Raw genomic sequence first — 230,686 nt, 5'->3', positions numbered from 1 at the left:
TTCAATGCGTTAGGTAATGGCAGTTATTCTGGCCCTGATGGCAAATTCAATGGCCCTCAATGTGAAGGTAATTTGTGCGGTGAAGACCAAGCAAATAAAACCTATATAAGAGCTGCAACGGTACTGACCCTTTCTGGTTCAGCAGCAACAATAATCACCACCGATACTGACCGCACAGCTTTCACTGAACTAACAGTATCGCCAGAAAGCATGATTCAAGTTTTAGTGGAGCTTTATGACAGTGCAAGGCAAGTGATGCCAAATGGTTCGACATTAACGGTTACCGCAATAAATGGTGATATCGCTTTCAATGGCTATACTGTCCCGAACTCAACTTGTTATAGCTTCTCAGCGTCTGATCCAACACATTCATGTGACCAAGTCGCGACTCAGTTTAGCTATACAGCGCCAGATGCCACTGGAACTGACCTAATAACTTTAACTGTAACAACACCTCGAGGGCTTAAAACAGAGCACTCAGTTGGGGTTACGATTCAATAGCATAAAATAATCTCCAATAAAAAGGCCTGCTATTGCAGGCCTTTTTCACTTTTGATATTTCGACCTACTCAGGTATACTCGCATGCGAAGAAGACAGGGTTCGTTTTCTATAACGGTTTAAGTATCTAACTTAAATCAATAAATCGCGTAAAAGGATATTTAAATGCGTACTACCTCTATTTTCGCTACAATTGCTGGCTCAATTTTATTAACAGCTTGCGCTGCAAAACCCCCTATTGTTGCACAAGAAAAAACTGTCGAATTTGACGGTCAAACTCTTATTTTCGCTGGTACTTTCGATACAGAAAAAAATAAACTTCAGCTTTCAGTTAATGGTGATCCATTAATGAAAGGAAGCTTCCCTCCATATACGCCAACTCAAAACTTAAAAAGTAAGTACCGCGACTTAAAAATTGAAGGGAAGTGTTACTTTGGTTCAGTACTTGGAGATCAAGGCGGAGCATTTGGTGCTATTGCAGGGATTATTCAATCAACTAAATCGAGTACAGGCGATAAGTGCGAAATGTTCGTCAATAATCAACCGATGGAAAACCTATACTTTTAGATCGTCCAACTCAACTCTTCTAATATGATGCTAATAATAAAATTATTTATATAAGAAAAGTTATTTAAGCTAAAACCGTTATAACGAACCCTGACACTTTTAGTTTATAAAATAGTTCTTTCCGCACTAATTTGGTGCAAAAAAGACTTTTATGAGAGACATTCTGTCACATAAATAGAGATTATCCAGCAACCACCTCAGCTACCACAGGTAATTATCAGTTGGCCTAACCTTTGCTAATCTAGTATTTACTTTCAAATATAGGATCAGTAATGCTCCCTCTACATACCTCGTTACGAGGTTTGCGTTGTTTTTGTGTTGCAGCCGAATGCCTAAGCTTTAAAGAAACTGCACAAAGATTATTTCTCACTCCTTCAGCAGTAAGCCATCAAATTAAACAGCTAGAAGAGAACCTTCAACAGCAGCTATTTATTCGTCAAACTCGCTCAATAGCTTTGACAGAAACGGGGATGCGCTTTTATCAACAAGTGACCCCTTTGATGCTGCAATTAACTGAAACAGTGAATAATTTCAATACAGCTCATACAATGCATGAAGTCAGTATTTCAATGCCTGAATTTTTTGCTAGTGAACTCTTTGTTCCGCAGCTAGTAGGTTGGTCTACCCAATACCCCAATATAAACCTAAAATTAGAAACGGTTAAAACCCGCAGTAAGCAAACTGCAAACACTGATTTATCAATCATTCTCTCTGGAAGTCGTCAAAACCCTCAACAGGCTAACGATTTATTTCCGCTCAATTATATCCCTGCTTGCAGTCAACAATTACACCAACACTTAAAACCAAAAGGTTTTCATGCCTTGCTTGAAACTCCACTTATTATCCATCAAGCAAGACCTTACGCTTGGCACCAATGGGCAGATAGTGTGGGAATTGATGAATTCAAACCAAAACAAATCATCCAACTTGATAGTATGTTCAGCGTTGCAAGAGCAGCGGAGCAAGGCTTGGGCATCGCCTTAATCCCCCTTCCTATCAGTCAATCATGGTTTGATAAACATCAATTATTCCCATTATTTGAGCAGACATTAAATAGTCATGACCGCTATTTCCTCATTAATAATAGCGACACAGTCAAACCGGAGGTGCAATTATTGATTGATTGGGTTGTGGCGAAGTTTAAGCTTACAGCAGCAAGCTTTAGCCCCCAGACTTTGTAAATAGGTACTCAAATTATCGATAGGTGAATAATTCTCACTTATCGATATGATTTTTCTCGTTTGTCAGCATTAACTGTTTTTCCTAAATTAGCACTGTAGCAACGAGCTACTACCTATAAAGGAATATAAAATGAAAAAATTAACACTCTCTACTATCGCAACAGCGGGTCTACTATTAGCAAGCTCATCAGTGATGGTGATGGCGAATGCAATTGAAACAAGCTCATATAAAATGGTACTGATTGAAGACACACCAGGCGTCGACGCTATTCAATCGGGTGATATAGATGAAGGCATTGCATTAACAAAAGCAGCGGCAACATCAGTGATTGATCAATATACTCGCAACCTTAACCTTTGCGTTGGTTATACAAAACTATCAAAGTTTGATATTGCTGAGGAGGCTTGCACTGAAGCGGTAGAAATGGCTGATAGAGCTGATAAGTTACCTTCTATGCAAATGCGTGCTTATGCATACAATAACCGTGGTGTGATGAAGCTACTTGCAAAAGATAATGTTGGCGCATTAGCTGACTTTAAAAAAGCAGCAAAGGCCACTCATGAGCCTATTTATAAACATAACCTCTCCCGTTTAGTCGCTGAATTAAATAACACAGAAACAGGAACCTTATAATTTGGAGGATCCCCAACAGCGACAGCAAAGCTTACTAATTAAGCCATTCTATAGACACAAAAATAGGTATATATCACTAGAAATATACCTATTTTTATTTAACAATTACGATATAGACTTAAATGCAATCAATACATTGTTATGTATCACTAAACAGCCTGCGTTTTACCCCAATATAAGCCAACAAACTAAACAGTAAAAAGAGTCCCCACATCTGCAGCCATAATGGCAGAACAGCTTCCCAGGATGCGCCCATTTGATTTAACTGCAACATACCCATAATGGCAGGTACTGCAGGAATAACTTGCGCTGCTTGCACTAAGGGCTCAGGTATTAACGCGACTGGCCACACAAAACCTGAAACAAATAAAATTGGCATCGAAACTAATAATAATACCTGAGTGGGTAAATCTCGTCTGACAAATAAACAGCTTAATGCTACCCCGCAAGCCGCGGTAGATAATATAAATGGCACCATAAACAGTAATACTTGGCCTAAGGTTGCTTGCACACTAACGTTATAGAAGTAGTAGCAGTAGCCCAAATAAAAACATGAAAAAAAGCTATAAATTAAACTGAAAACGGCTATTCGTGCGGTGATCAACGCCAGTGGCGATACCTGCTGCCAATAGCCCTGTTTACGCCATTGGCCTGCCCCTAAAATACTGGCACCGATCAATAGGGTTTGATGCAAGATGAGTAAAAATAATCCCGGTACGACATAAGGGGTGTAACCTAAACTGGGATTAAATGCCGGTACACTATTCAAATTGACTGAATTAAGATCTTTTTGTATTTGCTGTGGGTTTTCACCCCGCGCCAGTAAACCTATCATTTGCACTTGTTTACTGGCATCCATACCTGCTGCCACTAACCCTTCTGCCACAGCAGAATAAATTAAGAAGTAACTGGCATCGCCTCCGTAACTTAAGGTAGCCCCTTTACCCAGCAGTAGGTTACGCCTAAAGCCTTCTGGAATAACCAATAAACCAAAGGCATCTCCGTTAGAAATCCACTGCTGTGCTTCATTAATGCTGGCCACTTGGCTAACGATTTTTATTTTTGAGCTAGCATCGGCATGACGCACTAACTGTCTGCTCAATGAAGAGTTATCATGATCTACCACGACAATTTTTTGCTCGGTAGGGACTTGATGCAAATAAGGCAGAGGGTATAACACCGAATAAAATAACAAACCGCCAAACACCGTCAGTACAATATCTTTATCACTTAACAGCGCTTTAAAGTCAGCGACAAAAAGTTGCAACCAATTCATCGAGCCTCCTGCTGTTGACTTGCTACAGTTAACGGTTTTGAAGACTTAACAGACGCTTGTTTTTGAAGAATAATTTTTACCAATAGCCAGGAAATAGGCAGTAGCACTAAAAAATATAAAAAAGAGCTAGATTGCAGTAATACCTGCCCTGCCTCTGCGCCATAGCTGACCACAATCACATGGGTATCCATATAATGGCTTGAAGGCATCAACAATCGCCACCACTGCGCCAGTTGCGGCATATCATTAACCGGAAATGTAATCCCCATAAAGGCAAATGCTGGCGCAAACATCGCTGACCCCATACTGACACTGCCAGCAGGCTCTCGCATAATCACCACCACTAATATGACTAATAACCACAAGGCTGCTAGCATCATAACCTGAGTCAGCACCAACAAACCTAAGCTGCCAGCAATGGGTAATCCTAAATAGCCATATAACCAAGCTAAAATAAAACCGCCATGGAGCAACATGATTGGCGTATAGAGCATGACTTTAGTGGCCACTAATTGCCAAAAATTATCAGGCAATAAACATTTTACTTCACCTTTGAGCAAACTGGCATTTAAAGCGTTAACGAACACCATCATCGATAATAACTGCAGCAATGCAATTAATACTGGCGGCACTAAAAAACCGACGTAGTTATTATTTCGATTAAATAAGGCCGTTGTTTGACTGGTCACAGGGGATAAATTTACTGCGACAGATGCTTTATTGGCACCGCCTAAAAGTTGTTTTAACCCCGCTACTTCCATTAACCCAGAGCCAAGACTTAATTGTAATTGACTCGATAACAACTTACCGACTAATAAGAACTGGCTGTTATAACGAATATCAATGGTAGGACTACTACCGGTTAATAAGCCATGCTTAAACTGATGGGGGTACACAACCAGCGCATAGACCTCTGCAGTGCTCATGGCTTCTTGAGCCAGTGCCAGATTAGGATAAGTTTTGGGGCTGATAACGGAGTTAGCACTGAGGTTGCGAGTCAATGTTCGTGTCAGTTGACTGTTATCTAAATCAACCACTGCTACGGGTAATTGTCGTGGTAAACCTGCACTAAATAACCACCATAAACACAACATGCTGATGATGGGAATGTAAGTCACCAAGGCTAATTGCCAAGGTGAGTTCCATAGTGTCTTGAATTCTTTCTGTAATAGAGCTCCCATGAGCGCCTCTAGCCTCTACAGGCTTGTAAATGCTGAGATTAATCTAATGTCAGTAAGACTGACATTCCCACTCTAAGATCATCAATGTCTTCATTAGGGCGCAGCTCGACTTGAAAAGTACGCATATCAAAATCATGGCCACTTTCGGTCGATCTCCAGGTAGCAAAACTGCCCATCACACTGATGTGCGCCACAGTAAAATCAGTCGTCAGTTTCAGTGCAGGAATAGTCAGTGAAACCACATCGTTCACTTTAAAATCAGCCAATTGGTCTTCACGTAATTGCAATACTGCCCAAGCATCAGACATATCAATTAAACTGACCACAGGAAAGCCACTTGGGGCTAACTCGCCAGCTTGCAGTAACACTTCACTGACTTCGGCCACTTTAGGTGAACGCATTTGGCTATCCGCTAAAATGGCGCTCACTTCATTAACCGCTCCTTCAGCCATACGAGCATTACCCGCTGCTGCCGCTTTGGTTTCAGTGCGTGCACCTTCTGCAGCCATTTCATACATGGCTAACGCTGCTTGTTGAGTGTACTTAGCAGCTTGCCATTGAGTAAAAGCTTCATCACGTTTTTGTCTGGCGACCACTCCTTCTTCAAATAGATTCTCGACCCGTTGATAAGTGGTCTCCATTAAATCTGTTGCAGCTTTAGCTTTTAACCATTGCTCTTTAGAGGCGGTAATTTGTTGCTGCCTTGCACCATTGTCAGCTTCTAACTGCATAGCTTGGGCGGCATCTCTGCCACCTTCCGCTTGCATTAATTTGGCCGCTAGCTCTGGACTGTTAATGGCAAATAATAAGTCGCCAACAGCCACTTGATCGCCCCGACGAACCATAACTTGTTCAACTCTGCCAGGCACTTTAGATGAGATGTTATATTCTCTCGCTTCTATTTGCCCCTGCAACACACTTGGCTTAGGCTCAAATGCGAGCATCAAACCATTAGCTAATATTCCAACCAGAAAAATAATAGCGATAATTGCAATTATCTTATTAGCCCGCATGTTGATTCTCCTGTATTTGAGTTCGACCGATAAATTCTTCTAACTGGCCACTTATAGCCATTAATCGCGCATAAGCTTGTACATAACGATACTGAGCCCCGAGCTGCTTTGTTTTAACAGCACTGAGTTTAAGTTCAGCATCCACACGATCAATTGATGTTGATAAACCTTGATTAAAGGCAAGCTCACGTAATCTGAGGTTCTCGGTCGCTAAAGCGAGCGAGGTGTTTAAAGCGCGTACTTCTTCATCTGCTTGCTGTAATTGACGGAAGCTTTGATCCACCAGCAAACTCAAATCTTGTTGGGTTTGCGCTTTAGTATATTTAGCTTGTAGTAAGGCACTTTGCGCCGCTTCTACTTTGCCACTGCGACCATCACGACTAAACAGTGGCACATTAACGCCCACGCCAACCATCCAGTCTGGTTCAATCTGCGAAAACAAGCTGTCATCTTCATAGAGGGTGTAATTACCATATAAAAACACAGTCGGATGATACTTACCTTTTTCAAGCTGAATTAGCCCATTAGCTTGCGCCTCTTTGGCTTCAAGCAATTTAAGTGCAGGATGTTGAGTCATGGTTAATTGACTCAAACGAGGTAATGATGGCTCATAAGCTAAAGAAAATAATCCCGACGTAGGATTTACGTCAGTTAGCTGCAACATTCTAGACAAAGCAATTTTTGCCATTTCATGTTGGCGCTTAGAACTACCTAAATCGACCTTGGCATTTTCTAATGCCACTTGCGCATTTAAGCGTTCGACCTTAGCTATTTGTCCTTGTTTTTCGAGTTTTTCTGCATGAGATGCATGTTCAAATAATGAATTTACTAACTGTTGATTGGTTTGAACTAAAGTATTAGTCACCGCTACCGCAAAGTAGCGATCAACTAATTGAGTAAATAACTCACGAGTAACTAAAGAATATTGATGCTTTTTCTCTTCCACATGAGCAGCATGAATTCCCTGCGCTGCAGTAATTTGACCACCAGTATAAATAGGCCACATTGCTTGCAAGCTGGCACGAAAAATATCTTGTTCTGTAAACGGGGTGACAAACATTGAGCCTGGAATAGCAGCAAGCGCTTCACCTAAAGCTGGCGGTAATGCACCAGGGCTTATTGATGCTAACGGGTTAAGGTCTCGTAAATCAAGCTCAATGGGCTTTTCGAGACGGGTATAGCTACCTGCAAGGTTAAGTGATGGCAAGCTTAAATCCTCACCTGCACGATGTTCCGCTTCAGCGCGATTTAGCTCTTGAGACTGAGCCTTTAACTTGTCGCTGACAGTTAATAACTGTTGCCATGCTTGATTAAAGGGAATGGGCTCAGCTTGCACTGGCAAGATGAGTATTGACCCCACGCCCATCGATAACGTCATCAAAGAACATTGAATCTTACGCCTAACAACTGCCAAATAATGCATCACACCACCCTTTATAGAGTTTTTACTCTAGACCAATCGCGGATTATAACCATTTTTACTTTTTACATCTACAACAGCGAGTTAAGCTATCTTTATTCGAGCCATTTTTAGTTTGGATCGGGATATGGCTCTCAAAAAAGGTACTATAACAGCACCTTTAATTTCTCTTAACTTTTTACCACTGCTCTTGCGCTGTATCGCCAACGGTTAAGCTGTGCCACCAACGGTTAAACTGTCTAGCTTCAGAGTCGGTTGTCCAACGCCTACAGGAACACTTTGACCGTCTTTACCACACACACCAACACCTTTATCTAAAGCAAGATCATTACCGACCATAGAGATTTGGTTCATGGCTTCAGGGCCATTACCAATAAGCGTAGCCCCTTTAATAGCTTCGGTCACTTCACCATTCTCAATTAAATAGGCTTCTGAAGCGGAGAAGACGAATTTACCTGATGTGATATCAACTTGACCGCCACCAAAGTTAGGCGCATAGATACCTTTTTTGACCGACTTAATCATTTCTTCAGGGGTCGAATTACCAGCTTCCATATAGGTATTTGTCATACGTGGCATTGGCAGGTGAGCATAAGACTCACGACGTCCGTTACCGGTTGTCGGTTCACCCATCAATCGAGCATTCAGCTTATCCTGCATGTAGCCTTTTAATATGCCGTTTTCGATAAGAGTTGTCTTTTGAGTCGGCACACCTTCATCATCAATACTTAATGAACCACGACGATTCAACATGGTGCCATCATCTACAACGGTAACTAATTCAGACGCCACTTGCTGACCGACTTTACCACTAAATGCACTGCTGCCTTTACGGTTAAAGTCACCTTCTAAACCATGACCTACTGCTTCATGCAGTAATACGCCAGGCCAGCCATTACCTAACACTACAGGCATTTCACCAGCTGGGGCATCAATGGCATTCACGTTAACTTGCGCTTGGCGCACTGCTTCACGGGCAAAATCAAAACAAACAGGTAAACCAGCATCATCTGTTTCCATAAATACACTGTAATCGTGACGTCCACCGCCACCTGCGCTACCGCGTTCACGTTTACCCTGGTCTTCTAAAATAACACTACAATTAAAACGCACTAACGGTCTAATATCAGCAGCTAAAGTACCATCGCTGGCTGCGACTATTATTTCTTCATGTACACCAGATAAGCTGACTACCACTTGGATAATACGTCTATCTAAACTGCGAATATAAGCATCAGTTTGCTTGAGTAAATTAATTTTAGGGGCTTCTTCCATTGAAGCAATTGGATCGTCACTGCTATAAAGGCTATGGGTATTATGACGCTTAAAAGCATGCACTTTATGCTCTTGACCTGCCAATGCAATACCACGCGCTGCTTCCGCTGCTGAACGTAAAGCCGCTGGCGTTATTTCATCTGCGTAAGCAAAACCTGTTTTCTCACCCGTAATGGCTCGTACGCCAACACCGCGCTCAATATGAAAGCTACCTTCTTTGATAATGCCATCTTCAAGCGCCCAAGTTTCATGGCGACTACCTTGAAAATATAAGTCTGAAAAATCGATATTATGCTGGTGAATAATCTTCAGATAATCTTGAAGTCCATCCAGGGTTAGCGCACCTTGTAATAAACTTTTTTCTACTTGAGCTAAAAATGGCATTAATTCTCTCTTTAAGCCTCTTGGCTTGTATTTGGATTCTTGTCTTTCACCACAAACGAATTTGCAGCGTGTTTAGCTAGTCTTTAATATAGCAGTGAGCCACAAGCAATGAGCAAAGACCCTCAACTCTAACTACCGCTGTTTAAACTAGGGGTAATAAAGCGATTATGCTTTACCACTGGAATTTGTTGTCTAATTTTTGCTAATTCACCTAAATCGATACGGCTTTGTACCCAGCCTAGGCCAGATTTTTTCTCTGCGATTATGCGGCCCCATGGGTCAACAATCATACTTTGCCCCCAGGTTTCGCGGCCACCGTGGTTGTGTTGTCCCCATTGATCTGCCGCTAAAAGATAACACTGAGTTTCAATTGCTCTTGCTTGAATCAACGTCTGCCAATGTGCCTCACCTGTGACCTTGGTAAAAGCGGATGGCAATGCGATTAACTCAGCCCCTGCGAGCCTTAATGCCCTAAATAAATCAGCAAAACGAATATCATAGCAAATGGCCAATCCTATCTTGCCAAATGGCGTATCGATGACAGTAATACGGTCTCCAGGACAGAATGTATCACTTTCTCGATAGGATTTAGTATCGTCGGCCACTTCCACATCAAATAAGTGTAACTTATCATAACTGCCTAAGGTATTGCCTTGGTCATCGAATAAGTAACTGCGGCTATATACTCTGCCTGCATCAGCAGAGATAGGGATAGTCCCTGCAACCATATAAACTTGGTAGCGTTTTGCTAGTGCAGCTAATTGCTGTTTTAATTCACTCTCTTCATCTGAACTAGCCACAGCAAGTTGTTGATCTTCATGACCACCAAATAACAGGCTGCACTCAGGTAGCACCACGAGTTGTGGTTCATTGATTTTTCTAGGTAACTGGCTAAGCTGCGAGTCGATAAATGCAAGATTGGCTTCGACTTCTCTGCTGCTTTGACATTGCAATAAGCTGATTTGCATCTGCGCCTCCTTGGCTGACTCTTTGACGGTGCTTTATGAAAGATAGCGTATTTGGTAAAGCTTCACTTATTGGCTCTGCCACAGCCTTAGATTCTGACTCAGATTCTAACTCTGTAGGTGTGCTATGAAGTGGCTCATTAGCGGCCTTATTGTTATCATCCACTGCGGCTGCAACTTCGACATTGTTACTTTGACCATCACTGACGACTTGCTCTGTTTTTATTTGAGTTTTTGCTAGAGCTTCTGATTGAGTCTCTGTTTCAACACCAGGTTGTGTCGTATTTTGAGTCAATGGCAAACCCACAGGTATGGCATTAGGATCCGCGGCAGGCTTTCTAGGCAAGATTGATTCTGGGATTTCAATTTCTTTACTTTTTCGCTCAAGCTCTTCTAGCTGTGGATCGTTCATGGTGCCACCTAAACGAAAACGAATTTCTGAAATAATCTCAATCACAGGCTCTAGTACTTTGGTAAGTGCAAATGCACCTAAACCTAATGTCCATGCGCTGGTACTGAGTAGTACCACAGTAGGAACACTCGATGCCAGTTGCGGTATAAAGCGAATATCATAATTTAAACTTTGGGTGGTTAAGTCGGTATAACCACGTACTTTCATATTACCGGCAATAGCATCCATTTCAGTATCTGTTGTTTTTACCACGCCATTATCAATATCTAGCGAGCCATTAAATGAATCAAAATGTAAGCCCTTACCAAACACATCAGAGAAATCTAAAGATAACTTCCGCACAATAGAATCTAAACTGAATAGCGAGAATATACGCGCTCCTTTATCGCTAATTTCTGATAAATACCCTTTACCTAAATCAAAACGTAATTTGCCATTTAAGGTTTCCAGTGAAAAACCATAAGGTGTACCTTCCCATGAGAACTCACCTACCATATCCAGTGGCGCATCTTTTAATCCAGGGTTAATACCTAAGGTTTCAGATAATGCATCAAATTTACTGGCCTTTAACTTAACATCAAATTTAGTCAGGTTTTTGCCGTCGGTATAGGTCCAGTCACCAGTAGCCTGCAAACTAACAACTGGCCGTGTTAATGTCAGCGTTTGGAAACGATAACCACCATCATATGGAATACCTTGTAACACTAGATGGCCAAAATCTTTCTCATACATCCTAAAGTCATCTACATCGATGGCGAGCGGCGGTAAATTATCCAGCATATTATCCGGAGTAAATTCGGCATCTTCAGGGGCTTTAACCTCTGGTGATAAGTGCAGTTTACTCGCTACAATCTTTAACCCTTGTTCACGCCAACTAGGGTAAAAATCAATATTGCCATCAAACTGCTCTGAGGTAACATCAAAGCGCCATACATGCTCTAGTGGTTTGGCTGAGAATGCTAACTGATTAAACTTTTGCGCTAAAATATCTAACTGTCCAATTTTGGCATCGATTAACGATAACGGAGGAAAAAAGTTCACCGTTTGAGGTGGTGCTAGATTTTCAATCGTGCTGGGTACAATTGGACTAGTATCATTTTCCATTTGTTCAGGAATGGCAGCGGTATTTACCACCTCTGAAATTGTGGAGCTTTGTGTAGCAAAAATGCCAGCCATTTCCTGTTCCGTTTTTGCCAGCTCTGTGACTGCTCCGGTAGACGGAGCAATACTTGAAGTAGCTGTATCAGTAAAATGACTAATGATTGGTAACCATTGAGTTAACTCCGCATGGGGTAAGTCAATCGTAATATGCCCTTGATTTTTAGCCAATGTATCGCCGAGTTTAAAATGGCGACCTAAAAGCAGATCATAGTGGGCTAAATTACTGCCGCCCTCTTCAGTAAAGCCGCCCCAAAACTCAGCATCTTTACCCAGTTTAAGTCCTAGTGATGATTGTTTATTATCACCAATAAGTTCAGCACTTAATCGAGTTGATTTACTCGCCACTTTTGTAAAAGGAGCAGGTAAGGATAGTTCTGTACCAATGAGATCTGAATTGAGTTGTACTTGAAGACGATAACCAATAGGGTCAAAAATCATGGTAACTGCGCCGTCCCAATCCATTTGACCTGAGTAATAGTCAGATAAAGGGTTATCGATGGTTTCGGGAAGATTGTCTAAGTTCCACAATCCTTTTAGACCCACGCTTAATGCTAAGTCACCGGTATTGGTTTGATCGGTACCAAAGTTAAATGTTAGCGGTTGTTCAAACAATTTGGCGTTGATTTTTTGCCCGTTGACTTGAGCATTGGTAAATTTCACAGTGCCATTAACGTCCGTTAAATCTAACCCTGGTGAGGTGATATAAACCTGGTTATTACTGAAGTGGATGAGGCCTTTATTATCCGCTTTACCATCATCATATAAAGGAATCGTTAAATCTAAATCACTGACGATATCACCAGATATTTGCACTACATCTAGGGTTGTTCCTACGGACTCTTGTAACGGAGAATTGTCGATGACTGCTTTAGCTGCAACTGCATCAGCTGCAACTTTCGCTTCGATGCGTAAGGTGGTTTTATCGCCCATATAGGGAATATACACATGGGCACCCGCGGCATCGACATCAAGTAACTTACCTTGATTGACAATGATATCCATTGCTGCATTTTCAAATAGCGCATATAAGCTTAGATCATCTACTGTCGGCCAATCCGGCTGAAATTCAAATGCTCCATTGTTAAGATTAAATCCGGCTTGAAAAATACCTGAACTGTCTTGATATGGGAATTTGGCAAGTTCACCATGCCATACAATTTGAGCATCTGGAATATTGCCTTTCAATATGGATTGGTTGAGGTATGTGACCAAGCTATCGCTCATGGTATCGAGTGGAAAATAGCGGCCAGCATCAGCGGCATTGGTTATCGCCACATTGGCGTTTAGCGCAAGGTGAGCGTTAGAAAGCATATCCAGCTTCATTGAAGCTTCTAGACTGATATCGTCATTGTGGAAGTGAACTTTAGGCAAGATCAATAGGGATTTATTGAGGTTATACTGCAATTGAAAAGCATCACCGGTTAATTTTAGTGGCGCTTCAAAACTGTCTTGAAAATCTAAATCGTAGGCTTGAGTAGGCAACTCTGCATTAAGTATCCCATTGGCCCAAGATACCTTTGCATCAATAGCTTTACTGCCAGGTATATTATCTACTGCTTGCCACTGTAATTGCTTAACGTCAGTTTTAAGTAATAGCGGTTTACCTGCTTCTTTCAACAATTGTAAAGGACCTATAATCCCTTGTGGATTAAGCTTACGCCATTGATCAATTCCTTTGACACCGACGCTAGGAATGAGCGGTAATAATGGGGTCATCATTTCCGGTGCGATTTGATTCATGCTGACAGATAAATCGCTGTAGTTTGTTTTTAAAGAGAAGTTAAGCTCAGGCCAAGGGCTGCCATTAGTCGAAAAGTCCAACTGATGACTATTTATTATCCAACCATTCTCACTGGGTTCCCACGTGAGTGCGCCCCCCTCAATAGCAAATCGCTGTGCCTTATTCGAACTATCCCATTGCAGCCAGCTAGGTTCAAACATCATCAAGCCAGTATTAATGGTACGGTGCTCAAGCCCTAGCCAAGCTTTTAAATTTACCACACCTTCAAATTCAATATTATCAAGTTTGAATTCTTCAGCATGCTGCCTTGAAGCCCACTCTCCAAGATCTAACGATTCTGCGGATAAATAGATTTGTCCGACGAGATCATCAGGCTGGTAGCCATCGCCTTCTAAATCAATTCTTAAGGCTAATAACTCTTGCGCTGAAGCGGCTTCATCTAAATGAATGAAGCCTTTAGCACGATGCATCTCGTCCATATTATGCCAAGCTAAATTGCTAACATAAATAGGCCTATAATCATGATGTTGGCTCAAAAGTTGAAGCGTTGCATCGCTAATTGAAAACGTTTCCAGTTGCTCTAAAAGCAACACATATAACCAATCCATGTCTGCATTGGTCTTGGTTGAGGGACTAGTAGATGACAGTTCGTCCATGTTGAGTGCTACATGTAATCCATCAAATTTCACCGTTTCAATCTGCGGTGTAAAACTTAATAATGTCTGCCAGAAATCTAACTTTAAATGAACTTTATTAGCAATAATTGTGACGGGTAAATTTTGCTGTGGAGGCACAACAATATTACTGACCGTGAGTGCAGGGCCAAACGCTTGCCACTCGGCAGAGAGTTTGCCCACTTGCACTTCTATTTGATATTGGTCACGCAGGTAATCGACAACTTCGTTACGAACTTCAGGTAAGTGCGGGAGTAAACCACGGATAAGGCTAACCGCTAGCGCAAATAGTACTAAGACTATGGCTACTGATTGAAAGCATATTCGGAAAGCCGTTAATGTTTTACTCTTGGGCACTACACCATCACCACGTCATATTTGTTTTGGGTATATAAAGTCTCATTTTGCAGTCGTACACGTTTACCAATATAGACCTCTAACTCAGCAAGTAAGTGGCCTTCTTCGTTACTTAAACTCTTATAAACCGCAGGCGAGCAATATAATAAAAACTCATCGGCTTCATAAGCACGATTCAATCTAATAATTTCTCTAAATACTTCATATGAAACCGTTTCAACGGTTTTCATTGAACCCGTGCCTTGGCAAGCTGGACATTCACCACACACTACGTGCTCAAGACTTTCTCGCGTCCGTTTACGGGTCATTTCCACTAGGCCTAAACCCGAAAATCCACTCACGCTGGTTTTAACTCTATCGTTTGCTAATGCATTGTTGAGACTGTCTAACACACGCTTCTTATGTTCTTCATTCATCATGTCGATAAAATCAATAATGATAATGCCGCCAAGATTACGTAAACGTAGTTGCCTCGCAATAGCTTGAGTCGCTTCAAGGTTAGTATTAAAGATGGTTTCGGCTAAATTACGATGCCCAACAAATGCGCCGGTATTGATATCGACAGTGGTCATTGCTTCAGTTTGATCAATAATTAAATAACCACCTGACTTCAACTCGACCTTTCTGCCTAATGCACGCTGAATTTCGTTCTCAACATCATAGAGTTCAAAAATCGGCGCGGGACCTGAGTAATGTGCAAGTTTCTCTGCGATTTCAGGCATAAACTCTTGTGCAAAACCTTGTAGTTCAGCAAACGTACGGCGGGAATCCACTTGAATATGATCAAGCTCAGTACCCACAAAGTCACGAATAATCCGCACTTGTAAAGCAAGGTCTTGGTAAAGCAAGGTGGTGCCTTTACGTTTACGACGTTCACTGACCTTTTTCCAAACTCGACGTAAAAATGCTGCATCTTGGGCTAATTCATCACCACCTACACCCTCTGCTGCGGTGCGAATAATGAAGCCACCATCTTCATCTACATAAGGTTCTGTAATCGATTTTAGGCGAGAACGTTCAGTTTCTTCTTCGATACGTTGCGATACGCCCACATGACTCGAGCCAGGCATAAACACTAAATAACGAGATGGGAGGGTGATATCGGTGGTTAAACGTGCGCCTTTGGTTCCAAGAGGGTCTTTAACCACTTGCACCATAATGTCCTGACCTTGTCTAACAAGTTCAGCAATATCACGAACAACGAAGTTGCCTTTTTCAACATCGGCAACACATTCAGTATGGGGAACAATGTCTGAAGCATGCAAAAAAGCCGCTTTATCAAGGCCGATATCAACAAAGGCAGCCTGCATTCCTGGCAGAACTCGGCTAATTTTACCTTTGTAAATATTACCCACTAAACCACGTTTCATGCGTCGTTCAATGTGAACTTCTTGCAATACGCCATGCTCAACAAGCGCAACTCTCGCTTCAGTTGGGGTGACATTAATCAGTAATTCTGAGCCTTTTTTACGCTGAGATTTTGTTTGCATAAGCCACCTGTTTAACGTCTTAATGTAACGATAATGATTGTCGAGTCATCTTACTTATGACCGTGTCCGTTACATGTAACGCAGAAATTTTTTAACGCTATTCGATAAGATTCATTTCATTGATTAATTCACGGGTCTCAACTAGCGGCAACCCGACTACAGCAGAATAACTGCCTTTAATTGATGCAACAAAACAGCCACCTAATCCCTGAATACCATAAGCTCCAGCTTTATCCATAGGTTCTTGTGTGTCGATATATGCTTGTATTGTTTGAGTGTTCAACGAACAAAACGTCACCGCAGTAATACATAATCTAGTTAACGTGGTTTTGCCATTAGTGACTGCTACAGCCGTCATGACGTTATGAGTGTGACCTGATAGCGCTGTTAACATCGTTAGCGCATCTTGCTTGTCAGTCGGTTTCCCTAATATCTGATCACCTAAGACGACAATGGTATCTGAGCCCAATACTTTAGCATTTGGAATATCACTACATAGTCCAAAGCCAGTCGCCGCTTTTTCCTTTGCTAGTCGAACAACAAAGTCAGCTGCGCTTTCACCGGTGATATGTGACTCATCAATATCCGGTGATACCTGTTCAAAAGAAAAATTTGCATCAGAAAAGCCAGCTTGCGCCAGTAACTCTTTACGACGTGGTGAAGTTGAAGCGAGAACCCAACTCATAATTAGCGAACCTTATAACGTCTACGGATATTTCTAAGCACCCAGAAAAACCACCACCACATAAAAATACTGGATATTGCGGGCAAAAACATCGACCAGTTGAATTGAACACCATTAATGACAAACTCAACCCAATAAATAATAAAATGATACAAACACACAAACAGCGCCACTAATATAGACTGCTGCCAGCGCGTAAAGTTGCGTAACCGCTGCGATTGAATCACGATAAGATAAATAACAATAGAAAATGCTAACGACCGCACACCCAAAGTGGCGCCAAGTAACACATCAAGTAACACACCAATAACCCAGGCCGTTAATACGCTATAACGGTGCGGCAATGCCATTGCCCAGTAAATCATTACCATTAATAACCAATCAGGACGCCAAGCTTCAACAATTGCTGGTAGCGGCATGATTTGAAACATCATCCCAATAAATATCGTAATCAAAACCACAATGCGGCCATTGGCGATATGCGCACTCATTGGCTTACCTCAGCATCAATTTCGGTATCTATTTCGGTATCTGAGTCAGCCGAATCGGCTTCATTAAGGTTTTCAATGTCAGTTGGAATAACAGCTTTAATCAGCGAATCTAGCTCTGATTCAGACTCTTCATCTGGCCAGATAAGTAGCACGTAACGAATACGGTCTAATGCCGCTAAAGGTTGCGCTGAAATAACAGAATAGCTTTGACCTGCATCGCGTGAGATCTGCATAACCCGAGCTACGGGATAACCTTCAGGAAAGCGATTACCTAAGCCTGATGTCACCAATAAGTCACCCACATTCACATCGGTACTTTTGGCAACATGGCGTAGTTCAATTTCATCAATATCGCCGGTACCTTGTGCCATAGCTCGAACATCATTTCGAGTGATACGTACAGGAATACCATGAGTTGGGTCAGTCACTAATAACACACGACTAGTCAATTCACTGACCTCAACGACTTGACCGACAACGCCTTTAGCATCGACCACTGATTGGCCGACAAAAACACCGGTTCTCGCACCATGGTTCAAAACCACATAATGTCTGAAAGGATCACTGGCGACTTCCATCACTTCAGCAACCACTTTTCGCGAGTCCATATGCACTGGTGAGCCTAACAATGCTCTGAGACGTTCATTCTCTTGGCGTAAATGTTCAAAACGCTGCAAACGCTCAGACATCAGCAATTGCTGTCTCATTAATTCTTTATTTTGCAATGCCAACATATTACGCGTCGAAATTGAATCCGCTGACCAGTCGAGTAACACTCCTGGTACATTGGCTAAATATTGTAATGGGCTTAAAACAGAAGAAATGGACTGTCGAATAGGATCAAGGCGATCATTAGAGATAAGTAAGACCACCGACAAAAAAATTGCCAGTGTTAGTCTAAATTGTTGCGATATACCACGAACAAAAATTGGTTTCATAATTAGTAGGCGGTAATAATCTGCACATCAATGTCAGAATATATACCGCCATAGGTTCGCTCTTTAGTTCTCTTCAGAGAATAAGTCGCCACCGTGCATGTCGATCATTTCAAGCGCTTTACCGCCGCCACGAGCAACACAGGTTAACGGATCATCAGCAACCATCACTGGGATACCCGTTTCTTGCATTAATAAGCGATCAAGATCCCGCAGTAATGCACCACCACCAGTTAATACCATGCCACGCTCTGAAATATCAGAAGCTAGCTCTGGTGGAGATTGCTCAAGGGCAACCATTACCGCACTCACAATACCTGATAAAGGCTCTTGCAGTGCTTCTAAAATTTCGTTGCTATTAAGTGTAAAGCTTCTTGGTACACCTTCAGCAAGGTTACGACCACGGACTTCAATCTCAAGGACTTCATCACCAGGGTAAGCAGTACCAATAGTGTGCTTAATACGCTCTGCGGTTGCTTCACCAATTAAGCTGCCGTAGTTGCGGCGAACATAGTTAATGATTGCATCATCAAATTTATCACCACCAATACGAACCGATGAAGAATAAACCACACCGTTGAGTGAGATAATCGCAACTTCAGTAGTACCACCACCGATATCAACAACCATTGAACCGGTTGCTTCAGATACGGGTAAACCAGCACCAATTGCAGCAGCCATTGGCTCTTCAATTAAATAAACTTCGCGAGCACCAGCACCCATGGCTGATTCACGAATAGCACGACGTTCAACTTGTGTTGCGCCAACTGGCACACAAACAAGAACACGTGGGCTTGGACGGAAAAAGCTATTGTTATGCACTTGCTTAATGAAGTGCTGTAGCATTTTTTCAGTCACGTAGAAATCTGCAATCACACCATCTTTCATTGGGCGAATCGCTTGAATATTACCAGGAGTACGACCTAGCATTTGCTTAGCATCTGTACCTACAGCAGCCACTGATTTTTGTCCGCTACTGCCACGCTCGCCACGAATAGCCACAACTGATGGTTCGTTTAACACGATACCTTCGTCACGAACGTAAATTAATGTATTTGCCGTACCTAAATCGATCGATAGGTCGTTTGAAAAAACGCCACGCAGCTTCTTGAACATGTACCTAGCCTGTATTCTGTAAAGTCAGAAGAAAGAAAAATCAGGTAACTTTATCAATGCCACTGATATTGCACAAGACCGAACAGGTTAACAATCGCTAATCTAGGGCTTTTTTTTCTATATTAGGCAATTTAATTCACTATTCGCTAAAAACTACTCAACTATGGTTAAAATTCCATCAGAGTAATACCAAAGTTAATAACGATTAACTTTGGCTCGGCACAGCAAAGTAACAAAACATTGCCGATCTCATGAAGTAAAAAATGAATGCTCAATATTCGTAGAAAATAGTGATTACCAAATGATGCTAATTAAATGACGACTCTTAAACGACGCTAATTAAATGAATAAGACACTCGTTCAATAATTAACGTACTTCTCGCCAATAAATTATTCTGTCATGACCACGATAACGACCGAAAAAAGCACTCGCTCTAGGATCATAAAGCGTGGTTGAAGACGTAGCATCCCAATCCCAATACCATTGCAACCAAGTAGGAACAGATAATGGTGCAGTCACTTGACCTCGGTAGTCTGTCGAGCCAGTAATAACTGCATTCCATAATAAGGTAAATTCACCGTTAGCAAAGCTAGTGGATTGGCCTGCTCTTGTAATCGCTTGCCCTGCAACCAATGCAGGCTCATATTTATAACCTAAAGTGGCATCATCAATCTGAGTCGCTAATGCAGGGGTTACCACACTGCAACTATCTTCAATATTTAGCATCCAATTGGTGCCATCCCAATACTCTGCACGAGTTGCCATTTGAAGCGTATCTTTTTCAGCACCATAAGTGTTGTCCATCACCACGCGACCATGACGAAAACGCTGAGTTGAAAGTTGCTTGGCATCACAAAAACTGCCACAACTACCTGATGTTGCCGCATTCATATCAGGATTGGCAACAAAAGCGTTATTGTCGGCGTTGCTACCTGAATGATTATTGTCGTTATCTTCAACAATAACTCCGATATCAAAACTATCAAACGGACCATCTTTTCCTGGGGCAGCAAGCCTGCTCAATGTCGCCATATAACTACTATCGACTGTTGCAATCCCTTCAATCCAAGAACTCGCCGTGACAGGCAATGAACTCAAGCGATTGCGTTTATCATCACCATCTAGGCTGTCAGCCCCCACCAATAGCGCAGTGGCCTTGGCGAAACTGTCTTTATAATTTTTAGTCACTTCGCTGCCAGTATTAAAGGCACTAATATTCATCGCCATTTGAAATGGCTGATCCATGTAGTTGAAGTTTGTACAAGCCGCAATAACACTGACACCGCTAATGGCAAATCTATCAGGTACAAAGCGGCCTATATTGCCCGAGCTAGCTAATGGAATATCGTAAAATGAGGAACCTTCATAACTTGAAGGCGGTTTTACTTTAAACTCAAACACACCAACTTCACTTATAGATTGCGTAATCGTATTAGTATTATTAGTTGCCGCATTATGGTCGTAGTTGCCAAGACTAAGGCTGCCTTCTTCACCAGGTTTAGGGGCTATTAACTCACTGGTTAAAGTCATCCCTGGGTGAATATAGTTAGGGGTAGATAAATTATCGCAAAAATCGACATCACCATCAGATTCCCACGCCATGCCTTGAATGGATAAATCAAACCCATCGCCCGCTTTTTTATACACATTGCAACTGCTATTTCCTGCTGCACAACTGGCATTAGTGTCAACGGGGTTAACACATAATCCGACAGGAAAGCTGACAAATAGGTCACTTCCAAGCATGATTAAGCCAACTTCGTCACCACTACCATCATATCGGGCATTTAATTGCATCTGACCAGCATCAGGGTAATTAACATCAATCTCGGCAATACCATTATTGTCAAAGTCCAAATTAATCGGTGTTCGGGTGCCGACACTTGTACCAATATTAGTTGCAGCACCAGAACCTGTCACCGACACATTTTGACCAGAGATAACGGTACTAGGCTCAACATAATCACTCCAAAATCCCACACTCTTGGTGACATCAGCAAATTGAGGAATACATTCCAGAGTTTCGCTATCTTTCTCTACTGCAGAGATATTAATGACCCCAGTGGGTTTATTCGCTAATTTATCTGGCACCTCAAAAATAAAGCCACTATCTGCAAAATTAAACGTACATTGCGCCGCTGTTGGGGGACTTCCTGCAACGCTACATAAGGTGGTGCTAAAAGGCTTAGCTCCTGGTGTTGAACCTGTGACATCCACAGTAACAGACCCTGCAGTATTGTTTCTTAGTTCTAGATTAGTGCTTCCACCACTAAAGCCAACCACATTACCTCCAATCCAACCGCCACCAGCAGTTATTGTTGCAGGGCTTAAGGTTGCGGTGACAAAATCCGGTACTGTTTGAGTACAGTCTGCATTAGCACAAGCTTTTAACGTCATCGGCTCAGCATTACAGGTTAACGCCGCACCAGTATGAGTGAATTCAAAATGGTCAATCACCACCCCTATCGGGTTGGAATCAAGCGCACAAATTTCAACATTATCAATTTCATGATTATTAGTTGCCCCACCTGTCGAGCCTGTTAATGATAGTAAAAAATCAGTAGGGACTTCCGACTGGTTAGGTTCTGATGCGGCATCAAAAGGGGAAATGAGCATTACGTAACCGTTGCCATCACCAGTGTCTCGCTCAACACTAACCATTGATTGTCCAGCCACTTGGGAGTCAACAGTTATACGATAGCGATGGTTTGAATTTTCATTATTATCGACGGTTGGCGATAAACAATTACCACTAGGATTCGTTGTACCATTGTCGCAAGTGCCACGTAAATAAGGGTACCCCGAAGTTCCTGCACCAGAACCGCGAATGGCAACCGATTGACGACGCCTGCCAGGTCCATCGGGTCCCCCCTCAATAGAGAAGTTACCATATTCATCAATACCGAAACCTAACCACCCACCAGCAAAACCATCTACATTCGAACGAGCACCGTAGCCTAATGGGCCACCATATGAACCTGGTTGAGGAGTAATTGAAGCATCGGATAGCACAAAAGCGATACCATCAGCACCGCTACCACCATAGGCATAATGATCAAATTCAATAGTCACTAAGTTATCAGCTGCGGGGAAAAGTCGCTGATATGTCGATGACGTTGCCTGATTACCAGCAGCTTCGGTTATCCGAAGTCGACTATTCACAATAGCAGGAATAAACCCACCACGACTTTCAGAGACCACCCAATCATCACCCACATCACTGCGATTAAAGTCATCAGTAAAACATTGCGTAAGCGGTACGGATTTCTCTAATGCAATAAAACTATAATTTTCCCAGATATGGCTACGATCAGTGTCGCGATAAGTATCTTCATCAATGCCCATACTCACAATAGAATTAGTGAGTTGGCATCGCCTTAGCCAACCTCCATCACCACCACGGCGACTATTTTTACCGGCCACAAAAATCGGCGGATTAGTAAACCCTTCAAGGTCAGAAGTATAAGCACATTGATAAGCCAGATTTTGAATACTGCCTGAAGTAAATGTCTGTGCTTGACCAAAATGATAATTGAGGTTTTCACTGTTTAATACAATAGAACCACTACCAGACGGTAAGCTCAAATAAGCAACGGTTTCAGAGTCTATTTGATTATTATCTAAATCACCTGGCTGACATTTACTGTTATTACTCCTCACTTCAGAGGTGTCCATCGCCAGTTGAATCCCCGTATTAGTGAATTGCGAAAGACTGGTCAGCCAGCAGTTATTAACTTGGGTTTGTATTTGATTTAGCAATACATTTTGTGACGAAGGTAAGTCCACATCGACATAGCGATCACTCGAATTGTTAGAGCCGATGTGCGCACTGTCGACCTCTACCGTCCCTGCAATAAGTTGCATACCATTGGGTAAATCATGGGTCCCCGCATTCACAGCTACCCAATGCACTTCGGTCATGGGTTCTGATTCTACATAACGATTACTGGGTGACTCAGGTTCTTTCTGCACCCAACTAAATCCAGTTGTTGTAGGCGTACCGTTTAAAAATACAGATGCCGGTCCATCATTACTGATATTGCCTTGCTCGATAGTTGGCATTAAAAATACAAGTGGGGTTACACTGTCAGGAAAAGCCGTATCAAAAGTCACACTTCCAGAAGTGGATTTACCGTATTGAATATGAAACGCTTCTGGTTGCGTTGTATCGCAGTTTGGAGTAACTGAAATTTCACCTTGGGTATCAGAAAACGTGACCGAAGCACTACCACCCATACTAATATTTTGAGCCGTCAGGCCACCATTAAGGTTAGCTGACCCACTTATCGTTGCTGCATTTTCGGATACAACATAAGCATTTAATGTCGCACCTCCGTTTAAAGTAAAATTGCCATAGCTATAAATTAAAAAGCGTTTGGGATCATCAATTAAATTTAGGTTGAAATGAGTATAATCACTTTGAATAAAAAAAGTGACAGAGCCATCATCAGGAAAGACTAAATTTACACCGCTGGTAATTGATAAGGTATCAATCCAATATTGACCTGGTGCTAGAATAATATTCCCTGAGCTACCACTTAAGCTGTTAATCCTATAAATACCTTCTGAATTTGAAGTGGTAAATTCAATTGTTCTATCACCGCCTCCGCCGATGGTAATACTCCCATATTCACCTTCAGAGATTTCGATAGTTTTTTCTTCCCACGACGGCGGGCCAATTACATCAGTACTTTCAGATTCACATTGAGAAAAATCTAGCCTATCAACTGGCAGTGAAGCAACGAAGTTACCTTCTTTACAATCTTTAGGGTTATTATTTGAAGGCACACATAGTTTTGCCGCAGCATCACCACCTTGCACATAATTATAAGTAGGTAGTTGTCCGTTAGTTGGTGCATTATAAATAAATGAACTATTTAAGTTGATACTACCTTGAGCATCTATGTTGTTTACTCCCTCAATGAAGGTATTACTCCAATCTGCTTTCACATGAGTAATAGGAGCAATTAATAACAATCCTAACGCTATTAGCTTGATAGTTAGGTGTACTGATTTAATTCCCACGGGCTTCTACCTCTACTTGTCGATTAACCCGCAAACAATCGGTAATTGCTGCATTACCAGTACAATTGCCTGTCTCACACACTGCATTACTGACAATTTTATATTGCGTCGTAACCCCTGCCGTTATCGGCGTACAAGTGACCGAAACACTACAGCCATGAAAACCAATCGTAGTTGGCGGTGTCCAAGCGTGAGTCGTTGAATTACATACCCCAATACCACCCGCAACAGGAAACAACACCGCTAGCTCAGCATCAGCGCCGCTATTAGCACTAAATAATGCTCTGGCACCCCATACTTCGACATTCACTGCTTCATCCCCATCTTCGAGCATACGAATTAAACTGCCTGCTAATAAAAACATCACCAGCAATACAAATACAGCAATCACTAACGCACTTCCCTGTTGGCTACGCAAAGGAAAAGAAGTATTAAATCTAGGCTTAGTCGATTGAGGATTATGGGACATTCGTCACCTGTACTTGATGCTGATATTTAAACGTCTCGCCATTGACACTAAAACGAGGCTCTAGATGCACAATAGAGTTGGTCATTAAATTTTGTTCGGTAACCTTGATTGCAGGCTCAAGCAAAAGACTATTACTGATGTTTTCAGCCATTAACACGCCAGTTCCCATACCTGAAGGCGCTGGCTGATCGGGAATATAGCCATAGTCAGAGTATCGATATAACTTAACGTCAGGAACTCCAGCAAGGCTTTCGAAGCAATAGCTAATAGGTTGGTTTGCAAAATATATTCTTTTAATTGTTGATTGTTCTGTAAACTGCACAGCACCAGTAAAGGTTAAGGTCATTTCATTGGCTGTGGTACTGGTAGATTGCACTTCAAAACGCTTATTTCTGCTCGCTTGATATATATCATTGACCCCACCAATGCTTGCATTAGCTAAAGGGTAAACGATAGCAAATTGACCACTATTAACACTCAAACCATTATCAATGATAGTACCGGTTGATGCTGCTGCATCAGGGTAAATAGGTAGATTAAGATAACTACTGCTAGATTCTATGGGTAATAGTTCAATACATTGAAAAGCACCTGAATTAGCCTCATTTAAACGCACACTGTTGGGCACAGCGTTACGAATATCACGAGTCATGCGCTCGACAGCAAAACGGCTTTGGCTAAGCACCTGATCGATCGAGCTGGATTCAACAAATATACGAGTGCCAAAAATCACAAAGCTGCTGACCCCAACAATCAAAATGCCCAATATTAAAATGACGGTAACCATTTCAACTAAAGTGAAACCGCCTTGCTTAGCCATTTTTTTAGTGCTTTGAAGCAACGCCATTAATAGTTACTCCTTACCGCTTGGTAACTAATAACTTCACCATTTGGCGTAGTCACTTCTACTGTAATCAATTTAGCAGCCTGCCCATTTAAATACTCCACATCAACTTCTAAACCGTAACCTAAATACACCTCAGCATAGGTTTGTGTTGAGTCGAGTATATTGCTGTTTATATTTAAGCCAATATAATCATCAACATCGTTATAGTCATTACGGCTTTCACCGTTTGGCCCTAAATTTGTTGAGCAAGCGACCCCTAATGGCGCATTACAGGCGGGAATACCGCCATTAGAATTAGTGTTTTCATCAAAGCGTTTAGCCCATATTTCATTCATCACCGAATGAGCAAGCTCAGCAGAGCGAACCCTTGATAATGTCTCAACGGCGCGATCGCCCTGTGGCAGTAACATTGAGGTCAGTAGTACGATAGCGATACTTAATACCAGCATACCCACCACAAGTTCAATTAAGGTAAAGCCCTTTGCTTTTGCCGTCTGATAAAGAGGAAATATTGAGCTTTTATAAGCCATGAATATAACCCTCTGCTTCCATCGCGATTTGCAAGGTTTCATCTGCAACCGCATTAAAACACACACCAGCACAGGTTAACGTCGAACGGCCATAATTATCAAAATCTAAAAAGAATGTGGATGAACTTGAGCTTATGAGTTCGATATAGGCGCCACCTTGAAAAGATTGCTCTATTTCAGTTCGAATGAGATTAGCTGTATTGCAGCCTGTTGAAGAGGGATTAATATTTTGGGAATAATGACTCTGTTGATAGCCCGTTGCAGTAACATTAATACGATAGCAGCGATCGCTGTTATTCATCGACTTTAACTGAACTTGTCTCAGTTCACTGATAAATTCATTACGTAAAGTATAAGCGCTGTAACTTGACTGGGGGATAAGTTTTGGGATCACGAATACCGCAATAATCCCAACAATCAGGATCGTCGTCACCAGCTCAACTAAGCTGAAACCAGTATTCAAGCGTTTATGCATAAACCGATGGATTAAGATCATTACTACCTATCAAAAACATACCTTTTGTTAGTATGGCAAAATATACCATAAACGTCTTGATATCCTTTATTAAAATATCTAATTAGCTGACTTGTTTAACATCATCGAATTAGGTTGTCTCTTTATCTGCAGGCAATAAAAAAGCCTGCGTAAGCAGGCTTTATTTTTTATAAATATTTTTATATTAGCAAGCAGAAGCTAAAGGAGTATCAGAAAACGTTGGAAGACTGCCGCTGACTGTTGACTCTTTATATTCGATAAAACAGGAATCTGGTGATCCGACTTGCTGAATTTTCACGTCACCGCTAGTACTATTACTGACTGTAACATCCCATTCTGAAGCATCAAATGATGCAGCATGTTCAATTGCAGCAGGAGTACCTGCAAGATAACCGTATACGGTCGCAACTAAATTACTTGGAGTAACAGCACCATCACTAATGCCAATATCAACTGAACCCAATAGCTTTTTCTCTTCACCAGCTAAAGCTGCTTTTGAATAAACTAAGCTGTTGGCACTTTGAATTGCCGCTTTAGCACCTTGCAAAGTTGATACACGAGCATCACCTTGAAGATTGATAAATTTAGGTGCTGCGACTACAGCAAGAATACCTAAGATGATAATGACTACCACTAATTCGATTAATGTAAAACCTTGTTGCTTTTGCATATATAAAAAACCTTAAAAATAGAACAACTTCAGCCCATCAATAACGAGCTTATTCAATTACAGCAACAATTTTACCACTTCAAACGTGACAGCAGTGTTATCCAGATTACAAAGTAAAAAATAATTTGGGCTTCAGAAACTAAAAGCCTGCATAAGCAGGCTTTTAACAATATAACTAGGTTAATTAGCAAAGAGAGGGGTCTGCAATTGCGACGTAAATTGGGAGCGTTGAAGAGGTTGCTTCGGTATAAGTCAATGTGCAAGTATCAGGCGCCCCACGTTGGTAAATTACAACATTAGTTGCTGCAGTAGAAGAAGCCTCATTGCGCTCAATAATCCAATCATTAGTACCTGTATCGACGTTTACAATATCGTCAAAGGAAACATCTAAGGCCTTTTCTAATTCCTCTTGTTTCGCTTGTAGGTAACCATATTGAGTAACCGCGATTGCACTACCTAAATCGACAGCGGGAGGCATCGTGTCATCAAAAGCTTTTTTCTCTTCTCCTGCCAAAGCCGCTTTTGAAAATACTAAAGAGTTACCACTTTGAATTGCTGCTTTCATTCCTGCCAATGCTGAAACTCTTGCATCACCTTGCAAGTTAATAAACTTCGGCGCTGCAACTACTGCAAGAATACCTAAAATGATAATGACGACCACTAACTCAATTAATGTAAAACCATTTTGCTTTTGCATATAAAAACCTTCTAAAAATTGAATCGATTCTGTTTATTAATAATGAGTATATTTAATTATCGCAGCCATTGTGTCATTTTAAAAATTATAACTTTTCCATCAGAAGTATACATTTATAATAATGTTGTATTAAGCATAAAAAAGCCTGCATAAGCAGGCTTTTTTATAATGTTAACAATTATTAGCAATCGTCAGATTTTACCGTGTAAGTAGGTAAATCACCTTCTAGCAAAGCTGGTATATATTCCAAATGACAATCTTTAGCATCATTCGATGTACCATCATCATAAGGTGAACTAGTCTGGTATAAAATAGCTGCATCAGCCTGAGGGTCAGCCCCTTCAACAACTGTCCAATCATTAGCTGTATCAATTTCAAGCGCATCTACCAATGAGTCTTCATCACTTTGTAAATAACCAAATTGAGTATTAACTGTATCTGATACAGCCGAACCTATTTGAATAGTCGCGTCATCATTCTTCTCTTCGCCTGCAATAGCAGCTTTTGAGTAAACTAAAGTGTTGGCACCTTGTAATGATGCTTTTAAACCATCTAAAGTTGACTTGTATGCATCACCTTGAAGGTTAATAAACTTAGGCGCTGCTGTTACCGCTAAAATACCTAAAATGATAATAACGACAACTAACTCAATTAACGTAAAACCTTGTTGTTTCTGCATAATGTATGCCCCTACTTAAAATAATAAAGTGAAATTTTAATTTATATCCCACTTAACAATCCATATCTTGTGGTTTGATATTTTGTTTTAGATTATCACGATGTAAATTCGTATTAATCTGATTACAGCTTTCTAAACGTTAGTACTAAGATTAATCGTTGCTAAAGCTTAATACTTGGCCGGTACCAGGGTTATAAACAACCCCTTTAGCGCCTACGGTATCTAAGTCTGGAGTCGGGGTTGGTACACCTGAATTCTGGTTTAGTACCAGTGATGCAACTTGGTGGTAAACACACAAGTCGATATTTGTCACTGTTGAGCCATCAATACCAATAGCATCACCACCTGCGCCACCTTGAACTCTTACGGTATAACGTTCATCGCGTGCATCTTGGTTAAACAGCACATTTCGCGGAGCACTTTGTAGTACATTATCAAACACTTCTTGGCATGATGCATTGCTCATTGCTGTTACACTGGTATTGGTAACACCCGTTGGAAAACCAAAGCGAGTATCCAGTGACACGCTAGTGCCATCAAGAATAACAGAGGTATTACGACGTCCGTCAACTTCCCACTGTGCGCGAACAAAGCCAACTGCGGTCGCTAAACCACCCGCAACACCTTCAACACTGGCATTTTGTGCATCTTCAGTCACATTTAAAAAACGAGGGATAGCTGTAGCAGCTAATAACCCTAAAATGACGATTACGATAACCAATTCGATTAACGAGAAACCTTGCTGTTTTAACTTCATATTAAATTACCTTTGTTGCGACTGACATACGTATCATAAAATTGTAGTCTCAGTGACCATTGTTGCTCAGCTAAAGCTTACATGTAAATAAATTCTAGCATTAAACTTATATTTAAGCATTTGTATTACTTATTTTTAATCAGAACCTCCGACAAATATCACACGCCCCGAAGAAACTTGATAGCTTATGCTGCCACTTTGCGGTGTTGCAAAATGGCAAATTTCTGACTCTGGTTGATAATTTACCACTACTTTTAAATTAAGCAATTTACTTGCCATAAGTTTCCCCCACCAATCACTGCATCCTTGTGATGATAAACTGCTAAGTATCGGCCATCCATTAGAAGACATATTAATCACGTTATCTCTAGGCTGCTCATCCACTGTAAGCGAACTGATTTTTTCCCACCTCAGCTTCAAAGTCTTAGGTTTGCCTTGACTGAGCCACTGACTTTTAACCATCGCTAGTACATATAACATCCGACTATGCTCTAGCTCTAAGCTTTTTACACCGACATTATCAACACTTGAAAAGTGCTTGGTACCAATCACACCAATAACCACTAACACTAACGTCAAAGTGATTAAACGTGTGTAGGTTTTAAGTAGATCGCTTTCTGATTGCTGCTGTTTTTGCATTATGCAAATGACTCACTGTTGTTATCGATTTGCATGATTATCCTTTAACAACATTAAGCATATCCCACATAGGAAGGTAAATACCCAAGGCTAATATCAATACAATACCGGCCACAAAGCCGATCAAAATAGGTTCTAATTTGGCAGTGAGATTTTTTAAATCGTAATCGACCTCACCTTCATAAAAGTCGGCGGCATCATTAAGTAAACTGTCTATCTGACCCGTTTCTTCACCAACAGCAACCATTTGCAATACCAAAGGCGTGAATAAACCACTTTGATTAGAGACCCTAAGCATAGATTCGCCAGATTCAATGCCTCGGCGCATGGCCACTATACGATCGTGCATATAGCTATTATCTACTGCATCCGCAACCAAACTTAATGCCTGAGTCATGGGGACACCTGCACTTAGCATCATCGAAAAACTTCGGCAATATCGAGATAAGGTAGACCTTTCAATAATTGATCCTACAGCAGGAATATGTAGCTTCCATTTATCCCATTGCCGCTCACCTTTTGCGGTGTGATGCCAATACCGAATGCCAATTATCGTCGCCACCAAAGCAACAATCATAATATGCCAATAGTTTACGAATAAACTTGAGGTGGTCATTAGGACTCTTGTTGCCCAGGGCAACTCAGCACCAAAGCGTGAAAACATATCGGCGAATTTAGGGATAACCATAATGTTCAATATCACCATCGCAATCGAAATCGCAATCAACACGAAAATGGGATATCGCATGGCTGATTTTATTCGACGACGAGTTTCTTGTTCGCGCTCGATATAACTTGATAACTGTGTAAATGCGTCTTCTAATCTACCGGTATTTTCGCCCACATGAACCATTGAGATAAACAATGAATCGAATATGTCTTGGTGTTGATTCATCGCAGCTGACAAGGGTCTACCCGAAGTTAATTGCTGCGAAATATCATTTAGTGCATCTTTCATTCTTTGGGAATGAGTGGTTTCAGCAAGTCCGGCAATTGCACGTAAAATCGGAATGCCCGATCGGGTCAGCGAATACATTTGTCGGGTAAAAATCTGTAACTCTTCTAATGACACTTTTTGAACAAAAATACTGCCAATACTAAATGATTGTGTTTGCTTAACTTCACGCAGTTCGAGCGGAATGATCCCACGAGACATGAGCGCATCAGCTGCGCTGCTCTCGTTTGCTGACTCAATGTGTGCGTTTACTGCTGCACCTTGAGAATTCCGGCCTCGATACTGGTAAGTAGGCATAATTAACTCCCTACCCCAGTGTTAGTTGGTGTCGAATCTGGCATTAAAATTTCATTCACGTCTTCTACTAATTTTGCTACTTCTTCAATGGTCGTCATGCCATTAAATAAATACTCAAAAGCAGAATCAGCTAAGGGGATAAAACTTGGGCTTAGTTTTGCTGCACGGGCAAAATCTTGCGGATTACCAGTTCGCATCGCATCGACCATGGCTTCATCAAGTTCTAGTAATTCAAAAATACCAATACGACCACGATAACCAGAGCCATTACAACTTTGACAGCCGACACCCACTTTAAATGTTGCTTGGCTAAAATCGACCTTGGATGAAGCTTTCATCCAGGCAAGTTCGCCGACTGTTGGTTGGTAATGAGTGACACAATTCGAACAAACACGTCTTACTAGACGCTGCGCAATAATGACTCGTAATGCACTGGCCACAAGATAACTCGCTGCGCCCATATCTAACAGTCGTAAGGCACTCGTAATCGCATCATTGGTATGCAAGGTAGATAATACAAAGTGACCCGTTAATGCGCCTCGTAAACCAATTTCGACGGTTTCTTGGTCACGCATCTCACCAACCATAATAATATCGGGATCTTGACGAAGTGTGGTTCTTAACACGTTAGAAAAGTCTAAGCCAATTTTATGGTTAACTTGTACTTGGTTAATCCGCGGCAATTGGTATTCCACCGGATCTTCTACGGTAATAATTTTTGTATCCGCTTTGTTTAACTCACTTAAAATACCGTACAAGGTGGTTGTTTTACCGCTACCTGTTGGCCCTGTCACCAATAACATCCCGTGTGGACGCTTAATTTGTTTACGTATGCGCTCCAAGATATGGTTTGGCATGCCGGTTTCGTTAAGCGTTAGCAAACCTGCAGATTGGTCAAGCAGACGCATAACCACTGATTCGCCATGGTAAATTGGCATCGTCGACATACGAATATCAATTTTATGGCCTTTGACTTCGATATGAAAACGGCCATCTTGCGGCATACGCTTTTCTGAAATATCTAGGCCAGCCATCAGTTTCAAACGCAGTACTAGCGCTGAGGCAATATTGACTTCATCTAGGGTATTTTCATGTAACTGCCCATCGATACGTTGACGAATACGTAGCACTTTTTCGCCTGGTTCGATATGAATATCTGATGCACGCATTTGTACCGCATCTTCAAAAATTGATTGTAGAAGCTTAACAACGGTTGTTTCATTGTCGCTATCGCCATCAGTGATGCTCGCCAAATCGAACATATCATCTGCAGCGTATTCTTCTTCTAACTCTCCGGCAATTTTAGCGATTTCATCAGTGCGTCGATAAAGGTTATCGAAGGCATCCAGTAACTGTTGCTCTGGCGTTACTGCAATAGTGATTCTTTTCGGTGCAATGAACACTTCTAAATTATCAATGGCTTGTAAGTCAGCAGGATCACTCATTGCTAACGTTACGGTATCCGAAGTCGCCTCAACGACTAACGCGCGATAACGCCTTGCTTGCACTTCAGGGATCAGATTAACGACCTCTGGAGGTATCGATAATCTACTGATATCTAGATAAGGTAAATTGAGCTGCTGCGACAAGAACTGCAACAATTGATCTTCAGTAATACTATTGAGATCAATAAGCGTACGACCCAATTTTTTACCTGAATTACGTTGCTCTGCTAACGCCTGCATTAGCTGGTCATTAGAGATAATATGCTCTTGAACTAAAAGATCGCCCAAACGCATTTTTAATTTAGGTTTCATTGGCTACCTCCTAGTTGTATTAATCGTTGTTCTATATATGTCATAGCGCCCGTTGATAAACCTCTATAAGACATTGCTTTTCGGTAGGCATCTGCCGCTTGCGAATATTGTTGCTGTGAATCTAATGCATAAGCTAATCCCATCCACCAGCGAGCTTGCGAAGGTTCAAGGGTTAACAATGACCGATAGGCTGATTCAGCTATCTCAAATTGGCCATTCTTCTGAGCAATATCGCTTTGCAATATCCACTTATCTCTAGCCCATTCACTATTATCATCAATGGCATTAAGCGTATTAAGTGCTTTGTCAGCATTAAAGGCCGCGTTTTCTACCTTTGCTTTTAAAACCACAAGTTCAACTTCTTCAGGGAAAAGATTCACCCCTTGCGCTAAAATTTGCTGTGCTCTACCCAGGTTATTAACTGAGTAATACAATGCCGCTAATTGCTTACGCGCCTGATGCATTGAAGGCTGTAATACCAGTGCTTCATAATAATTTTTGATAGCTTGATCTATTTTTTGCTTTTGTTCTGCCGTTTCTGCTGCATTAAATTTCTTTTGTGCTAATTGCTCATTGGTTAACATAACTTCTTTCACAGCCATATGACCTTTTTCATTGGCATTAGTCACTGTTGCAGGCTGTTTGTTTGACACTTTCACATCAGTATATTTTTTAGCTGATGTTGTTTTTACGTCTGTATCAAAGCTTGATGAACGTGTTGTTTGCTCATAGCGAACTTGCACTGAAGACTCTTTATCTGACTTTTTATCTCTATTTACTTCAACATCTTCACCGGTTACGGCAACTATTTTTGTTTCTGGTTCGGACAAAACTGAATTGTCAGGTTTGGTGCTTTTAGCAACGACAACTTCACTCTGCACATCTGTTCCATCAAAATTATCTATTTGTTTTTCGTTTGCAGCTTTATCAAAAGCTGCCACTAGATCGGCATTATCAACAGTTTCAATTGAAGCCTCTGCGCTTGCAGCATTATTAACTTCAATGCTCTCAGTAGTTACGCCTTCTGTTATTCTTCCTAGCTCAACATTTTCTCTAGCTGGTATATCTGCATCAATCTGATTTTCAGCTAGCGGCTGCATGTCATGTAATTGCTGAGCCTGTCGATAAAGCATGTAACCCAATATCGACATTGCCAACAACATGACAATGGCAACAATCACACCTTTATTAGACGATTGACTCGTTGAACTCGGCTGCACAGCACTCTGAAACTGGACTTCTGGGCTGATAAACCCCTGTCGTTGTGTTTCTACGTTGCCAACTGACTGCTGTCGTTTATCTAAATCTTTCAATACTTTATTAATGACGCTCATATTGACTCTCTTAAAATAGATAACCAGTCAACATCGGCAATCAATAGCATCACCAGTGAAGCGCTTATAATTAAAATTCCAAACACCCAAGCATTCATGCGGTTACTGGGTAACACTACATCCGCGTCTTCAGTATCAATAATTGCTGCTTTGCAATGCTTGCTTAACACTTGTTGCTTACCTTCAGCAAAACACAGCAATAGCGCTTTATTGGCAATAATATTTACTAATCTCGGTATGCCTCGAGCCGCTTGTGCTATTAGCTTAATATCTTTATCGCTGAATAACTGGTTGCCTTGATAGCCTGCAACACCCAAGCGATATTCAATATAGGCTTTTATCTCGTCCCAAATCAGCGGTCTAAGGTTATAGCTAAAAGTAATACGCTGCTTCAACTGCCTTAATGATGGTGCTTGTAAACGGTTATCAAGTTCTGGCTGACCAAATAACACCACCTGTATTAACTTCGCGCTTTCAGTTTCTAAATTGGTGAATAACCTTAGTGTTTCCAAACTTTGATTAGGCAAGGCTTGCGCTTCATCTAATACTAAAATCACTTTAAAACCTTGGCCATTAAGCTCGAGTAAGCGAGTTTGGATAAGCCCTGTTAACTGTTGTTGGTTCAAGTCATTTTGTATTTCTAAACCAAGCTCTGCAGCTAATGCCCATCGAAGTTCATCGGGGCTTAAATAGGGGTTTGGTACATAAGCACAATGGTAATCACTGGGTAAATCATTCATCAATTTACGACAAATCAATGTTTTCCCTGTACCAACCTCACCTGTAACCTTAATGAAACCTTCACCATTGGCGATGGCAATTTGCAGCACTTGCAGCGCTTCCACATGAGGCGTTAAGCCAAAGAAAAACTGAGTATTTGGCGTCAATGTAAATGGTAATTGACCCAGGCCAAAGTGCTGCTGATACATAGTGTTAGCCCGTAATTAACCCGTTACTCTTCCTCTGGATACCAACGGTCTAATAGATCTTTTGAACGTTTTAGCTCATTCGTCCAAGTATCTGCCCCCACCACTGTAGGTTTAAGCATGATAATGAGCTCAGTTTTCTTGGTTGATCTACTGCGATTGGTAAATGCTTCACCAAGGAATGGAATATCACCGAGTAGCGGTACTTTTGACACGACTTCAATATTCTCACTCTTCATCAGTCCGCCGATCACGACTACATCACCTGAAGCCGCTTTAATCACGGTGTCTGACTCACGAATTTCACTTTGGGCTAATGGTAGCTCTAGTGACGATCCACTTACCTTAATTTCTTTAATTTGCTCAGAGACTTCAATAACTGAAGGATGAACATGTAAAAGGACATTACCTTCACCATCAATTTGAGGCGTAACATCTAATGCGATACCAGAGAAGAAAGGCGTTAACTCAACTTGAGGGGTGGTTACAGGGGTTGTTCCTGCGACAGTAGTAGAAGATACATCAGTAACGAAGTATTCATCATTACCCACTTTAATTACTGCTTTTTGGTTATTCGATGCTGTGACTCTTGGGCTTGAAAGTACATCAACATCCCCTTGCGTATCCAATAGGCTGATCATGGTACTGAAATCCGTACCCGTTAAACTAATTGAGGTCACGCCACCAATAACATTAGTTATTTGATCACTTAAGCCACTACCAGGAGAAGTACCAAAGCCAATATCCGTACTACCAGCATGACCAAGGACATTGTCCCATTGAATCCCTTGTTGATAACCATCCGACAAGGTGACTTCTAAAATTTTGGCTTCTAGTATTACCTGGCGTTGTAGATGGGTTTCGGCAATATCTAAGAATTTACTCACTTGACGAAGTTCATTTGGATAAGCTCTTACTGTCACTAAGCCAGCTTGTGGAGTAATAACAACTTGTCGGCCACCGCCAGTATCGCCAATTATCGACTCTAAGGTTTTTTCTAATTCACCCCAAAAATTTGTTTTGGTGGTTGAGCGAATAAAGGTGCCATTAGTATTGTCACTACTATCACTGTTACTACTATTGCCGCTATTGCTGTTGTTTGAATTACTGTTGCTACTATTGGAATTACTATTGCTAGACCCTGAACTTGAATTGTCATTACCATCAGAAATTCTGCCGGAACTAACAGACGTTAATGACAAACCTTCACGTTCCATATAAATATAATTTAGCGGATAGGTTTCAGTTCGCATACCTGCAGGGAAAATACGTAAAATACGCCCTTCTTGGCTAACTTCATAGCCGTAAATGTCTTCAATTACCTTGATAACTTCAGATAATGTCACCCCATTTAACGAGACTGAAATACTACCCGTCACATCTGGGTGAACAGCCACACTTAACGGCGTACCTTGAACAAGACTAGGGAAAAATACTTTCGCATCGACATCGTTTGCTGATACATCGAAACGTCGCTCTTTTGGCAAGCTAGCAGCAGAGCCGCCTAACAAACTTGAACCGTTTAATTCACGCTGTACGTCTTCTGGCATCAACGCTGGCGGCGGTACAATATTTTCGGCCATTTCAGCTTGTTCAAGCGACTGAGCCAGTTCACTTTTAGCAGTGCCAGGATCGGGTCTGTCGGTGGTTTGGCAACCAAGCAAACACAAAGATAGCAGAGGGGTTACATATTTAATCACATTCATTGTTATTGTTTTCCTATCGCTCTGTTATCGATTGAAATAGCTTTAGTTTTCTGCCATCTGACAAGTTGACATAATGCTTTCCAATATATTCAATTCGTACCCCTTCAATGCTGTCGCCAACAAATACTATCTTGTTGTTAATAACCGCATGGGGTTTATTACTGTTCACGATACTATTGAGCACCAAAGATTCAGGCTGATTCACACTCGTTGAGCTGACAACAAAACCTTGACCTGGTAACGTTGGATCTCGCAGTGATTTAGCCATTATCGATGTGCTTAAAAATATAAAGCTTAAAGCGATAATTTGGGTGAGTATGAGTATGTGCTTATTGTGCAACACTAATAAACTCCTTATTAATACTTAAGGTATAAAGCTCAATTTCAACCGTTGCATTGGGATGTTGATCAACATGGTAATTCAGTCTTTTCCAATATAACTTATCTGGCATCGCTTCAATTGATTCAATAAATTTCAAGATAGAGAAGTAGCGACCTTCTAAAGTCAGTCTAATGCCATGGCTATAGAGGTTCATTTTGTCCTCTTCACCCACCTGCAATAGTGCTTTAGGCGCTATAGAACCAAACGAAAGTAACTTCACATCGTTAATATTACCCAACAGATTTGTGAGTACGGTAGGCATATAATTAGCGGGTACCATGGAGATCATCTGTTCATCCAAATTGGCATCCATCTGCTCTGATTCCGTTTCAATCAGCGCTAACCGATTACGATAATCGGTATTCGGATCCATTGATAATCTTTGTTCATACAAGTCAATTTGCTGTACTGAGACATTATTTTCATTCTCAATTTGAATGACTTGTTTTGATAATTTTTGCTGCTGAAGCCAAATACTTTCAACCGGTAAATATACAATCATCGCCATCACCACCAGAGTAGCGACGGTAATTAACACCCGCTCTCTTTGGCTTAGCACATTAAACTGTGACTCCAGTTTATTCCACGTTTGCTTCATTATTTAGCCCCCTGTTCTGGCGTGCTAGATAATTTAAATGCCAAGGGTTGGTCATCTCCTCGATCCATTGTCATGGTCGCAAAGGCATATCCTTTAAGGGTTTCAGTATTCTTTAAACGCTCAACCCATAATGGAATACTTTGAGGGTGAGCACCAAAGCCTTCAAACTCAAACTGCTGCTCGTTGATTACAATACGCTTTAACCACACAGAACTATCAGATACGGATGCAAGGTCGGTTAATAATCCCGAATAACCACGACTGATCATATTATCTCGTTGCTTTATTTCCGCAGATAATAATCTTTTAAGTTCTAATCGTTGTTGACCCAGTTCTACTCTGGAAACCAAACCTGCGTCAGGCTTTCGATTTGAAATTTGTAATTCTAAATCACTTTTTTGTTCATTAAACCGCTGCTGCTCTTTCGATATTTGTGCATGTGTTTTTTCTAAGCCTGAAACAGACCAAAAACCAATAGACCAAATAATAGTAGTGATAACAACCAAAGCAGCTACCGCCATCATCATTCTTTCAAATGACAATCTAAGCTTTGCCGGTAATAAATCGGCACTGAATAAATTAACTGTGGTTTTAATCATGCTTTGCCTCCAGTTAATAATGAACCAGCCAATAGCGAGTAAGACATCATTGAGAAATGACTACTGACAGAGTCATGCTGAATAGCATTCACATTTTGATTAAAATTTTGTGAGACTAAAGGCACCAGGGCTTGATATTCACCACCAATGAGTAAATCAATCGAGCCAACAGGTGCTTGACGTAGCTGACTTTCGAAATAGTCCATCGAGCGCTGAATTTCTAAACTTAAGTTATCTGCTAATCCAAATTCTAAATCTTGGGCACTGGCTTTATCTATTTGAGTAAACCCTCTTACTCGGCGCTGCATTAACAGCTCACCTTGTTTCACTACGGTCAGTAGCAACTCCTGACCGGAAACATGGCTGACAATCATGTGAGAAAGATCATCTTGGAATATTGTTGTCATTGCCAGCTCTTCAATACTGATGCCTGCGATAACAAAGCCCTTTTCTTCACTCACCTGAGCCAAGTTTGATAACTGTTGTTTATTTGCCACAACAACATTTATTTTCCCGCTAGCGGTGAGTGATGACTCAAAATAATCTAATTGGATATTGGACACGGGTTCTGACACTAAATCTTTAACTGACCAAAGCAGTGCCTGTTTTAATTCTTCTGCGGGAACATTGGGTTTATCTGCAGCTATTAACTGATAGAAGCTTTCCCCAAGTACAATCTGTAGCTTTGCTGCACCGTGACCGTCAAAAATGGCAGTGAAAGCTTCGGTCCAATTATCGCCATCAAAGGCAATTTTGTAACTAACACCTTCAATTGGAAATTTTGATTGAGGTTCTGTTGCTAAATCAGCTCGTTGCTCCGCGGTGCCACCCACATTACTTTTAAACACATAAATGGAGTCCGCAGCTACATACAGTCCAAGCTCACCCACTGGAATGTTTTGGCGCCAAAAAGTTAATTTATTTAAAAAACCATTTTTCATTCAGAAACCTGTGCGTAGATGACTATCAAATGTAATTATGTAGATACACATTAAGTGCTAAACCCACAAAACAAACCCGCAACAACAGCAGGCAACTAGCAAACATTCAACAGTAAAAATAACGTTTAAAGGATAAAAATACGTCAAAAATATATCTTGTGACATTTTACTCTCTAATCATCTAATTTTATAGAAAAAATAATCAGATAATTATCGTGTATATCAAAGATAGAATGTTATTTATTGATACACAAGTTTCACATCCTATCGTTCCAGGTACCTTAACGTGCTTTTGAAAAAACATTAACGATAAAATGCAAAATGAGATTTTTTTGACAACATAGAATATCTATTACAATTACCGTACCAAGGTGACAGCGCTAACCTATTCGCTACTGATTAAAAAAATCCCCCTGAGCGGCACTAACACCGAGGATTTTCAAAGTTTGCCACTCTTCAAAGCTAGTCACTCCTTCAGCGAAAACCTGCACCTCAGCACGATATAGACCACCAATTAAGCTTCTAATGAACAGCTGATTTTCAGACTTTAAATGGATTTGCTGAATGATAGAGCGATGCAGTTTTACTAAATCAAAATGACACTCTTGGATGTAATGTGTCCCTACAACTTGTAAACCAACATGATCAACGCATAACCGCGATCCCATTTTGCGAAGCATATCGAGGTTTTCGGCCAAATCCTGTTGATGTTTAACAACAATATCTTCGGTCACTTCAAAAATCAGTCTTGATGCTAAAGGTCGGTGTTCCAATAACGTACTTTTTAGCCAACGAATAAAGGCTCGACTGGTTAATGAATCCAAACTCAGATTCACGCTAAATACGTCTTGATTGTTAGCCATCAATTCGAATAGGACTGTTTCGAGTAACTGACGCTCAACTTGTGGCATCAAACCACACTTATTTGCCATTGGGATAAATAGCGTGGCTCTTATTTCATTACCTTGATTATCAATCGCACGGCTGAAGACTTCCTGATGACAAGCAATATCGTCACTGTCCATTACCTTTTCTGTAATCGCGACAAAACGGCGATTAACTAACGTGTTTTCTAAAAAGCTGCGCCAACGAACTGAACCCTTGGCAATTTCTTTATCCACCGCGCCTTTGTCATACATAAACCAATTATTACTGCGTTGTAATTGCGCCGCTTTTAAAGCCATTTCCACTTCTTCTAAAATCTGCTCTTGCGTATCGCCTGCTTTATAAAAGGCGGCACCTAAATGTACATAGTTATCTTGCGAGTCAGATTGATTCTGTAATTGACTAATGCCGATTTTCAATAACTTATTGGCTAACGAGTCAGCCTCAGTAAGTGAGAATTGTGGTGCTACGACAATAAACTGATTAAAGGCATAGCGAGCAAATATCGTATCCTCAACATCACTTAAGAGTTTTTGTATTGCTTGCACTAGATCATTTAATTGCTCATTGACTGCCTCGTCGCCATGCTGCTGTTGCAGCAAATCTAAATCATCAAAGTTCATCAATAGCACCGCACCATGGGCTATCATGCTATGTTGATGGGTTAAAGCTTCTAATCTATTTTCAAAAAAGATACGGTTACCAATACGGGTGCTGGGATCCAAAAAAGTTTTCGAGCGAATAAATTGATCAAAACGCCCACGTTCTTTTTGCGCATCTTGGAGTTGCTCAAGCAATTTGGTCATGGCACGATTAATTAAACGAGGGCGGGCTTTACCGGTAAATTCGAGTGCTTGTTGATGTTTCCCATCCATAATTAAATGACTTCGCTGAGCAATTTGCTCTATGCCATCTAACTCTTCAGTAAACCATCGCAGGCCATAGCGAACAAACAAGCCAATGGCGACTAGTGCGATCAGTAAGCTTAAATATTCATACCAGCCTAGTTGATTTAATAGCGAGGGCTGAGGTAATGTCAGCTCCATAATCAAGTCAGATTTTTCGCCTAGCGAATGCTTAAAAAGAGTGGGATTACCCTGGGGATTAGGAGAGTGGTACTCAAACAGCAGCTGATTTTCACGGGTTAATTTAAACGAATTAGCATTGTAGGCAATTAACATCGGCGGAAGCCACGCATGTAAATCCCATAAGCTGTCAGATTGATAATGCTCTACGAGCATCGATTCTAACTGGGTGACTTTTTGTTGCTGAAACTTAAATGTCAGTTGGGTAAAACTGACTAACGATCCCAAAAGAAAGATAAAGCCAACAGCCGTAAGTGATAACAACCAAAAGCTGACAAGTTTGTTGGTTAATATTTTAGTTAATTTCATTTATCAGCATCCTGCTAAACACAGCGATCAAAAGTCATTATTATTGGTACTTGGCAAGTTATTATTATTCAAATATTGCCAATGTATTTTGATTATTCAGCAGCCTCAAACAAAAGGCAACTTAATCCTGTAAATGAACAGAACACAGTTAACATATGCTCCAGATAAATAATGATATTTATACGTTTTAAGTCGGTGACTTCACATATTAACACCACTGAAATTTAGACAGAAAAAAAGAGGGCATAAAAGCCCTCTTTCAATATTAATCTTTAATAGCAAGAATACTCTTTATTAAAAAGAATAATCTGTTGGTACTTTATTCAGTACCGCCACACCAGAATCAATTGCAGCTTGTGAAACGGCGCTAGCAATATTTTTCAATAAACGAGGGTCCATTGGCTTTGGCAGTACATATTCAGGCCCGAAAGTTAATGAATCAACATCTGGGTATGCAGCTAACACTTCAGCAGGAACCGGCTCTTTAGCGATAGCCGCGAGCGCTTTAACTGCTGCAATTTTCATTTCATCATTAATCATGCTTGCTCTAACATCAAGCGCGCCTCTAAAGATGAATGGGAAACACAATACGTTATTCACTTGGTTAGGATAATCACTGCGACCTGTACCCATAATTAAATCTTTACGTATTTCATGAGCCAATTCAGGTTTAATTTCAGGATCAGGATTTGAACAAGCAAAGATAACTGGGTTAGGTGCCATTAAAGCAATGTCTTCTGCTTTTAATAAGTCAGCACCAGAAAGTCCTAAAAATGCATCGGCATCTTTGATCACATCCTGCAAAGTACGTTTATCAGTATTATTAGCAAATAAAGCTTTATATTCATTAATGTCTTCGCGGCGAGTATGGATCACACCTTGTCTATCAAGCATGTATACATTTTCACGTTGCGCACCACATTTAACCATCATGGTCATACAGGCAATAGCCGCTGCACCAGCACCTAAACAAACAAATACAGCGTCTTCAATTTTCTTGCCTTGAATTTCTAACGCATTCAGCATGCCTGCAGTAGTAACAATTGCCGTACCATGTTGATCATCATGGAATACAGGAACATTACAGCGAGAAATCAATTCTCGTTCAATCTCAAAACATTCAGGTGCTTTAATATCTTCTAAGTTAATGCCACCAAAAGTATCAGCAATAGATTCAACCGTATTAATAAAGTCTGCCGTTGTTCTGTGCTTCACTTCAATATCAATTGAATCAATATTAGCGAAGCGCTTAAATAAAAGTGCTTTACCTTCCATGACAGGTTTTGATGCTAATGGGCCTAAGTTACCCAAGCCTAGAATAGCAGTACCATTTGATATCACAGCAACCGTATTACCTTTATTTGTATAACGGTAAGCATTGTCAGGGTTTGCCGCAATCTCTCTTACAGGCTCCGCCACGCCAGGACTATACGCCAGCGACAGATCATGGCTCGTTTGAGCTGGTTTAGTTAGACTAACTGCAGTTTTACCTGCAACTGGGAATTCATGATAATCGAGAGCTTGTTGGCGAAAATCTGACATTTTATTTTCCTGAATGAGGCAAGTTATACGGCTGAGTAAAATTAATTCAGTGAAAACGAGGTGATTAAATGGTGGCTTAAGATCAAACAACATCTGTCAGCGATCGCTTTCTGAAAGGATTATAAATCAAAAAATAACAAAAGTTATCTTTAATAATCAAAATTTGATCAAGTTACAGTTTTGGATCATTAGATTAATCATCACATTAAGAATCAAAGACTTAATAATGTAGAAAAATAACAAGATTTGATAATAAAAAGCGGGGAATGGGTCGATAAGTTACAAATAGTTTGTCTAAGCAACAATATTATTAACTTAGTAGCCTTTATATAATTTATAACTAAAAAAATGATATTTTTGTAACTTTTATTGTTTTAAAACCTGCTAAAACAAAAAAAGACGCCAAAGGCGTCTTTTTTTAAATAATTGCGTCGGCAATTACTTCTTAGCAAGTGCACCAAAGCGCTTGTTGAACTTGTCGATACGACCGCCAGTGTCTACAACTTTCTGAGTACCAGTGTAGAATGGGTGACATGCGCCACATACGTCCAAGTGAAGGCTTTTACCTGCAGTTGAATTTACTTTAATGATGTTACCACAAGTACAAGTTGCAGTAATTTCAGCGTAGTCTGGGTGGATACCTGTTTTCATTTGGATTACCTTTTAGTAGAGGCCATGTCGCTCTCCCAACCCGAAGTTGAGTACCACATGCGTTAACAATAGTGTTTTAGGCGCGCAATAGTACAGTAAGTGTTCACCCCAAACAAGCGCTATTTAATGACTTCTCTGTTTACGGTCTAAAGCTTCAAATGCCAACTTGTCTTCAGCTTTGCTTAGGTATTGATTTAGTTGATTAACTGTCGGGCAGACTAGCTGTATATCCTGTCTTATTAAGTATATTTTTTGCTTCGAAAAAGCCTGAGGGTTCGCTTCAAAAATAGCCAGCATGACCGCATAAACATTGGTTTCCCATGGTTTAGCGTAACGAGATGCTATCCGCCACAGTGTCTCTGTTGAATTACGCTCGATAATACAACTAGCACCTAACTCACTAGCGCTGCTGGAAACCATAGTTGCAGGTAAAACTTGTGCTTGGGGTTTTGAAGGTTTAGGTGCTGTGACAGCTAGCTGGTTTTTCTGGCTAGATTTAACCTGTGGCATTGGCGCCACTTTTTTAGGCTGATTGCTGGTATTGATGTTAATTTCAGTCTTACTGTTGGTTTTAATAAAAGGCGCATCAAATACCGGTATTACCGAAAACTGCTGCCAATTATTCCCCTTGTAATGACTAACGATAAGTTTAGCATTCGGGTCTTTCACATCATCAACACCAATAGCATAAAGCATAAAACCATTAACTGGCTGCACCATTAGCTCTTCAAGGACCTCTTTGTCACCAACATGTTGACGCACATGAAAGCTGATCCTTGAAAGGTCATTCTTACCCGCAACGATATTCAGTTTAAATTTGGGATGTTGCCCAAGCTCAAATTGGCGACTATTAATACTCAGATGTGACAATGCAGCTTGCGCAACAAACGAAAATAAAAAAAGTGATATTGCTAATCCTGCTTTGCTGAATAACCCTTTTGACATCAATTTTCTCTTATCCTATTTCTTTATGGTCTGGCTCTAGTAAACTAGGCCTTCACAATTCTGAATGATGATGACTTATGCCTGTGTTTGTTGAGGTTGCACTGCCCGTTCCAATGCGGCAAACCTTTAGTTACCAAATCCCTGAAGCCAACGTATCACAAATAAAGCTGGGATTGCGGGTAAAAGTGCCTTTTGGTAGACAACAACTTGTTGGTTTAATTACCGCCATTAAAGATGAGTGTGACGTTCCACCAAATAAGATTAAACCTATCACCGAACTCCTCGATGATAAACCCCTACTACCAGAAACCTTATACAAATTAACCTTATGGGCGGCTAGATATTACTTTGCCAGTCAAGGTCAAATGTTAAGCCAAGCTTTACCTGTTGCACTGCGTAAAGGCTTAAGCCCACAACCACAAACGACCACCATATTTGCTTTGAACGAACAGGGCAAAGAAGTCGATATCAGCATATTGAAACGAGCGCCTGCACAAAAAAAGTTATTTGAATTATTTAAACAATCCTCCATCAGTCAAGATGACTTCACTACCCAAGAACTCAGTAAAGTCGCCTTAAAAGCACTTGAAGACAAAGGCTGGATTGAACGAAAAGAAATTGTTAATAAGACTGATTTAAGTTGGCGCCAACAACTCGTGATGACAGAAGAGCCGTTAAAGCTCAATAAACAGCAAGCTGTTGCAGTTTCAATCCTTAACCAACAGCAAGGTTTTCATTGCAGTTTAATCGAAGGCATTACTGGCTCAGGTAAAACTGAAGTGTACTTATCGGTTCTCGAAACGATTTTAAAACAAGGTAAACAAGCGCTAATTTTAGTGCCTGAAATTGGCCTTACACCGCAAACCATTAATCGATTTAAGCGCAGGTTTGATGTGAAAATTGCCGTTATTCACTCAGCATTGACCGATAACCAACGTTTAGAAGCCTGGCGTCAAGCACGATCAGGTGAAGCCGCAATTATCATTGGTACTCGCTCAGCCTTATTTACCCCGATGGCCTTTCCTGGTGTCATCATTTTGGATGAAGAACACGACAGCAGCTTTAAGCAACAAGAAGGGGTGCGATATCACGCTCGAGACTTGGCGGTTATGCGTGGCAACTTAGAAGATATCCAAGTCATTTTGGGCTCAGCTACACCATCGCTAGAATCGCTACAAAATGCCATTTCTGGACGCTACGCTCACCTTGAACTGAGTGAGCGTGCAGGCGCAGCGCAGAAAGTGAAGCAAGGGATTATTGATATTCGCTCACATCCATTAAAAGCGGGGATGTCAGCCTCGATGATTAATGAAATGCGTATGCATTTAGATGCTGGCAATCAAGTATTACTCTTTTTGAACCGCCGTGGGTTCTCACCAGCGCTTTTATGTCATGAATGTGGTCACCTGCATGAGTGCGACCGTTGTGACGCCTTTTTTACTGTCCATCAAGGCTTGAATGAAATCTGTTGTCACCACTGCGGCAATCAATACGCGATCCCACACCAATGTCATGAGTGTGGTAGTACCATGCTAATGGGTCATGGCACAGGCACTGAGCAATTAGCCCAAACCTTAGAACAAGAGTTCCCCCAATACCCAGTAGTTCGAATAGATCGTGATACTACCCGTAAAAAAGGCTCATTAGAGAAGCAACTTAATGGCATCTTAAAAGGTGAGTATAAAATTCTTGTGGGCACACAGATGCTGGCTAAAGGCCATCACTTCCCTGATGTGACCTTAGTGGGATTAATGGATGTTGATGGTGCATTGTTTAGCGCTGACTTTAGAGCGCCTGAACGCTTTGCCCAGCTTTATACGCAAGTTTCAGGTCGAGCAGGTCGTGCTGATAAACCCGGAAAAGTGCTGCTGCAAACTCATCAAAGCGATAATCCAATCTTAAGAGACTTACTCCAACATGGTTATGGCCAATTCGCCCGTGGGCAGTTGAAAGAACGTCAACAAGCTTTATTGCCACCAGCATGGCATATGGTACTCATTAGAGCTGATGCGCTTATTGCTGAAGATGCCGATAACTTTTTAAACCAAGTAGCCAGCTTATTGCCACAAGATAAAGAGTTTGAAGTGATTGGTCCTATGCCTGCTCCACTTGATCGCAAGGCGGGTAAGTATCGTCGTCAATTGCTATTCCAAGCCAAAAATCGTCAACGATTACAGCAAGTTTTTGAACAAGCGCTGCCAATTATTGAAGCATTAAATGAGAGCAAACGCTGTCGCTGGAGTATCGATAGAGATCCCCAAGATTTAATGTAATTCAATTGACCTATAAATCGATTATGTTAGCTTTGCTGATAATTAAAAAAAATCTCGAATAAATCCCTTATCGAGATAGCATTTGAGTATCAAAAGCGGCTAAAATAGTCGGTTACCCCACCCTTTTACTTTAAGTTAGTGCTGATAATCGCCCATGAAATCACATATTGCATCTTTACTAGAACAAACCGTCGAATCTTTTAAGCAACAAGGCATTGTACCAGCTGATTTTCAGGCTCGAATTGTGGTCGACCGAACTAAAGATAAAAGCCATGGTGATTTAGCTACTAACTTAGCGATGATGCTAACTAAAGTCGCCAAAAAGAACCCGCGTGATATCGCACAGTTGATTATCGATAACCTGCCAGCTTCAAGCCATATTGCTAAAGTTGAAATTGCAGGCCCAGGCTTCATCAACTTCTTTATTGATGACAATGCATTGGCGAGTCAATTACAAGACGCATTAAATGATGAGCATTTAGGGATTACTTTACCTGAGCAACAAACCATTGTAGTGGATTACTCATCTCCAAACCTCGCGAAAGAAATGCACGTTGGTCATCTACGTTCAACCATTATTGGTGACAGTATTGTTCGCGCTTTAGAGTTTTGCGGCCACAATGTTATTCGTCAAAACCATGTGGGTGACTGGGGGACTCAGTTCGGCATGTTACTCGCGTATATGGAAGAGCTTCGCGCCGCTAACGGCGAACAAGCTGACCTTGAGTTATCTGATTTAGAAACATTCTACCGTGAAGCAAAAGTTCGCTTTGATGAATCAAGCGACTTTGCTACTCGTGCACGTAACCTTGTGGTGTCATTACAATCTGGTGATGAGTACTGTAATAAGTTATGGCGTGAATTTAACGACATATCATTAGCACATTGTCATGACGTATATAAACGTCTTGGCGTAACTTTAACCCGTAAAGATGTGCATGGCGAAAGTGCTTACAATGGCGATTTACATCAAGTCGTAAAAGACTTAGATGCGAAAGGCTTATTGAGCGAAAGTAATGGCGCCAAAGTGGTTTTTCAAGAAGAATTCCGCACTAAAGACGGTGAGCCTTTGCCGGTTATTATTCAAAAAGCAGATGGCGGCTACTTATATGCCACCTCTGATTTAGCCGCGATGCGTTACCGCTCAAATGTATTAAAAGCCGATCGCGCAATGTACTTCGTCGATTTACGTCAAGCGCTGCATTTCCAACAAGTTTTCAAACTTGCTAAGACAGCGGGTTTCGTTCGTGACGGATTATCACTTGAACATACTGGGTTTGGCACCATGAATGGCCCTGATGGTCGTCCATTTAAGACTCGTAGTGGCGGTGTGGTTAAGTTAGTTGATTTACTTGATGAAGCGAATGTTCGTGCCATTGAGTTAGTGCGTAGCAAAAACCCAGATATGGATGAAGAGACCGTGCTTGAAGTCGCACGCGTTGTTGGCATCAGCTCAGTTAAATATGCTGACTTATCTAAAAACCGTGCTAGTGATTACATCTTTAGCTTCGAACAAATGCTCAGCTTTGAAGGTAATACCGCACCCTACTTATTATATGCCTACACACGTGTAGCAGGCATATTTAAGCGTGCGGCAGATGTGGATTTAAGCCAAGCTAAAATTGTACTAGAACACGAGAAAGAAAAAGAACTGGGCACTAAACTGGCTCAGTTTGGTGAAGTACTTACTCGCATGACCGACAAAGGTCAGCCACATGTTATGTGTGCTTATGTATATGAACTTGCCAGTGAGTTCTCAAGTTTCTATGAAGCTTGCCCAGTGCTTGCTGCTGATACTGAAGCGCAAAAACAAAGCCGCTTATTATTAGCTCAACTAACATCAAGAACCTTAAAAACGGGTTTATCGCTGTTAGGTATTGAAACATTAGAGCGCATGTAACATGAGCCGAGATTACGCTAACAATAAAAAGCCGAGTTCTAAAAAACGTAAACCAGCAAGAAAGGGCGCAGCAAAACAAAAGCGCTCTATCCCTTACTTGCCGACCTTGATTGTGATTTTGCTTTTAGGCGCCTTTGGTTATGGTCTATGGTTTATCAGCGGCAGTTCTGATGATGCTCCGGCTCAATCAGCGCCGGTTACAGAGACCATTGAAAAGACAGTAACGAAGCCGGTTACTGAACCAGTAAATAAGCCGGCTAAAAAAGATCCTAATGCCCTGCCGCCAAAACCGACGGAAGAGTGGACTTATTTAGAGGAACTAGAAAACAATAGCATTGATATTGAAGTCCCTGAAGATGCAATGAAGTCTAAAGGGCCTTACCAAATGCAATGTGCTTCATTTAGAAAGCTGGATCAGGCTGAGGAAATGAAAGCCGTGATTGCTTTTCAAGGTTTAGAAGCACAAGTAAGAGCTACCCAAGGCACAACTGGTGTTTGGCATAAGGTCATCTTAGGGCCATTTGACACCAAGCGTGCTGCCGAGCGCACGAGACATAAACTACAGCGCGCCGGTATTAATGGTTGCCAGATTTGGCTTTGGGAATATTAAAAACGACAAATTAAAAGCGACTTTAGCAAGTCGCTTTTTTTGTGTTTAGAAGTACATTTTGACTTGCCTGTATTGATTCATTTCAATATCGTCAGTAACAATAAATTTTTTATTGTTATCTATTAGCTCCTGATACTCTTCAGGGAAAAAAGCTTTCAAACGTGCAATTCTTGCTAAGTGGCTCGGCTCAACCTTATCTACAAGTTGCCCAAGTCTAACAGCTGCTTGTGTTAACTCCTTTTGCATATAACTACCTTCAAGGGCAATATCAAATGGATCTAACCCTAAAGTATTCATATCAGGTTTAAGGCCATAATCTAATAACCAGTCAACATGTTCTACTGTTTTTTTAGCCGCAACACTAAATAAATCATTACCCCAAGTATCTTCAAGCGCAAAATCAAACTTTTCGTCTTTTAAGGATTGCCAATCAATCAATGGAAGGCCGTTAAACATAGACAAACCACTTGGATTTTTAGGCGCCATTCTTGAAATCCAAACTGTTGCAAACGCTTTATTTTTTACCACATGATGTAATAGAAAATCCGTTTCAGACTGAGTTAGCGTATAAGTGGTAGCATAAATACCAGCCTCATCCACTCGATTCTGTTTTATCAATTGCTTAAACTCATTTTCAAAATTTGAAGCCTCATTACGCTGATTTTGATACAACAGCTCTTGATGCCACACTGCAATTAACGCGGGGTCCATACGATGCAATTCAGCGCCAACATCAACTTCTTGCGTCATTAATGACTTAACGATTTCAACCATTCTTTGTGGTGTAGCAAACTGCTGTGCATCATTTAAGTCTTGCTCAATACGAGCACAAGGTGCACGTTGAGCAGCTAACTGAAGCTTCCTTTTATCTGCCGCTATAATCGCTTGTGATACTATTGAGTCGTCAATTGCGGCTGGAACAATTACGATACTGTCGTCAAGCAATTCAATATCGCTAGATATTTGCTCTAACCCTAAATTAGTTAATGCCTCTGTATATGTGTAGCCAGGTAGATAAGGAGAACCGAAAGACACTTCACCGTCACCATTTTTAGAAACTGAACCATGCGCTTTATAAGCTTGCTGGTTGAGGTAGTTGATCATCTCAATATACTGATTTCTCATGTCTTCAGTTGGTTGCAGTTGGCTATTTTTAGGTAGGTTTAACAGTGCGATATCCATTGCAGTAAAGATACCAGGCTCATTGGTAGGCTTAACGCCTTTCTCCACTAATAATTTAAGTGTGACTAAGTCAAATTCACTTACTGCCACATCAGCTAAATTATTAAATTTGCCGCCAATATCGTCAATACCTGCGCCATCTCTGTCTTGAATGAAAGCAGGGAACTCATCATATGCCGTTGTATTATTAAGTAATATTTCAATATACTCACTCGGTAAGTGGCTCCTTATTGCCAAGGCCACATCATTAACAGTAAATGTTTTAGCATTCGCTTCAAGCCTAAAATTTTCAATTGGCATCTGTTTTGATGTTGCAACAAAAAGCATTGATGGCGAAATTGCACGGGTATTTTCAATTTGAATAAAGGTATCTAAATAGGTATTAAAGTTGTCTTGATTACTTAATAGCAAAGCTAAATCATCAGCTGTGATATGGGGGTTAAGCCCAAAATTCATATTGAACAATGGCGTTTGAGAAGTCGTTCCCCCCATTGATTCAACGATCGTTGCAATAAACTCCTGATTAAAATCACTGATGACTTCTAACCCCTGCCACTTGGCAAGAACCGCTACATCACTAATAATCGTTAGTTTTTCTCTGGCTAAATTTACTTGAGCTTGCAACAGTAAGTCATCAAAACCGTTATAGTGCGTAGTATATTGCTGCTCATAAGCCAGTAATTCTCTGACTGTTTTGCCATCTTTAAGTGATTGCTCTAACGCCGTAATAATAATTTGATGGATTTGCCCGACTTGAGAACTAAAATCACCATTCATTTTATGACACTGAGCTTTAATCTCATTTAATGATGCCAATACTTTCTCTTTAGTTAACTCAGGATCATTAAGCAATTGCTCTGGGTCCATCACAATTTCTAGTTGTGACGCTGGTAATAATGGGGTTGCTAATGTGGTAACTTTAGGAGGGGGAGTTTGCCTCTCATGATTAAAATACAAAACGATACACGCCAACACTATCACTCCTGATAGTGTCAATATTCCTTTATTTGCCATCAGTACAGCATTCCTTAGTTTCTTAATAAATTATATAGCCAAACTATTTTGATTGTTTCTGTAAACCATTATTCATCCACCTCAGCCCAATAAGGTTTTCCAGGTTATTCTTACTTACCCAATCGGACAACAATATAACCGAATCAATCCCTTTAATCGCCTTGAAATTATGTTAACAACCCCCATATCTAGTTTATCAGCAAGCAGCAGACTCCTATTCGCTGCCGTCGTTAAGAGGATTTACCGTGACTACTATCGTATCCGTACGCCGCAATAATCAAGTTGTCATCGCAGGTGATGGCCAAGTTTCTCTCGGCAATACCGTCATGAAAGGCAATGCACGTAAAGTGCGTCGCTTATACCAAAATAAAGTTATCGCTGGTTTTGCTGGCGGTACAGCTGATGCATTCACTCTTTTTGAGCGTTTTGAAACCAAGCTCGAGATGCATCAAGGCCATTTATTAAAATCAGCCGTTGAGCTCGCAAAGGATTGGCGTACTGACAAGATGCTCCGCAACCTTGAAGCCATGCTTATTGTTGCTGACACTAAAGAATCATTAATCATTACTGGTAATGGTGATGTGGTTCAGCCTGAGCATGACTTGATTGCTATTGGCTCTGGTGGCAACTTTGCCCATGCATCAGCATTAGCGTTATTACAAAATACTGACTTAACTGCCCGTGAAATTGCAGAAAAATCATTAACGATTGCCGGTGATATTTGCGTATTCACCAACCAACATAAAACTGTTGAGCAAATCGACTACTAATTAGAACGTAAGGAATTATCTATGTCTGAAATGACCCCCGCGAGATTGTCCATGAGCTAGACTCGCACATCATTGGTCAAAAAAATGCAAAACGTTCTGTGGCCGTTGCTCTTCGTAACCGTTGGAGACGCATGCAACTTGAAGCCTCATTTCGTCAAGAAGTGACGCCAAAGAATATTTTAATGATTGGCCCTACCGGTGTCGGTAAAACTGAAATTGCCCGCCGTTTAGCAAAGTTAGCCAATGCGCCTTTTATAAAGGTTGAAGCCACTAAATTCACTGAAGTGGGTTATGTCGGCAAAGAAGTTGAGCAAATCATCCGTGATTTGACTGACTCTGCCGTGAAAATGACTCGTGAACAGCAAATGAAAAAGGGTCGTCATCGCGCTGAGGAAATGGCAGAAGAACGTATTCTTGATGCGCTATTACCTAAGCCAAAAGATGAATGGGACACTGAAAAGAAAGATGATTCAAATACCCGCCAAATCTTCCGTAAAAAACTGCGTGAAGGCCAGTTAGACGATAAAGAAATTGATATCGATTTAGCTGCGCCACAAGTGGGTGTTGAAATCATGTCTCCTCCAGGCATGGAAGAGATGACTAATCAGCTTCAAAGTATGTTCCAAAACATGGGACAAACTAAAGAGAACCGTAAAAAAGTTAAAATTAAAGAAGCCTTCAAACTGCTTATCGAAGAAGAAGCGGCAAAACTTGTTAATCAAGAAGACATGAAAGAGCAAGCTATCGATTTGGTTGAACAAAACGGTATCGTATTCTTAGATGAAATCGACAAGATTTGTAAGCGCGGTGAAAGCTCAGGTCCTGATGTATCTCGTGAAGGTGTACAACGTGACTTACTGCCATTAATCGAAGGTTGTACTGTTACCACTAAACACGGCATGGTCAAAACCGACCATATCTTGTTTATCGCCTCTGGTGCGTTCCAGATGTCTAAGCCATCGGATTTAATCCCAGAGCTTCAAGGTCGTTTACCGATCCGTGTTGAGCTAAGTGCATTAACCGCCGATGACTTTAAACGTATCCTAACTGAACCCCATGCTTCTCTAACTGAGCAATATGTGGCGTTAATGGGTACTGAAGGCGTAACGGTTGAATTTAGTGAATGCGGAATTGAACGCATTGCTAAAGCCGCATGGCAAGTCAACGAGACCACTGAAAACATCGGTGCTCGTCGTCTTCACACTGTGATGGAAAAGCTGATGGAAGAGATTTCATATGACGCTTCTGAAAAATCAGGTAGCTCATTCATGATTGATGCTGAATATGTCAATGATCACCTAGATGCCTTAGTGGAAGATGAAGACTTAAGTCGCTTCATTCTTTAAGCACTGCTTGATTCTTAAAGCGCTGTTTGAATTTACATTTATCAGTGAGCTAAAACGAACTGTGATCTAAAACTAATTTAGCATCAACAGGATTAGTAAAATAAAGGTGATTAGTGCCACAATGGACTATCACCTTTTTTATTGTCTATCATCGCCAGCCAGCAAACTTAACTGTTGCTGACAGCATCTTAAAAGAGAGCTATTTCATGAGCCAACAAGACAAAAGCCCAGTTGTTACTGATCTAAAGTTAAAGCGTAAATCTAAACTGCTTGAAGTCAGCTTTGAAAGCGGTGAAGTATTCAATATCAGTTGTGAAATGTTACGTGTTCACTCCCCGTCTGCTGAAGTGCAGCGCCACGGTAACCCTATTCTTGTGACTCACAAGAAAGCCGTCAATATCACTGGTATTGAGCCAGTAGGCAATTACGCGGTAAAAATCACTTTTGATGATGGCCATGATACTGGGCTATTTTCTTGGAAGATTTTATTTGAATTGGGTAACCAACAAGTGGAAATTTGGGAACGGTATTTAGCACGACTTCGTGCTGAGAAAGGTTCGCGTGAACCTTTGATTGATATGAATATTAAGTATTCATAAGTTGTGATTTCCAAATTCAGTTTGGATTAAGATCGCAGGATTCCATCCTGCACTGGCCAAGAGGGAATAACGGCTACTCCCTCTTGGATCTCCTACCCGCTCCGAAGAAGGGTTATACCCTCATCTTTATAAGTAAATTAGTATTGTGGCTTAATCCAAACTAAGTTTGGATATATTTCCCCACTTTCAAACATAAACCAAATTCCAGACACAAAAATGCCAGCTTAATCGCTGGCATTTTTCAGTTTACGCTTTTAAAACGTAACTCATCTTATCAAAGATTAAAGCGCAGTTTGAAAAATCACGCTGTCAGCTTTCTTAGTGTAAGAATCAATTTGATCAAAGTTCAAGTAACGGTAAGTATCAGACGCTGTTGCATCTAATTCTTTCGCGTAGTCTTGGTACTCTGCAGGTGAAGGTAGACGACCTAGTAATGCCGCTACTGCTGCTAACTCAGCTGATGCTAAGTAGACATTTGCACCTGTACCTAAACGGTTAGGGAAGTTACGCGTTGACGTTGAAACAACTGTCGCACCTTCAGCAACACGTGCTTGGTTACCCATACACAGTGAACAACCCGGGATTTCGATACGCGCACCAACACGGCCAAAGATCGCGTAGTAACCTTCTTCGGTTAACTGATCTTTATCCATCTTAGTTGGCGGTGCAATCCATAGACGAGTTGGTAACGTCGTTGCAAACTTCTCTAGCATTTTACCGGTAGCGCGGAAATGACCAATGTTAGTCATACAAGAACCAACGAATACTTCGTCAATTTTTGTTTCTGCAACTGATGATAGTAATACTGCATCATCTGGATCGTTTGGCGCACAAAGAATAGGTTCTTTGATGTCGTTCAAATCGATTTCGATAATTTCAGCATATTCAGCATCTTTATCAGCAACCATTAGTTCAGGGTTCGCTAACCATTCTTGCATCGCGGTAATACGACGTTCAATAGTACGGCGATCGCCATAACCTTCAGCAATCATCCACTTCAACATCACGATGTTAGAGTTTAGATATTCAATGATTGGCTCTTTGTCTAATTTAATAGAACAACCCGCTGCACTTCGTTCTGCTGATGCATCAGATAATTCGAATGCTTGCTCAACTTTAAGTTGCTCAAGACCTTCAATTTCTAATACGCGGCCAGAGAAAGCATTAATCTTACCTTTCTTCTCTACCGTTAACAGACCCATTTCAATCGCTTTAAGCGGGATAGCATGTACTAGGTCACGTAATGTGATACCTGGCTGCATTTCACCTTTAAAGCGAACCAAAATAGACTCAGGCATATCAAGAGGCATAACACCTGTGGCTGCAGCAAATGCTACCAAGCCAGAACCCGCTGGGAATGAAATACCGATTGGGAAACGCGTATGTGAATCACCACCAGTACCAACGGTATCAGGCAGTAACATACGGTTTAACCAAGAGTGAATAACCCCGTCGCCTGGACGCAGTGCAACACCGCCACGATTCATGATGAAATCAGGTAACGTATGGTGAGTATTCACATCGATAGGCTTAGGGTAAGCCGCTGTGTGACAGAAAGACTGCATGGTTAAATCGGCGCTAAAGCCTAAACATGCTAAATCTTTAAGTTCATCACGGGTCATTGGGCCTGTGGTATCTTGTGAACCAACCGAGGTCATTTTAGGTTCGCAGTATTGACCAGGACGAATGCCTTTAACGCCACATGCTTTACCGACCATCTTTTGTGCCAGAGTAAAGCCTTTGTTTGTCGCAACAACATCTTGTGGACGAACAAACACGTCTGAAGCCGCAAGATTCAATGTTTCACGAGCACGATCAGTTAAGCCACGGCCAATGATTAATGGAATACGACCACCAGCACGGACTTCATCAAGCAGTACGTCTGTTTTCAGTTCAAACGTAGAGATAACTTCATCACTGCCGTTACGCTTAACTACGCCTTCATATGGATAGATGTCAATAACATCACCCATGTTCATTTTGTCTACATCAAGCTCAATAGGCAGTGCGCCTGCATCTTCCATTGTGTTGAAGAAGATAGGGGCAATTTTTCCACCTAGACAGAAACCACCAGCACGCTTATTAGGTGCAAAAGGGATATCGTCACCCATGAACCAAAGCACTGAGTTAGTTGCTGACTTACGCGAAGAACCGGTACCCACAACGTCACCGACGTAAACTAGCGGGTAACCTTTTTCTTTAAGCGCTTCGATTTCTTTAATTGGACCAACAGTACCCGCTACATCAGGTACAATACCGTCACGCGCATTTTTTAGCATCGCTAATGCGTGTAATGGGATATCTGGGCGAGACCATGCATCAGGAGCAGGAGACAAGTCATCTGTATTTGTCTCGCCTGATACTTTAAATACGGTCAAGCTAATTTTTTCAGCTAATTTAGGGCGGTTTGTGAACCACTCAGCATCAGCCCAAGAATTAACCACTTGCTTAGCAAAAGCATTACCTGCTTGCATTTTTTCAACCACGTCGTGGTATGCATCAAACATCAATAATGTGTTTGATAATGCAGTAACCGCGATTGGTGCAAGTGCATCGTTATCTAATTGAGCAATAAGCGGCTCAATGTTATAACCGCCTTGCATGGTACCTAATAACTCAGTAGCACGCTCAGCTGAAAGGATTGGTGACGATACATTGCCTTGGGCAACTGCATCTAAGAATGCTGCTTTAACATAGGCAGCTTCATCAACACCAGGGGGAATACGGTTCTCTAATAAATCAAGAATTACAGCCTCTTCACCAGCAGGCGGAGTCTCAACTAACTTCACTAATTCAGCCACTTGTTCTGCATTTAATGGCTTAGGGACAACACCCTCTGCAGCACGCTCTGCGACGTGTTTACGATATGCTTCTAGCACGGCAACATTCCTCTTTGTTTTGCGCCTAACAGCGAAACTGAACGTCACTCTATAAATAGAATGACCATTCCACAGGTTCGGGCTTGAAATCCGACCCATAGTATACTACAGGTTTGCAAAAGTATGAATCAGATCACACTCTATTGAGTGCAAAATAAACACTAATTTTAAGCTGTTAGGACAATTTACTCGTCACTTTAAACAAATAAAATTAGACAATAGTTTAAAACATCTTATAAAACTCTTTAATTCAATGAATTACACTATATATATAATTTAAATTTAACTGAGTTAAAAAGCATTTATGTAGGCCATGTTTTTGCAATTTATTTCATGATTGGGCATAGTCATTTAACGTATAGTGGACTCATCTCCGAATAAGCATTTTTATGCAGCTTATCTACCTATCTATTCAAAAAGGCAAAAGGTAAAAAATGACATCAGCTAAAGTAAAAGCAGTAATTTTTGATATGGATGGTGTCATCATTGATACTGAGCCAGCTTGGCAACGAGCTGAAGTCGAAGTAATGAATTCACTCGGAGTCCCCATTACCTATGAAGATGCTGAAATAACCACAGGTTTAAGAATTGATTTTGTGGTCAGCTATTGGTATCAAAGGTATCCATGGGCTAACTATGATAATCCAGCCGCCGCTCAGCAGATTATTGATAAAGTGGTGCAATTTATTGAAACCGAAGGCAAGCCAATGCGCGGTGTGGTTGACGCATTGCAACTTTGCCAGCAGCGGGGGTTAAAGATTGGTTTAGCAACCTCATCTTCCAGTGATTTAATTCAAGCAGTCATGAATAAATTGGGCATCGCTGATTATTTCAATGCCATAACTTCGGCCGAAAACCTACAATATGGCAAGCCTCACCCTGAGGTTTATTTAAATTGTGCAACCGCACTGGATATTACACCGTCACTTTGTATCGCCATCGAAGATTCAATTAATGGGCTTATCGCAGCAAGAGCAGCATCGATGCAAACCATCGCGATCCCTGCCCCTGAACTTGCTAACCAATCACGTTGGCAAATTGGTCATCACCAACTGGCGCATTTAGGTGATTTTAAAGCATTGATTGAGAAGCTCTAATTCAGCTATGTAAAAATACATAGACATAAAAAAGCTGCTTTATTAGCAGCTTTTTTATCGGTATTTAACTGACTCGTTTAGCTGCACTGGCTAAAAGTTTTTACCTAGGAACAAGTAAAAGGCTTGTTCACCTGTATCGGTGAAACCAAAGCCAAGCGCGGCAGGTCCCCAACTAGTATCGGTACCTAAGTATAAACTACCAGCATATATGAGGTCATCGAAATCAACTGCGTCTCGAACGACCCATACATTACCCGCCTCAAAACTGGTACCTACATACAAAGGGACATCACTGAGTAATACATCTCGGCCTAAGTCATATTGATATATTAACGCAGCGAAGGCTTTATGCGCTCCCGCCAATGCGCCCTTATGTAGACCGGATAAATTCAAGAACCCACCCAGCTCTGTCACATGCAGAGTAAAATCACGGTCCACATCTACGGTAGCTATGGCTGCTTTACCCACAATGGCATGGTTACCTAATTTAAGTGCGCCTTTCCAATCCGCCTCAAATTGCCAAGAAAGTTCATTAGAGTTACTAATAACAGCGCCATTGTATTTCTCATCTCGCACAGATGCTTTAAAGGTCAATCGCTGCCCTTCTGTCGGGAAACTAATACTGTTTAACGTATCAAAGGTGAATCCAAAATAGCCGCCGATCGATTCATAATCTAAATCTTGCTGCGAAACCGCTTTATTGGTTAAGTCACCAATCTCAGCTACTGCGCCAATCTCAATTAAACCCGCATGGGAATAATTATACCCAACCCCTAATACAAATTGATTTAACGAATTTTTGAGTTCGAAAGCCCGATCATTATTATCATAAAAATCCCAATTTTTAATCTCGTATTCATACTTCGCACGAGCATAAAAATCTTGGTCTTTATCTAATGGTTGATAAAACTCGGTACTGATTCTTTTTTCATAACCGAGTTGCAGTTCATTGCGCCACTCACCACCATTATCGGTTAAATTGCCCATGGTATAAGCAAGGTTGAGTGTTATTGCAGAATCCAGCGTAAAGTCATCTTCCCAGTTAAAGCCTGCATCAAAATAGTTTGGCCCCCAGGATTTAGCGTGGGTGGTGACGGTAAGTACTCGGCCTTCGTCAGTGTCCTCAAATTCAGCATCTACACGTTCAAACTTATTCAATGAATAAATACGTTTAATGCCTTCGTCTAACGCTTCTTTAGTGATCACTTCATTTTCAGATAACGCTAACTGCTCACGCAGTAGGTTTTCACTTACTTTGGAATCGTTATCAAATATGATGTTGATAACCGGACGATTAACTTGATTAACCAGTAATAATTTCGATTGTTTTTTCTTATCTTGATAGGCTTTATAGTCTTCAACACTGATACTTAAATGACTTAGCATTGGCAAAGCGGCTTCACCGGCAATGCGGCCAGCCTCTAATGCTGCAGGCATAATTTCAAAATCAGTGGTACTCATCTCATCAATAGCAGGACGAATAAGTACATCTCGATCATCAAGTAATGTTTTCTGATGTTCTGTGGTCGCTTTAGTCAAAATAGTCGAAAGCTGCTCTAACACAGCAAAGGTGCCATCAAGTTGCTCTTTGGTTGATAATGGCGAGCCAATATCAATGGCAATAACAATATCTGCGCCCATCTCTTTAACGACATCAATAGGCATGTTGTTAGAAATACCGCCATCAACCAATAACATGCCATCAATTTGAGCTGGCTGTAATGCGCCTGGCACAGTCGCAGATGCCTGCATTGCTTGAACAATGCTGCCTTTGTCTAATACCACGGCGTAGCTGGTGACCAAGTTAGTGGCGACAGCCCGAAAAGGAATCGCGAGATCATCGAAATCACCAAACTGCTCAACAACATCGGTGGATGAACGCAGCAGTTGAGACATGGTTTGACCCCGCAGCAGGCCACTTGGGTAAGCTAAGCCACCATTTTTGTAGCCAACATTCACAGGAATATTAAATTTATCTCGGTGTTGTTTATCACGATAAGATAGGTTTTCTCGAGGAATCGTATCTGAATAGCCTTCAGCCCAAGGAGAATTGAGCATGATATCTTCAATCTCTGCCGCGGTATAACCGAGTGCATACATACCACCCACATAAGAGCCAATACTGGTTCCGGTAATATAATCCACAGGAATGCGGTGTTCTTCTAATACTTTAAGGACCCCAATATGTGCCGTACCTTTCGCGCCACCGCCACTTAACACAAGCCCTACAGTCTGACGTTCCTCAGCTTGGACGTTTTGTGAAAATATACCTATGAGTAATAGCAGAGCAATCTTACGGCTCATATAAAGCTTCCTATCTTTAAAATTGATTAACCGCGCTATTCTAGCAAATAAGCAGCAACATTTATAAAACCTTTTAAACCAGATGGTAACAATTGAATTTTAGCGTTCAAGGTGACTTGTCTAGGCCTAAATATTTATCTAACTGAGACCGGGGCATTGGCTTGGCAAAATAATAGCCTTGAATGATATAACAGCCGCGACTGAACACTTGCTCCATTTGAGCGTGCGATTCAATGCCCTCTGCAACCACCTGCAATTTAAGGTTTCTTGCCAGCTCAATAATACTGCTCACAATCGCTTGATCCGCTTCATTGGTGGCGATATCGATTAAAAAGGAACGATCAATCTTGAGGGTATTCACATCAAAATTACGTAAATAGGCTAGCGATGAGTAACCGGTGCCAAAATCGTCAATAGACACTTCAATGCCCAGTTGCTTAAGTTGAACAAGATGAGAGTTGGCAACTTGTAACTCTTTCATTAGCACGCCTTCGGTGATCTCAATAGCCAAACACTGCCCTGGCATTCCTGTATCTTCTAAGGTGGCTTTTAAGTTCTCAATAAAATCTACTTGCCTAAATTGTACTGCTGACACGTTGACTGATAATTGAAACGGTTGGTCATAAATTGCATGCCAGCGAGCACCATCAATACAGGCTTGTCTCAGTACCCAACGGTCAATATCAATGATGAGTCCACAAGACTCGGCGACCTTAATGAAAATATCAGGTCGAATAAAACCATCCACAGGATGATGCCAACGCAGTAACGCTTCCATGCCGATAAACTTATCATCTTGAAGTATGTCTATTTGCGGCTGGTAATAGAGCTCAAGTTCATTATTCTCAATTGCTTTGCGTAAATCAGTTTCAATTTTGAAGTGATATTGTGCTTCTGCATTTCGCTCTGCTGAGTAATATTGAAAATTACCGCGGCCAACTTCTTTTGCATGATACATCGCGAGATCGGCATTTTTGATTAAGGTTTCCGGATCTCGAGTATCTTCAGGCCACATGCTAATACCAATACTGGTTGAGACAAAAAACTCTCGATTAAACAATCTAAAAGGTGCATCGATTTTTCGTAACACTTTCTCAGCGATGGTATTAATCTGATCGATACCATCAACATTTCTTATTAAAATAACAAACTCATCGCCACCAAAACGACAAACTAAATGCTCATCGCCGACGCTGCTCTGCAATCGCTTAGCCGCCTCAACTAATAACGCATCGCCCATGCTATGCCCATAGGAGTCATTTACATGTTTAAAGCGATCAAGATCTAAAAATAATAACGCTAACTTTTCTTCGGATTGATTCGCTTTAGAGACTATGTTTTCTAAACGGCGAGAAAACATAGAACGATTTGCCAGACCTGTAAGCACATCGTTATTAGCTAAATGCTTTAAATTAGATTCATTTTGTTTACGTTGGGTAATATCGGAAAAAACCACCACATAGTGTAAAGAGACCCCTTCTTTATCTGACATTTTAGAAATGTTAGCCCAAACAGGAAATTGTTCAGAAGGTGCTCTTTTAAAAGCTAACTCACCATTCCATGATCGGCTGTCATTCAATAAAGTATCAATATTAGTAGAGCGACTACTGCTGAATTGCAATGACTCAAAATCTTTACCGATTATGTGTTGGTGCTCAGTTTCAAAAATAGAGCTTGCCGCCGTATTGAGTAACTTAACCTGTTTATCACTATTGAGAATGATCATGCCTTCAGAGGTGTTTTCAAAGGCTTTAGCTAATAAATCGATTTCATTTTTTAGCTCCCTTTGCTCAGATATTTCGGTATAAATCCCGGCAACACTAGTTAACTGCCCAGTGCTTTCATCACGGCTAACAGCACGTCCTCTAAGCCTAATCCAGCCGATATCATCGCCACGGTGGTACCTAAAGTCGACATCAATAGTCTCTTTATCAGCATTTAAAATGGCTAACCATTGTTGGTGAACTGTACCTTTGTCTGCTTTTACTATGGGTAGATCCGGGAGAAGAAAAACCAGTCTTTTCTGTTCACCTAAAATACCAGACTGGTTCTCAAAGCTTAGGATATCGGTGTCACGGTTCCATTCCCATAAATCGGAATCACTGCCTTTGAGTGATTGACGTAATTTGTCCTCACTTTCCTTTAACGCACTATTAATACCGATAATGCGCTTTACCTGTTTTTTCCTAAACCACACTGATGACAATGCCACCAACAAAGCAATGAATAAAACCAAGGCTTTAAACCATTGTGACAACCACCAATATTGTTCAACCTCAAAATGAAATTGAAGCGGGCTATCAGCCCAAATACCATTATTACGATGCAGTAATTCTAAGGTGTAATGACCAGCGTCCAGATCAGCAACGTTAATTTGGGTTTGGCCTTCAAGGTAAATATATTTAATCTCAAAGGGGTTATTTTCATGCACCAGACGGTATTTAAAGCTGATGGGTGAAATATCAATATAGTCGAATGTTGTCATCTGAAAACTAATCAACTTTGCCTCTGGACGAACAACCTCAAAGGTTTCAGGTGTTAAATGATATTCTGTCGACTCTTCATAAAAAATGGCAATAGATTCTAAAGAAAGTGGCTCGTTTGTAGATCTTCGCTCGAGCTGATTAACGTCAATCAGCATCGCGCCTTTGGGACTACCAATGTATAAGCCAGCATTAGCATCATAGAAGGCTGCAGCTTCATTAAACTCGCTTGCGATAAAACCATCATTAGTTAAAAATACCTCTATCGCCAGTGTTTTCCTATGTTGTCGAATCACTGTTGAAGCGCAACCGACCACATTAAAATCTGCAGTTTGTGCTAAAAAGTAAATGGTACGACAGTCTAGATTCCAATTGTCACTCATTGATGAGGTGGTATTGGTTTGAGTATCGAGCGCAATTAGGCCATCTTGAGAAGTCCCTAACCACAAAGTAGATTCATCAACTTGGAGAATATTATTCACAGCGACATTTTTATGATGAGTGCTTAGGCTATCGTTTAGCGAGATGACATTATTATTCTCATCGATGTAACCTAGAAATCCGTCCCCTCCAACCCATAATCGATGCTCATTCTCTCGATGAATACTGCCGATATTGACCACGCCAGTATGAGAAATATGCTCTATTAATGATATGGTTTGCACCTTATCAAGGCCTGGTTCCCAGTAATACACTTGATCAAAGGTCCCCCACCAAACTCGACCAGGGAACAATGGATCAACATACTCGGTCAGCAGAAGCTCCTCTGCTAATCCATCACTTAACGGTGCAAAATCTGTAAATGCAACTTGTTGATTAGTTTGCTTATCAAAGACAAATAATCCATTGGTGGTGGCTAATATGACGTGTTGTTTGTCCAGCTCGCTTATTCCATAAATCGAATCATTACTTTCAAAACCCATTGGAATAATATGCGTTGATGTGATTGAGGATTTATCAACAACAGTCAGCCCATCATTGCCACCAAGCCACACTTTGTCATCCTCGGCATAAATGCTCCACACCATGTCATCTTCCAATTGGTACTGGGATGAACCACTGAAAAAATCGAGTAAAAAATCCGGCTTAACCGTCAGCAATGCCAGTCCTTCTCCAGAACCACCAATCCAAACAAAGCCATTAGCATCAACAGCAATAGAATCAATATAATCAATGCTGGCTTCTTTATTGAGTAAGTCTTTGTATGAGGTAGGCTCAGATGATTTGCGATCCCAAGAAAAAAGCCCAGATGTGGTGTTAACCCATAAATATCCTCTGCGATCTGCAACCGCATCATGGATACTGTAGGCCAAGGTTTCAACGGCGTTAACTTCGCCATTTAACGGATTAAGTTCAAATAAGCCCTTACTGCTTAATACCCAAATTCTATTGTCATTATCAACATACAAGCCCCTGATCCTGTCGTTGCTTGGCTGCCAATTGACTTGCTTAACCTGCTTGCCTTGCTGATTTCTAAGTTCGATTTGGTAAGTGGAAGTAAATACAAAAGAGCCATCTCTTAACTGATTAACGCTATTCCATAACCCCTTACCAACTAAGTCTTCATCCAGAAAAAGCGATACAGAGAATGAAGTTTGATCGAATTCAAACACTTTGCCAAATGTGGTGAGTAGCAATAAATTTCCATTGCTAAGGCGGGTGTGTGCAGTAACGTAATCGTCCTTAGCAAGATTACTTAAATCCATGCTGATATCTTTGAACGTATTCTGCTTAATATTATAAAGGTACAGGGAATAGCCTGAGCCGATTAGCATATGATGAGTATCGACGTTAGCAATAAAGCTAATGTTCTCTTCAATTAACGCATTGCTACTATCAGGTTGGTCCACCCTGCGAACAACAGTACTACTCACCCTGAATAAGCCTTGCTCAGTGGCTAACCAAATATAGCCATAATCATCGAAAGTAATATCGTTTATGGTGTAGTTTACTAGGCCATCTTTGACATTGAATAGACGTTGAACAACATCAACAGCATAGGCTTGAGAGCAAAAGAGAATTGCTAGAAAAGAGAGTAGAAAAAACTTGTTAACGCATTTTATCATTATAATGGATTTACTCTTTGAATGAATTAAAGTCAAAATAGTTTGAGAGTGTCCATCCAAAACAAGCTTGGCATCATGCCAGCAACAATTTAATGCTCAAATATATAAATATGAAACATTTTTTAAATATATCACCTATATGTAAATTTAGACCAAAAAAAAGCACCCCGAAAGGTGCTTTAATACAAATTGCTACAAATAGTGACAAGTTACTTTTTCTTCTTTGCCTTAGGGTTAGGCAAATCAGTAATTGAACCTTCGTACATTTCAGCCGCTAAGCCGACAGATTCATGTAACGTTGGGTGAGCATGAATGGTTAATGCTAAATCTTCCGCATCACAACCCATTTCGATAGCAAGACCGATTTCACCTAGTAATTCGCCGCCATTAACACCGACGATAGCACCACCGATAACGCGATGAGTTTCTTTATCGAAGATGAGCTTAGTCATACCGTCACTTGCATCAGAAGCAATTGCGCGGCCACTTGCAGCCCATGGGAATGATGCAGTTTCATATGCAACACCCTGCTCTTTCGCTTCTTTCTCAGTAAGACCAACCCATGCGACTTCCGGGTCTGTGTACGCAATCGAAGGAATAACTTTCGGGTCAAAGAAGTGCTTAAGACCAGAAATAACTTCAGCTGCTACGTGACCTTCATGCACACCTTTATGCGCAAGCATTGGTTGACCAACGATATCACCGATAGCATAGATGTTAGGTACGTTAGTACGTAATTGCTTATCAACATTAATGAAACCACGCTCATCAACATTAACGCCAGCTTTCTCAGCGTCTAAGCCTTTACCATTTGGTGCACGACCAATAGCCACTAAAACAGCATCGTAACGAACGGGTTCAGCAGGCGCTTTCTTACCTTCCATAGAAACGTAAATACCGTCTTCTTTAGCTTCAACAGCTGTCACTTTTGTTTCTAGGATTAAGTTAAACTTCTTCTTAATCTTTTTAGTGTAGATACGGACGATATCTTTATCAGCAGCAGGGATAACTTGGTCGAACATTTCAACCACGTCAATTTGACTACCTAAAGAAGAATAAACCGTACCCATTTCTAGGCCGATAATACCGCCGCCCATCACTAATAACTTTTCAGGAACTTCTTTCAGCTCTAAAGCATCAGTTGAATCCCAAATACGTGGATCTTCATGTGGGATAAATGGCAGTTTGATTGGACGAGAACCAGCAGCAATAATAGCATTGTCAAAGTTGATCACTTTTACAGTGCCATCTTCAGCTGTCACTTCCATGGTATTTGGGCTAGTGAACTTACCTAAACCATTTACAACATCAACTTTACGCATTTTAGACATTCCGCCTAAACCACCAGTAAGTTGACCAACCACTTTTTCTTTAAAGCCGCGTAATTTTTCTAAATCAATTTTTGGCTCACCAAAAACAACACCGTGATCGGCAACTGCTTTTGCTTCTTCAATGACTTTAGATACGTGTAAAAGTGCTTTCGATGGGATACAACCCACGTTCAAGCAAACACCACCAAGGGTGCTAAAACGCTCTACAATCACAGTCTCTAGACCTAAATCTGCAGCGCGGAAAGCTGCTGAATAACCTGCTGGGCCGGCACCTAGTACTACTACCTGAGTTTTGATTTCGTTACTCATGTTTTCCTCTATTTTTTCTATCGTTGGCGGAAAAACCGTCCAAACTGCAAAATGTGGTCAAATCTTGTAAGGTGGCCGCATTTTACCCTTTGTTTGATACTGATCACAATCCTAGTGATAAGAATAAAAAGGCCGCTCAATATGAGCAGCCTTTTTGTTTACAAAATTAGCGTACGGATATCGCTAAGAATGCTTGATAACGTCACGCTAAATCTGGCAGCCATTGCCCCATCAATCACACGGTGATCGTATGAAAGAGACAGTGGCAACATCAACTTAGGTTCAAAATCAGTGCCATTCCACTTCGGCTTCATTTCTGATTTTGACACCCCAAGAATAGCCACATCAGGATAGTTAACGATTGGGGTAAATGCTGTACCACCAATGCCACCTAAACTAGAGATAGTAAAACAGCTACCTTGCATGTCTGCTGACTTCAGCTTGCCATCACGAGCACGAATTGAAATATCCGTTAACTCACGAGAAAGCTCAACAATGCCTTTCTTATCGACATCACGTACCACTGGCACCATCAATCCGTTTGGCGTATCAACTGCAACACCAATATGGAAGTATTTCTTCTGGATTAATGACTCACCATCAGGACTTAAACTTGAATTAAATACAGGGAATTCAGCCAGTGTTTTCGCCACGGCTTTCATCATGAATACTAACGGGGTTATTTTGTAATCCGCTTTCTTCTTAGCTGCAACTGTATTTTGTTCTTTACGGAATGCTTCTAATTCAGTGATATCAGCTTCATCAAATTGGGTAACATGTGGAATAGTGACCCAGTTACGATGCAAGTTAGGTCCAGAGATTTTCTGGATACGGCTTAATGGAATTTCTTCCACTTCACCAAACTTACTGAAATCAACTTTAGGTGCGGCAATAACGTTCAAGCCACCCGCGCCACCAGCAACCGCTGTAGCAGCTGTTGCTTTAGGTCGGCTAAGTTCATATTTAATGAATGCTTGAACATCTTCTTTAAGAATACGTCCTTTACGACCTGTACCTTTAACCTGTGTTAAATCAGCACCAAATTCGCGCGCTAAGCGGCGAACAGCAGGTGATGCATGTACAGCACCCGTTTTAGGTTGGCTGCCAGCACTTGGATGATGCGGAACAGGCGGCTTACTTGCTGGAGCAACGGCTACAGGTGCTGGCGTTGATGCTGCAGGAGCTGCTTGTACAGGCGCAGCTGCTGAAGCCGCTTCTGATGCAACAACCGATTGCGTTTCAACCGTAGCAATAATGCTACCTTGAGACACTTTATCGCCAACATTAATCGTTAAGCTCACTAGCTTACCGGCAAATGGTGCAGGTACTTCCATGGTGGCTTTATCGGTTTCTAAGGTAATTAAACCTGTATCAACTTCAAGCATGTCGCCAACAGCAACTAGCACTTCAATAACATCTACATCGGCAGCATCACCAATATCTGGCACAGCAACTTCTTTAACTTCAACAACCGATGTTGCTGGAGCAGAGCTTGCTGCAGGCGCTGATACCGTTTCAGCAACAGGCGCACTAGCGCCGACTTCAAGCATCAGCACTAAAGAGCCTTGTGAAACCTTGTCACCAACGTTCACTTTAAGTTCTTTAACTACACCTGCAGTTGGTGCTGGTACTTCCATGGTCGCTTTATCAGTTTCTAAGGTGATAAGCCCAGTGTCCGCTTCAATGGTTTCACCCACACTCACTAACACTTCGATAATATCAACGTTATCAGCATCGCCAATATCAGGCACATGCACTTCAATAATTTGAGTGCCACCAGCAACTGCTGGTGTTTCAGCAACTGGAGCCGCTGTTTGAGCCGGAGCAGCTTGAACAGGAGCCGCAACTTCTACTACAGGAGCAGGCGTTTCACCAGCCGCTTCAACAGAAAGTACCGCGATTAGCGAGCCTTCAGAAACGCTATCACCCACAGCCACTTTAAGTTCAACCAATTTCCCAGCAAAAGGTGCTGGAATATCCATAGTCGCTTTATCAGTTTCAACTGTGATGATTGATGCTTCTTTTTCAAGAACTTCACCAATCTCAGCACAGATTTCAATAACCTGCACAGCATCAGCATCAATGTTAGGAACCAAAACTTCTTTTAATTCAGCCATTTTGTTTCTCTCTATGCGAACTGTGGATTGATCTTATCAACGTCGATACCATAATCAGTGATAGCTTTCGTTAGCACTTCTACAGGTAATTCGTTACGGTCAACAAGGGCTTTTAATGACGCGATGACAATGAACTTAGCATCGACTTCAAAGTGATGACGTAAGTTTTCACGGCTATCACTGCGGCCAAAACCATCAGTACCTAGCACTTTGTAATCCGTTGGAATGTAAGCACGTAATTGCTCACCATAAATCTTCATGTAATCTGTCGCCACAATAGCTGGCGCATCACTTGATAATACTTCTGAAATATACGGCACTTTAGGTGTTTCAGTAGGGTGCAGCATGTTGTAACGCTCTGCAGCCTGACCATCACGTGTAAGTTCATTGAAACTAGTCACACTGAATACGTCAGCAGTAATACCGAAGTCTTTAGATAATGCAACTGCCGCTTTACGAACTTGCTCTAAAATCGTGCCGCTACCCATTAACTGTACTGAGCCTTTACCTGAACCTTTAAGAGTTTCAAGCTTATAAATACCCTTAACGATACCTTCTTCAGCACCTTCAGGCATTGCAAGCTGCTCATAGTTTTCGTTCATGGTAGTCAAGTAGTAGAAAACATCTTCTTGCTCGCCATACATACGACGAATACCATCTTGTACAACTACCGCGATTTCATAACCATAAGTCGGGTCATAAGAAATACAGTTTGGAATCGTGTTAGCTAATACATGGCTATGACCATCTTGATGTTGTAGACCTTCACCATTTAGCGTTGTACGACCAGAAGTACCACCGACCATGAAGCCACGGGCACGCATATCACCTGCAGCCCAAGCCATGTCGCCAATACGTTGGAAACCGAACATTGAGTAGTAGATGTAGAATGGGATCATTGGGGTGTCATTAACTGAGTAACTTGTTGCCGCAGCAACCCAAGATGACATTGCACCTAACTCATTAATGCCTTCTTGCAATACTTGACCGGTTTTATCTTCACGGTAGTAAGCAACTTGATCAGAATCTTGTGGCTCGTACTTTTGGCCTTCATGAGCGTAAATGCCCACTTGGCGGAATAAACCTTCCATACCAAATGTACGCGCTTCATCAGGAATAATCGGTACGATTTGTTTGCCTATTTTCTTATCTTTAAGCAAAGCCGTTAAGATACGAACAAAAGACATTGTGCTTGAGATTTCACGACCATTCGATCCTTTAAGCACCGAGTCAAAAATCTTCAATGACGGTACTTCGATTTCTTTAGAAAACTTAGCAAGACGTTTCGGCATAGCACCATGAAGTGCAGCACGACGTGCTTTTAAGTATTTAACTTCTTCAGAATCAGCACCAGGATGATAGAAAGGAATATCTTCTAACTGATCATCGCTAATAGGGATATTGAAACGATCGCGGAAGTACTTAAGTGATTCAACACCCATTTTCTTCACGTTATGCGCGATGTTTTTACCTTCACCCGCATCACCCATACCGTAACCTTTCACGGTTTTAGCAAGGATTACAGTTGGACGACCTTTAGTATTTTTAGCATGTTGCAGCGCAGCATAAATCTTAACAGGATCATGGCCACCACGGTTTAAACGCCAAATGTCATCATCTGACATGTTAGCAACCATTTCAGCCGTCTCAGGATATTTGCCAAAGAAATGTTTACGGGTATAAGCGCCGCCTTTAGCTTTACAGTTTTGGTACTCACCATCTACGGTTTCTTCCATTAACTGTAATAACTTGCCGCTAGTATCACGTGCAAGTAATGGATCCCAGTAGCGACCCCAAATCACTTTAACTGCTTCCCATCCAGCGCCGCGGAATTCACCTTCAAGCTCTTGGATAATTTTACCGTTACCACGAACAGGGCCATCAAGACGCTGTAAGTTACAGTTAACAATAAAGCATAAGTTATCTAATTCTTCACGGGCAGCAAGACCGATAGCACCTAATGTTTCAGGCTCATCACACTCACCATCACCTAAGAAACAGTAAACTGTTTGCTCAGAGCAATCTTTAATACCACGGTCAGTCAGGTACTTAAGGAAACGCGCTTGATAAATAGCTTGGATAGGACCAAGGCCCATAGAAACCGTCGGGAACTGCCAGTAATCAGGCATTAGCTTTGGATGCGGGTATGAAGATAAACCTTTCCCATCAACTTCTTGACGGAAATTATTCATTTGGTCTTCAGTAATACGACCTTCAAGGAAAGAGCGAGAATAAATACCCGGTGCAATATGACCTTGATAATAAACTAAATCGCCGCCATCTTTTTCGTTTGGTGCACGGAAGAAGTGGTTAAAACACACATCATAAATCGTCGCACTAGAAGCGAAACTTGAAATGTGACCACCTAATTCTAAGTCTTTCTTAGAACCACGTAATACCATTGCAAGTGCATTCCAACGAACGATAGCACGAATACGACGTTCCATTTCCTGATCGCCAGGCATATGTGGCTCATGGCCAGAAGGAATCGTGTTTAGATAAGCTGTTGTCGCTTTGTATGGTAGATGAGTACCATTACGGCGCGCTTTATCAATCAATTGCTCAAGTAGAAAATGTGCACGTTCAGGGCCTTCTTGCTCTAAAACGGCTTGTAATGAATCTACCCACTCTTGAGTTTCTAATGGATCTAAGTCTTGTAGAAGATCTTCAGACATGTCGCTGTCCTTTCTCTAGATACTGATAATTAATGTGTTTCGGTAAATTTATAATGTCTTTGATTATAAATTGGTATCAAACACCGCTCTTTAAACGGCGCAAGCTACGCTGCAACCGGCTGTCTTCTTCCCTCACTGACAACATGACTTCCTCGATATAACTTAGATGTTCATTCGAGGCTTCACGTGCCGCATCAGGATCACGACGAATAATGGCAGCAAGCAGTGCTCGCCGATGTTCATTCGCCATGGTAGAGGCTTCTTCGCGGCGGCTTAGAAGCTCTAAATTTTGTGCCACATTTTTATGCAGCACAGGGGTTAAACTGAGTACTAGGTGTAACATAGCCACGTTATGTGACGCTTCTGCCACGGCACGGTAAAAACGCACAATGGCATCCGCTTGTGCCTCTACATTGGCTGCTGCTTCAACTTCGTTAATTGAACGTTTAATGCTTTGCATATCAGCATCATTACCACGAAGTGCAGCAAAATATGCCATCATGCCTTCAGTGGCATGACGAAATTCCAGTAAGTCATACTGACTTTCCGAATCGTTATGCATTAATTCCACAATAGGATCAGCAAGGCTCTGCCACAGTTGTTCTTTTACGTAGGTTCCACCACCTTGACGGCGCATTAGTAGCCCTTTGGCTTCTAACTTTTGAATAGCTTCGCGTAATGAAGGGCGTGACACTTCAAACTGCAAAGCCAGTTCACGTTCTGGCGGTAACTTCTGGCCAGGTTGTAAACTACCTTCAAGGATCATGCGCTCTAATTGCTCCATGATCACATCTGAAATTTTTGGCTGGGTTATTTTGCTATAAGCCATTTGGCCCTCAGCTCCGTTGTCAATTGGTCTTACCAATTTATATGAGATAGCGCACTTTATCAAATCAAACAAATGATGTCTAGTTAGACCAGCGTTGAGTGTATGTTAACTGAAGGTTTAAAACATCAAAGCTAAGTTTGATGAAAGAGCATAGCGAAAAAAAACGTTGAAGGGGTCTGACCATTACCCTGTATTAAACAGTGCTAACAACAGATTGCGCAATTCATTAAATTTCTGAATTGATTTTAGTCATAAAAGTGAGATGTTAATGATTGCATTTATAAAAACAGTTTTTGAATTATAAAGACATTCAACAAATAGACTCTGCAGTTAATTATAAAAGAGAGTCCAAAAAATGTTAACTCACTAACCCAAAGATAGTCAGCACTGATAAAACCGTAAGCAATAATATAAAGTTGCGCTTACTTAAGGCTAATAAGGCTAAAGTAGGTTGTACGCAGATAGGGGCAGAGGTTGACTCAGGAATAGACTCAGCCGCTAACGCAGTAAACGTGACCACATTTTTAGCGCTATTTTTAGGATTAAAAACCTGTTTACGCCACTGTGAAATACCTGCAGCGAAATGACCACTCAATACATAACCAAAACTAAATACCCGGCTTGGTAGCCAATCAAAAAGAAATAATAACTTAGTAATAAATGGCATATCTAAATTTTGCTGCTGATTGTATTGCTCATAAAAACGAATCGAACAATAAAGAACAGCACCAACTGGACCAAAAAAGATTAAATATAGTGCCACTGCGCCATAATAACGATAATTGACCCAAGCAACCGTTTTACCAATTTGCTGCCCAAGGTCTTTTTCATCTACGGCATCTAAACATTCACTGCAATCGAGTTTTTCAGCATAGTGATAACAAGCTTGCACATCACCACGACAGGCTGCCAGCATATATTTTTTAAATGACGATCTCAGCGTCTGATGGCTAAAACAAAGAATCGACACTAACATCCAAATAGCGAGAGTGATGAGGTCGTAGAAAAAACCATCTAATAGCAATAACACTAAAAATAACGTCACAGCAGGTAGCAGCACAACAAACGCTACCCATCCGGCAGAATCTAATGCCTTATCTTTCCAAAATAATTGCTGATATTTAGACAGAATAAAATCAAATTGCCAATTCGCAGGCAACAACTTTAAACGTTCAACCATAATTGCAATCAACAAAGAAAATAGTGCCATGAGACTCCTACAAACGATTTTAGATAGAGGCTTTTTAGATATTCAAGTTACATTAACATGTTAACTAACTTTCTAAAGACGATAAATACCTTTGCCAGTCAAAACTATCACCTGGATCGGTTTTTCGCCCAGGTGCAATATCGCAATGACCGACGATACTTGATTGATTAAGCATAGGATATTGCTCAAGCAACACCAAGGTTAATTCTGTTAAAACTTGATATTGAGCATCTGTATAGGGATCAATATCGGTCCCTTCCATCTCAATCCCGATACTAAAATCATTACAGCCTTCTCGCCCATTCAGACTTGATACACCAGCATGCCAAGCTCTGTCATCGCAACTGACATACTGCACTAACTCACCGTCACGGCGAATAAGGAAATGCGCTGAAACCTCAAGCCCTGCAATGTCAGCAAAACTGGGATCAGAATCCACATCTAAGCAACCCTGAAATAAACCATCAATGTGAGGCAAGCCATAACAACCCGCTGGCAGGCTAATATTATGAATAACTAGCGCACTCACCTCATTATTAGGCCTTACATTAAAATGCGGTGATAGGCATTTTCTGGCTGCTTGATGCCATCCCAACGTCAACTTTTTTAGCATAATCGAATTTTGTTTACCCATAATGATAATCAGTCTAGTTAACGACTTGATAAAAATACTCTCTAATCAGCCAAGCTGATTGGCACTAATACTGTATCACTCTGATCGCTATATTTTAAAATAACATCCGTGTTAAAGTGCTAGGCAGATTGTTTCATTTATTTTATACATTGAGTTAGCACAATTTTGCTAAACAAAAATAGGCTCAGAATCGACTCTATTTTATCTAGCACTTTATTTAGCACTTAATTTAGCTCTTAATTTAGTGCTCGACTTAGACTGCTTAACTTAGCTGTAAGTTTAAGGATATTAACATGATAGAAAATGACATCCGTCATGCTGTTAAAACTGCACTTGATGAAGACTTAGGATATACACCCTCTCATACTGCACAAGATATGCTCAAAGCAGATATTACAGCGCAACTCATCCCTCAAGATCGACACGCCGAAGCGGTATTAATCACCCGTGAAGAAGGTGTTTTTTGCGGTAAGGCTTGGGCAGAACAAGTATTTAACCAACTCGGTGGCGAAGTCGCGATACATTGGCATGTGGATGATGGTGATTTATTAGTGCCAAACCAAGTGCTATGTGAATTATCTGGACCCGCAAGAGCTATTTTAACGGGTGAACGTACGGCGATGAATTTCATTCAAACATTATCTGGCGTCGCTAGTTTGACCAAGATATATGTCGATAAGTTAGCTGGTACTCATACCAAACTACTCGATACGCGCAAAACCATTCCAGGTTTACGTACGGCGCAAAAATATGCGGTCACTTGCGGAGGTGGTAAAAACCACCGAATTGGTTTATTTGATGCTTTCTTGATTAAAGAGAACCACATCATGGCTTGCGGTAATATTCAGCTGGCAGTCAATACAGCAAGACAAATTGCCGCAGATAAACCAGTAGAAGTAGAAGTCGAATCAATCAAAGAGCTCACACAGGCATTAGATGCCAGTTGCGACATTATCATGCTAGATAATTTTGATGTCACCATGATGGTAGAAGCCGTAAGCCTTAACTCTCATTATAAAGAGCAAGGCAGCGGAGCTAAACTTGAAGTTTCCGGCAATGTCACCATCGATACCATTGCTGATTTCGCTAAAACAGGCGTAGATTACATATCAGTTGGCGCCTTAACCAAACATGTTAAAGCACTGGATCTGTCTTTAAGGTTTAAAGGTTAATCTAGAGTCGCTTGTAGAAATAGAAGCCAGCTTGAGATACAGCTGGTGTTTTTCTGATTCAAACAGTAGTTAATTCGCTCACAGTACTTTGTAGCATGTATTCAACCAACCTTACTCTAATATAAGCTCAATGAGTATTGCATAAAAGTAAATGCATAAAAATCTGAAATGATTCATTTATTATTCCCACACTATTAAAGTGATAATTTACCAAATCAACGATCCACTGGTCTTACCATTATTTAAATCATAATCCTATAGTACATATTTCTAGTATTTCCTCCGTAATCAAGTTGTCATTAAATTGACTATTCAAATTTAAAGTCAATTAAGATTTGTAACCGATGTTAAAGTCAAAATACTGTTACAAAAAAACCAAAAAAGTATTTGATAAAGATGAATATTTGATTTTTTTTTGATTTATAGACATAAGGTATTCCATTTATAGCAACTTTATAATAACGTTAGCTACTGTTAGGGCTGTGTAAAGAACAGCTTTTTAACAAATGTCTTTTCAAAGTGTTACACAAGCGACATACGTTCATTTGAATGGATATTTTTATCAAAAAAGCAAAAGCGAAACACTTTGTTAACAAATAATGCTACACTTATTTTGTTTAACGCCGATATAGAAGATAGTAGCGACTCATCAAACCCTACTATTATTTTGTAACGATGTAGTTTAATTCTGAATAACTTATCTAATCATTCAATTGACTAAATAAGTTCTTAAGAAAATGAATACACGTATATTAGATATTAAAATCACTAGTTTATTAATGCAGACAGGTTGTGGTGACTAGGACACCGTTCATAACAATTAAGGGCCTTTAACGGTTATGAATTTCAAGGATTAGAACAAACCCGAAGCAACACAAAAGAGAGATAAAAAATGAAAAGCATTAACCAAATCAAAAACGCTAAGGGTTTTACTCTTATTGAATTAATGATCGTAGTAGCGATCATCGGTATTCTTGCAGCAATCGCATTACCAGCTTACCGAGACTACGTCGGGGCAGCTCACGGTGGTGCAGCAATGAAAGGCGTTGCTTCATTTACAACTAAGGCTGTTACTTGTGTTCAATCAGGCATTTCTTGTGACACAATTAATGCGGAAGTTACCGCTACAGCCGGACTAACTTCAACAGCAACGCTAGCTGAAGGGACAGGTGGAGGTGTTGCATTCTCTGATGGTACATGTGTTGTAACAGCTACAATTACTAATACAGGTACAGTAACTTATGCTGCAACCTTAGTTGCTTCTGCAACAGGTGCAACTGCAGCTCAATGTGCTGACGGTGCAGGCCTCTAATAAATATCAGTTAATTAGATGTTCAAAAAGCAGCTTTACGCTGCTTTTTTTTGTCTTTGGAAGCTTTATCATATTGTGCCATAATCAAACCATATCATTATGTTAGCAGAGCAAAAAAGTATGTCTTCATCGGGATTAAATTTAGGACTATCGACGTTATTCATCCGTAAAAATTTACTATCTGAGCAACAAGTAGCAGCCGCAATTTCCCAATCCCGTAAAACCAAACAATCGCTTGTTAGCTCCATAATTAAAGATAAGCTTTTGTCTGCCAGAGAAATTGCAGAGCTTTGTTATGAAGAGTATGGTGCGCCACTACTAGATATTTCAGAGTTCGATCTAGCCAATATCCCTGAAGACATACTCAATAAAAAACTGATGTTGAACCATCGCTGCCTTCCTCTATTTAAACGCAGTAATCGTTTATTTATTGCTACTTCCGACCCCACCAATATTGCCGCTCTCGAAGACTTTCAATTTAGTCTTGGTTTGCATGCTGAAGCCATTATCGTTGAAGATGATAAACTTCAGATTGCTATAGAAAAACTTCTGGAAGATGACATATCCGGCCTCGGTTTAGATGGTATAGACGAAGAAGCGCTTGCTGGCATCGAACTTTCTGATAATGATAAACGCAATGAAGAGCCTGAAGCCGAAAGCAGTGATGATGCTCCCATAGTTATCTATATTAATAAAATTCTTACCGATGCCATCCGTAAAGGTGCTTCAGATTTACATTTTGAGCCCTACGAAAAGCGTTACCGTATTCGCTTCAGAATTGACGGTATATTACATGAAGTGTCCGAGCCGCCGGTAAACCTGTCCAGCAGAATATCAGCCCGCTTAAAGGTAATGTCAAAACTGGATATTGCAGAGCGTCGCGTTCCCCAGGATGGCCGCATAAAAATGAAGCTTTCACGGACTAAATCAATCGATTTTCGTGTCAGTTCGCTGCCTACTATTTGGGGCGAAAAAATCGTAATGCGTATCCTCGATTCATCTTCTGCCCAGCTAGGCATTGAGAAATTAGGCTACGAAGATGATCAACGTGAACTTTATGAGCAAATGCTCGCTAAGCCTCAAGGCATGATTTTAGTTACAGGTCCCACAGGTTCAGGTAAAACCGTATCGCTTTATACTGGACTTAATATTCTTAACACCGAAGAACGTAATATCTCCACCGCAGAAGATCCGGTAGAAATCAATTTAGAGGGGGTTAACCAGGTTCACATTAATTTAAAAGCAGGCTTAACCTTTCCTTCAGCATTAAGATCATTTTTACGTCAAGATCCCGATGTGGTGATGGTAGGTGAAATTCGAGATTTAGAAACTGCTGAAATCGCGATTAAAGCGGCACAAACGGGTCACTTGGTTCTATCAACCTTACATACCAATTCTGCAGCAGAAACCCTTACTCGCTTAATTAATATGGGTGTTCCGGGCTATAATATTGCCAGCTCTGTAAACTTGATTATTGCTCAGCGTCTAGCCCGAAGATTGTGCCCTGAATGTAAACAACCCGAAGATGTTCCCCAGGCAGAATTAACGCGCTTAGGTTTTACTCAAGAAATGATTGATTCAGACTTTACCGTCTATAAGCCTATCGGCTGTGAACATTGTTCTGGCGGCTACAAAGGTCGAGTGGGTATTTACGAAGTAATGAAAATGACTGACGAAATAGCCCGTACTATTATGGAAGGTGGCAACTCACTGCAAATAGCTCAACAAGCTAAAGACAACGGCATGCGAGATTTAAGACTTTCAGGCTTACTAAAAGTCACTAAAGGCATTACCAGTATTGTCGAGGTCAACCGAGTCACCAGTTTCAATTGATTTTAGTAGCAATGGATATGAAAATTGTCTAATTATAACAAAAAGGATTTTCTTGATGGCAACTGCAACCCGAAGAAGTAAATCAAAACCCAAGAAAGATATAAAACACCAACCAAAAGTGTTTACTTTCGAGTGGAAGGGAGTCAATCGAGACGGGCAACGTACTTCGGGAGAATTACGTGGCAGCACAATAGCAGAAATTCGCGGTATATTAAAATCACAAGGCGTGACGCCTAAAGGGGTGAGAAAAAAATCAGCATCGTTATTTAAATCTGAGAAAAGAATTACTGCAATGGACATTGCAATGATAACTCGTCAAATAGCGACAATGCTTTCCGCTGGTGTCCCGCTGGTAACAACGATACAGTTATTAGGTCGTGGCCACGAAAAGGCCAAAGTACGTGAGTTATTGGGTAATATTTTAACGGAAGTCCAATCTGGTATTCCTTTATCTGACGCTTTACGTCCTCACAGATTATATTTTGATGACCTTTACGTTGATCTCGTAGCAGCGGGCGAGCATTCAGGCTCTTTAGATGCTGTATTTGACCGAATTGCGACATATCGTGAAAAATCAGAAGCTCTGAAATCGAAAATTAAAAAAGCCATGTTTTATCCTGCTGCTGTAGTTATTGTTGCGATCGCAGTTACCGTTTTATTACTACTATTCGTTGTGCCGCAGTTTGAAGAAATATTTGCTGGTTTTGGCGCTGAATTACCTGCATTTACACAATTTGTATTGGAAATTTCACGTGCACTTCAATCGTCCTGGTATATTATTGCAGCGATTCTGTTTGCAATGGTATTTACTTTTGTAAGAGCCCACAGAAACTCTCAAGCGGTAAGAGACGCAGTAGATGCTCTTATATTAAAGATTCCAGCTATAGGGCCAATTTTACACAAGGGTTCGATGGCAAGATTTGCTCGAACTCTAGCAACAACCTTTTCTGCAGGAGTGCCATTAATTGACGGGTTAGAATCTGCCGCTGGAGCATCAGGAAATGCAGTTTACAAAAAAGCATTGTTAAAGGTTAGGCAAGAAGTCATGGCGGGAATGCAAATGAATGTAGCCATGCGCACCACCGGATTATTTCCTGACATGCTAGTTCAAATGGTGATGATTGGGGAAGAGTCTGGAGGATTAGATGACATGCTTAATAAAGTCGCTAACATTTATGAAATGCAGGTTGATGATGCTGTAGATGGATTATCAAGCTTAATAGAACCGATAATGATGGTTGTCATTGGCACCGTTGTCGGAGGACTGATTGTCGCTATGTATTTGCCTATTTTCCAAATGGGTAAAGTAGTAGGTTAATGCGTACTCTAGAATTAATTATATAAAATAAGAATAAAATGACAGAATTTATATCTACTATGAGCCAATACCCTTGGCTCTTTATGCTAATCAGTTTTATCTTTGCTGCCACCATTGGCAGTTTTTTAAATGTGGTGATTCATCGTTTTCCAGTAATGATGAAACGTGAATGGCAAAGTGAATGCAATTTTTACTTAAGTGAATATCACCCAGATATTGTCAAAGAAGTGGGTGAAAAACGTTTAAATAAACCTATTGATCACTACCCTGAAAAATACAATCTAGTCGTACCCAATTCTGCTTGCCCGAAATGTAAAACCAACATTAAAGCTTGGCATAACCTCCCTGTATTAGGTTGGCTACTCTTAAAAGGAAAATGTGCTAGCTGCAAAACAGCTATTAGTCCGCGCTACCCTATCATTGAATTCATTACAGGAGCCTTGATTGCTACATTAGCATGGCATTTCGGCCCTACCTGGCAGTTTTTGTTCAGCTCAATATTAACCTTTGTCTTAGTTGCCTTAACGGGAATTGATTTAGATGAAATGCTCCTGCCTGATCAACTAACTTTGCCAATTCTATGGTTAGGATTAATCATTAATCTAAATGGTGTATTTGCTAGCCCTACAGACTCACTAATTGGTGCTGCTGCAGGTTATTTGAGCCTATGGTCAGTATTTTGGTTATTCAAATTAGTCACAGGCAAAGAAGGCATGGGTTATGGTGACTTCAAATTACTAGCGGTCTTTGGAGCCTGGTTAGGCTGGCAATTCTTACCACTAATTATTTTACTATCATCGTTAGTTGGAGCCTTTGTAGGTATAACTTTAATCATTTTCAAAAGACTTGCTAAAGGCAACCCTATCCCTTTTGGTCCCTACATAGCGCTCGCAGGTTGGATTGCTTTAATATGGGGACAAGATATTATCAATTGGTATTTAGGGACTTTGTAGCAATTTACATTCCTTCTACTCAGTAACAATTAAGAGTGATAGATATGAGTCAATACATTGTTGGTCTAACGGGTGGTATCGGCTCGGGTAAAACAACAATAGCGAATTTGTTCGCAGAGTTGGGAATTGAACTTGTTGATGCAGATATTATAGCAAGAGAAGTGGTCTCTTTCGGCTCTGTAGGTTTAACAAAAATCGAAGAGCATTTTGGTTCCAATGTTTTACTTGATTCAGGTGAGTTAGACCGTTCAAAGCTCCGTGAAAAAGTGTTTAATAATCCACAACAAAGGCGATGGCTAAATAGTCTATTACATCCTTTGATAAGAACAAGGATGTTAGAAGCTGTAGAAAGTGCTAAATCAACTTATGTAATTATGGTTGTACCCTTGCTATTTGAGAATGGGTTAGATAGTTTAGTCAATACGACTTTAGTGGTGGATATTCCGCCAAACCAGCAAATAGCAAGAACAGCAAAGCGAGATGGTGTGAGTTCAACACAAGTTGAACAAATAATTACGAGTCAAATTGAAAGAAGTGAAAGACTTCAAAAAGCCGATGATATTATCGACAATACTCAGGCTCCCATAGAAGTACGTAAAACTGTTCAGTTGTTACATCAGAAATTTTTAGATAAAGCATCTACAAGATAATAATAATGAATGATCAACTGATTTACGAACAACCTTTAAATGAAAAAACAAGAAGCTATTTACGCCTTGAGTATCTAGCTGACCAACTAAAACAACATGTTGACATAGATCATCAGCATCACTGCTTTTATCCTTTATTTTCCTTATCCGAACTTACAGACCGTTGCGATTACCGTACAGATATATTAAAAGATATTGAAAAACAACTTGTTCTGTTAGAAAAATGGCATGCATTACCTCATGTAGATAAACACCAAATACAAACTATTATAGACAAACTAAATACAGCTAAAGCACCATTACAAACTAATGAAAGAATAGGTTGTCATTTAAAGAATGATCGCTTCATTGCAGCACTAAAACAACGTTTTGGCATGCCGGGAGCTTGCTGTAATTTCGATTTACCACAATTACATTTCTGGCTATCTAAATCATGGCCAGAAAGGCAAAACGACCTAAATGGATGGGTTTCTCAATTCAAAGCAATATTAGATCCAATCAAAACGCTCCTCGATTTAACCAGAAGCACTGCAGAATTTAGAACATCGGAAGCCCCGCTAGGCTTTTATCAAGGAAACAGTCCTCAATCCCTTACACTTATTAGAGTTCGTATCCAAAACTCACAGGGTTGCTACCCTACAATCAGCGGACATAAAAATCGTTATGCTATTCATTTTGTCAATTTTACCAACCAAAAACACACGGAAAAATTAGTTAAATTCCAACTAGCAACTTGCAGTTAAATTCATTAATATTCAAACGAATTTATAAAGTGAGAAAATTATGCCCATTTCAGTTAAATGTCCAATATGCCAAAGTGAAGTTGAATGGATCCAAGAATCTAAATTTAAACCTTTCTGTAGTGAAAGATGTAAATTGATTGATCTCGGAGATTGGGCTAGTGAGAAACACACAATACCAGTCAAACCAGAATTCGATCATGAAATGTTAGATAGCGAAGGTTTTGACGAAGGCGACTTCTTTAAACATTAATCTTTCAGCAAAACAAAAGAATCTTTATGAAAAGAGTAAATGTAGCAGTTGGTGTCATCATAAATAAACAACAACAGATATTGCTGGCCATGAGGCATGCACACCTTCACCAAGGGAATAAATGGGAGTTTCCAGGTGGTAAGGTCGAAAATGATGAAACTGTGTCTGAAGCGTTAATCAGAGAGCTTAAGGAAGAAGTTGGCTTGAATGTAAATTCAACTATTTCGTTTATGGACATCTCACATAACTACCCTGATAAACAGGTATTTCTACAGATCCATTTAGTGACAGACTTTTCTGGCTTAGCTATTGGATTAGAAGGCCAACAAATACGATGGGTTGATAAAGCAGACCTTTGTCAGTATGAATTCCCTGCAGCAAATCTTCCCATACTAGAAAAATTATTAAATCAGAGCTAAACCATACCCCTTATAAAGCACCTTCTTACTAGGTGCTTCTACTACTCTAGCTAAACAAATTTAGATACAACTCCAGTCAACTATCATATAAGTCTCTATTTTATTACTCACTATCATTATTTATAAAATGCACAGACATATGGATTTATATGACATGCTTAAATAAACCTATTTGATACAACAGCCTTCACATACAAACAAGTCTTTTGTACTCCATATTATTTTAAATACCAACCAAAACAAAACTAATTACATCAGTTACGGACTACCTGTTCTCATTAAGTACTCTTATTAAGATAAATTTGGCGCTTGGCGATGTTCAGCTGCGGATACATCCTCCGCGTTCCATATCTGTATAAAGCGTTGCGTTATCAACACACACATTGCACCCTACTTTCACCTGTTCATTCGTTAAAAGCCGTAAAACGCAAAAAGCCCGCTACATAGTAGCGGGCTTAATACTTATTAGACGCTTGGCGATGACCTACTTTCACATGGGGAGACCCCACACTATCATCGGCGCTATTGCGTTTCACTGCTGAGTTCGGGATGGGATCAGGTGGTACCACAATGCTATTGTCACCAAGCAAATTCTTGCTTCATTTACCGCAAACGCAGTAAATAATAATTCGGAAATCTGATAACTCTTTCGAGATTTTTTTGAGTTCGCACTTCATTAAGCGCTTTATATTCGTATCTAAGTTCGACTTTTCAGTCTGTAATAAATCTAGTTACCACAACACACTCAGATAAAACTCATCTGGGTTGTATGGTTAAGCCTCACGAGTCATTAGTACAGGTTAGCTCAACGCCTCACAACGCTTACACACCCTGCCTATCAACGTCCTAGTCTCGAACGGCTCTTTAGAGAGATTAAATCTCTAGGGATGACTCATCTTAGGACTCGCTTCCCGCTTAGATGCTTTCAGCGGTTATCGATTCCGAACGTAGCTACCGGGCAATGCTATTGGCATAACAACCCGAACACCAGCGGTTCGTCCACTCCGGTCCTCTCGTACTAGGAGCAGCTTCCTTCAATCATCCAACGCCCACGGCAGATAGGGACCGAACTGTCTCACGACGTTCTGAACCCAGCTCGCGTACCACTTTAAATGGCGAACAGCCATACCCTTGGGACCGACTTCAGCCCCAGGATGTGATGAGCCGACATCGAGGTGCCAAACACCGCCGTCGATATGAACTCTTGGGCGGTATCAGCCTGTTATCCCCGGAGTACCTTTTATCCGTTGAGCGATGGCCCTTCCATACAGAACCACCGGATCACTATGACCTACTTTCGTACCTGCTCGACGTGTATGTCTCGCAGTTAAGCTGGCTTATGCCATTGCACTAACCGTACGATGTCCGACCGTACTTAGCCAACCTTCGTGCTCCTCCGTTACTCTTTGGGAGGAGACCGCCCCAGTCAAACTACCCACCAGGCACTGTCCCGAACCCCGATAAGGGGCCGCGGTTAGAACATCAAAACTACAAGGGTGGTATTTCAAGATTGACTCCACTCCATCTAGCGACGAAGTTTCAAAGTCTCCCACCTATCCTACACATGTAGGTTCAATGTTCAGTGCCAAGCTATAGTAAAGGTTCACGGGGTCTTTCCGTCTAGCCGCGGGTATACGGCATCTTCACCGCAATTTCAACTTCACTGAGTCTCGGCTGGAGACAGCGTGGCCATCATTACGCCATTCGTGCAGGTCGGAACTTACCCGACAAGGAATTTCGCTACCTTAGGACCGTTATAGTTACGGCCGCCGTTTACTTGGGCTTCGATCATGAGCTTCTCCGAAGATAACCCAATCAATTAACCTTCAAGCACCGGGCAGGCGTCATACCGTATACGTCATCTTGCGATTTTGCACAGTACTGTGTTTTTGATAAACAGTTGCAGCCACCTGGTATCTGCGACTCCCAACAGCTTAGAGAGCAAGTCTCATCACCGTCAGGAGCGTACCTTCTCCCGAAGTTACGGTACCATTTTGCCTAGTTCCTTCAGCCGAGTTCTCTCAAGCGCCTTGGTATTCTCTACCCGACCACCTGTGTCGGTTTGGGGTACGATTCCTACTAACCTGAAGCTTAGAAGATTTTCCTGGAAGCATGGCATCAACTACTTCATCACCTTAGTGACTCGTCATCAGTTCTCAGCCTTAAGTAAACCCGGATTTGCCTAAGTTTACAGCCTACAACCTTAAACGCGGACTACCAACGCCGCGCTAGCCTAGCCTTCTCCGTCTCTCCATCGCAGTTAGCAGAAGTACAGGAATATTGACCTGTTTCCCATCGACTACGCCTTTCGGCCTCGCCTTAGGGGTCGACTCACCCTGCCCCGATTAACGTTGGACAGGAACCCTTGGTCTTTCGGCGAGGGAGTTTTTCACTCCCTTTATCGTTACTCATGTCAGCATTCGCACTTCTGATACGTCCAGTGTGGGTTACCCCTTCACCTTCAACCGCTTACAGAACGCTCCTCTACCGCTTGCTAGTAAACTAGCAAACCCATAGCTTCGGTGTATTGCTTAGCCCCGTTAAATCTTCCGCGCAGGCCGACTCGACTAGTGAGCTATTACGCTTTCTTTAAATGATGGCTGCTTCTAAGCCAACATCCTAGCTGTCTAAGCCTTCCCACATCGTTTCCCACTTAGCAATAACTTTGGGACCTTAGCTGATGGTCTGGGTTGTTTCCCTTTTGACGACGGACGTTAGCACCCGCCGTCTGTCTCCCGAGTAGTACTCACTGGTATTCGGAGTTTGCAAAGGGTTGGTAAGTCGGGATGACCCCCTAGCCTTAACAGTGCTCTACCCCCAGTGGTATTCGCTCGAGGCGCTACCTAAATAGCTTTCGAGGAGAACCAGATATCTCCGAGTTTGATTGGCCTTTCACCCCCAGCCACAAGTCATCCGCTAATTTTTCAACATTAGTCGGTTCGGTCCTCCAGTTGATGTTACTCAACCTTCAACCTGCCCATGGCTAGATCACTCGGTTTCGGGTCTACGCCTTGCAACTAAACGCGCAGTTAACACTCGGTTTCCCTACGGCTCCGCTATTCGCTTAACCTCGCTACAAAACGTAAGTCGCTGACCCATTATACAAAAGGTACGCAGTCACGGTCTCAAGAACCGCTCCCACTGCTTGTACGTACACGGTTTCAGGTTCTATTTCACTCCCCTCACAGGGGTTCTTTTCGCCTTTCCCTCACGGTACTGGTTCACTATCGGTCAGTCAGGAGTATTTAGCCTTGGAGGATGGTCCCCCCATATTCAAACAGGATGTCACGTGTCCCGCCTTACTCGTTTTCATCTATGGTTAGTTTTCATGTACGGGACTATCACCCTGTACCGTTGAGCTTTCCAACTCATTCCACTAACACCCCATAGACTTAAGGGCTAATCCCCGTTCGCTCGCCGCTACTAGGGGAATCTCGGTTGATTTCTTTTCCTTCGGGTACTTAGATGTTTCAGTTCCCCGAGTTCGCCTCATACAGCTATGTATTCACTGTATGATGACCACTTATGTGGCCGGGTTTCCCCATTCGGATATCGTTAGCTCAAGTGCTTATTACTAGCTCGCCAACGCTTTTCGCAAGTTATTACGTCCTTCATCGCCTCTGACTGCCAAGGCATCCACCGTATACGCTTAGTCACTTAACCATACAACCCACATCAGTTTCATAAATGAAAATAAGTGTTGTTAAAGCGGGTAGCCTTAACAGTTATATCGTAACTAGCTGGTTTATTACATAATTTGCATCTCTTTCGAGTACACAAATTCGCCTTAGATTTTTAGAATATTCAAGACACTTAATAAAGTGTTTTGAGAACTCAATGTATTATTGAAAAAGGATTAATTTCCCAATAATACGATTTTGTAAATAACACAACGACAGACATCATCATGTTAAATACTATCAGCTTTCCAAATTGTTAAAGAACAATGCTAACCGGCTCGCGGCGCATTTCGCTCAACTTCCGAAGAAGTTAACAAGCAATCTGTGTGAACACTCAACAAACATTAAGTTAGTCGTATAGGTAAGGAGGTGATCCAGCCCCAGGTTCCCCTAGGGCTACCTTGTTACGACTTCACCCCAGTCATGAACCACACCGTGGTAAACGTCCTCCCGAAGGTTAGACTATCTACTTCTGGTGCAGCCCACTCCCATGGTGTGACGGGCGGTGTGTACAAGGCCCGGGAACGTATTCACCGTAGCATTCTGATCTACGATTACTAGCGATTCCGACTTCACGGAGTCGAGTTGCAGACTCCGATCCGGACTACGACGTACTTTGTGAGATTAGCTAGACCTTGCGGCTTTGCAACCCTCTGTATACGCCATTGTAGCACGTGTGTAGCCCTACTCGTAAGGGCCATGATGACTTGACGTCGTCCCCACCTTCCTCCGGTTTATCACCGGCAGTCTCCCTAGAGTTCCCGCCATTACGCGCTGGCAAATAAGGATAGGGGTTGCGCTCGTTGCGGGACTTAACCCAACATTTCACAACACGAGCTGACGACAGCCATGCAGCACCTGTCTCACAGTTCCCGAAGGCACCAAACCATCTCTGGTAAGTTCTGTGGATGTCAAGAGTAGGTAAGGTTCTTCGCGTTGCATCGAATTAAACCACATGCTCCACCGCTTGTGCGGGCCCCCGTCAATTCATTTGAGTTTTAACCTTGCGGCCGTACTCCCCAGGCGGTCTACTTAATGCGTTAGCTTGGGAGCCCAGTGCTCAAGGCACCAAACTCCGAGTAGACATCGTTTACGGCGTGGACTACCAGGGTATCTAATCCTGTTTGCTCCCCACGCTTTCGTACATGAGCGTCAGTCTTTGTCCAGGGGGCCGCCTTCGCCACCGGTATTCCTTCAGATCTCTACGCATTTCACCGCTACACCTGAAATTCTACCCCCCTCTACAAGACTCTAGTTCACCAGTTCTAAATGCAATTCCCAGGTTGAGCCCGGGGATTTCACATCTAGCTTAATGAACCGCCTGCGTACGCTTTACGCCCAGTAATTCCGATTAACGCTTGGACCCCTCGTATTACCGCGGCTGCTGGCACGAAGTTAGCCGGTCCTTCTTCTGTAGGTAACGTCACAGCTAACGGTTATTAACCGTTAACCTTTCCTCCCTACTGAAAGTGCTTTACAACCCTAAGGCCTTCTTCACACACGCGGCATGGCTGCATCAGGCTTTCGCCCATTGTGCAATATTCCCCACTGCTGCCTCCCGTAGGAGTCTGGGCCGTGTCTCAGTCCCAGTGTGGCTGATCATCCTCTCAGAACAGCTAGGGATCGTCGCCTTGGTGAGCCATTACCTCACCAACTAGCTAATCCCACCTAGGTTCATCCAATCGCGAAAGGCCCGAAGGTCCCCTCCTTTCCCCCGTAGGGCGTATGCGGTATTAGCAGTCGTTTCCAACTGTTATCCCCCTCGACTGGGCAGATCCCTAGGCATTACTCACCCGTCCGCCGCTCGTCACCTCAGGAGCAAGCTCCCTTGTGTTACCGCTCGACTTGCATGTGTTAGGCCTGCCGCCAGCGTTCAATCTGAGCCATGATCAAACTCTTCAATTAAAGTTTTGTTAAAGCAACCATTCTTATAAATAAGAACGTCGCTTTGGCTCAATGAATTCTGATTTCGATTTAAAGACTCGGAAGAATCTCTAAAACGTTTGTTACATATTGCTATGAACACTCATCGTTACATTGAGTAAATAATTTTGATTGCTACCTAAGTAGCAATTTCGATTAACTCAACACCTGTGAGTGTCCACACAGATTTCTTGTTTGATTGTTAAAGAGCGTTGGTATCAATCTTTCAGATACCGCCGTTAGACGCTAGGTCGTTGGCTTAGGGATGCGTATTCTACACTTCCCGTTGTGGGCGTCAAGTCATTTTTAACGTTAATTTAAAATGCTTTTCTGCCCGTTAATTATGATGATGTAAAACCGTCTTAATTAACGCTAACACGTTGAGCCTATTGGCCTGTCGCCGTGTCAGTGGATGCGCATTATAGGCAAATCAGAATTTCGCGCAAGGGCTTTTTTGCATAAAAATGAAGTTTTTTAGCATTAAACGCTTAAGTACAGGATACACACTTGTTACCCCCACAGTTACCCACAATTTAAGGGGTAATAGCCGTTAATTACCGCAGTGCTATAACAACCTTTTATTCCCCAACGTCAATGATACAAAGAGTTAACGGCCATCGTAACCGCCATTTCTGCTATTCACTCGTAGCAGCACAATGATGACTGCGGTAAAACTATCCCCATTTTTCGGGTTGATAAATTGTTTCAGCGTTAAAAAGCGCTGATCTAACGACACATTTATCAGACGCGGCTTTCAATTTTAGTTGAATTGGTAAAAAAAACCGAAAATATCTAAATTTATTCTAGCTGTAATACGTTCTTAATCATTTGGGGTCGGTCAGTGCTGCTTCAAATTAACTGAAAAAACTTCTATAAAGTTAATACAGCTGGCATAGCTGCGCCATACAGATAGGTTGAAGTATGACTTTTTATAAGATGTTTAGAGCCGTTAATCTTTTTGAGTCGAAAAATGAGTTATATAGACGGAAGAGTAGAAGAGTAGAAGAGTAGAAGAGTAGAAGAGTAGAAGAGTAGAAGAGTAGAAGAGTAGAAGAGTAGAAGAGTCGAAGAGTCGAAGAGTCGAAGAGTCGAAGAGTCGAAGAGTCGAAGAGTCATTAGTTTATAAAATCAAACACTCCGCATTTTTTGAACTTTATTTAGCTCTTCACTTAAATTATTTGTGACAATCAAAGAACCAAACAGCCAAAAGTTATGTGTAATACTCATTTATCGACAACCTTTTAGCTGTAAATGTTTTACAAACCCAAACGAAAAAAGGCCTAACTCATGAGTTAGGCCTTTATCTTATTTGGCACCTGGAAATAACCTGTTTACACATGGGGAGTCCCCACACTATCATCGGCGTAATTGCGTTTCACTGCTCAATTTGGGATGTGATCAGATGTTACTACAATGATATTGTCTCCAGACAACGCTATTTTTAAGGATGGTGAATCGAGCGGCGACCTCATCCTTACCAAGAATGCGCTCTACCTAGTGAGTAATTACTAGTGTATTAAATACTCGTACAAAAATAATAAATCAAACGAAAAAAGCCCTAACTCGTTGAGTTAGGGCTTTATCTAATTTGGCGTCTGGAAATGACCTACTTTCACATGGGGAGACCCCACACTATCATCGGCGCGATTGCGTTTCACTGCTGAGTTCGGGATGGGATCAGGTGGTACCACAATGCTATTGTCTCCAGACAAATCTGGTTTTAAAGATGGTGCTGATACCCAGAATCGAACTGGGGACCTCATCCTTACCAAGGATGCGCTCTACCGACTGAGCCATATCAGCATGATCTTGGTTCTCTTTCTAGAAAATTAGGCGCTTGGCGATGACCTACTTTCACATGGGGAGACCCCACACTATCATCGGCGCTATTGCGTTTCACTGCTGAGTTCGGGATGGGATCAGGTGGTACCACAATGCTATTGTCACCAAGCAAATTCTTGCTTCATTTACCGCATTCGCAGTAAATAATAATTCGGAAATCTGATAACTCTTTCGAGATTTTTTTGAGTTCGCACTTCATTAAGCGCTTTATATTCGTATCTAAGTTCGACTTTTCAGTCTGTAATAAATCTAGTTACCACAACTCACTCAGATAAAACTCATCTGGGTTGTATGGTTAAGCCTCACGAGTCATTAGTACAGGTTAGCTCAACGCCTCACAACGCTTACACACCCTGCCTATCAACGTCCTAGTCTCGAACGGCTCTTTAGAGAGATTAAATCTCTAGGGATGACTCATCTTAGGACTCGCTTCCCGCTTAGATGCTTTCAGCGGTTATCGATTCCGAACGTAGCTACCGGGCAATGCTATTGGCATAACAACCCGAACACCAGCGGTTCGTCCACTCCGGTCCTCTCGTACTAGGAGCAGCTTCCTTCAATCATCCAACGCCCACGGCAGATAGGGACCGAACTGTCTCACGACGTTCTGAACCCAGCTCGCGTACCACTTTAAATGGCGAACAGCCATACCCTTGGGACCGACTTCAGCCCCAGGATGTGATGAGCCGACATCGAGGTGCCAAACACCGCCGTCGATATGAACTCTTGGGCGGTATCAGCCTGTTATCCCCGGAGTACCTTTTATCCGTTGAGCGATGGCCCTTCCATACAGAACCACCGGATCACTATGACCTACTTTCGTACCTGCTCGACGTGTATGTCTCGCAGTTAAGCTGGCTTATGCCATTGCACTAACCGTACGATGTCCGACCGTACTTAGCCAACCTTCGTGCTCCTCCGTTACTCTTTGGGAGGAGACCGCCCCAGTCAAACTACCCACCAGGCACTGTCCCGAACCCCGATAAGGGGCCGCGGTTAGAACATCAAAACTACAAGGGTGGTATTTCAAGATTGACTCCACTCCATCTAGCGACGAAGTTTCAAAGTCTCCCACCTATCCTACACATGTAGGTTCAATGTTCAGTGCCAAGCTATAGTAAAGGTTCACGGGGTCTTTCCGTCTAGCCGCGGGTATACGGCATCTTCACCGCAATTTCAACTTCACTGAGTCTCGGCTGGAGACAGCGTGGCCATCATTACGCCATTCGTGCAGGTCGGAACTTACCCGACAAGGAATTTCGCTACCTTAGGACCGTTATAGTTACGGCCGCCGTTTACTTGGGCTTCGATCATGAGCTTCTCCGAAGATAACCCAATCAATTAACCTTCAAGCACCGGGCAGGCGTCATACCGTATACGTCATCTTGCGATTTTGCACAGTACTGTGTTTTTGATAAACAGTTGCAGCCACCTGGTATCTGCGACTCCCAACAGCTTAGAGAGCAAGTCTCATCACCGTCAGGAGCGTACCTTCTCCCGAAGTTACGGTACCATTTTGCCTAGTTCCTTCAGCCGAGTTCTCTCAAGCGCCTTGGTATTCTCTACCCGACCACCTGTGTCGGTTTGGGGTACGATTCCTACTAACCTGAAGCTTAGAAGATTTTCCTGGAAGCATGGCATCAACTACTTCATCACCTTAGTGACTCGTCATCAGTTCTCAGCCTTAAGTAAACCCGGATTTGCCTAAGTTTACAGCCTACAACCTTAAACGCGGACTACCAACGCCGCGCTAGCCTAGCCTTCTCCGTCTCTCCATCGCAGTTAGCAGAAGTACAGGAATATTGACCTGTTTCCCATCGACTACGCCTTTCGGCCTCGCCTTAGGGGTCGACTCACCCTGCCCCGATTAACGTTGGACAGGAACCCTTGGTCTTTCGGCGAGGGAGTTTTTCACTCCCTTTATCGTTACTCATGTCAGCATTCGCACTTCTGATACGTCCAGTGTGGGTTACCCCTTCACCTTCAACCGCTTACAGAACGCTCCTCTACCGCTTGCTAGTAAACTAGCAAACCCATAGCTTCGGTGTATTGCTTAGCCCCGTTAAATCTTCCGCGCAGGCCGACTCGACTAGTGAGCTATTACGCTTTCTTTAAATGATGGCTGCTTCTAAGCCAACATCCTAGCTGTCTAAGCCTTCCCACATCGTTTCCCACTTAGCAATAACTTTGGGACCTTAGCTGATGGTCTGGGTTGTTTCCCTTTTGACGACGGACGTTAGCACCCGCCGTCTGTCTCCCGAGTAGTACTCACTGGTATTCGGAGTTTGCAAAGGGTTGGTAAGTCGGGATGACCCCCTAGCCTTAACAGTGCTCTACCCCCAGTGGTATTCGCTCGAGGCGCTACCTAAATAGCTTTCGAGGAGAACCAGATATCTCCGAGTTTGATTGGCCTTTCACCCCCAGCCACAAGTCATCCGCTAATTTTTCAACATTAGTCGGTTCGGTCCTCCAGTTGATGTTACTCAACCTTCAACCTGCCCATGGCTAGATCACTCGGTTTCGGGTCTACGCCTTGCAACTAAACGCGCAGTTAACACTCGGTTTCCCTACGGCTCCGCTATTCGCTTAACCTCGCTACAAAACGTAAGTCGCTGACCCATTATACAAAAGGTACGCAGTCACGGTCTCAAGAACCGCTCCCACTGCTTGTACGTACACGGTTTCAGGTTCTATTTCACTCCCCTCACAGGGGTTCTTTTCGCCTTTCCCTCACGGTACTGGTTCACTATCGGTCAGTCAGGAGTATTTAGCCTTGGAGGATGGTCCCCCCATATTCAAACAGGATGTCACGTGTCCCGCCTTACTCGTTTTCATCTATGGTTAGTTTTCATGTACGGGACTATCACCCTGTACCGTTGAGCTTTCCAACTCATTCCACTAACACCCCATAGACTTAAGGGCTAATCCCCGTTCGCTCGCCGCTACTAGGGGAATCTCGGTTGATTTCTTTTCCTTCGGGTACTTAGATGTTTCAGTTCCCCGAGTTCGCCTCATACAGCTATGTATTCACTGTATGATGACCACTTATGTGGCCGGGTTTCCCCATTCGGATATCGTTAGCTCAAGTGCTTATTACTAGCTCGCCAACGCTTTTCGCAAGTTATTACGTCCTTCATCGCCTCTGACTGCCAAGGCATCCACCGTATACGCTTAGTCACTTAACCATACAACCCACATCAGTTTCATAAATGAAAACAAGTGTTGTTAAAGCGGGTAGCCTTAACAGTTATATCGTAACTAGCTGGTTTATTACATAATTTGCATCTCTTTCGAGTACACAAATTCGCCTTAGATTTTTAGAATATTCAAGACACTTAATAAAGTGTTTTGAGAACTCAATGTATTACTGAAAAAGGATTAATTTCCCAATAATACGATTTTGTAAATAACATAACGACAGACATCATCATGTTAAATACTATCAGCTTTCCAAATTGTTAAAGAACGGGCTAAAAAAAGCCAAAGATAATGTTCAGATTATCTTTGGCATCTCTTAATTGCATATGTCGACTCAAAATAATGAGAAGATGTAAATGGTGGAGCTATGCGGGATCGAACCGCAGACCTCCTGCGTGCAAGGCAGGCGCTCTCCCAGCTGAGCTATAGCCCCATTTACATGCAGTGAACAAATACGTTAATACAAAATCTTCGCTTAGGAGAAATGAAGATTTTGGTGGGTCAGAGTGGACTTGAACCACCGACCTCACCCTTATCAGGGGTGCGCTCTAACCAGCTGAGCTACAGACCCAACGTATATTGCTCTTTCTTTCTATCAAGTAATCTGTGTGAACACTCATCAAATATTGAGTTAGTCGTATAGGTAAGGAGGTGATCCAGCCCCAGGTTCCCCTAGGGCTACCTTGTTACGACTTCACCCCAGTCATGAACCACACCGTGGTAAACGTCCTCCCGAAGGTTAGACTATCTACTTCTGGTGCAGCCCACTCCCATGGTGTGACGGGCGGTGTGTACAAGGCCCGGGAACGTATTCACCGTAGCATTCTGATCTACGATTACTAGCGATTCCGACTTCACGGAGTCGAGTTGCAGACTCCGATCCGGACTACGACGTACTTTGTGAGATTAGCTAGACCTTGCGGCTTTGCAACCCTCTGTATACGCCATTGTAGCACGTGTGTAGCCCTACTCGTAAGGGCCATGATGACTTGACGTCGTCCCCACCTTCCTCCGGTTTATCACCGGCAGTCTCCCTAGAGTTCCCGCCATTACGCGCTGGCAAATAAGGATAGGGGTTGCGCTCGTTGCGGGACTTAACCCAACATTTCACAACACGAGCTGACGACAGCCATGCAGCACCTGTCTCACAGTTCCCGAAGGCACCAAACCATCTCTGGTAAGTTCTGTGGATGTCAAGAGTAGGTAAGGTTCTTCGCGTTGCATCGAATTAAACCACATGCTCCACCGCTTGTGCGGGCCCCCGTCAATTCATTTGAGTTTTAACCTTGCGGCCGTACTCCCCAGGCGGTCTACTTAATGCGTTAGCTTGGGAGCCCAGTGCTCAAGGCACCAAACTCCGAGTAGACATCGTTTACGGCGTGGACTACCAGGGTATCTAATCCTGTTTGCTCCCCACGCTTTCGTACATGAGCGTCAGTCTTTGTCCAGGGGGCCGCCTTCGCCACCGGTATTCCTTCAGATCTCTACGCATTTCACCGCTACACCTGAAATTCTACCCCCCTCTACAAGACTCTAGTTCACCAGTTCTAAATGCAATTCCCAGGTTGAGCCCGGGGATTTCACATCTAGCTTAATGAACCGCCTGCGTACGCTTTACGCCCAGTAATTCCGATTAACGCTTGGACCCCTCGTATTACCGCGGCTGCTGGCACGAAGTTAGCCGGTCCTTCTTCTGTAGGTAACGTCACAGCTAACGGTTATTAACCGTTAACCTTTCCTCCCTACTGAAAGTGCTTTACAACCCTAAGGCCTTCTTCACACACGCGGCATGGCTGCATCAGGCTTTCGCCCATTGTGCAATATTCCCCACTGCTGCCTCCCGTAGGAGTCTGGGCCGTGTCTCAGTCCCAGTGTGGCTGATCATCCTCTCAGAACAGCTAGGGATCGTCGCCTTGGTGAGCCATTACCTCACCAACTAGCTAATCCCACCTAGGTTCATCCAATCGCGAAAGGCCCGAAGGTCCCCTCCTTTCCCCCGTAGGGCGTATGCGGTATTAGCAGTCGTTTCCAACTGTTATCCCCCTCGACTGGGCAGATCCCTAGGCATTACTCACCCGTCCGCCGCTCGTCACCTCAGGAGCAAGCTCCCTTGTGTTACCGCTCGACTTGCATGTGTTAGGCCTGCCGCCAGCGTTCAATCTGAGCCATGATCAAACTCTTCAATTAAAGTTTTGTTAAAGCAACCATCCTTATAAATAAGAACGTCGCTTCGGCTCAATGAATTCTGATTTCATTTTAAAGACTCGGAAGAATCTCTAAAACGTTTGTTACATATTGCTATGAACACTCATCGTTACATTGAGTAAATAATTTTGATTGCTACATTCTTTACTAGAAAGAAGTAAGCAATTTCGATTAACTCAACACCTGTGAATGTCCACACAGATTACTTGATAAATTGTTAAAGAGCGTGGAATCAATTTTTCAGACTCCGCCAGTAGACGCTAGGTCGTTGGCTTGGGATGCGTATTCTACGCAATTCCCTTATCGCGTCAAGTCATTTTTAAACTTATTTAAAAACTATTTTCAGCGTCACTTTACAGTGAACTGATTTGGCGTGTAACCCATGCTAGTGCGTGGTTTGCCGTGTCAGTGGTTGCGCATTATAGGGAGATTCTGAAAGTCTGCAAGGGATTTTTCAATGTTTTTTGCATTTTTCATGATCTTTTATATTAGCCACAAGCTACCCACTATTTACCCCCAAAGTTATCCACAAAAAACCACTAAACGACTAATTTGCAGCCACTTTTTAGTAAGCACAAAAAAAGCAGCCAAATTGGCTGCTTTTTAAAATGACAATGATAAGGAGAGGTTTAGCTCAATTTACCATGACATTGCTTATACTTCTTACCTGAGCCACAAGGACAGGGATCATTACGACCGACCTTTTCACCGTCTCTGATTACCGTTCTTGCTGTAGCTGTTGCAGGTATAGCTTCACCTTCAGAGTTATCAGTTAATGATTCTGATGCTGCATGCTGGTATTCACGTTGAACTTTAGCTTCTTCATCGCGACGACGCTGCTCCATATCATCGACGTCTGACTGCGCTTGTACTTGTACTTTAGATAGTACGCTAATCACATCATGCTTTAACGACTCCAACATTTGCTGGAATAGCTCAAACGATTCACGTTTGTATTCTTGCTTTGGATTTTTCTGCGCATAGCCACGTAAGTGAATACCTTGACGCAAATGATCCATTGCCGCTAAATGCTCTTTCCAAAGTCCATCTAGTGTTTGCAGCATGACCGCTTTTTCAAATTGACGGAGAACTTGTTCGCCTACCATCTGTTCTTTAGCTTTGTATGCTTCGCTCCAACTAGAAACAATACGCTCACGTAATGTTTCTTCATGAAGATCATCTTCAGTATCTAGCCACTCTTGAATAGTCAGTTGCAAACCAAACTCTTGTGCAAGACGTTGCTCTAAAGCGGGTACATCCCATAATTCTTCAACTGATTGTTGAGGGATATATTGATCAATCACACCACTGACAACATCTTGTTCAATATTAGAGATAGTATCTTCAATCGTTTCAGCATCCATTAACTCGTTACGCTGTGAGTACACAACCTGACGTTGGTCATTGGCAACATCATCGTATTCTAGTAGTTGCTTACGAATATCGAAGTTACGTGCTTCTACTTTACGTTGCGCGTTTTCAATCGCACGAGATACCCAAGGATGCTCGATGGCTTCGCCTTCTTCCATACCTAGCTTTTTCATCATGCCAGATACTTTTTCTGAAGCGAAGATACGCATCAAGCTATCTTCCATAGAAAGATAGAAACGTGAAGAACCTGCATCACCTTGACGACCAGAACGACCACGTAACTGGTTATCGATACGACGAGATTCATGACGCTCTGTACCTAGGATGTGTAAACCACCTGACGCAATAACAGCATCATGGCGAATTTGCCATTCCGCTTTAATGCGAGCAATTTGATCTTCGGTTGGATTCTTTAATGCTTCAACTTCGACTTTCCAGTTACCGCCTAACACGATATCGGTACCACGTCCTGCCATGTTAGTTGCAATTGTCACGACTCCAGCACTACCTGCTTGAGCAACAATATCTGCTTCTTTTTCATGGAACTTCGCATTCAATACTGAATGTTGAATTTTAGCTTGAGTTAATAGCGTGGCTAAAAGCTCAGATTGTTCAATTGATACGGTACCAACAAGCACCGGCTGTCCGCGTTCACGACAACCTTTGATATCTTCGATGATGGCATTGTATTTTTCTGTCGCAGTAAGATAAACCAAATCAGGCATATCATTACGAACCATCGGCTTATTAGTTGGGACAACAACAGTATCTAATCCATAGATGTGTTGAAACTCAAAAGCTTCGGTATCTGCAGTACCCGTCATCCCAGCTAACTTCTCATATTGACGGAAGTAGTTTTGGAATGTTATTGACGCTAGTGTTTGGTTTTCATTTTGAATATTTACACTTTCTTTAGCTTCAACAGCTTGATGTAAACCTTCAGACCAACGACGACCTGGCATGGTACGGCCGGTATGTTCATCAACAATAATCACTTCATCGTCTTGAACAATATAATCAACATCACGTTCAAATAATTTATGCGCTCTTAAAGCGGCATTAACGTGATGCAGTAACGAAATATTCGCTGCCGAATAAAGTGAATCACCTTCATTAAGCACACCAAGTTCAACTAAAAGTTGCTCGACTTTTTCTTGACCACGTTCAGTAAAGTGAACTTGTTTGGCTTTTTCATCAATACTGAAATCACCTTCACCAATCTCATCTTCTGTATCTTCTTTTTCTTGAACGATAAGATTAGGAATAAGCGTGTTAACTTTAATATAAAGTTCTGAACTATTCTCAGCAGCACCAGAGATAATCAATGGCGTACGAGCTTCATCGATTAGAATTGAATCGACTTCATCAATCAGTGCGTAATGCAACGGACGTTGAACTCGTTCTTGAGGAGAGAAAGCCATGTTGTCACGTAGGTAATCGAAACCAAACTCGTTGTTAGTACCATAGGTAATATCTGAGTTGTATGCTTCTTTCTTTTCTACTTGACCAAGACCTGCGACGTTAATACCAACGCTTAGCCCTAAGAATTCAAACAATGGACGGTTGTTTTCCGCATCACGGCGAGCAAGATAGTCATTCACTGTAATGACGTGAACGCCTTTACCAGTGATACCATTTAAATAAGCTGGCAGCGTTGCAGTTAAGGTTTTACCTTCACCGGTTCTCATTTCAGCGATACGGTTACTATCTAGTACCATACCACCCAGTAATTGCACGTCAAAATGACGCATGTCGAAAACACGTTTAGATGCTTCACGTACAGTGGCAAACACTTCTGCCATCAGTGAATCTAACGTTTCACCGTTTTCAATACGCTGGCGAAAATCTTCTGTTTTGGCTTTTAGTTCTTCATCAGATAGCTTTTCATATTCAGCTTCTAATGCATTAATTTTAATTACAACTTTACCAAGGCCTTTCAAGGTACGGTCGTTACGACTGCCGAATACTTTTGTCAGTAATTTGCCTAACATCTTAATCACTTATCTCTTGTAGGTTGAGCTCAAATGAGCGACTTAACCGAAAATGTTATTAACTCGCTTTGCGATAGACGAACTTTCTTGGATCTATTTGCTGTCCGTTTCGTAAAACTTCGTAATGCACGTGGGGACCAGTTGAACGGCCTGTGCTTCCCATACTGGCAATTTTATCGCCTTTGGCAACGACGTCACCTAGGTTTACTGACATAGATTTGTTGTGTCCATAGCGGGTTCGAAGACCATTTCCATGATCAATTTCGACTAACCCACCATATCCAAGCATATTTCCAGACCACGTTACTACACCTGCAGCAGTTGCAATAACATCGCCGCCTTCAGTGCCCGCAAAATCAATACCTTTATGCATTGTTCTACGACCATTAAAAGGGTCATTCCGTAAACCGTAGGGCGAAGATAACCAACCTTTAGAGATTGGTCGCCCTGATATATAACGTTCTTCATCTATATGGAGATTAGTTGAGACTGTTTCAAGTAGAGACAGTTGAACATTATTATTATCAATTCTTGATACCAGCTGTGTCATATCGTTCAACAGTTGGTTTATTTCCACGCCAGCGCCCATTTCACTCAGCCCACCGACACCCACTTCTGTGGCAAAGTCGAATTGATCTTCAAGTAAATTATTTTCAGCAACTTGCTGACCGAGCGCTTCGAGACGGGTAATTTTGGCTTGCATAGAGGCGACATGAGTCACCAATGTAGCTAATTGGGTTTCTGTTGCTTTTTTGAGATTTACGACCTGCTGCTTTTGTTGTTCGCGCAGCTTTTGATTTTCATCAACTTTGGTCTGTTGTTTAGCAAAACGCTCAACATTTTGGTGATAAATGCCGGTTCCTGCTGCAACTAATAGAATAGGTAGAAGTAACCAACGCTTGCTAGGATGCCAGCGCGTAACTCCATTTCGACCTTGAATAAAAACTGTTACACTCATAGCCTAACTCAGCCATCTTATTATCATATGAAAAAGCCCCCTCAGGATCTCAGTAGATTACTACATCAATCAGGAACATTACCGGCATTTGCTGAAAAAGCAGAACTGTTAAACCAGCTTAATAATTACGTAAAGCAAAGTTTAAATGGTCCTGTTGCTGAACAGCTAAAAGTCGCTAATCTTCGTCAGGGTGTTCTTGTTATTGAAACTACTTCGGCTGCATGGGCTGCTAGAATAAACTTCCAAAAGACCAAACTTCTGCAACAACTTAAAGAAGAGACACTTCCAATGCTTACCGCAATAGAGGTTAAAGTCAACCCAGGGTTAGCAATAACACCAAGTAAAGCCACAACTAATTACGCAAAAATCAGCCCTGCTGCTGCAGAGCACCTGCAGACATTGGCTGATCACGTAGAAGGTTCACTAGGCGAAAAACTAAAACGGCTGGCTGCATTAGCCAGCCGTAATAGGCAATCTTAACTACTTTATGCTAAAGATGCGGCACCTGGCACCATAAAGCTTAAAGGAACATCAACTTCATTTTCGAAGCTAACTAACTCCCAGGCTTCCTGTTGAGCCAGCAATGCTCTAACCAATTGGTTATTCAAAGCATGACCCGTTTTATATGCACAGAACTCACCAACGATGGCATGACCTGCAACATATAAATCACCAAATGCATCTAAAATCTTGTGCTTAACGAATTCGTCTTCATATCGCAGACCATCAGGGTTAAGGACTCGATACTCATCAAGCACTACAGCATTTTCCATGCTGCCGCCAAGTGCTAAGTTATTGGCTCGAAGATATTCAATATCTCTCATAAAACCAAATGTTCTAGCACGGCTGATATCTTTAACAAAAGCCGATGTTGAAAAATCCATAATCATGTGTTGTTGACTACGTGAGATTTCAGGGTGATCAAAGTCAATTTTAAAATCAACTCTAAAGCCTTTAAATGGCTTTAATTCAGCCCATTTATCTCCGTCTTCAACACGTATAGTCTTATTGATTTTGATATATTTTTTAGCAACCGCTTGCTCTTTAATACCTGCACTTTGCAGTAAAAAAACAAACGGACTTGCACTGCCATCCATAATCGGGATTTCAGGAGCATCAACTTCAATAACTGCGTTATCAATGCCAAGGCCTGCAAGCGCTGCAAACAAATGTTCGATAGTTGAAATGCGAACACCTTCATCATTCACCAATGCCGTACACATTGTTGTTTCACGCACTAAATGCGCCTTTGCTGGGATTTCCACAGCAGGGCTTAAATCAGTACGTCGAAGTACGATACCAGTATTGACAGGTGCGGGCATAATGCAAAGAGTTACCTTGTTGCCGGAATGAAGCCCGACACCAGTACTCTTCACCATTTTTTGAACAGTTCTTTGAAAAATCATTCAGTTACCCGTTTTAATCACTTTAAAATAAACATTCACAAGCTAAATACACTGAGTTCACCCAGTAAGCTGAGGCCGTATACTACCATAAAATTGGCTTTTCACAAAAAAAATACCATATAGTAGTTTTTAATACGCCTCTACTTACACAAGCAACATTCTATCAACATCTTAGTTATTCAACATTTTAACTTTGCTGTCAGATTTAAATTAATCTGCTTGCTTACGTAAAAATGCAGGGATATCTAAATAGTCACCGTCTACACGTGTAGCTGGTTGTGCTACTGGCTGTTGAGCTGGAACAGCATTGCCCGTAGGCGCCACATAACTTGCTGTAATATGCTCATCAGCTTGCTCAACTTTCGCTTCAATAGGTGCTGGCTCTGGACGTGAAACCGGTTTAGTGACTAATTGAATATCAGGCTTTTTCTCAGCGCCAATACCAGTAGCAACCACGGTGACACGAAGCTCTTCACTCATTTCAGGATCGATTACTGCGCCAACGACTACGGTAGCATTATCAGATGCGTAAGCTTTAACATGGTTACCCACGGTTTCTAACTCTTCAATACTGATATCCATACCGGCAGTAATATTGACCAATACGCCACGGGCGCCAGCTAGATCAATATCTTCTAGTAATGGACTTGCAACAGCCGCTTCTGCCGCTTCTTCGGCACGGTCATCGCCAGTTGCTACGCCAGTACCCATCATGGCATTACCCATTTCAGACATCACTGTTTTAACATCGGCGAAATCCACGTTGATTAAACCTGGACGGGTAATTAACTCAGCAATACCTTGGACTGCACCTAGTAATACATTATTAGCTGCAGCAAATGCGTCTAATAATGATGTACCACGACCCAATACTTTTAATAGTTTTTCATTTGGGATCGTAATTAATGAGTCAACATGCTTGGCAAGTTCAGCAATACCTTGCTCAGCAAATAACATGCGTTTTTTGCCTTCAAATGGGAAAGGCTTTGTCACTACTGCAACGGTCAGAATACCTTCTTCACGCGCAATTTCTGCAACAACAGGGGCTGCACCAGTACCGGTACCACCACCCATACCTGCAGCAATAAAGATCATGTCAGATCCTTTAATCGCAGCACGAATGTTTTCTTTATCTTCTTCAGCCGCTTGACGACCAACATCAGGATTTGCTCCAGCACCCAATCCTTTAGTGACATCACGTCCTAATTGAATAGTAGAGCCAGCACCTGACTTACGTAATGCCTGAGCATCCGTGTTTGTTACGATAAACTCAACACCTTCGATGCTGTGCTTTACCATATGTTCGACTGCGTTTCCGCCGCCGCCACCGACGCCGATGACTTTGATCACCGCTTCGTCGTTATGAGTGTCCATGATCTCAAACATAGTCTGATCTCCGTTTGCCTGCGTTATTAAAATTCACCCTTAAACCAGCTTTTGACCCGATTCAAAAGACTGGTAACCCCTTGACGCTCAGGTCGCTCGAACTGACGTTCGATTACGCGTCTGGCGCCATAATGAAGCAAACCTATTCCTGTTGAGTAAATAGGTTGATCTACATATTCATTTAACCCTTTAACAGGTAGTGGTGTCGCTACCCTTACTGGCATCCCGAAAGTTGCTTCTGCAATATCTACAGCACCTGTAATCGATGACGTACCACCTGTTAAAACGATCCCTGCAGCGATTTGATCTTCTAAACCACTGTCGGTTAATTCTTTCAATACTAATTCAAATAGCTCTTGATACCTTGGCTCAACCACTTCCGCTAACGTATGTCGTGACATGCTGCGTGAAGGTCTACCGCCAACTGAAGGCACTTCAATACTATCTTCGCGACTTACCATTGCGCTTCTCGCGCTGGCAAACTGTACTTTTATCTGTTCAGCGTGCGTCAACGGTGTACGGAATATTTTTGCAATATCACTTGTCACTTGATTGCCGGCTACTGATATCACAGCGCAATGTCTTAATGCACCGTTGGTATAGACTGCTATATCGGTGGTGCCACCACCGATATCCACAATACATACCCCTAAATCTTTTTCATCATTGGTTAGCACTGAGTCTGCTGATGCAATACCTGAGAAAACAAGGTCATCAACGGTTAAACCGCAGCGCTCGACGCTCTTAGTAATATTTTTAGCCATATCATTTGCGCAGGTAACAATATGCGCTTTCGCTTCCATACGCATACCTGACATACCAATAGGGCTCTTAATACCATCTTGAACATCAATTGAATATTCTTGAGGTAACACATGAAGGATTCTTCGCTCTGTCGGGATCTTTACCGAACGCGCAGTATGGATAACATTTTCCACATCTTCTTGTGTTACTTCTTCATCATTAATCGACACCATTCCATTTTCATTTTGGCATGCAATATGTTTACCTGAAATACTTAAGTAAACAGATGAAACCTGACAGTCTGCCATCAGTTCAGCTTGATCTAGTGCTCTTTGCACACTGCGTACAATAGAGTCCAGATCATTTACGCCACCCTTATCCATACCGCGAGATGGATGATTACCTAAACCGACCACGCTTATCTCACCGTCGGGTAGCACTTCACCAATGATTACTGCCACCTTAGAGGTGCCAATATCCAAGCCTACGATAAGATTTCTTTCCTGATTCTTGGTCATTTAGTGTCGACTCTCTGTTTTAGTATCATCCCAGCCCACAGCTACACCTGTGTCATAGCGTAAATCTATCGTCGCTATTGGCTTGTCATTTTTGGTTATTTCAGGGTAAACATTAATAAATCTTTGTATTCTCGACATCTTATCTTCCCTGCCAATTTCAAGCAGGATGCCATTATCCAGTGTCGCATGCCAAGCATGACGAGGACTTAAACTTAAACTCGCGAGTTTAAAACCATTAATACTTAATAAATCTTCTATTTGCTGATAGCTAGTTAACACTTCAGCTGACATTTCTTCTGGTCCAGACAACATAGGTAAAGCATTGATCGTTGGATGAGATTGGGCAACAAACACTTCGCCATTCACATTAAGCCAATCATCACCATTCCAATGGGCTACAGCATGTTGCTCTTGCAACGTCACTTTCAATTTTGCCGGCCACTCACGCCTTACCGAAGCGTGATAAACCCAAGGTAATGACTCTAATGCCTCCTGCACTTCCTCTACGTCAGCACTAAAAAAACTCCGCTGCATTAATTCCTGTAGTGCTGCTTGAATTTCGGAGTCTGTGGTATATAACCTTTCGCCTCTTACTGCTACTGCCTCAATAGGCAATGCATCAGCATCATTCAATAGCACATTCAACTTAAAACCAGCTAAAAAAATTGTCATTAGTACAATGAGTAAAAACACTAACCCCGTATATAAATACCAATTAATTTCATTTAAATGGCCTTTTAACTGGCGAGCTTTGTCACTCCACGCCACGGTTACTGCAACTCCAATTTATACAATGTCAATTTCAATTTCATGCAGTCATTCACCATTATATCTAGCATACCGCTCGTATTAAAGATTATATTTTACAACCATTTATAGACTGTAAGTTATTCAGCATTATTTTCAATGATAGCAGTATTAAAACCCAAGTTCGTCGCTGCAAGCTGCTTTGACAAAGCGCCAATATTGCCCGCGCCTTGGGTTAATAATAAATCACCTTCTTGCAGTACATTTGGCAACACATCTACCAGTAATTCAGGTGAAGCCACAAATATAGGGTCTACTTGGCCTCTTAAACGAATCGAGCGGCATAAAGCTCTGCTGTCAGCGCCAGGAATTACACTCTCACCTGCTGCGTAGACATCCAGTAATAACAATCCGTCCACTTGTGATAGTACTTCAACAAAATCTTCATATAGGTCACGAGTACGGCTATAACGGTGGGGCTGATAAGCCATCACTAAACGCTTATCAGGCCAACCTGCTCTTACCGCTTTTATGGTTGCAAGCACCTCGCTTGGGTGATGACCATAGTCATCCACAACCATCACTTTACCGTTAGCAGTATCAAACTCACCTAGGTGCTGGAAACGACGGCCAATGCCTTCAAATTCTGCAAGAGCGGTAACAATAGCTTCATCGTCAATTTCATCTTCCGTTGCCACAGCTATGGCCGCTAAAGCATTTAGCACATTGTGTTCACCAGGAAGATTTAACACGATATCTAAATCATCACGGTTTTTACGACGGACACTAAACTGACTCTGATGCCCCACTTGATTAAAATTAAGAGCCTGCACATCTGCATTTTCACTAAACCCGTAAGTGACAACTTGTCTACCGACTCTAGGCATTATCTCTTGAATAACTTCATCATCGATGCACATCACTGCGACACCATAGAAAGGTAAGTTATGTAAAAAATCGATAAAAGTCGTTTTCAATTTTTCAAAATCACCGTCATAGGTATCCATATGGTCAGCTTCGATATTGGTAATCACACTTACCATTGGTTGTAAGTGCAAAAAACTGGCATCACTTTCATCTGCTTCAGCAATCAAATAACGGCTTGTGCCCAATCTAGCATTGGTACCTGCGCTATTTAATAACCCGCCAATAACGAATGTTGGATCACGTTCTGCTTGTCCGTATACACTGGCAATCAAACTTGTTGTCGTCGTTTTACCGTGTGTGCCCGCAATGGCAACACCATGACGATAACGCATAAGCTCAGCTAACATTTCTGCGCGGCGAACAATCGGAATACGTTGCTCTTTTGCAGCTATAATCTCTGGATTTTCAGTATTGATTGCAGTTGAGACAACCACCACATCAACATCAGTAACGCTTTGTGCTTGATGGCCAATAATGATCTTAGCACCTAAACTCTCAAGCCTTTCTGTTACGGTGTTGTTAGCGATGTCAGAACCACTAATGTGATAACCTTCATTCACTAATACTTCAGCAATACCCCCCATACCAGCGCCACCAATACCGACGAAATGGATTTTTTTAACCCGTCTCATCTCAGGGATCATTGTGCGTAATTGGGCGTACTTTTCTGTTTTAATCATGTTAATCCTTTCGTGCTAATTCAGCACAAATACTGGCGACACGTTGGGTTGCATCTAATACTGCAACACTTCTGGCTTGATGTGCCATTTGAGAAACTACGTGTCGATTTTCAGCAAACAAATTGAGTTTTTCAGCCAAGTTATCTGCATTTAATATGGTTTGCGGTAATAAAAATGCCGCTCCAGCTTCTACTAATACTGAAGCATTTTTAGTTTGATGATCATCCACTGCATGTGGATATGGCACCAATATACTGCCACGCCCGACAGCTGCTAATTCTGATACGGTTAATGCACCAGAACGGCAAACAACGACGTCAGCCCAACGATAAGCCGCTTCCATGTCATCAATAAACTCAGCAACATTGACGCTAGCTGCTTGACCTTTATCTTGGTAAAGCGCTTTAACCTTAGCTTCATTGCCTTTACCAACTTGATGCCACACCGTCACTGAGTGCTGCAAACTCAAATGAGCGACAACCTCTGGCATAACATCATTAAATACTTTTGCACCTAAACTGCCGCCAACAACTAACACTTTCAGTGCTTCATCCTCAGCGAAAACTAACTCTTGGCCTAACTCAACTAATTCCTGTCGAATTGGGTTACCAACAACTTCAGCGTTAACAGCCGGTAAAAAGGTATCAGGAAATGCGCACAGTACCTTGTTAGCGATTTTTGACAGCAGCTTATTAGTCATTCCCGGAATCGCATTTTGTTCATGCAACACTAATGGAATGCCAGACAATTTAGCGGCTACACCGCCAGGACCACTGGCAAAACCACCCATGCCCAAAATCACATTGGGTTCATAATCATTAATGAACGACTTCGCTTGCATAATAGAACGTAAAATTTTAAATGGCGCTGCTAATTTTCGAATGATGCCATTGCCTCTAACACCTTTAATATCGATAAATTCAATATCAAACCCGTGTTGAGGGACTAACCTTGCTTCCATTCTGTCAGCCGTACCTAACCAGCGTACTTGCCAACCTTTATCTGATAATGCTTTTGCGACAGCGAGTGCAGGAAAAACATGTCCGCCAGTCCCACCTGCCATCACCAATAACTTGGGTGCACTTGTCATATTAGGGCTCATTTCTTTACTCTCCCTTGCACCGCTTGAATCAAACTTAATCGTCGTTCATAGTCAATTCGAATTAATAACATAACTGCTGCAGTCATGACCCACAAACTACTGCCACCATAACTAATAAACGGTAGTGTTAGACCTTTTGTTGGCAACATACCAATACTTGCACCCACGTTAACTACTGTCTGAAAACAAATCCAAATACCGATGCCATAAGCTAAATAACTTTCAAATGGACGTTGAATGCTCAAACACAAGTTACCTAATCTAATCGCTCTAAATGCGACAAAAAATAGCACACTCAAGACACAAACAATGCCAACAAAACCCAGCTCTTCGCCAATGACTGCAAAGATGAAATCGGTATGAGCTTCAGGTAAATAAGATAACTTTTGTATGCTGTTACCTAAACCTTGCCCAAATAAATCACCACGACCATAAGCCATTAGTGACTGTGTTAACTGGTAACCACTACCGAATGGATCTTCCCAAGGGTCAAGAAAAGACGTCACCCTGCGCATTCGATAAGGCTCAAAAACCACCAGAAAAATAAACGAACCAATACCAAAAAACATCAACACTAAAAAGTCTAAGATTCTCGCCCCTGCCAAAAATAACAAACTGACAGTACATACAAACAATACAACCACAGTGCCTAAATCGGGTTGTGCAAGAATCAACAAGGCGAATAAAGTAAATACAATAATAGGCTTGATAAAACCCTTACTGTTCTCTCTTAATTCACCGTGACGACGGACTAAATATCCCGCCATATAAATAATAAATACAAATTTTGCTATCTCTGCAACCTGGATCCGCACGGGCCCAATTGCCAACCAACGTGTCGCCCCATTAACGGTAGTGCCAACGAGTAACACCGCGACCAACATAACCAGTACGATTAACACCAAATAGGCGCTATATCGTTCCCATATTTTCATTTCAATATTGAGCACAGCATAAGCAATGACAACACAACCCATTAAGTACGCTATATGGCGATAAATAAAATGAAACGGGTTGTCAGTTAACTTTTGGGCTTCTGGCATAGAAGCCGACATCACCATCACAAACCCAAAAGCGATTAGTCCAGCGACAGCAACAAATAAACTTCGATCGTAAAGCTGCTCACTCGGTGCGCTTTCCGATAATACATTCGGCCAGAAGCGCTTAAGATTTTTTAGAAATAAGCTGAACTGCTCACCCCTCGCCATCTTCAATCAGCCCCACCAATTGTTTAAAGTCATTACCACGAGCCATGAAGTTTTTATACATATCAGTACTTGCACATGCAGGAGACAATAATACAATGTCACCTGAGAATGTTATTTCAACCGCTTTATTTACGGCTTCTTCAAGCGTACTAACTTCGATACTTTCAGGCTTTAACTTAGCGATTTTATTACCGTCTTTACCAAAGGTAATGAGCTGGGTGACATTATTTAATGATTCAGTCAGCTCTTTAAAGTCAGCACCTTTACCTTCTCCTCCAGCAATTAGGATTAAATCGCCTAAGTGATCACTTAAGCCATTCAATGCCGCAACGGTTGCCCCAACATTGGTCGCCTTAGAATCATTGATATAGGTAACACCTTGCTTGATCCCAACCATTTCACAACGGTGTTCAAGACCGCTGAAGTTAGTGGCGATATCAATCATAAATTGCTTATCGATCCCGCAAGCATCAGTTAACGCCATTGCGGCCAATAAATTTGACTGATTATGACTACCGATTAAGCTCACATCATGTAAATTCATGATTTCACTTTCGCCATGGAATATTTTTCCATCAACTAAGCCCCAGGCATCACCTTCTGGTACACCCAAACCAAATGTATTTTGATTGGTCGGTTCATCAGGCGCTGTCAGTGGATCATCACGATTAAACATCACAAAACGACTTTGTTGATATAAACGCAACTTAGCCGCACGATATGAATGAATATCATGGTAGCGATCCATGTGATCTTCACTGACATTCAAACATGTTGCCGCCACACAATTTAAACTAAAGGTGGTTTCTAACTGAAAGCTTGATAATTCAAGAACATAAATGTCAGCATCCGTGGTCAATAAATCCAACACAGGGATGCCAATATTACCGCCAACAGCGACTTTTTTACCTGCTGCTTTCAGCATTTCATAAACCATGGTTGTCACCGTGGTCTTACCGTTTGAGCCCGTAATAGCAACTACACATGGAGACTTTTCGGCTAGCGCTCTAGCAAACAGTTCAACATCACCAATGACTTCAATGCCCATATCCATTGCCGCACGAATCTCTGGCGTATCAACTGGAATTCCTGGACTAATAATAATCTGCTTAGCTTGCACCAATGAACGACAAACAAAACCACCCGTTAATAACTCAACATCAGGAAACTCATGAGCTAATGTCTCGCTTCCTGGTGGTGTTCTGCGACTATCCATCACTAATGGGGTAATGCCTTGGGACATCAAATAGCGCACAACAGAAAGTCCTGTTGCCCCTAATCCCAATACGATGTGTGAATAGCATGTTTGCATTGCTGTTTACCTTAACTTAAGCGTTGCCAGCCCTAGCATGACTAGGAATAGTGAAATAATCCAAAAGCGAACAATCACCCTTGGTTCTGGCCAACCTTTTAATTCGTAATGATGGTGAATCGGTGCCATTCTAAAAATACGCTGACCACGTAATTTATAAGAACCCACCTGTAAAATCACCGACACCGTTTCCATAACAAAAACGCCGCCCATAATAACTAATAAGATTTCTTGGCGAACAAGCACGGCTATGGCGCCAAGTCCTGCGCCCAAAGCTAATGAGCCTACATCACCCATAAACACTTGTGCTGGATAGGTGTTAAACCATAAGAAACCTAAACCTGCCCCGACAATTGCGGTACATACAATCACTAACTCACCCGCATCAGGTAAGTGTGGAATATGTAAGTAATCAGCAAATTGTGCATGGCCAGATAAATAAGCGATCAATGCGAAAGCTGCAGCGACCATCACTGTCGGCATAATGGCTAAACCATCAAGACCATCAGTTAAGTTAACCGCGTTACTCGCACCAACAATCGTAAAATAAGCCAGTACGATATAAAGCATGCCTAATTGTGGCATCACATCTTTGAAAAATGGCACAACTAACTGAGTTTCACCCGGAATCGTCGCTGAGCTATATAAATAGATAGCTACCGCTAATGCTGCTATGGACTGTGATGCGTATTTCCAGCGTGCTATCAGACCTTTAGAGTCCTTTTTTACCACTTTCAAATAATCATCTAAGAAACCAATAGCGCCAAAAGCACCTAATACAAATAGCATGACGATGACATACCGATTAGATAAATCACCCCATAACAAAACACTGACAAAAATGCCGGCTAAAATAAGTAAGCCGCCCATTGTAGGTGTTCCACGCTTACTAAAGTGTGATTCTGGGCCGTCATTTCTAACAACTTGACCGATTTGTAATAACTGCAAACGTTCAATCAATTTAGGGCCAAACCATAAACTGAAAATAAGTCCCGTCATTAAACCTAAAATGGCTCTGAACGTGACATATGAAAATACATTAAACCCACTGTAAAACTGGGTTAAATACTCAGCTAAATAAGCCAGCATCTAAACAAACTCCCCGCGCCTATTGGCATCTAATAACACTTCAACTACAGATTCCATTGCTGCACTTCGTGAACCTTTGACTAAAATAGTTACCTCAGTTGGCAACTCAATTATTTTTTGTTTGATCGCATCTGCTACAGCATCGGTGTCAGAGTAATGTTCCGTACCAAATGCTTTACTTGTCGCAGACGTTAACTCGCCACAACAAAATAGCGCATCAATACCCGCTAATTTTGCTTGTTGTCCGACCTCTGCGTGCAAAAGGGCGCTATTGTCACCTAATTCACCTAAATCTCCCAGCACTAAACAACGAAAACCTCGAGATTGTTTTAACCAGGTAATGGCGGCATCCACAGATGTAGGATTGGCGTTATAACTATCATCTACAAGTAAAATTCGACCTAACTTGTGCGGCACCATTCTTCCCTTAACAGGAGACAGTTTTGTTAGCCCGGAAATAATATCTTCAACGGAAATACCAAGCGCACAACAAATAGCAGTAGCAGCCAATGCATTACTGACTTGGTGCTCACCCGCTAACGGTAATTGTACAGAATAAGATTGCCCTGAAATGACTAAGTTAAACCCATAGCAACCGCTGTTATCAGGCTGCAATGCCAATGCTTTAATATCTGCATCAGTCTCCTCAACTTTAGAAAACCTTAATTGTTTAAAAGACGCTGCTTTTTGTGATATAAAATCCGCAAAGTCATCATCAGCATTGATAATGGCGGTTCCATTTTCACTTAAATGATTAAAAATCTCTGATTTCGCTTGAGCGACACCTTCAATAGAACCAAAACCTTCAAGATGCGCTCGACCGACATTATTCACCAACGCCACCTGAGGCGTCACTAAAGATGAAGTATAATTAATTTCACCTTGATGATTTGCGCCCAATTCAAACACACCAAACTCATGCCCTTGTTCTAATCTCAGCAAGGTGAGCGGTACACCAATTTCATTATTAAAGTTACCGGCAGTAAACAGCACGTTATGCTGCTGCGTTAAGATAGCAGCGACCATTTCTTTTACTGTTGTTTTACCGTTTGAACCTGTTAGTGCAATTGATTTTGGGTTTACTATAGTGCGAACTAACGCGCCAATAGCCCCCATTGCTTTTTGGCTATTGGCCACAATAATTTGCGGAATATTAACATCTAACTGACGCTCAACAAGTAACGCTTTAGCACCATTATCAATGGCTGTTTGAACAAAGCTATGCCCATCAAAGCGTAAGCCTTTTAAGGCAACGAATAGCGTACTTCCTTTCATTGCTCTGCTGTCACTGCTGACATCACTGATAGTCATATCACTACCAATGAGAGTGCCATTAAGGCTTTTGGTCAGTTCAGAAAGCGTTAATGCAATCATCAGCTTGCCCTTCCTGATATTGCGCTAGCATCTTGTGTTGTTAGCTGGATAGCTAATGCACGTTCGTCGTAATCAATCTTAATGCCATTGGCTTCTTGATAAGTTTCATGGCCTTTTCCCGCAAGCAGTACTATATCCCCAGCTTGTGCGAGTGAAGTGATAATATGTATCGCCTTAATGCGATCAACTTCAGTTAACGCTTGTTGCGGTTGCTCAAGCCCTGCTAATACATCAGCAATAATCGTTTTGGGATCCTCACTACGGGCATTGTCACTGGTGACCATCACTTTATCAGCGAACTTTTCAGCTGCTTGTGCCATCAATGGGCGCTTACCTTTATCTCGGTCACCACCACAGCCAAACACGCACCACAAGGTCCCTTGGCAATGAATACGCAATGCTTTTAAAGCATGTTCGATAGCATCTGGGGTGTGAGCGTAATCAACCACCAAGGTTGGACCCTTGTGTTGGTTAAAGCGCTCCATTCGACCAGCGACAGGCGTGAGTAATGGCACCACCTCAAGTAACTCTTCCATATCATAACCTTGCAAATATAGACCGCTTAATGCAGCTATAAGGTTAGATAGGTTAAAGTCACCTAATAAAGGAGATGCAATTTTGCCTTGAGCAGTTATTTTTTTATTATTTGCTAAACTGTCAGTTGCACCACGGGCTGGATAAACAAAATCACAGCAAACACCTGCATCATGGAACTGCATGTTTGTTGTATAGAAATGACTAGATTGATGTTCGGTTAAACTGAACCCGAAAATCGATTGATTAGCCAGTTCATTGAACCACTGCAAACCAATTGCATCATCAAGATTTACCAGGCCATGTCTGACACTCGAAAAAGAAAACAAGCGTTTTTTCGCAGCACCATAAGCATTCATATCACCATGATAATCAAGGTGGTCACGGCTTAAATTGGTAAAAATGGCCGTATTAAAAGGAACGGCTTCGACACGCCCCTGTACTAAACCATGGCTTGAAACTTCAATTGCGCACACATTTACTTGTTCAGTTTGAAATTGGTGCAACTGCTTAATTAGCGTAATGGCATCAGCAGTCGTATTGCCACTGTCGACTAAATTGCCCCACACGCCGTTACCCAATGTGCCCATGACTGCGGCTTTTCGCTGCATGAGTGTGACTAGTTGAGCGATTAGCTGACTAACTGATGTTTTCCCATTGGTCCCAGTCACTCCAATGATTGCCATTGGAGATTGATTAACAGGATAAAGCTGCGCTGCAACTGCCGACAGTTGTCGTCCTAATTGAAAAAACGACACCAACACCGCACCTGACTCAAGATAGTCAACCTTGCCGTGTTCATCGGGATTATCAGTATGTAGCAATACTCCAACCGCCCCATTGTCGATAGCTTTAGCAATAAATTGCTTACCATCGACTTTGTGACCAGGAAGCGCGACAAACAAGCAGCCTTGAGAGACTTGGCGGCTATCCAGTGTCATTGCTGAGATAGATTCTATTCCAGAGTAGTGGAACCATGGTGCTAGCAAATCACTAAGAAGCATTATTCTGCCCTCCGAGCAATTGCAGCCAATTTAACTTTTTCTTGTTCATTTAACGGTTCAACATTGAGCATTTGTAATGCACCAGACATTATTTTAGCAAACGCAGGCCCAGCAACATCACCACCGTGATAACGGTCGCCTTTGGGTTCATTTACCACAATTGAAATTGCTAAGCGCGGATTATGAACTGGCGCAACGCCAGCAAACAATGAAACATAATCATCACCATAACCACCAGCAATAGACTTACGACTGGTACCGGTTTTGCCTGCGATAGGATAACCGTCAATATGCGCTTTAGTGGCCGTGCCACCTCGCTCTGTCACACCCAGCATCATTTCCATGACATCTTTAGCGACTTGCTCAGAGATCACTTGCTCGCCTCTTGGCGCTTGCTTGAGCTTTAATATTGAAACAGGATATAAAACACCACCACTACCCAAGGTTGCATACATTCTTGCAAGTTGAAGTGGTGTAGCCGTTAAACCATAACCATAGGATAACGTGGCGCGTTCAAAATCGGACCAACGGCGACGGTCATGAATAACCCCTGCGCTTTCACCTGCTAAATTAATACCAGAGTAATTACCTAAGCCCATAGACTGATAAGTACCCAGCAACTCTTGTACCGGCATAGACAACGACACTTTACTGATACCGACGTTACTGGATTTCACTAGAATTTTATCTAACGTCATATTGCCGTAGTTAACTGTGTCACGTACTTGGCGACCACCAACACGCATCCAACCTGGTGAGGTATTAATAATGTCATTACGTTTAACTGTGCCAGCTTCTAATGCAGCAGCAACAACAAACGGTTTAACGGTAGAACCAGGTTCAAAGGTATCGGTTAAGGCGCGATTACGCATCCGATAAGATTGAAGGTTTTCACGAGAATTTGGATTGTATGACGGGGTATTTACCATCGCCAGCACTTCACCGGTGTGGACATCAAGTACCACGACGGAACCAGACGTCGCTTGGTTAATCTCAGTGGTGCGTTTGAGTTCACGATAAGCTAATTGCTGAATACGTTGATCGATACTTAGCACTAAGTCGTTTGAGCTTTCGCCCTCTTCAACCATATCAAGACGCTGCACAACTTTGCCATCGCGAGACTTGCGAACTTTTTGTTTCGAAGGCGTACCGGTTAACCAACTATCGTAAGCATTTTCAATGCCTTCAATACCCACATCATCAATATTAGTGAGTCCGACTAATTGCGCAGCGGTTTCTCCAGCGGGATAATAACGGCGGGATTCAGACTTTAGATAAATGCCTGCGATTTTGAGCTGTTTAATATAATCAGCGACGGCTGGCGTTACTTGACGTTTTAGATAAATAAATCGACGTTTAGGGTTTTTCTTAACCTTGGTAACAATGCTGTCTACGGGTACATGTAATATATCAGCAAGCGCTTGCCAACGACGCATATCTTTAAAAGCATCTTCATCATGGGATACTTTAGGATCAGCCCAAACTGCACGAACTGGAACGCTGACTGCCAGCATCTCACCATTTCGGTCAGTAATGAGTCCACGTTGCACCTGATTACTCGTGGTTCTCAAGGTACGCATATCACTTTCATGACGTAACTTATCAGGCTCAATAATCTGAATAAAAGCAGCTCGAGCGATTAAAGCAGTAAACAAAAACAGCACAAAACCAACCACAACGAATAATCGCCATGGAATTAGCTCTGGATTTAGTTTGCGCTTAGCTTGTCTGCCCATTATTCCTTTCTCATTGCAGCCTAATAACCACTTCTTCTTTTGGTAGTGGTCGCACCATTTTTAACTCTTTGGTGGCAATTCTAGTTACCCGGCTATGCTCAGATTTAGATTGCTCTTCCAATAACAAGTTGCGCCATTCAATGTCTAAACGGTCACGCCCTTGCAATAATTGATCTAACTGCGAAGTCAGCTTACGGGTTGCATGGCTGGTATAAACCACCACTACCGCATTGCCGAGCACCACTAAAATCAAAAATACAATCCACTTATGTCGCCAGATATCAGCTAAAACAATTCGTGATAATTTTATTGATGACTCAGCCAATCCAACCTCACACTCTTAATATTCAAGTCGTTGTGCAACACGCAATACCGAGCTTCGTGAACGAGGATTTTGTTCAATTTCCACATCCGAAGGTTTCATTGCTTTGCCAATCGCTTTTAATTTTTTAGATTTATTTAATTCAGCTTCAGTAATCGGTAAACCGTGAGGCACTTCTGCACCTTGGCTATGGCGACGAATAAATCGTTTCACCATGCGATCTTCCAATGAGTGAAAACTGATCACTGATAGGCGACCTTCTGGTGCTAAAATTGAAACAGCACCTTCAAGGGCTTGATCTATCTGTTCTAACTCGCTGTTGATATAAATTCTGATAGCCTGAAACACTCGCGTCGCCGGATGTTTATTTCGCTCTTTATTTTTGGTAATACGCGCAATCAAATCGGCTAAATCTTTGGTTCTTAAAAAAGGTTTCTCGTCACGGTCTGCGGCAATGCAGCGGGCAATATGACGCGAGTTTTTCTCTTCACCATATGTCTTAAATACCCAAGCCATATCTTCGATTTCAGCTCTGGCAATCCACTGTGCTGCTGTTTGGCCCTGGCTATTATCCATACGCATATCTAACGGGCCATCACGTAAAAAACTAAAGCCACGTTCGGCATCGTCTAACTGAGGTGACGAAACACCAAGATCGAGTAACACGCCATCAATTTTACCTTCAAGGCCTAAATCAGTGACGTATTCCGCTAACTGGCCAAAACCACCATGGACTATCTGAAATCGAGGATCATCAGCAAACTGCTTTGCAGCTTCAATAGCTTGTGGGTCTCTATCGATTGCGATCAAGCGACCGTTTTCACCCAGCTGACTCAGCACATGTCTAGAATGACCACCACGCCCAAAGGTGCCATCGATATAGATGCCATCCTCTTGGATGTTTAAACCATCAACGGTTTCTTTCAGTAGTACAGATAAATGGGCAAATTCTTGACTCATCAGACTCTTCTTAAATTAATTATTTATAATGAAAAATTAGCTAATCTTTCATGGCTAGCAAGATCTTCAGCTTGTATCAGTTCATGGCTTTCATCCATTTGAGACTGCCAAGCAGCTTCATCCCACAATTCAAACTTATTCAGCAAACCCACTAACATGGTTTTCTTTTGGAGCGCGGCATATTGCCTTAACGCAGGAGGAACAAGTGCACGACCATTACCATCTAACTCACATTCATGAGCGTGGCCTAATAACCTTCGTTTCATTGATCGTTCAACTTTATCGGTATCTGATAGCAGCATTAACTTTGCCTCTATCAACTCCCATTCATGGATTGGGTAAATTAATAAACATCTCGATTGGATATCAACAGTGATAACGACAATGCCATTGTGCTCGGCGCGCAAGGAATCCCGGTAGCGCATTGGTATTGCGATCCGTCCTTTTGCATCCATATTTATCGCACTGGCACCACGAAACACGATGATTAATTCCTATGATTTGTTATTAAAAATCCCACAAATATCCACAATTCCCCACAACCCTTAAGTTTAGGGATAGAACACAAGTAATGTCAAGGGATGAAAAAATTAATTAAATCCAGTTCTGAAGCGGGTTAGCAGCAAATTTATTTTGATTTGTACAAGGTGGTAAAAAGTGGATTCTATGATGCTAAATGAACGAAACCATAGACATAAGAGCCCGTTTTTAAGTGATAAATGTGGGAATACCGATCTTAAATGTGACGTTTTTTATACAAAAATAACAATTACCCATTATTTAAGGGGTCGATTTTCAAATAAATATCCATCCAATGTGTGATAGAAGTTGTATTGGCTATCACTCATGTCAAAAACTTAAAAATACGCTCTACTCACTTAAATGATTCGAGCACTAATCAGCATCGTCATTTGAGATGCTAACTGTATTGATAAAACCAAACCAGAATAGATTAAACTTTAACCACCCCAGGCCGATAACAAGGTATAATAATTTTAGTGTTAAGGAGGTAATTATGAGTTTAGACAGTCTTTATGCGATTACGGCTAGACCACCAAAACAAGTAGGCACATTTAAAAGGGATGTAAAAAAGGTTAGCGATAGCCAGCTTATTAGTGCTGATAGTCATGAAGCTCCACAGTCTCAAGTGCCACCAAAGCAAGTGAGCACAAAACAGATAACTCAGAATGACAGCACAAATAGCGCAACTAAAGATCTGCATGATGAAGATCAAGGTCAACATATTGATATTGAGATTTAACTAATCTCAATATCCTCGACGAAGTGCTTAAATCTCGTGATTTCAAGCAAAGCTGTTTTATAGCGTGCTTCTGTAAGTAATTGTCTAAGCACTTGTATCAGTTCTTGTATATCGTGCTTGTGCTAATTGGTCGTTTGGCTGACCGCCTTTTTCCAACCGCTGTATAGCCGTTGTCGTGAATTATCGTCCATTGCAGAACTAAACTGTTTATCTGTAACCGCAATATCATGTAGTTCGTCGGTAGACTGCCAAAAATTAACCGCAAGTCCTGCTAAAAAGGCCGCTCCCATTGCTGTGGTTTCAGTCACTTGTGGCCTAATAACATCCACATCACTAATATCAGCTTGAAACTGCATTAAAAAATCATTAGCCACTGCGCCGCCATCCACTCTAATTTGTTTAAGCTCCACCCCAGAATCTTGTGTCATTGCTTCGAGTAAATCTTTGCTTTGATAAGCAATAGCTTCTAACGCCGCACGAATAATATGGCTGCGATTAGCTCCACGGGTTAATCCTACAATAGCGCCACGAGCATCTGGCTGCCAATATGGCGCGCCCAAACCAACAAAAGCCGGCACTAAATAAACCCCATTGGTATCATCGACTTTATTGGCAAAATATTCAGTATCTTGTGCATCCTGGATTAAACCCATTTCATCACGAAGCCATTGAATAACAGCTCCGCCCATAAATACAGCGCCTTCCAAGGCATAGTTAACTTTTAAGTCTCCACCTATGGCTATTGTGGTTAATAATCCATGGCTTGATGTCACGGCCTTATTGCCTGTGTTCATCAATAAGAAGCAACCTGTACCATAGGTATTCTTGGCCATTCCAGGTTCAAAACACAACTGCCCGAATAATGCTGACTGTTGATCCCCCGCCATTCCTGCAACCGCAATATCACCGCCTACAATACTGGTCGCCCCGTATACCGCACATGAGGGTTTCACTTCCGGTAACATCGACTTAGGAATATCAAAAGCTTTTAGTAGCTTTTCATCCCATTGTTGTTGATGAATATTAAATAACATGGTTCTTGAAGCATTGGTTGGCTCAGTGACATGGACTTTACCTTTTGTCAGCTTCCACACTAACCAGGTATCTATGGTGCCAAATAATAACTCTCCAGCGTCAGCCTTCTGTCTTGCACCTTCGACGTTATCTAAAATCCATTTAATTTTTGAAGCTGAAAAATAAGGGTCTAATACTAAGCCGGTTGCAGACTTGATATACGCTTCTAGCCCATCCGCTTTTAATTGCTGACAAATACCCTGACTTCGACGACATTGCCATACAATCGCATTGTAAACTGGCTTACCTGTATGCTTATTCCAAACCACGGTGGTTTCACGTTGATTGGTAATGCCTATGGCTGCAACTTCTTCACTGCTAATGGCTGCTCTTGCCAGTACTTCGATTAATGACGAACTTTGAGATGACCATATTTCCATGGGATCATGCTCTACCCAACCTGCTTGCGGGTATACCTGAGTAAATTCTCGCTGAGCAACTGCAACCATATTGGCTTTATGGTCGAAGACTATCGCACGTGAACTTGTCGTTCCCTGATCTAACGCAATGACATATTTCTTTGGATTCATCTGCAGCCTTTAAAGTCGATACTGTTTTTAGTTAATAATAATCAGATTTTCTGGGTTAACAAGTTAGCAGGATTATTATCTGATACTGATTAAAATCATGACAGATTAAACCGCAGATAACAAAAAGCCCCGCAATGGCGAGGCTTTGATGTATCAACAATAATGCTGGCTACATTTTATAGCTAAATTGCACACCCGCTAACCAAACATCAGCCTCAACATCGCCGCTGTAATTAATTGATGAACCTAGTAACTCTTGAGTCTCATCGATTGGCGCATCACCAATGCCTTTAATGTACGTAATGGCAAAATCAACAGTAAGGTTTTTACTGGCTTGATAACCCGCACCGGCACTAAACCATAAACGGTCAGAGTCTGGAATAGTGGTAGAGCGGTACTCATCTTGAGCAGCGCCATTATCTAACGCCATACCGCCACGGACTAACCATTTATCATTTAGCTGGTAAGTCGTGCCTAAGGCGAAGCGCCAGTTGTCTTTAAAGTGCTCTTCTTTAACTAAATCAGACTCGATTGGTAGTCCAGTTGACGGATCGATAGGTTTTATTTCACCAGGGAAATAAGCGACTAACTCATCAAAGACACTCCACTGAGTCCAGTTAACGCTGGCGTGCATGGCCCAGTTTTCCGTTAATTGGTGATGGGATGCAATTTCAGCAAATGCAGGCAATTCAATCGGTAAATTACCTTCAATACTAACGGTTGGATCCCCGCCATCATAAGCAAGACCTGATGCATGACCATCTAATTCCAGCTCTACACCACTGTGATAAGCAAAACCAAGACGATGGTCGTTATTAATTTGCCAGCTAGAACCAATTTTCCAACCAAACGCAATATCATCACCTTCCAAATATTTAAGGCTTGTACCCGCTTCGATTGGCAGTTGTGGTATACCTTCAATCCAGCCTGGTACAGATGCACCCACATTACCTTCACCATAAACAACACGCAAACCAGCACCAATGCTAACGGCATCATTCACTTTATAAGCAATGTTAGGATTAAACTCTATTGTGGTAATAGCCGTATCATCACCAAAAATGGCAGCAGGATGAGTCGCATCTAATTCCGTCGCTAAACCATAATTAGAGTTAAGGGCTAAACCCCAGGTCCACTTATCATTAAGTTGGTTTGAGTAGTAGAAATTGGGTACCAGTGCATCACCGGCAAAATCCTTCGCATCACTAGGGATAACAATTGGATCTGGTCCTAATAAAGGCGACGAAAGACTAATATCACCAAGTACATCAACATTAGGCATAATGTAGATTGCACCAGCTGAAAGTTGACGCCCTTCAAGATAAGTTAGCATTGCAGGGTTTTTAGCCTGAGCGCCTGCGTTGTCAGCCATTGCAGCTTCACCAGCAAATGCACGGCCTAGGCCTGTTGATGAATATTCAGCTAATTGAAAGCCAGCTGCACTTACTTGAGTTGTTGCCCCTAAAAGCATGGCACTTACTGCCACGGTTAATATTTTCTTTTTCATTATTAGTCTCTGCTTATGCAAATCTACAATTTGCTGAATCTCTTACATCATTAGAGCAATTGCTCAATTTGAAATCGACGCAAGTGTACTTATGCAGAATATATTTACAACTAAAAGCCATAAAACAGAGGGAATAACTGCCTTTCTATTATAATGAAGAATTTTAAGTGACTAGGATCACACTAATTTGTCTTATTAGCTGTAATTTTAGAAAATTAATTCGCTGAAGAAATATCTCTCACTAATAAATATAAGAAATTATTACTAATAATCAGATGATTACAAATAAATTTAAAGCTAACATTAGATCGCTGAAAACTGCAGTGAATCTAGCTACTTATTTACAAACCAAATTAACCAGTTAAAAATAATAATATTATTCAATCACTTACCGGTAGCAGAACAATCAAAAGCATAAAAAAACCTTCCAACGTTAGTTAGAAGGTTTTATTAAATACATTTTTAGTACAAGTGTAAGCTCAAATGTTAATGATTTATATTAAGCTAACAATTCCCTCATTTTGCCCCAAAATCATTAACTCCGCCAAGCTGGAATTTTGGCTTCGTAAGCGGTAATAGCGTGTTCAAATTCTAATGTTAAGCCAATAGCATCCAATCCATTCAATAACTTGTGCCTTGCTGACTCGGCCATTGAAAAACTGAATTTGCTGCCTTTTGGAGACGTAACCGTTAACGTTTCTAAGTCTACCGTTATCTCGGCGCCTTCTTGCGCTGCCACTTCAGCCATTAATTGACTGACTTCTTCTGCGGTTAACTTCACTGGTAAAAAGCCATTATTAATGGAATTGCCGTAAAAAATATCTGCAAAAGTGGGGGCGATAACAACCCGCAAACCAAAATCGGCTAATGCCCAAGGAGCATGTTCCCGGCTTGAGCCACAGCCAAAGTTTTCTTGAGCTAATAAAATAGACGCACCTTTATAGCGCGGTAGATTAAGTGAAAAAGTCGGGTTAGGTTGCTCGCCCGCGTCATCTAAATAACGCCAATCATGAAATAAGTGCACCCCAAAACCATCACGAGTGACCTTTGATAAAAACTGCTTAGGGATAATTTGGTCGGTATCAATATTTGCGCTATCTATTGCAACCGCTAAGCCCGTATGTGCTGTAAAAGCTTGCATCTGTTTCTCCTAGTGGGTTGGCAGTTAATAAGGCTTACGAATATCAACAAAGTGACCGGCAATTGCAGCAGCTGCTGCCATCGCGGGGCTCACTAAGTGAGTTCGACTGCCACGCCCTTGGCGGCCTTCAAAGTTACGATTACTGGTAGATGCACAGCGATCGCCAGCCTCTAATCGGTCATCGTTCATCGCCAGACACATAGAGCAACCAGGCAAACGCCATTCAAAACCTGCTTCTAGGAATATCTTATCTAATCCTTCCGCTTCTGCTTGCAGCTTCACCTGTCCAGAACCTGGTACCACAATCGCGACAACACCTTCGGCTACTTTACGGTTTTTAGCATGATGGGCTGCAGCACGTAAATCTTCGATACGAGAGTTAGTACATGAACCAATAAAAACTTTGTTGATGGGAATATCAACCATGTTTGTGCCAGAAGTCAGTCCGATATATTCAAGCGCTTTTTCGATACTGCCACGCACGGTTGGATTCGACTCAGACTCAGGGCTAGGTACTTGTGCATCAATGGAAACCACTTGCCCTGGATTGGTGCCCCAGGTTAACTGAGGTGCAATATCTGCAGCTTCAAGTACCACTTCTGCATCAAAAGTTGCTTCAGCATCCGTTTTAAGCGCAGTCCAATCTGCTATAGCTTGGGTCCAATCTTCGCCTTTTGGAGAAAACTCACGACCTTCAAGATAATCAAATGTGGTTTGATCTGGTGCTACCATGCCGGCTTTAGCACCCATTTCAATGGCCATATTACACAAGGTCATACGACCTTCCATGGATAAGGCTTCAATGGCTTCACCGCAAAACTCAACTACGTAACCGGTACCGCCATCCATACCTAGACGGCCGATGATAGCCAATACGATATCTTTAGCCGTAATGCCTTCAGCAACATGTCCACGTACTTCAATCTTCATGTTTTTTGCTTTTAGCTGACGTAAAGTCTGGGTTGCTAAAACATGTTCAACTTCAGAGGTGCCAATCCCAAATGCTAACGCGCCAAATGCCCCGTGAGTTGCAGTATGTGAATCACCACAAACAATTACAGTACCTGGCAATGTAATACCAAGCTCAGGGCCCATTACATGCACAATACCTTGGTTAGGATGATGAATATCATATAGCTTTACGCCAAATTCTTTACAATTTTGCGCTAAGGTTTCCACCTGAATACGCGCCATTGGGCTCATAGCATCAAGGCTTGCACTCAATGTCGAAATATTATGATCCATGGTCGCAAAAGTTTTTTCAGGCGCACGTAATCTACGACCAGCTGTTTTCAAACCGCTAAATGCTTGCGGTGAAGTCACCTCATGCACTAAATGACGGTCAACATAAACTATTGGCGCCTCTGAATCAGGTGATGCGACAATATGTGCATCCCATACTTTTTCATATAACGTTCTTGCTGCCATTAGACACCTTCCTTAATAGCATTAGCGATATAGTCACCCATTTCACAGGTTGATTTCGCGTTATGACGCTCATCGCTACTTAATAGCTCACCAGTTAAGTAACCCGCTGACAAGGCTTTGCCTACTGCGCGCTCTATCGCGCTAGCGGCATCTTCAAGCTTTAAGCTGTGACGCAGTAATAGGGCTGCAGATAGAATTTGCGCCACAGGGTTAGCAATGCCTTGGCCTGCAATATCAGGCGCACTGCCACCAGCAGGTTCATACATACCAAAACCGCTGCTATTTAAGCTGGCTGACGATAATAGCCCCATTGAACCGGTTAACATGGCAATTTCGTCTGACACTATGTCACCAAATAGATTCGAACAAAGCATCACATCAAATTCATTCGGACGACGTAATAATTGCATTGTGGCATTGTCGATGTAGATATGTTCAAGCTCCACATCAGGGTAGTCTTTAGCGACTTCTTCAACCACTTCACGCCATAACACTGAACAGGCTAATACATTAGCTTTATCCACTGAAGTGACTTTTTTACTGCGACCTTGAGCCGACTGAAAAGCAATATGGGCAATACGCTGGATTTCTTTACGGCTGTAGCGCATGGTATCAAAGGCTTCTTCGTCTTGGCCTTCGCCTTGACGACCTTTTGGCTTACCAAAGTAAATACCACCAGTTAATTCACGTACACACAACACATCAAAGCCACGCGAAGAAATATCGCTACGCAGTGGTGACATATGTTCAAGACCAGCGTGTAATTTTGCTGGGCGTAAATTACAAAACAATTCAAAGTGACCGCGTAGCGGCAATAGTGCGCCACGTTCAGGTTGATCGTTCGGCGCTAAGTTTTCCCATTTAGGGCCACCCACGCTACCGAATAAAATCGCATCAGAGGCTTCACAACCTTTTAAAGTTGCATCAGGAAGTGGGCAACCATGGTTATCAATGGCAATACCACCCACATCGTACTCGGCATATTCAATGTCTAGATCAAATCGGGCTTCAACTTCATTTAGCACTTTACGTGCCTCAGCCATTACTTCTGGTCCAATACCATCACCGGCCAATACAGCTACTTGATAACTCATACTCCACCTAACTCCCTATCTTTATGAATTTGTTGTTTAAAATCGGCCACTTTATCTGCACGGTACGTTAGGTTCATCACATGAACTAACGCCTGAGCTGATGATTCGACAACATCAGTTGCCAAGCCGACACCATGGAATGTCTGCTGATTATATTCAGCAGTTATATCCACTTGGCCTAAGGCGTTTTGACCCTCACCTTTAGCGCTTAATTTATAATTGGTAATATTGATGCTACGACCCGTTGCACGGGCAATCGCATTGTATGCCGCATCAACTGGGCCATTACCCGTTGCCGCTTCAGTGATTTCTTTATCATCAACCACTATACGCACTGTGGCAGTGGCAACCCCTTCGGTTGAATCCGAATGCACCATTAGATGTTCTAATGAATAGTTATCATCATCCTGGGATTGCGCTTCAATAAACACTAATGCTTCAAGATCATAATCGAATACTTGGCCTTTCTTATCTGCCAATTTCAAGAACTGCTCATATAGGCTGTCCATATCATAATCAGTTTGTTTGTAGCCCATCTCTTCCATACGATGTTTAATAACGTGACGACCAGAACGTGAGGTCATATTCAAGTTATTACGATTAAGACCAATACTTTCTGGGGTCATAATCTCATAGGTATTTTTGGCTTTTAGCATGCCATCTTGATGAATACCTGATGAATGCGAAAATGCATTGGTACCGACTACCGCTTTGTTCGCTTGAATAGGCATATTACATAACTGGCTAACAAGCGATGAGGTACGGTGAATTTCTTTAGCATTGATGTTGTTTTCAAGCCCAAGCAAATTCTTGCGAGTGGCCAAAATCATCGCTATTTCTTCTAATGAACAGTTACCTGCACGCTCACCAATACCATTAACGGTACATTCAATTTGGCGGGCACCATGTTCAACAGCAGTAATAGAGTTGGCTACTGATAAACCTAAATCGTCATGACAATGAACTGAAATAACTGCTTGGTCGATATTCGGCACACGGTTGAATAGGGTTTGAATAATATTGCCAAACTCACTTGGTATTGTGTAACCCACCGTATCTGGGATATTAATGGTTCGAGCGCCAGCTTTAATGGCTTGTTCTACCATACGGCAAAGGTTATCCATCGGCGTACGCCCAGCATCTTCACAAGAGAACTCAACGTCATCAGTAAAACGACGAGCGTATTTAACGGCGTTTACAGCCATTTCTAATACATCATCAAATGAACGCTTTAATTTACTTTCAACGTGAATCGTTGAGGTTGAAATAAAGGTATGAATTCGAAATTGATCAGCAACAGATAATGCCTGTGCTGCGGCATCGATATCTTTTTCTAATGCACGAGATAAAGCGCACACTCGGCTATTCTTGATGGTTTTAGCAATGGTTTGAACTGACTGGAAATCACCAGGAGATGACACCGGAAAGCCTACTTCCATAACATCAACACCAAGACGTTCAAGAGCCAGTGCGATTTGCAGCTTTTCTTTCACCGTTAAACTTGCCGCTAACGCCTGCTCGCCGTCTCTCAATGTGGTATCAAATATTATGACTCTATCGGACATCTGTTTTCTCCATCGAATCTTGTTGTTCACGTTAAAGTTTGTTCGGTTTACTAATGATTTTTGAGGTAAGCCTCATTTGTTTCATTAGATTGTTTGTTTGGTATATAAAATTACTCTAGAGCAGAAACAAAAAACCCCGCGGCTATTAGCGCGGGGTTTGTGAATGCTAGTAAACTTATTTAGCCTGTAACACAAAGGACTCCGCGCAAATATTGCGTAAGAGAAGAAGGAGACCCAGTAAGATGTTACCGCTATAACTATTCATTTTAATTAACTAATTATTCTGTCATTAAATTTATGTATACCTACTTTTTATCCTGACCAGCTTGCTGTGTCAACCCCAATTTATTCATCTTTTGACCATAGGTTTGGCTTGAAAGTATTATTAAGACTTAGTTTACTAATGAAAATAAATGTCCACATGCCCGTACACTGCTGTTTACACGTAATTTGTCACTTTTTTTGGTTCATAAAAATATGCAAAAAATAACATGACTATTTCTCTAAATAATCTATGTCAAAACACGTTTTCGTTATATAAAAGATTAAATAGGATTAATGAGCTGTGCGTCTTTGAGTAAGTAGTCTAGGTATACGTGCGTTGTTTTATAATTAAAACAGCAATGGCTAACCCGTTAATGGTTAGCCATGTTTAACAATTAAGATATGGGATAGTGAGCTGCAATGAGAGAGAGATAAGTTGCGGGAACTAAAATAAATCACTAGTTCTCGATGAGGTACTGGCTTATTTCATCTAAAAAGTCGCCACCAAAACGGCTTAACTTGCGCTCACCAACACCATTTACAGCCAGCATTTCACCGGCACTGGTGGGCACCATTGCAGCCATTTCAGCTAACGTAGCATCGTTGAAAACAAGGTAAGGTGGCACATCATGTTTTTCTGCCAGTTCACGTCGTAATAGTTTCAGTCTGGCAAACAGTTTACGGTCATATTGCTGCGGAGCACGGGATGTAGAACTTTTACGTTTGGTGGCCACTAATTGAATTCTAGGCTCAGCCAGCTGCAAACTCGCCTCTCCTTTCAATATAGGTCTCGCAGATGCATTTAACTTTACCGAAGAGCCGCGGGTAATATCTTGGCTAGCCAAACCTAAATGAATAAGCTGCCTAATCACACTGAGCCAATATTCATGACTGTGCTCTTTACCAATACCCCAAGTCGATAACTTGTTATGGCCGCGATCCATCACATTGGCAGCTTTTGAGCCACGCAGCACATCAATGACCTGGTTTACCCCGAAATATTGATTAAGTCTAAAGATGCAAGACAGCACTTTTTTAGCATCTTCGCTGCCATCATAGCGCTTAGGGGGCTCGAGACAAATATCACAGTTACCACAAGGTTTTGAGCCACTTTCATCAAAGTAATGCAGCAATACTTGTCGACGGCAGGTTTGCGCTTCAGCAAAGGCTGCCATGGTATTCATTTTGTGTAATTCAACGTCTTGCTGTGGGCCAGGTTCTGATTGCTCAATTAAGTGCTTCACCCGGCCGATATCAGCAGGGTCAAACAACATATACGCTTCAGCATCTAAGCCATCACGACCTGCTCGCCCTGTTTCTTGGTAATAAGATTCAACGCTTTTAGGGATATCGTAGTGCACCACAAACCGAACATTAGACTTATTGATCCCCATGCCAAATGCCACTGTCGCAACCACGATATCGATTTTGTCTTTTAAAAACTTATCTTGAATATCACCGCGCTCTTTCTGCGTCATTCCAGCGTGATAAGCCGCCGCGCTAAATCCTTGCAGCTTTAAACGATCAGCAACTTCATCAACTCGACGACGGCTGCTGCAATAAATAATGCCATTACTGCCTTTTTGCAATTGTAAAAACTGCTTGAGCTGATTTGCCGCATTGAGTTTTTCAACCACTGTATAGCGAATATTAGGGCGATCAAAACTGGATAATAAACAAAAAGGACTGATTTGAAGGCGCTGACAAATACTTTCACGGGTAGCCTGATCTGCCGTAGCCGTTAATGCCATAAGCGGCACATAGGGGAACAACTGCTTTAATTGACCTAGTGCGGCATATTCAGGTCTAAAGTCATGACCCCACTGACTAATACAGTGAGCCTCATCAATCGCAAATAATGATATCTGCAATTCTTCCATTCGCTCAATAAAATCAGGCCGTAGCAAACGCTCTGGTGATACATAAAGCAGTTTAATCTCACCTTTATGTAAACGTTTTAAAATCTCAACGGTTTCATCACGTGGTAAAGAGGAATTCAAATAAGCGGCAGCAACACCTGACTGAGTCAAGCTATCAACTTGATCTTTCATCAATGAAATGAGCGGTGAAACTACAATGGTTAATCCTGGTAGAACCAAAGCCGGTAATTGATAACACATGCTCTTTCCGCCACCCGTTGGCATAATCACTAGCGTATCTTGGCCGTTTAGCGTCTGCTCGATAATCTCCCGCTGTCCTTCACGAAAATCACGATAACCAAAAATTTGCTGTAATTGCTGTCCAAGCACATCTTCAACAACAGGCGTTGCGGAATCTTGTGCTGGAATTTGAGTGTCTACATGGCTAGAAATAAGATTATCCATCAATAAGGCTTAAGATCTGATTGGGCATTTTAAAGCACTGCAGTGCATATGTCTGCAAACAAACCACAACAGCTCAAATATGCAGCGTTGATTTTATAAAGCTAATTAAGTTAGATTAAATACTCTACACCAACAATAAAATCAATAAGGCCAAATATGACTACGGATGTCCAACTGCAAGCATTGAAGCAAGTCGCTGAAATATTTGATCAACATGTGCCTTTTCATAATCTATTAGGTTTAGAAATTAAACACTACGATGAAAATGGTGTTGAGGTGATGATTAAAATGAAGCCTGAACTCATCGGTAATATTCATCAAAATATTTTACACGGCGGTGTGACAGCAACCTTACTCGATGTGGTTGGCGGCTTAACCTGTTTTGCTGGATTAGTCTCAAGCCGAGATGACTGGACAATCGAACAATTAGAGAAGCGACTCACTACGCTGGGCACTATTGATATGCGAGTGGATTTTTTACGCCCGGGTCGTGGTGAGATATTTACAGGAACTGGTTCAGTGATCCGCTCAGGCAACCGTGTTTCAGTCTGTCGTATGGAACTTCATAACGAAGAAGGCACCCATATCGCTTTCGGTACAGGCACTTATATGGTGGGTTAAAGCATAAATGAATATTTGATCTTCAAGCTTTCCATTTATCTCAATGATAACTGACGATAAACCACGAGAGATATCGGCCATTATCATGGGCTAAACCAAGTGAAATTCAGCCCTTATAAAGACAATTTCACTCACCGATTTCTCTCTTCTAAAAATGATTCAGTTAATTGCTTGAGTGATTAACTGAGGCAACCTACAATCGCCACCTCATTGACACACTCCTGTGGACGTTCATGCAAGCTCTTGAAACACGTAAAGGCATCATTCTCGCTATTTGTGCTTATTGCCTATGGGGAATTGCCCCCCTTTATTTTAAATTATTGGGTGATGTGTCTGCCTTTGAAATACTAGCGCATCGGGTTATTTGGTCATTTGTATTCATCATCATTTTGATGAAATTCATGGGCGGATTTTCACGTCTAATGCTTTTAGTCAAAAGACCTAAACAATTACTGGTATTGGCGGTTACTTCGGTTCTTATTGCCCTTAACTGGTTGATTTTTATTTGGGCAATTACCAATGACCGAATGCTAGATGCGAGTTTGGGTTATTTCATCAATCCGCTATTCAACGTATTGCTGGGGATGGTTTTCTTATCTGAACGCTTACGAAAATTACAATGGTTTGCGGTGACGCTGGCCTTTATCGGGGTCATGATTCAGCTAATCTCATTTGGATCGATCCCAATGGTGTCATTAGCGTTAGCCACATCATTTGGCTTTTACGGTTTGTTGCGCAAAAAAGTCAATATTGACGCTAAGGCCGGTATGTTGGTTGAAACAGCGGTTTTACTGCCCGTGGCATTAACCTATTTAGCACTGACCCTAGATACCGCTTCAGCAAATATGATGACTAACGATATAGAAATGAACTTAATGCTCATTGCTGCGGGAATCGTGACGACCATACCTCTACTGTGTTTTGCTGGGGCAGCGATACGAATTCCATTATCGATGCTCGGATTCTTCCAATATATTGGTCCCAGTATCATGTTTATTTTGGCAGTTTTTTTATACAACGAGCCCTTTGATGTTGAAAAAAGCATTACCTTTGGGTTTATTTGGAGCGCGTTAGTGGTCTTTACAGCCGACATGGCACTGCAACGTCGCCGTCGCATAAAACAAAGCTAGTTCCAGATTCGCGCTAACGGCCTAATTCCTGACTCGCTTTCTTAACTCGCTCAGGGCTGACTAACTGAAATCCCATCACTTCATCGCCGCAATCATTTTCATTGCGGCGCGTTTATCCTCCACGGTGAGTAACAACGTGTAACCTTTGTTCGTTGGTAACATCAATGCCTCGCGCCTTGTAAGCGATATTAGCGCCTTATCCCCGTTCTTAAGAGTAAACCACCCTAATGAGTATCCTGGTAGCCCTATGCCATTTGTACGCCACTGTGGGGCAAATTCAGAGTCAATGCTTACGTCGATGAACTGTGCTTGCTGCCAAAGTACTTCACTAGCGTGTAATTGTTGGCTATAAAGTGGAATTGATAATGTCACTTCAGGGACTTGGGGCGACACGGACGAAGAAGCCTGTTGAGTATCAACTTGGGTTATCGATAATTGGCTATTAGTGGTTTTATATAGTGTCCACAAGAACAACATAAATAAAAATAGAATGATGCCAAAGCTGACATACAAAGCATTACTTGGCAGCTTCTTAAACCAGATAAAAGCACTCAGTGCTAACAACCCCAGCAGCATACCCAAAAAACTGAACACGCCGTTACTGGTCAATCCTGCCAATTCCACTTCAATCATTTTCTATCCACTTATTTTTTGTTCTATGGTTCACATATTTAATGCTCAATCTATATCATACAGCCTACAACACATGACCAATAAAATTTCTGTCGCCTTCAATCATTACACTCACAAAAATGCCATCGTAAATAACAATTCACGATGGCATTATTTTAGTATTTATACTGAATAGCGTTTATAAATCTAACGCCAGAATTTTTGAGTTACGTTGGAAATTGTATAACTTCTTTTTCGCATTAGGCAGTTGCTCAACATCAACAATATTAAAGCCATGTTCCAAGAACCAATGGATACTGCGAGTCGTTAAAGCAAATAACCTTGAGTAACCTCTAACACGCGCCTGACCAATAATGTTATTGAGTAATACACTGCCTCTATCTGCATCACGATAATCTTGATGTACCACTAAGCAGGCAAATTCACCGGCATTATCTTCTTCAAAGGGATATAACGCTGCGCAACCAATGACAAGATTATCGCGTTCAATGAGCATGAATTGCTCAATTTCCATTTCTAACTGTTCACGGGAGCGACGAACCAAAACACCTTGCTCTTCCAATGGACGAATAAGGTTTAACACCCCGCCAATATCACCAATGTTGGCACGTCTTAATCGTTCTGCGCTCTCAGTAACGATTTGAGTGCCGATGCCTTCACGAGAAAACAGCTCTTGCAGTAAAGTGCCATCTTCTAAATAACTCACCAAATGACAACGCGGAATACCGTTACGACAAGCATCAATGCTGGCTTTTAAAAATGCCATGGTGCCGACGCAAGATTTACCTGCTAATGCCATTTCTTCCAAAATGGTTTGCGCGCCATTAGGCATTAGTTCAGCAATAACCTCGCCATCTTCACCTAAAATACCGTGAGTATTACTAAAACCAATTATCTTATCGGCTTTAAGCTTTATCGCCACTTGGGTCGCGACTTCTTCAGCTGTGAGGTTAAAACATTCACCCGTAACGGAAACAGCCATAGGCCCCATTACCACAATACAATTATTATCGAGCTGACGTTCAAGGCCTCGGGTATCAATACGGCGAACTTTACCAGTTAGACAAAAATCAACACCGTCGTCGATGCCTAATGGTTGTGCGATTACAAAATTACCGCTCACAAGATTAATCTGAGCATTTTGCATCGGCGTATTGCCAAGGCTCATAGAAAGTCTAGCTGTGATATCAAATTGCACTGAACCTGCAACTTGCTTAATCACTCTTAAGGAATCTTCGTCAGTAATACGCACACCGTTATGGTAGGTCGGCTCAATCCCTTCACGCTTCAGTGCATGATCAATCTGTGGTCTTGCGCCATAAACCAATACCACTTTAATCCCTAACGAGTGCAGCAAAGCTACATCGTTTAAAATGCCCCTAAATTGATTATGTAGCAAAGCTTCGCCGCCAAGCATGACAACAAAGGTCTTTCCGCGATGGTCGTTTACATATGGTGCTGAATGGCGGAAACCATCAACCAGCTCTGTGGTTCTTAAAGGCACATTAACCCCTAAACAAATAATCAATCAGAAATGTCAGTAATAAACTTACCAACAATATAATTACGCAATAATATTGCATTTAAATTCACTTTAAAAGCATTTTATTGCATTGGTAACACTTTTTTACTTTTAGCATCAAAGATTAAGCGTGAAAAACTTAAAAGGTAGCAGCGCTTTACAAAGATAAGTTTTAACTGCCAGTTATTTAAGGCGGCAATATAGAACCCATAAATGACAATATGAGGACGATAGAGCCTAATAATGGCGCTATAGCTGTAAAGTTTTGATTAAGGATACAAGAAGAAAATCATAACGGATTGAATAGGATGGTGCAGGGATCTGGATTACATTTATTTCAGGCAAAAAAAAGCCCCATATAGGGACTTTTTTAAAAGTAACAAAATCAATTACTTGATTTTAGCTTCTTTATACATAACGTGCTGACGAATAACTGGATCAAATTTCTTGATTTCCATTTTTTCAGGCATGTTACGCTTATTTTTTTCAGTAGTGTAGAAGTGACCAGTTTTAGCACTAGATACTAATTTGATCTTCTCACGATTACCTTTAGATTTAGCCATTTTCTATTATACCTTCTCGCCGCGGGCACGAAGTTCTTTAACAACAACTTCAATACCTTTTTTGTCGATGATACGGATACCTTTAGTAGATACACGTAGTTGCACGAAGCGTTTTTCTTCTTCTAACCAAAAACGGTGGTTTTGTAGGTTAGGTAAAAAACGACGACGAGTCGAATTTTTAGCGTGCGAACGGTTGTTACCAACCATAGGCTTCTTGCCAGTAACTTGGCATACTCTTGACATGTCAATCTTCTCCAAAAACAATTTTAAAACGCTCGAGCATTTATGTGCCTCGTGTGGCCGTCGCCCGAGGCACAAAGAGGGCGCATTTTATACACGATAACAAAACTAAGATCAAGCGTTGTTTAATTTATCCACCCACGTTCAGCAAAAGAAACTATCTCCTGATCGCCTACAACCATATGATCTAAAAGAGAAACATCGATTGTAGATAAGGCTTTTTTTAATCTGTCAGTAATTTGCCGATCTGCCTGACTTGGCTCTGCAATGCCAGACGGGTGATTATGACACACTATGACTGCCGCAGCTTTTTTTTCCAACACCAAGCTTACCACTTCACGTGGATAGACTGATGCTGAATTAATCGTTCCGCGGAATAATTCTACAAATTGTATCACTCTATGTTGGGTATCCAACAATAATAATGCAAACACTTCATAGGATCGGTCTGCCAATTGTCTCATTAAATAGTCCCGAGTTAAATCAGGATTTACCAAAATTTGCCCTCTACGCATATTTTCTTGCGAAATTCGCTTAGAAATCTCCGATGCAGCCTGTAATTGTGCATATTTTACCGGTCCAACACCTGATAATTGGCAAACTTGATCCAATGGCGCGCAAAATAATGCCCTTAATCCACCAAATTGGCTAATCATATCGCGAGCAAGATCCACAGCATTATGTCCGGCGATGCCATTTCTGAGTAAAACGGCTAATAATTCAGCATCAGATAAGTGCCCTGCACCAAGGTGTAATAACTTATCTCTTGGTCCTTCTCCCTCAGGCCAATCTTTAATCGCCATAAACACTCCTTGTTTATTGTCATCCATGAGAGTCCCACACATTATGTTGTGACACTTAGCACTTTATTATGGTCTATATTTTTAAATTCGGATCATCATCCTTAATGCAGTTTGTGATATCTTAGCCGCAATAACGCGATTAGCAGGATGAAGCTAAACATGCTGACAAATAAAAAAGTCCTTCTAGGCATTGGTGGTGGTATTGCTGCCTATAAAAGTGCTGATTTAATACGCCGTCTCAAAGAGCGCGGCGCTGATGTGCGTGTGGTAATGAGCCAAAGCGCAATGCAATTCATTACTCCACTGACGATTCAAGCCCTCTCTGGGCATCCTGTAGCCTCTGACTTGCTCGATCCAGCTGCTGAAGCGGCAATGGGCCATATTGAGCTAGCAAGATGGGCTGACGTGGTTATCGTTGCCCCTGCAACGGCTAATTTAATTGCCCGTATCAATGCAGGCATGGCGGATGAACTGTTAACCACAACGTGTCTTGCGACTGAAGCGCCAATTATTGTTTGCCCGGCAATGAACCAACAGATGTATCGCAACCTCGCAACCCAAGAAAACATTGCCAACATCAAACGTAAAGGCATTACCGTATGGGGACCTGCTAGCGGTGATCAAGCCTGTGGCGAAGTCGGCCCTGGTCGTATGCAAGAACCGTTGCACATTGCAGAGCAATTAGTCGCATTATTTTCTCCTGCAGAGAAACCTTTAGCCGGTTACAAACTTATTCTCACAGCGGGTCCGACCCGAGAAGCCATTGATCCAGTGAGATATATTTCAAACCATAGCTCTGGGAAAATGGGCTTTTCATTAGCCACTGCAGCAACCGAAATGGGCGCTGAAGTGACGTTAGTGAGCGGTCCGGTAAATCTAGCAACACCAACAGGTGTAACGCGGATAGATGTAGAATCAGCTCAAGACATGCTTGATGCGGTGATGGGAAATGTTGAAGGGCAAGATATCTTTATCGGCTGCGCGGCTGTAGCAGATTATCGAATTGCAGAAGTCGCTGAGTCAAAAATCAAAAAGTCAGCTGAAAATATGCAGCTTGCACTCGTACGTAACCCTGATATCTTAGCCAGCGTTTCAGCATTGAAAGAAAGACCTTTTACTATAGGTTTTGCTGCTGAGACCGATAACGTAGAAGAATATGCACGCGGTAAGCTTGAGCGTAAAAAGTTGGACTTAATTGCTGCGAACGACGTATCAATTGAAGGGCTTGGATTTAACGCCGATGCCAATGCACTGCAAGTGTTCTGGAAAGACGGGAATGAACAACTACCCGCCACAGACAAGCTGACACTGGCAAAACAATTACTCACCTTGATAGCGGCAAGAATTAAAACATCATGAAAACACCCGTAGAACTTAAACTACTCGACTCACGCATTGGCAGTGAGTTTCCATTACCCGCTTATGCTACCCCAGGTAGTGCAGGTATGGATTTACGCGCCATGATTGATACCACTATGGTCATTGAGCCAGGTGAAACAGTATTAATTCCTACTGGCATCGCTGTCCATGTGGCCGATCCAAGCTTAGCTGCGGTAATTTTACCGCGCTCAGGTCTTGGTCATAAGCATGGCATTGTATTAGGCAATTTGGTCGGTTTAATTGACTCTGATTATCAAGGACCTTTAATGGTCTCTTGCTGGAATCGCAGTAATGAAGCTTACACTATTGAAATTGGCGATCGTTTAGCACAGTTAGTTTTTGTCCCTGTTGTTCAGGCACAGTTTACCTTAGTTGATGAGTTTGATACCTCAGAACGTGGTGAAGGCGGATTTGGTCATTCAGGCACCAAATAACCTTTACAAGTAGTCACAATCCTAGGAATAAAAAATGGCGACAAGCCCAAAAATAAATCGTCGTGAGCACATTTTACAGTGCCTTGCGCACATGCTGGAAACCAGCCCTGGCCAACGTATTACCACTGCTAAATTGGCAGCGGAAGTGGGTGTTTCTGAAGCGGCGTTATATCGCCACTTCCCAAGTAAAGCAAGAATGTTTGAAGGTTTAATCGAGTTTATCGAAGATGCGATATTATCGCGCTTAAACATCATTATGGATGACGAGAAAGACACCATGAAACGTTGCGAGTTAGTACTGCAACTTATACTGGTATTCTCAGAACGTAATCCAGGTATTTCACGCGTATTGAATGGTGATGCCCTGCTCGGTGAAAATGAACGCCTTCGCAGTCGGATTAGCGCATTATTTGCTAAGATTGAAACCCAGCTAAAACAAATTCTTCGTGAGAAAACCTTACGTGAAGGACAAGGCTTTAATCTTGACGAAGCCATCCTAGCTAACCTGCTACTTGCTGTAGCCGAAGGCAGAATCGCCCAATTTGTACGTAGTGAATTCAAACAAAAGCCAACCGAACACTTCGATGAACAGTGGCAGTTTATTCAGCAGCAATTGCTAAGAAGTTAATCAAATTTTAAAACGCACCAAGGTGCGTTTTTTATTATTTTTAATTGTATAAATTGCCCAAATATCGTACTTTATGATGACAAATTACAACTAATCGATAGAAGTCGATAGATTTACCCAAAAATATACAAGGATGTTTATGAAATGCACTGCCGTTCTTGTCGGTTGCTTACTGACTTTCACTCCCCAATTTGTTAATGCTACTTCGTTATCCCACTCTGACCTCTTTAGTCGAGGCGCTGAATATACCGATGTCAAAATTTCACCTGAAGGCGAGTATCTCAGTGCCTTAACGACCCATGATGGTAAAAAAACGTTAATTATTTTAGAAACCGAATCCCTAAAAATGATCAATGCACTTAAATTTCCAGGCAATGCTGAAGTCGGAAATTATGAATGGGTTAGCGAAGATAGAATTGTATTACAAAAGGTATATTTAAAAGGGTGGAGTGATGTACCACAATATTATGGCGAACTCATGGCCATCAATGCTGATGGTTCAAGACAGAAGTACTTATTTGGTTATAACAGTGGCGAGCAGCAAACAGGTTCATTAATTAAAAAGAACACGGCTATCCGAGCCACAGCATATATCTTAGACCCGTTACCCGAAGATGATAAGTACATGTTAGTGAATGCCATACCTTGGGGCAGTGCTGCCTCATTAGGAAATGATAGTTTGCAACACGTATATAGAGTCAATATCAAAAGCGGAGTCAGAAGAAAAGTCACAACATCACCCATTGGTAATCCTAGATTCCTAACTAATAATGAGGGTGAAGTAAAATTCGTTGCCGGTTTGAACAAGAAAAACAAATTGCAAACATTCTACCGACAAGATGGTGATTGGGTTAATACCAATGATCTTAATATCAACTTAACTGATTTTAATCCGATTTCATTTGCTGACAAACCTAATACTATTTATGCCGCCGCGCGAGAAAATAATCAAACAGCAAGTATCTATAAAATTAACTTGATCAGCGGGGGCAAAGAAAAAATCATTCAAGATGAAAATGTGGATCCTAGTAACTTGTGGATTAACAAAAAATCTAAGCAACTTTATGCTGTAGAATTTGATAGCGGCTACCCATCATACGCATTCGTCGATCAAAAAGATGGTCATACTAAGTTACTCAAACAACTCATTGCATCCCTTCCTGGTCATCAAGTACAAATCATTAGTGAAACGACTGATGCGAATCTATTTGTCGTTAAAGCTTTTAACGATAGGAACCCAGGCGATTATTACCTTTTTGATGCTGAAAAAGTCAAACTGGTATATCTAGCATCTGAAAAAAGTTGGTTGGACCCTGAGATTATGGCTGAGGTCAAACCAATAAGTTTCACCAGTCGTGATGGAAAAGTTATTTCCGGCTATCTCACCTTACCTGAAGGTAAAGAGTCAAAGAGTCTCCCTCTCATTGTTAACCCTCATGGTGGTCCACACTATATTCGTGACAGGTGGGTATTTGATCCACAAAACCAATTACTTGCTAGCCAAGGCTTTGCTGTCCTGCAAGTTAACTTCCGAGGCTCTGGTGGCTACGGTGAGCAATTCCAAAAAGATGGTTATCAAAAGTGGGGAACTGATGTTCAATACGATATTATTGATGGCACCAAATATGTAATTGAACAAGGCTTTGCTGATAAGGATAGAATCTGTATTGTTGGTGGCAGCTTTGGTGGCTATAGTGCACTTCAAAGTGCCATTATTGAACCTGACTTGTTTAAATGTGCGATTGGTTTTGCTGGTGTATACGATTTAGAAATGATGTTTGAAGAAGGCGACATACAGCAATCTAGAAGTGGTACTGCCTATTTAAAACAAGTGCTTGGAGAGAGTAGCCAACAACTCAAAGCTATGTCACCCGCCTTTAATACCGATAAGCTCAAAGCCAGCTTACTACTGGTTCATGGCGGCAATGATGAGCGCGCCCCCATTGAACAATTAGAATCATTAGAAAAAGATTTAAATAAACACAAACACCCCTATGAAAAACTGATCATGGACGATGAAGGACATGGTTTTTATAACGATACCCATAGAGCCAAGTACTACGATAAAATGCTGAGTTTTTTGAAAGAGAATCTTAAGCTGTAATACTGCTCAGTAAACCTATTATATAGCTGGTACTTTAACTAAAAGTATCGGCTTTTCTATTTTCAGCGACGTGACGAAATCACCTCAAAAGAGCCTATCTTAGACTTACTTATAATCAAAGCGAATAATCCCTTCCCCCTCCGATACAACTCATGTAAATAGAAAAAACCTATTTATCAGATAAATAAGTCAACAATTTAACATTGATAAAATCTATATTAGATCCTCGTGAATATTGACAGAATTAGTAAACCGCACTAGGTTACTTATTGTGCAAATTAGTTTTGTTTTGCAATTTATGTTCTTTTGAAATGATGCTTCACTGTATTCATCCTCAACAATTTGCTTATTATTCATTTAGAAATGGAGTTTAAAATGAAGCCAATTTTATCGTTAGTATTTTTAGCTACTTTAAGTACATCTGCAATTGCAACAACTGCGACTGAAGTACAAGCACCTGCAGCAGCTCAACAAAATCATACCATCTCAAATATCCAATATTCCCCGAGCGGGAAGTTTGTTAGCCAAGTTGTCACTAAAGATAATAAGAAAGTATTGATCGTACTGGACGCTGCTGATAAGTCATTTGTACATGTGATTAATTTTAAAGCTAATGAGCAGATAGGAAATTATGCATGGGCAAACGATTTCCGTCTTGTTTTTGAAAAGGTTTATACAAAGGATTGGAGTGATACACCTTTCTATTACGGCCAACTTTATGCAATAAATGCTGATGGAACAAATTCAGTAGCGTTAATTGGATACAACACAGATGTCGACATTAATACCAAAGTGAAAATGCACTCAAGAGTCCGTAGCAGCGAACCATTGCAGGCGACGTCATTTATTCTTGATCCACTGGTCAATAATGAAGACAAGATTTTAGTTCGCAGCATACCTTGGGGAAATGCTGATAAAGTGGATTTTACTAAGTCACAAGATATCTATGAAATCGATATCTATAAAGGGCTTAGAAAAAAAATCATGACTGTTGAGCCTACTACACCACTTGCAATTGTTGAAGCAAGCGATGGCCAATTCAATATTTCTAAAAGCAATATTACCAACCTTACCGATTACCAAATCTCGAAAAGTATTGCTGTTGTTGTAACAACACCAGCTAATCCAAGATTTATTCAAAACGGTAAGTCATTTACTGCTAATAACAGCCAAGATTAGTGAGTAAAAAAGCACGGTGAGCATGTATATAGAATTAAATTCACTGTGTTATTAATCCATTTCAAAACTTAGTTTCAATTGCTTAACGCAACAAAAGCCGATACCTGACTAAAAAGGTCGGCTTTTTTTATGTCAGTAATATTAATTTGACCTAAATCACGTTATTATCCCGTCCCTAGTCTTTTTGGCACCTTATTCAGCGTTAAAAGTACCAAGAAGATTTATAGCATACACTCAATTAAGTAATCGTGATTACCCCTGTGGATGGAGGATAAGATGGCACTAAGTGAAGCCGCGTTAAAAGTTCAAGCAGCACTTACTGAGCAAGGGCTTGAAACACCTATGTTGCCTCAAAATCGCACACCAGAAGAGCGTAAAGAGAAAATTGAGCATCACATGAAAGAAGTCCTGACATTAATGTCGTTGGATTTATCAGACGATAGCTTAATGGACACACCACGCCGCATTGCAAAAATGTATGTTGATGAGATTTTCTCAGGGCTTGATTATCAAAACTTCCCTAAAATCACTGTCATCGATAACAAGATGGGCGTTGATGAAATGGTGCGAGTGCAAGATATCAGCCTCACCAGTACCTGTGAGCACCATTTAGTGACTATTGATGGTTTTGCCACTGTCGCTTATTTACCGCGCACCAAAATTATCGGTTTATCGAAGATTAACCGCATAGTGCGATTTTTCGCTCAACGTCCACAAGTGCAAGAAAGACTGACTCAGCAAGTGTTAGTCGCATTACAAACCTTGCTTGAAACCAAAGATGTTGCGGTAAAAATGGATGCGGTACATTACTGCGTAAAATCCCGTGGCGTAATGGACTCAACCAGTTCAACCACCACGACAGCTTTAGGTGGGGTGTTCAAATCAAATCCTGCTACCCGCGCTGAGTTTTTACATCAGTCAAAGTGCTAATTAAATACTATTGATTAGAAGATGGTAATTGCACAAGCAGACACAAAAAAGCCAGACATCATGTCTGGCTTTTGCTTTTCTAGCTTATCTAACAAAGCGGATTAAATACCGTATTGCTCGCGATAAGCGCTAACCGAGGCTAATTCAGTTTCCATTCCTGACTTCTCAGAAAGGTAGTTAATCAAATCACCCAGTTTGATGATTGAAACTATCGCGCAGCCAAAGTCACGTTCAACTTCTTGAATTGCAGATAACTCGCCTTGGCCTTTTTCTTGTCTATCTAAGGCAATCAATACGCCTGCAAGGCTTGCATCATGTGCAGCAATGATTTCCATTGATTCACGAATTGCGGTGCCCGCAGTAATCACGTCATCAACTAACATCACTTTGCCTGTCAGTTCGCTACCCACTAATGAACCGCCTTCGCCGTGTTCTTTCTTTTCTTTACGGTTAAAGCAGTAAGGTACATCTCTGTCGTGATGATCACATAAGGCTACAACTGTCGTTGTAGCAATAGGAATGCCTTTATAAGCAGGACCGAACACTAAATCGTAATCGATACCAGAATCAACTAATGCAGCAGCATAAAAGCGACCAAGACGTGCTAAATCACGACCCGTATTGAATAAACCCGCATTAAAAAAGTATGGGCTTGTACGGCCTGATTTCAGGGTAAACTCACCAAATCGTAATACCTGACGCTCAAGAGCAAATTCAATAAACTCACGTTGATATGCTTTCACATTATCTCCTTAACACTGTTATCTTTTTTGTAGGATACATTTTAAAAAAGGGCCCGTATGGGCCCTTAATTCAAATCAATTTTTAGCTTAACGCTGCTTTCTGAATGTCCACGATTTCGCGGATGCCGTGCTTGGCTAACTCAAGTAAGCTTAATAGCTCTTCGTGGCTGAACGGTTCGCCTTCGGCAGTACCTTGGATCTCAATCATCTTACCGGTTTCTGTCATCACTACGTTCATGTCAGTTTCAGCAGCGCTATCTTCGATATATTCTAAATCGCAGATTGGCTCACCTTTATAGATACCAACACTAACAGCAGCAATAAGGAACTTAAGTGGGTTAGTTTTTAAAATACCTTTGCCACGAGCCCAGTTCAGCGCGTCAACTAATGCAACACAAGCACCAGTAATAGCAGCAGTACGTGTACCGCCGTCAGCTTGAATAACGTCACAATCGATAACGATAGTGTTTTCACCCAGTGCTTTCATATCAACAGCAGCACGTAAAGAGCGACCGATTAAACGTTGGATTTCTTGAGTACGACCAGATTGCTTACCACGAGCAGCTTCACGTTGCATACGGCTATGGGTCGAACGCGGTAGCATACCGTATTCAGCAGTTACCCAACCTTGGCCTTGGCCTTTAAGAAAACGTGGTACGCCTTCTTCAAAGCTCGCAGTACATAAAACTTTTGTGTCACCAAATTCAACCAACACCGAACCTTCAGCGTGAGCTGTAAATTGACGAGTAATCGTAACTGGACGAGATTGTGCAGGTGTTCTGTCGCTTGGACGCATATGAATTTCCTATTATGTGAATTCGATGACTAAAGTTCTAAGTAAATAGCTGTTTTAAGCCAATAGCCGTTTTAAGCCAATAGCTTTGTGCACATAAATTTCGTGCATATTTGGGAGCACATTATAGTGACTTGTTTGAATTGATGCCACGCTAAACAAAACCCTTATTGGTTTTTTATTAACAAAACGGCACACTGAGGGATTAAATACCCTCTAAATGATGTGAAACATATGAAAATTGCCATCTTTGGTGCAGGTTCAACAGGATGTTACTTAGCAGGTGAGCTCAAGCTCGCCAATCTTGATGTCAGTATTATTTGTCGGCCAAGGATCAAAACCAGCATTACTGATAATGGCGGTATTCGCCTCACTGATTATCAAGGTTTAGAGCAACGGGTCATGCCTGACGCACTCATTACCGATGTAAATGAACTCAGTTGCCTAAATGATGTTGAGAAAGGCTCTAATCACAGCAGTCCAATTTTCGAGGTTATTTTTGTCACGCTAAAATGTCATCAATTACCGAATATCATCGATGACTTACTGGCTATTTCAGATGAAAATAGTGCCATTATTTTAATGCAAAATGGTATCGGCAGCCTTGAGATTTTTGAGCAAGCATTAGCTAAAACCAAAGCCACAAGACAAGTCTATCAAGGCATCACCACTTTTAATGTACTGCAACAAGATAACGCCACTTTCCATAAAGGCACTGAAGGCGGATTTATATTCGAATCTTGCCCGCAAACTAAAGCTATTGAAACAGCCATTGAAGCAGCTTTTGTCACTAACACGGACACAGCTACCAGTAATACTGGAACTAATATCAGCTGCACCCTAGCAAGCGATATGACCACTATCATTAACGGCAAGTTACTCCTCAACCTCAACAATGCATTGAACGCCATCTGTGACGTACCAATCAAACAGCAGTTCACTCAGCGTAAGACCAGAAAGCTGCTAGCAATGGCGATGAAAGAATGGCTCAACGTTTGTAAACAAGCAAAGCACCCCTTAGCCCAATTTACCAAAGTAAAACCCGCCTTGTTGCCACTGATACTCTCAATGCCTGATATTTTATTTACGATATTAGCAAAGCAGATGCTAGCGATAGACCCTCATGCACGCTCATCAATGTGGCAAGACATTCAAGCAAAGCGGCCAACTGAAGTTGATTTCCTCAATGGCGCAGTGGTTAAACTGGGGCTAAAACATCAAGTGGCAACGCCAGTAAACAGCGCAATAGTCGAAGGGATAAAACAACTAGAACAAGGCGAGACAGTCAGCATCGATGACATTTACCGCATGATTCGAGCTTAGTTAGCGCTAGCACTAATATAAGTACTTTTATTTAAACCAGCGCTAATACTCGCTCTAACATTAGTACTAACCACAGACAAAAAAGCCGAGTGAGTTACTGCATCCAGTAATTCACTCGGCTTTTTCAGTTTTTAAATGTCTTAAAACAGTCTGACTAAATCTACTTAGTCTTTTTAATCTACTTAGTCTTTTTAATCATCGGCAAAACTAACAACGCCACGCCCACCACTAAAAACGGAATACTCAATAACTGCCCTGCACTCATTGTCCACTCAGTAGCGTAAGCAGCCTGCTTAACCTTGACCATTTCGATGGCCCAACGTGCACTGAATACACTACACAAGAACAAGCCAAAGATAACACCGTGCTTTTCTTTAAGGTTAGTGAATTTATACACCGCGTATAAGGCTATAAAGATAACAAGGTAGCTAAATGCTTCATATAATTGCGCCGGATGACGAGGCAACATATCAATACGTTCAAAAATAATGCCCCATGGCTTAGTCGTCGGTAAGCCCAAAATTTCTGAGTTAGCAAAGTTAGCCATACGCACAAAGAAACCAAATATCGCTGTAGCAATGGCTAAGCGGTCAAGTAAAAACAAGAACGGCATATCGGTTTTACGCTTGTAATAATACAGCGCTAAAATGGCACCTAAACCGCCACCATGGCTGGCAAGTCCACCTTCCCAAATCGCCAAAATCTTCAGCGGGTTGGCAAAATAGTAACTCGGATCGTAAAAGAAGCAATGGGCTAAACGTGCGCCGACAATGATGCCCACCACACAATAAATAAGTAAGTTATCTAAAGACTCAACATCTAAGCCTTCTTTTTTGTACATGCGCTTCATGACCTGAAAACCACTACCAATAGCCAACGCAAACAAAGCACCGTACCAATGTACTTTAAGACCCATAAATGAAATTAATACTGGGTCGAGATTCCACACAAAATGGTCCAATTGACTACTCCAAAATTTAAAAACGGCTACGGCCAACAGGCACAAGCAAATAACTGAGGCTTACTATAAACAATTCATCAGCTTAATTCGATGACAATGGTTACACTGACAGGTTATTTTCATTAACTGCAAAGCATCGATTTCTATATATCTGTAGCTTGTGACCCATAAACGCGGCTTAAGTTGCAAAAATAGCGCAAAACCGACGGTATAAGCTTTTGTAAACTTTGACCTTCACAACCAGCAGACTATAATCGACACACTATTACGCTGCTAATTAATCAGGGTTCACAATGATCCAAAGTATGACCGCCTACGCTCGTATCGAGCACAAAGCCGATTGGGGCACTGCCTCGTGGGAACTTCGCTCAGTCAATCAACGTTACTTGGAAACCTACTTACGGTTACCAGAACAAATGCGAAGCCTAGAGCCAGTATTGCGTGATCGCCTACGTAAGCGATTAAACCGCGGCAAGGTTGAGGTCAACTTACGTTATGAACTTTCTGAGTCTGGCAGCAGTGAAATGCGCCTAAACCAAGACTTAGCCAAGCAACTACTTAATGCTGCTGATTGGTTAAAGAAAGAATCTAGCCATGGCGAACTAAACTTAGCAGACATTCTACGCTGGCCTGGTGTTATGGCTGGTGCCGAGCAAGACATGGGCGACATCAACAAAGACTTATTAGTCGCTTTTGATGGCGCAGTAGCGCAATTTATCGAAGCCCGTGGCCGTGAAGGCGAAGCAATCAATACCATGCTACAAACCCGCTTAGACCAAATTGTTGAGCAAGTTGCAGTAGTGCGTGAGCACATGCCAGCCATCATGCAATGGCAACGTGACAAGCTAACCAACCGTTTAGCAGAAATCACTGGCGAACTTGATCCAGCGCGTATGGAGCAAGAAATGGTGCTACTTGCACAAAAGATGGATGTAGCTGAAGAAATGGATCGCCTTGACGCACACGTTGCAGAAACGCGCTTAATCCTCAAAAAAGGTGGCGCACAAGGCCGCCGCTTAGATTTCATGATGCAAGAATTCAACCGTGAGTCTAACACCCTAGCCTCTAAATCAATCAGTGCAGAAGTCACTGCTGCTGCGGTAGAACTTAAAGTATTGATCGAGCAAATGCGCGAACAAATTCAAAACGTTGAGTAATGAGTTTATTTACACTCTGACGCTAACAAAGCCCAGCTAAATGCTGGGCTTTTTAATTTTGATACATCAACCTAAAAGCTTTTACCAAGTTTCATCAAGCTCAGCATACAGCTGAAGCTCACCTGTAATATCATTCCAGTGTTTAACCTCTTTAAGGTATTCCGCTTTAGTCAGTTTAAACTTAAAGTGTTCTTCGTAAGGTAGCCTGATTTCACTTTCAAGCTTTGTTGGTTCGCCTGAAAATTCAAATAACCAATATAGCCGTTCATCTGTACTGGCTTTACCCGTTAGTTGTTCGTCAATGCTATGCCTTGGCATCAGCTTTACATTTGCTACACGGTAAAGGTATTTGCCTACCTGAACCGAATCACAATCTTCATTACGAACCGTTACGATAAGATACCGAATCTCCCGAATGATATTACGATGAATATTCTGACGATTGGTTCCTAGCAATTGAGTGTGGTACCCCTGTAACTTTCCTTGTCTCGCATGCTCTAAATATTGTTCTGCACGGCTTATCTCATTAAGCGGTGCCACCATAGTCAAACCCATATGGCGAATCGCATTTTGCCCATAAGGAGAGATTCGAGCAGCATCTTCAACAAAGTAATAATCATGACTACGAACGGGAGACTCATCTGAAATCACACCTAGTTTCTGCTCAAGATAATCTTGCAACCATAGCCGGTGACTTTGCTGGTCTGCATTACTAGGCAATAAAGCAAACGCGCCGATACCAACTTGTTCAATGGCATCTTGATAGGGGTTATTGCAGTTAGTTTGATCACAAAATCCGGGATATAAAGCAAAGGCTCCCATTACGGGACGGCTCTTAATTGGCGCTTCATTTGTTATTTTCTGCTGATGAATAATTGCATCTCGATAACGGTGCATCTGATTAATGGCATCTTCAGGTACTGCGTCTTTATCATTAATTTGAGCATTATCGATACGGTATTTAGCATCAAATATAATGAAAAACGATTCCTGATTTTTCAGTGTTACTTGCAACACAATATCAGGGCGTTGATTTGCCAGCCAAGTGCGATTTTCAGCCTCGTGATTAGGGGAAAAGGTAGGTTCATGTGCAAGCTTTATCACCACCCCATCACTGCGATAATATTCAAAAGCCGCCGCCATACCATTTTTGCTAAAGTGTTTTTCAAACTGCACTTGCTTTAACTGAGCTAGCTCTCGTTTTTGCTCTTTAAAGCCAAGGCTTTTGATTACCTCCATGACCTCAACAAAGCACCAAATTTCATATAGCTCTGCCACTGACTTAATGGAAATATCAGCATGCCCCCCCGCCTTATTAAGGTAGAATTTTAATTGTTGCCATACTTTGTAAACCTTGGCGTAACCGTTACCTTGTTGCAGCACCTTAGAGTCACTATTTAGCCCACTAAAACTTCCAACTTCTCGCCAGAGTTGTTGCTTCGTCATCTTGCTAAATACTCTTTGCCAAGTTTTTAGCTTATCGATAAAAGAATCTGATACCTTTGCCTGTTCTTTAGCATCAATCTCAATGATAAAGCCTTTCAAAGTATCATTAATCCGATTGATCACCATTTTAATAAAACGGTTTTCAGGAGTGTCTATATGGAGCTTTTTATAACTAACACTAATACGTGGGTTAGCAATGCCACTCTCAATGAGTTGTAGTGCCTTTTCAATTTGTCTTGGCTTTTGCTGCTTACTAATGCGATCTAGCTTTTGCTGCTTAGTAAATGACTGCAATCGGTTGTGAGGGGAATTAATTATCTGCTTAACGCCACGCTCTAATTCCGCCACTAACCTTTCAAATTGGGCTAACCAAAACAGTTCAAACTTGTCAGTGTTTCTGCTTGATTTAGTGACCTGTTGAGTGGTTTTACTAATTAAACTGTAGCGCCATAGTGGGTAAACTTTATCAATGGCTAGATTAATAAGGTTAAGGTCTTGCTCCATCACCATCTTAGTCGCAAAAATATTAAAATTAATATTAGCCGAGCAAAGCTTGCCATCAATTTGATATTCAACTTTAAAACCACAACGGCCAACATCATTACCAAAATTGAGCGCAGCTTGAAGCACATTGCCTTTGCGGTTTAAGTGGAAAGCCCCCTCAATTAATCGATGCTTATGATTTACAATCGCAGAGTTTTTAGTAACCGCTGGCTCAAACTCAATTTCAAACCAGTATTGGCGATTTTCAAAAAAGAACGGACTATCTAAAGGCAACCCATCATCAAATGTGGCCGTAACATCATCCGCCAAGACTGCAATAACATCCCCTGATGGCAATGCAACACTGCGCTGCGAATAAGTATGTGCCAGTTTTTTTAATGGACTCGCGATATCATCGCAACTTACATAAACAATAAAGTCTGGATGATTAAGCTTGATGGTCGCGCGTTTACGGTTTGTCATTGCTTCGACTATTCCTACTACGCTGTTATGGCCAGAATGAAGTAAAACCGCTATCTAACTTAGTTTGCATACTCTCAAGTTTAATCTTTGAGCGACACTTAACTTTAATCACACTATCATCTGAGCCTATAGATTGACGCAGTAAGTCGACACGATCTTTTTCCCAAATACTTTCAAGCTCATTGGCTATCACGTCTTTAAGACTTTGAAGTAATGCCTCACCTTTAAGCGTCTGTAATTTATCTTCATCACCTTCGATACGAGGCAGCACTTTACACATCAAAAAGTCATCAAAAACTGCCGCTAACTGTTCATCATTTTCAGGAGCAAAACTAATCACTGATAAACACAGTTCGTTAAAGGCGCGAAATGCCAATTCAAAAGGCGTACCTTGCAGTACGGCATTAATGGTCTTAAAGAAAGCGGTAGTCTTTTGGGCTTTGGGGTCGGCCGCTACCGATGAAAACTGCTCAAATTTAGCTTGGCTATATGTTGGGTAACTGAGTCTTTTCGGTTCAAATTTAGCCTCAAAAAACTCATCAATGTTATTCGGGAAAAACTCACCAAAATCGAACGTCAGCGCACGGTCAATCACTTTGCGAGAGAAACCATGGGTGGTTTCATCCATATTCACAGTGCCAGCAACAATTAAATTAAATGGAATGCTAATGCCGTGAGCTAAGAAGTAGTCCCAAATATCCTTATCTCTATCTTTGCTGAGATCAAAACCTAGGTCTTTCGCTAACAGGGTTGAAGGTTTCTCACTTTCGTCACTAGTTTTGCCGAAAGCATCAGCATCTAGAGAGCTAAATACCTCTCCTTTTATAAGCGGATCACACTCATAAACATAACTTAACTCAGATTCTTTTAATTTTTCCGGTGCATTCCAGCAGCGCGTTTCCAATACCGATAAATAATCTGCAAAGTATTGTTCAACAGGTGCAAGGTTCATCTCATCTAAACACAGCCAAAAAGGACGAATTTTAGCTAATTCATGGCCGCGCCAGTCGAGCGCTACTCCGTTGCTGTCTCGTTCAATTTTTTCAATAATTTCGCACCAAGCTTTCACAATAAAGCGCAACACATCGGTGGCAACATACTGAGGTTTAACACCTAACCTCGAAACATAACCGAGTAAATCGCTGGGTTCGTGCCAATCAGGACGCACCGAGGTCAAACAATAGGTTTCAGTTAAAGAGCCAGTGGCTTTGGCTTGCTCACGCACAAAGCGAGTTTTACCAGTACCAGAAATACCAGCGAGGAGTAGGAAGGGTTTCGGTAACTTATTAGTTAAAAGCTCCTTTTCTAGACAAGATAACAAAGTAAACTCATTATCTTTTTTAAGGACCTGATACTGCGGGAAATGTGCTTGCAGAAAAAGCTTTAAACTTTCAAAACTCAGTCCTTTCCTCTCATCGCCATACCACTGCGTACTTACATAAATATAACTAGACCCTAGAACTAAAGGTTTAGTGAAAAAGCGTAAAGTGTTAGCTTCGCCTGTTGATAAATCATTCTCTTGAAGCAGTGTCTCTGAAAGCATGAAAACTTTTGGTAGAAAAGGTAGATCTACCTTATTGTCAATTCCTTTTGGGCACATTATCGCTTCTATGTCAGCTAAATGCTCACCAAAAAGAATTGAGAACACTTGATATGCAAAATCTCTAATCTTGGTAAGTGTTATCTTCTCTCTTTTAGCTGGACTCACGATTGAAATATTAGAAGAAGGTGTATATTGAGCTATAAGCACAGCTAAACGTGCAATCGCTTTATCTATTGAATCTAAAGATAAATCGATACTATTATCATTAAAATCTGTTTCTTGCTCATCATTTGCCCAGCTAATAATCTTAGACAACGTTGTAAAGCATGGTTTTGTTTGCACTGTAATCATCGAGTTAAGGACTAGATCTTGAAAATACTGAGACCCAGCGTCTCGCCAATCCTTCTCCACATAACTAGTCAAACCTGAGAAATGAGCTAAATTGCTCTTAATATCATTCAAACCTTGCACAAGTGAAGATAAAGAGACTGTAAACTCTTTAACTCCTCCTCTCGCTCCACTGTTCCTAAAGTTAATAAACCCTCCTTCAGTACCGAGCTCACACGCAAACTTCGAAGATAATTCTGTCGACTTTAAATATGTATTGAAATCTTTCAATTAATTACTCCATTAATTTCTTAACTTGACATGCTAAAGCATGAATCACAGGTACAGAGACACTATTTCCAAACTGCTTATAAGCTTGAGTTTTTGATGCGCTAAATACAAACTCTTCAGGAAAACCTTGCAGCCTAGCGGCTTCTCTTGGACTAATTTTTCTAGGGTTCTTCCCTTCTTGAGCTAACAAGATTTCACTACCATCTTTATAGTAACGTGCGGAAATTGTATTAGTGTATTCACTCTCTGGTGTTACAAGACCATAGCCAAAGCCTTTACCTTTAGCTTTGTTTTCGGTCTTTCTGCGTTGATGTCCTGCCCATAATCGATCAGATATGGTCAATTTTTCACAAGGTTCTTCTTCTAGAATATCCGCAACTCTCGTCGTTACATTTAACGCTTTAGGGTATTCAAATTTCTCAATTAGTCCATCTTTCCATAACACGATATAAATACGCTGCCTATTTTGTGGCACACCAAAATCAACAGATTTCATAACCATTTTTTTGGCTTCTGTTTGAATCTGTTTAGCTGTTCCATTTTCAATTAACTCTTTAGAAATATTACAGCTGTACCCAATATCAGTGAGTGTTTTAAGAATAACCTTTAAGGTATGCCCTTTATCGTGACTGACTAGACCTTTTACATTTTCTAACATTGCAAATTTTGGCTGCTTCTCTTCAATAATACGTGCAATATTATGAAACAACGTACCTCGAGTATCTTCGATACCTAACTTTAGCCCTGCATGCGAGAATGGTTGACAAGGGAATCCTGCTAACAACAAATCGTGTTCAGGAATATGTGTTGGGTTTATTGAGGTAATATCGCCAAATGGAAACTCACCATGATTATTGCTATAGGTAGCTTGAGCATGTTTATCAAACTCTGATGAGAATACACATGCTCCACCATTATTTTGAAAGCCCAAACGTACGCCACCAATCCCAGCGAATAAATCGATAAACTTAAAGCCGCTATCCTTGGAAGGTTTCAATGCTAAGTGTCCAAAAACTGCCTCATAAAAGCTTTCTCGGTCAATAAATAATTCATGCGCTTTTAGTAGATTGATGACTTCAGCTTTGAGGTCATCTGCGGACTTTAAATCTTGATTACAAAAAAACTGACTATCCGTAGCGATAGCGTGCACCCACTGGTCAACAACGGCCTCAACTTCTGTACCATCAGGCACATGCGGCATGGCTATTGGTTTTATCAGATTTTCCGCTTGCTGAAGTACGTTTGGTTTACTATTCATTATTCACTACTATTAAAAAATTATTGATGTGGTTACTCTAAACATCGCATATTATCAACTGCTGATAATTGAGCAAAGTGAGTTCGCCTGATTACTGATAAACCGACTATATTTAGCTTTCTATCCGTCGGCAATTGATCCTACTGAAGACTCTCCTCCATTGACAGCCTTTTAGCTCTTTCACTTAATCCATTCAGAATCGACTCTTTAATATGCTCAGGAAAATCATCTGGTAACTTGGCTGTGACTCGATGAATCACCCCCTCCACTGAATCTGCGACCTCTTGCAAAATGTCAGTCATGATTTTGGGATCAAATCCTACTGCCTTAGCTGTCTGGATAAAGTGCCTGGGGAATATCTTATCTGCCGCATACTTTTTACCTTTAGTCGCTTTAAGCCCCATAGCTAATTTGGCATCGCGAATATTTAATCCTTGCCCACCTATTGCTGGATATATGGATAAAATATCGTAAAAAGGGGTTAGCCTGTAACCGCCGCCAGCATCAATGAACAAGGAAAAGTTTTTAGCGTGCCCGTCTGTTGCTGCTAACAACCAAAACAGCACTTGGGATTTCATAAAATCGTATCTATCTTGTGTGGCATTGGTTGAGCCCAATAAGTAATTCATTATTTGTTCAATACCCGGTCCACCATGGCTTTCGTATTTTTTAGCCGATGGGACATTCAATGTTTGACAAAAATCCTCTTGGGGTAAGCGCATAATCCATTGTTTGTCTGATGATAGTTTGCGGTCAAAACGTGCTACTACTAGCGCTTTCATATCGCCCACTTTTAGTATTGAGCATTGCGGCACAGCTAAACCAAACTCCCTGACTATCATCATGCTCAGGTATTCATTTTCAACACTGTTTGTCATATCAATGGTGTGTGAATGGCTTTGTATTTTGCCAATAGGTAATTTAATAATGTGTGTTGTTGGTGTGGCTTTAATCGGTAGGCGCCAAGCATTTATTTGTGCATTATCTAAGTTCAACAGCGCGGTTTTTTCTTGCGCGCCTGCAATGGATATTCGAAAGTCATCTTCACCTGTTAGCATGCCTAGCGGAATATTTGAAAGATAGCCTCGTAAGACTTTTTCCAATGCACTGCTGGATAACGGTTTAGATTCAATGTTCTTAACATCCAAGGGGAGTTGACCATGGGGCACAAATTGTAACGCGCCGACACTGTCTTGCCCCACTTTGGCTAATAAATCGAATGCTTGGGTAGATTGTGCATTGTGCCGAGCAACAATTCTGTTTCTGACCTCAATATTATCTGGCAGAAGGTTGTCGAAAAAGTTGTATACTTCATCGCCTTTATAGCTTTGCACTCGTAACGGCATAGACAATGAAATAGGGCGACTATCCGCTGTATTTAACCATTGCGCAGCATACTTAAAGACATGCGAACCGCTAGAAGATTTAGTGAACTCTCCAATCAAATACCCATTCATATAAACATCAAGCGTGGCCATTACCATTCCTCTTTCCACTGTACTTCAGCAGCCTTGACGTCATCACCCATTCGCTGACTTTCCGGATCTGAACCTCTCACCTTGATGTCGAGTTCGAGGTTTAATGCAGATAAGATTTTAAATAAGGTTTCTACTTTGGTTGAATCAGGGTTTTGCTCAAAGCTTGAAACGGTATCTTGGCGGATACCCACGCTACTGGCCACTTTAGTTTGAGGCAATTTCATATTCAGCCGTGTATCTTTGAGAAATGCGCTAAGTTGCTTTGAGTTTGTTACCTTCATATTTTTATACCTATAAAACCTGCATACAAGTTACTTTACACGCTAAAGCAGGTAAATCAAGTTTTACACGCTATAGGCGTTAAATCTATTTTAACACGCTACAACAGGTAAAGCTTAATCTACAGAGTTTTTAATTGCCTTGTACCTTGCATCTCGTAGTGACAATCCCATAGGTAATACCCCTTCGGTTAAATGTCATTAAGTGATACTTCATTAGCTGGTACTTCAAAAAACTCTAGCTTCTTTAAGTGCATTTTGTTGTTAATAAAAAATGCTAATACAAAAATATCGAAGATAAAAACCACTGGTCAAAGCTGACTTAATCTATAGCTATGATAAAGTGTGCGCTCAATCTAAATATGCACTCATTAATCGTTTTTTAAGAAGGTTTTGTGGAACAACTGACTATCGTCATTGATTTTTTAGCAACCTATAAGTTGTTTGTTACTGTATTAATCATCCTATTACTGTCGATGCTTAAACGCTTTGTGGTATCTAAAATTCGTGGTGATATCGCTTTTGTGAGCGAAGGGCAACGTAAATGGATGTCGCGCACTAAAAATGGCACTTTCATCTTAATCGTAATGATTTTGTTTTTACTGTGGCAGACAGAAATCAATAAATTTGCCCTGTCGGTAACTGCTATTGCTATTGCGTTTGTGGTGGCATCAAAAGAAATCATCTTGTGTTTTACCGGCTCAATTCAGCGCGCTAGTTCGCGCTCATTTGTGATTGGCGATTGGATTGAAGTAGGTAAGCTGTGCGGCGAGGTGATTGAACATAATTTAATGGCGACGGTGATTCAAGAAATTGACTTGCACCATGGCCAGTACCATTACACCGGTAAAACGGTCACCTTCCCTAATAGTATGTTCTTTAGTTATGCGGTGAAAAACCTCAACTTCATGAAGCGTTATGTTTACCATAGCTTTAATATTACAGTAGTCGAGTTTGTAAACCTGTATCCGCTATTCCCCGATTTAGTTGAAAAGATTGAAGCCCACTGTGAAGACTTTTTAGAAGTGGCGACGCGCTATAACAATATTATCGAGAGGCATGCTGGCGTGGACTTACCTGGGCCTGAGCCACACATTCATATCCATAGTGGCCCTGCGGGTGAGCAAATGGTGCATATAATGATTTTTTGCCCCACTGAACGGGCAACCCATTTAGAGCAACACATTAGAGAAGACTTTATGATTGCTTATGAAGAAGCGTTTAGCAAAAAGGGCAAACATAAAAATATCGATACCATTAGCCATTAGCCTAAAAGACATAAAATAATCAAGATATAACTTAAAACTCTTATTAAATACTCACCATTAACTCGCCTCATTCTTGAATGAGGCTCAGTCTTTTTCCTTGCCAAACTCACTCATTAGCCCTTCACACTAAAGTACTAATCATTTTTAGTGTATTAATTATTCATTTTCATGGACTTTAGCCGATACAGTTATATATAAGCTGCTAAACTTTTGTTTAATTCAGTCAATTATGGATGGAGAAAAGACCGATTAAAAAACTCATAGCTTTAGGGATAATTCTATTTTGTTTTAGTTTGATTCCTTTATTGAGCATCACGAGTAAATGGCTGTTTGATGATCCTGAAGGTTATGGTCTGCGGGTTGAAAGCAACAACTTAGTTAAGTTTGAATGGCTGGACTACACGCTTTTTCCCCATCAGTTTCCACTCGATGATATTGAGGTAACATATTTATTTATGGGCTTTTTATCCTGTTCAGAAATTTGCCCTATCCGTATTCAGCAAATGAGGCAACTTGAGCAGTTAATAGACGTTGATCCCATGCTCTCAAATCAGTCTATTAATTTTATGTTTATTACCATTGATCCGCAAAATGATACGACAGAAGTAAGAAACCAAATCATTGATCAACGTTCAACTAGATTTATCAGTGCTGAATTGTCCGAGAAACAATTAATGCGTTTGAACCAACAATTGTCAGAAAATATCAATCGCCAATTACAAACAATTAATCATGTAGGCAATTTATTTTTAATCTCATCAACTGGAAAAGTTGAGCGAATTTATACTGCTAAGCAATTATCTACTAACGATATGTTAGCTGAGCTAAAGCATTATTTTTATTCTGTTAATTAGGGCTAGTTTATGAATAATAATCACCAAGTCACACAACTATTAAAAAATGATTCATACGTCTACCGTATTTTGATGTTGCAAGCCCCCTTATTGTTTATCAGTGGCTTTTTAGGTGCTGAAATGCAGAGTTTCAGTATATCTGCCGCTGTTGCAATTTTATTGATTGTGCAAGTCAGCTATAGCTTATTAAAAGGGACAGCGCTATTTGGAATCGTTGCAGCAGTTATATTGATGACCGTTTCCGCCCTGCTTATTCAAAGCCAAATGGGCATGATTGAAATGCATTTCCACATTTTTGCCACCATGGCAATACTGCTTATTTACCAACGCTGGCAACCACTGCTGGCCAGTTTAGTGACCGTAGCTGTGCATCATGTGCTGTTTACTTTTATTCAGTTACAAGGCGGTAGCCTTTTTGGTACACCTATCATGATTTTTGCGGGAGACTGTAATTGGAGCATTATGTTGGTGCATGCATTATTCGCTTTAGCCGAAACGATTATTTTAATCAGAGTGGCATTAATGATGCGGGAAGATTCGGTTGCAAACCAACGTATTGCAAGTTCCATTGAGCAAATATCTCAAGAGAAAGATTTATCCATTCGACTTGATAACGCTAATACTCAAGCAGAAATAGCGTTCAATGTCATGCTTGAAGAACTCAGCCAATTATTTACAGATTATCGTGATATTGCCGTCGAAATGGGTAACACGTCGGACAATTTAATGAGTTTAAGCAACGACAGTCAGTCGGCGGTTCAAAAGCAAAATGAAAACGCCCATAACATTGCAGATACAACACAAATGGTGATTAGCTATTTTCAACAGGTGACAGAAAATAGTCAGCAATCAGCCAATCAAGCAAGTGACGCCTCAAGTTCCAGTATTGAAGATCGCAAGCAGGCGCTAAACATCATGCAAGATATGCAGTCACTGCAAACCAATACTTCAGAAGTCAGCGAGTCTTTATCATTACTAACTGAAGATGTAGGGGCTATTACCACGCTTTTACAAGCTATTAGAAGCATTTCGGAGCAAACAAACTTGTTAGCACTTAACGCTGCCATTGAAGCAGCTAGAGCGGGTGAATCTGGAAGAGGCTTTGCGGTAGTGGCTGATGAAGTACGCACCCTTGCTCAACGCACTAGTCAATCTACAGATGAGATTGCTGCGGTATTGACACGCTTAAATACCAGTATGATTAAAACAGTTGAATCGATGGATTTAGGTAGCCAACGAACCAGCGATAATGTTGAACACACCAGTAACATAGCGAAAGGATTAGAGCTGCGCTCATCTCAGATTGAGCAAGTGGCGACCTTAAGCCGAGTCGTTGCCTCTGAAACTCAGGATCAAGGGGTGAAACTTGAAGAGGTGGGTGCTGAAATTCTTGCGAATGCTGAAGCTGCATCGATTTTGTCTCAACAAATAGAAAAACTAGCGCAAGGAGCTACGGCAATGAAACAAATTACGGAAAATTATCAAGAAAAAGCAGCGACTTACAAAGTGTAAAAATAGGCAATGATGTAAAGGCTCAATAGGAGTATTTGCTATCCCTATTGAGTTTATAGTCACATCATGTTTGTTGTAAACTTAAAGCTAACTGGCAACTTTAACCATTAGAGCCCTTGCTTCAAATAGTCATGCAGCTCATATAAATCCTTAACTTCAAATGTGGGTTGAATCCCATCAACCACAGCTTTGCCGTGATGATTAAGCCAGCAAGTATCAATACCTGCGTTTACCCCACCTAAAATATCCGAATGTAAGTTATCTCCCACCATTAGAATATTTTGCTTATCGGGATTACCCATAAGCGCAAAGGTATGCTCGAAAATACTGACATCGGGTTTAGCTTTGCCAAACTCTTCTGAAATCACCACATGATCAAATGACTGCTTAAAGCCGGTGCGTTCAAGACGGACATTTTGCAGCTCTGTCAGGCCATTGGTGATAATGCCAAGATTTGCTTTACCTGCAAGGCTAGACACTAACTGTTTAGCACCGGGTAATGGCTGGCAGATATCGGCCATTGCAGCTAAAAAGTCACTGTTGAGTCTTTGGGTGGTGACATTAAGCTTTTCAGCCCAATGTAAAAAACGGGTATGTTGCAGCTGCGCCGCATCAATTAACCCTTGCTGATAATCAACCCAAAGTTGTTTATTCACTGATTGATAAAATTCAAAATCAGTGGCTTTAAAGTCAACTTCAAAGCGAGAAAACATCAGTTTAAGGCCAGCAAAGATATCGAAATCAAATAGGGTTTCATCGGCATCAAACAATATCCACTGGTACTTCATTTACCCTATCCTTTTATTTTTTTCATATACTTCAAAGCACAAAATGGCGGTTATTAGGACTGCCATACGCGTTATTAAATCCAGCTGATTAATTTAAGACGGATCAGTTTTAGACTGTTCAATTTAAGAATAGCGTTATTCAAATAAGGTTTTTAAATGCAGCTGTTGTTCAACAAGGCTTTTATACACCGTTAGCTGATTAGCTGCTCTATCGAGGTTATGGCCTTCACGATGGATACCAAAATACACATCGCCATTTAAATGATCGGCTAAAAAGCGGGAACCTAGCATTAGCGCCATCACTTTAATGCCTAACCACAGACTGCGTTTTTCAGTCGCGGTAAGAATATTAGATAACTGAGTCGTATAAGCTTCAGTAGCTGCCTTAATGATTGCTGGCCGCGCAATCACCTTATCCAGTGCGGTCGAGTCTTCTTCTTCTGGCGAACAAAAACCTCGTACCATATCGCCAAAGTCATACATCAAATACCCTTTCATACAGGTATCAATGTCAATCACAGCCATGCTCGACATATCACGCTTATCAAACAGCATATTATTGATTTTGGTGTCGTTATGACAAATTCTTAGAGGCAGTTCTTGCTCAATTGATGACAGCTCGTCAAACAAATTCTGCTGAGTTAACACTAAATCAACCCACTGCTGACAAGCCGCTAAACGCTGACTTTTATCGTCAGTTACAGCTTGTTTAAGTTGCTCAATGCGTTGTGGGAGGTTTAAGAAATTAGGAATAACATCTTGTAAGCTGTTGGCATCTAAATCGCTTAATGCTGAGGCAAAGTGCCCAAATGCACTGGCGGCCATTTTAGCTTCATCTTCATTGCTGACCACTTCGATAGTGGCACTATTGGCTAAATAGCTAATTGAACGCCAAAAACCGTTATCAGCAAGATCGACAGCAAATTTGCCATTTTTTAATGGGATAGGTGAAATAACCGCAAGCTGATACTCGCCAGTTTTTGCTTTTTTATTTAAGTGTTGGCTGACTTTAGTGGCATTATCGATTAATACGTCAGGTACTTTAAACACCGTAGTATTAATTTTTTGCAGTACCATTTGCCCAGTTGACCACCTAACCAAATAGGTTTGATTAATATGGCCATTGCCTAGAGGCGAAATACTGGCATTTGTTACTTCTGATTCTGCAATTCCATATAAAGGCAAAATTGTTTGCCTAATAAACTCAACCACCCAACACTCCATATCTTTTCTTTTTGCAAGCCAAACAGTTTAAGCCATCGCTGACGACAACACTAGTGACATCATTAACTGAAAGGTTTCATGCCATTATAAGCTTTTAATAAATCGTTCAAATGCCGGCTCACTTGATAACGTGGCCTGGCTGCCTTTTAAACTAAAGTTATAGCCACAAAGTTTAAAGCTACCACGCATGGCAACATTGTTGATGAGCTTTTTATTATCCAATGGAGAGAACTTTGCTTCGGTGCCACTATCAGCCATTAAATCAACGGTAACAGGTCTGATTTTACTGCCATCGTTAAATATTAACTCAGCACAGCTTTTATCGCCTTTGGCCGTATCTAAGCGCCAAATAGGTTGTGCATCGCCTTCATCACCCATCCAACGTACCACCAAAATATCTTGTTGGAGTATTAACCAAAAACCATCGGGTAACTTGACTCTAGCAGTTTCGTTTGACGTTAAAGGTTGTTCAATGGGAGCAGTTTCAACGGCGACGGGTTCAGTGTCTTCAGTACTGTTAAATAATAAGCTCACCAAATAGATAACGATGCCAACAACAAATATCACCCCAACAGCTTTAGCCGCTATGATTAACATTTTTTGATTATTCTGCGCCCATATCAGCCAAGACTTGAGTAGTTCAGTCATCGAACCTGACTCTAATGCTCCTTGATCAACACGATAAGTCCGCTTTTCATCAGCTTGATATTCTGTTGATGATTCATTACTTTCTGGGCTGTAGTTATTGGCGTCATTAGCGTCAAAGCTATCAGCGCTATTATCGGCTGCGGTAAACTGATTACTGTCACCATCTTTATAGACTGTTTCTTGTTGATAACCTGGTTCATGGCCAAGTTCATCGTCAAAATGTTCGCTCTCAGTATTAAAACTTTCCGAGTCAGCGTTTGGTTCTAAATTTGAATTTAAATGAGAAGTTGTTTGAGCACCATCCCCAATCGTGGGTTCATGCCTACGTCGAGCCTCACGTGCACCCGTTGCTGGTTTTGCATGCGGACCTTGATAACCCATCATATACGTATTATTAGATTTTCTTTTGTTAGCACTCGGCGCTGAGAACCATGCAAAACCGCCACTTACAGCAGCAGCCAATACAAAGATGATAACGGATATAGGAGTCGGAAACTCAAACCCTACCGATAAGGTAAAAAATAACAGTAATAGACTCGGTATCACGACCAAAGTGTTTGGCTTAGCCGCGTCTCTTAAGCGACGTAAACTGCTTAATGCACTGATAGGTAATGCCAACAGTCCCGCGATAAGCGTGGTAGCAGAATGAGAAAAAAGCAGCGCAACTATCAATACAAAAAACAAACTGCATAATTGAATAGCGAGCACGCGTTGACTGTTATCTCGGCCTTGGAGGCAAAATAAGGATGCGATCGACACAAGAAATCCTAATAATCAAAAAGTGAACTACTGGCAGACTAAACAATTTCCTCACTAAAGTCAGCGAAACAGGCCTATTTGCAGCTAAATTAATTCTAAAAATATCAATTTCAACCTAATTCACACCATTAACCTAGTCAGTTAACATTTTTATTAACCTAGATATCAAAATGAAATAGCCCTACACCTGCACGCATATGACTTAATACAATCAATAACATTTTATAAAGTGGAGAAAAACTTCCATTATCAACTCGACATAAATGCAGTTTTTTCCATCACAAATCTCGCAAATGGTGACGCTTTGAGTATAATACTCGCCCTGTTAAATAATCTGGTTGGAATTTGCACTATGAGCGCGAGAGGAAATCTATTTATTGTGTCTGCCCCAAGTGGCGCCGGTAAATCTTCACTTATCTCTGCATTATTAAAAGATAAGCCAAGCGACATGCAAGTGTCTGTATCACACACCACCCGCCAACCACGTCCAGGTGAAGTTAATGGTCAACATTATCACTTTGCGACTGTTGAAGATTTTAAAGCCCTCATCGCTGATGAAGCTTTTTTTGAATGGGCTGAGGTGTTTGGTAACTATTACGGCACATCCCGCAAGGTTATTGAGCAAACATTATCTGAAGGTATTGATGTCTTTTTAGATATTGATTGGCAAGGTGCTGAGCAAGTTAAAAAAGTGATGCCCGAAGCCATAGGGGTATTTATTTTACCGCCTTCAAAAGCTGAGCTTGAACGACGCTTAACAGGTCGAGGACAAGACAGCCAAGAGATCATTGATGGCCGCATGGCTCAAGCAGTCTCAGAGATGTCACACTATACTGATTATGAATTTGTTATTGTGAATGACGATTTCGACACTGCGTTAGGCGATCTTTATGCGATCATTCGCAGCCAAAGATCAACCTATGCTAGTCAGATCCATACTCACAATGATATGATTGACGATCTGTTAGCAGACTAATTGTCATTAAGTACAATTTAGCGTTACTTTTTCCCATATTTAACACTGGAGTTTCACCACATGGCTCGCGTAACTGTAGAAGACGCCGTAAACAAAATCGGCAACCGTTTTGACATGATCCTGGTTGCAGCGCGTCGTGCACGCCAAATCGCTGTGCAAGGTAAAGACCCAATGGTTGAAGAGATGAATGACAAGCCAACGGTTATCGCTTTACGCGAAATCGAATTAGGCCTAGTCACTTCAAACACATTAGACGCTGATGAGCGTCAAACTGTACGTGAACGCGAAGCTGCTGAAATTGCCGCTGTTGCAGCAATTGCTGAAGGCCGTTCACTTTAAGGAGTAGCGCCACTTGTATCTGTTTGAAGGTCTAAAGGAGTCTGCGTCAGGTTATTTAGAACCTGCGCAAGTAGAATTACTCAAGCAGGCGTACATTGTTGCGCGTGATGCCCATGAAGGGCAAATGCGCACAAGTGGCGAACCTTATATTACCCATCCCGTTGCGGTTGCCCGCATCGTTGCAGATATGCGCCTCGATCACGAGACGTTAATGGCTGCACTGCTTCACGACACCATCGAAGATACCCCTGTTACTAAAGATGAACTCACTGAGTTATTCGGCGTAACCGTGGCTGAACTCGTCGAAGGCGTGTCTAAACTTGATAAAATTAAGTTTCGCGATAAAAAAGAAGCCCAAGCAGAAAACTTCCGCAAGATGATGATGGCAATGACGCAGGATATCCGCGTTATTTTGATCAAGCTTGCCGATAGAACGCATAATATGCGTACTTTGGGTGCATTACGTCCTGACAAACGTCGTCGTATTGCCCGCGAAACGTTAGAGATTTACGCACCGATTGCTAACCGTCTTGGTATTCACAATATCAAAAGCGAATTAGAAGATTTAGGTTTCCAAGCCTATTATCCAATGCGTTATCGTGTCATTAAAGAAGTCGTTAAAGCAGCACGTGGTAATAGAAAAGAACTGATTAACAGTATTGAAGCTGCCATTATCACTCGTCTTGAAGATGCCGGTATTAAAGGCACCGTAAAAGGCCGTGAGAAAAACCTTTACTCAATTTATCGCAAAATGAGTAACAAAGAGCTGCAGTTTCAAGAAGTCATGGATATCTACGCGTTCAGAGTCATGGTCGATTCCATTGACACTTGTTACCGTGTACTAGGTGCCATGCATGGTCTTTATAAACCTCATCCAGGTCGTTTTAAAGATTATATCGCTATTCCAAAAGGCAATGGTTACCAATCGTTGCACACCTCATTATTTGGCCCCCATGCGGTTCCTGTTGAAGTACAAATACGTACTGAAGAAATGGATCTTATGGCTGACAAAGGGGTTGCTGCTCACTGGATGTATAAGAGCGGTACTAGCAGTTCACAACAAAGTACCACCCAAGTTCGCGCTCATAAGTGGATGCAAAGCTTGCTTGAGCTGCAACAAAGCGCCAGTAGCTCATTTGAATTTGTGGAAAACGTTAAGACTGAACTCTTCCCTGAAGAAATTTACGTCTTCACGCCTGAAGGTCGTATTTTAGAACTTCCAGTAAATTCTACTGCGGTCGATTTTGCTTACGAAGTTCATACTGATGTAGGTAATACCTGTGTCGGTGCCCGTGTTAACCGCCAAGCTTATCCATTAAGCCAGCCGTTAATATCAGGCCAAACCGTTGAAATTATTACCGCTAAAGGTGCACGACCTAACGCCGCATGGCTTAACTTCGTGGTAACCGGTAAAGCGCGCGGTAAAATCCGCCAAGTACTGAAAAGTTTAACCAGTGATGATGCAGTGGCATTAGGCAAACGCCTATTGAACCATGCCCTAGGTGAAAACAAACTAGACGATATTGCAATTGAGCAATTAGACAAAGTCATTTCAGAAACCAAGCACGATAATCTTGAATCATTACTGGCTGATATCGGTCTTGGTAATGCTATGAGTATCGTGATTGCCCAACGATTGATGGGACAAAAACTCACTACTAAGAATGAAGACAGCGACACCGAAGAGCATTTGATGCCAATTCGCGGTGCTGAAGGCATGTTAGTGACCTTTGCTAATTGTTGTCGCCCAATCCCTGGTGATGCTGTTATTGCCCATGTAAGCCCAGGCAAAGGCCTTGTGGTTCATATGGAAAACTGCGCTAACATTCGTGGTTATCAAGGTGAACCAGACAAATATATTCCAGTCCATTGGGATAATGTTGAAGGTGAAACCTACCAAGCGAATTTACGCGTTGAGATTGTTAACCATCAAGGTGCACTCGCTAAAATCACCAATATTATTGCAGCTACGGGCTCAAATATTCATAACTTGAGCACTGAAGAACGTGATGGCAGAGTTTATTTAATTAACCTACGTATCTCAGTAGATGACCGCGTTCATTTGGCTAATGTCATGCGCCGAATCCGTGTATTACCAGAAGTCCTACGCACCTCACGTAACCGCTAATAATACCTCAGAGACTTCTGCTATTCGCAGAAGTCTTGCACACCTCATACGATAATTAGTAAGATTGATTTGTTAAACTGATAAGCGACTTAATTGCTTAGAAGTTAATTCATTTATTTGATCGCAGAGGGCGTCATGGCAGAAAAAATCATCATCGCAACCGATAAAGCTCCACAAGCAATTGGCACTTATTCTCAAGCAGTAAAAGTAGGCGACACTGTTTACTTGTCTGGCCAAATCCCACTCGTACCCAGCACCATGGACATGGTTAGTGATGACTTTTCTGAGCAGGTTGTGCAAGTATTCGAAAACTTAACTGCGGTATGTGAAGCTGCAGGCGGTTCAATGAGTGATATCGTGAAGCTAAACATCTTTCTAATCGACTTATCCCACTTTGCTACCGTGAATGAAATCATGGCTCGCTACTTTACTCAACCTTACCCTGCACGTGCTGCAATTGGCGTAAAACAGCTGCCAAAAGACTCATTAGTCGAAATGGATGGAATAATGGTGATCTAGTTCACAAACAGACTTTTACACTAGAGGGTGCCTATGGCGCCCTTTTTTATTAGAGTTTTTACTCGACAGCTATTCACTTTTCAGCGAAACATGCTAGTTTATTAGTCTTAATTAACTCATTTTAATCTCTTCGTGTTTGCGAACAGGCTGATAAATAGCCATACTAAGATTATTACGTTAGCTCAATAGAAACATACACATCCTATATCAAAAACAAAAACGAACATGGAATTGTCGATGGAAAATCTAATGAAAACGCCAGTAGAAATGTTATCCCATTGGGCTGAGACTCAACCGAATGAAGTCTATTTAAGACAACCCATTAATGGCCAATATGTTGACTTCACATGGGGAGAAGTTCAACAGAAGGTTCAACAAATTGCTGGTGCACTACGCCACCTAGGTTTAGAGCCTGGTGATAAAATTGCCGTACTATCAAAAAACTGTGCAGAATGGTTTATTACCGATCTGGCGCTTATGCATGGTGGCTACATCAGCGTACCCATTTATCCGACCGCTAACTCAGAAACGATTCGTTATGTGTTAGAGCACAGTGGTGCAAAAGCCATTTTCACCGGTAAACTCGATTTTTGGGCAGACCAAGAAGCCGGTGTAGGTGGAGAAATTTTACGCTTAGCAATGCCTTATGACACCATGCCGGCTCAGTACCATTGGGAAAAGCTGCTTGAACTAGGTCAGCCACTAGTGGATGCGCCAACTCCTTCTGGCGATCAAATGATGACCCTTATTTACACATCAGGTTCAACAGGTAAGCCAAAAGGCGCCATGCAAACATTTGGTAGTTATGGCTGGACCTGTGAAGCGGTTGTGCGTGATTTAAAGACCAATACCACTGATAGATTATTATCTTACTTACCTTTAGCGCACATTACTGAACGTGTGGCGATTCAGGGTTCATCTTTTTATTCAGGTTCTTCAGTCGCGTTTGTGGAAAGCTTAGATTCATTTGTTGCTGATGTTCAGCGTTGCCGCCCTACGGTATTTTTCTCAGTACCGCGTCTATGGACCTTGTTCCAACTAAACATCGTCAATAAAATTGGCCAAAGCAAACTCGATTTACTGCTTAAAATCCCTATTATCAGCAGCTTAGTAAAAAGAAAAATCCAAAAAGGTTTAGGGCTTGAACATTGTCGCTTATTGGGCTCAGGTTCGGCGCCGATCCCACCTAACCAATTAGAGTGGTATTACAAAATCGGTATGAATATATCGGAAGCATGGGGCATGACTGAAAACTGTGCCTACTCGATTATCAATTACCCATTTGACGCTTCAAAAATTGGCAGTGTGGGTCGCCCGGTTGAAGGCTGCCAAGTACGCCGAACTGACGATGGCGAACTAATGGTTAAAAGCCCAGGATTAATGACCGGCTACTACCAACAGGAAGAAGCCACCGCAGCATGCTTTGATGCTGATGGTTTTTTCCATACTGGCGATTTATGCGAGATAGATGAAGATGGCAGTATTTCAATAACAGGTCGTGTAAAAGACAACTTTAAAACATCGAAAGGTAAATATGTCGCGCCTGTGCCAATTGAACGAAGATTAGCACAAGATCCACATATTGAATTGCTATGTGTTATTGGTTCTGGTTTACCGCATCCTATTACTTTGGTGCAGTTATCTGAAGGCTCTACTTTGCAGTCTCGTAAAGAAGTTCGCGCTTCACTAAAAGCCACACTCGATAGTGTTAACCCACATCTTGAGTCGCACGAACATGTTGATGCCATTGTTGTCGTCACTGAACCTTGGACCATTGATAATGACGCCTTAACACCAACGCTTAAAATTAAGCGTCATGTATTAGAGAAGAAATTCAGCGCCAAAGTTGATGGTGTTCGTGGTGCCAAAGTTTGTTGGGAAGACGAGCTGTGAGCGCTTAATTAGCAATAATTATTAGAAAAAGCACACTGTTTAGTGTGCTTTTTTGTTTAATCAGAACTAATTAACACTAAAAAGTATTGATGAATAAAAATTAATTGTTGTATCAATTAAATTGCATTGCTTAAATTTACAATCGACTTATGCTTGCCCGCCTTGAAATTCCATCTATTTACGAGTCTTACTCATGTTTATGTATTTATCGATTATTGGTGGCTTTGTTATCCTGACGATTGGCGCTGAAGCGCTAGTACGTGGAGCAAGCCAAATAGCCCTGAAATTAGGGTTAACACCGCTGATTATTGGCCTAACTATCGTCGCCTTTGGTACCAGTGCGCCAGAACTTGCAGTCAGTGTTAAGTCGGCCATTGCAGGCAATAGTGGCATCGCGCTAGGTAATGTGATTGGCTCAAACATCGCTAACATTGGTTTAATTCTCGGGATCACCGCATTAATTCGACCCATAAAAATTGAGTCACAAATGGTGCGCCGTGATATTCCGATTATGATTGCTGCGTCACTGCTATTTTGGACCTTACTATTCGATGGCGGGTTAAGCTTCATGGATGGTTGCATTCTGACAGCCTTGCTCATCACCTATTTGTCATTCAGTTATTTTACTGCTGAGAAAAGCCAAGCCCAACAAGAAGATCAAAGCCAAAACCAGTTCCTATCTATTGTGTTTATTATTGTTGGCATCAGCATGCTGGTTGGCGGTGGGATTTTATTTGTTGATGGCGCTGTGGCCATGGCCAGCTCTTTTGGGATCAGTGAAGTCATTATTGGGTTAACGATTGTCGCTATTGGCACCAGTATGCCTGAACTCGTCACTTCAATCGTGGCGGCATTAAAAGGCCAAAGTGATATTGCCATTGGTAATGTGATTGGCTCAAACCTATTTAATATATTGGGTATTTTAGGGGTGACAGCGCTTATTCATCCTATTATTAGTAACGAAATAAGCTCAATTGATTGGATTGTAATGATTGCATTAGCGGTAATATTACTGCCTTTTGCGTATACAGGTCTTAGACTCGGTCGCCGCGAAGGTGGCATTTTAGTGGCAAGTTATCTCGGTTATATCAGCTACCTGGTGATAAATGCATAGTTAAACCATTAGTAATTATTTTAAATATCGAAAAATCATATAGTTAAAAATGCAGCCGCAAGTCATAAAACACACTTGCGGCTAATCAATGACATTTGTCACCTCAAAGTGGTGACGTTTGTGCCTGCACTCTTCAAGCCCTTTCTTAGATACTAATTCCGTAGCAACACACACCTTAAATTGAATAAACGGAGTTAATCATGAAATCACTAATTTTTAAATCACTAAGCTTAAAATCAACAGTCATTGCAGTAACACTCACTTTAGTGACTAGTACTAGCAATGCCGATATTGGTGCTATCGATATGGCCGCCAACGCAATGAATTTACAACAGCTAAAATTACTCAGCGAACAATCTGTGGATTATGAACATGCCTATGCTGAATATCGCACCGCTATTACAGCGAATATTAGTGGTCAACGCGGGGTGGCTAAAAAAGCCCTTAATGATGCGCAGTCGACACTTGAAAGTGTATTGACCCGTGAAGACGATGCAGAATCAATGGCGTTACTGGCATCTGTTTACGGCATGCAAATAGCTAATGATCCAACCAAAGGACAATCTCTTGGGATGAAAGCAGGCAATTTATTGAATCAAGCAGAACAACTCAGCCCAGAAAATCCACGAATAGCTTTAGTAAGAGCAATGAGCGCCTTTTATACTCCTGCTCAATATGGCGGCGGCATGGATAAAGCTGAGCAATATGCCACGGATGCCATCACCTTTTATGAACAACCATGTGACAATATCTGTTGGGGACAAACTGAAGCGTACACTTGGCGCGGCCTAGCTAAGCAAGAATTGGGAGATCAACAACAAGCTGTTAATGATTGGCAGCAGGCAGTAGACATTGATCCTAATTACGCATGGGCAAACTTTTTACTCAAGCAGCAAGCATTATAACGAGTGATAGGTAACTTGAAGTTAGCAACTGATCTCATACACATTTCTATTGAGTTACAGTATGCTAACTTCGCAAGGAGGCTTCATGTCTAATACTAGTGCGACAAATAGTTCGACAACAAATAGTGCCATTCACCCAGAAAGAGCTTATAAGCAAAAAACGGCTTGGGTATATCTACTTAATCTCATTTTTTACTTCATTCCGATTTGGTTTATGAAGGATGATTGGGTTCAAGTTGCTGTGAGTTTGTTTTTAATCATGCCATTTTTATATGGTTACTTTTGGGCCTATAAAAGTTCGGCCTCTCAAGCGAAATACCCCTTAGCTCTGATGCTCATGACAGCGAGTATCGCCACTGTATTTACCACAGGCTCGATTTCATTTTTCAGTTTTGCAGGCTTTTTCATTGGCTTTTTTTACTCCCTTCGCACGGCAATAATTAGCTTTATCCTTATTAGTGGCTGGTTGTGGTTACTGGATTATATGATTGGCTATGAAGCGTATTATTTCCCGCTGTACGGCATGCTAATCACCTTTGTAGTCGGACTTTTTGGGGTCGTCGAACATAACAATGAACGCATCAGGCGCCAACAAAGACAGTCAAATGATGAAATAGCTAACTTAGCCACCGCACTTGAGCGCGAACGTATTGCGCGAGATTTACATGACATCATGGGCCACAATTTATCTTCCATTGCACTGAAAGCACAACTCGCTGAAAAACTGGTTGAAGCAGGAGAACTAATTCTCGCGAAACAGCATTTACAAGAACTAGCAGATATTGCCCGAAATAGTTTAAGTGAAATTCGCCAAACGGTTTCAAACTACAAACATAAGGGCTTGGAAGAAACGGTGAATCAACTTTGCAGCTTATTAAGACACAAAGGTATCGAGGTTCATATTGATGGGCAACTGCCTGAGTTAACCCCATTGCAAGAATCCCAGCTAGGGTTAATGCTGACAGAGCTAGTGAATAATATGGTGAAACATAGCCACGCCAGCCAATGTTTGCTGCAATATCAAATAACAGACAATCAACTCGACTGCAGCCTTAGTGATAACTCATCGACTAAAGCTATTGAAGAAGGTAATGGTTTAAAAGGGATAAGAGAACGAGTGGAACTGTTAGACGGCAAGTTTACTTATGATACTGAAGATGGTTACCGTTTTACCATTAGCTTGCCACTCCAAAGCTCACCAGAAAAAGACATGGAAGTATAATTGATGAAAATTTTATTAGCAGAAGATCAAGCCATGGTAAGAGGTGCACTATCGGCATTACTGACTCTGGCTAAAAGTGAATTAGGTGAAGTCGACGTCACTGAAGCTGAAGATGGTAACCAAGCCATGACATTGCTGAAACAACAACATTTTGATTTGCTCCTTAGTGATATTGAAATGCCCGGCCACACCGGACTTGAACTCGCACAATGGTTACAGCAATACCAAGCTCAGGCCCAAGCTAAAACTAAGATCATCATCTTAACCACATTCGGCCGCGCGGGTTATATCAAGCGCGCACTAAGCTCTGGTGTCGAAGGTTTTTTGTTAAAAGATGCACCATCAGATAGTCTTGTTAGCGCGATTAAACTGGTTATGTCAGGTAAAAAAGTTATCGATCCTGAATTGGCTATCAGCGCAATTGGCGATATCGACCCACTCAATGATAAAGAGAGAAAAGCCCTGCGATTGGCCAGTGAAGGGCTATCAACTAGTGATATAGCAGCTAAGTTATTCATCGCTGAAGGCACTGTGCGTAATTACCTTTCTGAAGCGATTAGTAAACTCAGTGCGACTAATCGTATTGATGCCGCAAGAATTGCTAAACAAAAGGGCTGGTTATAAAGGCCGTTAAACTTGTTATTTGGATTAATATTGCCTTGTTTTAAAACTCTGCTAAGATAAGCAATACATCTGTATATATTTACAGTACTATCGTTGCTAACGACCATGTGTGCTATAAAGCTAAGTGTATAACTCTTGGGATAAGTGCAAACTTTATCGCTAGTTTTAATCATTAGGTTTAGTAACTCACTTCAGCTACTAGCATTGGTTACTAACAATAATCGCCAAATAACGAAGTTTGTAACCGACTCAAAAACAGAAAGGCATTGTAGATTTGCAACCATTGGATCAGGTTCCGATAACCGACTTAAAAGGCGTCGCTAAAAAAGTCGCTGACAAGCTGGAAAAGCTGGGGATTAAAACAGTACAAGATGTGCTGTTTCATTTGCCTCTGCGTTATGAAGACCGAACCCAAATTTACCCCATCAATGCGTTATACCCTGCAATGTACGCTACCGTTGAAGCCGAAATACTCTCGACTCAGATAGTACCGGGCCGCAGACGTATGCTGACCTGCAACATTGCAGATGAATCAGGCCATCTGACATTACGCTTTTTTAACTTCTCCGTAGCCCAGCGTAATAGCATGCAAAATGGCGCAATTATTCGTGCTTATGGCGAAATCAAACGTGGTAATCGCCACTTTGAGATTATCCACCCTGAATACAAAATTATAAAAGCCGGCGACAATGCAGCTCTCAGTGAATCACTGACACCGATTTATCCTTCCACTGAAGGATTAAAACAAGCCAGCTGGATAAAAATGTCTGAACAGGCTCTAGCCATGCTCAATCAAGGCGGCTTACAGGAATTATTACCGCCTGAGTTACAGCCGAATAATATGAGCATCAGCCAAGCTTTATCATTAATTCATCGACCACCCAATGACATAGTACAATCAGATTTAGAGCTAGGAATGCACCCAGCTCAGCAGCGATTGGTACAAGAAGAGCTGCTTGCCCATAACCTCAGTATGTTGCAATTACGCCAACGTAATAACCTCGATAAAGCCGTCACATTACCTGCAACAGGCCAGCTGCTAAACCCATTTTTAAAGGCCTTACCGTTTAAACCCACCGGTGCTCAACAACGTGTAGGGGCTGAAATTAGCATCGATATTGAACAACCCACTCCGATGATGCGCTTAGTGCAGGGTGATGTGGGTTCGGGTAAAACATTAGTTGCGGCATTAGCAGCCCTGCAAGCCATCGAAAATGGCTATCAAGTGGCGATGATGGCACCCACCGAATTGCTGGCTGAGCAACATGCGGTTAATTTTGCAGCATGGTTTGAACCACTAGGCCTTAAAGTCGGTTGGTTAGCGGGTAAATTAAAAGGCAAAGCTAGAACTCAATCTCTAGCAGACATTGCTGATGGCAGCGCCAATATGGTGATTGGCACTCATGCTATTTTTCAAGAAAAAGTTAGCTTCAATAAACTCGCGCTAATTATCATTGATGAACAACACCGTTTCGGCGTACATCAACGCTTAGGCTTACGGGAAAAAGGCGTAAGCCAAGGCTTTCATCCGCATCAATTAATAATGACAGCAACACCAATCCCACGAACATTAGCGATGACAGCATATGCGGATTTAGAAACCTCCGTCATTGATGAGTTACCACCAGGCAGAACGCCAGTAACCACCGTCGCAATTGGGGACCATCGTCGAGAACAAGTTATTGAGCGAGTCAAACAAGCAGCAATAAATGATAATCGTCAGATATATTGGGTTTGCACCTTAATTGAAGAATCTGAAGTACTTGAGTGCCAAGCCGCTGAAGATACTGCTGCCGAGTTAGCTAAGTTATTGCCGGAACTCAAAGTCGGCCTAGTTCACGGACGGATGAAGAGTGCTGAGAAACAGCAAATCATGGCTCAATTTAAAGCGGGTGAACTACACTTATTAGTTGCCACTACGGTTATAGAAGTCGGTGTTGATGTGCCAAATGCCAGCTTAATGATTATCGAAAATCCAGAGCGTTTAGGCCTTGCTCAATTACATCAATTACGTGGTCGAGTAGGCCGTGGTTCAATAGCAAGCCATTGTGTTTTATTATATAAAGCGCCGTTATCTCAAACCGCGACCAAACGTATAGGGGTGCTGCGAGACAGCAATGATGGTTTTGTTATCGCACAAAAAGACTTAGAAATTAGAGGGCCAGGTGAAGTACTCGGTACTCGACAAACTGGTTTAGCTGAAATGAAAATTGCAGATTTAGTCAGAGATCAATATCTCATTGAAAATACACAAAAACTAGCGACACATGTCATGCAACGAGTACCTGACAATGTCGACAGTATTATTCATCGATGGTTGGGTGATCGCCAACAATACGTACAAGCATAAATTATTGTTAACCTTGCGATGTTATTACTAGACAAGTGAGCAGATTATTGCAGAATGAAGCCTAAGGTTAAATTCGTTTAAGCAATATTTGTTAGCATGACTAACCTATAATTAACCCGTATTCGGTTCCACTTTCGACGTTTAAAGCTAAGGAATAGAAATGCAAGCCAATCAAGAAGACAGAGCAACACCACAATATAACCGTGCCAGTGGAAGTACTGCAGGTGTGATCGCCATTACCGTTGCGGTGTTACTTGCTGGCGCTGGCTATTTCTATTTCACATCTAATAGTGAACCTGAAATTGAATTTCCGATCCCTGTGCAATTACCTGAACCGGTACCAGAACAGCCAATTGAACAAGAACCCATTGAAGAAGTCATTGTTAAGGTCATTGAACCAACCGTTATTGAGGCACCAGCGGAACCTGAAGTCGTAGTTGAACCCTTACCAGCACTGACTGAAAGTGATGATTTTGTGGCACAGAAAACCATTGATATGGCTGATGGCATGAAAATCGATTCATTGATTTTGAAAAAAGACATTGCCCGTCAGTTTGTGGTTTTTGTTGATAACATGGCACAAGGTGAAGTTATTCACAAAGCTAGCCCATTAAAAGGCCCTAAAGACAGCTTTACAGTGAGTGAAATAACCAATAAAACTTACTTAAATCCTGATAGTTATCATCGTTATGACCTATACGCCAACATGATGTCAGGTATGAACGAACAACAACTGATCAGTACTTACAAAGAACTCACCCCAATATTCGACGAAGCATTTGAAGAATTAGGTTATAGCGACATGTCATTTGACGATCGAATGCAAGAAGCTTTTAAAGTGATTTTAGCCGCACCGATCATTGAAGATCCTATTGAATTAAGCTCTATCAGTGTGAATTATCAATTTGTCGACCCTAAGCTTGAAGCGCTACCCAACGTGCAAAAGTTTATGGTGCGTATGGGACCTGAAAACAGCCTCAAGATCAAAACAGCCATCAGAAAGCTGCAACAACAAATGGCAAAATAGTTAAGCGGGCAATATAGTACTTCATTAGTAACAGTATGTTACGACTTAATGAATTTATCAGCGCCTCTATTGATTACATAACAAAAATAGCGACATTTATGTCGCTATTTTTATTTAGCCTCACACAAAAAGACTTCATTGTCTCGTTAGAATTACGGTACAATCAGCCAGTAGTATTATTAACTCAGCTAGGGATACCTGAGTCATATCAGAGGCAAAGTAGTGCAATTAGTATTTGATATTCTCTCATGGGGTGCTTGGTCTGTAGACTTTCAAAATAAAGAGAGCTGGAGCGAATGGGATAAGCGCGCCTCCGATTCAAATTTAACTCCTAATGCTAGCTCTATCTCCCCGCCCTTACTTCAAGTACCTGCAATGAAACGCAGACGTTTTAGTCGGTTAACTAAAATGATGCTGACTGCTGCCTATGATTGTAATCCTGCAGAAAATTGTCGCAGTGTATTTGCATCACGCCATGGCGAACTGACTCGTACTCTTGGACTGCTAAAAGATGTGGTCATCAAAGAGTCTTTGTCACCACTCGCTTTCAGCCAATCAGTTCATAATACAGCCAGTGGAATATACGGTATTGTCACCGGTAACACTGCCCCCTCAACGTCTATTGCGGCAGGTGAAGAAACACTTTCACTAGCGATGGTTGAAGTCTACGCTCAGCTTGCAGAAAACCCAGAACCTGTATTAATGGTTTTTGGCGACGATCCTGTCCCGCCCATATATAATCAATTCACTCTAGAATTCGAACTACCGCTTGCCATGGGGCTTTATTTAGCCCCAGCTAACAGCGGTCACTCTCAAACACTTGCCCAACTGACATTAACGAATAGTGATAATAATGAGGCTGCATCACCCCAACCGATTAGCTTTGCTGAACTCATTCATGCAATCGCCTCAGATAAAGCGAAATCCGGTCAATTATGCCAATGGCAGTGGCAGCTAAAGAGCTATAACGGTCAATAATGACAAGTAATCAGCTCAACAATCTCCAGATAGAAACCGCAACGCGGTTAACTGGCCTCGCTTATATCCCCCGTTGGATTGGCGGAGTATTGTGCTATGTGGCGTTTGGTCTTGGTGGGCTACTGAGCTCTATCACAATATTGCCTATTCTTCGCTTTTGGCCGGGTCAGAAACAACAACGTATTGCTAGAGTTCAGAAAGCCGTACACAAAATGTTTAAAGGCTTTGTGTGGATGTTGACATCCACTGGAGTCATCAAGGTAACCACTAAAAATATACAAGCTTTAACTGATGCAAAAGGTGTAATAGTGATAGCAAATCACCCTACGCTAGTTGATGTAGTGGTACTCATTAGCTTAATGCCTAATGCTGGCTGCATTGTTAAGAACACACTATGGCGAAATCCATTTATTAGAGGCGTTTTGGCTTCTGCTGGTTACATACCTAACCGTAGAGCAGAGTTATTATTACAAGATTGCCAGCAAGTTCTTGATAGTGATACAAACTTAATTATATTTCCTGAAGGTACTCGTACTGTGGCAGGGCAGAAAACCAATCCTTTTGCCCGCGGTGCTGCAAACATTGCCATTAGAACGAAGAAAAACATTATTCCTGTCACGCTGCGTATTGATGTGGCTGGGCTAACGAAGCAACAACCTTGGTACGACATTCCAAGGCAAACGATGAATATGTCAGTAGAAATTGGCGCAGCTTTTGACCACCTGATGTATGATACTAATCAAAGTAGCGAAGCTAAATTGGCTAGAGTATTAACCCGCGATTTAGAGCAATATTATCAACAGCAATTATTCGCCTTAGTACCTAGTAACGACTTAGTGAAAGTAAAATAAAATCAATCAAAATTAGAATATTAATATGACTTTACATAATGAAATCAAACAACTGATCATCGACTGTCTCGATTTAGAAGACGTCAGCATTGGTGATATTGAAACCGATGCAGCACTATTTGGTGAAGGCTTAGGTTTAGACTCAATTGATGCTCTTGAACTTGGTTTAGCGATCAAAAAGAAATTCGATATCAAAATCGAAGCGAACTCAGAAGCCACTAAAGCACACTTTTTCAGTGTTGCGAGTTTAGCTAGCTTTATTGAATCACAACGTTCTTAAGGAATTATCATGAAAAGTCGTGATCAAATCCTTGAAATGTTAACTCAAATTCTTGTGGATGAATTTGAAATTGACGCTGATGATATCACTCTAGATGCCTCACTTTATGAAGCGCTGGATTTAGACAGCATTGATGCCGTTGATTTAGTGATTAAGCTGCAACAGATGACAGGTAAGAAGATTCAGCCAGATCAGTTCAAGACTGTTAGAACGGTTGAAGATGTCGTCAATGCTATCGAAGGGTTAATGAAAGACTAATGCTGTTATTGCAAATCTTCACCGCTATTGCGTTAGTTTGCTACCCCTTAGCGGTCTATTTGGGTTTGCAGTTTTTGCCTCCTGGCACAATAGCACTATTACTATGCATTATTCTTATTGCGCGCTTGGCGCTAAATAAACAACAACTTGCCTCTATGGCGTTGCCGCTAATAGTGGGCATTGGATTAACCGCTGCCAGTTTTATTGCCAAACGCAATGATTGGTTACTGTTTTATCCTGTAGTGATTAATTTAACCATGCTAGGACTCTTTAGTTATTCGCTAATAAAAGGGCCCAGCATGATTGAGAGACTCGCAAGGTTAAAAGAACCGGACTTACCTGATGCTGCTATCAGTTATTTAAACAAAGTCACCCTACTTTGGTGTGGACTGTTTGTATTAAATGGCTCAGTTGCATTCTATACAGCCCAGTTTTCCACACTAGAAATGTGGACCCTTTACAATGGTTTAATTGCTTATCTTCTTATGGGCTTATTGCTTGGTGGAGAATGGCTGTATCGTACATTTTGGTTGAGAAAACATGAATAACTTGCTGATTAACTGGTTACAGACTGGCCCGAAAACCCAACAACTCATAAGTTTCAATCACCATGATATCGTGACAGGTAATCTGTTTAAATCTCATGTGGCGTATTTATACGAACAGCTTTCAGCCAGTCCAGCTAAACGCTGGTTACTTGCAGCAGAAACCAGCGATTTATTTGCTGCGGGTATTTGTGCAGCATTACTTGCAGGTAAGCAAATTATACTGCCATCAAATACCCAAGGCGGTACGTTAACAGAACTCAATCATGCTTTTGATGGCGTCATAGCAGATCAGCCGTTATCGGAAGTTAAACAGTTTATCTTACTCAAAAAAGAACTCGGTTTACCGACCAAAGATTGGCCGAAATCAGACAACTTAGGTGAGTTGGTATTATTCACCTCTGGCAGCAGTGGTGAACCTAAAGCCATTGAAAAATCGATCGCACAACTTGATGCTGAAGTGAGCGTATTAGAACAAACATTTGCAGCCCGATTACCACAGTGTAGTGTCATTTCAACAGTCTCTCACCAACATATCTATGGTCTATTATTCAAGATTTTATGGCCACTTGCCGCAAACAGGCCTTTTTTAAGTGACTTAGTTGAATACCCAGAAACCTTAAGTTATTACATTGCATTAATGCCTAACCTTTGCTTAATCAGTAGCCCCGCGCAATTATCTCGTCTACCTGAAGCATTGGAGTTTGAGCAACAGCAATTAGCGCCAAGCTTAATATTCAGCTCTGGCGGCCCATTAAGTTATGAAGCCTCCCAGCATATCCACACTTGCTATGGTCAATTGCCAATTGAAGTATTTGGGAGCACTGAGACTGGCGGTGTTGCTTATCGTCGACAACTAGAAGTTGACCGTACTTGGCTACCTTTTAGCCCGATAGAAATAGCCTCTGACAGTGAAGATGGCGCGCTGATGATTAAGTCTCCTTACTTGCCTTGTTCAACACAGTGGCTTAAATGCGATGATAAAATCGACCTACAAGCAGATGGTCGATTCAGGTTATTGCACAGGCTAGACCGTATCGTAAAAGTAGAAGAAAAACGCTTATCGTTAGCCCAGATGGAAGGTCTTTTATGTACTCATCCCTTTGTAAAAGAAGCCGCGGTGATACAACTTGCTGAACCAAGAATTATGCTTGGCGCAGCAATAACCTTAACCACTGAAGGTTTAGCACAACTAGACCTAGGCAAATTAAGCGTTAATAACCTCTTAAAACAACACTTACTCAGCCAATTTGAACGAGTGACTTTACCAAGACGCTGGCGCTACCCTGATGCTTTACCTACAAATGCCCAAGGTAAGCGAATACAAACGGATTTATTAGCAGTTTTCAATGATGATTAAATCAGCTTTACCTCAAATTATAAGTCAAACAACCTTTGATAACGGCGTAAGCTGGCAGATCTTTGTTGCTGCTGAGCTCGATTTCTTTAAAGGTCATTTTGACGAGCAACCCGTCTTACCCGGTGTAACCCAACTTGATTGGGCCATTCAGCTTGGCAGTAAAGCCTTTGGCTATGAACCTACGGTTGCAACATTGGAAGTACTTAAGTTCCAACAGTTATTGCTGCCTAATACCCATGTAGAGTTAGTTATTAGTCACAATCCAGATAAAGCCAAGCTCACTTTTCACTATCAAGATGGTGACAAGCGTTTTGCATCCGGCAGAATTGCCTTCGATACGAGCGGCATCGAGTCTCAGCAATCTTTAACCAAGGATAGTTAATCATGAAACTAGCTATCATTATTCCCAATTATAATCATCAACAAGCCATCGCTGACACCTTAGTTGCGCTTGAACCATTCGGGCTACACTGCTATTTAATCAATGATGGCAGTAACGATGACACACGTTACTTATTACAAGAATTAGCCGACAAATATGATTGGGTCAGTCTGATCCACCATCCCTTTAATCGTGGTAAAGGTGCAGCTGTAACAACAGGGCTTCGCGCAGCATTCAAAGATGGCTACAGCCATGCTTTGCAAGTCGATGCAGATGGCCAGCATTGCCTAGATGATATTCCTGCAATGATAGACGCCGCGACTCAGCAACCTTTAGCCTTAATTTCAGGTAAACCTCAGTACGACGAGTCAGTCCCAAAAGGGCGATTATATGGTCGTTATATCACCCATTTTTGGGTATGGATTGAAACCCTAAGTTTTGATATTCAAGATTCAATGTGTGGATTTCGAGTCTATCCACTTGCCGCGACGGAGCAACTATTCCGTGAGCAAGCCTTAGGTGAACGCATGGATTTTGATATTGAAATCATGGTCAAAATGCACTGGCAAGGCGTGCCTGTCGTCCATATCCCCACAAAAGTGATTTACCCTGAAGATGGCATTAGTCACTTCCAAGGCTTTAAAGATAACGTCCGAATTTCAGCCATGCATACCGGGTTATTTTTCGGCATGCTTAAACGCTTGCCATCAATACTGGCAAAAAAAAACACTAATAAACACTGGTCTGTAATGGGCGAGCGCGGCAGTTATTGGGGGGTGAAATTACTCGCTGATAGCTATCGTTTAGGTGGACACTGGCTTTGCAGAGCAATCATGTACCCTGTTATTTGCTACTTCTTTTTAACCGGCGCCACTGCGCGTAATGCATCTTTAGACTTTTTGCGCCGTGTTAAACAGCAGCACCCTGATCAGCAGTTATTATCAGATCCTGTTACTTGGCGAGATAGCCTCAAGCATTTTTTTGCCTTTGGTAACGCAGCATTAGATCGAATTGATGCTTGGTGCGATCGCATTAAGTTATCACACGTAGATTTTGCTGACAGGCATGTGCTGGCTGACCAATTAGCCACAGGTCAAGGCGCTGTATTGCTGGTGTCTCACTTAGGTAATCTCGAATTATGCCGCGCCATTTCAATCCACCAGCAGAAAGTGAAAGTGAATGTCATGGTGCTGACAAGCCATGCTGAAAATTTCAACAATGTACTGAAACAACTTAACCCTAATAGCAGTTTGAACTTAATTCAAGTGGATGAACTCGGGCCAAGCACTGCCGTGTTATTGCAAGAGAAAATTGCCGCTGGTGAATTAGTCGTGATTGCAGCAGATCGCACTTCGTCTGATACCGCTGGTCGAGTGATTTACACTGACTTTATTGGCCAACAAGCAGCCTTTCCCCAAGGACCTTTTATTCTTGCGGGTTTATTAAATTGCCCTGTTTACACCATGTTCTGTTTGCAAGAACAAGGGCGATATCATGTCCATGTAGAACACTTATCTGATAGCTTAAAAGGCCCACGTAAAGACCGCACCGAACGATTAACCGATGCTGTTGTTGAATACAGTCGCCGCTTAGCGCATTTTGCGACACAACAACCTTTACAGTGGTTTAATTTTTATGATTTTTGGCGCGATGATGAGCAATCACAACGTAGCCAGTCACAATCCAAGCAGGGACAGTAACGCCATGAGCCAAGCTTCAACAACATCAACTTTGCCAACTGTACATTTTGGCCAACAGCAACTGAGTTTAGAACAAGTGGTTGCCGTTGCCAAAGGCGCCCCAGTTAAGCTTAATGAGCGCCCTGAATATCAAGAATACATTCAAAAAGGGGCTCGATTTATTGATAGCCTTTTGAATGAAGAAGGTGTGGTTTACGGTGTCACCACTGGCTATGGCGACTCATGTACTGTGACTGTGGGGCTCGATTTAGTCCATGAGCTACCGCTGCACTTATCGCGCTTTCATGGCTGTGGTTTAGGCGATATATTTTCGCCTATGCAAGCTCGCGCCATTATGGCTTGCCGCTTAAGTTCATTAGCCGTAGGCAAGTCTGGGGTGACTTACCAGCTACTGCAACGTATTGAGTTGCTACTAAATTTAGATATCACTCCAGTGATACCTGAAGAAGGCTCTGTTGGCGCAAGTGGTGATTTAACTCCGCTATCTTACTTAGCTGCGGTACTTGTTGGTGAGCGCGATGTTATCTACCAAGGTAAGCGACGCGCGACTAAAGATGTGTATCTTGAACTCGGTATAGTTGCACTGATTTTACGCCCTAAAGAAGGCTTAGCCTTAATGAACGGTACAGCAGTGATGACTGCCCTTGCCTGTTTAGCTTATGACCGTGCTCAATATCTCACACGCTTATCTAGCCGCCTTACGGCTATGGCATCGCTGACGTTAAAAGGTAATTCAAATCATTTTGATGACATCTTATTTGCAGCAAAACCACACCCTGGACAAAATCAAATTGCCACATGGATCCGTGAAGATTTAAATCATCATACCCATCCACGTAACTCTGATCGCTTACAAGATCGTTATTCAATTCGCTGTGCACCGCACATTATTGGTGTTCTACAAGATGCATTGCCGTTCATGCGCCAGTTTATTGAAACCGAATTAAACAGCGCTAATGACAATCCGATTGTCGATGGTGAAGGCGAGCATATTCTTCATGGTGGCCATTTTTATGGTGGCCATATTGCCTTTGCTATGGATGCAATGAAAAATGCAGTGGCTAACCTTGCTGATTTGATCGATCGTCAAATGGCATTGGTCATGGACCCGAAGTTTAATAATGGCTTACCCGCTAATTTATCAGCAGCCGTTGGTGCGAGAAAATCCATTAACCATGGCTTTAAAGCAGTACAAATTGGTGTTTCTGCGTGGACAGCAGAAGCATTAAAAAACACCATGCCTGCTAGTGTTTTTTCACGTTCGACTGAATGCCATAACCAAGACAAAGTCAGTATGGGCACCATTGCAGCCCGTGATTGTATGCGCGTATTACAACTCACCGAACAAGTTGCTGCTGCGGCCTTGTTAGCGATGACTCAAGGGATACATTTACGCATTAGTCAGAATGAATTAGCCCATGCTTCGTTAACGTCATCATTGGCCAAAACTGTTGATCAAGTGAGTGAAGATTTTGAACTACTCACAGAAGATCGCCCACTAGAATCGGTGCTACGCAAAACCGTTGATAAGATTCAATTAGGTCAGTGGGAGGTGTGTTAAATGAAAGCCCTATTCTCATCTGAGTTAGCCATGATGATACCGTTTCATGACGTTGATTCTATGGGGATCACTTGGCACGGTAATTACCTGCGTTATTTTGAAGTGGCGCGCTGCAAGCTACTGGATGAACTGGGTTATAACTACCGTCAGATGATGAGTTCTGGCTATGCTTGGCCTATTGTGGACACCCGACTTCAATATGTTAAAAGCAGTACTTTCGACCAACACATTATTGTTTATTCAAGTATTGTTGAGTGGGAAAATCGTCTAAAAATAACTTATCAGATCCGTGATGCACAGACCAATGAGCGCATCACCAAGGGTTATACCATTCAGGCAGCCGTTGATATGGAAACCGAAGAGCTATGCTTTATCACCCCTGATGTGTTCAGAGAGAAAATGGTCGCTCATCTTCCAGAGGAAGAGCTTACTGACGAACTAAAAGCATTGGCGAATAGACGATGAAATCATTCATCTATGCAGTCTTCCTCGTCCCTTTTCTGCTTATATCTTTAGCAGCTAATACTAGTGCTAGTGAGCTTACAACTGTGAAAAACACCTCTGAATTAGTCAGTGACGATATCGCCGCTATTTTTAAACAGCACGCCACACCTGATCAACTCAGCCAATTAGCCTCTCAATTACAGCTGAGTCCGCAAACCAAAGGACAGTTTATTCAAACTCGCTATTTAGCGGTATTAAAAAAACCACTAAAAAGCCAAGGTGTATTTATTTTTAGCCAGCAGCAAGGTTTGTTTTGGCAACAAACAAAACCCTTCCCTACGACATTGGTGTTAAAAGATCGCATGCTGATCCAGCAAGATAGCTTTGGCAATATCCAGCAAAGTAATGCCAATCAAGCTAGCGCTGCTATGGCAGAACAATTACCCATGTTGATGCAAGCACTGTTAACGGGTGATGTGAAAGCTTTAGAGAAAGACTTTCAGCTATATATGCCTGCAGTCATTAACACAGCAGAAAACACATCAGCTGGCCATGCGACTCTATGGCAGCTTGGCTTAGTTGCAAAAGACCCTATGATTCAAAAAGCCATTGGCGCATTAATTCTTGAAGGTAGCCTAGCGCCAACTCAGGCTGATAAGTCAGTAACCCAAATTGAGCGATTAACCATGCTCTCTTCAGTTGAAGCTGCGATTAATAATCAAAAAACTGACAAAACCCTGATTGAGTTTTCTCATATTGAAAACCAACTGACTGAAGCAGATATTAAGCGTTTTGACTTAATGCCTTCAGCAAGTAGTGACGAACACTGATGTTAACGCCTCCTAACCATAAAGAGCAAAAGCCAAAGTCGAGATTGTTATTAGCGCTGTGGCTACTCATCATGGTTATAGTTACTGTTTACGGGACTGTGTTATGGCAATCAGGAGCTAAGATTCAAAGTAACATTTTGGCAATGTTGCCTAAATTAACCGAATCCGCACTCACTCAAACAGCGCTTGAACGTGTAGAACAACGTTTAGCTGACCAAGTGTATATCGGTATTATCGCTGATGATAAATCACAAGCTATTAGCGCTGCACAGCGATTAATCGACCACCTACAGCAACAACCTGATGTATTCAGTGACGTCCGCAGTGGTGATATCAGTCAAATGCAGGGGCTAAGCGAATACTACTTCTCTAAACGATTTAATTTACTGACTGAAAAGCAACGACAACTGCTAGCGTCAGCTGACCCGTCAACCACTGCAGCAGCAGGAAAGTGGCAACAACTATTATTGGCCGCACAACAACAGTTATATAGCAGTTTTGGCTATGCTAGCAGTCAGCTGTTGTCCCACGATCCGTTATTATTATTTCCCGATAATCTCATTGCTTTAGCGCCCACTAATAACATCAGCAGTGAGCAAGGCATTCTACTCACGCCTTATCCAGACAAAAATTCTACTAATAAGTTTGCCACCATTGTCATTGCTAAAGGGGTTAAAAGTGCTTTCAACCCTCAAGGTCAGCAACAACAAAGCCAAGTGTTATCTAACGCTTTTGATCAACTCACTAACACGACACCCAACCTAGCATTCCTTAAAGCTGGCGCACTGTTTCATGCCCAAGCAGCAACAGATACGGCGAAATCAGAAATCTCGACCATTGGCTCAATCTCGCTTATTGGAGTGATGATATTAGTTTGGTTAGGTTTCCGCAGTATTATGCCTATCTCATTAGCCTTACTCACGTTATCCAGTGGTTTTTTATTTGCTGCGGTGGCGACATTGGCCTTGTTCGGTGAATTACATCTACTGACACTGGTGTTTGGTACCAGCCTCATTGGGGTTGCCATAGATTACAGCTTTCATTTTTACTGTGAAAAGCTCAATCACCAGCAACGAAGTGCTAGCGAGATCATTCGAGAGATTCTACCGACCCTAAGCTTGGCATTATTAACCAGCGGCATCGCATTTATTGCTATTGGATTTACCCCATTCCCTGGCATGCAGCAGGTTGCTATATTTTGCGCTGCGGGCTTATTGGGCGCTTACTTAACCTTAGTGTTGGCCTACCCAACACTTGCTAACCACTCACTCACTTCGACATCGATATTACTACCACTGGCTCAACGATACCTTACATGGTTAACGACACTAGGCAGCGCTGAAACAGACTCTCCAAGCTCAACATCGAAGCACAAACTGATCATAGCTATTGTTGTCTTAGTTATATTTTCAGTTGCAGGTTTAAGCCAATTAAACACCAACGATGACATCAGAAATTTACAACAAAGTCCGCCAGCCATCACAGCAGAAGAAAACCAGCTCAGACAACTTCTCAGTGGCGGCACCGATAACCAATTTGTTTTAGTCAGCGCAAGCAGCGAGCAAGACTTACTTGCTGAACTTGAACAAACGGATAAATTATTAGCGGCTGCAATTACCGAAAACGAGCTAAGCAGTTTTATCAGCTTAAGTCAGTACCTGCCGACAGCAGAGCGACAACAACAGAATTACCGCTTCTACGAGCAGTTATATACTGACCATTTAGATGAAATCATTGCAACCTTGGGGCTTGATGAATCAATAAAAGCCAATTTATTAGCTGAATTTCATCGTTCCAAAGGCAACATAATTTCCAGTAACGAAGTCATCGCTTTAGCAGGGGAAGACTTAGCCAGTTTATGGCTGCCTGCAAAAAATCAGGCATCCGTAGCGCTTAATTCAGATAATCAGTCGCAATGGGGTAGTATTGTCCTGTTAGGTGGCATCAAGGATTTAGCCGCGCTTAAAAGTCGTGTCGATAACAGTGAGTTATCGATCACCGTCGTTGATAAGGTGGGTGAAATATCTCAATTGATGGCTAAGTTTCGTATTATTACTTTGCAATTATTATTGCTGGTATGTGTCATTGCCATTGTGGTATTCAGTGTTCGTTTCGGGGTTAAACTCGCTCTATTGATTGTGTCGATACCTGCCAGCGCCATAATATTAACTTTAGCTTGCTTAGGTCTTATTGGTTCACCGTTAAGTTTATTCCACGCTTTAGCGTTAATTTTAGTGCTGGGTATTGGTATTGATTACAGTTTATTTTTTGCCTCAGTCAAACCTCATGCCTCTGCGACAGGTGTAATGATGGCTGTATTTATGTCTGCTTGTTCCACCTTATTAGCTTTTGGCTTACTGGCTTTAAGCAATACCAATGCGATTCACTTTTTCGGGTTAACCTTATTATTTGGCATCGGATTTAGTTTCTTACTCGCCCCATTTATCAACATAATGACAAGAGAAGTAGCCCATTATGGAAAATAGCTCATTTGAAGAGTCCGCATTAGAACAACATGCTGCACGGAAGCAACAAAATCACGATGTGAATGTTGATGTTGATGTTGTTATCATTGGTGCGGGGCCGTCAGGTGCCATAGCAGCAAGCTTATTACACCAGCAAGGTAAGCAAGTTTTAGTGATAGAGAAACAATATTTCCCTCGTTTTTCTATCGGTGAGAGTTTACTACCATGCTGTATGCAATTTATTGAACAAGCCGGTATGTTAGCCGCGGTTGAGCAAGCTGGATTTCAATTTAAAAATGGCGCCGCTTTTAGACATAATGACCGCTATACCACCTTCAATTTCACCGATAAATATACCCAAGGTCCAGGAACAACATTTCAGGTTCAACGTGGGCAATTCGATAAAATACTTGCCGACACAGCAGTCTCACAAGGTGTCGAAATTCGTTATGGTCACAGCGTTAACGACATAAATTTAACCCCTGCACTAACAAACAAGAATAGTTCTATTTTATCGGTCACTGATGAGTCTGATAACCCATATCAAGTTACCGCTCAATATGTATTGGATGCCAGTGGTTTTGGCCGCGTTTTACCACGATTGCTTGATCTAGAAAAGCCTTCTGATTTACCCTCAAGAAGTGCTATTTTTACCCACATTGAAGACAATATTACTGACCCTGACTTTGACCGTAATAAAATTCTCATTAGCGTCCATCCTACTGAAAAAGATATTTGGTACTGGTTAATTCCTTTTAGCAATGGTCGTTGTTCCATTGGCGTAGTGGCAGAGCCTCATTTGATTGAACATTGCCAAGGAGATTTAGAAACCCAGTTATGGCAACTCATCAAGGAAGAGCCTGGCTTAAACCGTTTATTGTCAAAAGCAAAAGTGGTACAAGAATGTGCAACACTAAAAGGCTATTCGGCTAATGTATCCACATTGGCAACCAATCAATTTGCATTATTGGGCAATGCGGGTGAATTTCTTGATCCGGTGTTTTCATCAGGCGTTACCATTGCGATGCAATCAGCATCGATGGCGGTCGATACCCTTATCAAACAGCTTGATGGTGAGGCTGTCGACTGGCAAGCCGATTATACTGAGCCACTGATGTTAGGTGTGAATACATTCAGAACCTATGTACAAGCTTGGTACGATGGTCGTTTTCAAGATGTTATCTTCTATGATGATCCGAATCCAACCATAAAACAGATGATCTGTTCTATTCTGGCAGGCTATGCTTGGGACAGCAGTAACCCGTTTGTCAAAGACTCAGAGCGAAGACTCAATATGATTGTCGGTTTATGCCAAGATCAAACAGAAGCGAGCTAACTATGTGGCGTACATCCCTCACTAAATTTTCGATACTACTGTTACTGCTTTTAGCTGGTTGTAGTCACCAGCTTCAACGGCAAACCTGTGTATTATTAACACCTGAAGTCAATTACTGCTTAGCGCCATTGGTAACAGCATCAGAATTAGGTTTGAAGCCTGAATCGTCAAGTATTGATCATCAATTGACGCAAAAAATTAGCTTTACCCATGGTGATAAACATCATGAACTGCTCACTCAATTAGAATTAAGTTCTGAGGTGATGACCATGGTAGGCCTAGCGCCTTTAGGTCAGGCATTATTCACGATTACTTATGATGGTGAAACAGTTATCAGCAAGCAAAACATGTTGATGGGTGATGAGTTTAAAGCAGAATATTTAATGGCTATCATGCAACTGATATATCGTCCTCACCCACAGGTGAACCCTTATTTCAGTCAAGGGCAGATGCAAGATATCGATTGTAAGGTAGATGGAAATAACGACAGTGCTCGCTGTAGTGCACTCTTAGTCAACAATGAAGCGGCTATTCACATTAGTTACTCAGATATTAATCCTTGGATAGCAAATGTCATCTTGCGTTTCCCTGCAGCGAATATCACCTTGTCGATTTCGCCGCTGTAGCTAAACGCTGTAACGAACTATGCGTGCTAAACATAATGAACAATCATAAAAAGTGTAAGTAATGACTCACTCTATAGCCATAACTAGTATCGGACTTTGTACGCCATTAGGCCAAACACCACAGCAAGTGCTTGCTAACTTATTAGCAGGTGATACCAGCGCTATGGTGTTAAGAGATGACCTAATGTTTAATGCCACCACTCGCGTTGGTGCCATTGATGATGCGCTTCTACAGCAGATCCCTGAGAATCTATCGCAGTTTGACTGTCGTAATAATCGCTTACTGTATAGCGCTGCGAAGCAGTTAGACAAGCTTATCGAGCAAGCAAAACAGCAATTTGGCGCTTCACGAATTGCAGTGGTTCTCGGAACCAGTACTTCAGGTATTTCTAAGGGCGAGGCGGCATTAAGCTATCATGCCAAGCACGGCACTTTCCCACCTGCTTATCATTACGCGCAACAAGAACTGGGCAGCACCAGTGATTTCCTGCGTCAATATTATGATTTATCGGGCCCTTGCTACACGGTATCGACAGCGTGTTCTTCTAGCACCAAGGTCTTTGCTAGCGCCAAGCGATTATTGAATGCCGATTTATGTGATGTTGTCATAGTGGGTGGAGTTGATAGTTTATGTCAGCTGACGGTCAACGGTTTCAATGCGCTAGAGTCTGTATCAGCAGGTTTGTGTAATCCCTTTAGCCAAAACCGAGATGGGATTAATATCGGCGAAGGCGCAGCACTTTTTACTCTTGAAAAGTCATCAACAAATAACCCTGAAGAAATAATCCTCGCAGGTATTGGTGAGTCATCCGATGCCCACCATATATCAGCGCCACACCCACAAGGGACTGGCGCTATTGCCGCAATGAACAATGCCTTGACTGATGCGAACCTTCAGCCAAACCAGATTAGCTATGTAAATTTACATGGCACCGCAACACCAAAAAATGATGCGATGGAATCTCTAGCGATGCAGCAAGTCTTTGCAAATACTGATGGCGCAAGCATTCCATTTTGCAGTTCCACCAAACCTTTAGTGGGCCATTGTCTCGGCGCTGCAGGAGCAATAGAAGCTGCATTTTGCTATTTATTATTAAGCCATCATAACGACAAACAAATGTTACCCCCACAAGTGTGGGATCAACAACAAGACGTAGATAACCCTGTGTTGCCATTGGTGACTCACGGTCAGTCGACAACACTAGATTACATTATGAGTAACTCATTTGCATTTGGTGGCAGTAACGCCAGTATTATTTTAGGCCGAAGTAGAGGTCAACATGCCTAACCTTATCGCTCAACCACAGTTGCTAACTCAAGAAGTCAGCCATTTTGTTCCCCATAGAGCACCAATGATTTTGATTGATCGTTTGCTTACTCATGATATCGATAAGCTCATCACTGAAGTGACCATTAGCGAATCTAGTGCCTACTTCAGCGAGCCTTTAAACGGGGTTCCAAATTATGTGGGCATTGAATATATGGCGCAAAGTATTGCTGCATTAGCAGGTGTTGAAGCTCATTTAAAGAGTGATAAAGTTCGAGTGGGCTTTTTATTAGGTACGCGAAAGTTGGTGATGCATCAATCATGCTACAAACTGGGTCAGACCTATCAAATTCATGTAGCGAGACTTTATCAAGAAGAATCAGGGCTGGCGGTATTTGATTGCCAAATTTTTGCAGGTAACGACATCATTGCCCTAGCCAATGTTAATGTGTTTCAGCCACAAGATACCAAAGGCTATATCAATGACAGCCAAGCTGAAGCCAATGTTTAACGTAGAAAACCAAATAATAAACATACAGCCTCTAATACTCATGGAGCAAAAATGACAATAAATAAAAGAGTCTTAGTGACAGGGTCAAGCCGTGGCATAGGTAAAGCGATTGCATTGAAGTTAGCCCAACAAGGTTACGATATCGCCGTTCATTACCACAGTAACATTGTTACTGCTGAGCAAACCCAAGCCGAAATTATGGCTTTAGGTGTGAATGTGAGCCTTATCGCTTTTGATGTTGCTGACCGCGCACTCGCTAAAGAAAAAATCACTGCAGATATTGAACTCAATGGCGCCTATTACGGCGTTATTCTGAATGCTGGCATCACCCGCGACACCGCATTTCCAGCGATGACAGATGAAGAGTGGGACAGCGTTATTCATACCAATTTAGATGGTTTCTACAATGTCATTCAGCCGACGATTATGCCCATGATACAAGCCCGATTTGGTGGCCGCATCATTACTATGGCATCAGTATCCGGTATTGCAGGTAATCGTGGCCAAGTGAATTATAGCGCGTCAAAAGCAGGATTAATCGGCGCAACTAAGGCTTTATCGCTAGAGTTAGCCAAGCGAAAAATTACCGTTAATTGTATCGCGCCAGGTTTAATTGAAACCGATATGGTTGCTGACTTTCCAAAAGAAATGATTAATCAAATAGTGCCAATGCGCCGTATGGGCAAAACCAATGAAATTGCTGGATTAGCCAACTTTTTGATGTCAGATGACGCGGCTTATATTACCCGCCAAGTTATCTCAGTTAACGGGGGCATGATATGAACCGCAGAGTGGTTATTACTGGCATAGGTGGAATTTCAGCATTGGGGCAAGATTGGCCCACCATTGCTAAACGGTTACAAGATAAACATAACTGTGTCGTCACTATGAGTGAATGGGACAAATATCCAGGACTCAATACCCGCCTTGCAGCACCGATTACCGATTTTGAAAAACCTAAGCATTATTCTCGCAAAAAAATACGTTCAATGGGACGGGTTTCCATTATGGCGACCCGAGCCAGTGAAATTGCATTAGAAGATGCGGGCCTACTAGATGACCCGCTCATAAAATTCGGTGACATGGGCGTAGCTTACGGCTCTTCAACTGGCAGTACAGAACCTATTGTTGGCTTCGGTGATATGCTTAAAAATGGCGATATGTCGGGCATTAATGCCACTAGCTATATCCGTATGATGGCACATACCACAGCGGTAAATGTTGGCGTCTTTTTTGGTCTCAAAGGTCGAGTTCATACCACAAGCAGCGCCTGTACCTCTGGCAGCCAAGCTATTGGTTACGCCTATGAAGCCATAAAATTCGGTCAACAAACCCTAATGCTCGCTGGCGGAGGTGAAGAACTCTGTCCCACTGAAGCGGTAGTGTTTGACACCCTGTTTGCCACTAGTACTAAGAACGACCAGCCACAATCAACCCCTAGACCTTTTGATAGCCAGCGAGACGGCTTAGTCATTGGTGAAGGAGCCTGTACTTTAGTCCTTGAAGAGTTAGGGCACGCTCAAGCTCGCGGCGCAAAAATCTATGCTGAATTAGTTGGCTTTGGTACCAATTCAGATGGGCTGCATATTACTCAGCCTAATGCTGACACCATGGAAGTCGCGATTCGTTTAGCATTAAAAGATGCAGCGATTGACGCTAATAAAATTGGTTACATCAATGCCCATGGCACCGCCACTGAGCGCGGTGATATTGCTGAATCAGCTGCAACCTATGCTGTTTTTGGGGAGCAAGTGCCTATTTCATCACTGAAAAGTTATACAGGCCACACACTCGGTGCTTGTGGGGCATTGGAAGCTTGGGTGAGTATCGAAATGATGAATGCGGGTTGGTTCGCGCCAAGCCTTAACCTTGAAGAAGTCGACCCAGAATGCGCGCCACTTGATTACATCAAAGATGAGATTCGCCAAATCGACACCGATTACGTTATGAGTAATAATTTTGCATTTGGTGGCATCAACACATCATTAATCTTTAAGCGTTGGACAAAGTAAAAACACTTTTATCATTCTATACAGACAATAACAGTCAATCGATTAATCATAAGGATATGACATGAAATTATTACTTAACAGCTTAGTTATGGGTTGCTGCTTACTCAGCCCATTAACCATAGCTAAAACATATACAACCGAAGAATATCAGCAGATATTTTCTGGTAATGATACTTATAAACAACAACAAGCTATTGAGTCTATTGTATTGGTGGGATTAGAAGATCCAAGTATTTACAACACCATCAAAGATAAAATTGAGGCCCAACTTCCTTCTGCGACAGATAGACATTCAATTGATAATACCTCATGGCTTATTAAAGGCTTAGGGTATTCAGGTGACCCGCAATATAAAGAATATTTATCATATATAGCTCAAGGGGAGGCTCATCGAAAAATTAGAAAGTATGCCAAACAGGCTATTGAAGATCTCGAGAAATTTAAAAAGTGGAATGTCTTTTTACGAGATAAAAGTCAATATGATAAAGCGCAGCCACATTTACAAAATGTTTATGCTGCGGCCTTGAGAAGTGATGACTTAGAGCTGATACGTCTAACTGCTAGGCGCATTATCAATGACAACGTATTTGATGATTACATGCTGAGTCAGCTTGCTGCTCAATTACAACCTATGCGCTTAATTGATGATAGTAAACTCGCTATCGATGCCTATGCATATGTCACTAAAGCGCTAGCGATATCGAGTGAAGATAAATATAAACCTGTCGTTGAGGATGTCGCTGCAAATGCTAAGCAGAAGAAGTTACGTAAATATGCCAGTAAATACCTAAAAAATTACTACTTCTAAGATTAAAATATTATTGAAAAGCGAGTACGCCATAAGTGGTTTACTCGCTTTTTTCATCTATAGCAGCTAATAAGCTCAAACAACGAGAGGCTTATGCAGCGAAATAACGCCTGAAGTCTTTAAGCCCTACGAGTTATAGCGCTTATTATGACACTTGCAACCACACTTAAATTAGAATAATCTTATTGATTAAACTCTAATGCGAAAGTTTGCAATTATTTGAAATTCACAAAAATAGGTAACGCCTCATGTCAAATCAATCAGCTTCAATGTCAGGTAGTCAAAATCCAGAAACATGCTGGCAGTTAATCGATCAAGGGGCACAAGTCATTGATGTTCGTAATCCGGATGAGTTTGCTTCGGGTCATTTGCCAAGCGCGATCAATGTACCGCTTACAGAAATAGCTCAGTGGTTATCAAATCTAACAGATAAACAGCAACAGTTTGTAGTCTATTGCGGTGCAGGGATTCGAGCGCAAAAAGGCTGTGACGTACTGAATAATGAAGGGTTTATGTGCGTAGTAAATGGTGGAGCTTTAAAAGACTTAGTCTGTTGTCAGCCTAAATAAGTTACTTGATTTTAATTCTGCTAGTTTTCGCGATACTAAAATATAAGCCGCTAAACGTTGCGCAGAGTTTACCTTTGCAGTGAAGCGCTACTTCCAATTTCACTTTTGCCTTATCGCCTGTTGCAAGGTTTGCTAAGGAAACATCAGGCCAAGTCACCAAGGCTGTTGGCGCTTCAGTTATCGGTGCTAAATAACGAATTGTCGCATCTGCCAATACAATATCGCCACTGAAGCCCTGCAGTTGCTGCTGTAACCACATCATCCCCCAACCCGTTAAGGTCGCTAAGGTATAAATGCTACCCGCAAACATCGTTTGATGAAGGTTAATATTAGGCTTAATGGGGGCGGTAACGGTCAATGTTTGTTGTTGAAAACCAAGATTTTGAAAACTAGACTCTTGAAAACTAGACTCTTGAAAACTTAGCGGCTGAACCTGCATAAACTCACTCAAAGGAATGGTTTTATACCAGGTATTTTGCAGCTCATTAAGCAGCTCATCTACATTCATCTGTTAGCCTCCTGTAACCTCTAAACCTGCAAGTTAAAGGTGACAGGTCCATCATTGATTAACTCTACTTTCATATCAGCACCAAATGAGCCAGCCTGAGTAGTAACACCTTGCTCGCGGCAAAAACCGATAAACGCTTCATAAAGCTCATTAGCTTGATCTGGCGTAGCCGCACTAGAAAAGCTAGGACGAAGTCCTTTACCAGTGTCAGCAGCTAAGGTAAATTGCGACACCACAAGTAACTCGCCACCCGCTTGTTGCAAGTTTAAATTCATCTTGCCATTTTCATCGCTAAAGATACGATAGCCAATCACTTTTTTGGCCAGCTTTTGCATTTTTTCAATGTCATCTTCACGTTCAACACCCAGCAAAACTAACAAACCTTTGCCGATACTTCCGGTGACTTGTTGACCCTCTTCAGAATCAACAGTGACACTTGCGCGTGTCACCCTTTGGATTAAGCCAATCAATGTTACTTCCTAATGATCAGTTCGATTATAAACAACGACATATTAAACCGATAAAGCAAACTATTAGGCTGCTGTATCTTCTTTAATAACTGGAATAGGCTTGATTAAGTTTTCAGACCCTTTTGGTAAAGATTTACCCACTTGCTTAAGACCTTCGTCAGTCCAAAGTAAGAAACGACGTAACTCTTCCAATTCAATTGAATCAACAAATGTCGCTGCTCCTTGCACTTGGATTACACCACCATTATCGCGGATTACAAATTTAGCAAAGTTGAGTTTTTGGTTTAGTGAACCAATTAATATCAATAAATCTTTACTGCCGTGTAGTTTAGGGTGAACGGCAAATAGACGATTAGTTAAGATGCGATCGACACCTTGTTCGCTCATACTTGGTTGTAATACAAACTGATTATCACCAAATTGCACTGCGACACTATTTGGGCTTAACTTAGTGGCTAAATAACTGGCCTTAATCAACGAATTATATAGTTCATCTGTAGCCTGTTCATCCGTCATATTGGCTAAATTAATCATCTTGGGGGCTGCGTTAGCTGTCGTATTTTCTGTTGAAGCGTCAGTTGCTGCGCACGCCGATAAGCCTAAAACACATGCTGCTAGTATCAATTTTTTCATTTTTATTTTTAATCCCTGTAGAGTTATCAACTGGCTAAATAATCCAATATGATAAAAATAATGACCGATTCAAATGCGGTTAGCTAAATATTAAGTCGGTTTTATTCTATTATTACTTAAAATTATGATGACAGAAGTTAACTTCAATTGCTCTTATAAATTAGCTTACTTTTCGGCGTCATCAGTAAGCTTATCTTCAGTATCTGATTCCGAAAAAATGCCTGAATCTAAATATTCAGGCATGGCTGCGGTGATTTCGGCACCCAGTAATACGATAATCCATGACACATAGATCCATACAAACAAAATAGGAATTGACGCCAGCGCGCCATAAATAGCTTCATAGCTTGGGAATTGAGTCACATAAAAGGCAAAACCCTTTTTACCCGCCTCAAACAGTATTGCTGCAACAACGGCCCCCAGTAATGCATGAGAAAAGTGCACCTTTTTGTTCGGTACAACCATATAAAGTAACAGGATAGATGCGACAGAGAATAACATCGGCAGTCGCTCCACCAGCCATGTCATTAATACAGAAATTTCTTGATTATCAAACACTGATAATGACACTACATAGGATGTTGCCACCAAACTTGCCCCCGTTAATACAGGGCCAAGTGTTAGCACCATCCAATACATCGAAAAAGACACCATATAAGAACGACTATCGGTCGTGCGCCAAATATTATTAAGCGCTTTATCAATGGCTGAAATCAACAAGATTGCCACTACAACTAAGGCAATTACCCCAACAAAGGTGCCTTTTGAAGCATTTTCGACAAATTCATTAATGTATACCTGCACAGTATCACCTGCCGCAGGCAAAAAATTATCGTAAATAAAACTCTCAATTTTTCCGCGAATGCCTTTAAATACGGGGAATGCGGACAACATAGACATGGTCACAGCCACCATTGGCACCAATGACAATAGGGTGACATAGGCTAAATGCCCAGCTTTGACGTTAATCTGATCTTCAGTCAAACGTTGCTTCAAGTGAAGGGCGAATTGCCAGCTACTTATTAAAATACGTTTCATATACGCTTTATCTATCTTATTTACCACGATATTCTCTTGATTATTTTATTTTCAATTATGCGTTTAACTTCGTACAATGTTATAACACGTAAGTTACACTTCAAGGGAGCGATTTAATGTCTCAACAAGGTTCAGCAGGTAATGTGATTGCCGCCATTGCCAGTTTCTTTTTCCCCGGTTTAGGTCAACTGGTCCAAGGTCGCATTATAGCTGCAATTTTATTTTTCTGTCTTACAGCAGTATGTTACTTCTTTTGGGTATTAATCATACCTGCCATTATTGGCGCAATACTCCACCTTTGGAGCATCATTGATGCTGCAACATTTAAAGCAGACTAATTCGATACAACGATAAGAGAGTTGAAGATGAAGAAATGGATATCCTTGGCATTACTGAGTAGCAGCTTACTAATCAGTGGTTGCCAAAGCGCCTATTATGGCGCCATGGAAAAAGTCGGCTACCATAAACGTGACATCATGGTTGACCGCGTTGAAGAAGCAAAAGAATCCCAAGAAGAAGCGCAAGAACAGTTTAGTTCTGCACTGGAAGAAATGCAGGCATTACTCGCCTTTGATGGCGGTAATCTTGAAGATGCCTACAACAAAGCCAAAGACGAATATGATTCAGCCCAATCAGCTGCAGACGAGGTGGGCAACCGTATCGATAAAGTAGAAGATGTTGCTGAAGCGCTTTTTGAAGAATGGGAAACTGAAATTCAAGAAATCAGCAAAGCCAGTCTGCGTCGAAATAGCACCACTAAACTAAAAGAGACCGAGCGTTCTTACAATTCATTAGTTAAAGGCATGCGCCGCGCTGAAGCTAAAATGCCACCGATTTTAACGGCACTGAAAGACAATATGTTGTACTTGAAGCATAACCTTAATGCCCAAGCCATTGGTGCGATTAAAGGCGAGTTTGAAAGTCTGCAATCAGATATTTCAAGCTTAATCAGTGAAATGAATAAATCGATCGCTGAATCAAATAAATTTATTGAGGCTATGGAGAAAGGCTAATCACTTAGCTTAGCTCTAGCGTCTGATAAAATTACTAATAAGGGCATTTAATTGAATGCCCTTATTATTTAACCAGACTTTTTACTTAGCAAAAATGGCATTATTCAGTGCCTATCAGTTCAAATATTTGAAATTATCCATTCCCTGCACGATCTTATTGCTATCGTGCCATCCCCGATTGATTTATATTTCAGTTTACTCATTTCAATGTCGCTCTGTTATTAGCAGTTTTCAACTAATGCCAAAATCATGCGACCGATAATTATTCCTTTTATTTCCAATGTTAAATGGTGTCATCAATGAACGGCTTTATGCATTACCTGCGGTTTCTTATCCTGCCATTCGTCGTCACCTTTTTTACGTTAGGCTTGCTAGAACACTTTCAAAGCCACTGGCAAAGCTGGCAAGAAACGCTGCACTTTGCCCCTTATTGGTTACTCGCTGCATCATCATTAATTTGCTTGCAGTTCAACCGTAGCCGATTATTTTATATAGGTATTTTGTTGCTTGGATTTTATGCACTACAAAATAATCGCCTGTTCCTATCACCTATCATTCATCAGTTTTTGCCTTTATTTGGCACCTTAGTGATTGGTATGTTTTGTTTTATAAAAGATCGCGGCGTAATGAGCGTACACAGCTTTTACCGCTTAGGGGGCATTTTTCTGTGTGGCATCATCGCCTATGCTTGGGTTCAGCTTGTCAATTTATCACCCAATATCATTGCCGTCTTACAACAAAAAATAAGGCTATCTATTGAGACGTCACCATTACACCTGTTACCCCTATACCCTCTAACACTTATCATCTTTTTGAAGTTAAGCTGGAACAGTAATTTAGCGCAAACCAGTTTAGGGATAAGCCTCCTCCTTTGGCTTGGATACTTTTTAATCCCAACTAACTTACCGTTATCAGTATTATTAAGCCTGATTGCTAGCAGTTTCTTAATCACGGTGTTGTTCGACTCTTATTTCCTTGCTTACCGTGACGAATTAACTGGCCTACCTTCAAGGCGTGCACTATTTAATTTAAGTCTCGCACTTGGGCGTAAATATACTGTGGCGATGGTCGATATCGACCATTTTAAAAAGTTCAACGATACCTATGGTCATGATGTCGGTGATGATGTGCTTAAGTTAGTTGCTATCAAATTATCTAAGGTGTCTGGCGGCGGTAAAACATTCCGCTATGGTGGTGAAGAGTTTACGATCGTCTTCCCAAGTAAAAACATCGACCAAGTGTATTCTCATCTTGATGAAGTAAGACAAAGTATTGAGGATTACGACATTGTGCTGCGCGATGAGAGTCGTAAACAGAACACCAAGAAAAACCGCCAGCAAACACCGGTAAAAAAGAAAACCGTCAGCGTCACCGTATCCATTGGTTGTGCAGAACATAAATCTGATGAGTCTTTTGAGCAAAGCATGAAACAAGCTGATAAAGCTTTATATCGCGCTAAAGACCGTGGCCGTAACCAAGTACGATTCTAACAAGATGACTTAATCTAATCGGTAATAAAAAAGCCCAAATTAATTGATTTGGGCTTTTTTGTATGGCTGCTTTAGCCATCGGCTACGATGCTAAATTACCCCTTCAACTTAGCGAGTAAAATGGCCAGTAGCATTGGCTAATAAAATCGCTAATGCTAGATCAATACCCTAGCCTAATTGCCCTGCGACCATGAGCTCGCGGTTCTCAGGTATTTCATTATAAGACAGCACATGTAAGCCCCTGGCAAAGGCTAAGGCATAACGGGCAAGTATGGGCCTTAACTGCGGCGCGACCAGTAACATCGGGCTGTGCCCTTGCTCTTTCGCATCGGCCAATAGCTGCGGCATCCCCTGTTGTAACTGGGCTAATAAGGTGGGATCTATTGGAAAGCTGTCTAAGGACACTTTGCCTTGCTGTTGCGACTGATTTAATGCCGCCATCAAGGTTTGCTCTAACTCTGGTGCTAAGGTTAATACATTCAACTTAGCTTCAGCACCCGCAATGCTATGTACAATGTTATTACGCAGTGCGCAGCGTACATCAGCCGCTAACAACACTGGGTCTTTACTGTTCTCACTGCAATCTAATAGCGTGGTGGCAATGGTGCGAATGTCTTTAAGTGACACTTGCTCTTTTAATAGCAGACGATATACCTTCAGTTGTATAATTGGCGTCAGAGCATTATTCAGCGACTCTGCTAATTTAGGTGACTGCTTAGCTAAACGATCACTTAACGCTAGAACATCATCATGCTGCAACATATCAGGTAAGTTTTCACGGATAAGCTTACTGACATGAGTCGCGATCACAGTGGCATTATCGACTACTGAATAACCTAAGTTTAATGCACGGGCTTTTAGGTCCTGATCAATCCAAATAGCATCCATGTTGTAGGCAGGCTCTTTGGTAATAATGCCATCAATATCGCCAAACACGGGGCCGCTTTGAATTGCCATCAGTTTCTCTGATTGCAATTCAGCCGTCACAACTGGATTACCCATTAAGTTAATTTGATACGCATTAGGCGCTAATGACAGATTGTCTCTCACTCTAACTTCTGAGAGTAAAAAACCTGCTTGTTCAGAAAGCGTGCGACGAATACCCGTAAGACGCTTTTGCAATTCAGCGCCTTTCGTACGCTCAACTAAATGCACTAGCTGATAACCCAGACGCACTTCAATTAAATCAGTATAAGGCAATGCGTCCCAGCTTGGAGCTGATGGCTCAGCGGTATTTTTTTCGAGTTTATCTTCAAGTTTAGATTCGACAACTTCGGGTTTATTCTGACTTTGTCTCCAGGATGAAAAAGCCAGTAAGGCCGAAAAGGATATAAACACCAGTGCAGGCATACCTGGCACAACGCCCAGAATAAACATCACGATTGAAGCGGTAGCTAAGGTCTTAGGGTTAGCCAGTAATTGCTGCTGCAGCTGATCAGGCATTTCTTCAGCATCTGACACCCGCGTCACAATAATTGCCGCAGCGGTTGCCAATAGCAACGAAGGAATTTGAGCAACCAGACCATCACCGATAGTCAATAATGCAAAAACCTTAAAGGCTTCACCGGCACTCATGTCATACATGAATACGCCGATAGATATACCACCAATGATATTAATCAGGAGGATCAATATACCGGCTATGGCATCACCACGAACAAACTTTGAGGCACCGTCCATCGAGCCATAAAAATCAGCTTCACGAGTCACTTCTTGACGCCTTGCTCGCGCTTGTTCTTGACTCAAAATACCGGCATTTAAGTCAGCATCAATGGCCATTTGTTTGCCGGGTAAAGCATCTAAGGTGAAACGGGCTGAGACTTCTGAAATCCGCTCCCCACCTTTGGTAATCACCACAAAGTTAATGATCATCAAGATAAGGAATATGACTGCACCAACAACATAGTTACCGCCGATAACGACTTCACCAAATGCTTGAATAACCTTACCCGCTGAATCGCCGCCTTGATGACCTTCAATTAACACCACGCGCGTAGAGGCAACGTTCAGCGTTAGCCGCATTAACGTTGCTAGTAGCAATATCGTTGGAAATACAGAGAATTCCAGCGGACGTCGAATCGACACTCCAACCAGTAACACCATGACAGCGAGGACAATATTAAAGGTAAATAGAATATCCAATAACCAAGGCGGTAATGGCAACATCACCATGGCCAACACGGCCAGTAACACTACTGGAATACCGATATAACTCCGGTTACCGGAAAAAACTTGAGAAAACCAGTTCATGGTTTTGGGGTTCCTTTAATCATGACGTAAATTAGGTGGAATATAAAAATGCGGTAACGGCTCAGGCTTATTTTGAATGCCGCCCCTAGCCGCTTTAATCTGCAATACATAACTGAGCACATGGGCAATGGCGATAAACAGCGCCGCAGGGATTTGCTGCTCAATTTTGGTGGAATAATAAATTGCTCTGGCTAAGGCTGGAATTTCAATCACCTCAACATCATTACGTTGAGCCACTTCACGCATATAAAGCGCCAGTTCATCAACCCCTTTAGCAATAACATAGGGGGCGTCTGCTTTATCAGCGTCATATCTCAATGCTACTGAATAATGGGTCGGATTAACCAGCAACACATCCGCTTGTGGCACGGCAATATCCGCCCTGCCGCGACTGATTTTTTGCTGTAACTGGCGGATTTTAGCTTTAATTTCAGGCTTACCATCCTGTTGTTTATGCTCGTCTTTTACTTCCTGAAACGACATTTTCAATTCATTGTGATGATGCCAATATTGATAAGGCACATCGATAAAAGTAATTAACAGTAATCCGGTCCCCAGATAAAACATCCCAGTCGAAATAGTGTCTATGCTATAGCGCACAGCATCATCAATGGGCAGCTGACTGCTAACCATAATGGCTTGTAAATTGCTTTTTAAAAAGAACAGCATAATGCTAATTAGTAAGGTGATTTTTAAAACTGACTTTACTAGTTCGACGATAGATTTCATCGATGCCATTCGCCCTAAACCAGCGATAGGGTCAATGCGGCTATACTTGAATGAGGCATTTTTAAAGTTAAATAATGGCCCGCCAGGCATGGCACCCGCGATCATCGCGATTGCACCAACTAGGATGAATAATGGCCCAAGAATATTTAAAATCCCCACCAAAGCAGCCCCCATATGTTGCTGCATCATATCTGGCTGTTGCAGTTGCTCTTTGGTGACCATCATATTAAAGCGCGTTAATTCAGCCATTTCACTGGCTATCCACTCTGCGCTGCTGGTTAGCATAAGTGCGCAACCAATAATTAACGCCGCTGCGGCTAAATCTTTCGAACGAGGTACCTGGCCTTGCTCGCGGGCTTTACGCAACTTTTGCGGGGTGGCATCTTGGGTTTTACTTTGGCCAGTATCTTTTTTACTCATGCTTATCCCCCGATAAATTGGTGCATCGAAGACAGAGCATCGAGACAAACATCACTGTAACGGCTTGCTAAACCACTAAAGGAGAAAAACGTACACAACAGGCCCATTAACATCGACATGGGAAAACCCAGCGCAAATACGTTTAATGATGGCGCTGAGCGACTTAATACACCAAAGGTTAAGTTAACCATGAGCATAGCCACAATGGCTGGCAGTGCTAACATAAAACTGGCGGCAAATAGCCAGCCTACCCGCTCAACCAGTCCCAAAAGTGGTAATTCAAAAATACCCATGCCAATAGGCCATAGGTAAAAGCTATCGACTATGACGCCAATGGCCACCAAATGACCATCTAATGCCAGAAACAATAAGGTGCCATAGAGTAAAAACCATTGGCCAAGAATGGGGTTAGAGTTACCGTTTGCAGGGTCATTCATCACGGCCATAGCCAGGCCCATTTGCATTGACATCATGGCGCCCATTTTGGTCATAACACTGATCATAATCAGTAAAAACAATGCCAACATGAAACCCACAAGTAACTGTTCGACGCTTAACAATAATGACCCGATTGATAGCGCATCAACCGCAGGGACTGACGGAATTATTGGCGCAACTAAAGCACTTAATAACACCGAAAATAGCACCCTTACCTTGACCGGAATGTAAGTGCTACTTAGAAAAGGCATGATAATAAATGCCCCCATAAAACGACAAAATGGCCACCAGAAGGAGCCAATAAAACTGCTAATTTGAACCGACGTCAGCGATACCATTACGTCGCTCTAGCCAAATTCAATTGAACCACTTTGACCTTAGCCAATGACATGGGGAATACTAAGAAATAGTTTTTCGAACAAATCACTGATTTTCATCAATAGCCATTCGCCAGCAAATAACACCATTAATAGCGTTAATACTAACCTTGGTAAGAAACTCAATGTTTGCTCATTAACCTGGGTAGCCGCCTGAAATACCGCCACACAGAGTCCCACCAATAAGCCGGGCATCACCAAAACGCCCACCATGGTAACCACCAAAAATATAGCATCAGCAAAAAAGGAGGTTAACTCATTAACATCCATAATTTAGCTCCTGACAACTGTCGTTATGATGGAGCACTGAGTCACTTGACTGAGATATGAACTGTTGATTTCTATTAGCCATGCTCTAGTCACCTCCGCTAACCAAAACTGGCCGCTAATGTGCCAATAGTCATAGCCCAACCATCAACCAGTACAAACACCATTAACTTAAACGGTAGTGAAATAATCAATGGCGACAACATCATCATCCCCATGGACATCAAGACACTAGCAACCACTAGGTCAATCACTAAAAACGGAATATAAAGTAAAAAGCCAATTTGAAAGGCAGTTTTGAGTTCGCTAAGTACAAATGCCGGCATTAGTACAAAGAATGGCACTTCATCAGTCGTTAGCGTTACTGGCTCATTGGCAATTTTTAGCATTTGTTCCAAGTCAGTTTCACGGGTTTGCGCCAACATAAACTTCCTTAATGGCACTTCAGATCTTGTCACCATTTCGGTCAGTTCAATTTCACCATGGTCATAGGGTACAAAGGCATCTTCATATATCACCTCGCCAACCGGTCGCATAATGAAAATGGATAATACCAACGCAATACCAATAAGCACCTTATTCGGCGGGCTTTGTTGTAAACCTAGTGCTTGTCTTAATATCGATAACACAATAATAATGCGAGTAAAGCTCGTCATCATCATCAACATTGCCGGCAGAAAACTTAGCACCGTCATCATGGCTAAGATTTCTAACTTGATATTGACTTTTTGTGACTGGTCACCATCTGCTAATGTAAACAGAGTTAAGCCGTCATTAGCATAAACATTGGGTGCTAACAGGCATAACAGCAGCAGAATGACTCGCAACATATTAGTCGTTAGCTCCAGTAAAGCTGATAGCTTCAACTTCTAACAATCTCACCCCATAACGACCCTTGACTTCAACCACTTCGCCGCGGCCTAACAAGGCTCCATTAACTCGAATATCTAGAGGCTCGCCAACCATGCGATCAAGTGCAACCACATCGCCTTCACCCATTTGGGTAAGCTCACCCAGTGACATTTCAGCGCTCGCCAGTTCAAGGGTCACCTTTACTGGAAGCTGATGAAAAAATGACATATCTTTTAATACTTTGGCTTTAGGCAAAGGTTTTGGTTCAGCCAAGGTATCTTCTAAAAGTAAATCATCATCTAATAGAAAATCATCGTCTTGTAATAGTATATTTTCAGGCATGGTTCTTGTCCTCTGAATGAAAGGCTTCCTCGGTAAGTTTGGCGACCAATTGTCCATCATGGGCATGAACAGTGGCGTAAAATAGGGGCCGATATCCTATCGTTACTGGACATCTAGAGTGTAAATTCATAGGTAAAATATCTCCCACTTTTAAGCCATCAAGAGATGTCACTGGTACATTTTGATTACCTAGCTCTAAGGTCGCTTTGATCGGTATCTGTCTCAGCCTTTGGCTCAGTTGCGCAGCTAGATCTGGGGCAGGTTGAAATTCACTGGGTTGTTCAGCCATTAGCCCTAAGGCAAATTCAGTCATGCATAACAACATTGGCGGGCCAGTATGCTCAGACGGAAAATTCAACGTCCAAAGCAGCGGCACATCCAGTGGGCTGGTGTTAACTACTAGCTCAAGGTCTAAACCGTCGTCATCAAGCTCAGTAATCGGCAATACATTTAATGCAGAGCGTAATAAACGTTTTACAAGTCTGAATTCAGATAAGCTTGGTGCGCGTAACGGAGACTGTAGTGGGCTAGAAAAGCTACCATAGTAACCGCTGGCTAATTGATCCAAGGTACATTTATCTATACGCCACCATGCCAAGGGGACTCGGCGATAACTCATCAAAAACCAAGCATGATTTAAATCTGGACGGATAGCACTAGACTCATTGGATAACTCAATACGCGACAAGGAATGATGACCCTGGCTAATAATCGGTCCAAGTAAATCATTAATATTGTCCTGCAACGCTCTATGGCAACCTTCCAGCTGCAAAATCAAACGGCTTCGCGCTAATTTTTCCTGCACTAAAGCAACTGCCCTAATTTTAATTAAATCCTGATTTTTTATTAAACTTGCTTTAGCTGTAGTTTTCATTTCACTTTTAAAACTCACATAAATTTAAAACATTTACTCATAAGGGATTAACCATAGTAATAATTTGTAACAGCCAAATAATAAACTAACAAAAACAAACAGAACTAAAATTAAACAAATACAAAAATTCAAACGGCATATAATTGACAAATAACTATCATTGACACAAGTAATGTAAAATAAACCATCAATATACTTACTTTAACGACAATGCATAAAAAAAAACAATAAAATAACAATAAAATTAATATGCAACCGAAATAAAAAATTCAAGACCATATAAAGCGACCAAAAAAAATAAAAATCAAATTACATTAATAAAATAAATAAACCGCTTTAAAAACAGGACTTTAAAAAGAAGAAATGATCACCCTCATTAAATAACAATCTGTATAGAACTCTTCACGGAAGATACTACAACATTTAAATCATCAAAAACAACTTGAATAAGATTAATGTGTCACAAAGTTAAAATTTATTATTTATTTAATAAGAAATATATTTTAATAGTTTTTTATTTAGTGTTTAATACTGAGCTTTATAATTACTCCGTAATAAAACAAAATCAATAATGGGATTTTAATAGTTGAAGACATTAATAATACTAACAATTGTCGCATTTATTTACCCGTTAAGAACTTATGGGGAAGTTATCAAAAACATATATAAAACTCCAATGGAAAAAACTTCTTGGAAATATAAAGGCAATGTTTTTAATTGTGAAGTAACGCATAGTATTGAAGGTTTTGGAGAATTTAAATTAACAGCATCTCCAGGTGAAGAATTAATGATTAGCCTACATGCTGATTGGTTACGCCTAAAGGATACTAGCAGCGATATTATTATTGAAAGTTCAGCTTGGCAAAAGCAGTATCAACACCCAGTTGCACAATCGACATTAGCGTGGCAAGGAAGTTTTGCTCACACCAGTCGCAATAGTCGTGCTTTTTTAGAAGCCCTTGAGCAAGGATTGACTTGGCAAGTTAATATCGAACCAGCCAACGGTATACAATACCAAGTCAACTCAACCCCTGTCGCTACACGCTCAGTGGTACAGCAGTTCAGATTATGCCAACAAACCCTATTACCTAAGCCATTTTCTTATGTTCGTCGAGTCGATCTTCAATTTAATAGCTTATCAAGCAAACTAGATCCACAGTTAGACAGTGATCTAGTCGCTATATCCCGTTATATCGATGCAGACCCTGATGTCAAAGAAGTATTAATTGATGGGCATGCAGATGCCTCAGGCGATCATTTAGCTAATTTACAACTCAGTAAAGAACGGGCATTTGAAGTGCAATCTAGACTAATTGAACTGGGTGTTCCCGCAGGCATGATTCAGGTCAGAAACCACGGAGCACGCAGCTCTATAGCCGCGAATAACAATGCTCAAGGCAGAGGAATAAATCGCCGTGTCATGGTGAGGTTAGTGAAAGACACCACCTCTATGGCCACCAAAATGACTGGGTTGAGCCTATGAGTCAGCAATTTTCAATTCAATTAGTTGAAACACTAATGAATGAACAAGGTGCTAAGTTACTGGCAAATAATGGTTTTAATCTGTGGGATAAAACAAGTACATCACCTTGGTTATCAGTAATCAATCTATCAGATTGCACACCAGAACAAGTCCCCCTAAAGCTGTCGCTTTATCCTAGTAACAATCAAATTGCATTATTAAATCCTGAACAAACTGAACTCGCCACTATTGCGATGCAGTCGGGGATTCAAGACTACTTACTATTGCCCATCGATAATCAGCAGTTAATTTCTTTAGTTAACCGTCTAAAGACACTAGATAAAACTGATACTGAAATCATCGCAAGTTCGTCTGTAAGTCGACAACTATTGATGCTAGCTCAGCGTGCTGCGGTCACCAAAGCAACGGTATTATTAACGGGTGAAAGTGGCACGGGAAAAGAGCCCTTAGCCCGTTACATTCATCGCCATTCTACTAGAGCTAACAAGCCTTTCGTTTCAATTAATTGCGCTGCGATTCCCGAAAGTATTTTGGAGTCATTGCTATTTGGTCATATTAAAGGCGCTTTTACCGGAGCGGTTAATGACCAAGCGGGTAAATTTGAGCAAGCCAACGGCGGCACACTATTGTTGGATGAAATTGGCGAAATGCCATTACTACTGCAAGCTAAATTATTGCGAGTATTGCAAGAACGGGAAGTTGAACGTTTAGGCAGTCATAAGCCTTTTGCGTTAGATATTAGAGTTATCGCCTCGACGAATAAAGATTTACGTCAAGCAGTTGAAAATAATGAATTTAGGCAAGATCTGTTCTATCGCCTTGATGTTCTACCACTTAAAATCACCCCGTTAAGACAGCGTCGTGAAGATATATTGCCGATTGCTGAGCATTTTCTAGATATTTATCACAACAATAACACTGATCAACATTGCTACTTCAGTGATCAAGCTAGAAATCTGCTACTGAGTCATCAATGGGTAGGAAATGTCCGTGAGCTTGAAAATACTATTCAACGCGCTTTAGTGTTGCGCCGTGGTCAAGCAATACAAGCAGCAGAACTGGGACTTGAAACCATACTCCCTTCTAGAAATACATCGTCAGAATCAGGATTAAAAGATTCAAAACGCCAAGCTGAATTTCAATATATTTTAGACACATTGAAGCGCTTTAACGGCCAACGTAACTTATCCGCAGAGTCACTCGGTATGACAACTAGAGCACTGAGATACAAGTTAGCCCAGATGCGTGAGCAAGGTATCAATATCGATTTAGCACTTGGAAAAGTGGCATAAACACTCAATTTAGCCATAGATAGGAAAATAAATGTCTACTGCAAATATGCTGAATGTTCAATCTCTGATGAATCAAATGAATGTTCACACCGAAATGGCTAAAGGAGCCATTAAAGTCGGCCCTAATCCAAGAGACTTTGGTGTGCAAAATCCTTCATTTACTGAATTGATGGAACAAAAGGTCGCGGCAATTAATACTGACCAAAATACCTCTTCGGCACTGATGCACGCGGTAGATAGCGGAAAAAGTGATGACTTGGTCGGCGCGATGGTGGCTTCACAAAAAGCCAGTTTGTCTTTCTCCACCATGATTCAAATTCGAAATCGTTTAGTTCAAGCTTTCGATGAAGTAATGAAAATGCCAATTTAACTTGGCGTAAGCCATTTTTACTCACGTAGTAATGTAAATCCCCTTAAGTAAAACTGTCTTAGTGGAAGGATATAGAAAACATGCCCGCAACCCTAACTCAACCAAACCAACCGATCACAGATGTTGGTGTAAAAGCATCACCATTTGCAACCATGAAAGAGAAATGGACCAACTTTAACAACGGCGACAAACAAGTTGCCTTGTTGGCCACTTTTGCCATTGTTGTCGCCTGCGTTATTGTGCTTATGCTTTGGACTGCAAGCCAAGGGTATCGCCCTCTTTATGGCAGCCAAGAGCAAGTTGAATCCTCACAAATCATTGAAGTACTGGAAGCAGAAGGTATCAGTTACCGTTTAGACGCCAATTCAGGTTTAGTATTAGTCCCAGAAGAACGTTTGGGTAAAGCACGTATGACCCTTGCTGCACGAGGGGTGAAAGCGCAAATGCCAATGGGAATGGAATCACTTGAAAACTCAGGTATTGGCACCAGTCAATTCATGGAGCAAGCAAAATACCGCTACAGTCTTGAAGGCGAATTATCCCGAACCATTATGGCGCTTCGAGCAGTTAGAACTGCGCGAGTGCATTTAGCCATCCCGAAAAAAACCTTATTCATTCGCCAACAACCTGAATTACCGTCAGCATCAGTCATGTTAGATCTCTATGCCGGCAGTAATATTCAAACTGAACAAGTTGAATCAATTGTTAATTTGGTTGCTGGGAGTGTCCCAGGAATGACAGCAGAACGAGTCCAAGTGGTCGATCAACAAGGTAACCATTTAAGCTCAGCGTTAACGCTTAATAACGACATAACCCAAGCTAGAGACCACCAACTAAAATACACCCATGAGCTTGAACAGAATCTCATCAATCGAGCATCAAGCATGCTACAACCGATACTTGGTCAAGAAAACTTCCAGGTACAAGTTGCAGCACAGGTCAGCTTTAATCAAGTAGAAGAAACCAATGAGAGTCTTGACCCACAAACGATTGTGACTCAGGAACAACAAAGTTCAAATGAAGTTAACGGCGAACTGGCGATGGGTATTCCTGGCGCCTTAAGTAACCAAGCTCCTGCCGCAGATACGACTGAAAATAATCTACGCCGCAATGTCACCCAGCAAACAAATCGTAATTTTGAAGTTGGTCGTTCAGTCAAACATACTCGTTACCAGCAAATGCAGCTGGAAAATATCTCAATCTCAGTACTATTGAATAACCAAAGTGCTGGCGAAAATGGTTGGTCCGAGCAACAACTCACCTCAATGAGTTCAATGGTACAAGATGCGATTGGCTTCACCGCTGCCCGTGGTGATCAATTCAGCATAAATAGCTTTGATTTTGCGCCTATTCACATTGCTGAATTCAAGCCGATGCCTTGGTGGCAATCAGAAGGATATGAATCATATCTACGATACATCATTGGCTGCATATTGGGCTTAGGGTTAATTTTCTTTGTGCTACGTCCATTGGTTAGACACCTCACCACAACCGTTGATCTTAGCGCACTAAAAGATGATAACAACCAAAAAGAAACACTTGAATACAGTGAACCCAAAGCCGCACAAATATCTAGTAGCAGTGATGATGCTCAATCCCTTGCTGATGAGCTAATGGGACTAGGACAACCTGCTAATGCTGACTTAATGAGTATAGGCTTGCCAGAAACCAGCTCGCCGTTAAAAGTTAAAATGGAACATTTAAGCGTCTTGGCAGAAAAAGAGCCAGCACGTGTCGCGGAAGTTATCGCCAATTGGATCAGCGATAAAGACGGTAAGCAGCAATAATTGCTGACAGGAATAGGTGATAAAGCAATGAATGAACTTGATATAAATTTAGATAACCTTGACCAAGCCGCAATGATCTTATTGAGCATGGGCGAAAAAGGCGCAGCACAAGTTATGGCGCATTTAGATCGCAATGATGTGCAACACTTGAGTCATAAAATGGCTCGTCTATCGAGCATTACGCAGCATGAAGCTGATGCGGTAATTGGCCGCTTCTTTAAGCGCTACCAAGAACAATCAGGTATTGCCCGAGCATCACGGTCATACCTACAGAAAACCTTAGATTTAGCACTGGGTGATCGGGTGGCTAAAAGTCTGATTGATAGTATTTATGGTGATGAAATCAAAACATTAGTTAAGCGCCTAGAGTGGGTCGACCCGAAACTACTTGCTCGCGAAATTACTAATGAACACTGTCAATTACAAGCCGTACTTTTAGGCTTGTTACCACCAGAAAGTGCAGCTCAAGTACTTTCTGGTTTACCTGAAGCGGGTCAAGATGAGCTATTAGTGCGTATTGCTCAATTAGGTGAGCTTGAACGTGGCGTCGTTGAAGAACTGCGTCACCTTGTTGAACGTTGCATGCTTATCGCAATGGAAAAAAGCCATACGCAAGTTTCAGGTGTACGCCAAGTGGCTGACATTCTCAACCGCTTTGATGGCAACCGTGAACAATTGATGGAAATGATCAAACTTCACGATAAGAAGCTTGCCAGCGAAGTCGCTGATAACATGTTCGACTTCATTATTTTAGGTCGCCAAAAAGCAGAAACATTGCAAGATATAATGGCACTCGTTCCTGCCGATACCTTAGCCCTAGCCCTTAAAGGTATTGAGCCAGAACTTAAAAAGACCCTGTTAACTGCGTTACCGAAACGCATGTCTTCAGCCATTGAAACTCAGGTTGAAGCCATTGGTACTGTGCCATTAAGTCAAGCAATTGCTGCCCGTAAAGACATTATGGAACTAGCAAAACAAATGATGGACGAAGGCCAGATTGAATTGCAGTTATTTGAAGAGCAAGTGGTGGAATAATGAAAAAGACCCAAATACCTGATCAGCGTTTTCGCCTCAGTGCCGACAGAGTCAGATGTCACCAATTTGCGCCATTACACGCGCCAGAAGTTGACCACAATGCCGCTGAGCCAAACTGGCAAGACTACCAACAAGCCTTTGATAAAGGTTTTGATGAAGGCGTTGAAAAAGGCCATGAAGCAGGGCTTATTTCAGGTCATGAAGAAGGCCAGCAAAAAGGTTATGCTTCAGGATTTAATCAAGGCCGAATTGAAGGCCAGCAAAAAGGAAAAGACAGCATTGATGAGCAATTAAATAGCATCATAGCGCCCCTTTCTGCGATGAAATCGTTACTAGAAGAAGGCCATAGTCAGCAAATTATGCAACAACAAGATCTTATTTTAGATCTTGTTAGACGGGTATCAATTCAAGTCATTCGTTGTGAGTTAACGCTTCAGCCGCAACAAATTCTTGCATTAGTGGAAGAAACGTTAGCAGCTATACCTGATGACCCAACGGCAGTTAAAATCCATCTTGAACCTAGCGCGGTGGTTAAACTTAAAGAACTCGCTGCAGATAAAATTCAGCAATGGACGTTAGTGGCTGACAGCAATATTAGTGCTGGCGGTTGCCGTATTGTCAGTGACAAGTCAGATGCCGATGCATCGATGGAAACTCGCCTGAATGCTTGTTTAGATCAGGTAGAATCACATCTTAAAAGTCAGCCAAAAAACTCCCAAACTAGTGAGGCAAGTGTTGAACACTAGTGCAACGATTCTCGATTGGCCAACGGTTCCAGTAGCGCAAGTTTACGGTAAATTGACCCGTGTAAATGGCTTACTATTAGAAGCCGTCGGCTGCCAATTAGGTACCGGTGACCGCTGTCATATTGAATGCCGTGATGGTCATCGAGTTGAAGCTGAAGTGGTCGCTTTTTATAAAGACACTGTCTGCTTAATGCCAATTGAGCAAACCTCAGGATTGATGCCTGGGGCACGAGTCATACCTATTTCTGGTCGCTGCAAAGTGCCCGTAGGTTCAGGTTTACTCGGCCGAGTACTCGACGGTTTAGGCCAACCTCTTGATGATCTTGGCCCGTTAACCCAAGTGCAATATGTGCCTATGGTGCAAAAGGTCACTAACCCCCTTAAACGTACCCCGATTACAGAACCATTAGATGTCGGTATTCGAGCAATCAATGCATTACTCCCTGTAGGCAGAGGCCAACGATTAGGCCTATTTGCAGGCTCAGGTGTGGGTAAAAGTGTTCTCCTTGGCATGATGACCCGTTTCACAGAAGCAGACATTGTTATCGTTGGATTGATAGGTGAACGTGGCCGCGAGGTGCGTGAATTTATCGATGAGTCTTTAGGTGAAGAAGGTCGTAAACGCGCAGTCGTTATTGCCGCCCCAGCTGATACCACGCCATTAATGCGTATGCGCGCTATGCGTTTATGTCATCACATAGCAAGCGCGTACCGTGATCAGGGCAAACGAGTATTATTATTGGTTGACTCCCTCACTCGCTACGCCCAAGCGCAACGCGAAATTGCCCTCAGTTTAGGTGAACCGCCAGCAACTAAAGGCTATCCGCCTTCAGCATTTGCAAAGTTGCCATCTCTGGTTGAGATGGCCGGTAATGGTCAGCATCCAGTTGGCACACTTACGGCATTTTATACCGTATTGACTGAAGGCGACGATCAACAAGATCCCATTGCTGATGCTGCCAGAGCCATTTTAGATGGCCACATTGTGTTAAGTCGTCAACTTGCTGAACAAGGGCATTACCCTGCCATTGATATCAATCAATCTGTCAGCCGACTAGCAGCACAAATCGCACAACAAGACAGCCTAGCGCAAGCTCAGGTCTTTAGACACCTCAATAGCAAATACCAGCAGGTAAAAGAATTACTGCCGCTAGGTGGCTATCAAGCTGGCCAAGATCAAGAGCTCGATATTGCCGTGCAAGCCTACCCTCAAATGGCACAATTTCTTAAGCAGTCGACCAGTACTCGGGCTGATCATCAGCACAGTATTGAACAACTGCAGACACTTATTGAAAGCTTTGGCTATAGCGCGCCAACTTAGGAACTAAGATGAAAAAGCTTTTACAGTTGTGCCAAAAAGAAGAGAAAAAACTGCATCAACTGAGTCAGCAAAAAGTCTCCAGTCAACAGCGAATTGGTGAAATCAGTAGCCAACAGCAACAGCTGGCGCAAATGGTCACTGAATATCATCATCAACAGTGTGCAAGTGCATTGTTAATGCAAAATAGTGTGCAAATGATCAGTGCCATCGCACCGCTACAAAAAAAGCTCATTCGACAAAAAATACTCTTAGAACAAGAGCACTTAAGAATTGATAAAATTTGGCGCAACCAATTAGGTCGACAACAAGGCATCAAGTGGTTTTATCAAAACCGGCTACAGCAGCAACAAACCCATTTAAATAAACAAGAACAAAAACAAATGGATGATCTGGCCTGTCGCTATCAGCGTAAGTAACCCTACTTGATTGATGTTTTTTTGCCAAACTTCTTTTGGATCAATGTAGTGGCGTTTCGCCAACACTAAATTCTAGCATTAGGGTTCCTTTCTGGAATTCCAAACTACGTTTGGATTAACACCGTGGGTTTTCCACCCACACCCGACCAAAAGGGTATCAACAGCAATACCCTCTTGGAACACCCCGCAGCTCCGGCGAAATTTACACTGCAAAATTTCCAACGGAGAAACGTCCAGCTTTAGCCTTTTATTGTAATCCGCTTCGGCAAGCGACAAAAATCACTAACGCTTACGATGGGGCGTCCCTTCCCCTCGAAAGCTAGCCAGACATCCATGTCTGGACTCACGGGATTTTCTTGCTTGCCTCAATTCACATTGAACATTCAGGCCTTTAAAAGATGTGTTTTTCTAGCTATGACAAACGAGACTGCGGGCTCAAAATTCTCCGTTTGAAGTGTCCGAATGCGTTGAGCTAATTTGCGTGATGGAGGCAGGACGCCGACATAGCCTCAGATTGAGCCAGGGATGGCGAATCTGAGGCGGTAGCATATTAGCTCTATAGCATGAGGAATAACACTTCGTCGGAGCGGCAAGGGTGATGCAAGAGGGGGATTGCTGTTGTTTCCCCTCTTGCTCTAGTGTGGGCGAAGCGCCACGACTTTGGTTTTATTAAACTAATTAAATAAAATGACTAAATAAATAAAATAATTTAAAAAATAATTATTAGTTTCAGAGTTAATTCTGTCATACCATTTGCTAAACAAATCACCCACCAGCGCGTAGTTCGCTGATTGCGGGCGTTATTCCAACGAGAATCTAATTAGATGCCTGAACCTGATCCACTGAAAATCATGTCATTTGCAACACCGAAAGATCTCAGCGAGTGGCTAAAGGTCAATCACGTGACAGAAAGTGAGCTGTGGGTAAAAATATTTAAGAAAAACACTGGGATTCACAGTGTAAGCTGGGATGATCTCGTGATAGAAGTTTTGTGCTGGGGTTGGATTGACGGTGTTAAAAAGTCACTTGATGATCAGGCCTATCTCCAGCGCATTACTCCCAGAAAAAAACGAAGTAACTGGTCTAAAAGAAACACAGAACATGCTGAACGCTTGATAAGTGAAAACCTGATGATGGAATCAGGTCTCGTTCATATTCTTGCGGCAAAAGCTGACGGTCGTTGGGAAAACGCCTATGTAGTAAGTGAAATGGAAGTGCCCACGGATTTTATAATTGCTCTGGAGAGCAAGCCGAACGCTAAAGAATTTTTTAACACTCTCAATAAATCGAGTCGTTATGTTATCGCCTACGGATTGAACAGTGCGAAGAAACCCGAAACCAGACTCAGGCGGTTTGAAAAATTCATCATGATGCTTGTTCACCAACAAAAGCCTAAATAGCTGCTGTTCGGCGCTTGTTACAGATTCGGCATAACGAGAACTCAAGGCATCGACTACAGTATTTAAAATTAGCTCGAAAATGAGCAAGCTTTAATGGAGCAAGGTTATCATCAAACAACACTTATCTCGTATGCCCATAGTCATTTTGATTCTCAGGCTGCTGGTTTAATAATGACTTAATCACTTCCTGTTGGCTGACTAATAATTTTCCGTTGGCTTCATTATATTTTTGACTCTCTTTGGCCAGGCCCAATAAATGACGCCACAGTAATGCCACTTGCTGCTGGCTAGTGTCAGGCAATTTTGTTATCAAGATTTCCATGCCCTTACTATTACCACTAAAACCTAATGAAACCAAAGTAGTAGATCGAACCTTAGCTCGCTCCATTAAAGCATCAATTAAGCTTGTTTGCTCAGTATTATGATGTTGTAAACCGGCATTATCTCGGCGCTGCATCAATTCGCGCTGGCGCACTAATAGTGCTTTTAATTGTTTATAGCCATCAATATCCTGACGAATTCCCCGCAGCAAACTTTGTACTTTTTCACGCTTAGTGGGTTGCTGTGCTGTATTAGCCATGGGTTTGCTTCATTGCCTCTGCTAATTGTTCCACATCAAGGCTAAACGTACCTTGCTGTAATGCTTGACGAAGTTGCGCTACTTTATCAGCATCAAAATCGTCCACCTGGGCCAGTTGAGGCTGTGTCTTTTCAATTAATTGCCAGTCGTCACTCACTGCATTTTGAGTTGGCATAGCTCTTGGGCTAAGCTCCACGACTTCTGGCTTAGGCGTATTATTCGCCTTGCTCTTCGTCGTGCCCATGTCCGCTGTCACAGGACTTGATATTTTGTTGATATCCATCATGGTTCACCATTAATGTCGTCGATATCTATAAAAAGCGACATGATGATTTGGATACTGAAATAAAAACTCAGAAAAGTGTACTGACTCTGCCCTGGGCAATGGGATAGGCATGAATAACCTTACCCGAACTAAGATTACGCACTCGAATTGTGGCCCCTTCTCCGCCAGACTCAAGCGCTTCACCCGTCATATTGGCATAAAAGCCATCCATTTTAGCTTCTATCACCACCCTATCGCCAATGTTAACCCATTGGGGTGAGGTGATTTGCGACACTTTAATGGCCCGATGTCGACGCACTTTATGATTAACTTGATTGCCAATCAACTGCTTTCTTTGAGTAATGAAGTCTCGGTCTGAGGCGGTTAATGTAAGCCACAGCAGTTCGATATCGTCAGAGGAAATATGCTCCCCCCGTAACAGGGGCCGATTAGCCACTGGCACCTTCGCGCTGACATTAACCCGGGCGCGAATAAATAAGCTCCAGCCTTCATCTTCACAACTTGCTCGCCTTTGGATATTGCCAAAGGGTAAGCGAGTCCCGGTAGTAATGAGCACTGCAGCGGGACAAATAGCCAAATTTGCCGCTCCAGAGGGAATGGTCACATTAATTGAATGCTTGATGGAGTCTAAGCCCGCTTGACGCTGCCACTGCTGCAATTCAGATTCTATAACTTGCATAAATTGCGCTTTTAATTGCTTTGGAACATCGCTGTGATCTTGCGCACTAACCCATTGCGGAAACAAACAGGAACACAAGAGCACCGCACAGGAAACTACTGTTCCGTCCCTAGGGAATAAAAACTTACAAACCATTGATAAACCTTGATTTAATTTTTTGGCACATAAATTGGATAGAGGAGGCATATATTGAAATTGCACATACCATACTAGGAGTTTTCATGGCTATCAACCTCGACGCCGCCTTAGGCATTCACCCGCAAACATTAGATTTTAGGGTCGAACGCAGCAAGATGCTCGCAGGCAATTTAGCCAATGCGGAAACCCCTGGCTATAAAGCGCAAGATTTAGATTTTAAAGCGGTGATGACCCAAATTAATTCCGGCATGGATGTTGGCCGAGATTACCAAACTGCCTATCGGGTTCCTTATGAGGCTTCGGCGGATCAAAACACCGTAGAGCTAGGCAAAGAACAGGCAAGGTACTCGCAAAACTCCATGGATTATCAAACCAGTCTCACGTTTTTAAACATGAAAATTTCCGGCTTACGCTCAGCCATTGAAGGGCAATAGGAACTGATATGTCATTTGGTGAAATTTATAACATTGCTGGTGCGGGCATGCATGCACAAACCATTCGCTTAAACACCGTTGCCAGTAATTTAGCCAATGCTGGGGCCGCAGCAGAAACGCCAGAGCAAGCATACCGCGCCTTAAAGCCTGTGTTCACCACGGTCTACAATGAGACTCAGCAAGGTAAAGCTAGCGGTGCCCAAATTGAAGTTAGCGCCATTGTTGAATCCGATGCGCCACTTGATTTGCGCTACGAACCCGATCATCCCTTCGCTAATGAACAGGGCTACGTCGCCTATTCAAACGTTAACACCGTTGAAGAAATGGCCGACATGATGGCGGCAAGTCGATCATTTGAAACCAATGTCGAAGTGATGAACCGCGCCCGCTCAATGCAGCAAGGTTTGCTCCAGTTAGGAAATAAATAATGAACGTAACACCCAGCACCACTAGCAGCGATCCAACAACGTCAGCACCAGTATCAAATTCACCGGGTAATGATGCTTCATCAATACGCAACGAGTTCATGACGCTGATGATTGCACAAATTCAAAACCAGGACCCAACCAACCCGATGGATGCTAACGAGTACGTCTCTCAATTAGCGCAATTCTCCCAGGTTGAGAGTTTAGAGCACATGCGTGCTAACCAGGCTGTGAGCATGGTAATGATGGAAAATCTCGCCATCGTGCAATCGGCGCAACTGGTGGGTAAAACCGCCATGGTGCCCGCAACGGAGTTGGAGCTAGATGACGTCGTAGTTGATGGCAAAGTGTATTTAGCCAATGCGGTAGAAGATCTCAGTATCGACATCAAGGATGAACATGGCGATGTGGTTCATACCCTTGAACTCGGCCCCCAAGAGCCTGGTGATATTGCCTTTGCAATCGACCCTGAAGCATTGGGTTTACCTGCTGGTGAATACAGCATTGAAGCCAATATGACCGCCGATGATGTCACTGAAACCGCAGATACCTTCATTGCTGCCACCATTGAAAAAGTTCACTTCGTTAGTGCCTCGGGCGTGATGATGGCTGAACTTGGTAACGGACTCGGCACAGTTTCAGTACTTGAAATTTCTGAAGTTTCATAACCAATACTTGAATTTTTATAACGAATAATAATTAGGATATACCCATGTCTTTCAATATCGCATTAAGTGGTTTACAAGCAACGACTCAAGACCTTAATAACATCAGTAATAACATTGCTAACTCGTCAACCGTGGGTTTTAGAAGTGGCCGTAGTGAATTTGCTGCGATTTATAACGGCGGCCAACCCGGTGGTGTCAACATGATGTCCACCAGCCAAAACTTCTCAATGGGTGGCAGCCTAGCTTACACTGGCCGCCAGCTTGATATGGGGATCCAAGGGGATGGTTTTTTTGTCCTTAATGCGCAAGATGGTAGCACCATGTATTCGCGCGCAGGCATGTTTAATCAAGATGCCAACGGTTATGTCACCGATCCTGAAGGCAACCGCTTACAAGGTTACAGTGTCGGCCCTGGTGGCCAACTGCAAACAGGTAATGTCACCGACCTACGGGTTCAATCAGGGGCATTACCCGCTTCAGCCACCACCACTGTTGGCCTAGTGTCAAACCTTGATGCCCGTGTTGATGCCATTGATCAAACTGAAACACCATTCGACCATGACGATGCTTCGACTTACCACTCTTCAAGTACCGTCACCACTTATGACTCACAAGGTAATGAACACGCTTTAACTCAGTATTACGTTAAAACAGGTGATAACGAGTGGGAAGTCCATTACATGATGAATGATGAAGATATAACCCCAGCGGGCGGTCATCAATTAGTGTTTGATGAAAATGGCACTCTCACCTCGGGCGCAGATTTCACTCTCGATGTTCCTGACAGTATTACTGGCGGCGCAGCAAGCATGAGTCTGGCACTTAGCTATGACAAAAGCACCCAGTACGCCGCTGACTACAACAACTCAAGTTTAAGCCAAAATGGTTATACCTCTGGTGAGTTAAACGGTATTCGCTTAGATGATGGCGGCAACTTATACGGCACTTACACCAACGGCGAAGAGCAACTACAGGGTCAAGTGGTACTGGCTGATTTCAGTAACCCTAATGGACTAACGCCTGTGGGTCAAAACGCCTGGGCTGCCACTAACGCTGCAGGTCAGCCGATGATTGGCGCACCAACCACTGGCACCCTAGGGTCAATTAACGCTGGCTACTTAGAAAGCTCAAACGTTGATACCACAGCGGAAATGGTTAACTTGATGAGCGCCCAGCGTAACTATCAATCCAATGCCAAAGTATTGGATGCCAACTCAACCATGCAACAAGCATTACTTAACGTAATTTAAGGCTAAATCATGGATAAGATGCTTTACACCGCAGCCACAGGCGCAGCAAGAATTATGGAAGCCCAGGCTATTCGGGCTAACAACCTTGCCAATGCTGATACCACAGGTTTCAAAGCCGACTTAGAAAGGGTTAATTCCATGGTTGTTGCCCCTACAGGTAACAGCTTGCACACCCGAGTATTAGCCCAGACTGAAAGCAGTGGATTTAGCCAGCAAGCTGGCACGTTAGATCCCACAGGTCGCACTTTAGATTTAGCCATAAGTGATCAGGGTTTATTTAGCGTCATGACGGCTGAGGGTGAAGCATATACCCGCTCAGGCGTGGTTGTTCCTGATGCACAAGGCCAGCTCACTATTGATGGACGCCCTGTTGTTGGCGTCGATGGTCCCATTGCCTTACCAGAATATCGAGAGCTGTTTATTGGTGATGATGGCCGGATCAGCATTATTGCTGATCAAGGCAACATCACTGAAGAAGTCGGCCAACTTAAACTGGTTAATCCTGAATTACAGCAATTGAATAAAGGCCATGATGGCTTATTTTACAGTCGAGATGGGTTGCAATTAGCTGCAGCCGACGACGTTCAGGTACGCAGTGGCTACCTTGAGTCAAGTAATGTGCAAGCGGTGAGCGAGCTGATTTCAGCGATGGATTTAGGTCGTCAGTTTGAAGTTCAGGTAAAACTGATGAAAAGTGCAGAAAAACTCGCTGAAGCCGGTAATCGCTTATTAAGAGATGCTTAAGTATCCAGCTGATTACCACCTTGCTCAATAGATTTACAACAGAATTTAAAGGAACAACCTCATGCAGTCTGCATTATGGGTAAGTAAAACAGGCCTAACCGCCCAAGACACTAAAATGACCACCATTGCCAACAACCTGGCAAACGTTAACACCACAGGCTTCAAACGTGACCGAGTGGCATTTAATGACTTGTTCTATCAAGTGCAGCGCCAGCCTGGTGGTCAGGTCGATGAGCAAAATGAACTCCCTTCAGGGCTACAATTAGGTACAGGTACCCGCGTTGCCAGTACCCAAAAAGTCTTCACCACAGGTGACATGCTCACCACGGGTCAGCAATTTGATTTAGCGATTCAAGGCCAAGGTTTCTTTCAAATCGAAGAAGTTAATGGCGACTTAGCTTATACCCGTGACGGACAGTTTTTCCGTAGCAGCGATGGCTTAATGGTGACCTCCCAAGGCTTGCCTTTAGTGCCAAACATTGAAATCCCCGATGAAGCATTAACCATCACTATCGCCAGTGACGGTCAGGTATCAGCGCAAATGGAAGGCCAGGCTGAAGCCCAAGAGTTAGGTCAAATCACTCTAGCAAACTTCACTAACCCTGCAGGGTTAGAAGCTCGTGGCGATAACTTATTCCGTGAAACAGGGGCATCTGGTGCAGCAATTGAAGGGGTGGCAGGCGATCAGGCGATCGGTCAAATCCGTCAAGGCTCTCTTGAAGGCGCCAACGTCAATGTGGTTGAAGAAATGGTATCAATGATCTCTACTCAACGCGCTTATGAGATGAATGCCAAAGTGGTGTCGTCAGCTGATGACATGCTTAAATTCTTAAACCAGGCATTGTAATAATCACCCTTAGCCATTTGAACCCGCTGACTGACTGGATAACAAATATGATGCGACATTGTTGGATTGCGATTGCACTGCTGCTGTCGGGCTGTGCAGCTCACTTCCCAGAGCCTGATACTGCCCCAGGTAAGCCTGAATGGGCGCCGCCAGAAATTGATTACAGTTTACCTGATGCAGATAACGGCAGCCTTTATCGTCAAGGCTATATGTTGACGTTATTCAAGGACAAGCGGGCGTTTCGTGAAGGCGATATTTTAACCGTATCACTGGATGAGAAAACCTACTCCAGTAAACGCGCTGACACCAAAACCAACAAAGAAAGCTCACTGTCCATTGCCGGACAAGGTTCTGCTGGAAACAGCAATATTGCTGGCAGTGGCGGTGCTGACACCGGCCGCTCATTTAATGGCACCGGTTCCAGTACCCAACAAAACCAATTAACCGGCTCTATTACCGTGACAGTGGCAAAAGTGCTGCCTAACGGCGCGCTGCTTATTCGCGGTGAAAAATGGTTACGATTAAATCAGGGCGATGAATACTTGCGCTTGCTAGGCCTTATTCGCACCGACGATATTGGCAATGACAATACCATTTCATCCCAACGTATTGCCGACGCCAGAATTATTTATGGCGGTCAGGGAGCGATTTCAGACAGTAATCAAATGGGCTGGGCATCGCGTTACTTTAGTAGCCCATGGTTCCCGTTATGATGCCCGTACAACCTAAGCATACATTCAGTATGAGCAGAAAATATCACCAAAAACCATTGCCAGTAATATTGCCCTTACTGGCAAGGAGCATTACATGAAACAAGCTATAGCGCTGTGCGCTTGCTTAATGATAACCCTGTTGTCATTGCCACAAACAGCGACCGCTCAAACTGCAGTCACACAAGCAGAGCAAGCGGTGCAAAACCGATACCTAATGGATATTGTTGACGTGCAAGGTATTCGTAACAACCAACTGGTTGGTTACGGTCTGGTGGTCGGCTTAGATGGCACCGGTGACCGCACCCAGGTGCGCTTTACCAGTCAATCGATTGTTAATATGCTGAAACAGTTCGGCGTGCAAATTGACGGCAGAACTGACCCAAAGCTTAAAAACGTCGCTGCGGTTGCTGTACATGCGAATATCCCGCCTTTAGCCAGTCCAGGGCAATCTATCGACATAACGGTATCTTCACTCGGTGATGCCAAGAGTTTACGTGGCGGCACCCTTTTAATGACGCCCATGCGCGCAGTTGATGGCGAGGTTTACGCCGTGGCTCAGGGTAACTTAGTGGTAGGCGGTATCTCCGCTCAAGGCCGTAACGGCTCTTCATTGACCATTAATGTTCCCACCGTTGGCACCATCCCTAATGGCGCCCTGCTAGAAGCTGAAATCCACAGTAACTTCAATGAGGGTGAGCATATTGTGCTTAACCTGCGCGACCCAAGCTTTAAAACCGCCCGTAATATTGAGCGGGCTGTAAATGACTTATTCGGCCCCAATGTTGCTGAGGCAGATAGCAGCGCTAAGGTATTGGTCAGAGCGCCACAATCAAATCGTGAACGGGTAACCTTCATGTCAATTTTAGAAGAATTACAAATTGAGCAAGGCCGTAAATCACCAAGGGTGGTGTTTAATAGCCGCACAGGCACTGTGGTCATGGGCGGTAATGTGGTGGTACGTAAAGCCGCCGTCAGTCACGGTAATTTAGTGGTGTCTATTGTTGAGAGTGAATTTGTCAGCCAGCCTAATGCGCCCTTTATGGGACAAGGCCAGGGTGAGACCGTAGTTGGCAGTGACAGTGACATTAATATTGATACCGGCAATGGCCACATGTTTGTTTGGCCTGAAGGCATTGCCCTTAACGACATTGTCCGTGCAGTGAATAGCTTAGGCGCCTCCCCAATGGACTTAATGGCCATATTACAAGCGCTCAATGAAGCGGGCGCCCTTGAAGCTGAATTAGTGGTGATCTAATGAAAATAGAAAATAACCACGGTTATTTAAATAACCTCAATGCTGCAGAAATGATTGAAGCCAATGGTGAACATGGCGCACTTGAAATGGTCAGCCAGCAATTTGAAGCGCAGTTTTTACAAACTGTGCTCAAACAAATGCGCTCGGCATCGGATGTAATGGCAGACGAAGACAGTCCATTTTCATCAAAAAATGATGGCATGTACCGTGACTGGCATGATGCAGAATTAGCTGGACGTTTAAGCCAATTACAAACCACAGGACTTGCCAGTGTGATGACCAAACAATTATCAGCTGCGCTTCAGTCACCGGCTGATGTTGTCGCTTCTAATAATCACACTGAGACAGCAGTTCATCACACTCATCACGTGGCTGAAAACGCTGTAAAAAATACAGTCAATAATCGCCCAGCAAGCCCAGTGGCAAACACCACTGCAATGCAAGCGGCGCTACATATTCCAGTGATGACCAAGTCTATAAAATAGTGTCTTTATTAATAGCCATCGCGACAGTCTGCCTGAATAGGCCTGAAATGAGGATTACACAATGAGCATGCTCAATATTGGTATGTCAGGCATTAATGCCAGTATGGCGGCGTTAAATGCCACATCAAATAACATTGCTAATGCAATGGTACCTGGCTATTCACGCCAACAAGTTATGCTAAGTACTGTCGGTAATAACGTATACGGCGGTGGTGAAGGCGTGATGGTTGATGGTGTCCGTCGCATCTCAGATCAATATGAAGTCGCCCAACTATGGAATACCACCAGTGATGTGGGTTTCGCGAATGTTCAAGCCAGCTATTATACCCAGGCAGAGCAAATTTTTGGCTCAGAAGGCAACAGTATTGCTGCGGGTTTAGACTTACTATACGCCTCATTAAACGCAGCAATGGAGCAACCCAATGATGTTGCTCTGCGCCAGGGGGTGCTCAACGAGTCCCGCGCATTAACCCAACGCTTTAACTCCATCAGCGATGGTCTTGACTCACAGATGAGACAAGTTGAAGGCCAAATTGGCGCCTCGGTGAAAGAAGTTAACGCTCTACTAGGTACCATTGCTAGCTTCAATGCTGAAATACAATCAGCAGGCAATAACCCGCCATTATCCTTGCTTGATGCCCGCGATGCCGCCATTGACGATTTAGCCGTCATTGTAGATATTCGAGTGGTTGAAGACTCCCAGGGAATGAAAAACATTTCCCTTGCTCAGGGTCAGCCATTAGTTGCCGGCACAAAATCGTCAACCTTAACCACCTCGCCGGATCCTAACAACCCAAAAGCGACTCAGGTCACCATTCAATTTGGACAGTCAAGCTTCCCGATGGATGCAAGCGCTGGTGGCAGTTTCGGTGCTTTACTGGATTATCGCGATAATAGCTTGACGGAATCAGCTGCATTTATAAATGAACTGGCAAAAACCTTTGCCGATGAGTTTAATGCCATTTTACGTGAAGGTACCGATTTAGATGGTAATAGTCCTGATATGGACTTATTCACCTATGACCCATCAAACCCCGCAGGCACCTTAAAAGTCAGCAGCGGCTTTACCGCAGAAATGCTCGCATTTGGTAAAGATGGTACCCCAGGAGATAACGAAAACTTAAAAGATTTGGTTGAGCTTGCCAATACTGAATTCACTTTTGACTCCATGGGTATCACCACCACCATGGGCGATGTGTTTGCCAGTAAAATTGGTCAATTAGGCTCAGCCTCGCGCCAAGCGCAAATGTCCCAAGACACCGCAGTAAAATTACAGATGGAAGCGCAGTCACAATGGGCAAGCACCAGTGGCGTCAGTATGGATGAAGAAGGGGTTAACTTGATTATTTATCAGCAATGCTATCAAGCCAACGCCAAGGTCATCTCAGCATCTGATCAGCTATTCCAAACCTTGCTACATTCAATCTAATTATAGGAAGTCTGTTATGCGCGTTAGCACCATGAATATGTACAGCAGTAGCTTGTTGAGCATGCAACATTTGACCAGTGATGTGGCCAGAGTCAGCCAACAAATGGCCACCGGCAAATCCATTCTGCGACCTTCAGATGACCCCATTGGCGCCGCAAAAGTGGTCACCACTCAGCGTGACTTAGCCGCCACCACCCAGTACTTAAAAAATACTGAGTCGTTAAGTAGCAGCCTTGATCGCGCAGAAACCTACCTGTCGAGCATGGTCAACCTGCAGTCTAGAATGCGTGAAATTACCATTGGCGCCAATAATGGTGCATTGTCACCAGAAGATAGAGCCGCCTATGCTGCTGAGTTAAGCGAGCTGTTGGAATCTTTTGTGGGCGTGGTAAATGCCAAAGATGATAGCGGTAATTACATCTTCTCAGGCAATGAAACAGGCACTGCACCAGTGGGCATTGATGCTGACGGAAATTACTTCTACCAGGGCGATGATGGTCACCGTGAAGTGCAGATTTCAGGTTCATCATGGATGACAGGTAACGTGACCGCCAATGAGTTTTTATTCTCATCAGATGGCACTGATATCTTAAACCAAACCAAGCAATTTATTGATGTCCTTAACGACCCAAGCCTTTCACCCGGTGATCCTGCGTTTTCACAAGCGGCAGATGACATGATGCAGGCACTTGATGACTCATTAGCCAGTATCAGTAGCGCGATTAATGATATCGGTGGTAAGCAAAACGCCCTTGGTTTAATGCAAACCAGCCACAATGAGCGCATGTTATTTAGCCAGGAGGTCATTGGTGAGACTGAAGGTTTAGATTACGCCCAAGCAACTGCAGAATTTAATTTGAAATTGACCACATTAAAAGTGACTCAACAATCATTTGTACAGGTAAGTCAGTTATCATTGTTCAACCATATGTAAGTTAGCTAGAAGACTCAATGCTTAAAGGAATTTCAGAAAGCCTCAATGTACTGCAGCGCAACCAAACGGTTGCGCCTGCACCTACTGCTGTGCCTGATGTGCAGACAGCTAAAGCACCATCACGGCCTTTTATCCCCACCCATCGCTTAGCCAGTTACCAAAAATGGGCCAAAGCCACCCAGGGTCAGCATGTTATCTCGGCCAATCAAACCGCTGAGCAAGGGCTGCAGAAAGTATCTCAGTTATTAAAGAAGTTACAAATCCCGCTAAAAAATGCCAATAGTCATAGCGGATTATCAGAACAGCAAACCGACAGTGCTAAGCAAATACAACAGCAATTAATGGCCATTGATATTAGCTATCAGCAGCAGCCTTTAGTGGATCACCAGCTCAACCTTATTAATGCCAGCCGCCCAGCTGCGAAACATTTTTTTCAATTGAAGTCGGTGGACTTACTCGGGGTAAAATCTCGGGATGAACGCATTACGGTGCAATACGGTAATCACCACGCGCGAGCTTTTTTACCCGCACATCAAAATAGCTTTTACCTTGCCAAGCAACTCACCAGCGCTTTTAAAGACATAGGTATTACCGTCCAGGCGCCGGCTCGCGAGTCCGCCATGTTAAGCAGTGACCATAAAAATTGGCAACATATCCAATCAGGGTTACTGATGTCAGGTCAGGGGCAGCGCTTACCTGCAGGTGAAGCCCGAACGGTTAAAGTCATCGAAATACTCTCATGGCAAGATCCAAAAGAGTGGCGTTTTAATAATCCACAAGAAGTCAAAAAGACGCTGGCTAAAGTGGTCAAGAGCCAACAAAAAGTCAACCAGCAAATCGGCGAACTGCGCAGCAGCCAACTGAAAATTCAGCAGCAATTAAAGCGAGCCAGCCAGCAACAATTGCAACATGCCTCAGTGGCACAAAATATGGAAAAATTAGATAAGTTAATGCAGCCCACCCCGTTTGCATCACAAGTCACCTCACTCATGGCCCAGGCGAATGTCAGTCGTGATCACGTGTCTTCTTTATTAAAAGAATAATCCTGTTGGGAGCAAAAGCCGATGCATCCCAACTTTCAATTTCTACATTCACTTTAAACTCAGGCTTACTTTAGCCAAAATTGAATCTAAAATTAATACCAAACTCGTCCTAAGCCAACCCTAAGTAACACCTACCAACAAGCCCAAGGTATTTAACCCCTTAATTTAAAAAAATAGCATTTTATTTACTTAACTGATTCAGTTTCCATTTCAAGGGTCGTTTTATTTTATGTGTAAGGCAAAACAATCTGAAACCCAAAGGAATTAATCATGTTATCAGTTCATACAAACTATGCTTCAATCGTCGCGCAAAATTCTGTTGCAAAAAGCAATGATCTAATGACTAACGCTATGGAGCGTTTGTCTACTGGTCTTCGTATTAACAGCTCAGCTGATGATGCTGCAGGTCTTCAAATTGCGACTCGCTTAAACTCTAACGTCACCGGTATGGAGCAAGCTAGCCGTAACATTAACGACGCAACGTCTATGTTACAGACCGCTGATGGCGCGCTAGAAGAATTGACTAACATCACCATGCGTCAGCAAGAGCTTGCTACCCAAGCAGCCAACGGCGTTAACTCAACAGAAGATCTAGAAGCACTAGAAAATGAATATAATTCATTGAATACAGAAATGACCCGAATCATTGAAAATACTGAATTTGCTGGCAATAACTTATTTGATGATACTGATGGTGCATTAGTGAATGGTGTTACATTTCAAATCGGTGCAAGTAGTAACGAAGTGCTAGATGTTCAAATTAACGGCGGTTACACAATTGCTGATGTTAGCTGGAGTGATGATACTGACGATGCAACTGCAACAATGGATGCTGTTAAAGACTTAACCCAAGCAGTAGGTGTAGATCGTTCAAACTTAGGTGCTAACATTAACAGCCTTGGTCATACGGCAGCTAACCTAGCTAACGTGACTGAAAACACTAAAGCTGCTGCGGGTCGCATCATGGATGCCGATTTCGCCGTTGAATCAGCTAACATGACTAAAAACCAACTACTCGTTCAAGCAGGTACCACGGTATTGGCTAATGCTAACCAGAACACTGGTTTAGTGATGAGCTTATTACGTTAATAACAATTAACATAATATCGTGGCTCGATATCCACCGAGCCTAAACAAAAGGGCCAACGGGCCCTTTTTTAGTGCTCATCGTAAAGCAAACTGTTATTCCAAACATAATCAAAGCATATTGCGTTGTTGACATCAGTAAGACTTTTAATGGCGCAATTACCCATCATTAATCCTTTTCGCTGACACCGCTGAACCAATCTTATTAGGCCTTTCTTAATAGCTCTTTCTTAATAGACTTTCCATATTCAACCAATCTGGCTAATCCTAATCCCTTTTATGTCTCTGGCACCCATGACTTCTTTAAATAGGCATTATTATCATAAAATTCAGCGGTTTCTCTTCAGACAAGCTATGCCCCTGTCGCCTTCTATTGGCTATAGAACATCTTTGGGTTCTTAAATAACACAACGGAAGCCCTACTTCCATCGGACTAAAAAAACGGAAGTTAGTTAACCTATTGCGTCAGCATAAAAACAAATAAACAAGGTTAAACAATAACTTGAGCGTTGGCACGAAGTTTGCTAATCACCAAGTTAGATAATAAGGAGTTGCCATGATTTCAGGTATGAGTGCCGCCTCATTTGCCGAACAATTAGTTGCTGCAGAGCGAATGGGGAAAGATATCCTCTATAAAACTAATTTAGATAACAGCAAAGCACAAATTGATGCTTATAAAATTCTTGAAAGCACCTTGAACAAGATGACCAGTAATCTGGACAACTTAAAAGGGGATGCCTTTGATGGGAAAAGCACCGAAATTAGTGATGATAGTGCCATCATTACCGTTGATAACGATGCCCCTTCTGGAGTCTATGACTTATACGTTAAGCAAATAGCCCAGGCCCATCAAGTCAGTAAGTCCTTTGACAGTGAAGATTCAATACTGCCAACCTCAGGTGTATTGAGCATTGATGTGGGCGGCGACACCATTGAAATCGATATGGCCGAGCTTAATGCCACAGGCACCCGCACGGTTGGCGATCTTCGTGATGCTATTAATAAACATCCAGATAACCCAGGTGTGCAAGCTTCTTTAGTGAGAACTGGTGGCCAAGTTGAGTTACTGCTGACCTCTAAAGAGACCGGCGCGGCAAGCGCTATTGATGTGAAAATGGATGGTCAGGATTGGGGCACACAGGAGCGAACTAAAGCTCAGGATGCTGAGTTCACCCTCAACGGCATTCAAATTACCAGCAGCTCAAATTACCTAGAAAATGTCATAGATGGCGTCAATATAGAACTTAAAAAAGTTCATCAAGTGGGCGAAAGCGCCACTATTACAATCGCTACAGATATCACTGGTACTGAAAAAGCCGTCAATGACTTTGTTGATTCATTTAATGAATTAATGACCCAGTTAGATCAACTAACACGCTCTATGGGTAGTTCGGTTTTAGACGATATCAACAATGATAAAGACAAAGACGATGATGACGACGAAGACGATGATGATCATTCGTCCATTACCGAAGATCAAATCGGCATTTTAAAAGGTGACTCAAGCCTGCGGATGCTGCAAAGCAATATTCGGGCGGCTATTTTTGAACCCGCACCTAATGGCATGCGCCTATCTGACATCGGCATCGAAATGGGCCGTGATGGCAAGCTTTCAGTTAATGATGACAAACTTAGTCAGGCCATTAAAAGCGATCCTGATGCCGTTAAAGAAATGTTTACCGCTGACGGTGGCTATATCAGCCGTATGGACGCCATTATTGACCCATATACCAAGTCAAATGGTTACATCGATTTAAAGCAGAAAAACCTCGATTCCAAAGTCACCCAAATTGAAGACAACATGTCTCGCCACGACACCTTAATGGAACAGCGCTACCAAATCTATTTGGGTCAATTCACCGCCATGGAAACCACCATTAGTCAGCTTAGTGCGGCTAGTGCACTGTTTTAATCAGGAATAAATAATGTTGAATGAATACGATCCTTTCAATGCCTACAAGCAAACCACACTTGACGCTCGCGTAGCCGCAGCAAACCCGCACGAAATGGTACGAATGCTACTTGATGGTCTGTTGGAAGAAATTGAACGAAGCGGTGGTTTTATGGAGCGTCGTAGCTTTGAGGATAAAGGCAAGAGTATCAATAAGTGCCTCAACATTATTCATGGTTTAGATTCAATGCTCGATCTTGAAAACGGTGGCGAAATCGCCACCACACTCAATCGTTTATATGATTTTTGCAGCCGTCAAATGATCACTGCAAGCGTTCAAAATAGTATCGCAGAACTCACCCCCGTTATTAAGGTAATTACCGATGTCCGAGCAGGCTGGAGCAACCTCAACTAATCAATGGTACCAATTTGAAGTGGCATTATTGAAGTATGCCGAACTCAAAGATTGGCCAAAGGTTGAAAGGGTGAACGAACTCATGATGATAGCGCTGGTTGCTAAGGGGAAGCCCACCACCAAAGCGCAATTATTGGGACGTCAATCGCTTGAAAGAGCGCATAAAAAAGTCATTGAGATGGCGGTGGCAGAAAAACAAGCCATTGCTAAAGAAATGGAAAAATTTCAAGCACAACAGGATGGCTTAGCAGCTTACGAGCTCACCCATATAAGTGGAACACTTTATGATAAATAATCTTACAGGTTT

Annotated in this window: 194 protein-coding genes, 3 tRNA genes, 8 rRNA genes and 1 pseudogene (2 of these 206 cut by a window edge); 95 read left to right on the top strand and 111 right to left on the bottom strand. The window is 41.9% G+C overall.

Annotated elements, in window-relative coordinates:
- The 4 genes from FPK91_RS16140 to FPK91_RS16125 form a co-directional block, all read left to right on the top strand.
- Positions 1–501, top strand: partial view of an Ig-like domain-containing protein gene (locus tag FPK91_RS16140; protein WP_144212357.1) — the final stretch only. The gene continues 2,022 nt to the left of window position 1, outside the view; only the last 501 of its 2,523 coding nucleotides appear in the window; its start codon lies off the left edge, out of view; its stop codon occupies positions 499–501.
- A 163-nt stretch (positions 502–664) separates the two neighbouring features.
- Positions 665–1,066, top strand: coding sequence for a hypothetical protein (locus FPK91_RS16135; protein WP_144212355.1), 402 nt, complete (start codon positions 665–667; stop codon positions 1,064–1,066).
- 272 nt (positions 1,067–1,338) lie between these two features.
- Entirely contained in the window at positions 1,339–2,247 is a 909-nt protein-coding gene (locus FPK91_RS16130) for a LysR family transcriptional regulator (protein ID WP_144212353.1), read from the top strand.
- A gap of 130 nt (positions 2,248–2,377) precedes the next feature.
- Positions 2,378–2,881, top strand: a complete 504-nt coding sequence (locus FPK91_RS16125) for a hypothetical protein (RefSeq protein ID WP_144212351.1) — start codon at positions 2,378–2,380, stop codon at positions 2,879–2,881.
- A gap of 139 nt (positions 2,882–3,020) precedes the next feature.
- Here the strand turns inward: FPK91_RS16125 and FPK91_RS16120 are convergent, their stop codons facing one another.
- From FPK91_RS16120 to FPK91_RS15950, 35 genes are all read right to left on the bottom strand, one after another.
- Positions 3,021–4,157, bottom strand: a complete 1,137-nt coding sequence (locus FPK91_RS16120; RefSeq protein ID WP_144212349.1) for an ABC transporter permease — start codon at positions 4,155–4,157, stop codon at positions 3,021–3,023.
- Entirely contained in the window at positions 4,154–5,338 is a 1,185-nt protein-coding gene (locus FPK91_RS16115) for an ABC transporter permease (protein ID WP_144212347.1), read from the bottom strand. The genes FPK91_RS16120 and FPK91_RS16115 overlap by 4 nt, the downstream gene beginning before the upstream one ends.
- A gap of 38 nt (positions 5,339–5,376) precedes the next feature.
- Complete coding sequence (locus FPK91_RS16110) at positions 5,377–6,351, bottom strand: HlyD family secretion protein (protein WP_144212345.1); 975 nt, start codon at positions 6,349–6,351, stop codon at positions 5,377–5,379.
- Positions 6,341–7,717: a TolC family protein gene (locus tag FPK91_RS16105; RefSeq protein WP_405127367.1), complete on the bottom strand. Its 1,377-nt coding sequence runs from the start codon at positions 7,715–7,717 to the stop codon at positions 6,341–6,343. The genes FPK91_RS16110 and FPK91_RS16105 overlap by 11 nt, the downstream gene beginning before the upstream one ends.
- A gap of 264 nt (positions 7,718–7,981) precedes the next feature.
- A complete protein-coding gene (gene tldD / locus FPK91_RS16100) occupies positions 7,982–9,430 on the bottom strand; it encodes a metalloprotease TldD (protein WP_144212343.1) in 1,449 nt (482 codons plus the stop codon).
- Positions 9,431–9,558: 128 nt separating this feature from the next.
- On the bottom strand, positions 9,559–10,398 hold the full coding sequence (locus FPK91_RS16095) for a carbon-nitrogen hydrolase family protein (protein ID WP_144212341.1): 840 nt from the start codon (positions 10,396–10,398) through the stop codon (positions 9,559–9,561).
- Positions 10,322–14,740, bottom strand: a complete 4,419-nt coding sequence (locus FPK91_RS16090; protein ID WP_144212339.1) for a YhdP family protein — start codon at positions 14,738–14,740, stop codon at positions 10,322–10,324. Before FPK91_RS16090 ends, FPK91_RS16095 begins: the two co-directional genes overlap by 77 nt.
- On the bottom strand, positions 14,740–16,230 hold the full coding sequence (rng, locus tag FPK91_RS16085; RefSeq protein WP_144212336.1) for a ribonuclease G: 1,491 nt from the start codon (positions 16,228–16,230) through the stop codon (positions 14,740–14,742). Before rng ends, FPK91_RS16090 begins: the two co-directional genes overlap by 1 nt.
- Positions 16,231–16,327: 97 nt before the next feature.
- A complete protein-coding gene (locus tag FPK91_RS16080) occupies positions 16,328–16,915 on the bottom strand; it encodes a Maf family protein (protein WP_168926928.1) in 588 nt (195 codons plus the stop codon).
- A 2-nt stretch (positions 16,916–16,917) separates the two neighbouring features.
- Positions 16,918–17,406 (bottom strand): rod shape-determining protein MreD, encoded by a 489-nt coding sequence (gene mreD, locus FPK91_RS16075; RefSeq protein WP_144212332.1) that lies wholly within the window; start codon positions 17,404–17,406, stop codon positions 16,918–16,920.
- The gene (gene mreC / locus FPK91_RS16070) at positions 17,403–18,344 is read right to left on the bottom strand and encodes a rod shape-determining protein MreC (RefSeq protein ID WP_144212330.1); all 942 of its coding nucleotides are present in this window, start codon (positions 18,342–18,344) and stop codon (positions 17,403–17,405) included. The genes mreD and mreC overlap by 4 nt, the downstream gene beginning before the upstream one ends.
- 63 nt (positions 18,345–18,407) lie before the next feature.
- Positions 18,408–19,457 carry a rod shape-determining protein gene (locus FPK91_RS16065; protein ID WP_055022908.1) on the bottom strand — a complete coding sequence of 350 codons (1,050 nt, stop codon included), beginning with the start codon at positions 19,455–19,457 and terminating at the stop codon, positions 18,408–18,410.
- 367 nt (positions 19,458–19,824) lie between these two features.
- Positions 19,825–24,483 carry a DUF6701 domain-containing protein gene (locus FPK91_RS16060; protein ID WP_144212328.1) on the bottom strand — a complete coding sequence of 1,553 codons (4,659 nt, stop codon included), beginning with the start codon at positions 24,481–24,483 and terminating at the stop codon, positions 19,825–19,827.
- A complete protein-coding gene (locus FPK91_RS16055) occupies positions 24,473–24,952 on the bottom strand; it encodes an MSHA biogenesis protein MshP (RefSeq protein WP_144212326.1) in 480 nt (159 codons plus the stop codon). The genes FPK91_RS16060 and FPK91_RS16055 overlap by 11 nt, the downstream gene beginning before the upstream one ends.
- Positions 24,942–25,799 carry a PilW family protein gene (locus FPK91_RS16050; protein WP_144212324.1) on the bottom strand — a complete coding sequence of 286 codons (858 nt, stop codon included), beginning with the start codon at positions 25,797–25,799 and terminating at the stop codon, positions 24,942–24,944. Before FPK91_RS16050 ends, FPK91_RS16055 begins: the two co-directional genes overlap by 11 nt.
- Positions 25,799–26,329 (bottom strand): type IV pilus modification PilV family protein, encoded by a 531-nt coding sequence (locus tag FPK91_RS16045; protein WP_144212322.1) that lies wholly within the window; start codon positions 26,327–26,329, stop codon positions 25,799–25,801. Before FPK91_RS16045 ends, FPK91_RS16050 begins: the two co-directional genes overlap by 1 nt.
- Entirely contained in the window at positions 26,319–26,825 is a 507-nt protein-coding gene (locus FPK91_RS16040; RefSeq protein ID WP_227006591.1) for a type II secretion system protein, read from the bottom strand. The genes FPK91_RS16045 and FPK91_RS16040 overlap by 11 nt, the downstream gene beginning before the upstream one ends.
- Positions 26,826–27,009: 184 nt before the next feature.
- Complete coding sequence (locus FPK91_RS16035) at positions 27,010–27,495, bottom strand: type II secretion system protein (protein WP_144212320.1); 486 nt, start codon at positions 27,493–27,495, stop codon at positions 27,010–27,012.
- A 184-nt stretch (positions 27,496–27,679) separates the two neighbouring features.
- Positions 27,680–28,192, bottom strand: coding sequence for a type II secretion system protein (locus FPK91_RS16030; RefSeq protein ID WP_144212318.1), 513 nt, complete (start codon positions 28,190–28,192; stop codon positions 27,680–27,682).
- Positions 28,193–28,373: 181 nt separating this feature from the next.
- Positions 28,374–28,871 carry a pilus assembly FimT family protein gene (locus FPK91_RS21230; protein WP_193559171.1) on the bottom strand — a complete coding sequence of 166 codons (498 nt, stop codon included), beginning with the start codon at positions 28,869–28,871 and terminating at the stop codon, positions 28,374–28,376.
- A gap of 151 nt (positions 28,872–29,022) precedes the next feature.
- Positions 29,023–29,628 (bottom strand): pilin, encoded by a 606-nt coding sequence (locus tag FPK91_RS16020; protein WP_144212314.1) that lies wholly within the window; start codon positions 29,626–29,628, stop codon positions 29,023–29,025.
- A gap of 135 nt (positions 29,629–29,763) precedes the next feature.
- A complete protein-coding gene (locus tag FPK91_RS16015; RefSeq protein ID WP_144212312.1) occupies positions 29,764–30,267 on the bottom strand; it encodes an MSHA biogenesis protein MshF in 504 nt (167 codons plus the stop codon).
- A gap of 37 nt (positions 30,268–30,304) precedes the next feature.
- Positions 30,305–31,519 (bottom strand): type II secretion system F family protein, encoded by a 1,215-nt coding sequence (locus tag FPK91_RS16010; RefSeq protein ID WP_144212310.1) that lies wholly within the window; start codon positions 31,517–31,519, stop codon positions 30,305–30,307.
- 2 nt (positions 31,520–31,521) lie between these two features.
- A complete protein-coding gene (locus FPK91_RS16005) occupies positions 31,522–33,276 on the bottom strand; it encodes a GspE/PulE family protein (protein WP_144212308.1) in 1,755 nt (584 codons plus the stop codon).
- Entirely contained in the window at positions 33,273–34,610 is a 1,338-nt protein-coding gene (locus tag FPK91_RS16000; protein WP_144212306.1) for a tetratricopeptide repeat protein, read from the bottom strand. The genes FPK91_RS16005 and FPK91_RS16000 overlap by 4 nt, the downstream gene beginning before the upstream one ends.
- A complete protein-coding gene (locus tag FPK91_RS15995) occupies positions 34,607–35,539 on the bottom strand; it encodes an ExeA family protein (RefSeq protein ID WP_144212304.1) in 933 nt (310 codons plus the stop codon). The genes FPK91_RS16000 and FPK91_RS15995 overlap by 4 nt, the downstream gene beginning before the upstream one ends.
- A gap of 23 nt (positions 35,540–35,562) precedes the next feature.
- The gene (gene mshL, locus FPK91_RS15990) at positions 35,563–37,242 is read right to left on the bottom strand and encodes a pilus (MSHA type) biogenesis protein MshL (RefSeq protein ID WP_144212302.1); all 1,680 of its coding nucleotides are present in this window, start codon (positions 37,240–37,242) and stop codon (positions 35,563–35,565) included.
- A gap of 13 nt (positions 37,243–37,255) precedes the next feature.
- Complete coding sequence (locus FPK91_RS15985; RefSeq protein WP_144214482.1) at positions 37,256–37,510, bottom strand: MSHA biogenesis protein MshK; 255 nt, start codon at positions 37,508–37,510, stop codon at positions 37,256–37,258.
- Between the two features lie 61 nt (positions 37,511–37,571).
- A complete protein-coding gene (locus FPK91_RS15980; protein WP_144212300.1) occupies positions 37,572–38,222 on the bottom strand; it encodes an MSHA biogenesis protein MshJ in 651 nt (216 codons plus the stop codon).
- Positions 38,222–38,821 (bottom strand): PilN domain-containing protein, encoded by a 600-nt coding sequence (locus FPK91_RS15975; protein WP_144212298.1) that lies wholly within the window; start codon positions 38,819–38,821, stop codon positions 38,222–38,224. Before FPK91_RS15975 ends, FPK91_RS15980 begins: the two co-directional genes overlap by 1 nt.
- Positions 38,818–39,762 carry an MSHA biogenesis protein MshI gene (locus tag FPK91_RS15970; protein WP_144212296.1) on the bottom strand — a complete coding sequence of 315 codons (945 nt, stop codon included), beginning with the start codon at positions 39,760–39,762 and terminating at the stop codon, positions 38,818–38,820. Before FPK91_RS15970 ends, FPK91_RS15975 begins: the two co-directional genes overlap by 4 nt.
- Positions 39,763–40,154: 392 nt before the next feature.
- The gene (gene csrD, locus FPK91_RS15965; protein WP_144212294.1) at positions 40,155–42,041 is read right to left on the bottom strand and encodes an RNase E specificity factor CsrD; all 1,887 of its coding nucleotides are present in this window, start codon (positions 42,039–42,041) and stop codon (positions 40,155–40,157) included.
- Between the two features lie 294 nt (positions 42,042–42,335).
- On the bottom strand, positions 42,336–43,583 hold the full coding sequence (locus FPK91_RS15960; RefSeq protein ID WP_144212292.1) for a malic enzyme-like NAD(P)-binding protein: 1,248 nt from the start codon (positions 43,581–43,583) through the stop codon (positions 42,336–42,338).
- 438 nt (positions 43,584–44,021) lie between these two features.
- The gene (gene rpmE / locus FPK91_RS15955; RefSeq protein WP_144212290.1) at positions 44,022–44,234 is read right to left on the bottom strand and encodes a 50S ribosomal protein L31; all 213 of its coding nucleotides are present in this window, start codon (positions 44,232–44,234) and stop codon (positions 44,022–44,024) included.
- A gap of 123 nt (positions 44,235–44,357) precedes the next feature.
- Positions 44,358–45,179 (bottom strand): FimV/HubP family polar landmark protein, encoded by an 822-nt coding sequence (locus FPK91_RS15950; RefSeq protein WP_144212288.1) that lies wholly within the window; start codon positions 45,177–45,179, stop codon positions 44,358–44,360.
- A 77-nt stretch (positions 45,180–45,256) separates the two neighbouring features.
- On the opposite strand from FPK91_RS15950, the gene priA reads away from it, so the two are divergent.
- The 3 genes from priA (at position 45,257) to FPK91_RS15935 (ending at position 49,962) form a co-directional block, all read left to right on the top strand.
- Entirely contained in the window at positions 45,257–47,452 is a 2,196-nt protein-coding gene (priA, locus tag FPK91_RS15945) for a primosomal protein N' (RefSeq protein WP_144212286.1), read from the top strand.
- 154 nt (positions 47,453–47,606) lie between these two features.
- On the top strand, positions 47,607–49,352 hold the full coding sequence (argS, locus tag FPK91_RS15940) for an arginine--tRNA ligase (protein WP_144212284.1): 1,746 nt from the start codon (positions 47,607–47,609) through the stop codon (positions 49,350–49,352).
- A 1-nt stretch (position 49,353) separates the two neighbouring features.
- A complete protein-coding gene (locus FPK91_RS15935) occupies positions 49,354–49,962 on the top strand; it encodes an SPOR domain-containing protein (protein ID WP_144212282.1) in 609 nt (202 codons plus the stop codon).
- A 45-nt stretch (positions 49,963–50,007) separates the two neighbouring features.
- Here the strand turns inward: FPK91_RS15935 and FPK91_RS15930 are convergent, their stop codons facing one another.
- Complete coding sequence (locus FPK91_RS15930) at positions 50,008–52,158, bottom strand: hypothetical protein (protein WP_144212280.1); 2,151 nt, start codon at positions 52,156–52,158, stop codon at positions 50,008–50,010.
- Between the two features lie 245 nt (positions 52,159–52,403).
- Between FPK91_RS15930 and hslV the strand changes: the two genes are divergently transcribed.
- The 3 genes and pseudogenes from hslV to FPK91_RS15915 all read left to right on the top strand — a co-directional run bounded on the left by hslV (position 52,404) and on the right by FPK91_RS15915 (position 54,873).
- Entirely contained in the window at positions 52,404–52,928 is a 525-nt protein-coding gene (gene hslV / locus FPK91_RS15925; RefSeq protein WP_144212278.1) for an ATP-dependent protease subunit HslV, read from the top strand.
- A 21-nt stretch (positions 52,929–52,949) separates the two neighbouring features.
- Positions 52,950–54,274 (top strand): annotated as a pseudogene (gene hslU / locus FPK91_RS15920) (ATP-dependent protease ATPase subunit HslU).
- A gap of 206 nt (positions 54,275–54,480) precedes the next feature.
- Positions 54,481–54,873 (top strand): gamma-butyrobetaine hydroxylase-like domain-containing protein, encoded by a 393-nt coding sequence (locus FPK91_RS15915; RefSeq protein WP_144214480.1) that lies wholly within the window; start codon positions 54,481–54,483, stop codon positions 54,871–54,873.
- Between the two features lie 281 nt (positions 54,874–55,154).
- Here the strand turns inward: FPK91_RS15915 and acnB are convergent, their stop codons facing one another.
- Positions 55,155–57,752, bottom strand: a complete 2,598-nt coding sequence (acnB, locus tag FPK91_RS15910) for a bifunctional aconitate hydratase 2/2-methylisocitrate dehydratase (protein ID WP_144212274.1) — start codon at positions 57,750–57,752, stop codon at positions 55,155–55,157.
- Positions 57,753–58,186: 434 nt separating this feature from the next.
- Here acnB and hxpB point away from each other — a divergent pair, with 434 nt between their 5' ends.
- Positions 58,187–58,849, top strand: a complete 663-nt coding sequence (gene hxpB / locus FPK91_RS15905; protein WP_144212272.1) for a hexitol phosphatase HxpB — start codon at positions 58,187–58,189, stop codon at positions 58,847–58,849.
- Positions 58,850–58,939: 90 nt separating this feature from the next.
- Here hxpB and FPK91_RS15900 read toward each other — a convergent pair whose 3' ends face one another.
- From FPK91_RS15900 to ampD, 8 genes are all read right to left on the bottom strand, one after another.
- Complete coding sequence (locus FPK91_RS15900; protein WP_144212270.1) at positions 58,940–61,153, bottom strand: patatin-like phospholipase family protein; 2,214 nt, start codon at positions 61,151–61,153, stop codon at positions 58,940–58,942.
- A gap of 106 nt (positions 61,154–61,259) precedes the next feature.
- Positions 61,260–65,702 carry an EAL domain-containing protein gene (locus FPK91_RS15895; RefSeq protein ID WP_144212268.1) on the bottom strand — a complete coding sequence of 1,481 codons (4,443 nt, stop codon included), beginning with the start codon at positions 65,700–65,702 and terminating at the stop codon, positions 61,260–61,262.
- 209 nt (positions 65,703–65,911) lie between these two features.
- Entirely contained in the window at positions 65,912–67,342 is a 1,431-nt protein-coding gene (gene lpdA, locus FPK91_RS15890) for a dihydrolipoyl dehydrogenase (protein ID WP_144212266.1), read from the bottom strand.
- A 158-nt stretch (positions 67,343–67,500) separates the two neighbouring features.
- Entirely contained in the window at positions 67,501–69,459 is a 1,959-nt protein-coding gene (gene aceF, locus FPK91_RS15885) for a dihydrolipoyllysine-residue acetyltransferase (protein WP_144212264.1), read from the bottom strand.
- Between the two features lie 11 nt (positions 69,460–69,470).
- Positions 69,471–72,134: a pyruvate dehydrogenase (acetyl-transferring), homodimeric type gene (aceE, locus tag FPK91_RS15880; protein WP_144212262.1), complete on the bottom strand. Its 2,664-nt coding sequence runs from the start codon at positions 72,132–72,134 to the stop codon at positions 69,471–69,473.
- Between the two features lie 76 nt (positions 72,135–72,210).
- Entirely contained in the window at positions 72,211–72,963 is a 753-nt protein-coding gene (gene pdhR, locus FPK91_RS15875) for a pyruvate dehydrogenase complex transcriptional repressor PdhR (protein ID WP_144212260.1), read from the bottom strand.
- A gap of 358 nt (positions 72,964–73,321) precedes the next feature.
- Positions 73,322–74,173 (bottom strand): beta-lactamase regulator AmpE, encoded by an 852-nt coding sequence (ampE, locus tag FPK91_RS15870; protein WP_144212258.1) that lies wholly within the window; start codon positions 74,171–74,173, stop codon positions 73,322–73,324.
- Positions 74,174–74,237: 64 nt separating this feature from the next.
- Complete coding sequence (gene ampD / locus FPK91_RS15865; RefSeq protein WP_144212256.1) at positions 74,238–74,807, bottom strand: 1,6-anhydro-N-acetylmuramyl-L-alanine amidase AmpD; 570 nt, start codon at positions 74,805–74,807, stop codon at positions 74,238–74,240.
- A 293-nt stretch (positions 74,808–75,100) separates the two neighbouring features.
- Here ampD and nadC point away from each other — a divergent pair, with 293 nt between their 5' ends.
- From nadC to mutT, 9 genes are all read left to right on the top strand, one after another.
- On the top strand, positions 75,101–75,979 hold the full coding sequence (nadC, locus tag FPK91_RS15860; protein WP_144212254.1) for a carboxylating nicotinate-nucleotide diphosphorylase: 879 nt from the start codon (positions 75,101–75,103) through the stop codon (positions 75,977–75,979).
- Between the two features lie 892 nt (positions 75,980–76,871).
- Positions 76,872–77,291: a prepilin-type N-terminal cleavage/methylation domain-containing protein gene (locus tag FPK91_RS15855; protein WP_144212252.1), complete on the top strand. Its 420-nt coding sequence runs from the start codon at positions 76,872–76,874 to the stop codon at positions 77,289–77,291.
- Between the two features lie 120 nt (positions 77,292–77,411).
- On the top strand, positions 77,412–79,124 hold the full coding sequence (pilB, locus tag FPK91_RS15850; protein ID WP_144212250.1) for a type IV-A pilus assembly ATPase PilB: 1,713 nt from the start codon (positions 77,412–77,414) through the stop codon (positions 79,122–79,124).
- Positions 79,125–79,179: 55 nt separating this feature from the next.
- Positions 79,180–80,442, top strand: coding sequence for a type II secretion system F family protein (locus tag FPK91_RS15845; protein WP_144212248.1), 1,263 nt, complete (start codon positions 79,180–79,182; stop codon positions 80,440–80,442).
- Between the two features lie 38 nt (positions 80,443–80,480).
- On the top strand, positions 80,481–81,395 hold the full coding sequence (locus FPK91_RS15840; RefSeq protein ID WP_144212246.1) for a prepilin peptidase: 915 nt from the start codon (positions 80,481–80,483) through the stop codon (positions 81,393–81,395).
- 44 nt (positions 81,396–81,439) lie between these two features.
- On the top strand, positions 81,440–82,045 hold the full coding sequence (gene coaE, locus FPK91_RS15835; protein WP_144212244.1) for a dephospho-CoA kinase: 606 nt from the start codon (positions 81,440–81,442) through the stop codon (positions 82,043–82,045).
- A gap of 5 nt (positions 82,046–82,050) precedes the next feature.
- The gene (gene zapD, locus FPK91_RS15830) at positions 82,051–82,788 is read left to right on the top strand and encodes a cell division protein ZapD (RefSeq protein WP_144212242.1); all 738 of its coding nucleotides are present in this window, start codon (positions 82,051–82,053) and stop codon (positions 82,786–82,788) included.
- Positions 82,789–82,828: 40 nt separating this feature from the next.
- Positions 82,829–83,038 carry a DNA gyrase inhibitor YacG gene (gene yacG, locus FPK91_RS15825; RefSeq protein ID WP_144212240.1) on the top strand — a complete coding sequence of 70 codons (210 nt, stop codon included), beginning with the start codon at positions 82,829–82,831 and terminating at the stop codon, positions 83,036–83,038.
- A gap of 26 nt (positions 83,039–83,064) precedes the next feature.
- On the top strand, positions 83,065–83,457 hold the full coding sequence (gene mutT / locus FPK91_RS15820; protein WP_144212238.1) for an 8-oxo-dGTP diphosphatase MutT: 393 nt from the start codon (positions 83,065–83,067) through the stop codon (positions 83,455–83,457).
- A 471-nt stretch (positions 83,458–83,928) separates the two neighbouring features.
- Here mutT and rrf (FPK91_RS15815) read toward each other — a convergent pair.
- The 14 genes from rrf (FPK91_RS15815) to FPK91_RS15760 all read right to left on the bottom strand — a co-directional run bounded on the left by rrf (FPK91_RS15815) (position 83,929) and on the right by FPK91_RS15760 (position 100,625).
- A 5S ribosomal RNA gene (gene rrf / locus FPK91_RS15815) occupies positions 83,929–84,044 on the bottom strand.
- Positions 84,045–84,226: 182 nt separating this feature from the next.
- Positions 84,227–87,120: ribosomal RNA gene (locus tag FPK91_RS15810) — 23S ribosomal RNA — on the bottom strand.
- A 379-nt stretch (positions 87,121–87,499) separates the two neighbouring features.
- Positions 87,500–89,042 (bottom strand): 16S ribosomal RNA (locus FPK91_RS15805).
- A gap of 625 nt (positions 89,043–89,667) precedes the next feature.
- Positions 89,668–89,796, bottom strand: a complete 129-nt coding sequence (locus FPK91_RS21180) for a hypothetical protein (RefSeq protein WP_264371766.1) — start codon at positions 89,794–89,796, stop codon at positions 89,668–89,670.
- 578 nt (positions 89,797–90,374) lie between these two features.
- Positions 90,375–90,490, bottom strand: a 5S ribosomal RNA gene (rrf, locus tag FPK91_RS21295).
- Between the two features lie 163 nt (positions 90,491–90,653).
- Positions 90,654–90,769: ribosomal RNA gene (gene rrf, locus FPK91_RS15800) — 5S ribosomal RNA — on the bottom strand.
- 18 nt (positions 90,770–90,787) lie between these two features.
- Positions 90,788–90,863: transfer RNA gene (locus FPK91_RS15795), tRNA-Thr, on the bottom strand.
- Positions 90,864–90,895: 32 nt separating this feature from the next.
- Positions 90,896–91,011, bottom strand: a 5S ribosomal RNA gene (gene rrf, locus FPK91_RS15790).
- Between the two features lie 182 nt (positions 91,012–91,193).
- Positions 91,194–94,087 (bottom strand): 23S ribosomal RNA (locus FPK91_RS15785).
- A 370-nt stretch (positions 94,088–94,457) separates the two neighbouring features.
- A tRNA-Ala gene (locus FPK91_RS15780) sits at positions 94,458–94,533 on the bottom strand.
- Between the two features lie 61 nt (positions 94,534–94,594).
- Positions 94,595–94,671, bottom strand: a tRNA-Ile gene (locus FPK91_RS15775).
- A gap of 73 nt (positions 94,672–94,744) precedes the next feature.
- A 16S ribosomal RNA gene (locus FPK91_RS15770) occupies positions 94,745–96,287 on the bottom strand.
- Together the 16S, 23S and 5S rRNA genes with 3 tRNA genes alongside form the textbook arrangement of a ribosomal RNA operon.
- Before the next feature lie 647 nt (positions 96,288–96,934).
- Positions 96,935–99,667 (bottom strand): preprotein translocase subunit SecA, encoded by a 2,733-nt coding sequence (gene secA / locus FPK91_RS15765; RefSeq protein ID WP_144212236.1) that lies wholly within the window; start codon positions 99,665–99,667, stop codon positions 96,935–96,937.
- 58 nt (positions 99,668–99,725) lie between these two features.
- Positions 99,726–100,625 carry a M23 family metallopeptidase gene (locus tag FPK91_RS15760; RefSeq protein WP_144212234.1) on the bottom strand — a complete coding sequence of 300 codons (900 nt, stop codon included), beginning with the start codon at positions 100,623–100,625 and terminating at the stop codon, positions 99,726–99,728.
- A 27-nt stretch (positions 100,626–100,652) separates the two neighbouring features.
- Here FPK91_RS15760 and FPK91_RS15755 point away from each other — a divergent pair, with 27 nt between their 5' ends.
- The gene (locus FPK91_RS15755) at positions 100,653–101,105 is read left to right on the top strand and encodes a DUF721 domain-containing protein (RefSeq protein ID WP_144212232.1); all 453 of its coding nucleotides are present in this window, start codon (positions 100,653–100,655) and stop codon (positions 101,103–101,105) included.
- A 5-nt stretch (positions 101,106–101,110) separates the two neighbouring features.
- Here the strand turns inward: FPK91_RS15755 and lpxC are convergent, their stop codons facing one another.
- The 15 genes from lpxC to mraZ form a co-directional block, all read right to left on the bottom strand.
- Positions 101,111–102,031 carry a UDP-3-O-acyl-N-acetylglucosamine deacetylase gene (gene lpxC, locus FPK91_RS15750; protein WP_144212230.1) on the bottom strand — a complete coding sequence of 307 codons (921 nt, stop codon included), beginning with the start codon at positions 102,029–102,031 and terminating at the stop codon, positions 101,111–101,113.
- 210 nt (positions 102,032–102,241) lie between these two features.
- The gene (ftsZ, locus tag FPK91_RS15745; protein ID WP_144212228.1) at positions 102,242–103,417 is read right to left on the bottom strand and encodes a cell division protein FtsZ; all 1,176 of its coding nucleotides are present in this window, start codon (positions 103,415–103,417) and stop codon (positions 102,242–102,244) included.
- 26 nt (positions 103,418–103,443) lie between these two features.
- Entirely contained in the window at positions 103,444–104,679 is a 1,236-nt protein-coding gene (gene ftsA, locus FPK91_RS15740) for a cell division protein FtsA (protein WP_144212226.1), read from the bottom strand.
- A complete protein-coding gene (locus FPK91_RS15735; protein ID WP_144212224.1) occupies positions 104,680–105,447 on the bottom strand; it encodes a cell division protein FtsQ/DivIB in 768 nt (255 codons plus the stop codon).
- Positions 105,448–105,566: 119 nt separating this feature from the next.
- The gene (gene murC, locus FPK91_RS15730) at positions 105,567–107,033 is read right to left on the bottom strand and encodes a UDP-N-acetylmuramate--L-alanine ligase (protein ID WP_144212222.1); all 1,467 of its coding nucleotides are present in this window, start codon (positions 107,031–107,033) and stop codon (positions 105,567–105,569) included.
- 1 nt (position 107,034) lies between these two features.
- Positions 107,035–108,123 carry an undecaprenyldiphospho-muramoylpentapeptide beta-N-acetylglucosaminyltransferase gene (gene murG, locus FPK91_RS15725; RefSeq protein ID WP_144214478.1) on the bottom strand — a complete coding sequence of 363 codons (1,089 nt, stop codon included), beginning with the start codon at positions 108,121–108,123 and terminating at the stop codon, positions 107,035–107,037.
- Between the two features lie 8 nt (positions 108,124–108,131).
- Positions 108,132–109,343, bottom strand: coding sequence for a cell division protein FtsW (ftsW, locus tag FPK91_RS15720; protein ID WP_144214476.1), 1,212 nt, complete (start codon positions 109,341–109,343; stop codon positions 108,132–108,134).
- Positions 109,330–110,655, bottom strand: a complete 1,326-nt coding sequence (murD, locus tag FPK91_RS15715; protein WP_144212220.1) for a UDP-N-acetylmuramoyl-L-alanine--D-glutamate ligase — start codon at positions 110,653–110,655, stop codon at positions 109,330–109,332. The genes ftsW and murD overlap by 14 nt, the downstream gene beginning before the upstream one ends.
- A gap of 6 nt (positions 110,656–110,661) precedes the next feature.
- Positions 110,662–111,744 carry a phospho-N-acetylmuramoyl-pentapeptide-transferase gene (gene mraY, locus FPK91_RS15710; protein WP_144212217.1) on the bottom strand — a complete coding sequence of 361 codons (1,083 nt, stop codon included), beginning with the start codon at positions 111,742–111,744 and terminating at the stop codon, positions 110,662–110,664.
- Entirely contained in the window at positions 111,745–113,118 is a 1,374-nt protein-coding gene (locus FPK91_RS15705; RefSeq protein WP_144212215.1) for a UDP-N-acetylmuramoyl-tripeptide--D-alanyl-D-alanine ligase, read from the bottom strand. It lies immediately after the preceding gene.
- Complete coding sequence (gene murE, locus FPK91_RS15700) at positions 113,118–114,659, bottom strand: UDP-N-acetylmuramoyl-L-alanyl-D-glutamate--2,6-diaminopimelate ligase (protein WP_144212213.1); 1,542 nt, start codon at positions 114,657–114,659, stop codon at positions 113,118–113,120. Before murE ends, FPK91_RS15705 begins: the two co-directional genes overlap by 1 nt.
- Positions 114,656–116,392, bottom strand: coding sequence for a peptidoglycan D,D-transpeptidase FtsI family protein (locus FPK91_RS15695; RefSeq protein ID WP_144212211.1), 1,737 nt, complete (start codon positions 116,390–116,392; stop codon positions 114,656–114,658). The genes murE and FPK91_RS15695 overlap by 4 nt, the downstream gene beginning before the upstream one ends.
- Before the next feature lie 10 nt (positions 116,393–116,402).
- Positions 116,403–116,717: a cell division protein FtsL gene (gene ftsL, locus FPK91_RS15690; RefSeq protein ID WP_144212208.1), complete on the bottom strand. Its 315-nt coding sequence runs from the start codon at positions 116,715–116,717 to the stop codon at positions 116,403–116,405.
- A 15-nt stretch (positions 116,718–116,732) separates the two neighbouring features.
- Positions 116,733–117,674: a 16S rRNA (cytosine(1402)-N(4))-methyltransferase RsmH gene (gene rsmH, locus FPK91_RS15685; RefSeq protein WP_144212206.1), complete on the bottom strand. Its 942-nt coding sequence runs from the start codon at positions 117,672–117,674 to the stop codon at positions 116,733–116,735.
- 23 nt (positions 117,675–117,697) lie between these two features.
- Entirely contained in the window at positions 117,698–118,156 is a 459-nt protein-coding gene (gene mraZ, locus FPK91_RS15680; protein ID WP_144212204.1) for a division/cell wall cluster transcriptional repressor MraZ, read from the bottom strand.
- A gap of 533 nt (positions 118,157–118,689) precedes the next feature.
- Between mraZ and FPK91_RS15675 the strand changes: the two genes are divergently transcribed.
- On the top strand, positions 118,690–118,935 hold the full coding sequence (locus FPK91_RS15675) for a hypothetical protein (RefSeq protein ID WP_144212202.1): 246 nt from the start codon (positions 118,690–118,692) through the stop codon (positions 118,933–118,935).
- A gap of 122 nt (positions 118,936–119,057) precedes the next feature.
- Here FPK91_RS15675 and glpK read toward each other — a convergent pair whose 3' ends face one another.
- The 7 genes from glpK to recQ form a co-directional block, all read right to left on the bottom strand.
- A complete protein-coding gene (gene glpK / locus FPK91_RS15670; RefSeq protein WP_144212200.1) occupies positions 119,058–120,539 on the bottom strand; it encodes a glycerol kinase GlpK in 1,482 nt (493 codons plus the stop codon).
- 169 nt (positions 120,540–120,708) lie between these two features.
- A complete protein-coding gene (locus FPK91_RS15665) occupies positions 120,709–122,046 on the bottom strand; it encodes an outer membrane protein transport protein (RefSeq protein WP_144212198.1) in 1,338 nt (445 codons plus the stop codon).
- Between the two features lie 535 nt (positions 122,047–122,581).
- The gene (gene leuD, locus FPK91_RS15660; RefSeq protein ID WP_144212196.1) at positions 122,582–123,187 is read right to left on the bottom strand and encodes a 3-isopropylmalate dehydratase small subunit; all 606 of its coding nucleotides are present in this window, start codon (positions 123,185–123,187) and stop codon (positions 122,582–122,584) included.
- Positions 123,188–123,211: 24 nt separating this feature from the next.
- Complete coding sequence (gene leuC, locus FPK91_RS15655; protein ID WP_144212194.1) at positions 123,212–124,615, bottom strand: 3-isopropylmalate dehydratase large subunit; 1,404 nt, start codon at positions 124,613–124,615, stop codon at positions 123,212–123,214.
- Complete coding sequence (gene leuB / locus FPK91_RS15650) at positions 124,615–125,709, bottom strand: 3-isopropylmalate dehydrogenase (protein WP_144212192.1); 1,095 nt, start codon at positions 125,707–125,709, stop codon at positions 124,615–124,617. The genes leuC and leuB overlap by 1 nt, the downstream gene beginning before the upstream one ends.
- The gene (gene leuA, locus FPK91_RS15645; RefSeq protein ID WP_144212190.1) at positions 125,706–127,274 is read right to left on the bottom strand and encodes a 2-isopropylmalate synthase; all 1,569 of its coding nucleotides are present in this window, start codon (positions 127,272–127,274) and stop codon (positions 125,706–125,708) included. Before leuA ends, leuB begins: the two co-directional genes overlap by 4 nt.
- A 722-nt stretch (positions 127,275–127,996) precedes the next feature.
- Positions 127,997–129,862, bottom strand: coding sequence for a DNA helicase RecQ (gene recQ, locus FPK91_RS15640; protein ID WP_144212188.1), 1,866 nt, complete (start codon positions 129,860–129,862; stop codon positions 127,997–127,999).
- Between the two features lie 156 nt (positions 129,863–130,018).
- Between recQ and FPK91_RS15635 the strand changes: the two genes are divergently transcribed.
- Both FPK91_RS15635 and rarD read left to right on the top strand, forming a co-directional pair.
- Complete coding sequence (locus tag FPK91_RS15635) at positions 130,019–130,483, top strand: thioesterase family protein (protein WP_144212185.1); 465 nt, start codon at positions 130,019–130,021, stop codon at positions 130,481–130,483.
- Between the two features lie 233 nt (positions 130,484–130,716).
- Positions 130,717–131,613, top strand: a complete 897-nt coding sequence (rarD, locus tag FPK91_RS15630) for an EamA family transporter RarD (protein ID WP_144212183.1) — start codon at positions 130,717–130,719, stop codon at positions 131,611–131,613.
- A 75-nt stretch (positions 131,614–131,688) separates the two neighbouring features.
- Here the strand turns inward: rarD and FPK91_RS15625 are convergent, their stop codons facing one another.
- The 5 genes from FPK91_RS15625 to radC all read right to left on the bottom strand — a co-directional run bounded on the left by FPK91_RS15625 (position 131,689) and on the right by radC (position 135,374).
- The gene (locus tag FPK91_RS15625) at positions 131,689–132,246 is read right to left on the bottom strand and encodes a PH domain-containing protein (protein ID WP_144212180.1); all 558 of its coding nucleotides are present in this window, start codon (positions 132,244–132,246) and stop codon (positions 131,689–131,691) included.
- Between the two features lie 178 nt (positions 132,247–132,424).
- A complete protein-coding gene (argA, locus tag FPK91_RS15620) occupies positions 132,425–133,750 on the bottom strand; it encodes an amino-acid N-acetyltransferase (RefSeq protein ID WP_144212178.1) in 1,326 nt (441 codons plus the stop codon).
- A gap of 407 nt (positions 133,751–134,157) precedes the next feature.
- Positions 134,158–134,331, bottom strand: a complete 174-nt coding sequence (rpmG, locus tag FPK91_RS15615; protein ID WP_011494790.1) for a 50S ribosomal protein L33 — start codon at positions 134,329–134,331, stop codon at positions 134,158–134,160.
- Positions 134,332–134,337: 6 nt separating this feature from the next.
- Positions 134,338–134,574, bottom strand: coding sequence for a 50S ribosomal protein L28 (gene rpmB / locus FPK91_RS15610; RefSeq protein WP_055025225.1), 237 nt, complete (start codon positions 134,572–134,574; stop codon positions 134,338–134,340).
- A 122-nt stretch (positions 134,575–134,696) separates the two neighbouring features.
- A complete protein-coding gene (gene radC / locus FPK91_RS15605) occupies positions 134,697–135,374 on the bottom strand; it encodes a RadC family protein (RefSeq protein WP_144214474.1) in 678 nt (225 codons plus the stop codon).
- A gap of 159 nt (positions 135,375–135,533) precedes the next feature.
- Here radC and coaBC point away from each other — a divergent pair, with 159 nt between their 5' ends.
- The 6 genes from coaBC to folE all read left to right on the top strand — a co-directional run bounded on the left by coaBC (position 135,534) and on the right by folE (position 142,029).
- Complete coding sequence (coaBC, locus tag FPK91_RS15600) at positions 135,534–136,733, top strand: bifunctional phosphopantothenoylcysteine decarboxylase/phosphopantothenate--cysteine ligase CoaBC (protein WP_405127316.1); 1,200 nt, start codon at positions 135,534–135,536, stop codon at positions 136,731–136,733.
- Entirely contained in the window at positions 136,730–137,188 is a 459-nt protein-coding gene (dut, locus tag FPK91_RS15595; RefSeq protein ID WP_144212174.1) for a dUTP diphosphatase, read from the top strand. Before coaBC ends, dut begins: the two co-directional genes overlap by 4 nt.
- A gap of 34 nt (positions 137,189–137,222) precedes the next feature.
- Positions 137,223–137,816: a nucleoid occlusion factor SlmA gene (gene slmA, locus FPK91_RS15590; protein WP_144212172.1), complete on the top strand. Its 594-nt coding sequence runs from the start codon at positions 137,223–137,225 to the stop codon at positions 137,814–137,816.
- A gap of 139 nt (positions 137,817–137,955) precedes the next feature.
- A complete protein-coding gene (locus FPK91_RS15585) occupies positions 137,956–139,920 on the top strand; it encodes an alpha/beta hydrolase family protein (protein ID WP_227006590.1) in 1,965 nt (654 codons plus the stop codon).
- Positions 139,921–140,295: 375 nt separating this feature from the next.
- The gene (locus FPK91_RS15580) at positions 140,296–141,099 is read left to right on the top strand and encodes a hypothetical protein (RefSeq protein WP_144212169.1); all 804 of its coding nucleotides are present in this window, start codon (positions 140,296–140,298) and stop codon (positions 141,097–141,099) included.
- Positions 141,100–141,375: 276 nt separating this feature from the next.
- Entirely contained in the window at positions 141,376–142,029 is a 654-nt protein-coding gene (gene folE, locus FPK91_RS15575) for a GTP cyclohydrolase I FolE (RefSeq protein ID WP_144212167.1), read from the top strand.
- A 101-nt stretch (positions 142,030–142,130) separates the two neighbouring features.
- On the opposite strand, the gene pyrE is transcribed toward folE, so the two are convergent.
- Both pyrE and rph read right to left on the bottom strand, forming a co-directional pair.
- Positions 142,131–142,772, bottom strand: a complete 642-nt coding sequence (gene pyrE / locus FPK91_RS15570; RefSeq protein WP_144212165.1) for an orotate phosphoribosyltransferase — start codon at positions 142,770–142,772, stop codon at positions 142,131–142,133.
- Between the two features lie 82 nt (positions 142,773–142,854).
- Positions 142,855–143,568, bottom strand: coding sequence for a ribonuclease PH (rph, locus tag FPK91_RS15565; RefSeq protein ID WP_102440192.1), 714 nt, complete (start codon positions 143,566–143,568; stop codon positions 142,855–142,857).
- A 231-nt stretch (positions 143,569–143,799) separates the two neighbouring features.
- On the opposite strand from rph, the gene FPK91_RS15560 reads away from it, so the two are divergent.
- Entirely contained in the window at positions 143,800–144,888 is a 1,089-nt protein-coding gene (locus FPK91_RS15560) for a 2-dehydropantoate 2-reductase (protein ID WP_144212163.1), read from the top strand.
- A 178-nt stretch (positions 144,889–145,066) separates the two neighbouring features.
- Here the strand turns inward: FPK91_RS15560 and lgt are convergent, their stop codons facing one another.
- The gene (gene lgt / locus FPK91_RS15555) at positions 145,067–145,849 is read right to left on the bottom strand and encodes a prolipoprotein diacylglyceryl transferase (RefSeq protein ID WP_144212161.1); all 783 of its coding nucleotides are present in this window, start codon (positions 145,847–145,849) and stop codon (positions 145,067–145,069) included.
- Between the two features lie 293 nt (positions 145,850–146,142).
- Between lgt and FPK91_RS15550 the strand changes: the two genes are divergently transcribed.
- Positions 146,143–147,006, top strand: coding sequence for a YicC/YloC family endoribonuclease (locus FPK91_RS15550; protein ID WP_144212159.1), 864 nt, complete (start codon positions 146,143–146,145; stop codon positions 147,004–147,006).
- 81 nt (positions 147,007–147,087) lie between these two features.
- Here the strand turns inward: FPK91_RS15550 and FPK91_RS15545 are convergent, their stop codons facing one another.
- The 5 genes from FPK91_RS15545 to FPK91_RS15525 form a co-directional block, all read right to left on the bottom strand.
- On the bottom strand, positions 147,088–149,418 hold the full coding sequence (locus tag FPK91_RS15545) for a DUF2357 domain-containing protein (protein WP_144212158.1): 2,331 nt from the start codon (positions 149,416–149,418) through the stop codon (positions 147,088–147,090).
- Positions 149,419–149,443: 25 nt separating this feature from the next.
- A complete protein-coding gene (locus FPK91_RS21135; RefSeq protein WP_227006589.1) occupies positions 149,444–151,579 on the bottom strand; it encodes an McrB family protein in 2,136 nt (711 codons plus the stop codon).
- 4 nt (positions 151,580–151,583) lie between these two features.
- Positions 151,584–152,837, bottom strand: coding sequence for a DNA cytosine methyltransferase (locus FPK91_RS15535; RefSeq protein ID WP_144212157.1), 1,254 nt, complete (start codon positions 152,835–152,837; stop codon positions 151,584–151,586).
- Between the two features lie 140 nt (positions 152,838–152,977).
- The gene (locus FPK91_RS15530; protein ID WP_144212156.1) at positions 152,978–154,315 is read right to left on the bottom strand and encodes a type II toxin-antitoxin system HipA family toxin; all 1,338 of its coding nucleotides are present in this window, start codon (positions 154,313–154,315) and stop codon (positions 152,978–152,980) included.
- A complete protein-coding gene (locus tag FPK91_RS15525) occupies positions 154,315–154,539 on the bottom strand; it encodes a helix-turn-helix domain-containing protein (RefSeq protein ID WP_264371765.1) in 225 nt (74 codons plus the stop codon). Before FPK91_RS15525 ends, FPK91_RS15530 begins: the two co-directional genes overlap by 1 nt.
- Before the next feature lie 449 nt (positions 154,540–154,988).
- Between FPK91_RS15525 and FPK91_RS15520 the strand changes: the two genes are divergently transcribed.
- From FPK91_RS15520 to FPK91_RS15510, 3 genes are all read left to right on the top strand, one after another.
- Positions 154,989–155,861, top strand: a complete 873-nt coding sequence (locus tag FPK91_RS15520; RefSeq protein ID WP_144212154.1) for a mechanosensitive ion channel family protein — start codon at positions 154,989–154,991, stop codon at positions 155,859–155,861.
- A 233-nt stretch (positions 155,862–156,094) separates the two neighbouring features.
- Complete coding sequence (locus tag FPK91_RS15515) at positions 156,095–156,715, top strand: SCO family protein (RefSeq protein WP_144212153.1); 621 nt, start codon at positions 156,095–156,097, stop codon at positions 156,713–156,715.
- Between the two features lie 9 nt (positions 156,716–156,724).
- Complete coding sequence (locus FPK91_RS15510; protein WP_193559170.1) at positions 156,725–158,227, top strand: methyl-accepting chemotaxis protein; 1,503 nt, start codon at positions 156,725–156,727, stop codon at positions 158,225–158,227.
- A 107-nt stretch (positions 158,228–158,334) separates the two neighbouring features.
- Here the strand turns inward: FPK91_RS15510 and yjjG are convergent, their stop codons facing one another.
- From yjjG to FPK91_RS15495, 3 genes are all read right to left on the bottom strand, one after another.
- A complete protein-coding gene (gene yjjG / locus FPK91_RS15505; RefSeq protein WP_144212152.1) occupies positions 158,335–159,015 on the bottom strand; it encodes a pyrimidine 5'-nucleotidase in 681 nt (226 codons plus the stop codon).
- A gap of 135 nt (positions 159,016–159,150) precedes the next feature.
- On the bottom strand, positions 159,151–160,227 hold the full coding sequence (locus FPK91_RS15500; RefSeq protein WP_144212151.1) for a phosphotransferase enzyme family protein: 1,077 nt from the start codon (positions 160,225–160,227) through the stop codon (positions 159,151–159,153).
- Between the two features lie 96 nt (positions 160,228–160,323).
- A complete protein-coding gene (locus FPK91_RS15495) occupies positions 160,324–161,646 on the bottom strand; it encodes a hypothetical protein (RefSeq protein ID WP_144212150.1) in 1,323 nt (440 codons plus the stop codon).
- A 352-nt stretch (positions 161,647–161,998) separates the two neighbouring features.
- On the opposite strand from FPK91_RS15495, the gene gmk reads away from it, so the two are divergent.
- The 31 genes from gmk (at position 161,999) to FPK91_RS15340 (ending at position 193,526) form a co-directional block, all read left to right on the top strand.
- Positions 161,999–162,622, top strand: a complete 624-nt coding sequence (gmk, locus tag FPK91_RS15490; protein WP_144212149.1) for a guanylate kinase — start codon at positions 161,999–162,001, stop codon at positions 162,620–162,622.
- 60 nt (positions 162,623–162,682) lie between these two features.
- Positions 162,683–162,961: a DNA-directed RNA polymerase subunit omega gene (gene rpoZ / locus FPK91_RS15485; RefSeq protein ID WP_144212148.1), complete on the top strand. Its 279-nt coding sequence runs from the start codon at positions 162,683–162,685 to the stop codon at positions 162,959–162,961.
- Between the two features lie 13 nt (positions 162,962–162,974).
- Positions 162,975–165,089: a bifunctional GTP diphosphokinase/guanosine-3',5'-bis pyrophosphate 3'-pyrophosphohydrolase gene (gene spoT / locus FPK91_RS15480; protein ID WP_144212146.1), complete on the top strand. Its 2,115-nt coding sequence runs from the start codon at positions 162,975–162,977 to the stop codon at positions 165,087–165,089.
- 135 nt (positions 165,090–165,224) lie between these two features.
- The gene (locus FPK91_RS15475) at positions 165,225–165,608 is read left to right on the top strand and encodes a RidA family protein (RefSeq protein ID WP_144212144.1); all 384 of its coding nucleotides are present in this window, start codon (positions 165,225–165,227) and stop codon (positions 165,606–165,608) included.
- Positions 165,609–165,845: 237 nt separating this feature from the next.
- A complete protein-coding gene (locus FPK91_RS15470) occupies positions 165,846–167,501 on the top strand; it encodes an AMP-binding protein (RefSeq protein ID WP_144212142.1) in 1,656 nt (551 codons plus the stop codon).
- Between the two features lie 193 nt (positions 167,502–167,694).
- Positions 167,695–168,615 carry a calcium/sodium antiporter gene (locus FPK91_RS15465; RefSeq protein ID WP_144212140.1) on the top strand — a complete coding sequence of 307 codons (921 nt, stop codon included), beginning with the start codon at positions 167,695–167,697 and terminating at the stop codon, positions 168,613–168,615.
- A 200-nt stretch (positions 168,616–168,815) separates the two neighbouring features.
- Complete coding sequence (locus tag FPK91_RS15460; protein WP_144212138.1) at positions 168,816–169,520, top strand: tetratricopeptide repeat protein; 705 nt, start codon at positions 168,816–168,818, stop codon at positions 169,518–169,520.
- 85 nt (positions 169,521–169,605) lie between these two features.
- Positions 169,606–170,742 (top strand): sensor histidine kinase, encoded by a 1,137-nt coding sequence (locus FPK91_RS15455; protein WP_144212136.1) that lies wholly within the window; start codon positions 169,606–169,608, stop codon positions 170,740–170,742.
- A gap of 3 nt (positions 170,743–170,745) precedes the next feature.
- Positions 170,746–171,366 (top strand): response regulator transcription factor, encoded by a 621-nt coding sequence (locus tag FPK91_RS15450; protein ID WP_144212134.1) that lies wholly within the window; start codon positions 170,746–170,748, stop codon positions 171,364–171,366.
- A 274-nt stretch (positions 171,367–171,640) separates the two neighbouring features.
- Positions 171,641–173,716: an ATP-dependent DNA helicase RecG gene (gene recG, locus FPK91_RS15445; protein ID WP_144212131.1), complete on the top strand. Its 2,076-nt coding sequence runs from the start codon at positions 171,641–171,643 to the stop codon at positions 173,714–173,716.
- A gap of 160 nt (positions 173,717–173,876) precedes the next feature.
- The gene (locus FPK91_RS15440; RefSeq protein WP_144212129.1) at positions 173,877–174,743 is read left to right on the top strand and encodes a DUF3014 domain-containing protein; all 867 of its coding nucleotides are present in this window, start codon (positions 173,877–173,879) and stop codon (positions 174,741–174,743) included.
- Positions 174,744–174,965: 222 nt separating this feature from the next.
- The gene (locus tag FPK91_RS15435; protein ID WP_144212127.1) at positions 174,966–175,721 is read left to right on the top strand and encodes a beta-ketoacyl synthase chain length factor; all 756 of its coding nucleotides are present in this window, start codon (positions 174,966–174,968) and stop codon (positions 175,719–175,721) included.
- On the top strand, positions 175,721–176,572 hold the full coding sequence (locus tag FPK91_RS15430) for a lysophospholipid acyltransferase family protein (RefSeq protein ID WP_144212125.1): 852 nt from the start codon (positions 175,721–175,723) through the stop codon (positions 176,570–176,572). Before FPK91_RS15435 ends, FPK91_RS15430 begins: the two co-directional genes overlap by 1 nt.
- Positions 176,573–176,597: 25 nt before the next feature.
- Positions 176,598–176,852 carry a phosphopantetheine-binding protein gene (locus FPK91_RS15425; RefSeq protein ID WP_144212123.1) on the top strand — a complete coding sequence of 85 codons (255 nt, stop codon included), beginning with the start codon at positions 176,598–176,600 and terminating at the stop codon, positions 176,850–176,852.
- A gap of 9 nt (positions 176,853–176,861) precedes the next feature.
- Positions 176,862–177,110, top strand: coding sequence for an acyl carrier protein (locus tag FPK91_RS15420; protein ID WP_144212121.1), 249 nt, complete (start codon positions 176,862–176,864; stop codon positions 177,108–177,110).
- On the top strand, positions 177,110–177,658 hold the full coding sequence (locus FPK91_RS15415) for a COG4648 family protein (RefSeq protein ID WP_144212119.1): 549 nt from the start codon (positions 177,110–177,112) through the stop codon (positions 177,656–177,658). The genes FPK91_RS15420 and FPK91_RS15415 overlap by 1 nt, the downstream gene beginning before the upstream one ends.
- A complete protein-coding gene (locus FPK91_RS15410; protein ID WP_144212117.1) occupies positions 177,651–179,015 on the top strand; it encodes an AMP-binding protein in 1,365 nt (454 codons plus the stop codon). Before FPK91_RS15415 ends, FPK91_RS15410 begins: the two co-directional genes overlap by 8 nt.
- Positions 179,008–179,397, top strand: a complete 390-nt coding sequence (locus FPK91_RS15405; protein ID WP_144214468.1) for an ApeI family dehydratase — start codon at positions 179,008–179,010, stop codon at positions 179,395–179,397. The genes FPK91_RS15410 and FPK91_RS15405 overlap by 8 nt, the downstream gene beginning before the upstream one ends.
- Positions 179,398–179,399: 2 nt before the next feature.
- Complete coding sequence (locus tag FPK91_RS15400) at positions 179,400–181,097, top strand: glycosyltransferase family 2 protein (protein ID WP_144212115.1); 1,698 nt, start codon at positions 179,400–179,402, stop codon at positions 181,095–181,097.
- A gap of 4 nt (positions 181,098–181,101) precedes the next feature.
- Positions 181,102–182,658, top strand: a complete 1,557-nt coding sequence (locus tag FPK91_RS15395; RefSeq protein WP_144212113.1) for an HAL/PAL/TAL family ammonia-lyase — start codon at positions 181,102–181,104, stop codon at positions 182,656–182,658.
- Complete coding sequence (locus FPK91_RS15390; RefSeq protein ID WP_144212111.1) at positions 182,659–183,123, top strand: acyl-CoA thioesterase; 465 nt, start codon at positions 182,659–182,661, stop codon at positions 183,121–183,123. It abuts the gene before it with no gap.
- The gene (locus FPK91_RS15385) at positions 183,120–183,932 is read left to right on the top strand and encodes an outer membrane lipoprotein carrier protein LolA (protein WP_144212109.1); all 813 of its coding nucleotides are present in this window, start codon (positions 183,120–183,122) and stop codon (positions 183,930–183,932) included. The genes FPK91_RS15390 and FPK91_RS15385 overlap by 4 nt, the downstream gene beginning before the upstream one ends.
- A gap of 71 nt (positions 183,933–184,003) precedes the next feature.
- Positions 184,004–186,418: an MMPL family transporter gene (locus tag FPK91_RS15380; RefSeq protein ID WP_227006588.1), complete on the top strand. Its 2,415-nt coding sequence runs from the start codon at positions 184,004–184,006 to the stop codon at positions 186,416–186,418.
- Positions 186,408–187,733, top strand: a complete 1,326-nt coding sequence (locus FPK91_RS15375) for an NAD(P)/FAD-dependent oxidoreductase (RefSeq protein ID WP_144212105.1) — start codon at positions 186,408–186,410, stop codon at positions 187,731–187,733. The genes FPK91_RS15380 and FPK91_RS15375 overlap by 11 nt, the downstream gene beginning before the upstream one ends.
- 2 nt (positions 187,734–187,735) lie before the next feature.
- Positions 187,736–188,359, top strand: coding sequence for a DUF3261 domain-containing protein (locus FPK91_RS15370; RefSeq protein WP_144212103.1), 624 nt, complete (start codon positions 187,736–187,738; stop codon positions 188,357–188,359).
- Between the two features lie 61 nt (positions 188,360–188,420).
- Positions 188,421–189,647 carry a beta-ketoacyl-[acyl-carrier-protein] synthase family protein gene (locus tag FPK91_RS15365; protein WP_144212101.1) on the top strand — a complete coding sequence of 409 codons (1,227 nt, stop codon included), beginning with the start codon at positions 188,421–188,423 and terminating at the stop codon, positions 189,645–189,647.
- The gene (locus FPK91_RS15360) at positions 189,640–190,137 is read left to right on the top strand and encodes an ApeP family dehydratase (protein ID WP_144212099.1); all 498 of its coding nucleotides are present in this window, start codon (positions 189,640–189,642) and stop codon (positions 190,135–190,137) included. The genes FPK91_RS15365 and FPK91_RS15360 overlap by 8 nt, the downstream gene beginning before the upstream one ends.
- A 57-nt stretch (positions 190,138–190,194) precedes the next feature.
- Positions 190,195–190,920 (top strand): 3-ketoacyl-ACP reductase FabG2, encoded by a 726-nt coding sequence (locus FPK91_RS15355; RefSeq protein WP_144214466.1) that lies wholly within the window; start codon positions 190,195–190,197, stop codon positions 190,918–190,920.
- Positions 190,917–192,149 (top strand): beta-ketoacyl-ACP synthase, encoded by a 1,233-nt coding sequence (locus tag FPK91_RS15350; RefSeq protein ID WP_144212097.1) that lies wholly within the window; start codon positions 190,917–190,919, stop codon positions 192,147–192,149. Before FPK91_RS15355 ends, FPK91_RS15350 begins: the two co-directional genes overlap by 4 nt.
- Before the next feature lie 61 nt (positions 192,150–192,210).
- Complete coding sequence (locus FPK91_RS15345) at positions 192,211–192,957, top strand: hypothetical protein (protein WP_227006587.1); 747 nt, start codon at positions 192,211–192,213, stop codon at positions 192,955–192,957.
- Between the two features lie 248 nt (positions 192,958–193,205).
- The gene (locus FPK91_RS15340; protein ID WP_144212095.1) at positions 193,206–193,526 is read left to right on the top strand and encodes a rhodanese-like domain-containing protein; all 321 of its coding nucleotides are present in this window, start codon (positions 193,206–193,208) and stop codon (positions 193,524–193,526) included.
- Position 193,527: 1 nt separating this feature from the next.
- Here the strand turns inward: FPK91_RS15340 and FPK91_RS15335 are convergent, their stop codons facing one another.
- The 4 genes from FPK91_RS15335 to FPK91_RS15320 all read right to left on the bottom strand — a co-directional run bounded on the left by FPK91_RS15335 (position 193,528) and on the right by FPK91_RS15320 (position 196,175).
- A complete protein-coding gene (locus FPK91_RS15335) occupies positions 193,528–194,034 on the bottom strand; it encodes a thioesterase domain-containing protein (RefSeq protein ID WP_144212092.1) in 507 nt (168 codons plus the stop codon).
- A gap of 20 nt (positions 194,035–194,054) precedes the next feature.
- Positions 194,055–194,504: a D-aminoacyl-tRNA deacylase gene (gene dtd, locus FPK91_RS15330; protein WP_144212090.1), complete on the bottom strand. Its 450-nt coding sequence runs from the start codon at positions 194,502–194,504 to the stop codon at positions 194,055–194,057.
- A gap of 63 nt (positions 194,505–194,567) precedes the next feature.
- Complete coding sequence (locus tag FPK91_RS15325; protein WP_144212088.1) at positions 194,568–195,137, bottom strand: hypothetical protein; 570 nt, start codon at positions 195,135–195,137, stop codon at positions 194,568–194,570.
- A gap of 165 nt (positions 195,138–195,302) precedes the next feature.
- Positions 195,303–196,175, bottom strand: a complete 873-nt coding sequence (locus tag FPK91_RS15320; protein ID WP_405127315.1) for a virulence factor BrkB family protein — start codon at positions 196,173–196,175, stop codon at positions 195,303–195,305.
- A gap of 116 nt (positions 196,176–196,291) precedes the next feature.
- Between FPK91_RS15320 and FPK91_RS15315 the strand changes: the two genes are divergently transcribed.
- The 3 genes from FPK91_RS15315 (at position 196,292) to FPK91_RS15305 (ending at position 198,678) form a co-directional block, all read left to right on the top strand.
- Positions 196,292–196,513: a hypothetical protein gene (locus tag FPK91_RS15315; RefSeq protein ID WP_144212083.1), complete on the top strand. Its 222-nt coding sequence runs from the start codon at positions 196,292–196,294 to the stop codon at positions 196,511–196,513.
- A gap of 27 nt (positions 196,514–196,540) precedes the next feature.
- Positions 196,541–197,188 (top strand): DUF2959 domain-containing protein, encoded by a 648-nt coding sequence (locus tag FPK91_RS15310; RefSeq protein ID WP_144212081.1) that lies wholly within the window; start codon positions 196,541–196,543, stop codon positions 197,186–197,188.
- A gap of 299 nt (positions 197,189–197,487) precedes the next feature.
- On the top strand, positions 197,488–198,678 hold the full coding sequence (locus FPK91_RS15305) for a GGDEF domain-containing protein (protein WP_144212079.1): 1,191 nt from the start codon (positions 197,488–197,490) through the stop codon (positions 198,676–198,678).
- A gap of 168 nt (positions 198,679–198,846) precedes the next feature.
- On the opposite strand, the gene flhA is transcribed toward FPK91_RS15305, so the two are convergent.
- The 7 genes from flhA to FPK91_RS15270 form a co-directional block, all read right to left on the bottom strand.
- Positions 198,847–200,928, bottom strand: a complete 2,082-nt coding sequence (gene flhA / locus FPK91_RS15300) for a flagellar biosynthesis protein FlhA (RefSeq protein ID WP_144212077.1) — start codon at positions 200,926–200,928, stop codon at positions 198,847–198,849.
- Between the two features lie 15 nt (positions 200,929–200,943).
- A complete protein-coding gene (gene flhB / locus FPK91_RS15295) occupies positions 200,944–202,077 on the bottom strand; it encodes a flagellar biosynthesis protein FlhB (RefSeq protein ID WP_144212075.1) in 1,134 nt (377 codons plus the stop codon).
- Between the two features lie 2 nt (positions 202,078–202,079).
- Complete coding sequence (gene fliR, locus FPK91_RS15290; protein ID WP_144212073.1) at positions 202,080–202,853, bottom strand: flagellar biosynthetic protein FliR; 774 nt, start codon at positions 202,851–202,853, stop codon at positions 202,080–202,082.
- Positions 202,854–202,892: 39 nt separating this feature from the next.
- Positions 202,893–203,162, bottom strand: a complete 270-nt coding sequence (locus FPK91_RS15285; RefSeq protein ID WP_144212071.1) for a flagellar biosynthetic protein FliQ — start codon at positions 203,160–203,162, stop codon at positions 202,893–202,895.
- A gap of 98 nt (positions 203,163–203,260) precedes the next feature.
- A complete protein-coding gene (gene fliP, locus FPK91_RS15280; RefSeq protein ID WP_144212069.1) occupies positions 203,261–203,989 on the bottom strand; it encodes a flagellar type III secretion system pore protein FliP in 729 nt (242 codons plus the stop codon).
- Position 203,990: 1 nt separating this feature from the next.
- Positions 203,991–204,353: a flagellar motor switch protein FliN gene (gene fliN, locus FPK91_RS15275; protein ID WP_144212067.1), complete on the bottom strand. Its 363-nt coding sequence runs from the start codon at positions 204,351–204,353 to the stop codon at positions 203,991–203,993.
- Complete coding sequence (locus FPK91_RS15270; protein WP_227006586.1) at positions 204,346–205,158, bottom strand: FliM/FliN family flagellar motor switch protein; 813 nt, start codon at positions 205,156–205,158, stop codon at positions 204,346–204,348. The genes fliN and FPK91_RS15270 overlap by 8 nt, the downstream gene beginning before the upstream one ends.
- 745 nt (positions 205,159–205,903) lie before the next feature.
- Between FPK91_RS15270 and FPK91_RS15265 the strand changes: the two genes are divergently transcribed.
- From FPK91_RS15265 to FPK91_RS15225, 9 genes are all read left to right on the top strand, one after another.
- Positions 205,904–206,710, top strand: a complete 807-nt coding sequence (locus FPK91_RS15265; protein ID WP_227006585.1) for a MotY family protein — start codon at positions 205,904–205,906, stop codon at positions 206,708–206,710.
- Complete coding sequence (locus FPK91_RS15260) at positions 206,707–208,002, top strand: sigma-54 interaction domain-containing protein (protein WP_227006584.1); 1,296 nt, start codon at positions 206,707–206,709, stop codon at positions 208,000–208,002. The genes FPK91_RS15265 and FPK91_RS15260 overlap by 4 nt, the downstream gene beginning before the upstream one ends.
- A 31-nt stretch (positions 208,003–208,033) precedes the next feature.
- Positions 208,034–208,372, top strand: a complete 339-nt coding sequence (fliE, locus tag FPK91_RS15255) for a flagellar hook-basal body complex protein FliE (protein ID WP_144212061.1) — start codon at positions 208,034–208,036, stop codon at positions 208,370–208,372.
- Positions 208,373–208,452: 80 nt separating this feature from the next.
- Positions 208,453–210,159, top strand: coding sequence for a flagellar basal-body MS-ring/collar protein FliF (gene fliF / locus FPK91_RS15250; protein WP_144212059.1), 1,707 nt, complete (start codon positions 208,453–208,455; stop codon positions 210,157–210,159).
- Between the two features lie 27 nt (positions 210,160–210,186).
- Complete coding sequence (locus tag FPK91_RS15245) at positions 210,187–211,194, top strand: flagellar motor switch protein FliG (protein ID WP_144214460.1); 1,008 nt, start codon at positions 210,187–210,189, stop codon at positions 211,192–211,194.
- A complete protein-coding gene (gene fliH / locus FPK91_RS15240) occupies positions 211,194–211,940 on the top strand; it encodes a flagellar assembly protein FliH (RefSeq protein ID WP_144212057.1) in 747 nt (248 codons plus the stop codon). The genes FPK91_RS15245 and fliH overlap by 1 nt, the downstream gene beginning before the upstream one ends.
- The gene (gene fliI, locus FPK91_RS15235; protein ID WP_405127314.1) at positions 211,918–213,261 is read left to right on the top strand and encodes a flagellar protein export ATPase FliI; all 1,344 of its coding nucleotides are present in this window, start codon (positions 211,918–211,920) and stop codon (positions 213,259–213,261) included. The genes fliH and fliI overlap by 23 nt, the downstream gene beginning before the upstream one ends.
- 8 nt (positions 213,262–213,269) lie before the next feature.
- Positions 213,270–213,677 carry a hypothetical protein gene (locus FPK91_RS15230; protein ID WP_144212055.1) on the top strand — a complete coding sequence of 136 codons (408 nt, stop codon included), beginning with the start codon at positions 213,270–213,272 and terminating at the stop codon, positions 213,675–213,677.
- 824 nt (positions 213,678–214,501) lie between these two features.
- Positions 214,502–215,077 carry a YdeI/OmpD-associated family protein gene (locus tag FPK91_RS15225; RefSeq protein ID WP_144212053.1) on the top strand — a complete coding sequence of 192 codons (576 nt, stop codon included), beginning with the start codon at positions 214,502–214,504 and terminating at the stop codon, positions 215,075–215,077.
- Positions 215,078–215,198: 121 nt separating this feature from the next.
- Here FPK91_RS15225 and FPK91_RS15220 read toward each other — a convergent pair whose 3' ends face one another.
- The 3 genes from FPK91_RS15220 to flgA all read right to left on the bottom strand — a co-directional run bounded on the left by FPK91_RS15220 (position 215,199) and on the right by flgA (position 216,622).
- Entirely contained in the window at positions 215,199–215,657 is a 459-nt protein-coding gene (locus FPK91_RS15220; protein WP_144212050.1) for a flagellar protein FlgN, read from the bottom strand.
- Positions 215,650–215,943, bottom strand: a complete 294-nt coding sequence (flgM, locus tag FPK91_RS15215) for a flagellar biosynthesis anti-sigma factor FlgM (RefSeq protein WP_144212048.1) — start codon at positions 215,941–215,943, stop codon at positions 215,650–215,652. The genes FPK91_RS15220 and flgM overlap by 8 nt, the downstream gene beginning before the upstream one ends.
- Positions 215,944–216,010: 67 nt before the next feature.
- Positions 216,011–216,622 (bottom strand): flagellar basal body P-ring formation chaperone FlgA, encoded by a 612-nt coding sequence (flgA, locus tag FPK91_RS15210; RefSeq protein ID WP_227006583.1) that lies wholly within the window; start codon positions 216,620–216,622, stop codon positions 216,011–216,013.
- 221 nt (positions 216,623–216,843) lie between these two features.
- On the opposite strand from flgA, the gene FPK91_RS15205 reads away from it, so the two are divergent.
- The 17 genes from FPK91_RS15205 to FPK91_RS15125 all read left to right on the top strand — a co-directional run.
- Entirely contained in the window at positions 216,844–217,194 is a 351-nt protein-coding gene (locus FPK91_RS15205; RefSeq protein ID WP_144212044.1) for a flagellar basal body rod protein FlgB, read from the top strand.
- Between the two features lie 8 nt (positions 217,195–217,202).
- Positions 217,203–217,622, top strand: a complete 420-nt coding sequence (gene flgC / locus FPK91_RS15200; protein ID WP_144212042.1) for a flagellar basal body rod protein FlgC — start codon at positions 217,203–217,205, stop codon at positions 217,620–217,622.
- Positions 217,622–218,287, top strand: coding sequence for a flagellar hook capping FlgD N-terminal domain-containing protein (locus FPK91_RS15195; RefSeq protein WP_144212040.1), 666 nt, complete (start codon positions 217,622–217,624; stop codon positions 218,285–218,287). The genes flgC and FPK91_RS15195 overlap by 1 nt, the downstream gene beginning before the upstream one ends.
- Before the next feature lie 44 nt (positions 218,288–218,331).
- Complete coding sequence (gene flgE / locus FPK91_RS15190) at positions 218,332–219,537, top strand: flagellar hook protein FlgE (RefSeq protein ID WP_144212038.1); 1,206 nt, start codon at positions 218,332–218,334, stop codon at positions 219,535–219,537.
- Between the two features lie 9 nt (positions 219,538–219,546).
- Complete coding sequence (locus FPK91_RS15185) at positions 219,547–220,281, top strand: flagellar basal body rod protein FlgF (RefSeq protein WP_144212036.1); 735 nt, start codon at positions 219,547–219,549, stop codon at positions 220,279–220,281.
- A 61-nt stretch (positions 220,282–220,342) separates the two neighbouring features.
- Positions 220,343–221,128, top strand: a complete 786-nt coding sequence (flgG, locus tag FPK91_RS15180; RefSeq protein ID WP_144212034.1) for a flagellar basal-body rod protein FlgG — start codon at positions 220,343–220,345, stop codon at positions 221,126–221,128.
- Positions 221,129–221,178: 50 nt separating this feature from the next.
- Positions 221,179–221,841: a flagellar basal body L-ring protein FlgH gene (gene flgH, locus FPK91_RS15175; protein WP_144214457.1), complete on the top strand. Its 663-nt coding sequence runs from the start codon at positions 221,179–221,181 to the stop codon at positions 221,839–221,841.
- Positions 221,842–221,935: 94 nt separating this feature from the next.
- Positions 221,936–223,096, top strand: coding sequence for a flagellar basal body P-ring protein FlgI (locus FPK91_RS15170; protein ID WP_168926926.1), 1,161 nt, complete (start codon positions 221,936–221,938; stop codon positions 223,094–223,096).
- Positions 223,096–223,581, top strand: coding sequence for a rod-binding protein (locus tag FPK91_RS15165; RefSeq protein WP_144212032.1), 486 nt, complete (start codon positions 223,096–223,098; stop codon positions 223,579–223,581). The genes FPK91_RS15170 and FPK91_RS15165 overlap by 1 nt, the downstream gene beginning before the upstream one ends.
- 61 nt (positions 223,582–223,642) lie before the next feature.
- The gene (gene flgK, locus FPK91_RS15160; RefSeq protein WP_144212030.1) at positions 223,643–225,010 is read left to right on the top strand and encodes a flagellar hook-associated protein FlgK; all 1,368 of its coding nucleotides are present in this window, start codon (positions 223,643–223,645) and stop codon (positions 225,008–225,010) included.
- A 16-nt stretch (positions 225,011–225,026) separates the two neighbouring features.
- Positions 225,027–225,944: a flagellar hook-associated protein FlgL gene (flgL, locus tag FPK91_RS15155; RefSeq protein WP_144212028.1), complete on the top strand. Its 918-nt coding sequence runs from the start codon at positions 225,027–225,029 to the stop codon at positions 225,942–225,944.
- Positions 225,945–225,961: 17 nt separating this feature from the next.
- On the top strand, positions 225,962–226,987 hold the full coding sequence (locus tag FPK91_RS15150; protein WP_144212026.1) for a hypothetical protein: 1,026 nt from the start codon (positions 225,962–225,964) through the stop codon (positions 226,985–226,987).
- A 270-nt stretch (positions 226,988–227,257) separates the two neighbouring features.
- A complete protein-coding gene (locus FPK91_RS15145) occupies positions 227,258–228,076 on the top strand; it encodes a flagellin N-terminal helical domain-containing protein (RefSeq protein ID WP_144212024.1) in 819 nt (272 codons plus the stop codon).
- Between the two features lie 553 nt (positions 228,077–228,629).
- A complete protein-coding gene (gene fliD, locus FPK91_RS15140; protein WP_144212022.1) occupies positions 228,630–229,985 on the top strand; it encodes a flagellar filament capping protein FliD in 1,356 nt (451 codons plus the stop codon).
- 13 nt (positions 229,986–229,998) lie between these two features.
- On the top strand, positions 229,999–230,379 hold the full coding sequence (fliS, locus tag FPK91_RS15135; RefSeq protein WP_144212020.1) for a flagellar export chaperone FliS: 381 nt from the start codon (positions 229,999–230,001) through the stop codon (positions 230,377–230,379).
- Positions 230,348–230,674: a hypothetical protein gene (locus tag FPK91_RS15130; protein ID WP_144212018.1), complete on the top strand. Its 327-nt coding sequence runs from the start codon at positions 230,348–230,350 to the stop codon at positions 230,672–230,674. Before fliS ends, FPK91_RS15130 begins: the two co-directional genes overlap by 32 nt.
- Positions 230,664–230,686: the 5' end (the start) of a flagellar hook-length control protein FliK gene (locus FPK91_RS15125; RefSeq protein ID WP_144212016.1), read on the top strand. It continues 1,153 nt past the right edge of the window; only the first 23 of its 1,176 coding nucleotides appear in the window; it begins with the start codon at positions 230,664–230,666; the stop codon falls past the right edge of the window. The genes FPK91_RS15130 and FPK91_RS15125 overlap by 11 nt, the downstream gene beginning before the upstream one ends.

Origin of the sequence: Shewanella donghaensis (genome assembly GCF_007567505.1) — a bacterium.
GTDB lineage: Bacteria > Pseudomonadota > Gammaproteobacteria > Enterobacterales > Shewanellaceae > Shewanella > Shewanella donghaensis.
Note: the sequence above shows the minus strand (reverse complement) of the source record. Positions and strands in the feature narration are given on the sequence as shown.

Coding starts and splice junctions, on each gene's coding strand:
- FPK91_RS15530 (WP_144212156.1), bottom strand. CDS start 154,315: ATGGCCACGCTTGATGTTTATATGAATGGGTATTTGATTGGAGAGTTC.
- aceE (WP_144212262.1), bottom strand. CDS start 72,134: ATGTCTGAAGATCTTCTACAAGACTTAGATCCATTAGAAACTCAAGAG.
- FPK91_RS15390 (WP_144212111.1), top strand. CDS start 182,659: ATGAAAGCCCTATTCTCATCTGAGTTAGCCATGATGATACCGTTTCAT.
- coaBC (WP_405127316.1), top strand. CDS start 135,534: ATGCTGACAAATAAAAAAGTCCTTCTAGGCATTGGTGGTGGTATTGCT.
- FPK91_RS15230 (WP_144212055.1), top strand. CDS start 213,270: ATGAAAAAGCTTTTACAGTTGTGCCAAAAAGAAGAGAAAAAACTGCAT.
- FPK91_RS15340 (WP_144212095.1), top strand. CDS start 193,206: ATGTCAAATCAATCAGCTTCAATGTCAGGTAGTCAAAATCCAGAAACA.
- FPK91_RS16005 (WP_144212308.1), bottom strand. CDS start 33,276: ATGAAACCTAAATTAAAAATGCGTTTGGGCGATCTTTTAGTTCAAGAG.
- FPK91_RS15220 (WP_144212050.1), bottom strand. CDS start 215,657: ATGGCTAATACAGCACAGCAACCCACTAAGCGTGAAAAAGTACAAAGT.
- FPK91_RS15430 (WP_144212125.1), top strand. CDS start 175,721: ATGACAAGTAATCAGCTCAACAATCTCCAGATAGAAACCGCAACGCGG.
- rph (WP_102440192.1), bottom strand. CDS start 143,568: ATGCGTCCAAGCGACAGAACACCTGCACAATCTCGTCCAGTTACGATT.
- rpmE (WP_144212290.1), bottom strand. CDS start 44,234: ATGAAAACAGGTATCCACCCAGACTACGCTGAAATTACTGCAACTTGT.
- flgM (WP_144212048.1), bottom strand. CDS start 215,943: ATGATGGATATCAACAAAATATCAAGTCCTGTGACAGCGGACATGGGC.
- leuB (WP_144212192.1), bottom strand. CDS start 125,709: ATGAGTTATCAAGTAGCTGTATTGGCCGGTGATGGTATTGGACCAGAA.
- FPK91_RS15900 (WP_144212270.1), bottom strand. CDS start 61,153: ATGAGCCGTAAGATTGCTCTGCTATTACTCATAGGTATATTTTCACAA.
- FPK91_RS15895 (WP_144212268.1), bottom strand. CDS start 65,702: ATGATAAAATGCGTTAACAAGTTTTTTCTACTCTCTTTTCTAGCAATT.
- dut (WP_144212174.1), top strand. CDS start 136,730: ATGAAAACACCCGTAGAACTTAAACTACTCGACTCACGCATTGGCAGT.
- coaE (WP_144212244.1), top strand. CDS start 81,440: ATGAGTCAATACATTGTTGGTCTAACGGGTGGTATCGGCTCGGGTAAA.
- FPK91_RS16050 (WP_144212324.1), bottom strand. CDS start 25,799: ATGGCGTTGCTTCAAAGCACTAAAAAAATGGCTAAGCAAGGCGGTTTC.
- radC (WP_144214474.1), bottom strand. CDS start 135,374: ATGGCGATTAAAGATTGGCCTGAGGGAGAAGGACCAAGAGATAAGTTA.
- FPK91_RS15145 (WP_144212024.1), top strand. CDS start 227,258: ATGTTATCAGTTCATACAAACTATGCTTCAATCGTCGCGCAAAATTCT.
- mshL (WP_144212302.1), bottom strand. CDS start 37,242: ATGAATGTGATTAAATATGTAACCCCTCTGCTATCTTTGTGTTTGCTT.
- FPK91_RS15545 (WP_144212158.1), bottom strand. CDS start 149,418: ATGACAAACCGTAAACGCGCGACCATCAAGCTTAATCATCCAGACTTT.
- FPK91_RS15305 (WP_144212079.1), top strand. CDS start 197,488: ATGAACGGCTTTATGCATTACCTGCGGTTTCTTATCCTGCCATTCGTC.
- FPK91_RS16115 (WP_144212347.1), bottom strand. CDS start 5,338: ATGGGAGCTCTATTACAGAAAGAATTCAAGACACTATGGAACTCACCT.
- FPK91_RS15395 (WP_144212113.1), top strand. CDS start 181,102: ATGAGCCAAGCTTCAACAACATCAACTTTGCCAACTGTACATTTTGGC.
- rarD (WP_144212183.1), top strand. CDS start 130,717: ATGCAAGCTCTTGAAACACGTAAAGGCATCATTCTCGCTATTTGTGCT.
- FPK91_RS15580 (WP_144212169.1), top strand. CDS start 140,296: ATGAAGCCAATTTTATCGTTAGTATTTTTAGCTACTTTAAGTACATCT.
- FPK91_RS15465 (WP_144212140.1), top strand. CDS start 167,695: ATGTTTATGTATTTATCGATTATTGGTGGCTTTGTTATCCTGACGATT.
- FPK91_RS16065 (WP_055022908.1), bottom strand. CDS start 19,457: ATGTTCAAGAAGCTGCGTGGCGTTTTTTCAAACGACCTATCGATCGAT.
- mraY (WP_144212217.1), bottom strand. CDS start 111,744: ATGCTGGCTTATTTAGCTGAGTATTTAACCCAGTTTTACAGTGGGTTT.
- FPK91_RS15245 (WP_144214460.1), top strand. CDS start 210,187: ATGAATGAACTTGATATAAATTTAGATAACCTTGACCAAGCCGCAATG.
- FPK91_RS15855 (WP_144212252.1), top strand. CDS start 76,872: ATGAAAAGCATTAACCAAATCAAAAACGCTAAGGGTTTTACTCTTATT.
- rpmG (WP_011494790.1), bottom strand. CDS start 134,331: ATGGCTAAATCTAAAGGTAATCGTGAGAAGATCAAATTAGTATCTAGT.
- FPK91_RS15415 (WP_144212119.1), top strand. CDS start 177,110: ATGCTGTTATTGCAAATCTTCACCGCTATTGCGTTAGTTTGCTACCCC.
- FPK91_RS15205 (WP_144212044.1), top strand. CDS start 216,844: ATGGCTATCAACCTCGACGCCGCCTTAGGCATTCACCCGCAAACATTA.
- FPK91_RS15185 (WP_144212036.1), top strand. CDS start 219,547: ATGGATAAGATGCTTTACACCGCAGCCACAGGCGCAGCAAGAATTATG.
- FPK91_RS16125 (WP_144212351.1), top strand. CDS start 2,378: ATGAAAAAATTAACACTCTCTACTATCGCAACAGCGGGTCTACTATTA.
- FPK91_RS15385 (WP_144212109.1), top strand. CDS start 183,120: ATGAAATCATTCATCTATGCAGTCTTCCTCGTCCCTTTTCTGCTTATA.
- FPK91_RS15705 (WP_144212215.1), bottom strand. CDS start 113,118: ATGATTGCATTAACGCTTTCTGAACTGACCAAAAGCCTTAATGGCACT.
- FPK91_RS15635 (WP_144212185.1), top strand. CDS start 130,019: ATGACTACGGATGTCCAACTGCAAGCATTGAAGCAAGTCGCTGAAATA.
- FPK91_RS21230 (WP_193559171.1), bottom strand. CDS start 28,871: ATGCAGAAACAACAAGGTTTTACGTTAATTGAGTTAGTTGTCGTTATT.
- fliE (WP_144212061.1), top strand. CDS start 208,034: ATGTCTACTGCAAATATGCTGAATGTTCAATCTCTGATGAATCAAATG.
- FPK91_RS15625 (WP_144212180.1), bottom strand. CDS start 132,246: ATGATTGAAGTGGAATTGGCAGGATTGACCAGTAACGGCGTGTTCAGT.
- nadC (WP_144212254.1), top strand. CDS start 75,101: ATGATAGAAAATGACATCCGTCATGCTGTTAAAACTGCACTTGATGAA.
- FPK91_RS15320 (WP_405127315.1), bottom strand. CDS start 196,175: ATGAAACGTATTTTAATAAGTAGCTGGCAATTCGCCCTTCACTTGAAG.
- FPK91_RS15170 (WP_168926926.1), top strand. CDS start 221,936: ATGAAACAAGCTATAGCGCTGTGCGCTTGCTTAATGATAACCCTGTTG.
- FPK91_RS15695 (WP_144212211.1), bottom strand. CDS start 116,392: ATGGGCAGACAAGCTAAGCGCAAACTAAATCCAGAGCTAATTCCATGG.
- FPK91_RS15960 (WP_144212292.1), bottom strand. CDS start 43,583: ATGTCAGATTTTCGCCAACAAGCTCTCGATTATCATGAATTCCCAGTT.
- FPK91_RS15550 (WP_144212159.1), top strand. CDS start 146,143: ATGATCCAAAGTATGACCGCCTACGCTCGTATCGAGCACAAAGCCGAT.
- yjjG (WP_144212152.1), bottom strand. CDS start 159,015: ATGAAGTACCAGTGGATATTGTTTGATGCCGATGAAACCCTATTTGAT.
- flgE (WP_144212038.1), top strand. CDS start 218,332: ATGTCTTTCAATATCGCATTAAGTGGTTTACAAGCAACGACTCAAGAC.
- leuC (WP_144212194.1), bottom strand. CDS start 124,615: ATGGCAGCAAGAACGTTATATGAAAAAGTATGGGATGCACATATTGTC.
- slmA (WP_144212172.1), top strand. CDS start 137,223: ATGGCGACAAGCCCAAAAATAAATCGTCGTGAGCACATTTTACAGTGC.
- FPK91_RS15970 (WP_144212296.1), bottom strand. CDS start 39,762: ATGAAAAATGGTTTTTTAAATAAATTAACTTTTTGGCGCCAAAACATT.
- FPK91_RS15375 (WP_144212105.1), top strand. CDS start 186,408: ATGGAAAATAGCTCATTTGAAGAGTCCGCATTAGAACAACATGCTGCA.
- FPK91_RS16015 (WP_144212312.1), bottom strand. CDS start 30,267: ATGCAAAAACAGCAGCAATCAGAAAGCGATCTACTTAAAACCTACACA.
- flhB (WP_144212075.1), bottom strand. CDS start 202,077: ATGAGTAAAAAAGATACTGGCCAAAGTAAAACCCAAGATGCCACCCCG.
- aceF (WP_144212264.1), bottom strand. CDS start 69,459: ATGGCTGAATTAAAAGAAGTTTTGGTTCCTAACATTGATGCTGATGCT.
- flgC (WP_144212042.1), top strand. CDS start 217,203: ATGTCATTTGGTGAAATTTATAACATTGCTGGTGCGGGCATGCATGCA.
- FPK91_RS16035 (WP_144212320.1), bottom strand. CDS start 27,495: ATGCAAAAGCAACAAGGTTTTACATTAATCGAATTAGTGGTAGTCATT.
- FPK91_RS15260 (WP_227006584.1), top strand. CDS start 206,707: ATGAGTCAGCAATTTTCAATTCAATTAGTTGAAACACTAATGAATGAA.
- FPK91_RS15585 (WP_227006590.1), top strand. CDS start 137,956: ATGAAATGCACTGCCGTTCTTGTCGGTTGCTTACTGACTTTCACTCCC.
- FPK91_RS15515 (WP_144212153.1), top strand. CDS start 156,095: ATGGAGAAAAGACCGATTAAAAAACTCATAGCTTTAGGGATAATTCTA.
- FPK91_RS15335 (WP_144212092.1), bottom strand. CDS start 194,034: ATGAATGTAGATGAGCTGCTTAATGAGCTGCAAAATACCTGGTATAAA.
- rpoZ (WP_144212148.1), top strand. CDS start 162,683: ATGGCTCGCGTAACTGTAGAAGACGCCGTAAACAAAATCGGCAACCGT.
- rpmB (WP_055025225.1), bottom strand. CDS start 134,574: ATGTCAAGAGTATGCCAAGTTACTGGCAAGAAGCCTATGGTTGGTAAC.
- FPK91_RS15985 (WP_144214482.1), bottom strand. CDS start 37,510: ATGGCTAAATCACTGCGAGATCCAACGTTACCAGGTCAAGGTTTTGTT.
- FPK91_RS15370 (WP_144212103.1), top strand. CDS start 187,736: ATGTGGCGTACATCCCTCACTAAATTTTCGATACTACTGTTACTGCTT.
- FPK91_RS15285 (WP_144212071.1), bottom strand. CDS start 203,162: ATGGATGTTAATGAGTTAACCTCCTTTTTTGCTGATGCTATATTTTTG.
- FPK91_RS16130 (WP_144212353.1), top strand. CDS start 1,339: ATGCTCCCTCTACATACCTCGTTACGAGGTTTGCGTTGTTTTTGTGTT.
- murD (WP_144212220.1), bottom strand. CDS start 110,655: ATGCAAACATGCTATTCACACATCGTATTGGGATTAGGGGCAACAGGA.
- FPK91_RS15400 (WP_144212115.1), top strand. CDS start 179,400: ATGAAACTAGCTATCATTATTCCCAATTATAATCATCAACAAGCCATC.
- hxpB (WP_144212272.1), top strand. CDS start 58,187: ATGACATCAGCTAAAGTAAAAGCAGTAATTTTTGATATGGATGGTGTC.
- rsmH (WP_144212206.1), bottom strand. CDS start 117,674: ATGAGTCAAGAATTTGCCCATTTATCTGTACTACTGAAAGAAACCGTT.
- FPK91_RS15995 (WP_144212304.1), bottom strand. CDS start 35,539: ATGTATCAGCAGCACTTTGGCCTGGGTCAATTACCATTTACATTGACG.
- FPK91_RS15425 (WP_144212123.1), top strand. CDS start 176,598: ATGACTTTACATAATGAAATCAAACAACTGATCATCGACTGTCTCGAT.
- FPK91_RS15535 (WP_144212157.1), bottom strand. CDS start 152,837: ATGAATAGTAAACCAAACGTACTTCAGCAAGCGGAAAATCTGATAAAA.
- FPK91_RS15475 (WP_144212144.1), top strand. CDS start 165,225: ATGGCAGAAAAAATCATCATCGCAACCGATAAAGCTCCACAAGCAATT.
- FPK91_RS15345 (WP_227006587.1), top strand. CDS start 192,211: ATGAAATTATTACTTAACAGCTTAGTTATGGGTTGCTGCTTACTCAGC.
- leuD (WP_144212196.1), bottom strand. CDS start 123,187: ATGCAAGCTTTTACAGCACATACGGGCTTAGCGGTTGCAATAGATAGC.
- folE (WP_144212167.1), top strand. CDS start 141,376: ATGGCACTAAGTGAAGCCGCGTTAAAAGTTCAAGCAGCACTTACTGAG.
- zapD (WP_144212242.1), top strand. CDS start 82,051: ATGAATGATCAACTGATTTACGAACAACCTTTAAATGAAAAAACAAGA.
- FPK91_RS16055 (WP_144212326.1), bottom strand. CDS start 24,952: ATGTCCCATAATCCTCAATCGACTAAGCCTAGATTTAATACTTCTTTT.
- ftsA (WP_144212226.1), bottom strand. CDS start 104,679: ATGACCAAGAATCAGGAAAGAAATCTTATCGTAGGCTTGGATATTGGC.
- tldD (WP_144212343.1), bottom strand. CDS start 9,430: ATGCCATTTTTAGCTCAAGTAGAAAAAAGTTTATTACAAGGTGCGCTA.
- secA (WP_144212236.1), bottom strand. CDS start 99,667: ATGTTAGGCAAATTACTGACAAAAGTATTCGGCAGTCGTAACGACCGT.
- FPK91_RS15455 (WP_144212136.1), top strand. CDS start 169,606: ATGTCTAATACTAGTGCGACAAATAGTTCGACAACAAATAGTGCCATT.
- mreC (WP_144212330.1), bottom strand. CDS start 18,344: ATGAAACCAATTTTTGTTCGTGGTATATCGCAACAATTTAGACTAACA.
- FPK91_RS15130 (WP_144212018.1), top strand. CDS start 230,348: ATGTCCGAGCAGGCTGGAGCAACCTCAACTAATCAATGGTACCAATTT.
- fliF (WP_144212059.1), top strand. CDS start 208,453: ATGCCCGCAACCCTAACTCAACCAAACCAACCGATCACAGATGTTGGT.
- FPK91_RS16135 (WP_144212355.1), top strand. CDS start 665: ATGCGTACTACCTCTATTTTCGCTACAATTGCTGGCTCAATTTTATTA.
- FPK91_RS15510 (WP_193559170.1), top strand. CDS start 156,725: ATGAATAATAATCACCAAGTCACACAACTATTAAAAAATGATTCATAC.
- priA (WP_144212286.1), top strand. CDS start 45,257: ATGCCTGTGTTTGTTGAGGTTGCACTGCCCGTTCCAATGCGGCAAACC.
- rng (WP_144212336.1), bottom strand. CDS start 16,230: ATGCAAACAAAATCTCAGCGTAAAAAAGGCTCAGAATTACTGATTAAT.
- lpdA (WP_144212266.1), bottom strand. CDS start 67,342: ATGAGTAACGAAATCAAAACTCAGGTAGTAGTACTAGGTGCCGGCCCA.
- recQ (WP_144212188.1), bottom strand. CDS start 129,862: ATGGATAATCTTATTTCTAGCCATGTAGACACTCAAATTCCAGCACAA.
- murC (WP_144212222.1), bottom strand. CDS start 107,033: ATGATTAAAACAGAAAAGTACGCCCAATTACGCACAATGATCCCTGAG.
- FPK91_RS15365 (WP_144212101.1), top strand. CDS start 188,421: ATGACTCACTCTATAGCCATAACTAGTATCGGACTTTGTACGCCATTA.
- argS (WP_144212284.1), top strand. CDS start 47,607: ATGAAATCACATATTGCATCTTTACTAGAACAAACCGTCGAATCTTTT.
- FPK91_RS15840 (WP_144212246.1), top strand. CDS start 80,481: ATGACAGAATTTATATCTACTATGAGCCAATACCCTTGGCTCTTTATG.
- ampD (WP_144212256.1), bottom strand. CDS start 74,807: ATGGGTAAACAAAATTCGATTATGCTAAAAAAGTTGACGTTGGGATGG.
- FPK91_RS15525 (WP_264371765.1), bottom strand. CDS start 154,539: ATGAAATTGCCTCAAACTAAAGTGGCCAGTAGCGTGGGTATCCGCCAA.
- FPK91_RS15150 (WP_144212026.1), top strand. CDS start 225,962: ATGCTTAAAGGAATTTCAGAAAGCCTCAATGTACTGCAGCGCAACCAA.
- pdhR (WP_144212260.1), bottom strand. CDS start 72,963: ATGGCTTATAGCAAAATAACCCAGCCAAAAATTTCAGATGTGATCATG.
- ampE (WP_144212258.1), bottom strand. CDS start 74,173: ATGGCACTATTTTCTTTGTTGATTGCAATTATGGTTGAACGTTTAAAG.
- FPK91_RS16120 (WP_144212349.1), bottom strand. CDS start 4,157: ATGAATTGGTTGCAACTTTTTGTCGCTGACTTTAAAGCGCTGTTAAGT.
- flgK (WP_144212030.1), top strand. CDS start 223,643: ATGAGCATGCTCAATATTGGTATGTCAGGCATTAATGCCAGTATGGCG.
- FPK91_RS16020 (WP_144212314.1), bottom strand. CDS start 29,628: ATGAAGTTAAAACAGCAAGGTTTCTCGTTAATCGAATTGGTTATCGTA.
- FPK91_RS15980 (WP_144212300.1), bottom strand. CDS start 38,222: ATGAAGCAAACGTGGAATAAACTGGAGTCACAGTTTAATGTGCTAAGC.
- FPK91_RS15360 (WP_144212099.1), top strand. CDS start 189,640: ATGCCTAACCTTATCGCTCAACCACAGTTGCTAACTCAAGAAGTCAGC.
- pilB (WP_144212250.1), top strand. CDS start 77,412: ATGTCTTCATCGGGATTAAATTTAGGACTATCGACGTTATTCATCCGT.
- FPK91_RS15665 (WP_144212198.1), bottom strand. CDS start 122,046: ATGAAAAAGAAAATATTAACCGTGGCAGTAAGTGCCATGCTTTTAGGG.
- lpxC (WP_144212230.1), bottom strand. CDS start 102,031: ATGATTTTTCAAAGAACTGTTCAAAAAATGGTGAAGAGTACTGGTGTC.
- FPK91_RS15440 (WP_144212129.1), top strand. CDS start 173,877: ATGCAAGCCAATCAAGAAGACAGAGCAACACCACAATATAACCGTGCC.
- fliN (WP_144212067.1), bottom strand. CDS start 204,353: ATGCCTGAAAATATACTATTACAAGACGATGATTTTCTATTAGATGAT.
- flgG (WP_144212034.1), top strand. CDS start 220,343: ATGCAGTCTGCATTATGGGTAAGTAAAACAGGCCTAACCGCCCAAGAC.
- flgA (WP_227006583.1), bottom strand. CDS start 216,622: ATGCAAGTTATAGAATCTGAATTGCAGCAGTGGCAGCGTCAAGCGGGC.
- FPK91_RS16105 (WP_405127367.1), bottom strand. CDS start 7,717: ATGGGCGTGGGGTCAATACTCATCTTGCCAGTGCAAGCTGAGCCCATT.
- FPK91_RS15315 (WP_144212083.1), top strand. CDS start 196,292: ATGTCTCAACAAGGTTCAGCAGGTAATGTGATTGCCGCCATTGCCAGT.
- FPK91_RS15325 (WP_144212088.1), bottom strand. CDS start 195,137: ATGAAAAAATTGATACTAGCAGCATGTGTTTTAGGCTTATCGGCGTGC.
- FPK91_RS15845 (WP_144212248.1), top strand. CDS start 79,180: ATGGCAACTGCAACCCGAAGAAGTAAATCAAAACCCAAGAAAGATATA.
- FPK91_RS15310 (WP_144212081.1), top strand. CDS start 196,541: ATGAAGAAATGGATATCCTTGGCATTACTGAGTAGCAGCTTACTAATC.
- FPK91_RS15410 (WP_144212117.1), top strand. CDS start 177,651: ATGAATAACTTGCTGATTAACTGGTTACAGACTGGCCCGAAAACCCAA.
- ftsZ (WP_144212228.1), bottom strand. CDS start 103,417: ATGTTTGAGATCATGGACACTCATAACGACGAAGCGGTGATCAAAGTC.
- flgH (WP_144214457.1), top strand. CDS start 221,179: ATGCGACATTGTTGGATTGCGATTGCACTGCTGCTGTCGGGCTGTGCA.
- FPK91_RS15460 (WP_144212138.1), top strand. CDS start 168,816: ATGAAATCACTAATTTTTAAATCACTAAGCTTAAAATCAACAGTCATT.
- mreD (WP_144212332.1), bottom strand. CDS start 17,406: ATGAGTGCGCATATCGCCAATGGCCGCATTGTGGTTTTGATTACGATA.
- FPK91_RS16080 (WP_168926928.1), bottom strand. CDS start 16,915: ATGAGTTGGGTTCTCGCTTCAACTTCACCACGTCGTAAAGAGTTACTG.
- FPK91_RS16010 (WP_144212310.1), bottom strand. CDS start 31,519: ATGCCTACTTACCAGTATCGAGGCCGGAATTCTCAAGGTGCAGCAGTA.
- FPK91_RS16045 (WP_144212322.1), bottom strand. CDS start 26,329: ATGGCTTATAAAAGCTCAATATTTCCTCTTTATCAGACGGCAAAAGCA.
- FPK91_RS15265 (WP_227006585.1), top strand. CDS start 205,904: ATGGAAAAAACTTCTTGGAAATATAAAGGCAATGTTTTTAATTGTGAA.
- FPK91_RS15350 (WP_144212097.1), top strand. CDS start 190,917: ATGAACCGCAGAGTGGTTATTACTGGCATAGGTGGAATTTCAGCATTG.
- gmk (WP_144212149.1), top strand. CDS start 161,999: ATGAGCGCGAGAGGAAATCTATTTATTGTGTCTGCCCCAAGTGGCGCC.
- glpK (WP_144212200.1), bottom strand. CDS start 120,539: ATGAATCCAAAGAAATATGTCATTGCGTTAGATCAGGGAACGACAAGT.
- flgL (WP_144212028.1), top strand. CDS start 225,027: ATGCGCGTTAGCACCATGAATATGTACAGCAGTAGCTTGTTGAGCATG.
- fliH (WP_144212057.1), top strand. CDS start 211,194: ATGAAAAAGACCCAAATACCTGATCAGCGTTTTCGCCTCAGTGCCGAC.
- FPK91_RS16000 (WP_144212306.1), bottom strand. CDS start 34,610: ATGAGCGTCATTAATAAAGTATTGAAAGATTTAGATAAACGACAGCAG.
- FPK91_RS15760 (WP_144212234.1), bottom strand. CDS start 100,625: ATGAGTGTAACAGTTTTTATTCAAGGTCGAAATGGAGTTACGCGCTGG.
- fliD (WP_144212022.1), top strand. CDS start 228,630: ATGATTTCAGGTATGAGTGCCGCCTCATTTGCCGAACAATTAGTTGCT.
- FPK91_RS16040 (WP_227006591.1), bottom strand. CDS start 26,825: ATGATCTTAATCCATCGGTTTATGCATAAACGCTTGAATACTGGTTTC.
- FPK91_RS15405 (WP_144214468.1), top strand. CDS start 179,008: ATGATTAAATCAGCTTTACCTCAAATTATAAGTCAAACAACCTTTGAT.
- FPK91_RS15560 (WP_144212163.1), top strand. CDS start 143,800: ATGAAAATTGCCATCTTTGGTGCAGGTTCAACAGGATGTTACTTAGCA.
- fliP (WP_144212069.1), bottom strand. CDS start 203,989: ATGTTGCGAGTCATTCTGCTGCTGTTATGCCTGTTAGCACCCAATGTT.
- mutT (WP_144212238.1), top strand. CDS start 83,065: ATGAAAAGAGTAAATGTAGCAGTTGGTGTCATCATAAATAAACAACAA.
- FPK91_RS15420 (WP_144212121.1), top strand. CDS start 176,862: ATGAAAAGTCGTGATCAAATCCTTGAAATGTTAACTCAAATTCTTGTG.
- FPK91_RS16030 (WP_144212318.1), bottom strand. CDS start 28,192: ATGCAAAAGCAAAATGGTTTTACATTAATTGAGTTAGTGGTCGTCATT.
- FPK91_RS15675 (WP_144212202.1), top strand. CDS start 118,690: ATGAGTTTAGACAGTCTTTATGCGATTACGGCTAGACCACCAAAACAA.
- murG (WP_144214478.1), bottom strand. CDS start 108,123: ATGACAAGTGCACCCAAGTTATTGGTGATGGCAGGTGGGACTGGCGGA.
- FPK91_RS15195 (WP_144212040.1), top strand. CDS start 217,622: ATGAACGTAACACCCAGCACCACTAGCAGCGATCCAACAACGTCAGCA.
- yacG (WP_144212240.1), top strand. CDS start 82,829: ATGCCCATTTCAGTTAAATGTCCAATATGCCAAAGTGAAGTTGAATGG.
- FPK91_RS15930 (WP_144212280.1), bottom strand. CDS start 52,158: ATGGCAAATAAAGGAATATTGACACTATCAGGAGTGATAGTGTTGGCG.
- FPK91_RS15950 (WP_144212288.1), bottom strand. CDS start 45,179: ATGTCAAAAGGGTTATTCAGCAAAGCAGGATTAGCAATATCACTTTTT.
- FPK91_RS15935 (WP_144212282.1), top strand. CDS start 49,354: ATGAGCCGAGATTACGCTAACAATAAAAAGCCGAGTTCTAAAAAACGT.
- FPK91_RS15975 (WP_144212298.1), bottom strand. CDS start 38,821: ATGATTAAAACCACAGTTAATTTATTCAGTGCCGATTTATTACCGGCA.
- FPK91_RS15915 (WP_144214480.1), top strand. CDS start 54,481: ATGAGCCAACAAGACAAAAGCCCAGTTGTTACTGATCTAAAGTTAAAG.
- FPK91_RS15225 (WP_144212053.1), top strand. CDS start 214,502: ATGCCTGAACCTGATCCACTGAAAATCATGTCATTTGCAACACCGAAA.
- leuA (WP_144212190.1), bottom strand. CDS start 127,274: ATGTCCGATAGAGTCATAATATTTGATACCACATTGAGAGACGGCGAG.
- FPK91_RS15470 (WP_144212142.1), top strand. CDS start 165,846: ATGGAAAATCTAATGAAAACGCCAGTAGAAATGTTATCCCATTGGGCT.
- csrD (WP_144212294.1), bottom strand. CDS start 42,041: ATGAAATTAACTAAAATATTAACCAACAAACTTGTCAGCTTTTGGTTG.
- FPK91_RS15380 (WP_227006588.1), top strand. CDS start 184,004: ATGGTTATAGTTACTGTTTACGGGACTGTGTTATGGCAATCAGGAGCT.
- FPK91_RS16110 (WP_144212345.1), bottom strand. CDS start 6,351: ATGCGGGCTAATAAGATAATTGCAATTATCGCTATTATTTTTCTGGTT.
- ftsW (WP_144214476.1), bottom strand. CDS start 109,343: ATGGCGAGGGGTGAGCAGTTCAGCTTATTTCTAAAAAATCTTAAGCGC.
- FPK91_RS15755 (WP_144212232.1), top strand. CDS start 100,653: ATGAAAAAGCCCCCTCAGGATCTCAGTAGATTACTACATCAATCAGGA.
- flhA (WP_144212077.1), bottom strand. CDS start 200,928: ATGAACTGGTTTTCTCAAGTTTTTTCCGGTAACCGGAGTTATATCGGT.
- fliS (WP_144212020.1), top strand. CDS start 229,999: ATGTTGAATGAATACGATCCTTTCAATGCCTACAAGCAAACCACACTT.
- FPK91_RS15450 (WP_144212134.1), top strand. CDS start 170,746: ATGAAAATTTTATTAGCAGAAGATCAAGCCATGGTAAGAGGTGCACTA.
- FPK91_RS15165 (WP_144212032.1), top strand. CDS start 223,096: ATGAAAATAGAAAATAACCACGGTTATTTAAATAACCTCAATGCTGCA.
- fliR (WP_144212073.1), bottom strand. CDS start 202,853: ATGGTATCGCTGACGTCGGTTCAAATTAGCAGTTTTATTGGCTCCTTC.
- FPK91_RS16095 (WP_144212341.1), bottom strand. CDS start 10,398: ATGCAAATCAGCTTATTGCAATGTCAAAGCAGCAGAGAAGTCGAAGCC.